Genomic DNA, 228,755 nt, shown 5'->3' on the forward strand with positions numbered 1-228,755 from the left:
AAGGAGTTTTCTGTTTCGACTGCGCCGGAAGTGGGGCGAATTATAGAGACTCAGAATCTGCCGTCAACCCTTAATTTGAGTTTTCTATCAAGAGAGGGAAAAAGGCCGCTTCTATATAGACGCGAACGTAGCGAATGCGCACTATATTGCCCAACACACCTCAGCTCCCTCCCCGGATGATGCCACGCAATGAACGACCAGCCTCGCAGTCTTGCCTCAACCCTGTTCCCGGTTGGCCTTCTATTAATAGCCATGGCATCAATCCAGTCCGGCGCTTCGCTGGCCAAAAGCATGTTCCCCATCGTTGGCGCTCAGGGCACGACAACGCTGCGCCTTATCTTCGCCAGCGTGATCATGCTGTTACTGCTCAAACCCTGGAGAGCGAAGCTGACAGCCAAATCCCTACGTACAGTGATTGTCTACGGGATGGCGCTAGGAGGCATGAACTTCCTCTTCTATATGTCGTTGCGCACTGTCCCCCTCGGGATTGCGGTCGCCCTGGAATTCACCGGCCCGCTTGCGGTGGCCATTTATGCCTCTCGTCGCGCGATCGATTTTCTCTGGATTGCCCTGGCTGCCATCGGCTTGTTGCTGTTGATACCGACCGGCGCTACGACAGCGGGTATCGACTTGGTCGGCGCAGGCTATGCGCTGGGAGCCGGCGTTTGCTGGGCGCTATACATTCTGTTCGGCCAGAAGGCCGGCGCCGATAACGGCGTGACCACCGCAGCGCTTGGCGTGATGATCGCGGCCCTGTTCGTCGCCCCCATCGGTATCGTCCACGCCGGCAGCGCATTGCTGACACCCGCATTGATTCCGATCGCTATCGGCGTCGCGATCCTGTCTACCGCCCTCCCCTACACACTGGAAATGGTCGCCCTCACCCGCATGCCCGCCCGCACCTTCGGCACGCTGATGAGCATCGAACCGGCCTTTGGGGCGCTGTCGGGCCTGCTATTCCTTCAGGAATACCTTTCTTTGTCACAATGGATGGCGATCCTGTGCATTATTCTGGCCTCCGTCGGTGCAACCATGACGATGGGCAGCACTGCCAAACCCGCCATCGCAGCGGATTGAAAGGGGATTGAACGAAGGTCTGGCATTTGGCGCTCATTTAGGCCATGTTTAGCCACGCAACCCAATGCCAGACATGGATTTTTTCGGATAGGGATATCGGAACGCTTCAAGCGAGTGCGAATACAGGCAGACCCCGAGCGCCAGACTCGAGGCAGCCATAAGGACGGTAATGAAACGAATTTTGATACTGATCGCCATACTCGCCGTTGCGGGCTGCGCGGCGACGTCGAAGACCCAGGTCAAGCATGGCAAGAAAGGGCTGCACATCAACTGTTCGGGGTTGTCCTCCTCTTGGGACAAGTGCTACGCCAGCGCTGCGAACTCTTGCGCACCGAAAGGCTACAAGGTCATCGCAAAATCAGGCGATACCGTGGAAGAACCGGGTGATTACCCCTTCGGCCTCAACCCCGCCGGCTATACCAGCCGCAGCATGATCGTCATCTGCAAATAAACCATCGCCGCTACTGCACTCGCGAAGCGGCGAGCTGGTGTCCGATCTCTTCATGACAGGAGTTCAGCACCCGCTGCTGAATTTTTGGTGACGCCAACATACGCGCCACCACCAGCGCCCCGACACATTGCGACAGAATCGCCCAGGCCAGGCTGTCGCTTTCCAGAATCTGCGCCCAACTTTCCTGAAGCTTGCAAATCCACAGCTCGGCCTGCTCCCGCACAACAATATCCGACCGCGCTATCTCGGCGCCCAGCGCAGGTAATGCGCAGCCCAGTTCAGGTTGCTCGACATGGGCCATGTTCAGATACAGTTTCAGGCACCGCTCCAGCCGTTCACGATCCTGCGTACCCTGCCCGCCCAAACGTTCCAGACTCTGGCACAGCTCACGCTCGACGATAGCCGCGAACAAGGCATCCTTGGACGAGAAATGACTGTAGAACGCCGCCCCGCTCAAGCCGATCGCCTTCATCAGGCCGTCGACGCCCATTGAAGAAAACCCGGTCTTTTTCGCAGACAGCGAGCTGCTTTGCAGGAGCTTTTCTTTGGTTTCCAGCTTGTGACCGGCGGAATACCGCATGTGACTATCCTCAAATTGAGTGCCTTGACGCTAAGCAAATCCTAGCATAACGTTCGTTCACTTAACGATCGTTTACTAAAGGGATCCACCCATGAATAACAAGAAGGTCGTATTGGTTGTCGGTGCAGGTGATGCCACGGGCGGTGCCATCGCCAAGCGGTTCGCCAAGGAAGGTTTCGTCGCGTGTGTTACGCGGCGCAGCGCCGACAAATTGCAGCCGTTGGAGGAAGCGATTCAGGCGGACGGCGGCGAAGCCCACGGTTTTGCCTGCGACGCGCGCAAGGAAGAAGACGTGATAGCGCTGATCGAAGATATCGAAACCCGCCTCGGTCCGATTGAAGCATTCGTTTTCAACATCGGCGCCAACGTGCCCTGCAGCATCCTCGAAGAAACCGCACGCAAGTACTTCAAGATCTGGGAAATGGCCTGTTTCTCCGGATTCCTCAATGCCCGCGAAGTCGCCAAACGGATGGTGACCCGTAGCCGCGGCACTATCCTGTTCACCGGCGCGACTGCTGGATTGCGCGGTGCCTCAGGCTTTGCCGCATTCGCCGGAGCCAAGCACGGTATCCGGGCTCTGGCACAGAGCATGGCCAGAGAGCTTGGCCCGATGAACATCCACGTTGCCCACGTTGTGGTCGACGGCGCCATCGATACCGACTTCATCCGCGACAATTTCCCTGACAAATACGCCACCAAGGACCAGGACGGCATTCTCAATCCAGAGCACATCGCCGAGAACTACTGGTATCTGCATAGCCAGCCACGGGACGCCTGGACGTTCGAACTGGATCTGCGTCCGTGGAACGAACGCTGGTAATCCCCCCAATAACAAAAACAGAGTGCAGCGAACATGAGCAAAACCGTGGAGTTCTATTTCGATCTCGGCAGCCCCGCCACTTATCTGGCGTACACCCAACTACCGAAAATCTGCGCCGAAACCGGCAGCCAGTTGATCTACATTCCGATGTTGCTGGGCGGCGTCTTCAAAGCCACCGGCAACGCGTCGCCGGCAATGATCCCGGCCAAGGGTCGTTACATGTTTCAGGACCTGGACCGCTACGCCAAACGCTACGGCGTGCCCCTGAAATTCAACCCGCATTTCCCGATCAATACCCTGATGTTGATGCGTGCGGTCACTGGCATTCAACTGCGCCATCCCGATCGCTTCCTGACATTTATCGATTGCCTGTTCAAAGCGCTGTGGGTTGAAGGCCGCGCCCTTGATGAACCGGCAACAGTTGCCGCCGTGCTGACTGAACATGGCTTCAATCCTGAAGAGGTACTGGCATTGACCAACGATGAAGCAGTCAAGGCTGCGCTCAAGGACAACACCGAAACCGCTGTGAAACGCGGCGTCTTCGGTGCGCCGAGCATGTTCATCGACAACCAGTTGTTCTTCGGCCAGGACCGGCTCGACTTCGTGGCAGAAGCCCTTCGCTAAATCTCCACGACCACACGCCCCTGAGCTGCTTTCGTTGCCAGCAGCTCATAGGCTTCTCCGGCGGTTTCCAGCGTGAACCGATGCGGATCGAGCAGCGGTCGCAGCCGGCCAGACTCAATCAGGGCGGCAGCCTGTCGCAAAATCTCGCCATGATGCTCGCAGCCCTTGCCGGTCAGTAACGGCAACAAGGTGAAGACTCCCGAATACGTCGCCCCACGAAACGACAACGGCGCAAGACTGTGCTGCCCCCAACCGAGGCAACTGAGCACATGCCCGCTGTAGATCCGTGCGGCTTTGAACGAGGCGTCCAGCGTATCGCCCCCGACCGTGTCATAGACAATGTCGAACCCCTCCCCCGCCGTGAACTCGGCGACATAGTCCTCCACCGAGCTCTCTCGATAATCAATGAACGTCGCGCCGTAACCCTCGATGATCGAGCGTTGTCCCGCAGAACCCGTTGCATACACTTCAGCACCGAACGCACGGGCCAGTTGAACGGCCACATGCCCGACGCCACCTGCGCCGCCGTGAATCAACACTTTTTGCCCCGCGCTCACCCGAGCCCGATCCACCAGGCCTTCCCACGCCGTGATCAATATCAATGGCAGGCTCGCGGCTTCGCGCGGGCTCAGGTTCAAAGGCTTACGCGCCAGCAGTCGTGCGTCCACCACTGCAAACTGGGCCAACGAACCTTGCGCGCCACCAATGCCCGTGGCCAACGCATACACCTCATCGCCCGGCGTCCAATCCTGCACGCCCTCACCCACCGCTTCGACTGTACCCGCCAGATCCAGCCCCAACACCGCCGGCAACGGTTGCCGGGCATGGGCGGCCTGCCCTGCACGGATTTTCAGATCCAGCGGATTCACGCCGCTGGCCTTGATCCGCACCAATACCTGTCCGGCCGCTGCCACGGGGCGCTCCAGGGAAACCAAGCTTAACGGCCCGTTAGCGGTATCCACTATCAGGGCTTTCATGTTCAGTGAGTCAGTCATTTCGGTCATTCCTGTGGGAGAAAGTGAAGCTATGGTCCCGCAGCAGACCCATGCCGATAAGACGCCAAATGACTATAGTGAGCATGCCAAACCGGCATGAATGAGGCGCTTCATGGACAAGCTCAACGCAATGGCCATCTTCGTCCGGGTGGTCGAACGCGGCAGTTTCTCAGCCGTTGCCCGGGAACTGCACACCACCCAGCCGACCATCAGCAAAGTCCTGCGCGCCCTTGAGAATGAATTGGGCGGCAAGCTGATTGCCCGCAGTACACGCAAGCTGTCACTGACCGATGAAGGTCTGCGGTACTACAACGAATGTCGAAATATCCTCGCTGCCGTGGATGCCGCCGAGCACAGTTTCCAGTCCGGCAGGGAAACCGTGGCCGGTCCTCTACGAATCGGCTCCTCCGTCAGTTTCGGCCGCTTGCAGATCGCCTCGCGGCTGGCGGATTTTCTGCAGCGCTACCCCCAGGTGCAGGTCGACCTGCAACTGAGCGATCAGAGTCTGGATCTGGTCAGCGAAGGCCTGGACGTCAGCCTGCGCATCGGCGAGCTGAACGACAGCGGCATGATCGCCCGACGCATCGGCACCACCCACCGGCTCACGGTGGCGACGCCCGATTACCTGCAACGCCACGGTCACCCACAATCACCTCAGGATCTTGCGCAGCACAACTGCCTGCAATTCAACCTGCTCAGCACTCAGAATCTGTGGACCTACGAGAAGGATGGCCAACACCACGACGTACGCATCCGGGGCAACGCCCAGAGCAACAACTCCGAAGCGATCCGCGAAATGGTCTTGGGAGGATTGGGGATTTCGCTGTCACCGGTCTGGTTGTTCAGCGAGGATTTGAAGGCGGGCCGAGTGATCGCCCTGTTGCAGGACTACCAGACCCGATCATTGCCGATTCACGCCGTGTCCCCGGCGAACCGTCGCCAGTCCGCCAGGGTCAACGCGTTTGTCGACTTCATGACCCAGGCGCTGGCTGCAGCGCCCGAGCTTCAACCGATCAGATAGCGGCAGTACGCGTTTTCAGCCACTCCAGTGCCGCGCCTTCAAGCAGCGGGCTCAGACGCTCGCGCACTTCGGCGTGATAGGCGTTGAACCACTGCTTCTCTTCCTGCGTCAGCAACGACGGCTCCAGGCATCGGGTGTCGATCGGGCACAGGGTCAGAGTTTCGAATTTGAGGAACTCGCCGAATTCGCTGCTTCCCGCTTCAACGTTCATCGCCAGGTTCTCGATCCGCACACCCCAGCGGCCCGGACGATAAGTGCCCGGTTCGATGGAAGTGATCATTCCCGGTTGCATGGCGGTTTGTGGCGCCGGCGCCGCCTGATAGGCAATCACCTGCGGGCCTTCGTGCACATTGAGGAAGTAACCCACGCCGTGACCGGTGCCATGGCCGTAATCCACGTTTTCAGCCCAGATCGGCGCGCGGGCAATTGCGTCCAGCAGCGGCGACAGAATGCCTTTCGGGAAATGTGCGCGGGACAATGCAATCACGCCCTTCAACACTCGGGTGCAGTCACGTTTCTGCTCTTCGCTCGGCGTACCAACAGCCACCATGCGCGTGATGTCGGTAGTACCGCCCAGGTATTGACCACCGGAGTCGATCAGCAACAAGCCGTCGCCCTCGATCACCGCGTGCTCTTCCGGGGTGGCGTGGTAATGCGGCATCGCGCCGTTGGCATTGAATGCGGCGATGGTGTTGAAACTCAGCGACACATAATCCGGGCGACGCTCACGGGCCGCCGTGAGTTTTTCGTCGATGGTCAGCTCGGTAATGCGCTCACGACCCCAGGCCGATTCCAGCCAGGTGAAAAACTCGCACAGCGCCGCGCCATCCTGCTCCATCGCCTGACGGATGTGCCCGGCATCCGCCAGGCTCTTCTGCGACTTGGCCAGTGTGGTCGGGTTCAGGCCTTCGACCAGTTTCACGCCAGTGTCGAGGTTATCCAGCAGACCGCTGGTGACCCGCGCCGGATCCACCAGCAGGCTCGCGCCATTCGGAATCGCACGCAACGCGTCGGCGACTTCGCTGTAGTCACGCAGGGTCACGCCGTCCTTTTCCAGCACGGCACGCAGCTCAGCATCGACCTTGCTCAAGGCCACAAACAGCGTGGCTTGCTGCTGGCTGATCAGGGCGAAGGAAACGAATACCGGGTTGAACGACACATCGCCGCCGCGCAGGTTGAACAGCCAGGCGATGTCGTCGAGGGTGGCGATGAAATGCCAATCGGCGCCGCGTTCCTGCAGGGTTTCGCGCAGTTTGCCGAGTTTCTCGCCACGGCTGACAGTCGCCTGCGGTGGCAGGTGCTGATAGATCGGCGCGTTCGGCAGCGCCGGGCGATCGCTCCAGACTTCTTTCAACAAGTCGATGTCGGTACGCAGACTGGCGCCCCGCGCTTCGAGCTTGCCGCCCAGCGTACGCGCCGATGCGACGGCCATCACCGCGCCGTCGACCGCGACCACGCCACCTTCCGGCGTCTGCTCGGCCAGCCAGTCCAGCGGGCTAGGTTGACCCGGTTGCAGTTTCACCAGTTCGATGCCGCTGCCCTTGAGTTCCTTGGTCGCCTGTTCCCAGTAACGGCTGTCGGCCCAGACCCCGGCGAAATCGGTGGTGACAATCAACGTGCCGACCGAGCCATGGAACCCCGACAGCCATTGCCGGCCCTGCCAGTAACCCGGCAGGTATTCCGACAGGTGCGGGTCGGCGGACGGCACCAGCAACGCGTGGATACCTTCGCGACGCATCAATTCACGGGTGTGCGCGAGGCGCTGGGGAACCGTTCCTTCGGTCAAAGTCTGGGTACTCATCATGTCTCCTGCCAATCACTTCATCGTTATTGTTCGGTGCCGTTCGAAGCCGGCTCGTTAAAGCCCTGTCGCCCAGAATGCCGGAGCACTGGCGCAGGCCGTTTTGATCAGATCTACAGCCTTGTCGATGTCTTGGGCGGTGGTGAAACGGCCGAGGCTCAGGCGAATCGTGCGTCCCGCCAGGTGCGCGTCGTGCCCCAATGCCAGCAAAACGTGGGACGGCGCATTGCTCGCGGAATTGCAGGCCGAGGTCGCGGAAAACGCGATCGAATGGCTCAGCGCCGCCGGGTTGAACTCACCTTCGCTGAAGGTCAGGCTCAAGGTGTGCGGGATCCGTTGGGTGGAGCTGCCGTTGAGGCGTACGCCGGGCAGGCTCAAGAGTGGCTCGAGCAGTCGCTCGCGCAGCGCGACGATGGTTTTCTTCTCGTCATCAAAAGCCTCGGCGGCCAGGGCGAAGGCCGAGCCCATGGCAGCAATCTGGTGAGTCGCCAGCGTACCGGAACGCAACCCGCCCTCGTGCCCACCACCGTGAATCTGCGCCTGCAAACGCTGCTGCGCACGCGGGCCGACGTACAGCGCGCCGATGCCTTTAGGGCCGTAGAGCTTGTGCGCCGAGAACGACATCAGGTCCACCGGCCATTGCGCCAGATCGATCGCGACCTTGCCGGCGCCTTGCGCCGCATCGACATGGAACAACGCCCCACGCCCACGCACCACTTCGCCGATGGCCGGGATGTCGTTGACGGTGCCGAGTTCGTTGTTGACCAGCATCAGCGACACCAGAAAGGTGTCATCGCGCATCGCTTCGCTGACCGCTTGCGGGGTGATCAGACCTTCGGCGTCCGGCACCAGATAAGTCACGGCGACACCGGCGTCCTGCAATTGCCGGGCGGTGTCGAGGATGGCCTTGTGTTCGATCTGACTGGTGATGATATGGCCGCCGGACACACCACGGGCCTGGGCCACGCCTTTGAGGGCGAGGTTGTTGGATTCGGTGGCGCCGGAGGTCCAGACGATCTGCTGCGCCTGGGCGCCGACCAGTTCGGCGACTTGCCGGCGAGCGTTCTCGACCGTTTGCCGGGCCTGCTGGCCGAAGGCGTGGGAACTGGAGGCCGGGTTGCCGAAGTTACCGTTGAAACCCAGACACTCGATCATCACCTGGATGACCCGCTCGTCCACCGGGGTGGTGGCGGCGTAATCGAAATACAGCGGACGTGTGTTCATAAAAAGACTCGCAGAGCGTGTTCCGGGATCAGGAAGCTCGTGTCTACAAACGGCACGACGCAGCCTTGTGAGCTGCGTCCGGGTTCGAGAGCGTCATCAATACCTGATCGGATGCCGTTAAAGAAGAACAACTTCATTTAAAAGTGCGTAGGAACGCTCCTGAACGCGACTTTAACAGGCATCGGGCCGGCGGTTGTAGCACTGCGTCAGCTAAAGCTTTCAAGGAGTAACGGATACAGCGAAATCACCAGCAGCGCCGCCATGCCCCAGTTGAACACCCGCAACCAGCGGCGATCCTTGAGCACGTTGCGCAGCAAGGTCCCGCACGCCGCCCAGACGCCGACGCTCGGCAGGTTGATGATGGCGAACACCGCCGCAATCACGATCACGTTGGTGAAATAACCCTGCATCGGCGTGTACGTGCTGATGGCACCGATGGCCATGATCCACGCCTTGGGATTAACCCACTGAAAAGCCGCCGCACCGAGATAGCTGATCGGTTTCGCCTCGCCCTGCTCGCTGTCGCCGACCGGGCCGGAGTGAGCGATTTTCCACGCCAGGTACAGCAAGTACGCCGCGCCGACGTAACGCAGGACCGTATAAAGCAGCGGATACGTCTGGAACACCGCGCCCAGGCCAAAACCCACCGCCACCACCAGCACGAAGAAGCCGCAGGTAATGCCGAGCATATGGGGGATGGTGCGGTTAAATCCGAAGTTCACGCCCGATGCCAGCAACATGGTGTTGTTCGGCCCCGGTGTGATCGAGGTGACAAGGGCAAACAGGGCAAAGCCCAGCAGCAGGTCGAGCGAGAGGGTCATGGCAGGCAGTCCGTCAGGGTCATTCAGGTGTTGACCCTATCCCACGGCGCCGCGCAAACCCACGGACAGTTGGGTAAAACTTCGAGCAGTACAGTTACGGATCAGCTAGGACGGCCGTGCAGCTGTACGGCCCGCTCGGCGCTCATTTCACCCTTGCTGTCGAAACCGAAAGTCTTCTGTGGCTGGCCGAGCAATTCGGCTTTTTTCGCATGATATTCCTCGAAGGACAGGCCCCGACGGCTCAAGGTTTCGAGCGCCAGTTCGCGGGTTTCTTCCGCCGTGTAAGGGCGCAGTTCCGGGGAAACGTGGCTCGCGCAACCGGCGAGAACGGAGACAGCGAGCATCAGCGAAACAGTCAGTAAACGATTCATGGGAGCGTCCTGGCGAGCAGTGTGGGTCGATGGAGAAAGGCTACGCCCGGGCACGCTCTGGCAGAAATCAACGCTCTCAATAGTGGCTATCAGAATTCGGCCAGGATTCGCTCTGCATATTCTCAAAAGGCCTATCAATATCAATTAACAGTCTTTTACGGAATAACAGTCAGCCTTTATAAATCCTTCATCGCGTTCGGCACTGTTGCTCCAGCAACTGTTTCCCAGGCAACAGCGGTTCAACAAACCGGCCTGAACGTCACATGAGCACAGCCACCGAAAACGCTCAAAGCCCCGAAATACGGGCCTTACAGGAATTGGTACAGCGCTTGCTCTGCTCCAGTGACTACTCACTGCTCGCCGAGCAACTGTTGAAAAAGGAACTGACCATGTCGCGTCCACTGAAAGTCGTCGCCCTGTCCGGCGGAACCTGGCGTCCGTCCCGCACCCTGGTGCTGACCCAGGCCCTGCTGGCCGAATTGTCCGGGCACCTGCCGGTCGAGAGCCATCTGATCGAACTCGGTGACATCGCCCGCCCGCTGGGCGCCGCACTGTCCCGTCAGGAACTGCCGGCCGAGATCGAAGCCGAGCTGCAGGCAATCGAACAGGCTGATCTGCTGATTGTCGCCGCGCCGGTGTATCGCGGCTCCTATCCGGGGCTGCTCAAGCATTTGTTCGACCTGATCGACCTGAATGCGCTGATCGACACCCCTGTACTGCTCGCCGCCACCGGAGGCAGCGAACGCCATGCGTTGGTCCTCGATCACCAGTTGCGCCCACTGTTCAGTTTCTTCCAGGCCGTGACCCTGCCGATCGGCGTATACGCCACCGAAGCCGATTTCGCCGACTACCAGATCACCAGCGAACCGCTCAAAGCGCGTATCCGCCTGGCCGCCGAACGCGCCGCGCCGCTGTTCGGCACTCACATCAAACCGTTGCTGAAGATCGCTTAAGGAGCTGTTCATGGATGTTTTCTGGTTCCTGCCGACTCACGGCGACGGTCACTATCTGGGCACCACCCAAGGCGCGCGCCCGGTCACCCTCAATTACCTGAAACAGGTGGCGCAAGCCGCCGACAGCCTCGGTTATCACGGTGTGCTGATTCCCACCGGCCGTTCCTGTGAGGACTCGTGGGTGATCGCCTCGGCGCTGGTGCCGTTGACCGAACGCCTGCGTTATCTGGTGGCGATCCGTCCGGGGATCATCTCGCCGACCGTCTCGGCGCGCATGGCCGCGACCCTGGATCGACTGTCCAACGGCCGCTTGCTGATCAACGTCGTGACCGGCGGTGACCCCGACGAAAACCGTGGCGACGGCAGCTTCCTCAGCCACAGCGAACGCTACGAAGTCACCGACGAATTCCTCCAGATCTGGCGTCGCGTGTTGCAAGGCGAAGCGGTGGATTTCGAAGGCAAACATCTGAAAGTACAGAACGCCAAGGCGCTGTATCCGCCGGTGCAGAAACCCTATCCGCCACTGTATTTCGGTGGTTCCTCCGACGCGGCCCATGATCTGGCCGCCGAGCAGGTCGACGTCTACCTGACCTGGGGCGAACCTCCGGCCGCCGTCGCCGAAAAACTCGCCGATGTGCGTGAACGCGCCGCCCGTCACGGGCGCAAAGTGAAGTTCGGCATTCGCCTGCACGTGATCGTGCGCGAGACCGCCGAAGAAGCCTGGAAAGCCGCCGACAAACTGATTGAACACATCAGCGACGAAACCATCGAGGCCGCACAGAAATCCTTCTCGCGCTTCGATTCCGAAGGCCAGCGACGCATGGCCGCCCTGCACGACGGGCGCCGCGACAATCTGGAAATCGCCCCCAACCTGTGGGCGGGCGTCGGCCTGGTGCGCGGCGGTGCCGGCACTGCGCTGGTGGGTGATCCGCAACAAGTGGCAGCGCGAATCAAGGAGTACGCAGACCTGGGCATCGAGAGTTTCATCTTCTCCGGTTATCCGCATCTCGAAGAGGCCTACCGTTTTGCCGAGTTGGTCTTCCCGCTGTTGCCCGAGCCGTATGCAAGCCTGGCCGGACGCGGCGTCACCAACCTCACCGGGCCGTTCGGCGAAATGATCGCCAACGATGTACTGCCCGTCAAAGCCAACGCCTGAGGAAGACCGAGTGACTGCCAAACCGCAAAGCACCCTGCTCTCCCCGTTGCAGACCGCCCGCCAACTGGCCGCCGAATTTGCCCTGACCGCCGTCGAGCGCGACGAGCGTGGCGGTACGCCGAAAGCCGAACGCGACGCCCTGCGCGACAGCGGTCTGCTGGCCCTGAGCATTCCCACCCGTTACGGCGGCCTCGGCGCGCGCTGGAGCGAAACCCTGGAAGTCGTGCGCGAGTTCGCCAAGGTCGACAGCTCGATCGCCCACGTCTTCGGCTTTCATCATTTGATGCTCGCCACCGTGCGACTGTTTTCGCGCCCGGAACAATGGCAGCCGTGGTTCGAACAGACCGCGCGGCAGAACTGGTTCTGGGGCAACGCGCTCAATCCGCTGGACACCCGTACCGTGGTCAAGGATCTGGGCGGCTGGCGCGAGTTTTCCGGCAAGAAAAGCTTCTGCTCCGGCGCCAGCGATTCGCAGATGCTGATCGCCTCGGCGGTGGACGAAAGCAACGGCGGCAAACTGCTGATCGCGGCGATCCCCAGCGGTCGCAGCGGCATCACCCTGCACAACGACTGGAACAACATCGGCCAGCGCCAGACCGACAGCGGCAGCGCCACGTTCGAACGGGTGCGGGTCGAAGAATCGGAACTGCTGCTGGATCCGGGGCCGCTGAGCACACCGTTCGCCTGCTTGCGCCCGTTGATCGCACAACTGACGTTCACCCACATGTTTCTCGGCATCGCCGAAGGGGCCTTTGAAGAGGCGCGGCAATACACCCTGAGCGAAACCCGTGTCTGGCACAAATCCTCGGTGCGCGAAGTGCGTGAAGACCCTTATGTGCTGGCCCATTACGGCGAGTTCTGGGTCGCCCTCGAAGGCATCCGATTGCTGGTGGAACGCGCCGCTGCGTTGCTCGACGAGGCCTGGGCCAAAGGCCCGAACCTGAGCGCCGAAGAACGCGGTCACCTGGCCACGGCGATTGCCACGGCCAAGGTCGCCGCCAGTCGCCAGGGCCTGGAGATTTGTAGCCGACTGTTCGAAGTCACCGGCGCCCGTTCGACCCACGCCTCGCTGCGTCTCGACCGACACTGGCGCAACCTGCGCACGCAAACCCTGCACGACCCGCTGGATTACAAACTCCACGAGCTGGGCGACTGGGCGCTGAACCAGTCCCTGCCGGTGCCGACGTTCTATTCCTGATTTCCTTTCGTGGAGCGAGACCCATGCAACTGCTGACCCTGCCGCCCTCACCCGCCCTGGCCACATCGATTCGCGCCACTGCACAAGTGTTCGAAGACCCGAAATCCCAGGCCCTGCTCGCGCATCTGCAACAGGTCGCGCCGAGCGAAGCCAGCGTGCTGATCATCGGCGAAACCGGCACCGGCAAAGAGTTGGTGGCGCGGCACATCCACAACCTCAGCAACCGGCGCAATCGGCCGTTCATTGCGGTGAACTGCGGCGCGTTTTCCGAATCGCTGGTGGAAGCCGAATTGTTCGGCCACGAAAAAGGCGCCTTCACCGGCGCCCTAAGCGCCAAGGCCGGATGGTTTGAAGAGGCGGATGGCGGCACCTTGTTCCTCGATGAGATCGGCGATCTGCCGATGGCCATTCAGGTCAAGTTGCTGCGGGTGTTGCAGGAACGTGAAGTGGTGCGCCTGGGCTCGCGCAAGAGCATTCCCATCGATGTGCGGGTGCTGGCGGCAACCAACGTGCAACTGGAGAAAGCCATCAACGCCGGGCATTTCCGCGAGGATCTGTATTACCGGCTGAACGTGGTCAATCTGGAACTGAGCCCGTTGCGCGAGCGGCCCGGCGACATCCTGCCGCTGACCCGGCATTTCATCGAGGCCTACAGTCAGCGCCTGGGCTACGGACGCATCACCATCAGCCCCGGCGCCGAGCACAAACTGCGCGGCTACAGTTGGCCGGGCAATATCCGCGAACTGGAAAACGTCATCCATCACACGCTGTTGATCTGCCGTAACGGCGTGATCGAACGCGACGATCTGCGCCTGTCGAACCTGCGCATCGATCGTCCCGACGATCAGCACGCGACCACCGACGACTCACCGGAAGCGCTGCTGGAACGCGCCTTCCAGAAACTCTTCGAGCAGCAGGCCGGCGCCCTGCATGAAAAAGTCGAAGACGCGTTACTGCGCGCGGCCTATCGCTTCTGCCATTACAACCAGGTGCACACCGCGTCCCTGCTCGGCCTGAGCCGCAACGTCACCCGCACGCGACTGATCAAGATCGGCGAACTGGCGGTGAACAAGCGGCGGCCCACGGAAAACCTGCAAGGCGAGCGCTTGATCCAGCTGTCGATCTAGCCGACCAGTTGGCAGTGCAAACCGTCGTCGTGACTGCGGGCGATGCTGCTCAGCACCTGGAATGAACCGAAGGTCACGGTGCGCGCCTGATGGGTACGAATCAGTTGCCAGAAATCTTGCTCGCCGGTTTCGAAACTCTGGAACGCCGCCTCCCCCGCCTCGCGGGACTGCCATTGCAGAAAACTCAACACTCGCCGGCCATCGTCGCTGGCCTGGACGCTGGCGCTGACGAAACCGGCGTAACGCTGGGCCAGACGTTCGGTCTGCACCGCCAGCGCCGAGACCAGCGCCGGTTGCTGGCCGGGTTCGATTTCAAATTCGATCAATTGGGTAAAGCTGCGGTTTTTCGCTGGTGCTAGCATGACATCCCCACTCTGTCAGACGAATCTTGCGATTCGAAGGCCTGCAGGGTAAAACCTCGACTTAACTAGAGGTCAAGGGGCAATTGGCAAATGATCACTGCGGAAAATGTGCACAAGCAACTGACCGTCGGCGAAGTCGCGGCCCGCAGTGGTGTCGCCGTTACCGCCCTGCATTTCTATGAATCCAAAGGTTTGATCAAAAGCCAGCGCAATGCCGGCAACCAGCGGCGTTATCCACGGGAAGTGCTGCGGCGGGTGGCGCTGATCAAGGTGGCGCAACGCCTGGGCATTCCGCTGGCGGAAATCGGCGAGGCACTTAAACAGCTACCGGACAACCGCGCACCAACGGCAGCGGACTGGAAAGTGTTGTCGGAGCAGTGGCGGCGAGAGCTGGACGAGCGGATCGAACAATTGATGCTGCTGCGGGATCGGCTGACCGGTTGCATCGGTTGCGGATGCCTGTCGATGGAAGCCTGTCCGCTGCGCAATCAGGGCGATGTGCTGGGCGAGCAAGGGCCGGGGGCGCACTTTCTCGACGTTCCCAAGTGAGGGTTCCCGTACCACGGGAACCCCCAATTCGATCCATCAGAAGCCCGGCGCAATCTGCCCTTTGTAACGGGTCAGAATGAACTGACGCACTTCATCGGAATTCAACGCCTTGGCCAGTTTCTGCAGACCCGGATCGTTGATGTTGTCGGGACGCGCGACCAGAAACTCGATGTACAGGCTCTTGCCCTTCTCGACGATCAGCGCGCTGTTGGTGTCGATCCCGGCTTCCAGCGCGTAGTTGGCGAACACGAACGCCAGGTCCACCTGACTCACTGAACGGGCCAGCAAAGCGCCTTCCAGTTCACGGATTTTCAGGTGCTTGGGGTTTTCGACGATGTCGCGCTGGGTTGCCAGCGTGTTGCTCGGATCCTTGAGCTTGATCAGCCCCGCCTCGTGCAGCAGCACCAGGGCACGACCGGTGTTCACCGGGTCATTGGGGATCGACACGCTGGCGCCGTCCTTCAGCTCCGAGATGTTCTTGATCTTGGTCGAGTAAGCGCCGAACGGTTCGATGTGCACGCCGACCACCGGCACCAGATCCGTGTGGCGGGTCTTGTTGAAATCATCGAGAAATGGCCGGTACTGGTAATAGTTGGCGTCGAGGTTTTTCAGCGCCAGTTGCTGGTTGGGCTGGATGAAGTCGGTGAAGACCTTGATGTCCAGATCCACGCCTTCCTTGGCCAGGGTCGGTTTGACGAACTCGAGGATTTCCGCGTGCGGCACCGGGGTGGCGCCGACGATCAGTTTTTCGTTGGCATGGGCGCCGAACGACAGAACGGCAGCCAGTACGGCCAGGGTCTTTTTCATGCTGTGCTCCAAGGCAGATTTGAGTGGCCGTCGTGGGGTGAACGTGGGGCCTTTTATGGGTTGAAACTGTTTTGTCAGCGTCGGCTGTAGTGCGCCACCAGGCGGTCGCCGGTCATTTGCAGGGCCTGCACCAGAATCAGCAGCAACACCACGGTGACCACCATCACGTCGGTCTGAAAGCGCTGGTATCCGTAGCGGATCGCCAGATCGCCGAGCCCGCCGCCACCGATCACGCCGGCCATCGCCGTGTAATCCACCAGCACGATGGCGGTGACCGTCACCGCCGCCAGCAACCCGCCGCGGGCTTCCGGCAACAGGGTGTGGCGAATGATCTGCCAGGTGTTGGCGCCCATCGCCTGGGTCGCCTCGACCACGCCTCGATCGACTTCGCGCAACGCGGTTTCCACCAGTCGCGCAAAGAACGGAGTGCAACCGACCACCAGCGGCGGAATCGTTCCGGGCACGCCCAGCGAGGTGCCCACCAGCAACGTGGTCAGCGGAATCAGCACGATCAGCAGAATGATGAACGGCAGCGAACGCAGCATGTTCACGATCACCGACAGCACCCGGTACAAGCCGACCGTTTCATGCAACTGGCGCTTGCCGGTGAGAAACAGCAGCAGCCCCAGCGGCAGGCCCAGCAACACCGTGAACAGCAGCGCCGCGCCGAGCATGCTCAGGGTGTCGAGACAGGCCTGGGCGATGTCGGCCCAGTAAATGTTTTTGAACCACTGGGCCATGATCAGGACCAGTCGTGACGCGGCGGTTTGACGCCGTTGAGCAGCCAGTTGCCGACCACGTGGTACTTCCAGCGCACCGGGTCATGCAGGGTGTGCACCCGGGCGTTGCGCCAGTGGCGGTCGAAGTTGTGCTTCTTCAGGGTCGAGCGGGTGCCACCGAGCTCGAACAGTTTGTTGCTGGCCTCGATGGCGATTTCGGTGGTCAGCACTTTGGCCTTGGCCACGGCCAGGGACGCCAGTGCGACGTTGTCTTCATCCGGTGCCGGACGTGCAGCGTCGAGCGCCCAACCCGCGCGTTCGAGCAAGGCTTCGGCGGCTTCCAGACGGATTTCCAGCGCGCCGATCTGAATGATCGTCAGCGGATCTTCGCTGGCCTTGTCCACACCCGCATCGATCCACGGTCGGGCGAACTGGCGGACGAATTCCACGGTATCGCGCAAGGCTGCCCGGGCGATGCCGGCGTCGATGGCGGCGGTGGTCAACTGGGCGAACGGCCCGGCCAGGGTCGGGTTCTCGTAGGAACGGTACGTCGGAAACAGATTGAATGGCGCCACTTGCAGATCTTCCGCCAACACCGTGCCGCTGGAGGTGGTGCGTTGACCGATGCTGTCCCAGTCATCAACGATCACCAGCCCTTTCGTGCCGCGCTCGACAAAGGCCAACTGGCCCTTCTGTTCTTCATCCAGCGCCAGCACCGCCAGCCAGTGGGCGTAGAGCGAACCGGTGCAGTAGCCCTTGCGGCCGTTGATCACGAAGCCATCGCCATAACGGCGGATGGTCGCCTGAATGTCCTGCACGTTCTTGCCGCCGGTTTCCGACAGCGCATTGGCGAAACGATGACCTTGCAGCGCCAACTCAAAGAAATGCGCCTGCTGCGTCGGCGTGCCTTGCAGGCGGATGTCTTCGAGCAGGCAGTAATGGTTTTGCGGGATCTGCCCGAGGGACGGATCGGCGGCGGAAATGATCGCGATCACCTGCGCCAGCACCGCGTAGGACACCTGCGCGCCGCCGTATTCCTTCGGCACTGTGATGCCCCACAGGCCACTGTTGGAATACAGATCGACGATCTCGGCGGGCACTTCGCGACTGCGGTCACGCTCGGCGGCATGTTCCTGCAAGACGGCGGCGACCTGTGCGGCCACGCGCAAGGCTTCGGCGTCGTCGGCGATCCGGTGGGCGGCCGGCGGGTTGATCGGATAAACGGCAGATTCAGACATGGATGACTCTCGGTATCGGTGTTGTACCGGGTCATTGCAGCTTCTGTGCCTGACTGACAGGCCTTGTCTTTCGGGGGTTACAGCGGACTTTCAGGGTATCTGACGATGAAAAACCCGCGCATTCTGTTGCTTCACTGTCGATGGCTGAACAGTGCGGTGGCTGCTCGTCGGCTACTCGGCCATGGCGGCGGCACGGATCTATAGTTGAGCGACCGGCAACCCCGGCGAAGGCACACCTTCAACCTCTAATAAAAACCAGGCAACAAAAAACAGGGAGTACCGCCATGAGCGTCAAACCCATTCCCGAGGGGTATCACAGCATTACCCCGTATCTCGGCATTCACAAAGCTGCCGAAGCCATCGACTTCTATAAAAAGGCGTTCGGTGCCACCGAAGTCATGCGCCTGAGCATGCCCGACGGCGGCATCGGCCACGCCGAACTGCGCATCGGCGACAGCGCAATCATGCTCGGCTCGCCATGCGATCAAGGTCCGTTGAGCAATCCGGACAAAGCAGTGTCGGTCGGTTTGCATCTGTACGTGACCGATGTCGACAAATCCTTTCAGCGCGCACTGGATGCTGGTGCGACCTCGGTGTCCGAGGTCAAGGATCAGTTCTACGGCGACCGCAGCGGGACGTTGAAAGATCCGTACGGGCATCTGTGGTTTCTGGCCACACGCAAGGAAGACCTGACCCAGGCGCAGATCGAGCAGCGGGCGAAGGAGATGTTCCAGCAGGGTTAGCAACGCCGAGTGTCCATTCCCGCGCAACCCGCGGGGATGGGTGAACACGATTCATGAACCGTCGAACCACGCTTCACCTCTTGTCATGAACGCCCGGCGATTTCAGGATGCAGGCCACCCGCCTGAATAAAGGATCACCCGATGTTTGCCGGATTCGTCAAAGAACAGCGCCACGTCAACGGTGTGGACATCAGCTACCGCATCAAAGGCAGCGGCCCGGGCCTGCTGCTGTTGCACGGGCACCCGCAGACCCACGTCATCTGGCACAAGATCGCCGAACAACTGGCGGAGCATTTCACCGTGGTCGCCGCCGACCTGCGCGGTTATGGCGACAGCAGCCGCCCGCCGCCGGATGAGGCTCACCTCAATTACTCCAAGCGCGAGATGGCCCGCGACGGCGTGCAATTGATGAAGGCGTTGGGTTTCGAGCAGTTCTCGATCCTTGCCCATGACCGTGGCGCGCGAGTCGCCCATCGCCTGGCGCTCGATCATCCCGCCGTCGTGCAGCGCATGGTCCTGCTCGACATCGCGCCGACGCTGGCGATGTACAGCCAGACCAATGAAGCCTTCGCCCGAGCCTACTGGCACTGGTTCTTCCTGATCCGCCCGGCGCCGTTGCCGGAAACCCTGATCGAAGCCGATCCCGAAGGTTATCTGCGCAGCGTCATGGGCAGCCGCAGCGCCGGACTTGCGCCCTTTACCGACGAGGCATTCAGCGAATACCGGCGTTGCCTGGAACGTCCCGGCAGTGCTCGGGGGATCTGCGAGGATTACCGCGCCAGTGCCGGCATCGACCTGGAACATGACCGCGCCGACCTCGCGGCCAACCGTCACCTGAACCTGCCGTTACTGGTGCTGTGGGGCGCCGAGGGCACCGTCGGTCGCTGCTTCGATCCGCTGAGGGAATGGCAACAGGTTGCCACCGACGTACGGGGCAACGCGCTGCCAGCCGGGCATTACCTCGCCGAAGAAGTGCCCGAATTGGTGCTGGCCGAAGCACTCGATTTTCTCCGCTGATTCCCCTCCTTCAATCCGACGGCATGAGCCGTCGGACTGCTTAGCCTTCCCGGCAGAAATCTGTCCACCTGGCAGCAACCTGCAATCGCGAAACATTTACTTTCATATCGTTTATCGGGATTTGCTTCGGTCATCCGTCTTATAGAGATGCGGGCCGGTCGCGTAGGCAAAAGCCACGACGGGCCCTTCAGGGACTCCCGCGCTGCGAAGCCCGTAGCGGCCGAGTCCTCTCACCGAATCAAGACCTTCATCATGTCGAAGAAATCCCGCTCGAAACTGTGGTTCCTGGTACACAGCTGGCTGGCATTGCCAATCTGGTTTTTTGTCCTGATTGTCTGCGTCACCGGCACCCTGGCGGTGGTCAGCCAGGAAATTGTCTGGCTGGTGAATCCGCAAATGCGCGCCACCCAACCATCGGACGATGCCCCGCTGCTGGGTTATGACCAGATCATCAGCGCGATCAAGACCGCCGAACCACAGTTGCTGGTCGAACGCATCAGTCGTCCCGACGAAGCGCATTTCGCGCTGGAAGTGAACGTCAGTCAGCCTGACGGGCGCTCGGTGACGGTCTACGTCAACCCTTACACCGGTGTGATCCAGGGCACCGCGCCAGACTTCAATTTCCGGGCCTTCACCCGAGCCTTGCATGGCTGGTGGCTGGTGCCGTTCACCAACGGTTACAGCTGGGGCTGGTATCTGGTGTCCTTCCTGGCGCTGCCGATGCTGGCTTCGCTGGTGACCGGGCTGGTGGTCTACAAACGGTTCTGGAAGGGCTTTTTCAGCCCGACCCTGCGCCTGCGTCACGGTGCGCGGATATTCTGGGGCGATTTCCACCGTCTCAGCGGCATCTGGTCGATCTGGTTTATCGCGGTGATCTCCGTCACCGCCGTGTGGTTTCTGATCGAAGCCATTCTTTCGGACAACCACATCTCCATCTCCAGCGAACCGGTCATCGCAGCCATGTCTCGTGAAGGCGTACCGTTGTCTGCCGATGGTTCGCCTCCGCCACGGGTCAGTCTGGACCGCGCCGTCGAAATCGCCCGGCAACGGATTCCCGGGTTCGAAGCCAGCACCATCAACCTGCCCGGCAACGCCTACAGCCATCTCGATATCCGGGGGCGCGGCTGGTATCCGCTGATGTTCCAGTCAGCCACGCTCAACCCTTACAGCGGTGAAGTGGCAGCCTCGCGGCTGCTCTCCGACCGGACCTCCCTGGAGTTCGTCACCGAATCCATGCGTCCGCTGCACACCGGCGACTTCGGTGGACTGTGGATCAAGCTGATCTGGTTCTTCTTCGGACTGGTGCTGAGCATGATGGTCCTCAGCGGGCTCTTGATCTGGACCAAGCGAACCGCGCTGGCGACCGCCAACGCCCTCAAGCGCGAGCACAAGAAACAGCGCGTTCGGGCACAACCGGCCCTGCAGCGTGAACCGTCGGAGGCCAACCTGTGAGCAAGTCCACCACCGTGGTTCAACCTTCACGACTGAGCGTGATCTGGCACAAATGGCGCTTCCACATCAACGTGCTGCTGTTGCTGATTCCGCTGGGATTCATGCCCAGGTATTTCGCCGACCAGGCTCTGTTTCGCGGCGACAGCGGACTGGGCGAACGCGAGATCGGCGAAGTCCAGGTGGGTCCCTGGAGTCTGCGGCTGGCCGAGTTTCGCAACGAAGCACCGCTTCCCGACGGCGCAGCCGGCTATCTGAAAGGGTTTAGCGCCGCGCTGTGCGAGGCCTGTGTCGAACAGGTCAAGGCCACCTACCTGCGTATCGGCAAGCCGCGCAGTCTGCGCGCCGCGGGTTCGATCTTCTTCGGCACGCCTTACAGCATGGGTACGCAGATGCCCGTCCCGGACAAAACCAGAGCCGACGCCGAACTGTGGATCACCATGGAAGGCTGGGACGGCAGCATGCACCAAGCCTCGATTCCGCTGAGCCAGGCCTCCCCCGCCACCGTTGCCTGGCTGAACAAACAAGGAGCCAAACCATGAGCCACCCTTCCCGCTTGAACATGAGCGTTGCATTGCTGGCGCTGTGCGCCGGTTTCAGCGCCAGCGCCCTGGCCCACAACCCGATGTGCGAGTGCAAGGCCATCGACGCCGAGCAGATCAAGTGCACTGGCGGCTTCTCCGACGGCAGCGGCGCACCGGGGGTGACCCTCGATGTGATCGGCTACGACGAAACCATTCTGGTGCCGGGCAAGCTCGGTGCCGATTCGACCCTGACCTTCAAGAAACCCGGCGCCGAGTTCTACGTGCTGTTCGACGCCGGCCCCGGCCACGTGGTCGAAATCGACCAAGCGGATATCGAAGCCCCATGACCACGCCGACCACTCAAGTTGTTCGCCCCGCCGGCGCCGGCCATGAAACCCTCAATGTGCTGCTGATGTGCCTGCTGATCCTCGCGGTCGCCGGATCGGTAGTCGCATGGCGCGGCGTCTCCCACGAACCGGAGCCGGTTTCCAGCCATCAGCTGGATGCCCGCCGCGATCTCGGCGCCAGTGAGCAAGGCATCTATGCCGACTTGCGCGTGACCCTCGATGAGATCCACCTGCTGCGCGAAGAACAGCAAACGCTGCCGACCCCGCAGAACCTGGCGGACGAAGGTTTCGCCCCGTTTGCCCAGGACGCCAGCTCGGTCAGTCGTGGTGGTCATGCCTGGCAGTTGCTGGCCGACCGCGCCTACTTCGGCCACAGCCAGGCACCGGCTGTGGCCGGTTCGTTTCTGATGCGCCTGAACGACGCAGCGCCGGATATCTGGCTCAACCGCGCCACCGACCTGCAAGCGCCGACAGACCTGTCCGACGCAGCGCTGTCCGCCGCCGGCTGGAAACAGATCGTCGCGCAATTCGATGCCGGGGTGACCCGCGAACATCGTCATTGAACCCTCGCCTTCATTCGAGAGAAGACCGCTTGCCCATGCCTAGTTCATCTCAACGCCGTCCTTTCCTGCGCCTGCTGCTGGTCGGCCTGTGCGCCTGCCTGCTGAGCCCGCTGGCCAGCGCCGATCAGGCCAAGCGCCTGCGCATCGGCATCACCCTGCACCCGTATTACAGCTATGTGGCGAACATCGTCGGCGACAAGGCCGAGGTCGTGCCGCTGATTCCGGCCGGCTTCAACCCGCACGCCTACGAGCCGCGAGCCGAAGACATCAAGCGCATCAGCGGGCTGGACGTGATCGTGCTCAACGGCGTCGGCCATGACGACTTCGCCGACCGCATGATCGCCGCCAGCGAAACGCCGAACATCAAGACCATCGAAGCCAACGAAAACGTGCCGTTGCTGGCCGCCACCGGGGTGGCCGCGCGCGGTGCCGGCAAAGTGGTGAACCCGCACACGTTCCTGTCGATCAGCGCCTCGATTGCCCAGGTCAACAACATCGCCCGGGAGCTGGGCAAGCTGGACCCGGACAACGCCAAGACCTACACCCAGAACGCACGCGCCTACGGCAAACGCCTGCGGCAGATGCGCGCCGACGCCTTGGCCAAACTGACCCAGGCGCCGAACGCCGAACTGCGGGTGGCCACGGTGCACGCCGCTTATGACTACCTGCTGCGCGAGTTCGGTCTGGAAGTCACCGCCGTGGTCGAGCCGGCGCACGGCATCGAGCCGAGTCCGAGCCAGTTGAAGAAAACCATCGACCAACTGCGCGAGCTGGACGTGAAAGTGATCTTCTCCGAGATGGATTTCCCGTCCACCTACGTCGAAACCATCCAGCGTGAATCCGGTGTGAAGCTGTACCCGCTGTCGCACATTTCCTACGGCGAATACACCGCCGACAAGTACGAAAAGGAAATGACCAGCAACCTCAACACCGTGGTTCGGGCGATTCAGGAGTCCGGCGCATGACGGCTCAGGAAAACCTCTCAATCACCCATAACGGCCCGACCCTGGATTTCGCCGACGTCAGCCTGACCCTCGGCCGCACGACCATCCTCGACAAGGTCACCTTTCAAGTTCAGCCCGGCAGCGTGCATGCGTTGGTCGGCCCCAACGGCGGCGGCAAGAGCTCGCTGATTAAAACCCTGCTCGGGCAAATGCCCCATCAGGGCCGGCTCAGCCTGCAATGGCCCGGCGAACCCGGCACCATCGGCTACGTGCCGCAGGCGCTGGAGTTCGATCGGGGCCTGCCAATGACCGTCGATGATTTCATGGCTGCCATGTGCCAACGCCGCCCAGCGTTTCTCGGCCTGAGCAAACGCTACGCCGGCGCCATCGGTGAGGCGCTGGAGCGGGTCGGCATGCAGGACAAACGCAAGCGCCGGATGGGCGCGTTGTCCGGCGGTGAGCGCCAGCGAGTGCTGCTCGCTCAAGGCCTGATCCCCGCCCCGCAATTGCTGGTGCTCGATGAACCGATGTCGGCCCTGGACGAAGCCGGGATCCAGGTGTTCGAACGCCTGCTTGGCGACTGGCGCGCGGCGGGCATCACCGTGCTGTGGATCGAGCACGATCTGGAAGCGGTCGGGCGACTGGCCAATCGTGTCACCGGCCTCAACCGCCGGGTGCTGTTCGACGCCACGCCGCAACAGGCCCTGACCCCGGAACGCCTGCTGACCCTGTTCTCGACCCATCCACGGAGCGCTGCCTGATGAGTTACGAAGCCTTTCGTTTGATGGTGCAAGGCTGGGCCTCCTCCGGTTACCTGCCGGAAGCGCTGGCCTACGGGTTTGTGGTCAATGCGTTGCTCGCCGGCCTGCTGATCGGCCCGGTCCTCGGTGGCCTCGGAACGCTGGTGGTGGTCAAGCGCTTCGCGTTTTTCTCCGAAGCGGTGGGCCACGCGGCGTTGACCGGCGTAGCCATCGGTATCCTGCTCGGCGAACCCTACACCGGCCCGTACGGCAGCCTGTTCGGCTACTGCCTGCTGTTCGGAATTTTGCTGAACTACCTGCGCAACCGCACCGGCCTGGCTCCGGACACATTGATTGGCGTGTTCCTGTCGGTCTCTCTCGCTCTGGGTGCCAGCCTGCTGCTGATTCTGGCGGGCAAGATCAACGTGCACATTCTGGAAAACGTACTGTTCGGCTCGGTGCTGACGGTCAACGGTAACGACCTGCTGGTGCTGGCGATTGTCGGCTCGCTGGTCATGGCGCTGGCCCTGCCGCTGTACAACCGGATCATGCTGGCCAGTTTCAACCCGCAGCTGGCGGCGGTGCGCGGCGTCGCGGTGAAGACCCTGGATTACCTGTTCGTGATTCTGGTGACGCTGATCACCGTTGCGGCAGTGAAAGTCATCGGCGCGATTCTGGTCGGTGCATTGCTGGTGATTCCGGCGGCGGCGGCTCGTCTGCTCAGCCAGTCGCTCAAGGGCTTTTTCTGGTGTTCGGTGCTGATCGCCACGGTCAGTACGCTGTGCGGGATTCTCGCGCCGATCGTGTTCGACCTGCCGATTCCGTCCGGCGCCGCGATCATTCTGGTCGCCGGTATCGCCTTCGCCCTCGCCGCGATTGCCCGGGGCGTCGTCCCCAGTCTGAAAGGGAACCTTGGATAAATGGCTTTTTCATTGCGACAACTGACCCTGGCCATCGCCCTCAGCGGCGCGGTTTCGAGCCCTCTGCTGGCTGCCGAAAAACCGTTGCGGGTGCTGGCCTCGTTGCCAATCACCTACGGTCTGGGTGAAGTGCTGCTCAAGGGCACCGACATCAGCCTCGAACGCGCAGCGCCGGCGAATCTGCCGGGCAGCCGCCAGACCGCGTACTTCACCGGACGCGGGGCTCCGGAGCTGAGCAAACTGGCCACCGGCGCCGATGCGGTGATCGGCGTGCGCTCGCTGTGGGCCGATGATCCGCTGTACCCGATTGCCCGACGCAGCAACATCCGCATCATCGAAGTCGATGCCGCCCGCCCGGTGGACGGCGCCCTGCCCGGCATCGCCGTGCAACCGGGGCTGAATGTCGATGGCCTGAACAGCCAGCCGTGGCTGGCCAGCAACAACATGGGGCGCATGGCCGACGTGATGGCGGCGGACCTGGTGCGCCTGGCACCGAAGGACAAGCCGAAGATCGAAGCCAACCTGGCCGCACTGAAACAGCGCCTGCTGAAACTCAGTGCCGACAGCGAGGCGCGTCTGGCCAGTGCCGACAACCTGAGCGTGATGAGCCTGAGCGATCACTTCGGTTACCTGATCGGTAGCCTCAATCTGGAATTGATCGGACAGGATGCGCGGCCGGATGCCGAGTGGACGCCGGAGGATCTGAAAAAACTCACCGCCACCCTGAAAGACAATGACGTGGCGGTGGTGCTGCACCATCGGCAACCGTCGGACGCGGTGAAAGCGGCAATTGCCGAATCGGGCAGTCATCTGCTGGTGCTGAGCACCGATGCGGCGGATCCGGTGGCAGAGCTGGAAGGGAATGTGGATGTGCTGCTCAAGGGCCTGAGCGGCGCGTAACACCAGTCTTGATCGTTCCCACGCAGAGCGTGGGAACGATCACCGTCTGGATGGGAACGATCGACATGAAAAAACCCGCTGACTGTTTCCAGTCCAGCGGGTTTCTTTTTGCCTGAAGACTTACTGTGCAGCCGCTTGCGCTTCCATCTTCTGACGCAGGCTCAGCGGGCGCATGTCGGTCCAGACTTCTTCGATGTAAGCCAGGCATTCCTTTTTCAGGCCGCTCTTGCCGACGGTGCGCCAGCCTTCCGGCACGGCCTTGTAGTCCGGCCAGATCGAGTACTGCTCTTCGTGGTTGACCACGACTTGAAAGAGGATGTCCTCGCGGTCGAATACTGACGTCATGCTGTGTCTCCATCGCTGTAAGGGTGGGCTGCACGACGGGTGCAGCCGGGTATGTAGAAAGAACGTTCGACGCGGCGAAAAATTTACAGGCCGGCGGTCGCGGCGCTCAACGCACGGCCGAAGATCTCGGCGACGCAATCGATTTCGGCGGCGGTGATCACCAGCGGCGGCAGGAATCGCACCACCGCACCGTGTCGCCCGCCCAACTCCAGAATCAGCCCACGCTTGAGGCACTCACGCTGAACCAGCGGCGCCAGACGTGCAAAAGCCGGCGGATGGCCGAGTGCGTCCGGCGTGCCGTTCGGATCGACCAGCTCGACACCGAGCATCAGGCCACGACCACGAATGTCGCCCAGTTGCGGGAAATCACGCTGCAGGATGTGCAAGTGCTCGCTCAGGCGTTCGCCCATGGCGGCGGCGTGTTCGCAGACCTTGTGCTCAACCAGATAACGCATCACCGCAGAGCCAGCAGCCATCGCCATCTGGTTGCCACGGAACGTACCGGCGTGGGCACCCGGCTGCCAGGTGTCGAGCCAGTCGCGATAAACCACCACCGCCAGCGGCAGGCTGCCGCCGATGGCTTTTGACAGCACCACCACGTCCGGGGTGATGCCGGCGTGTTCGAAGGCAAACATCTTGCCGGTACGGGCGAAACCGCTCTGGATTTCGTCGATGATCAGCGCCACGCCGGCCTTTTCAGTGATGCGGCGCAGACCGCGCAGCCACTCGATGTCCGCCGGGATCACACCGCCCTCGCCCTGCACCGCTTCAACGATGACTGCCGCCGGCAATTGCACGCCGGCCTCGGGATCATTGAGCAGGTTTTCCAGATAACTCAGGTTGGCCTTCACGCCCGCCGCGCCACCGAGCCCGAACGGGCAGCGGTAGTCGTAAGGGAAAGGCATGAATTGCACGCCGTTGCTGAGCAATGCGCCCAACGGTTTCTTCGGACCGAGGCTGCCCATCAGGCTCAAGGCCCCCTGGCTCATGCCGTGGTAACCGCCGGAGAACGACAGCACGGTGCTGCGCCCGGTGGCGGTGCGCACCAGTTTCAGCGCGGCTTCCACCGCGTCGGTGCCGGTCGGGCCGCAGAACTGGATTTTCGCTTCCTTGGCCAGTGCAGGCGGCAGCAGACCGAACAGGTCCTGAACAAACTGGTCTTTCACCGGCGTGGTCAGGTCCAGCGTATGCAGCGGCAGCTCATCGGCCAGCACCTGCTGAATCGCTTCGATCACCACCGGGTGGTTATGCCCCAGCGCCAGAGTGCCGGCACCCGCCAGGCAATCGATGAAGGTACGGCCTTCGACGTCTTCGACGTACAGGCCCTTGGCGCGCTTCAGCGCCAGCGGAATCCGTCGCGGATAGCTGCGGGCATTGGATTCCTGCTGGCTCTGACGGGCCAGCAGCGGCGACTCATTGAATTGATACAGCGTTTCAGCCGGCGCGGAGGCGATCCGGGCCGACGACTCTTCGATAAGGCTGGTGGCGACTGACATCTCTCGACCCCTCAATACGCTATGGATAGTGACCAAAACTGCACACCGGGCAGGTGCGCGTTCCGGTCGCGGGGCGCACATGCTGGTTTTCCTGTTCTGGAAACGCACCAGCGTGTCGAGGATTTACACCCTTGATCGAATGTCAGGCCGACAATCCCAGCGGCTTGTGCATCGGCAGGCTCAAAACGCCGTGATGCGTGAAGGCAGACGCCGCTTCGCGATACCCCAGACGCCGGTAGAACGCCTCGCCGGTGCGCGTGCTGGCGAGCGTGACGCAAGGCCGACCGCGAACCCGCAGCCAACCCTCGAGATCACCCATCAGCGCGCGGCCCGCGCCTCGGCGAAACCACTCCGGTTGCACATGACAGAACGTGACCTCGCCATTGGCTGCCGCCATGCCGACGCCGACCGGCTTATCGTGAAGAAGCGCGATATTCAGATAGAGATGCGGATCGGCGAGCCAGCCGCTGATGTGTTCCGCCGATTGTCGGCGGACCCAGTGGTCAACCAGTTGGGGATCGTTGCGATGGTCGAGCGCGCAACCGACGCGGATCGAACGCTCGAGAATCCGGCTGATGATGCCGGCATCGGCGGGAGTGGCGGGACAAATGTAGACGGGTGCTTCCATGGCGCTGTTTCCCTCAATCCATTGAGTCAAAGGCTGGGGCGACAATAACGTCGCGGCCGGCGGATGACTAATGGAGAGAGGTTACATTTGATGTGCCTGGCAAAATATCAGACCGGTTGCAGCGGCATGGTCAGCTCGACCCGCAAACCATCCGGGCGGCTGTCGAAATGCAGGGTGCAGGCGCAACGTTGAACGATGGCCTGGACAATCGCCAGACCCAATCCGCAGCCGTTGCTCTGGCCATTGCGCCAGAAGCGCTGGGTCAGATGTTGCAGATCGTCTGGGGCAATCCCCGGCCCATGATCGCGCACCACGAAACGCACGTGGGTGGCGGAGGTTTCCAGGCTCAGCTCCACCGCGCCGTCGGTCGGGGTATGCCGCAGGGCGTTGTCCAGCAGGTTGCGCAGGGCTGCGATCGACAACACCGCCGGCATTTGCAGGGGCGCACCGGACAAGTGTTCAGGCAGGTGCAACCTGATCCGCTGGCGCTGGTCGCTGGCCGAGTCCTGAATCGCCAGCTTCGCCACCTGTTCGGCACTGCATTGCACACCGTCGTCGAACGACAGACTGCCCTCGACCCGCGCCAGCAACAGCAATTGCTCAAGAGTCCGGTGCAGGCGATCGGCGCCCTCCTCGGCCCGGGCCAGAGACTGATCGCGGGCGTTGCCTTCGGTCATGCGCGCCACTTGCAGGTGGGTCTTGATCGCCGTCAGCGGACTTCGCAGTTCATGGGCGGCATCGCCAGTCAGGCGACGTTCGCGTTCGATGGTCTTACCGATGCGCTGGAACAGCTGGTTCTGGGTTTCGAGCAGCGGTTTCAGTTCGCTGGGGAATGACTGCAACTGCAACGGTTCGAGCGAGTCGGCATTGCGGCGCATCAAGGCTTCACGCAAGCGATTGAGCGGCGCCAGGCCCTGGCCGATCCCCAGCCACAACAGGCACAGGCAGCCAAGCAGCGCCACGCCGACCGGCACCGAGGCCGCCAGCAGGATCGACATGTTCAGGGCTTCGCGTTCGATCACCCGGTCTGCGGTGGTGATCCGCACATCGCCCCGGGCCAGGGTGAAGCTGCGCCATGGCGCGCCATCGATCATCTGATCGTGGAAGCCCATCTTCTGGGCTTCCAGTGCCTGTTCCGGATTATTGTGGCTGCGGGCGAGGATTTCCCCGCGCAGCGAACTGACCTGACAGGCCATGCCGCCGGGAATGTTCAACTGCTCGGCGCTGAAGTGGGTGCCTTCGCCTTTGCTCGGGATTGCGGGCAATTGCTCCAGCAACCCGGCGACCATCCGCGCCGACGCCACCAGGCGCTGGTCGAGGGAAAACATCATCTGGTTGCGCAGATCGCTGAGCATCCAGGCGGCCGCCAGTGCCCAGATCAGCGCGAACGCGGCGCCGAGGGTCAGGCTCAGACGCAGGCGCAAACTCATCACTTGTCAGGTTCTCCACCATCGGCCGGCCCCAGGCGATAGCCCAGGCCACGCACGGTTTCGACGATGCCCTTGCCCAGCTTGCTGCGCAGGTGATGGATGTGCACGTTGAGCGCATTGCTTTCCAGTTCATCGTTGAAACCGTAGACGCTGTCCTTCAACTGCTCGGTGGACAGCACCCGGCCACGGTTATGCAGCAAGGCCTGCAACAACGACTGTTCGCGCCGGGATAGGTCAATCGAGCGGCCTGCCAACGTGGTTTCGCGGCTGCTCGGATCATAGGTCAGCGCACCGTGTTCGATCAGGTTGACGCTGCGCCCGGCCACCCGGCGCAACAGGGTTTGCAGACGGGCGAACAACTCGCGCAAATCGAACGGCTTGAGCAGGTAGTCGTCGGCACCAGACTGCAAACCATCGACACGGTCGGTGACCGAATCCCGCGCGGTGAGAATCAGCACCGGAATTTCCAGCCCCTGCTGACGCAGTTGTTGCAGCAGTTTGAGGCCGTCTTCGTCCGGCAACCCGAGATCGAGCACCATCACGTCGAATTCGGCAACCTTGAGGATCGCCCGCGCCTTGGAGGCGGTGTTGACGTGCTCGACCGTCAGGCCTTGCGCCGTCAGCCCGGCGACGATGCCGCTGGCGATCAACTCGTCGTCTTCGCAAACCAGTACGTGCATGGGAACTCCATCGGCAAAATGCAAGGAAAACAACTGAGGATTAAGCCGTAATTATGGCAAACACCACAACCAATGAAAAATCTGCCTGCCCTCCGACCAGCCGAACCAGGCAAGTAGCTGATTTAAACTTCATACACGAGCAAGAAGAATCACTCTGAAACAGAGATATTGCACTCTGCAATTCTAACAAACCACTCAACAAGATAATCTCACCATTCAAAACCATGCCAATACGGCATAACCAACAAACCACTTGAAGCATATCAACATGAGCCATTTGAAAAACTTTACTGCTGTTGACTGGCGCCAAGGTGCGGATCGAATTTATTTTTTCTTCAAGGACTCCAATACTTATAGTCGCTTCGACATAGGTGATAACTGTGTAGACAGAAGCGTTTACCCCTCACCGATTACCGGAAACTGGGGAAGTTTTAACAAGCATGCCAAAAATCTGCGTTTCGGCTTCACCACCACAGCCATTGACTGGAGTGGGATCGATGGCGATCAACTCTGGTTGTTTTACGATGATGGCGGCACGCCAATGGTCTGCAAATACTCTCAGCGCACTGATAAAGTTCACTCGCTCATCCCTGTCTCAAGGTCCATCTGGGCGCCACTGACGCCTTACTTTGACCGGATTGTCGGCGTCATGTGGAGGGAAGACATTGGTTTCAAAGATTTGTTCTGGGTGTTACTCAACGACGGCAATTACATTAACTACAACACCAGCACCCATAAACTCCAGGTCTTGCCGCTCCTCGGCTCGCCATGGAGCAATATCGAAAAATACAAAGACCGAATAATCACAGCGGTGCTCAATGACCACCCTTTGACCAACTCGTACTTTTATATATTTCTAACCGGCAATGAGTACTTGCGCTATAACACAAGCAATACAAAAGTCACGGGACCCTTTCCAGTAGATGAAGGAAATTGGCCGGGGCTGTTAGTGTAACAAGGATTTTACACATCGATTCCACCCTGGCACCGTTCAAAGAACGATAGTTCCTTGCCGAACACACCTCGGCTTTTAATTTTCGAATTGAAGGCTCTCATTGACATCACGACAACAGACTTATTTTAAAAATGGTGACCACATGTCGACCCTGAAAAACTTTATTGCAATCGACTGGCGCTCCGGCCTCGACCGGATCTATTTCTTTTTCAAAGATAACGACACCTACTCTCGCTACGACAATGGCGACGGAAAAATACCCGGTGATTATCCCCGACCGATCAAGGGCAGGTGGGGCGCGTTCGATGAACATGCCAAACACCTGCGCTTCGGATTCACTCAAACGTTGGCGGGCGACAAGGACATTATCTGGTTGTTCTTTTACAACGGCGATCTCCCATGGGTCTGTGCCTATGACCAGGACAAAGACAAGGTTGACGCCTTTTACAATCTTTCCAATTCTCTCTGGACGCCAATCCTGCCCTACTTTGACAGAATCGTCGCCGGCACCTGGCTGGAAGCAATCGGATTCGGGAACCTGTTTCGTTTCCTGTTGAGTGACGGAACCCATCTGACATTCGACACCGTAACGCAACAGATGAAACACAATCCAACAGCCGTATTGACCGGGCTTGCACCTTATAAAAACCGCCTCATCACCGCTGCTCAAATTGATCCAACTTTTAGCGACAACCTCTGGTACATCTTCCTGACCGACAACCAGTACGTGGTTTACAACATGCAAAAGGGCCGAGTCGAAGGAGGTGCGAAAAATATCAGTGGCCAATTCGCCGGGTTAACCTGAAAGCTCTGACTGTCTCATCTTTCTGTAATGCCGCAGCTTCTCGCAGGTTCGACGCATTGATACCCCCGGTTAATCAGCGGTTAATCGCCGCCCGCCACTGTGCCCCTCAACTGCACAGGGACAAGGCTCCTCCATGCGTCATTTTTTTCTATTGTTTGCACTGTTGATTTCGAGTCTGGCCCAGGCGGGGAATGATCCTTTTGCGTCAAAACCGGAGTTCCTGCCGGTCGACAAGGCGTTCGTGCTGACCTCGGAACGTCTGGATTCCGGTGAGACCCAGCTGTTCTGGCAAATCGCCGACGGCTATTACCTGTATCAGAAGCGCCTGAAGTTCGACGGGCTGGCGACGCAAAACGTCCCGGCCCTGCCCGAAGGCGAATCCCACAGCGACGAGTATTTCGGCGAACAACCGGTTTATCGCCAGGGCCTCGAGCTGAAAATCCCGGCAGCCGCACAGGGCCAGATCAGGGTCAGTTATCAGGGCTGCGCCGACGCCGGCCTTTGCTATCCGCCACAAACCCGAGTGATCGACCTCGGCGGCAAAGCCGCAGCAACGACAGATGAAGCGCCGGATCAGGCACTGGCCAGCGGTCTGCAACAGCACTCGCTGGGCTGGAGTCTGCTGGTGTTCTTCGGCCTTGGTCTGCTGCTGGCGTTTGCGCCGTGTTCGTTGCCGATGCTGCCGATTCTGGCGGGCATGGTGGTCGGCAGCGGCGCCACGCCGCGTCGCGGTTTCGCACTGGCCGGCAGTTATGTGGTTTGCATGGCACTGATTTATGCGGCGATGGGCGTCATCGCTGCGCTGCTGGGGGCGAACCTGCAGGCGTGGTTGCAGAACCCGTGGCTGCTCGGGACGTTCGCGGCGGTGTTTGTGGTTCTGGCGCTGCCGATGTTCGGCTTCTTTGAACTGCAATTGCCGGTGGCCCTGCGGGATCGACTGGAACATGCCTCGCGCAGTCAACGCGGCGGCAGTCTGATCGGCGCGGGTGTATTGGGCGCGTTGTCCGGTCTGCTGGTCGGCCCGTGCATGACCGCACCACTGGCCGGCGCCCTGCTCTACATCGCGCAAAGTGGCAACGCGCTGCACGGCGGTCTGATTCTGTTTGCTCTGGGCATCGGCATCGGCGTACCGCTGCTGTTGCTGGTAACCGTCGGCAATCGTTTCCTGCCCAAGCCCGGCGCATGGATGAATCTGCTCAAAGGCGTGTTTGGTTTCCTGTTCCTCGCGACCGCGCTGCTGATGCTGCGACCGGTGCTGGATCCGTCGCTGTGGCTGGGCCTGTGCGGCGCGCTGCTGTTGATCGCCGCTTACAGTGCCTGGAAACAGTCCGAAGGCTTTGGTCGCGTGGCGCAGTTGTTCGGTGCCGGTTCGCTGTTGCTGGGTCTGTGGGGCAGTCTGCTGGTGGTCGGTGCGGCGGGCGGCAGTGACGATCCGTATCAGCCGTTGCAGGTGTATAGCGCCGGCCGCGTCGGATCTGCGGCGCCCAGCGGCCACGAAGCCTTCACGACGATCAAGGATCCGGGCGCCCTGCAACGCGAGCTCGACGCCGCCAAAGCGCAGGGCCAGTGGGTGCTGCTCGATTACTACGCCGACTGGTGCACGTCGTGCAAAGTCATGGAGAAACAGGTGTTCGGCCAGGCGCGGGTGATGCAGGCCCTGAGCGATGTGCGCTTGCTCCGAATCGACGTCACCGCCGACAATGCCGCCAGCCGCGAACTGCTCGGCCGTTACAAAGTGCCGGGGCCACCGAGTTTCGTGTGGATCGGCGCCGACGGCGAAGAGCGCCGCAGCCAGCGCATCACCGGCGAGGTCGATGCCGATACTTTCCTGCAACGCTGGACCACCACCCGAGACGCCCGTTAATGCTGACCTTCACCCTCGGCACCTTTGCCATCGCACTCAACCACCTGCTGCTGATCAGCGCGCTGGCGCTGGCGACCTTCGTCGGCTGGCGGGTGGCCAAGCGCGGCGGTGACAACCCCGAGTCGGCGCTGTTCAGCCTGTTTCTGCTCGGCATGCTGGCGGCGCGCATTGCGTTTGTCGCTGTGTACTGGGGGCACTATCGCAACGATCTGTGGCAGATCATCGACCTGCGCGACGGCGGTTTCCTCGCCTGGCCGGGGGTGATCGTGCTGCTGCTGGCGGCGCTGTATCGCGGCTGGCGCCGGCCGGGTTTGCGTCGACCGCTGGGTTTCGGCGTGGTCAGCGGCGTGGCGTTCTGGGTGCTGGCGACCCTGTCGCTGAACATCTATGAACAAGGCACGCGCCTGCCGGACATCACCCTGCGCAATGCCGCCGGGGAAACCGTGAAACTCACCGACTATCAGGGCGGACCGCTGGTGATCAACCTGTGGGCGACCTGGTGCCCGCCGTGCCGCCGGGAAATGCCGGTGCTGGAAAACGCCCAGCAACAACGCCCGGACCTGACGTTCCTGTTCGTCAACCAGGCCGAAAGCATGCAAAGCGTCGCCACGTTTCTCGAAACCCAGGGCTTGAGCCTGAACAACGTGCTGTTCGACCGCAGCGGACGCCTCGGCCAGGCCGTGGGTTCCATGGCCCTGCCGACTACGCTGTTCTATAGCCCGGACGGTCGCCTGCTGGGCAGCCATCTGGGCGAGTTGTCGAACGCCAGCCTGGCCCGCGCCCTGGAAAACTTCGACACCCCGGCTTCCAGCCCGAATCCGGCCACCTCTTCTTCAAGGAAACTGCCATGCCCCGCCTCCGCCACCTGCTGACGCTGACCATGAGCGCAGCCCTGCTGCACCTGCCGTCGGTCCAGGCCGCTGAAGAACTGCCTGAAGCGATCAAGAAAATCGAAGCCAAAGGCGCCAAGATCGTTGGCCAGTTCGATGCGCCGGACGGCTTGCGCGGTTATGCCGCGCAATACCAGAACCGTGGCATGGCGCTGTACCTGACGCCGGACGGCAAGCATGTGCTGCTGGGCAATCTGTACGACGCCGACGGCAAGGACCTGAGCAGCGAGCCGCTGCAAAAACTGGTTTACGCGCCAATGGCCAAGGAAGTCTGGGCCAAGTTCGAAGCGAGCAACTGGATTCAGGACGGCAACAAGGATGCGCCGCGCACGGTGTACCTGTTCAGCGACCCGAACTGCCCGTACTGCAACATGTTCTGGGAACAGGCCCGCCCTTGGGTCAAGGCTGGCAAGGTGCAGTTGCGGCACATCATGGTCGGCATCATCCGCGAAGACAGCCCGGCCAAATCCGCCGCCCTGCTCGCCGCCAAGGACCCGAGCAAAGCCCTGGAAGATCACGAGAAAGCCGGCAAGGCCAGCACCCTCAAGGCCTTGAAGGACATTCCGGTTGCTGTGCAGACCAAACTCGCGGCGAACATGCAGTTGATGGAAGACCTGGACTTGCAGGCCACCCCGGCGATCTTCTACATGGACGACAAGGGCGAACTGCAACAACAGCAAGGCGCACCGACACCGGACAAACTGGCGAAGATTCTCGGCCCGAAATAAAAAACGCCCACGCAATGCGTGGGCGTTTTCGTTACTTCAGTTCAGCCAGAAACTTCAGCAGCGTGTCGGTCACGAAGGTTGGATTCTCCAGATTGGAGATATGCCCCGCCTCCGGCACCAGCACACACGGACAGCCAATCAACTCAGCCATTTCCCGTGCTTCCGACGGCGGGCGTGGCTTGTCCTGATCGCCGCAGACCACCAGCGTGGTGGCCGCATTCAACTCGCCCAGACGCGGCAACAGATCGTCACGGCCAAAGGTGATCCGCCCCATCGGCACGATGCTCTCGCGCAGGCGTTCAGCTGAATAGCCGGCGAGTTTTGCGCGGAAATCCTGATACAGCGCCGACTCTTTATCGATGCCCGGACGGAAGAAGATCGGCACCACGATATCCAACAGTGGCTCGGAAATCCCGCCGCTTTCCTCGATCTGTTTGAACAGCGAGAAATAATACTGACGCGTCGGTTCCGGCTCGACGCCGACGTAAGTGTCCATCAGCACCAGACCGTTGAGCCGCTGCGGTGCCGACAACGCCAGGCGCACGCCCCACATGCCGCCGACCGACAGCCCGACCAGCGTCACCCGATCGATATCCAGATGATCGAGCAAGGCCAGGGCCTGACGGGCGATGTCGTCCAGCGAAGCGGTGCCTTCAGGCAAACGACCGGATTCGCCATGGCCCCACAGATCCAGCGCAATTACCCGATAATGCGCCGACAACGCTGCGATCTGCGGCGCCCACATGGCCTGGTTCCACAGGTAGCTGCCGGCCAGCAACACCGCCGGGCCCGCGCCTTGATCAATGTAGTGAAGCGCCTGTCCGTCAACTTCGAAGAAAGCCATCGATCACCCCCGCGACAAAAAAGAGAACCGGCAGACTGGGCTGCCGGTTCGGGATCGTCAACTATACAAACGTACATCCATATGCCGGTTGATCGATGTTGAGATCACAGACGCTGAAGACTACAACCCCTCCAGCTCCGCCATCAGGTCATTCAGTCGATCAACCTTCTCCTCGGTAATGTCACTGGCCGCCAGCCCTTCGATGTACTCGGCCAGTTCCTCCACCGTGCTGCACTCGAACATCGCTCGCAGCGGCACATCCCGTTGCAAGGTTTTCTGCACTCGCGAGGCGATTTGTGTGGCGAGCAGCGAGTGGCCACCGAGTTCGAAGAAGTTGTCGCGGACCCCGACCTTCTCGACCTTCAGCACCTCGGCCCATATATCGGCCAGGGTCTGCTCCAGATCGCTGCGCGGCGCCAGGTAATCCTGGCTCTGCAACTGGCCGATCTCCAGCGCCGGCAAGGCCTTGCGGTCGAGTTTGCCGTTGGCGTTGAGCGGCAACCGGTCGAGCCACAACCAGTGCAGCGGCACCATGTATTCCGGCAGTTCGGCGCGCAAGCGCTGCTTGATCCGCTCCAGGCGTTCGCTCTGATTCAGTGCGGAATCTGCGGCGACCAGGTAACCGACCAGATGCTTGCCGTTGACGCCTTCCTGCACGCCGACGGCCCCGTCGCGGACTTCCGGTTGCTCGTGCAGACGCGCCTCGATTTCACCCAGCTCGATCCGGTAACCGCGAATCTTCACCTGATGGTCGACCCGGCCGACATACTCCAGCACACCGTCACTGCGGCGGCGCGCCAGGTCACCGGTGCGGTACAGACGCTCGCCCGGCGCACCGAACGGATTCGGCACGAACACCGGCGCGGTGCGCAGCGGATCGCTGACATAACCTCGACCGACCCCGGTGCCCGCCACACACAACTCACCCACCGCCCCCAACGGCACCAGATCCAGCGCGCCATCGAGCAGGTAGAGCAAGTTGTTGTCGGTCGGCGTACCGATCGGCAGGTAACTGCCGCGAGTCGAGGCCAGGTCGACGCGAAAGAACGCCACGTCGTCCGAGCACTCCGCCGGGCCATAGGCGTTGACCAGACCGATCTCCGGATAACGCAGCAGCCACTGGTGCGCCAGTTCTGGCGGCATCGCTTCACCGGTCGGCAGCATCCAGCGCAGACCGTCGAGGCTCAGACGATCCGAAGCGAGCATGCCCTGAATCAGCGACGGCACGCTTTCCAGCACGGTGATGCCCTGCTGCTGCACATGCACCAGCAAACCTTGCGGATCGTGGGCGATGGTGTTCGGCACGATGTCCACTCGCGCCCCGAACAGCGGCGCGGCGAGGAACTGCCAGACCGAAATATCGAAGCTTTGCGAAGCGGTCTGGGCGATCACATCGGCGTCGCTCAGGTTCAGGTACGGCACCTTGCTCAATTGGTTGTTGAGCATGCCGCGCTGCTCGACCATCACGCCTTTCGGCAACCCGGTGGAGCCCGAGGTGTAGATCACATAGGCCAGATTGTCCGGGCCGCTGAAGATGCCCGGATTCGCCGACGACACCGCGCCGGCCTGAACCTCTTCCCACACCACCAAGCGTGGACGGTTGGCGCAGCTGAATTCATCCAGCAAGGTCGTCGCCTGTTCCCGACAAGCCTCGGTGCACACCAGCACCGGCGTGCGGCTGAGCTCAATGATCCGTTGCAGACGCTGGCTCGGCAGACCCGGATCCAGCGGCAGGTAACCGGCACCGGCCTTGAAGCTGCCGATGATCATGCCCAGCAGATCCAGATTACGTTCGCCCAGCAGCGCCACCGGTTGATCCATCTGCACACCGGCCGCGACCAGTGCATGGCCGAGACGGTTGGCGTTCTGGTTCAGCTCGGCGTAGCTCAGTTGCTGATCGAGGCAACTGGCGGCAATGCGTTGCGGATGTTGCGCGACCTGCGCTTCGAACAGCTCGACGTAGCTCTGCTCCAGCGGATAGTCGTGCTCACTCTGGTTGCAGCCGTGGAGCAGGAAGTCCTGTTCCTCTTGGCCAAGCAGCGGCAGGTCGGCCATGTCGCCATGGAAGCCGTCGACCAGCGCCAGCAACAGACGCTTGAACTCGCCGAGCATGCGCTCGATGGTCGACTCGTCGAAGTAACGCTGGTCGTAAGACAGGTGCAGACCGAGGTCGTCGCCCGGATAGCAAACCGCTGTCAGCGGGAAGTTGGTGTGAGTACGGCCCGAGTCCGAGGTCGCGTTAAGGCTCTGCGCGCGGTCCAGCACCGAGACTTCCACCGGAGCGTTTTCGAACACGAACAGGCTGTCGAACAGCGGCTGGCCTTTCGGCAGTTCGCTTTGTTCCTGGATGTTCACCAGCGGCAGGTATTCGTACTCACGCAGTTGCATGTTGCTGTCGAGCAGACCGCTCAACCACTGACGCACGCTGGCGCGCTGATCGTCCGCCGGGATCTGCACCCGCAGCGCGATGCTGTTGATGAACAGGCCGACGGTGCGCTGCATCTCCGGCATTTCCACCGGGCGCCCGGCCACGGTCACACCGAACAGCACGTCGCGATCACCGCTCATGCGGCGCAGCACCAGTGCCCACGCCGCCTGGGCGAAGGTGTTGATGGTCAGTTGATGGGCCTGGGCCAGTTCGCGCAGACGGGCGCCGTCCTCGACATTCAGTCGGGTGTAGCGGTCACCGACGATCATGCCGCCGCTTTCGCCAGCGTGTTCACGCAGGAACGGACGGTCGCTCGGGATCGGCGTGGTGCGCTCGAACCCTTGCAGGTTCTGCTGCCACCACTGGCGCGCTTCGGCCAGGCTCTGGCGTTGCAGCCAGCCGATGTAATCGCGGTAGCGCGGCGGCACTGCCAGTTGCGCTTCGCGACCTTCGCCCAGAGCGGTGTAGATCTCGAAGAAATCGTTCATCAGCAGCGAACGGCACCAGGCATCGATCAGGATGTGGTGGTTGCTCATCATGAACCAATAGCGCGCCGCGCCGACCTTGATCAGGCGCAGGTGGAACGGTGCCTGATTGAGCAGATCGAACCCGGCTTCGCGCTCGGCCTGGAGCAGCGCTTGCAGCTTCGGCTCTTGCTCGGCGTCAGCGATGGCGCTCCAGTCCAGGTACTCGATCGGCGTGCGACCCGGCGTATGAATCACTTGCAGCATGTCTTCGCCAACGTTCCAGCAGAACGACGCACGCAACGCTTCGTGACGGGCGACCACCGCTTGCCACGCCTGGGCGAAACGCTCGGGATCGAGTTCACTGTTGATGCGATAGCGATCCTGCATGTAGTACAGACCGGTGCCCGGTTCGAGCAAGGTGTGCAGCAGCATGCCTTCCTGCATCGGGGTCAGCGGGTACACGTCTTCGATGTGTGCCGCCGGCACCGGCAGTGCATCAAGTTGCGCCTGGGTCAGTTTCGCCAGCGGGAAGTCCGATGGCGTCAGACCACCGGCCTCGTCCTGCAGGCAATGTTCGATCAGGCTCTGCAACTCGCCGACGTAGGCATCGGCCAGCTCGTTGATGGTCTGCGCGTCGTAGCGTTCGGCGCTGAAGGTCCAGCGCAGCAGCAGTTCCCCGCCGTACACCTGACTGTCGACGCTCAACTCGTTCGGCAACGGTGCGTGCGGATCGTGGGCGGCGCCGACCGTTTCATCCAGCGGACGGAACAGCGCATCGCTGCCAAAGCTCTGGTCGAACTGACCGAGATAGTTGAAGGTGATCGGCGCATTCGGCAACGTCGCCATGCTCTGACGGCTGGCATCATCGGCGAGATAACGCAGCACGCCATAGCCCAGACCTTTGTGCGGTACAGCGCGCAGTTGCTCCTTGATCGCCTTGATCGAAGCGCCCTGCCCGGCGGCCTCTTCGATGTTGTGCGGAGTCAGGCGCAGCGGATAGGCGCTGGTGAACCAGCCGACGGTGCGGGTCAGGTCGATCTCGTCGAACAGGGTTTCGCGGCCGTGGCCTTCCAGCTGAATCAACGCCGACGCTTGGCCGCTCCAGCGGCACAGCACGCGGGCCAGTGCGGTCAGCAACAGGTCGTTGACCTGCGTGCGATAGGCGCTCGGCGCCTGTTGCAGCAGTTGCCTGGTGCGTTCGGCATCCAGACGCACGCTGACGGTTTGCGCGTGACGATTTTCGCGACCGCCCTCAGGACGTTCGCACAGCAAGTCGGCATTCGGACCGGCCAGTTGCGCTTGCCACCAGCTCAGTTCTTCACGCAGGGATTCGCTGCCGGCGTAAGCCTGCAAGCGCGCTGCCCAGTCCTTGAAGGCGCTGGTTTTGGCCGGCAGTTTCACCGACTGATCGGCGTCGAGCTGGCGATACACGGTTTGCAGATCGTCGAGCAGCACGCGCCACGACACACCGTCCACAACCAGGTGATGGATCGCGATGAACAGCCGTTGCTGAGCGTCCGGCCCATCGACCAAAACTGCACGAAGCAGCGGGCCCTGGGCGAGGTCGAGACTGCGCTGGGCATCGGCGAACAGTGCGGCGCACTTATCCATCGACGGCACGCGGACTTGCCACAACACGGCGGCATCGGTCACCGGTTGATGGGTCGCTTGCCATGCGCCGTTGACCTCGGTGAAGCGCAGACGCAGGGCGTCATGCTGCTCGATCACCGCCAGCAACGCTTGCTCCAGACGATGCGGTTCCAGCGCAGCAGTCGGCTCCAGCAGCAACGCCTGGTTCCAGTGCTGACGCTCGGGAATCTCGGTGTCGAAGAACCAGTGCTGGATCGGTGTCAGACGCGATTCGCCCGTCACCAGACCTTGCTCGGCGGTCACGGCTTCACTGCGGCTGGCGACAGCGGCCAACGTCTGCACGGTCTGGTGCTGGAACAGATCACGCGGGCTGAAATGAATGCCCTGCTGACGCGCCCGGCTGACCACTTGAATCGACAGGATCGAGTCGCCGCCCAGTTCGAAGAAGTTGTCGTTGAGACCGACCTGCTCGACGTTGAGTACTTCGCACCAGATCTGCGCCAAGGTCTGCTCCAGCTCGTTGCTTGGCGCCACGTAATCCTGACGGTTCAGCTCCGGGTCCGGCGCCGGCAAGGCGCGGCGGTCGAGCTTGCCGTTGGCGGTCAGCGGCATGCTCGCCAGCAGAATCAGATGCGTCGGCACCATGTAGTCCGGCAGTTGCGTCTTCAAGTGCGCCTTCAGCGCTTCGCGCAGTTCGGCCTGCTCGGCTTCGCTTCGCGAAGCGACCTCGGTCACGAGATAGCCGACCAGTTGCTTGCCGCTCGGCGCATCCAGCGCCAGCACCACCGCTTCGCGGATCGAATCATGATCGAGCAGGCGGGTTTCGATCTCGCCCAGTTCGATACGGAAACCACGAATCTTCACCTGATGGTCGATTCGCCCGAGGTATTCCACCAGACCGTCGGCACGCTGGCGCACCAGGTCGCCGGTGCGGTACATGCGACCGCCATCGGCGGCAAACGGGTCGGCGACAAAACGCTCGGCGCTGATGCCGGCCCGGTCGTGATAACCCTGGGCCAGACCGGCGCCACCGACGAACAATTCCCCGGTCGCACCTTGCGGCACCAGCGCCAGATCGGCGTCGAGAATGTAGGCCACGCGATCACCGATCACGCTGCCGATCGGCACACTGCCAGCGCCCTCTTCCAATACTTCCGGCGCAAGGCTGGCCAGCGGCATGACCACGGTTTCAGTCGGGCCGTAGGCATTGAAGAACAGGCTCGGTTTGAACGCTGCGCGAATCCGTTGCAGGTGTTCGCCGGTCAGCGCTTCGCCACCGGTGATGATCATGCGCACCGGTAGAATGTCGTTTTGCGTCGCCAGGAACTGCGCCAACTGGCTGCCGTAGCTCGGGGTGAAACCGAGAATATTGATCCGATGTTCGCGAATCAGGCCGCAGATTTCTTCCGCGTCCCACTGACCCTGCGCACGCAGCACCACCTGCGCGCCGCTGAGCAGCGGCACCAGCAGACGCTCGGTGGCGGCGTCGAAGTTGATCGAATAGAAGTGCAGCTCGCAGTCGTCCGGACGCATGCCGAAGCGCTCGATCACCGCCTGGCAATGCATGGCGATTTCACCGTGGGACACCACCACGCCTTTCGGCTTGCCGGTGGAACCCGAGGTGTAAATCAGGTACGCCTGATGCTGCGGCAGGCTGATAAACGGCAGCTCGGTGGCCGGGTAATCGGCCAGCGCGACGCTGTCGTCTTGCAGGCACCAGCGCGCCACGTTCGACGGCAGTTCGCCGAGGGCTTTGAACATCGCCCGGTCGCTGAGCAGCAGACCGACGCCGCTGTCTTCGATCATGTAATGCAGGCGGTCGAGCGGGTATTCCGGATCCAGCGGCACATAGGCGCCACCGGCCTTGAGGATCGCCAGCAGGCCGACGACCATTTCCAGCGAACGCTCCAGCGCCAGGCCGACCCGCACTTGCGGGCCGACACCGCGTTCACGCAGAGCCCAGGCCAGACGGTTGGCGCGGGCATCGAGTTCGGCGTAGCTCAGAGTCTTCCCGGCGAAGGTCAGGGCTGGCGCATCTTTGCGCGCCAGTGCCTGCTCGGCGAACAGGTGATGTATGCACTGGTCGAGACGACGCTCGCCCGGCTCGACACCGAGGCTGTCGAGCAATTGCTGTTGCTCAGGCGCATCGAGCAGCGGCAGTTCGCTGAGTCGTTGCTGCGGGTTGGCGATCAACGCTTCCAGCAGGTTGCGCCAATGTCTAGCCATGCGCGCGATGGTCGGTTCATCGAACAAGTCAGTGCTGTAGGTCAGGCAGCAACCGAGGCGATGGTCGAGGTCGGTGACTTCCAGGTTGAGGTCGAACTTGGTCGCCCGCGCATCGTTGGCCAGGTACTCGACGGTCATGCCGGCGAGCATGCGGCTCTGCTGGAATTCCCAGCGCTGCACGTTGCACATCACCTGGAACAACGGGTTGTACGCGGCGCTGCGCGGTGGCTGCAACGCCTCCACCAGATGGTCGAACGGCAGGTCCTGATGGGATTGACCTTCGATCACGGTGTGGCGCACTTGCTCGAACAATTCGCCGACCGACATCTGGCCGTCGAGCTGGCAACGCAACACCTGGGTGTTGAGGAACGCACCGATCAGGCCTTCGCTTTCCGGACGGATACGGTTGGCCACCGGCGCACCTATGCGCAGATCGGTCTGGCCGCTGTAGCGGTAAAGCAAGGTCGCGAGCGCGGCGGTCATGGTCATGAACAGGGTCAGACCGTTCTGCGCGTTGAATGCCCGAACCCGTGCGGCAAGATCGTCGCTCAGGTCGAAACGGAACAGCTCGCCCTGATGACTTTGCACCGGCGGACGCGGACGGTCACCCGGCAGTTCCAGCAGCGGATGTTCGCGGCCCAGTTGCGCAGTCCAGTAGTCGAGCTGACGCTGACGCTCGCCGGACTCCAGCCAGTGGCGCTGCCACACGCTGTAGTCGAGGTACTGCACCGGCAACGGTTCCAGCGGCGATTCGCGGTCATCGACGAACGCTTCGTACAGTGCGCTGAGCTCACGGGCGAAGATGTCCATCGCCCAGCCTTCGGTGACGATGTGGTGAAGGGTCAGGACGAAGTAATGCTCCTGCTCGGCGGTCTTGACCAGACAGGCGCGCAGCAGCGGGCCGGTTTCCAGATCGAACGGCAGGTGCGCTTCGTCGTCGGCCAGTTGCTGGACTTTCTGCTCGCGCACGTCGGCGGCGAGTTTCGAGAAATCCTTCCAGTCCATGCGCACGCCGGTCTCGGCATGCACCTGCTGACGGGCCACGCCGTCGATGCTCGGGAACGTGGTGCGCAGGGTTTCGTGGCGCAGGATCAGCGCTTGCAGCGCCGCCTCGAAACGCCCGACATCCAGCACGCCACGCAGGCGCGCCATGCCGCCGACGTTGTACGCCGGGCTGTCCGGCTCCATCTGCCAGAGGAACCACATGCGCTGCTGCGAATAGGACAGCGGCACCGGTTTGCTGCGATCAACCATGTCGATCGGCGGCTGTTTATTGGTGCGACCGCTGGCCTGAATCTGGCGGATCTGCTCGGCAAAATCACCGAGCTCGCTGTGCTCGAACAAGGCGCGCAACGGCAGCTCGACGTCGCAGGCTTGACGGGTGCGGGAGATGATTTGGGTGGCCAGCAGCGAGTGACCGCCGAGGGCGAAGAAGTCGTCGCGCAGGCCGACCTGTTGCAGGCCCAGCACTTCGCGCCAGATCGCGGCGATCTGTTGCTCCAGCTCGGTAACCGGCTCGACGTGTTCGCGCACCTGCCATTGCGGTTCGGGCAAGGCACGGCGGTCGAGTTTGCCGCTCGGGCTCAGGGGCATTGCGTCCAGACGCATCAGTTGCGCGGGGACCATGTATTCCGGCAGTTCGGCAGCCAGTGCGGCCTTCAGGCGCAAGATCTGCGCGTCCTGATCTTCACTGGCGTCGGTGGCGGTGAAGTAGCCGATCAGTTGCGGGCCGGCGACGGTTTCACGCACCAGCACAGCGGCTTGGGCCACACCGTCCTGAGCCAGCAAACGGGCTTCGATTTCTTCCGGTTCGACGCGGAAGCCGCGCAGTTTGACCTGCTGATCGAGACGGCCGAGGTATTCGATCACGCCATCATTCGTCCAGCGTGCGCGGTCACCGGTGCGGTACAGACGCGCGCCCTGCTCGCCCAGCGGATCGACCACGAAACGTTCGGCGGTCAGCGCCGGACGGCCGAGGTAACCACGAGCCAGACCGATGCCGCTGATGCACAGTTCACCCGGCACACCGGCCGGCACCGGATTCAGATCGCTGTCGAGCACACGGCAGACCACGTTGCCCAGCGGACGGCCAATCGGCGAACGCTCGCCATCCGCCACGCTGCAATGCCAATGGGTGACGTTGATCGCGGTTTCCGTCGGGCCATAACGGTTATGCAGCTGCACCGCCGGCAGTTGAGCCAGCACGCGGTTACGCAGCTCCGCCGGCAGCGCTTCACCACCGGAGAACACGCGACGCAGACTTGTGCATTCGGCGCTCAACGGTTCGTCGATAAACAGCGAAAGCAGCGGCGGTACGAAGTGCAGCGTGGTCACACCGTACTGCTGAACCAGCTGCGCAATGCGATGCGGATCGCGGTGTTCACCGGGACCGGCGATCAGCAGGCGCGCACCGGTGATCAGCGGCCAGAAGCATTCCCACACCGACACGTCGAAACTGATCGGCGCTTTTTGCATCAGCACGTCGGTGTCGTTCAAGCGATAGGTGTTTTGCATCCATTGCAGGCGTTCAGCCAACGCCGCGTGAGTGTTGCCCACGCCTTTCGGCTGGCCGGTGGAGCCGGAGGTGTAAATCACGTAGGCGAGATTGTCGCCATGCAGGTGCAGGCCCGGTGCCTGGCTCGGCCAGTTTTCCAGGTGCAGGGTGTCCATGGCGATCACGCTGACGCCTTCGCTGGCCGGCAAGCGGTCGAGCAATGCCGTCTGAGTCAGCAGCAGTTCGACGCCGCTGTCGCTGAGCATGTAGGCCAGGCGATCGGCCGGGTAGTCCGGGTCCAGCGGCACGTAGGCGCCACCGGCCTTGATGATCGCCAGCAGGCCGATCAGCAGTTGCGGCGAACGCTCGCCGGCGATGGCCACGCACACGTCCGGGCCGACGCCTTTGTCGCGCAGGTAATGGGCGAGTCGGTTGGCCTGGGTGTGCAGTTCGGCGAAGTCGAGGCTGCCGCCGTCCCACACCAGCGCGGTGCGATCAGGGGTTTGCCGCGCTTGTTCGTTGAGCAGTTCCGGCAGCCATTGTTGCGCCGGTGTGCACGGGGCGATGCTCCACGCATTTTGCTGAGTGTGCTCGGCGGCGGTCAGCAGTTGCAGCTCGCCGATGGTTTGTTCCGGACGTTCGCAAACTGCTCGCAGCAGGTTGCTGAAATGCTCGGCGAGGCGCTCGATGGTCGCGACGTCGAACAGCTCGTCGGCGTAATCGAAGGACAGCGTCAGGCGGCCGTTACGGTCTTCTTCACTGTGCAGTTGCAGATCGAACTTGGCCTCACGGCTGTGCCACGGCAGTTCTTCGGCGAGCACACCCGGCAGGCGTTTGAGCGCACTCAAGTCGCGCTGCTGGTGGTTGAACATGACCTGGAACAGACCTTGTTCGCGGGCCTGCGGGAAGGCTTCCAGCAGTTGTTCGAATGGCAGGTCCTGATTCGCCTGGGCACCGAGTGCGGCTTGACGGGTTTGCGCCAGCAGTTCGGTGAATGGCAGACGCGAATCGACGTCGGCACGCAGCACCTGGGTGTTGATGAAGAAGCCGATCAGGCCCTGGGTTTCCAGGCGCGGACGGTTGGCGTTCGGAACACCGATGCGGATGTCGCGCTGGCCGCTATAGCGATGCAACAGGCTCTGGAACGCCGAGAGCAGCAGCATGAACGGGGTGGATTGATAAGCCTGTGCCGTCTGGCGAATCGCGTCGCTGAGGCTGATCCCCAGACGAACGCTGTGGCGTGCGGCGCTGTGAATTTGTTTGGCAGAACGCGGATGGTCAGTCGCCAGTTCCAGGGTCGGATGCTCGTCACCCAACTGCGCTTTCCAGTACGCCAGTTGCCGCTCGCCCTCGCCTTGCGCCAGCCATTGACGCTGCCAGCTGCCGTAGTCGGCATATTGGGTTGGCAGCGGCGCGAGTTCGGCGCGCTGGCCTTGGGACGCGGCGGCGTACAGGCGCGAGAACTCGTCGATCAGCACGTTCAGCGACCAGCCGTCGGCGATGATGTGGTGCAGGGTCACCAGCAATTGGTGATCTTCATCGTCGAGGCGCACCAGCGTCACCCACAGCAGCGGGCCTTTCTCCAGATCGAACTGGGTGCGGGCTTCGTCTTCGCGGATCTGTTGTGCGCGGGCTTCACGCTCGCTGGCCGGCAGGTCGCTGATGTCGATCAGTTGCAGGTTGAACTCACCCGCCGCTTCGACCTGTTGCAGGGCCACGCCGTCGCGTTCGAAGAAGCGCGTACGCAGGGATTCATGGCGCTCGATCAGTTGCTGGAAACTGACGCGCAGGGCGTCTTCGTCCAGTTCGCCACGCAGGCGCAGGGCACCGGGAATGTTGTAGGCGCTGCTCTGCGGGTCGAGCTGCCAGGTGATCCACAGACGGTTTTGCGCCAGGGATTGCGGCAGTGCTTCGGTGCGCGACAGGGCGGTGATTTCACCTTGGGCGCTGCCGCCGTCCTGTTGCTGTTGCTCGATGGCGGCGGCGAATGCGGACAGGGTTGGGGCTTCGAACAGCAGACGCAGGTTCAGCTCCAGGCTTAGCTCTTCTCGAACCTTGGCAATCACTTGTGCGGCGGCAATCGAGTTGCCGCCGAGCAGGAAGAAATGGTCGTCGGCGTTGACCTGTTTGATGTTGAGTTGCTCGGCCCAGATGTTTCCGATCAACGCTTCCAGTTCGGAGGCGCACGCGGTCGACTCATGAGCGGTTTCAGCGGTAGCCGACGGGAACACCGCGTAGCTGTCGAGGCTGCCGTCGGCCAGGCGATTGCGGCAGGCCGAACGCTGCAGTTTGCCGCTGGAGGTCTTCGGCAGCGCGCCCGGATTGAGCAGCACCACCACGCTCGGTGCTTCCTGATAAGTCTCGGCCACCGCCTGGCGAATGGCTTTGATCAGCGCTTCAGGCGGGAGAATTTTCTGCACGCTGCGGCTGATTTCCGCCGCGATGCCGATGCCTTCTTCGCCATTCTGATTGACCGCGAACGCGGCGACGCGGCCCTTGCGCACCACCTCAACTTCGTTCTCGACCGTTTTCTCGAGATCCTGCGGATAGAGGTTGTGACCGCGCACGATCAGCATGTCTTTCAGGCGACCGGTGATGAACAGTTCACCGTCGCGGATGAAACCCAGGTCACCGGTGCGCAGCCAGGTCTGGCCGGCGTGCTGGACGAAAGTCTTGGCGCTGGCCTCGGGGTTGCGCCAGTAGCCGAGGGCGATGCTCGGGCCGGTGGCCCAGACTTCACCGACGGCATTGTCGGCCAGTTCTTCAAGGGTATTCGGCTCGACGATCAGCACCGCATGATCGGGCTGGCTGATGCCGCAGCTCATGATCGGGCTGCCCTCGCCCGCTTCGGCGCGGTTTTGTGCGAGGGCCTGATCGTCGACGCGCAGTGCAGGAATCCCTGTGCCGCGCGGTGTACCGGCGACGAACAGGGTCGCTTCGGCCAGGCCGTAGGACGCCATGAAACTGCTTTCGCTGAAACCGCACGCGGTGAACTTCTCGGCGAAGCGCTCAAGGGTGTCGAGACGGATCGGCTCGGAGCCGGAATAGGCCACGCGCCAACGGCTCAGGTCGAGGCGCTCCAGCGCCGATTCGCTGACCCGCTCGCTGCACAGACGGTAGGCGAAGTCAGGCCCGCCGCTGATGGTGCCGCCGTATTGGCTGATCGCTTCGAGCCAGCGCAACGGCCGGCCGAGGAAGTACGCCGGCGACATCAGGATGCACGGCACACCACTGAAGATCGGTTGCAGCAGGCCGCCGATCAGGCCCATGTCGTGGTACAGCGGCAGCCAGCTGACGATCACGTCGTCGGGGTTTACGTCGATGCCGAAGCCGTGGCGGATCAGCAGTTCGTTGGCCACCAGGTTGCCGTGGCTGACCTGCACACCTTTGGGCAACGCGGTGGAGCCGGAGGTGTATTGCAGGAAGGCGATATGGTTTTGCGGCAAGGTCGGTTCGACCCAGCGTTCGGCCAGTGCAGCGTCGAGGGTGTCGACGCACAACAGCGGCGGCGCGCCTTCGATTTGCTGCAGGGCGTCACGCAGGTCGGCGCTGGTCAGCAGCAGACGCGGCTCGGCGTCGGCAATGATCGACAGCAGGCGTTCCTGATGGTGACGCTTGGCCGATTCCGGCGGATAGGCCGGCACCGCGATCACGCCCGCGTACAGGCAACCGAAAAAGGCCGCGACGTAATCCGGGCCGCTCGGGAACAGCAATACCGCGCGATCACCGAATCCGGCCTCGGCCTGCAACGCCGCCGCGATGGTGCGCGCACGTTGATCGAGTTCGCGATAACTGAGCACCACAGCCTGTTCCTCGGTTTCGGCGAGAAAGCGCAAGGCCAGCCGATCCGGCGTCAGGGCCGCGCGGCGCTGGAGGGCTTGGACCAGGGTGCTGGGGAGTTCGAACGCGTCGGTCATGAGGTTTCCTGCCTGAATTCGGCTTGCTGGTGGAATCGGGTTGGCTGCGGCATGCCCGTGCAAGGCATGCGGGACACGGTCTTCGCCGACCGTGCAAGGCATTGGAATGCGGTAGGTCCGGGGCTGCGTACCCGGATCCATTCACCAATGAGAACGGATGACGTCTTGAAATAATTAGTCGGCAGGCTGGATCGCCAACGGGGCTGGGCGCTTGGGCGAGTGCGGCGGCGTGTCGCAGTTCTCAGATCGCACTGTTATGGATCATTAGTTCTCTTTCTCAATTGACAATCATTATCATTCAACATAATTTGTCGCTCGATGTGTAGGACGGCCCCGTCCCCCAGGCGTCCCACTAACCTATTGGCAGCAAGGTGATTTCCATGACGGAACAAGTATCCACAAGCAGGTGCGATTCACCGCTACTTCAGGCATTCGTCGACAATCGACTGATTCTGGTCAAGATTGCAGCCCGCATTACCGGCTGCCGGTCACGCGCCGAAGATGTGGTGCAGGATGCGTTCTTCCGACTGCAGTCGGCACCGCCGATCACGTCGTCGATCAAGGCCCAGCTGAGTTATCTGTTCCAGATCGTGCGCAACCTGGCGATCGATCACTACCGCAAACAGGCGCTGGAGCAGAAGTACGCCGGCCCCGAGGAGGAAGGGTTGAACGTGGTCATTCAGGGCGCATCGCCGGAAACCTCGCACATCAACTTCTCGACCCTTGAACACATCGCCGACGCGCTGACCGAGCTGCCGGTCCGCACCCGCTATGCGTTCGAGATGTACCGTCTGCACGGCGTGCCGCAGAAGGACATCGCCAAGGAACTCGGCGTTTCGCCGACGCTGGTCAACTTCATGATTCGCGATGCGCTGGTGCACTGCCGCAAGGTATCCGGCAGCCGCGCCGATGCAGTGTCCGCAAACCGTCGCTGATAAAAACCGACCGCAAAAAAAAGATCGCAGCCTTCGTTGAAGGGCTGCGATCTTTTTTGTTTTCAGCGAAAAATCACACCAGCGTGCAGCGGTCGAAGAACCGCTCGCGCCCGAGGATCATCAGCGCCGCGCGCTTGTGCGGGAAGTCGAATTCCTTTTCGCAGTGGAAGCACTGGTTGTGCATGTGGCCGATCATCTTCGCGTTGTCGGCGCGCGGTTCGGCGACCACTCGCTGAGTACGCGGATCGTCCAGAAACAGGTAGTGCACCAGCGCCGATAGCCAGCTCGCCACCTTGTGCGGGCCGCGATGGTCTTCTTCCCCGACCAGCATGTGAATGCCGCGATCGTAATTGTCGGCATCGTAGAACGGCGCAATACGATCTTCCTTGGCCCAGTAGGCTTCGAAATAGGCAAACGGCTGGTCATCGAAACAACCGATCAGGGTCAGCGTGTGCGGATCGGCGTCGAGTTTGCTCAGGTACTCGCGATGCTGTTCGAGGCTACCCTCTTCCTGCCAGAAACTGGCGACGCGCGGGCTGTTCTGCCAGCGATTGAAACGCGCCAGATCCTGCTCGATCTCCACCGTTCGCAGGGAAATCCAGGCACCGAGACGCGCATCGAAACGCCGATAGACTTCCCCACGCGGTTTGACCGGTCGCAGCGGATGACGCTTGCCGTTGCTGATGACCATTTGCTGCGGATAACTGCCCGTCAGCGAATTGCCCAGCCACGGTTGCGGCAGTTGCCAGAACAGCGTGCGCTCACAGCGATATTCACCCGCCACTTCAGTGCCCACCAGCAAACCGCTGAGCAAGGCTTCGGTTGGCGCCTGATCGAGTTGCCAGATCAATTGCTGACGCGCCGGATCCCGGGCAAACAGCCAATAACAGGCCGCCCACAGCGCCTGGCCTGGCGGCAGTGCATAGCGTTCATCGATCTGGATCGGCCCCTGGCCTTCACGATCAAGACGCAGGCGAATCAGCGGTTGCCCGTCCAGGCTCAGGCTCAGACGGCTTTCGGTGGCATCGGCTACCAGTTGGCTGCCCGAAGGCAGGGCCAGGGCAGTCAGGTCATTCAGATTGGACATGGGTCGGGCTCACGATAATCGTCGACAGTTCAACGATGGGACGTGAGCCGGGGCGGGAAATTTAGGCTATTCGGCAAAAACCGCCGGTCATTGATGCGGCACCGGCACCACCGCAATCTTGTACGGATCGAAGATCTTCAGCATCTGACCGTTGTCGCGCAGGCCTTGCAGCAACTTGCCGAACACTTCGCCGGTGATCGGCGCCTTCGGACTGAGAATCGCGTAATGGTGGTAGATCTGGTCGATACGCTGGGACACCAGCAATTCGTCGCGCACCTTTTCGTTGCGCAGCAGGTAATCGAACAGGTACGAGCGGGTCACCAACGCAACGTCCGCACGCCCGCGCAAGACCATCAGCAGGTTGCTGTCGTGGGAATAAGTCAGCGTGGCGCTGTAGGTTTCGGCGAGGTACTTGGGATCGGCATTGAAGTTGGCGAATTCGTAGTGATAGCCGCTGTACAACGCCAGTCGTTTGCCCTTGAGATCGGCGAAGTAATTCTGCTGGCGACCGGGCTTGTTCTGCGCGACGAAAATCTCCGCGTCCTCCAGGCCCATGTCGACGGTGGTGTGGGGAATGTCTTTCCAGCCCCACTCCGGGTTTTCAAAGATCGCCATGTCGGTGCGGCCATCCTTGAAATCGCCGAACCGGCGAGGAATCGAGGTGGGCACCAGCTCGAAACGATAGTCGCTCTGGGCGCTGTTCAAAGCCGCGACCAGCTCCGGCAGCAGGCCGGTGTCGGCGCCGTTTTCCGGGCGAATGGTGTAGGGCGGAAAATGCGCCGCGCCCACCCGAACCACTTGCGCCGCCGGAGCAGGCAATACCCATAATGCAGCCAGCGCTGCGAGCATCAGCCCAGCGGCCGTCCGAATTGGCGAAGACTTCAAAACACCCCACTCCCCGAAAAAGTACCGATCATTGCATTCAAGCTAGGCGGTTTCGCCCAGTTAGCCAGTTTCCCGGCCCGATAGAAAGCGTCTAGCGCTCTTCTAGCACCAGAATCAGCGCCTCTTCGGCCAGTTGATCCAGGCTCAAACTGCCGCCGGCACGGAACCAGGTGGTGGTCCAGGACAGCGCACCCGTGAGAAAACGTCGGGTAATGAACACGTCGCCACGGATGAACCCCGCCTCTTTGGCTTCGCCCAGCACTTGCAGCCAGAGGTCTTCGTAGATGTCGCGCAGCGCCAGCACTTTGGCCTGACCGTCTTCGGACAGCGAGCGCCACTCATACACCAGCACCGCCATCGCTTCGCCGCTGCCGCCCATGATCGACTGCAGTTCGCAGCGGATCAGCGCCAGCACCCGCTCACGGACATCGGCGGCATCGGCAAGGGCCGCACGCATCAGCGCGGTGTTGTAGCGGATAGTTTCCTCCATCACCGCCCGCAGGATTTCATCCTTGCTCTTGAAGTGATGAAAGATGCTGCCCGACTGAATCCCCACGGCACCGGCCAGATCGCGCACCGTGGTGCGCTCGTAGCCTTTGTTGCGGAACAGGTGGGCCGCCACTTGCAGCAGTTTGCCGCGAGCGCTGTCCGGATCGGTCAGCTGGCCGGCATCGACCAGTTCACGCATGACCCTCAGGGCTTTTTGCTCGTCCACCCGTTCTCTCCTACAGTCGATCAGTCAAATGCGCCGTACTCCGCGGAAACGGCGGGGTTGCGCGGGCAATTTAAGCCGCCGGCGGTGACCAAGCAAGCGCTTGGGCAGAAGATAATTCCAGGCGTTTACAAACCAAGCGCTTGCTTGGTAGTCTCGACGCACTTCTGTCACAGGTTCCTGAGTCGGAGATCAAAATGCCCACCACGGTTCGCATCGGATGCGCCAGCGCATTCTGGGGAGACACCTCGACCGCCGCCGCGCAGCTTGTGGCCGCAGGACAGCTGGATTATCTGGTCTTCGACTACTTGGCCGAAATCACCATGTCGATCATGGCCGGCGCACGCATGAAGGACCCGCAGGCGGGATTTGCCGGGGACTTCATCGAAGTTCTCGTGCCCCTGCTACCGCAACTGGCCGAACAGAACATTCGCGTCATCAGCAATGCCGGCGGGGTCAATCCAAAGGCCTGCGCCGCCGCGCTGCAAGCGGCCTGCGACAAGGCCGGCGTGGCACTGAAAATCGCCGTGCTGTCAGGCGATGACCTGCAACCGCACTTCAAACAACTCGCCTCCCAAGGCATCACGGAAATGTTCAGCGGCGCCCCGCTGCCGCCGATGTGCGTGTCGACCAACGCCTACCTCGGTGCACCAGGCATCGTCGAAGCACTGCGTCTGGGTGCCGACATCGTGATCACCGGCCGGGTGGTCGACAGCGCAGTGGTCAGTGCCGCGCTGGTGCATGAGTTCGGCTGGTCGTGGCACGACTACGACAAACTCGCGCAAGCCGCCCTGGCCGGGCACATCATCGAATGCGGCGCGCAGTGCACCGGCGGCAACTTCACCGACTGGCGCGACGTGCCGGATTACGAGCACATTGGTTTCCCGATCGTCGAAGTCAGCGCCGACGGCCAGTTCATCGTCAGCAAACCCGAAGGCTCCGGTGGGCTGGTCACGCCGCTGACGGTCGGCGAGCAGATGCTCTACGAAATCGGCGACCCGCAGGCCTATCTGTTGCCCGATGTGGTCTGCGATTTCAGCCAGGTCAAACTCCAGCAACAAGGCAAAAACGCCGTTCGGGTCCACGGCGCCAAAGGCCTGCCGCCCAGCGACCAATACAAGGTCAGCGCAACGTATCCGGACGGTTTCCGCTGCACCGCCAGTTGCCTGATCGCCGGCATCGATGCCGTGGAAAAAGCCCGGCGCGTCAGCCAGGCGATTCTCGACAAAACCTCGGAGATGCTCGACCAGAAAGGTCTCGGCCCCTACACCGAAACCCACGTCGAACTGCTCGGCAGCGAAGCCACCTACGGCCCTCACGGCCAGCGCCGGGACAGCCGCGAAGTGGTGATCAAACTCGCCGTGCGCCACCCGAACAAACAGGCGCTGATCCTGTTCTCCCGGGAGATCGCCCAGGCCGCCACCGGCATGGCGCCGGGCCTGACCGGTATCGTCGGGGGGCGGCCGACGGTGTATCCGCTGATCCGGCTGTTCTCGTTCCTGATCGACAAAAGCGCCTGCACCTTGCAGATCGACATCGCCGGCAAATCTCACCCTTTCGCCCTGCCCGCCCCCGCCACCCTCGACAGTCAGGATCTGCCCCTGCCCCACGAAACACCCAACCCCCAAGGCCGCGCCGATGCCAGCGTGCCGTTGGTGAAACTGGCGGTGGCGCGCTCCGGCGACAAGGGCAACCACAGCAACATCGGCGTCATGCCGCGCCGCCCGGAATACCTGCCGTGGATCGCCGAGGCGCTGACCCCGGCGGTGATCGTCGACTGGATGAGCCATGTCCTCGATCCGATTCACGGCCGGGTCGAACGCTGGTATCTACCCGGCACCCACAGCCTCAACTTCCTGCTGGAAAACGCCCTCGGTGGCGGCGGCGTGGCGAGCCTGCGCATCGACCCGCAAGGCAAGGCCTTCGCCCAACAACTACTGGAAATCCAGATCCCGGTGCCGCAGAGCATCGCCGAACAGTTCGACTAGAGGATTGGCACCATGGCGTTCGAATCGATTTTCAGGGCTGATCTGTTCAGCGGCCAGACCGTCATCGTCACCGGAGGCGGCAGTGGCATCGGGCGTTGCACCGCCCATGAGCTGGCGGCGCTCGGGGCTACCGTGGTGCTGGTCGGGCGCAAGCCGGAAAAGCTGCAAACCGTCGCCGCCGAAATTGCCGAAGACGGCGGTCGGGCGCACTGGAAGGCCTGCGATATCCGTGACGAAGAAGCGGTGAAGGCGCTCGTCAGCGAACTGATTCGCGAGCACGGGCCGATCCACGGGCTGGTCAACAATGCCGGCGGCCAGTACCCGTCGCCCCTGGCCTCGATCAATCAGAAAGGTTTCGAAACCGTACTGCGGACCAATCTGGTCGGCGGTTTCCTGATGGCCCGGGAAGTGTTCAACCAGTCGATGAGCAAACACGGCGGCAGCATCGTCAACATGCTCGCCGACATGTGGGGCGGCATGCCCGGCATGGGCCACTCCGGCGCCGCGCGCTCGGGCATGGACAACTTCACCAAAACAGCGGCGTTCGAATGGGGTTATGCCGGTGTTCGAGTGAATGCGGTGGCGCCGGGTTGGATCGCGTCCAGCGGCATGGACACTTACGAAGGCGCGTTCAAAGCCGTGATCCCGACATTGCGCGAACACGTGCCGCTCAAGCGCATCGGCACCGAATCGGAGGTCAGCGCAGCGATCGTGTTTCTGCTCAGCCCCGCTGCCGCGTTCATCAGCGGCAGCACCTTGCGCATCGACGGCGCGGCCAGCCTGGGCAGTCGCGCCTGGCCGCTGCACAAGGCGACCCACAGCGAATCCTTCAACGGTTTTCACCGGGCCTACATGCCGGACGTCTTGAAGGACAAGGAGTAAGCCATGCCGGTCATTCAATCCCAACTCGACCCGCACAGCGAAGCCTTCGCCCGCAACCGCGCGGCCATGCTCGCCGCCATCGAGCAAGTCCAGCAACTCGAACAGAACCTGCTGAACAAGGCTGCCGAAGCCAAACCGAAATTCGACAAACGCGGACAATTGCTGCCCCGCGAACGCCTGAATTTGTTGCTCGACCCCGGCGCGCCATTTCTCGAACTGGCGAGCCTGGCCGGCTACAAACTCCACGACGACAAGGACGGCAGCTCGGCCGGTGGCGGCTTGATCGCCGGCATCGGTTACGTGTCCGGCGTGCGCGCCTTGATCGTGGCGAACAACAGCGCGATCAAGGGCGGGACGATTTCCCCGTCGGGTCTGAAAAAATCCCTGCGCCTGCAACAGATCGCCCAGGAAAACAAACTGCCGGTGATCACCCTCGCCGAAAGTGGCGGCGCCAACCTCAATTACGCGGCGGAGATTTTCGTCGAAGGCGCACGCAGTTTTGCCAATCAGGCGCGGATGTCGGCCATGGGTTTGCCGCAGATCACCGTGGTGCACGGTTCGGCCACAGCCGGCGGCGCCTATCAGCCGGGGCTGTCGGATTACGTGGTGGTGGTGCGCGGCAAGGCCAAGCTGTTTCTCGCCGGCCCGCCGTTGCTTAAAGCAGCGACCGGTGAAGTCGCAACCGACGAAGAACTGGGCGGTGCAGAGATGCACGCGCAAGTCGCTGGCACCGCCGAATACCTGGCCGAAAACGATGCCGACGGCGTGCGTCAGGTGCGGGAAATCGTCAGCCTGCTGAACTGGAACGAGCAAATACCGTGGCTGCCCGAGCCGCAATTCAAGGAGCCGCTGTACCCCATCGACGAACTGCTCGGGCTGATCCCGGACGACCCGAAAAAACCCTACGACGTGCGCGAAATCATTGCGCGGATCGCCGATGAATCACGCTTCCTGGAGTTCAAGGGCGAGTTCGATCAGCAGACCATTTGCGGCCACCTGAAGATTCAGGGGCGCGCCTGCGGTTTCATTGGCAACAACGGCCCGATCACGCCCAACGGCGCGAGCAAGGGGGCGCAGTTCATTCAACTGTGCGACCAAAGCCAGACGCCGCTGCTGTTTTTCCACAACACCACCGGGTTCATGGTCGGCACCGAATCGGAACAGCACGGCGTGATCAAGCACGGCTCCAAATTGATCCAGGCCGTGGCCAATGCGCGGGTGCCGAAACTGACCATCGTGGTCGGCGGCTCCTACGGCGCAGGCAACTATGCGATGTGCGGACGCGGGCTCGACCCGCGTTTCATCTTTGCCTGGCCCAACAGCCGCACCGCCGTGATGGGCGGCGCCCAGGCCGGCAAGGTGTTGCGCATCGTCACCGAAGCCAAACAGCTCAAGGATGGCCTGGTGCCCGACCCGAAAATGCTCGACATGCTGGAGCAGGTCACCGCGCAGAAACTCGACAGCCAGTCCACCGCCCTCTACGGCAGCGCCAACCTGTGGGACGACGGGCTGATCGATCCGCGCGACACCCGCACCCTGCTCGGTTACCTGCTGGACATCTGCCACGAAGCCGACATCCGCACGTTGCAACCCAACAGCTTCGGCGTCAGCCGGTTCTGATCGCCACGGATTAAAGGAGAACAATAAAAATGATCTTCACCCCGGAACACGAAGCCCTGCGCCGTACCGTCCGCCAGTTCGTCGAGCACGAGATCAACCCGCACGTCGATGAGTGGGAAAAGGCCGGGCGTTTTCCGATCCACGAGATTTTCCGCAAGGCCGGCGACCTCGGTCTGCTGGGGATTTCCAAGCCGGAAAAATTCGGCGGCATGGGCCTGGATTACAGCTATTCGATCGTCGCCGCCGAAGAGTTCGGCACCATCCACTGCGGCGGCATTCCGATGTCGATCGGCGTGCAGACCGACATGTGCACCCCGGCCCTCGCCCGCTTCGGCTCCGATGAATTGCGCGAAGAGTTTCTGCGCCCGGCCATCACCGGCGAGCAGGTCGGCTGCATCGGGGTTTCCGAAGTCGGTGCTGGCTCGGACGTCGCCGGGCTCAAGACCACCGCGCGCAAGGACGGCGACGACTACGTGATCAACGGCAGCAAGATGTGGATCACCAACTCGCCGAGCGCCGACTTCATCTGCCTGCTGGCCAACACTTCGGACGACAAACCGCACGTCAACAAGTCGCTGATCATGGTGCCGATGAACACGCCGGGCATCAGCCTCAGTTCTCACCTCGACAAGCTCGGCATGCGCAGTTCGGAAACCGCCCAGGTGTTTTTCGACAACGTGCGCGTGCCCCAACGCAATCGCATCGGCCACGAAGGCGCCGGGTTCATGATGCAGATGCTGCAGTTCCAGGAGGAACGCCTGTTCGGCGCGGCCAACATGATCAAGGGCCTGGAATACTGCGTCGACAGCACCATCGAGTACTGCAAGGAGCGCAAGACTTTCGGCAATGCGCTGATCGACAATCAGGTGATCCACTTCCGCCTCGCCGAACTGCAGACCGAAATCGAATGCCTGCGGGCGCTGGTCTATCAGGCCACCGAGCAATACGTGAAAGGCCAGGACGTCACCCGACTGGCCTCGATGGCCAAGCTCAAGGCCGGGCGTCTTGGCCGCGAAGTCAGTGACAGCTGCCTGCAATACTGGGGCGGCATGGGCTTCATGTGGGACAACCCGGTGGCCCGCGCCTATCGCGACGTACGGCTGGTGTCGATTGGCGGCGGCGCCGACGAAATCATGCTGGGGATCATCTGCAAACTGATGGGCATCCTGCCGGGGAAAAAGAAATGAGCGCCCTGCCCGATTGCCAGACGCTGCTGCTGGAACGGCACAACGGCGTGTTGCACATCACCCTCAATCGCCCGGAAAGCCGCAACGCCATGAGCCTGCAAATGGTCGCCGAGTTGCGCGCCGTGCTGGCCAACGTGCGCGATGACCGCAGCGTTCGCGCGCTGGTGCTCAGCGGTGCCGACGGGCATTTCTGTGCCGGCGGCGACATCAAGGACATGGCCAATGCTCGCGCTCAGGGCAGCGATGCCTATCGCGAGTTGAACCGTGCCTTCGGGTCGTTGCTGGAAGAAGCGCAGCACACGCCGCAAGTGCTGATCACGGTGTTGCAAGGCGCGGTGCTGGGGGGCGGCTTCGGCCTGGCCTGTGTCAGCGATATCGCCATCGCCGATCATCAAGCGCAATTCGGTTTGCCGGAAACCAGTCTCGGCCTGCTGCCGGCGCAGATCGCGCCGTTTGTGGTGCAGCGCATCGGCCTGACCGAGACCCGACGCCTGGCCCTGACCGCCGCCCGCTTCGATGGCCATCAGGCCCGACGCCTGGGGCTGGTGCATTTTGTCGAGCAGGATCCACAGGCGCTCGCCGAGCGACTGGATGAAGTGCTCGATCACGTTTTGTGTTGCGCCCCCGAAGCGAACGCCATGACGAAAAAACTGCTGCTGGCCAGCGCCGGCCAGCCGTCGAGTGAATTGCTGGACGAAGCCGCGCAGTGGTTCAGCGCAGCGGTGACCGGCGCCGAAGGGATCGAAGGCACGATGGCGTTTGTGCAGAAGCGCAAACCCGGATGGAGCACCTGACCCTGTGGGAGCGGGCTTGCCCGCGATGAGGCCCTTCAATCCACCGCCAACATTCAGGAAAACCATCATGCCCGCCCTCCACAAAATCCTGATCGCCAACCGCGGTGAAATCGCCTGCCGCATCCAGCGCACCGCCCAGGCCCTCGGCTATCGCACAGTCGCGGTGTTCAGCGATGCCGATGCCGACGCCCTGCACGTGCAAATGGCCGATCAAGCGGTGAACATCGGCCCGGCGCCTGTGCAGCAGTCCTACCTGAACATGCCGGCGATCCTCGACGCCGCCCGGCGCAGCGGTGCCGACGCGATCCATCCCGGCTACGGCTTCCTCTCGGAAAATGCCGAATTCGCCCGCGCCTGCGAACAGGCCGGCCTGACCTTCATCGGCCCCAGCGTCGAAGCCATCGAACTGATGGGCAGCAAACGTCAGTCGAAAATCGCCATGCTCGCCGCCGGCGTGCCGTGCATCGCCGGCTATCAAGGTGCCGAACAGGACGATGCGACTCTGACCCGTGAAGCCGAACGCATCGGCTATCCGTTGATGATCAAGGCCAGCGCCGGTGGTGGTGGGCGCGGCATGCGGCTGGTGCACAGCGCCGAGGAACTGCCGGCGCAATTGCGCACGGCGCGCTCCGAAGCCTTTAACGGTTTCGGCAGCGATGAACTGATCCTCGAACAGGCGTTGATCGAACCGCGCCACGTCGAAGTGCAGCTGTTCGGCGATCACCACGGCAACCTGATCTACCTCGGCGAGCGCGATTGTTCGATTCAGCGCCGCCACCAGAAAGTCATCGAAGAAGCACCGTGCCCGGTGATGACCGAAGAACTGCGCCAGGCGATGGGCGAAGCGGCGCTCAAGGCCGGGCGTGCGGTGAACTATGTCGGCGCCGGCACCGTGGAGTTTTTGCTTGATGCCGATGGCCGGTTCTACTTTCTGGAGATGAACACCCGGTTGCAGGTCGAGCACCCGGTGACTGAATTGATTACCGGGCTGGATCTGGTGGCGTGGCAACTGTCGGTCGCCGAGGGCCAGCCGCTACCGCTGACCCAGGCGCAGGTAATACTCAATGGCCACGCCATGGAAGTGCGCCTCTATGCCGAAGATCCGGCCCAAGGATTTCTTCCACAGACCGGGCGTGTCGAAGCCTGGGCACCGGCACTGGATCGCGGTTCGCGGATTGATCACGGGCTGATCGAAGGCCAGTCGGTCTCACCGTTCTACGACCCGATGCTCGGCAAACTGATCGCCCACGGCGCAACCCGCGAAGAAGCCCGGCGCAAACTGTTGTGCGCGGTGCAGGACAGCGTCTTGCTTGGCGTGCAGAGCAATCAGCGGCTGCTCGCCAGCCTGTTGCAGCATCCGCAGTTCATCAGCGGGGAGTTCGGCACTGGCTTCATCCCGCAGTACTTCACTGATCACGACTGCCTTCGCGCCTATTCGCCCAGTGCCGAAGAGCTGGCTATCGCGGCGGTGCTGTTTTACCAATCCGCCGCGCAGCAATATCGCGCCCTGTTGTCCGGATGGCGCAACAATGCCGGTGCGCCGTTGCTCTATCGCATAGGCCTCGACGCCCGCGAATGGAACGTGCAACTGCGCGCCAGCCCGGACAACACGTTTGAAGTACAGGTCGCGGAACGCGTCATCGAACTCAAACTCATCGAACACACCGCCGGAGCCGTGACATTGGAGATCGATGGCCTGCGCCAACGCCATGCCTATCGCCTGCGCGACGACCAGCTCTGGCTGTTCACCCACCCCGGCAGCCTGCACCTGGTGGATCGAACTCACGCGGTGATCGACAGTCAGACCAGCGTCAGTTCCGGCACGTTGAAAGCCCCGATGGATGGCGCCATCATCGATGTGCTCGTCAGCGAAGGCAGCCCGGTCAGCAAGGGCCAGCTGCTGGTGGTGCTGGAGGCGATGAAAATGGAGCACCCGCTCAAGGCCGGCATCGACGGCGTGCTCAAGCGGGTGCAGGTCAAGGTCGGCGATCAGGTAAAAAATCGTCAGGTTCTGTTGCAGGTCGAGTAGTCGCCGCGCGCATCCGCAAGGTTTGACTACGCTCTGAATAATCAGGACGCGGAAATCAGGAACCCTGCGATGCCCCATTGGCTGGTCATAGATCTGGAAGCCACCACCGATGAGGGTGGCTGGCCAGTTACGGAAATGGAGATCATCGAGATCGGCGCCACTCTGGTGGATCGCGCCGGTCGCGAGCAGGATCACTTCCAGCGCTTCGTCAAACCGACGCGGCGCCCCTTGTTGACGCCGTTTTGCCGCGAACTCACGCACATCACCCAGGCCAACATCGACGCCGCGCAGCCGTTGAGTGAAGTGTGGCCTGCGTTCGAGCGCTGGCTCGGTCAGCACCAGACACGCCTTGAAGGCTGGGCCAGCTGGGGCGATTACGACCGCAAGCAGTTGATTCAGGAGTGGCAGCGCCTGCAACTCGACAGCGCGCTGAGCCGGGTGCCGCACATGAACCTCAAACAGCGCTTTGCCAAGGCCCGACGTCTCGAACGTCCGCTGGGCCTCAACGGCGCGTTGCAACTGGCGGGCATGCAGTTCACCGGCCAGCAGCATCGAGCGCTGGAGGATGCGCGCAATACCGCTCGATTATTGCCGTTGGTGCTGCCGCTCTAGCGCAGGTGACGGCGCCATGAGCCTTGTGCATACTGGCCGACCTTTTTGACCCTTTTTAAGCCCTTTTCGAGAGGAATCGCCCATGTTTAAAGTCAACGAGTACTTCGACGGCACCGTCAAGTCGATCGCTTTTGGCACTGCTGAAGGCCCTGCGACCATCGGCGTCATGGCCCCGGGCGAATACGAATTCGGCACCAGCCAGCGTGAAATCATGCACGTGGTTTCGGGCGCACTGACCGTCAAACTGCCGGACAGCAGCGACTGGGAAACCTTCGCCGCCGGCAGCCAGTTCAACGTGCCAGCCAACAGCAAGTTCCAGCTGAAAGTGGCCGTCGACACCGCTTACCTGTGCGAATACCGCGGCTGAAACCCCGGTTTCCTGCGGTCATGAAAAATGCCCGTGTCCAAGGACACGGGCATCTTTCGTTTCAGGGCGGGTTATTCGAGGATTTCCACCGGCATGCCGACTTCAAGCCGGCCGTTGCCGTCGTTGACCAGGTTCTGGCCAAACATCGCGTCGTCGGCCTGGGCACGGGTCTTCTGCAGGGTCGCCAGTGGTTCACGGTCAGCGCTGCGTTCACCGGTCTGCGGATCGATCGTGGTGAGAATGCACCGCGAGCAGGACTTGACCACGCGGAACTCGACATCGCCGATACGAATCCGCTTCCAGCCATCCTCGGCGTAAGCATCACTGCCTTCGATCACCAGATTCGGCCGGAACCGCAGCATTTCCAGCGGACGCCCGACTGCCTGCGACAGGTGTTGCAGTGATGCCTCACCAATCAGCAGCAGAGGGAAGCCGTCGGCGAATGCCACTTGATCGTCATCGTTGCCGTACCCGGCCTGGGTCTTCCGGGCACGATCCAGCGGCACTTGCACCAGTCGGGTCGGCTTGCCAATGAAATCGCTGACCCAGCGGGCCGCTTCTTCGCCGGCATCCGGCACGCGCAGGGTGTCACGCCAGATGGTCACACCACGCAGATCGTCGTCACTGCCGGGCAAGGCGACATCGATTGCCGAATGCCCCGGCGCGCTGAGCGTCAGACCGCCGCTGGCATTCCACAGCGCCGACAGCTGGCTCATCTTCGCTTCGGCACGCTGGGTCAGGAATCGCCCGCTGGCCTCGTCCACCAGCATCCAGCGTCGGTCACCCTCAAGCCCCAGTTTGTCCAGGCCGATCCCTTGCAGGACCTCGCCCTTGGCGGATTTCAACGGGTAACGATAAAGCGCGCTCAGACGCAGCATGGCCAGCTCCCTGGTGGGTCAAAAACGCCACCCTATACGAGCTTTGTCAGCGAATCAAAGGCTGACGCAGGGTCAGCCTCGACACGTTGATCAGGCCGGCACTTCGTCGAGCATCAGACGCTGGCGCACCACATCGACCAGTTTGTCCGGCTGGAACTTGGAGAGGAAGTTGTCACACCCGACCTTCTTCACCATCGAGTCGTTGAAACTGCCGGACAGCGAGGTGTGCAACACCACGTACAGGCCGCGCAGGCGCGGGTCGTTGCGGATTTCGGTGGTCAGGCGATAGCCGTCCATTTCCGGCATTTCCGCGTCGGTGAACACCATCAACAGTTTGTCGGTCATGTTCACCCCGGTATCGGCCCAAGCCTTGAGCATGTTCAGGGCTTTCAGGCCGTCGCTGGCGATGTGCATCTTCACGCCCAACTGGCCGAGGGTGTCGCGCAATTGCGAGAGCGCCACGTTGGAGTCGTCCACCAGCAACACTTCGCGGCCACGGGCGCGTTCCAGCACCGGATCGTCCAGTTTGTCGCGGGAGACCTTGGCGTTGTAAGGCACGATTTCGGCGAGGACTTTCTCAACGTCGATGATTTCCACCAGTTGGTCGTCGACCTTGCTGATGGCCGTCAGGTAATGCTGGCGACCGGCGCTGGTCGGCGGCGGCAGGATGGCTTCCCAGTTCATGTTGACGATGCGGTCCACGCCACCGACGAGGAACGCCTGCACCGAACGGTTGTATTCGGTGACGATGATCGTGCTGTTCGGGCCCGGCACCAACGGCCGCATGCCGATCGCCTGGGACAGGTCGATCACCGGCAGCGTCTGGCCACGCAGGTTGACCACACCGCAGACAAACGGGTGACGCTGGGGCATCAGGGTCAGTTTCGGCAGCTGCAGGACTTCCTGAACCTTGAACACGTTGATCGCGAACAATTGGCGCCCGGCCAGTCGAAACATGAGAATTTCCAGGCGATTCTCACCCACCAGTTGCGTGCGTTGGTCTACCGTGTCGAGAATGCCGGCCATCAATGACTCCTGGGCTTGTTCTGATGAATTCACTATTGGGGGTTATCGGCTGAATGTGACGGATCTTGATCCCGTCACAAATCACCCACAAAATGCCACGAGCAGGCATTGATGTCACATTAACATCATGCTTTACTGGCCCGGTGAAATCATCTGCTACATTCTCTTCGGCGCGACCCCGATTTGCGCCACAGGTTCCCGTGCCTAAGGGAATCCCCTAGCAGCAATCAGGCCCAACCTGATATTCGCGATATCCAATAGCCATTAATGTGACGCCATTCTCATTGCATGAACGGAGTCAGGCTATTGTGTGCGATCGCAGTTCAGTGGAAACACATCCTCTTGAAACCCCAGGTCTGTGCCAATGCACACCGGGGCGCGGTCTCGCGACGGTTCATGATCGTCGACACACACGGCATTCCCTCATCAGACATGACGTGGTGGAGATAAGCATGCCGAACGACCGTAGTGACTGGGCGCAGCGGTTCCCCGAATTTCTTGTCGAGGCTGAAACGCTCCTGGCCAAGTCTGAAGAATGCCTCAGTCACTTGCAGCTGATCAGCAATGACAAGGACGCCATCGACTGCATGCTCAGCACCCTCCTCAAGCTGGCGAACAAGGCCGATGCCCTGGCGCTGGGGGCGGTGTCCGAATTCTCCTTGCACCTGCATGGCCTGCTCACCCAGGTTCAGGATCACGTGGATTTGCATGCGCAGGCCCTGGAAGCATTGAAAGACTGCTTCACCCTGATGGCCTGGCAACTGGAGCTGGTTGACCCAAGCACCGGCCAATTGGGCCTCGATGAAAGCGAGCAGGTGTCGCTGATCGAAGCCTTTGCCTGCCAGGTCGGGCAGACTCACTTTCAAATGCCGCTCAATGGCAAGCCGATGTCCCTCGTCTCCTGGTCGGAGCGCCAAGCGTAACCGGGCACACAGTGGGCTGTTCGGGCCCGTCAGTTCTCGCCTTCGAATGTCGCAATTGAATAGTTCATGCCTGCCTGCGACACCTTCCAATAAATAATTACGAGCGATGAATGCAGACAATCCTCTGCGGATGTCAGGGTTTTCCTGTGTAAAAGAAAACTTGCGGTTGCTTATAATTATCGAGTCAGGTACTTCAACTTTTCCATTATGGAACTCTCGTCCAACACGGACTGTTTCCTGACTCTTTGGACATATAGGGCAAACGCGACCAACGGTATGTTAAGTGGTATTATGCCGCCCGTTAGTTGTTTCAGTTAATGGCATTGTGACTTCTATGAGCGATCTCCAGCGAAGTTGGCGCTCAATTATCGATCACTGAACCGTTTTGAAATCAACAACCTGAATGACAGTTTTCCAGACAGAGACCGCCAGCCCTTCTGACCGGTCTGCCCGCAGCGAACATCCATTGGCTCCATCCGCTATGTACGCCAGCCTCAAGTCAATCACCACATGGCCTCCCTCCCGAGAAAATGCCCGCAGGTTCACACTCCTGCTGTGTACGGTTTCGGCCTTGGGCAGTCTGTTGAGCTATGGCGTCTCTGCGCCATTGTCGTTCGGTCTGCTGCTGATCAACGTGGCGGCTGCCGTTTGCGTCTGGACACAACATCGTCTGTCGCGCAAATCCATCAAGTTCCAGCCTCAGGAACTGGCCGATCGTTTGCTGGAAGTCCAGGAAAACGAGCGCCATCGCCTGAGCCGTGAACTGCATGACGATATCGGCCAACTGCTGACCGCCGCCAAGCTGCAAAGCGAATGGCTCAAGCGTCGTTTGCCCGCGGACATGCAGGAACACTGTTCGGCACTTTGCGAGACTCTCGAAGAAACCCTCAACAAGGTTCGCGACGTTTCGGCCATTCTCAACCCGCGGCAATTGACCAGCCTCGGGCTGGAAGCGAGCCTGCGTGCACATTTGCTGAAGGTGTTGACCAATACTTCGGTGCACTGGAGCCTGGATTGCCAGCAGCGTCTGAATGGAATCCCCGAAGAAATGGCCGTCGCTGCCTTTCGTATCACTCAGGAAGCGGTAACCAACATTCTTCGCCATGCGCAGGCCAAAAACCTGTTGATTCGCGTGCAACGCCTGCCGCAGGGCCTGACCCTGCTGATCAGCGATGATGGCCAGGGCTTTTCCCCGGCAGCGAATCCGGGTCGCGAAGGACAGCGGGGCATGGCCGGGATGGCCGAACGCATCGAGCAACTGGGCGGCACACTGAGCGTGACCAGCGAGCCGGGCAAAGGTACTCAAATCGAAGCACTATTCCCCTGGGCGCCCCGTGCACTCGAGCGGGCCAGTACGAATAAGGTTATGCGTTGACTTGTAACTTACTTCTGGTGGATGACCACTCGCTGATCAGGGCCGGCGTGCGCGCCCTGGTGCTGGATATTCCCGGTTATGCGGTCATCGGCGAGGCCAATGACGGCTCGCAGCTGCTCGAGATGGTCGAGCTGCTGTCTCCCGATATCGTATTGCTGGACATTTCCATGAAAGAAACCGGCGGTCTGGAGGCCCTGCAGCGGCTCAGACGCGTGCGACCGCACGCCAAAGTGCTGATTCTGTCGATGCACACCGACCCCGCACTGATCATGCAGGCACTTGAGTCCGGCGCTCACGGTTACTTGCTCAAGGACACCACGGCCACCGAGCTCGAACATGCACTCGAAGCGCTGCGCAACAACGAGCGCTACCTGAGCCCAGCCATCGCCCATACCGTAATCAATCAGGCGCTGACCCGTAACCTGAAGCAGCAGCCGGAAGTCGCCGAGTCGCACAACCTGACGGCGCGCCAGCTGGAAATCCTGCGCTTGATCGTGCGCGGCAAGTCCACACGGGAAATCGCCAATGGCCTGGGCTTGAGCATCAAGACGGTCGAAACCCACCGTTCGCAGATCATGAAACGCCTGCAGATCTACGATGTGGCGGGCCTGGTGCTGTTTGCCGTGCGCGAACAGATCATCAGTCTGGATGACTGATCCGGGGTGTTGCACCCAATAGCGGCGAGTCCTTGGGCAAATGCACGCGCAACGCCCCCGGACGCGCCGCAAACCGCAGACTGTCGCCTTCCAGTGGCTCACCGTCGAGATTGATGCAAAGCCCTTCGGCGACCTTGATTTCAACCCACGGCAAACGCGTGCGCACGAACATGTTGTCGATGCCGAACCCGTCACTGAGCAGATTTTTCAGCGTACCGACCAGCTCCTGTGGCGCCGGCAGGATGCTGATATCCAGAAGACCATCGTCCACCAGCGCTTCCGGGCACAATACATGTCCGCCACCGGCCTGACGGCCATTGCCGATCCCCAGCGCAAGCAGCTCACCACGCCAGTGAAAATCGGGCCCCTGCAATTCGCCATAGGCGGCATGCAGCTCGCTGAACCGCGATAAACCGGTGAACAGATAGGCCGCACCGCCCAGCACTTTTTTCAGATCTTCCGACGTGTTGGCTGTTACCTGGCTGCCGAATCCGCCGGTGGCCATGTTCAGGAAAATCTGCCCGCCGACTTCACCCAGATCAATGTCATGGGCGGGCGCTTCAAGCAACTCAAGCGCCTCGGCCGGCTCCAGCGGAATAGCCGCCGCGCGGGAAAAATCGTTGGCGGTTCCCAGCGGCAACAGCACCAGACTGGCCTTGCCCGGCTGCGCCGCCAGTGCTTCGGCGATGTCGCGCAAGGTGCCATCTCCACCACCGGCGACGATATGACGGTATCCGGACGTCAGCGCCTCCTCCACCAGTCGCTGGGCATCGCCGGCTTCCCAGGTCAGGCGCACAGCCAGTTCCCAGCCCTGCTTTCGTTTGTTCTCGACAGCGGCACGAACCGTCTCGTTGAGTGCCTGCTTGCCATGCAGAATCAACAATGCCTTGCGTTCACTCATTGCGGTCACTCCCGGAATTGAATCAGTACGGGACATCTTGACCCTCAACCCGGGTAAAAAAGTCGCACGCCTTCGGATTAATTCCTGAAGCTTGCCCTCCTCATCCTACATACCGGTACTTTTTCGTACAGAACGTAAGGAATCGGCTCAATTGACCCAGCCCGGTCATTGGTACAACGTGTGTCGGCGTTAGCGATCTTCAATTCAATTACACAAGGATGTGCATGTAATGAGTGGATACAGTTTCAGGACTTTCGATATTTTGCATTCCGGCATTTGCCAACTGCCGCCCATGACTGCAGGTGGGCGTTTCCATGCAAAGCCATGAAGCAAGACTATCCGTGAGTCCGGTTGCCTCTCTCTCCGAAAGTCGCGCCAGTCTTAAAGACGAATTCAAATGCAGCGCCAGAAATACTGGAGAAAACGATATGGAACCGCGTGTCACCGAGCTGGAAACTCACCTCAAGTACATTCGACGCGATATGGACGAAGTCAGAGGGGACGTCAAAGCCATCAAACATCGCCTTGCCTACTCGGCCGGGGCGACAGCGATGGTGCTGGGACTGTTGGGCTGGATTGCCAACAGCCGGTTCGATCAGCTCGTCACACTGCTCAGCCGTTGAACCGCTGAAAAGGCAGGCATCGTTTTGCGACTATGCCTGCCTTTCAAATGCCTGTAATCAACCGAGCAGCTCGCTGAGCGGAATGAATGGCACCTGATCACCCTTGGCCAGGACTCGCCCCTCCTGCACTTCCACCAGCCCCTCGGCCCAGGCAGCGCTGCGCAGAACGCCCGAACTCTGGTTACGGTAGATAATCGCTTGCCCCTGCTCCAGACGTCCGCGCAGAAATTCACGGCGGTTACCAGCCTGAGGCCAGACAAACCCTGCGGGCACCGAAAACTTCAGCGGCTCGACATCCTGCACGCCCTGGCGACGCAACAGATAAGGTCGGGTCAACAAGGCAAAGGTCACCAGTGTCGAGGCAGGATTACCCGGTAACCCAATCACCGGGACACCGCGAAAATGCCCGACCGTCAGCGGCTTGCCGGGTTTGATGGCCAGCTTCCAGAGTGTCAGCTCGCCTTCTTCCCTCAAAGCTATTCCGAGGAAATCCGCTTCCCCGACCGATACGCCACCGGTTGAAAGAATCAGGTCTACATCCTGAAGCTCCCCAAGTCGCGCACGGGTGGTGGGCAGGTCATCAGGCAAAATACCGGCATCCACCACTTCACATCCGAGGCGCTGTAACCAGCTGCACAACAACACCCGGTTGCTGTTGTAGATCTGTCCCGGTCCCAATGCTGTTCCCGGCTCGACCAGTTCATCCCCCGTGGACAGCACCGCCACACGAACCCGGCGAATCACCTCAAGCCCTGCACAACCCAGCGATGCGGCCAGTCCCTGCTCGATCGGACCGAGCCGGGTTCCGGCGGCCAGGACCAACTCACCGACTGTCGTTTCCTGGCCTTGCGGGCGAATGTTCTGCCCGGCCACCATCGCCTCGATGAAGCTCACGCGCTCATCGGCATGAATCTCGGCGTTTTCCTGCATCTCGACACAATCAGCACCGGCAGGTACCGGCGCACCGGTAAAGATCCGTGCGCAGGTGCCTGGTTTCAAGGGTTCCGGTGCCTGCCCGGCGAAGATTTTCTGACTGACCGGCAACGGTTCGCCGGTCCAGTCAGCCAGATTCAAGGCATAACCGTCCATGGCGCTGTTCGGCCACGGCGGCAGATCCAGCGTCGAAATCAGATCCTGCGCCAGCACCCGCCCCTGAACCTGCGCCAGTGGCAAAAACTCACTCTCGGCAATCCGCGAGCTCTCGGCCATTTCCAGCAATCGCGCCAATGCCTCTTCAACCGGCATCAGGCTACCGGTCTTGCCCGGCTTACCCACGGGATTCACAAGGCGCCGCCTGTTTCAAATGAGTGACGAAATTGCACGGGCGATGGCGTGAGTCCAGTTGCTCGGCGAGGATGCCATCCCAACCGGTGCGCACTGCATTGGTCGAGCCTGGCAGGCAGCAGACCAGCGTGCCATTGGCCAGTCCCGCCAAAGCCCGGGATTGCACGGTGGAGGTGCCGATGTCGGCCACCGAGATCTGGCGGAACAGCTCACCAAAACCATCGACCTGCTTGTCCAGCAGGCAGGCGACCGCTTCCGGGGTGCTGTCGCGGCCGGTAAAACCGGTACCGCCAGTAATCAGCACCACTTGCACGACGTCTTCGGCTATCCAGTGGGCGACTTGCGCACGAATCTTGTACAAGTCATCTTTGAGCAGCACTCGCTGCGCCAGATGGTGGCCCGCGGCCGTCAGCCGGTCGACGAAGACCTGGCCAGAGGTATCGGTTTCCAGTGTTCGGGTGTCGCTGACCGTCAGCACCGCGATATTGAGCGGCACGAAAGGTACATCAGCCTTGGCTTTCATAGGCTCGTCCAGTTGTAGGAGAAACAGCCCGGTGTTATATCACAGCGCCCCCTTTTTTCGCCGCCCCTGCAGAGAGCTGCCATGACTTCGAACACGCCACTACCAACCTGCTCCATCCTGTTGCTGGCCGGTGGGCGCGGCCAGCGAATGGGCGGTCAGGACAAGGGACTTGTGGAATGGCACGGTGAACCGCTGATCGCACATCTGCATCGCAAGGTTCGCCCGTTGACAGATGATCTGATCATCTCCTGCAACCGCAATCGTGATCGCTATGCGCCATTTGCCGACCAGTTGGTGAGCGATGACGAGGAGGACTTTCCCGGACCATTGGCCGGTATTCGTGCCGGCTTGAAAGCTGCGCGCCACACCCATCTGCTGGTATTGCCCTGCGATGTTCCGCGAATCGATCTTGCATTGCTGCACAGCATGCGTGAGGCGGCCAGTCTGAATTCTGAAAAACCTTTAATGTTGAGACATGACGATCACTGGGAACCGCTGCTTTGCGTGATTCCGGTGGCACTCCTGCCGGCATTCGAAAACGCCTGGAACGCTGGAGAACGTAGCCCCGGCCGGGTGATGCGCAATCTTGATGCCCAGGCCCTGGTTTGCCCTGACAACGATCCACGCCTGGCCAATCTCAACACCCCTGAACTGTTGAGTTCGCACAACACTGTGTCAGACTGACAGCATTCAAGGAACTTGCACGCCTTGTATACGTCTCAAGCTCAGTAACCAAAAGAATTTCCCTTCGGAGACACACTCATGACTCAACGGACCCTCGCCACTTTCATGCTCGCACTGGGCCTCGCCACCCTCGCCGGTTGCGCTTCGCCAACAGTGATCACCTTGAATGACGGTCGCGAAATCCAGGCTGTCGACGCCCCTAAGTATGATGAAGATTCGGGCTTCTACGAGTTCGAACAACTGGACGGCAAGCACACCCGCATCAACAAGGATCAGATCCGCACTGTCAAAGAGCTGTAAGTCTTCAGTTCGACAGCGGATACAGAAAAGCCCGCAACATGCGGGCTTTTTCGTGTCTGGCAGAAAAGGGTCGATACCCGGGATCACCAGTCCAGCGTGATCCGGCTTTCAAACTCTCTCGCCTGCCCCGTTACCGGATCGATGAATCGCAACCCCTGCGCCAGGAGTTTGAGCGGATTGGCGTAGTCATCTTCAACGTCTTTGAGCACTTCGGGATAAAACGGATCATTGCAGATGCTCGCCCCCAGCGCCGTCATGTGCACCCGTAGCTGATGCTTTTTGCCGGTCACCGGATACAGGCCGTAGCGCCAGAGTTCGCCGTTCTTTGCTCGAACCTCCACCGCCGTTTCGGTGTTACTTGCACCCGGCCCTTCCTGCATGCGGAAAAACGGCTCGCCGTCGACCATGCGGCTTTTATGCACCAACGGGAAGTCCAGCCCGGGCAGCGCAGCAGCAATGGCTTCATAGCGCTTTTCGATCTGCCGTGTCGGGAACAATGACTGATACGCCGACCGCGTCTGTGGATTGGCAGAGAAAATCACCAGCCCGGCTGTGTGCCGGTCAATCCGGTGCAGCGGCACCAGATGGGGATTGTCCAGACGCCGGATCAATCGGCGAAGCAGCGTCTGTTCGACGTATTCGCCTGCCGGGGTCACCGGAAGGAAATGCGGCTTGTCCGCCACCACCAGATGGTCGTCCGCATACAGGATCGACTCGACCACCGGGATCGGCTTTTCATCCGGCACTTCACGAAAGTAGTGAATGCGTAGCCCTTCCTTGTAGGGCAAATCCAACGCAATCGGCTGACCTTGGCCATCGAGCACCCGGCCCCGGGCAATTCGATCCAGCCATTGATCGCGCCCGATGGCACTGAAATGCTCACACAGGCAGTCGAACACTGTCCGCCAGCTACCGGGGGGCAAATACAGCGTGCTGGCCTGATTTTGTGCGGCAGAAAACGTTGACGTGCTGGACATACGGAAACTCTAACCTTCAAAGCAGAGCGGCATTATCCAACACCGGGCGCAGCAGACCTAGCGCAGAATCAGGCGGGGATCGATTTGAGCGCCGCCGCCTCGGTGAATTCCTTGAGCCAGCGCAACACATCCACGGCGTCCCAACGGCCCGGATCGTACAAGGCGTACAAAAGCCCCTGATATCCGACCACATCCAGTTGCTTGTGATAGCCGGCGCGCTGGAACAAGGCCTCGATCTCGGCAAAGCACGTATTGAAATGCAGCTTGTTGAAGGGAGTCTTGCCTTCCGTGACCAGACCGTCCAGGCGCAATTCGTGGACGGCCTCGCGCACCACGTCAACCGACATCCCGTTCACGCTGCTTTTCAATTGTTCGACATTGACCACGGTTGCTCCCTCTGACATCCGGCTTGCCCTGACGAATGCCCGGAAACGGCATGGCAGGCCAACTCAATTACTGTATGCGCATACAGTAACCGAATAACCCGAAAAGTGCCAAGCCGTGATTGAGCGAAGGTGACGAGCGCCATCAACGCAGAAGGGAAAAGACCGCTAACGCAGGAATGCCACCACCTGATCGGCGCTGAACGGCCACCCCAGTTCCGCGCCGGTATCGACCCTGCGCAAGACCGGGATCCGCAGGCTGTAGGCCTCGAACCACGATTCGTCGTCAGCAATATCCACCAGTTCCACCAGCAGACCATGCTCGACAAACGGCATCAGTTCGGCCTCCGCGACTTCACACAAATGGCACCCCAGGGTGCCGAACAACTGGCATTCAGGAAGCATGTGCGCTCAACCCCAAAAATCGAGTGATCATTCTAGGCCTGCCCGCAAAGCCCGTCGACCCACCCTCCGGCTTCGATCCCGCCCCTCGTAAAACCCTGATGTAAATCAGCCCACAAAATCGCCATTTACGCGATGCTCCGGTGTTTTTTACCTCTACGCTTGAAGAGCCTGACCTGTCCCGGAGTGTCTTGTGTTTGCCAATCTGCTGATCATTCTGGCGTCGTCCCTGGTGATGATTGCCCTGTTCCGTCGCCTGCGCCTGCCGCCTGTGCTGGGCTACCTGTGCGTGGGTTTGATGGTCGGCCCGAAGGCATTCGACTGGATCAATGAAAGCGAACATCTGCCGGATCTTGCCGAACTGGGCGTGGTGTTTCTGCTGTTTTCCCTGGGGCTGGAGTTTTCCCTGTCGAAAATGATTGCCCTGCGCCAGGTGGTTTTCCGTCTGGGCAGCCAGCAAGTGCTGATCACCACATTCCTGCTGGGAGGCGTGCTGATGTTGCTGGGCATGCCCGCTACGCCGGCCTTGTTGCTGGGCGCTGGCCTGTCGCTGTCATCCACGGCGATCGTGACCAAGGAGCTGGGCAGCCTCGGCGAAATCTTCAGCAGCCACGGCCAGAACGCGGTAGGCGTCCTGTTGTTCCAGGACGTGGTAGCCGTGTTGCTGCTGACGCTGGTGCCGGTGTTCGCCGGCAGCAGTGATCAGGCCTGGTACTGGGCGCTGCCCCTGACCTTGTTGAAGACCGTATTGCTGTTCTTCGGTTTGTTGCTGGCCAGCCGCTGGCTGCTGCCCCGCCTGTTTCAGGAAGTCGCGGCGTCGCGCTCGGCGGAGCTGTTCGTGCTGCTTGCACTGGTGATCGTGTTGCTGACAGCCTGGCTCACTCATTTGCTGGGCCTGTCTCCGGCCCTCGGCGCATTCCTCGCGGGCATGCTGCTCGGTGAGAGCCATTACCGGCATCAGATCGAGGCCGATATCCGGCCGTTTCGCGACATTCTGCTGGGACTGTTTTTCGTCAGCATCGGCATGCTGATCGACCTGCAACTGTTCGCCAGCCACAGCCTGCTGATTATCGGCATGACCCTGGGTTTACTGGTGATCAAAGGCCTGGTGGTGGCGCTATTGGTGAAATGGCGCGGCAGCGACAATGAAACGGCCTGGCGCAGCGGTCTCGCCCTCGCCCAGGGCGGTGAATTCTGCTTCGCCCTGATGGCACAGATGCAGCAAAACCGGCTGCTCCCCGCCGAGCTCGGTGCCCTGCTGCTCGCCGCCACCTTCTGCTCGATGCTGCTGACGCCCCTGCTGTTACGCGCCGCACCGCGCATCGCCGCCGCCCTGCACCGCAAGCCCAATCAGGAAGCGCAGATCGAGGAAATCAGCGCCCTCAATGCCGGGTTCGACGGGCATGTGGTGATCTGTGGCTACGGGCGAGTTGGTCAGTCGATCGGACGCTTCATGCGCAATGCCGGGCAATCCTACGTCGCGCTGGACAACGATCCGGTGCGAATTCAGGAAGCCGCCACCGCCGAACGCGACGTCCACTACGGCGATTCAACCCGCGGCGATCTGTTGACCGCCGTCGGTTTGCTGCGCGCCAGGCTGCTGGTGATTGCCGTGGATCAAGCCGATGTAGCCTTGCGGGTTCTCAAGGAGGCCCGACGCCTCAACCCGACAGTGCCGATCCTGGTGCGCACCCGGGACGACAGCCAGTCGGCCGAGCTGAAAGCAGCCGGCGCCAGCGAAGTGGTGCCGGAACTGCTGGAGTCGAGCCTGATGCTCGGTTCCCATGCCCTGATCCTGCTGGGGTTTCCTGCGCACCGGGTGCAGGAGAAAGTCGATCAGGTGCGCATCGATCGTTATCGCCTGCTTCACGGCTTTTACCCCGGAGCCGACGATGAGGAGACCTAGTCCTGACTCACCGCGCCGATCTTGTGCAACGACAGGTCGGCGCCGTAGTACTCCTGTTCCTGGCTCAGGCGCAGACCATGCAGCGCCTTGATCGAACCGTAGACGGCGAAACCGCCGATCAGCGCCACCGCCACACCGAGGGCGGTGCCGATCAACTGGCTGATCAGGCTGACGCCGCCGAGTCCGCCCAACGCGGTCGAGCCGAAGATCCCGCACGCGATGCCGCCCCACACGCCACACAGACCGTGCAACGGCCAGACACCCAGCACATCGTCGATGCGCCATTTGACCTGCGCCGCCGTGAAGCACCAGACAAACAGGGCGCCGGCAACCGCGCCGGTCACCAGCGCGCCGACCGGGTGCATCAGATCAGAACCGGCACACACCGCCACCAGCCCGGCCAGCGGACCGTTATGCAGAAAGCCCGGGTCGTTGCGCCCGACGATCAACGCCGCCACCGTGCCGCCAACCATTGCCATCAGCGAGTTAACTGCGACCAGTCCGCTGACCCCTTGCAGGGTTTGCGCGCTCATCACGTTGAAGCCAAACCAGCCGACGATCAGGATCCACGAACCCAAGGCGAGAAACGGAATGCTCGACGGCGCGAACGCCACCAGCTTGCCATCGCGATAGCGCCCATTGCGCGGCCCGAGCAGCAACACCGCCGCCAGCGCCAGCCAGCCGCCCATGGCATGCACTACCACCGAACCGGCAAAATCATGGAAAGGGGCACCGAACTGCGCGGTCAGCCAGGCTTGCAGACCGTAATTGCCGTTCCAGATCATGCCTTCGAAAAATGGGTAGATGAACGCTACGATCAGCGCCGTGGCGCACAGTTGCGGCACAAACCGCGCCCGTTCGGCGATGCCGCCGGAGATGATCGCCGGGATCGCCGCTGCAAAGGTCAGCAGGAAGAAAAACTTCACCAGTCCATAACCATGATCGGCACTGAGCACCGCCGCCGGTTGCAGGAAGGTCACCCCGTACGAAAGCCAGTAGCCTATAAAGAAATAGGCCAGGGTCGACACCGCAAAGTCGCTGAGAATCTTCGACAGCGCATTGACCTGGTTTTTCTGGCGAACCGTTCCGACCTCCAGAAACGCGAACCCGGCGTGCATGGCCAGCACCATGACCGCACCGATCAGAATGAACAACGTGTTGGAACTGTGAACCAGCGTGTCCACAGCGCTTTGCAGATTTTCCATGAGGAGGCAGACCCAAGGCTGAAAAAGGCACCAAAGCGGTTCATGCGCACATTTCATGCACCAAGTTGCGACTGTGCGGTCACTGATCCGGTGGTCCGGTGAACCGCTTTGGCGCACAAGGTCGATGGGCTGACATGAACCTTCATCATCCGGGCCTTGCTCTGCCCGGTTTCGCGCCCGGCAACAGCGCACTGCCACCGATCGACGCACCACGACACAGCAAAAGTTGTACCAGCCATTTGCACTGAACCTTCACACTTGGCTCATACTCGAACGCTTCAGAACACCGCTTCAGAACGCCACTTACGGAGATCCCCCATGGCCAGCATCAAGGCAAAGACTGCTCAAGAAATCCTGATGAACGACTTCCAGACTCTGGTCAGCGACACTGAACGCTTGCTGGAACACACCGCCACGCTGGCCGGTGATCAGGCTGACGAGCTGCGCGAACAGATCCACGAAAGCCTGCTGCGCGCACGGGAAACCCTGAAGCTGACCGAGGACACCCTGCGCGAGCGCGGTCAGGCTGCGGTCACCGCCACCGAGGAATATGTCTCGGCCAACCCTTGGCAATCGGTGGGCATCGCCGCCGGCGTCGGCTTCCTGATCGGCCTGCTGGCCACGCGGCGCTGATCATGTCGATCGGTGAATCCGGCCCGGACTCGGGCACCGCCTCCTCCACGCGTCGTCTGGGTGCTGCCGTTCTCGGCCTGCTGCACAGCCACGTCGAACTGTTCGGCATCGAACTGCAGGAACAGAAAGCGCGCACCGTCAGCCTGTTGCTGTTCGCAGGGCTAGCGCTGGTGTTTGCGCTGCTGTTGCTGGTCGGCCTGTCGACCCTCGTGCTGATCGTGTTCTGGGACACCTATCGCCTGGCCGCAATCATTGGTCTGTGCGTGTTCTACACCCTGGCGGCGATCTTTTGCGCGCTGCGTCTCAAGGCCGCGATCTTCGATGAATCCTCGCCCTTCCACGGCACGCTGGAAGAACTGGCCAATGACCGGGAGCGCCTGCTGCCATGAGCCTGCCTGAACTTCCGCACAACAGCTCACGCCGGGAAATGCGCAAGGCGCTGATCCGTCTGCGCATGGAAATGCATCGTCAGGAAATCCGCCACGAAACCGGCCAGGTCCTGCAACCGCTGCAACGCATGCGCGGCATGACGCAAAACCTGCAGGGCGGTTTCGGCATCAAGCACGCGCCGTTGTGGGGCGTAGCGGCCGTGACGCTGCTGGGTTTCATCACGGGCAAAGGGGCCAAGAGCGGTGGCGTCGGCGGCTTGACCCGACTGATCCGCCTGGGCACCAGCCTCGCTCCGCTGATCAAGCTGGTCATGCAGAGTTCGAGCAAGCGCTGATCCCTCGCATCTGGCTGCATTCTTGCAATACCGGCGGGATTGAATCTCTTATCCGGAGGTTCAATCCCGCTTGCCTATCCGGCCGGCAGAATTCGACCAGAACAAGAACGACAAGGAGGCCCCGTGATCGACGGGCAACCGCTCGCCTGCTTTCAACCTTTCATCGATACCGCCACCGGACGCATTGCAGGGGTCGAGGCACTAGGTCGTCTGCGCCAGGCCGATGGCCAACTGGCGTCAGTCGGACCGCTGTTCGCCGATCCGCGCACCCCGGCCATCGCGCTGCGCCGAATGGACCGGCAGATTCGCGACAACGCGCTGAGCCGCCTGCACGAAGCACCACCGGACTGGTTTCTCAGCCTGAACATGTCACCGCGCTGGATCAGTCGCTTGCGTGCCGACCAGGCACTGCCGAGCCTGAAACAACTCGCGCGGCACGGTATCGACCCGCAACGGATTGTTTTCGAAATCACCGAGCTTGGTGGTAACAGCCAGCGCCTGACCGAAGTCGTGGCGCGCTATCGCGATGCCGGCGCACGGATCGCCATCGACGATTTCGGCGCCGGTTATTCGCAGCTTGATCGCGTGCTGGCGCTGCAACCGGACATTCTCAAACTCGACATGCGCCTGTTCCAGGCCGCCGCACTGGGCGGGCCGAGCAGTGACGTGGTCAAGGCCCTTGCGCAAATGGCCGAAAAAACCGGCTGCTGGATCATTGCCGAAGGGGTGGAAACCGCGGCGCAACTGAATTTTGCGCTGGAGTGCGGATCGCGTTACGTGCAGGGATTTCTGTTCGCCCGGGCGCAGGAGGCGTTTTTCGGTACGGATGACTTCGTCGAGCGCTTCGCCGAGCTGCGCCAGTCCTACGTGCGCCAGAAGCTGGCCGAACGCAGCAAATGGATGTTCATGCGCCAGCAGCTCAGCGAACTCATGACCATCCTGCAAACCTGGGCCCAGGCCCGCGCTCCGCTCAGCGCCCTGCCACAGCTCGACGCCTTCCCCTGGCTGCTGCGCTTTTACCAATGCGACCGTCACGGCACTCAGCTGACGCCAAACCTGGAGTGGCGACCCAGCGGCTGGGTGGCGGACAACCGCTACCTTGGCCACAACTGGTCGTGGCGCCCGTACTTCTATCACCTGCTGGCCGAAGGCTGGGAGGAACGGCGCCTGACTCTTTCCAACACCTATCGCGACGCCACCAGCAACCAGTATTGCCTGACCGCCGGACAGTTTTTCGATAACGGCGAGCGCCTGCTGCTGATCGACATCGATGCGGCGGGCTTGTAGTTGCGCTTGCAGATGCCAGCCTGAACCGGGAAGCTAGGGAATCAGTCACCAGACGGAGAGAATCAGCCTTGGATTGGCATACCCTGCTCAACCGCGAACGTCTCGGCAAACCGTTGCACAGCCCGCAGGAACTTGGCCGCAGCCCGTTCCATAAAGACCATGACCGCATCATCTTCTCCGGCGCCTTCCGCCGCCTGGGGCGCAAGACCCAGGTGCATCCGGTGTCGAGCAACGACCACATTCACACGCGCCTGACCCACTCGCTGGAAGTCAGTTGCGTCGGTCGCTCGCTGGGCATGCGTGTCGGCGAAACCCTGCGCCGCGCCCTGCCCGAATGGTGCGAGCCGAGCGATCTGGGCATGGTGGTCCAGTCGGCCTGCCTGGCGCACGACATCGGCAACCCGCCCTTCGGCCACTCCGGCGAAGACGCGATCCGTCACTGGTTCCAGCAGGCTGCGGGGCGCGGCTGGCTGGATGCGATGAGTGACGCCGAGCGCGGTGACTTCCTGAACTTCGAAGGTAATGCGCAGGGCTTCCGGGTGCTCACGCAACTGGAGTATCACCAGTTCGACGGTGGGACCCGACTGACCTACGCCACCCTCGGCACCTATCTGAAGTACCCGTGGACCGCCCGTCACGCCGACTCCCTCGGTTACAAGAAGCACAAATTCGGTTGCTACCAGAGCGAACTGCCGTTGCTCGAACAGATCGCCCACAAGCTGGGTCTGCCGCAACTCGAAGAACAGCGCTGGGCGCGCCACCCGCTGGTGTATCTGATGGAGGCGGCGGACGACATCTGTTACGCCTTGATCGATCTGGAAGATGGCCTGGAAATGGAGTTGCTGGAGTACGCCGAAGTCGAGTCGCTGCTGCTCGGCCTGGTCGGCGATGATCTGCCGGAAACCTATCGCCAGCTCGGCCCCCAGGATTCACGTCGGCGCAAGCTGGCAATCCTGCGCGGCAAGGCCATCGAACACCTGACCAACGCTGCCGCCCGGGCCTTCGTCGAACAACAGGACGCACTGCTGGCCGGTACGCTACACGGGGATCTGGTGGAACACATGCACGGTCCGGCCAAGCGTTGCGTGCTGAACGCCAAGGACATCGCCCGCAAGAAAATCTTCCAGGACAAGCGCAAGACCCTGCATGAAATCGGCGCCTATACGACCCTGGAGATTTTGCTCAACGCCTTCTGCGGTGCGGCTTTGGAACAGCACAACGGTCGCACGCCGTCGTTCAAGAGCCGCCGGACTCTCGATCTGCTGGGCAACAACGCGCCGGACCCGCACGGTCCTCTGCACGCGTCGTTCCTGCGCATGATCGACTTCATCGCCGGCATGACCGACAGCTACGCCAGTGACATGGCGCTGGAAATGACCGGACGCTCCAGCCATTGATGCCTGCCGCCCGACCGATCTGCAAGTGGATCGGTCGGGCCTGGTGAGGTGGAAGCGAAACGACAGACCCCTCTTTTGGTACTTGTTCAGGAAGCTCAAAGTCAAAAGCAGCAACACTCAATTCAGCCTCAGCCCTTTAAACCTCGCCTGCATCTATAAACTTATTCAAGAACAAACTTTGAACATCTCACGCCTCTACCTACGTCAAACCCAGTTAACACGTAGTCTGATTCCTCTTTATTTGTAGGATCTCTCCTAGATTGCCGCCACTCCCTCGTCAGTTCATGCGAGCGTTCATTCAACTGAGCTAAGGTTCGCCCTTTATTTGCGCTCGTATGGGATTTGATTATGAACTCTGTTTTTATTGTTGACGATCACCCGGTCATCCGCCTTGCCGTTCGAATGCTGCTGGAACATGAAGGTTATAAAGTCGTTGGAGAAACCGATAACGGTGTCGATGCCATGCAGATGGTTCGTGAATGCATGCCCGACCTGATCATTCTCGACATAAGCATTCCCAAGCTCGATGGTCTGGAAGTCCTGGCCCGCTTCAACGCCATGAGTTCGCCTTTCAAGACACTGGTATTGACTGCGCAATGCCCGACCCTGTTTGGCATTCGCTGCATGCAGTCAGGCGCATCGGGTTATGTCTGCAAACAGGAAGACCTGAGCGAACTGGTCAGTGCGATCAAAGCTGTCCTTTCGGGCTACAACTATTTTCCCAGCCAGGCCTTGAACCCTGTTCGTCACGATGACGTGCGTTATGCAGAACTGGAACTCTTCAAATCCGTCAATGATCGGGAACTTATGGTCTTGCAACTTTTTGCCCAGGGTCGCACAAACAAGGAAATTGCCAAAGGCATGTTTCTCAGTAACAAAACTGTAAGCACTTACAAAAAACGACTGATGCAAAAACTCAAAGCCAAGTCTCTCGTAGAACTTATCGAAATGGCCAAACGTAACGCACTCGTGTGAGAGTCAACATGTCCAGCCGTTTAATGAGTTTTCTGATTGCATGGAGTGCATGTCTGGGTTTCTGCACCTCTTCAACCGCCGCATCACCCGCCTCGCAAGACTTCACCCTGCTTGGTCGCTCGGCCGACCGGACGGTGCAGGCTTTGTTCGACCCATCGCAAGTGGCGTGGGCACACAGTCGCAATGAGTTGATTCTGGGGACTTCCGCTCCCGACTATCCTCCCTTCGACATGACAGCCAGCGGGCACGACTACGAAGGTTTCACGGCGGATTACGCCGTACTCGTTGGTCAGGCGATCGGTCTGCCGATAAGAGTCAAACGTTTCGCCTCGCGGGAAGCCGCCATACGGGCATTGATCGACGGTCACATCGACATGCTCGGCACCGCCAACGGATTTGAAGCAGAGAACGCCGATATCGTGCTGTCCAGGCCCTACGCCATCGATCAACCGGTCCTGGTGACGCGCGAGGGCGAAACCCGAACGCTGACCGAGGGCCTGGCCGGCATGCGGCTGAGCATGCTGTATCACTACTTGCCGCTGGACGATGTCAAGGCAATGTATCCCAAAGCCCTCATCACCTCCTATCCGTCCTATCAGAACGCAATCAATGCGGTAGCGTTCGATCAGGCAGACGTGTTTCTCGGTGACACCATTTCCACCCACTACATGATCAGCAAGGGATACCTGAACAACATTCGCATGGCCAATTTCGGCAAACACGAGGCCCACGGTTTCAGCTTTGCCGTGCATCGCAACAATCCACAGCTGCTCGCCATCATCGATACCGTGCTCAAGGCCGTGCCGGGCAGCGAGCGTGAAAACATCGCCAAGCGCTGGAGTGTCGGCAGCGACACACTTCTGACCGACCAGAAATTGCAACTGACCAAACGTGAAGAGCAATGGCTGAAAAAAAATTCAGTCGTGAGCGTAGTGGTCAACGAAGCTTTCGCACCTCTGACGTTCTTTGACAGTGACGGCAACTTTCGCGGCATCAGCGCCGACTTGCTCGAACTCATCCGGTTGCGCACCGGACTGCGCTTCGAAATCCGCCGCAGCCGCAGTGACGCCGAAATGATCAAGCAGGTCGAGCATCACCAGGCTGACCTGATCGCAGCCCTTCTGCCTACCGCCCAGCGCGAGGAAACCCTGAACTTCAGCCGCCCCTACCTGGAAAATTCATACGTACTGTTGACCCGAAAGGCCGCCGACAGTCCCACGCACCTTGGGCAACTCAAACGCAAGCGTCTGGCGATCGCTCAGGGCAATCCGATGATCGAATACCTGCGCAGCGAGTTTCCACGCATTCAACTGATCGAAACGCCGGATACCTTCAGTGCCGTGGCGTTGCTCGACGAAGGTCAGGTCGAAGGCGCAGTGAACTCCCTGGTCATCGCAAACTACTTCATTGCATCGCGAACCTTCGAACACCCCCTGCAGATCACCACTACCATCGGCACTCGACAGGCGGCGTTCTCACTGGCGACTGCGCGGGACAACACAGAACTGAGCTCGATCATCGACAAGTCACTGATGAGCATCACGCCCGAAGAACTGGGCATCATCAATGGGCGCTGGCGTGGCTACTCAAGTGTTTCGCAAGGCACCTGGCGCCAATACCAGCGCTTTTTCTATCAGGCGATCGGCGGCGCCTGCCTCCTGTTGCTACTTTCACTGCTATGGAATGCCTACATGCGTCGCCAGATCAAACAGCGCAAGGCGGCCGAACGGGCGTTGAACGATCAGCTGGAATTCATGGGGACACTGGTCAACGGCACGCCCCACCCGATCTACGTGCGTGACCGTCAGGGCCTTCTGCAAAGCTGCAATGACAGTTATCTCCGGGCGTTCAATGCCCGGCGCGAAGACGTCATTGGCAAAAGCGTGATGCAGGGTGCATTGAACAATGCTTTCGAGGCCCTGACATATCAGGCCGACTATCAGCGGGTGGTGGCAGAGGGCAGACCGCTGGTGCTTGACCGGCCGTTACAGATCGGCGACCGGCGTCTGACGATCTATCACTGGATCCTGCCGTACCGGGATTCCAGCGGTGAAGTCCAGGGGATCATCGGCGGCTGGATCGACATCAGTGAACGCCGCGAGCTGCTCGACGAACTTCGCGCGGCCAAGGAGCGGGCAGACGATGCCAACCGGGCCAAGAGTACGTTTCTGGCGACCATGAGCCACGAGATCCGCACCCCGATGAACGCCGTGATCGGCATGCTCGAGTTGACGCTCAAACGCCTGGATCAGGCTCACCCGGATCGTTCCGGCATCGAAACGGCCTACCATTCGGCCAAGGACCTGCTGGGCCTGATCGGCGACATCCTGGACATCGCTCGCATCGAATCCGGGCGGCTGAGCCTCAACCCCGAGCGAATCAACCTGATCGATACCGTGGGCGCGGTGGTCAGAATCTTCGAAGGTCTCGCCCGACAAAAACACCTGTCACTGGAAGTTTCCGTCTCTCCCCCTGAACTGAATGTCGATGTGCACCTCGACCCGCTGCGCTTCAAGCAGGTGCTGTCGAACCTGATCAGCAATGCCATCAAGTTCACCGAAGCAGGACACATCAGAATCACGCTGGATGTTCTACCTACGGACGATCCGGAACGTTCGATGGTGCAGTTGACCGTACAGGATACCGGCATCGGGATCACGACACAGGATCAGTCGCGGTTGTTCGAACCCTTCGCCCAGGCCGGCAACGGTGGACAGCGAACCGTTAGTGGCGCAGGCCTGGGGCTGGTCATCAGCCGCAACCTGTGCGAGATGATGGGTGGAAAACTGCGGTTGAGCAGCCTGCCCGGAATCGGCACCCAGGTCAGTGTTTCGCTGCCGGTGGCCATCCTGCCGGCGCAAGTGGCGAGAGCTGAAGAGGAACCGCAGATTCAGGCCCCCCTCATTCCGTTGACGGTTCTGGTGGTCGATGACCATCCGGCCAATCGTCTGCTGATGTGCCAGCAACTGGAATACCTCGGCCATCGTTTCTGTATCGCCGAAGATGGCCAGCGCGGGCTGGAACAATGGAAGAACGGCGAATTCGATCTGGTGATCGCCGATTGCAACATGCCCGTCATGAACGGTTACGAGCTGACCCGGGCGATTCGTCAGCACGAAAAACTCACCCGTCGCCCGGCGTGCACGGTGCTGGGGTTCACCGCCAATGCCCAGCCGGAGGAAATCCTGCGCTGCAAACAGGCGGGCATGAATGAATGCCTGTTCAAACCCCTGAGCCTGAACAGCCTGAGCCAATGGGTCGACAGTGTTCAGCCGTTGTTCCGTGCGCCGGTGTTCAATCTGCAAGGGCTCACGCTGCTGACCGGTGGCAATCCGTCCCAGACTCACCGCTTGCTGGCAGAACTGCTCAACAGCAGTCGTCTTGACCGGCAGGAATTGCAGGCCCTGTCCCTCACCCGGGATCCTCCCGCGCTGGCCGTCATCGCCCACAAGATCAAAGGTGCGGCGCGCATTGCCCAGGCCTCGCGCCTGATCGACAGTTGCGATGCGCTTGAGCAGGCTTGTCAGCAAGCGCTGCCGGGGGACGAGATCGAGCGTCGTTGCCAGGCCAGCCGTCTCGCCATCCTGGAACTGGAGCAGGCGCTGGAACAGCAACTGAACCGGATCAGCCAGAGCAAAGTGACCGGGGCTTAACTATGCTTGGACGCTGAGCAGTGTGCTTACCTACACGGAGAGTCCGCAATGCCCAGCCCACTGCGCCCGGAACAACGCCGGTTTCCGCTGCATGTGCACATCAGCGTCATGTTCACCTTTCTGCTGTTGCTCACCGGGGTGGTGCTGGGTCTGTTCAACTATCGGCAGACCACACAGATCATCCTGTCGAGCAGCGAAAAACTGTTCAACCGCATCGAGCAGGATGTGCGCCTCGATCTGCAGGCCACTTATGCACCGATCCGACACCTGCTGAGCCTGCTGGCGGACAATCCCGCCGCCCGCTCTTCCGGCCTCGAACCGCGCCTGGCGCTGCTCAAGCCGTTCAGCCAGTCCCTGACGGACAATCCGGATCTGGCCTCGCTGTACCTCGGTTATGGCAACGGCGATTTTTTCATGGTTCGTCCTTTGCGCACGCCGGCGCTGAAAACCCTGCTCAAGGCACCTGACGCAGCGGCGTTTCAGGTCTGGAGCATCGAACATGACGCCAGCGGTCAGGCGCATTCGCAGTCGCTGTTCTTCGACCAGGCCCTGTCCCCGGTCGGCCGACAGGACAACCCCGCCGATCCCTATGATCCCCGCAGCCGGGCGTGGTACATCAACGCGCGGCAGCAGACCGAACAGATCACCACCGAACCCTACGTCTTTTTCTCCACCCACAACGTCGGTACGACACTGGCCCGGCGCAGCGGTGAAGACGCCGTGATCGGCGCCGACCTGACCCTCGACGCACTCTCCGCAACCCTGATCAAACACGTGGTGACACCGGCCACGGAAATCGTCCTGTTCGACGCCGAAGGCAACGCCGTGGCCTACCCCGACAGCAGCCGGCTGATCGTCGATGACCGTACGGCGCGTCTGGCCAAGGCTGCCGACTTGAGCCCCGCCCTCGGCGCCTTGCTGTCCGGCCATCAGGGCAATCGGCTCAAGGCCGACGGCCGGCTATGGATCGTCGCCCGCAGCCAGTTGCAGGAAGGCGGGCCGAAGGGTTTGCAAATGGCGTTGCTGGTACCGGAGGACGAGTTGCTGGTCGACGCCTATCGCATGCGCTGGCAAGGCGCGCTGATCACCTTGGCCACCCTGCTGTTGTGCCTGCCGCTCGGGTGGCTGATCTCGCGAATTCTGGTCAAGCCGCTGCATGCGCTGGTCAAGGAAGCCGACGCGATCCGCAGTTTCGATTTCAATTTTCCCGTGACCCGTCGATCACCGGTGCTGGAGGTCGACCAGTTGAGTCTGTCGATGGCCCGCATGAAAGACACCCTGGCCAGCTTCTTCCGGATCACCGACAGCCTGACCGCCGAAACCCGCTTCGCCCCACTTCTGCAACGGGTGCTGTTCGAGACGGTGCAGATCGCCCAGGCTCAGGCGGGCCTGATTTATCTGCGCGAAAACGATGGCAATCGGATGGAGCCCTACGGACTGGTGGTCGACGGCGCGTCCCAAGCCCTGGCCGCGTTCGATATCCAGGGGCGCAACCTTGACGCCACTGAGAGCCCCGAATGGTTCCGGCAACTGGCGAACGCCAACACGGTGGTGAGCAATCTGGGTTTCGAACAGGCCACCGACCTGCAGAAAGTGCTGCTGGCCATGGAGTCGCCGAGGGTTCATCTGATCGGTATCCGCCTGCATAACCGGCACAACGAAACCGTCGGACTGCTGGTGCTGCTGATCAATGACAGCGGCACGGCGAGTGATCTGGAAAAGCTGCGGCCCGACCGCATCGCCTTCCTGCAAGCGGTGTCCGGGGCAGCGGCGGTGAGTATCGAGAGCCAGCGCCTGCAAGCCCGGCAGAAGCAACTGCTGGACGCGTTCATTCAACTGCTCGCCGGCGCCATCGATGCCAAAAGCCCTTATACCGGCGGGCATTGTCAGCGGGTGCCGGAGCTGACCCTGATGCTCGCCCATGCCGCCGCAGCCAGTGAGGCGCCGGCCTTCAACGATTACCAGCCGAACGAAGACGAATGGGAGGCCCTGCACATCGCCGCCTGGCTGCACGATTGCGGCAAGGTCACGACCCCGGAATACGTGGTCGACAAAGCCACCAAACTGGAAACCCTAAACGATCGCCTGCACGAAATCCGCACCCGCTTCGAAGTGCTCAAGCGCGATGCCTGGGTCAGTTACTGGCAAGCCCTGGCCATGGGCGGCCAAGAGCGGCAACTGGCCGAGCTGCGCGACGCAACCCTGACAGCACTGGATGATGATTTTGCATTCGTCGCCCACTGCAATCTGGGCAGCGAAGCGATGGCCGAGGCCGACCTGCAACGACTGCAAGGCATCGCCCAACGCCCATGGACGCGCACGCTGGATGATCGACTGGGTCTGTCATGGGAAGAGAACCGGCGTCAGTCCCGCACTCCGGCACCGACCTTGCCGGTCACCGAACCGTTGCTGGCAGACAAGCCGGAGCATCTGCTGGAACGCGCCGAAGGCGAGTTGATTCCAGAGGACAATCCGTGGGGTTTCAAGCTCGACGTTCCGCCCTACAAATACAATCGCGGCGAGCTGTACAACCTGAGCATCCCCCGGGGCACCCTGACCCGCGAAGAACGCTACATCATCAACCACCACATGGTGCAGACGATCCTGATGCTCAGCCACCTGCCCTTCCCCGGGCATCTGAACAGCGTCGCGGAAATCGCCGGCGGGCATCACGAAAAGATGGATGGCACCGGCTATCCCAAGCGCCTGAAGCGCGAAGACATGAGCCTTCCGGCGCGCATGATGGCGATTGCCGATATTTTCGAAGCCCTGACCGCCGCCGACCGCCCGTACAAAAAAGCCAAGTCCCTCAGTGAAGCGCTGGGGATCATGGCCACCATGTGCCGCGAGGCGCACATCGATGCCGAGCTGTTCGGACTGTTCATCCGCGATGGCGTGTATTTGCAGTACGCCACGCGGTTTCTCGATCCACGGCAGATCGATGCCGTGGACCCGGCGGCCGTGCTGCTCAAGGCAGGCCTGGCGGCGTGATCAGCAGTCGGTCAGACGCAGGAAGATCGCTGCCAGTCGTTCGATCCCGGCCTGATCGTCAGCACCGAAACGCGCGAGCTTCGGGCTGTCGAGGTCAAGCACGCCGATCAGGCGACCGTCCTTGACCAACGGCACGACCAGCTCGCTGTTCGACGCGCTGTCGCAAGCGATATGGCCCGGAAACGCGTGAACGTCTTCGACCCGTTGCGTCTGCAGGCTGGCAGCCGCCGCGCCGCACACACCGCGACCGAACGGAATGCGCACACAGGCGATCTGGCCCTGGAACGGGCCGAGCACCAGCTCTTCGTTGCGATTGAGGTAGAAACCGGCCCAGTTCAGGTCATCGAGCTGGTTGAACAGGAACGCCGAAAACTGCGCGGCGTTGGCGATGAAATCGCGCTCGTCCGCCAGCAGCGATTCCAGTTGCGCGGCCAACATGCCATAGCCTTCGAGGCCCTGGCCGCTCTGTTGCAAATCAATCATGCCTTGTGCTCCAACAATTTCAGTCCCACCCAGTAACGGGCGAATTGGTACGCGCAACGTCCGTTGCGGTTGCCACGGCCGGTCGCCCAGCGCACGGCGAGAATGTCCAGTTGTTCGTCGCGTTCCCAGCTCAAGCCGGCCTTGGCGGCCAACTGGCCGATCCAGTGCTCGACGACGTTGAGGAAATGTTCCTGGGTAAACGGATAGAACGACAGCCACAGGCCGAAGCGATCCGACAGCGCGATCTTGTCTTCTACCGCTTCGCTCGGATGCAGTTCGCCATCGACGCGCTTCCAGTTTTCGTTGTCGCTTTCCTTTTCCGGCACCAGATGGCGACGGTTGGAGGTGGCGTACAGCAACACGTTGTCCGGCGCCTGTTCGAGCGAGCCGTCCAGCACACTTTTCAGTACGCGATAATCGCCTTCGCCGGATTCGAACGACAGGTCGTCGCAGAACAGCACAAAGCGCTGCGGCAGCTTGGCGATCTGCTCCACCACCCGTGGCAGGTCCGCCAGGTGATCGCGCTCGATTTCGATCAGACGCAAACCGGCCTTGGCATGTTCTGCCAGCAGCGCGCGCACCAGCGACGATTTACCGGTACCGCGCGACCCCCACAGCAGCGCATGGTTGGCGGGCATGCCGTCGAGGAATTGCTGAGTGTTGCGGCCCAGTTGCTCCAGCTGGCGGTCGACGCCGATCAGGTCCGACAGGCGCATGTCGAGGCTGACTTCCAGCGGCAGCAGATAGCCGCTGCGGCCGTCACGCTGCCAGCGTGCAGCGAGGCAGGTGCCCCAGTCGATGACCGGGCGTGGAGCCGGCAGCAGTGGTTCGATTCGCGCCAGAACCGACTCGGCGCGTTCAAGAAAAGCATTCAATCGGGAATCCACGTCTTCTCCTCGGGCTCGTTCACAGTGATGATGGCGGTACAGCGACGACAGACAGCGTTCGAAACCTGTCCCGGGCCTTGTTACAAGGCGCTTCGGGAACCCCGGAATCCGTGCATGATCGACTATGCTTGAGCAGCGAAGGGAAACGGAAGTGGTTCAACACCCCATGGATATCAAATTCACCCACCGGCTGTCGTACAAACAGGCCCGGCTTACCGTGCTGGTCGGGTTCATTCTGGGCACGCTGCTCAGCCTGCTGCAAATCGGCATCGATTATGCCAGTGAAGACGCGTCCATCAACCGTGAAATCCTGTCTTTGCTGGAAATCAGCCATAACCCGGCCTCGCGCATCGCCTACAACATCGACGCCGAACTGGCGCAGGAACTGACCCTGGGGCTGTTGCGTTCGCCGGCCATCATTTCCGCACAACTGACCGACAACAATCAGACAGTGCTGGCCAGCGTTAAACGCCCGGAGCTGCAAAGCGGCTACCGCATGATCAGCGACTTCCTGTTCGGCGCCAAACGCCAGTTCGAAGACCGCCTCTACCTCGATCACTTGCCCAACGAATCCCTCGGCACCCTGAGCCTGGAAGTCGACACCTACGCGTTCGGCAGCCGTTTCCTGCGCCGGGCCGAGGTCACGCTACTCAACGGTTTCGCCCGCAGCCTGATTCTCACCGGGATCCTGCTCGCGCTGTTCTACGTGATGCTGACCAAACCGCTGGTGCGGGTGATCCGCGAACTCAGCGGCCGCGACCCGCGCAGTGCCGAGCCGACCACCCTGGAATGTCCGGGCGGGCACGCCAATGACGAGATCGGCGTGCTGGTCAAGGTCGCCAACCAGCAGTTCGAAAACATCGCCACGGAAATCCAGCAGCGGCGCAATGCGGAAAACCGCCTCACCGACTATCTCGCGCAACTCGAAGACATCGTGTCCGCGCGAACCGCCGAGCTCAAGGCGATCAACGCGCGGCTCAGCCAGTCCAACCAGGAACTGGAAGTGGCCCGCAGCACGGCACTGGACATGGCCGAAGCGCGCTCGGCGTTTCTCGCCAACATGAGCCACGAGATCCGCACCCCGCTCAACGGCCTGCTCGGGATGATCGCCCTGTCGCTCGACGGCCCGCTCAACGCCGAACAACAGCAACAACTGTCGATCGCCCACGACTCGGGCAAAGTGCTGGTGGAGCTGCTCAACGATATTCTCGACCTGTCGAAATTCGATGCCGGGCAACTCGAGCTCGAACACATTCCGTTCGATCTCGGTTCGCTGATCGAAGACACCGCCAACCTGCTGTCGCAGAACGCGGCGCCGAGTGTCGAACTGACCTGCCTGATCGATCCGTACTTCCCGGCGCTGGTGCTCGGCGATCCGACCCGGGTCAGGCAGATCGTCAGCAACCTGCTGTCCAATGCGCTGAAATTCACCCGCTTCGGTCGGGTCGATGTGCGCTTGTCCACCTGGAAGGACGGCGTCCGGATCGAAGTCTGCGACACCGGCATCGGCATCGCCCAGGAAGCGCAGGTGAAGATTTTCCAGCCGTTCACCCAGGCGGGTGCCGGCATCACCCGCCAATACGGCGGCACCGGGCTCGGGCTGGCATTGACCTACAACCTGTGCGAAGCGATGCAGGGGCGCCTGACCATCAGTTCCGAAGTGGGCTTTGGCAGTCAGTTCTGCGCCGAACTGCCACTGCCCTGCCACACCCGCGCGGTGATTCCGCCACCGTTGCACGGCAAGGTGCTGGCGATCACCAACGCGGTCAGCGGGCTGGCGGAACTGTTGGAAAGTCTGCTGCCGGTCTGGGGGCTGACCTACGAGCAGCGAACCCTCGACGACCCGCTGCTCGGCCTGTCCCCTGACGTGATCATCACCGACTGCCCGGAATGCCTGTTCGGCCTGCGCCCGGCGATGACGGCGCCAATTCTGCTGGTGACCGCTTATGGCAGCTTCATGCCGGGTGAGGAGGCCACCGCCCTCGCCCCGTTGCAGCAGCAGGCGCGCCCTCTGGCTCGCAACGCGCTGTATCAGAATCTGCGCCGGACGCTGTTGCCGGACCTCACCACCATCGACCGCGCACGCCTCGAAAGCGTGCCGTCGCAGCGGCGCGGTCGGGTGCTGCTGGTGGAGGACAACCCGGTCAACCAGTTGGTGGCCAAAGGCATGCTGGGCAAACTCGGGTGCGACGTGGTGGTCGCCGCCCATGGCGTGGAGGCGCTGGATCAGCTGGAACACGACGAGTTCGATCTGGTGCTGATGGACTGCAACATGCCGGTGATGGACGGCTACGAAGCCAGCCGCCAGATTCGTCAAAGCGGACGCTGGCCGCATCTGCCGATTGTCGCCCTGACCGCCAACGCCATGTCCGAGGAGCGCGAACGTTGCCGGGCGGCGGGCATGAGCGACTATCTGGCCAAGCCGTTTCGCCGTGAGGAGCTGGCGGCGCTGCTGGACCAGTGGATTCCGACTACGACAGTGCTTTGATCTGCCCCAGCAGGTGATCGAGACCGTCACGCAAGTCATTGAGCCGGTCCAGATCCACCCCGCTGTCGCACAACAGCCGCGCCTTCAATGGCCCCACCTGTTCGCGCAGCGCCAGCCCTTGCGGCGTGAGGCTCAGATGAACCTCGCGCTCGTCCCGGGCCGAGCGCTGACGCTGGACCAGTTGCAGTTGTTCCAGACGCTTGAGCAGCGGCGTCAGTGTGCCGGAATCCAGTGCCAGACGCTCACCCAGCGCCTTGACCGTCGGTTGCTCGGGCGCGGTTTGCTGCCATTCCCACAACACCAGCATCGCCAGGTATTGCGGGTAGGTCAGCCCAAGCTGATCGAGCATCGGTTTGTAGGCACGAATCACCGCCCGCGATGCGGCATACAACTTGAAGCACAGCTGACTGTCGAGCTTCAGCGAATCGGCGGACAGGCTGTTCATTTGAGCAGGGCTTCGATCTCGCGGCTCAGATCCTGCGGCTTGGTGGCCGGGGCGAAGCGCTTGACCAACTGGCCGTCCTTGCCGATCAGGAACTTGGTGAAATTCCACTTGATGCCCTGGGAGCCCAGCACGCCTGGCGCGCGTTTCTTCAATTGCACGAACAGTGGGTGCGCACCGGTACCGTTGACTTCGATCTTCTTGAACAGCGGGAAGCTGACACCGTAGTTCAGCTCGCAAAACTCGCTGATGGCGCCCTCGTTGCCCGGCTCCTGCTTGCCGAACTGGTTGCACGGGAAGCCCAGCACCACCAGGCCCTGATCCTTGTAGGTCTGCCACAGTTCCTCAAGGCCTTTGTACTGCGGCGTGAAACCGCATTTGCTGGCGGTATTGACCACCAGCACTGCTTTGCCGGCGAAATCGGCGAGGGTCTTTTGCTCGCCTTTGATGGTGGTGCACGGAATGTTCAGCAGGTTATCGCTCATGGTGCGCACTCTTGAAAAATGGGTAGACGGCAAAAATAGCGAGCAATTGAATTGTGTGCAATTTAATTATTCGAAAGGCGACCCGTAGATCGCCCGTATCGGTTACTCGCGCGGCACCAGGTCCAGGCACACCGAGTTGATGCAGTAACGCAGGCCGGTCGGCGGCGGACCGTCAGGGAATACGTGGCCCAGGTGCGCATCGCACTTGGCGCATTTCACTTCGGTGCGGATCATGCCGTGGCTGGTATCACGGATTTCGGTCATGGCGTTGTCGCCGATCGGCGCGTAGAAACTCGGCCAGCCGCAGCCGGAGTCGAATTTGGTCTTGGAATCGAACAGCGGCTCATTGCAGCAGATGCAGTGGTAAACGCCATCGGTCTTGGTGGCGTTGTATTTGCCGGAGAACGGCCGCTCGGTGGCGCTCAGGCGGCACACGTTGAACTGCTCGGGGTCGAGCATCGCCCGCCATTCTTCCAGGGTCTTTTCAATCTTTTCCATCATCACACCTCAGCGGCTGAAAAAGCCCGATCTGTACCTTTTCCACGGATCGGGCGGCACGTATGATTGCGCCTCGTCACACGCCAGTCTGGCAGCGGGTTCCTGCGCATTCAAACGGATTGTTGGAAACCGCCGCTCGAGACACTTGCCTGTGTGAAGACGCAGGATTCCCAGCACGGTTGTCCACCCGCCGCCTGGATCGTTCATTTTCGGGATCACATCGCCATGCAGTTCAGCAAATCGAACAAGCTCGCCAACGTCTGCTACGACATTCGCGGCCCGGTGCTCAAGCACGCCAAACGCCTGGAAGAGGAAGGCCATCGCATCCTCAAGCTGAACATCGGCAACCCGGCGCCTTTTGGTTTCGAAGCGCCGGACGAGATTCTTCAGGATGTGATCCGCAACCTGCCGACCGCCCAAGGCTACAGCGACTCCAAAGGCCTGTTCAGCGCGCGCAAGGCGGTGATGCAGTACTACCAGCAGAAGCAGGTCGAAGGTGTCGGCATCGAAGACATCTACTTGGGCAACGGCGTATCCGAGCTGATCGTGATGTCGCTGCAGGCGCTGCTCAACAACGGTGACGAAGTGCTGGTGCCGGCGCCGGACTACCCGCTGTGGACCGCAGCCGTGAGCCTGGCCGGCGGCAACGCGGTGCATTACCTGTGCGATGAGGGCGCGGACTGGTTCCCGGATCTGGCCGACATCAAGGCCAAGATCACCCCGAACACCAAGGCGATGGTGATCATCAACCCGAACAACCCGACCGGCGCGGTGTATTCCAAGGAAGTGCTGCTGGGCATGCTCGAGCTGGCCCGCCAGCACAACCTGGTAGTGTTCTCCGACGAAATCTACGACAAGATCCTCTACGACGACGCCGTGCACATCTGCACCGCTTCGCTGGCACCGGATCTGCTGTGCCTGACCTTCAACGGTCTGTCCAAGTCGTATCGCGTGGCAGGCTTCCGCTCCGGCTGGATTGCCATTTCCGGGCCGAAACACAACGCCCACAGCTACATCGAAGGCATCGACATGCTGGCCAACATGCGCCTGTGCGCCAACGTGCCGAGCCAGCATGCGATCCAGACCGCTCTGGGTGGCTATCAGAGCATCAACGATCTGGTGTTGCCGCAAGGCCGGTTGCTGGAACAGCGCAACCGTACCTGGGAACTGCTCAACGACATTCCCGGCGTGAGCTGCGTGAAACCGATGGGCGCGCTGTACGCGTTCCCGAAAATCGACCCGAAAGTCTGCCCGATCCACAACGACGAGAAATTCGTGCTCGACCTGCTGCTCTCCGAGAAGCTGCTGGTGGTGCAAGGTACGGCGTTCAACTGGCCGTGGCCTGACCACTTCCGCGTGGTCACCCTGCCGCGGGTCGATGACCTGGACATGGCCATCGGTCGCATCGGCAACTTCCTCAAGTCTTATCGCCAGTAACCGGCGCTCAGTGCGCAACGGCCCGAACGTTGCGCACTGTCTGATTCAGCAACACTTCTGCTCCGCCCCTCCTCCAGCACCTTCTACACTTTCGACTCATACGAATCATGCGTGCCTGACGCAATGAGACCGGGTGCCGCGTGCCTGTCATCCATACCGGATTCGGCAGTGGGAAATCTCCCATGCCCGGAGAATCCGGTGTAGGACACAGTTTGAAATAGTCACTCGGTTGAATCGCCAGGTGCCGCACCTTATATACCCCGCAGTACGCTACATCTTTAGCTTGAGGAGATTTCTACAACCATGATGCGCATCCTGCTGTTTTTGGCCACTAACCTGGCGGTCGTGCTGATAGCCAGCATCACCCTGAGCCTTTTCGGCTTCAACGGGTTCATGGCGGCCAACGGGGTTGATCTCAACCTCAGTCAGCTGCTGGTCTTCTGTGCAGTCTTTGGTTTCGCCGGTTCCCTGTTCTCGCTGTTCATCTCCAAGTGGATGGCGAAGATGAGCACCAGCACCCAGATCATCACCCAGCCACGCACCCGCCACGAACAATGGCTGCTGCAAACCGTCGAGCAACTGTCTCGGGAAGCCGGGATCAAGATGCCCGAAGTCGGGATTTTCCCGGCCTATGAGGCGAACGCCTTCGCCACCGGCTGGAACAAGAACGACGCACTGGTCGCGGTCAGCCAGGGCTTGCTCGAGCGTTTCAAGGAAGACGAAGTGCGGGCCGTGCTGGCCCACGAGATCGGTCACGTGGCCAACGGCGACATGGTCACCCTGGCGCTGATCCAGGGCGTGGTGAACACCTTCGTGATGTTCTTCGCACGGATCATCGGCAACTTCGTCGACAAGGTGATCTTCAAGAACGAAGAAGGCCAGGGCATGGCTTACTACATCGCGACCATCTTCGCCGAACTGGTGCTGGGCATTCTGGCCAGCGCGATCGTGATGTGGTTCTCGCGCAAACGCGAGTTCCGTGCCGACGATGCCGGTGCCCGCCTGGCCGGCACGGGCGCGATGATCAACGCCTTGCAACGCCTGCGCGCCGAACAGGGCCTGCCGGTGCACATGCCTGACACCCTGAACGCCTTCGGCATCAACGGTGGCATCAAACAAGGGTTCGCCCGCATGTTCATGAGCCACCCGCCGCTGGAAGAGCGTATCGACGCCCTGCGTCGTCGCGGTTGATCAAACCGGCGCACCAACGAAAAGGCCCGCAGTGATGCGGGCCTTTTTTTGCCTGTCGATTACGCCCCGGAAATCCGGTACACCCGCTCTTCCAGCCGAGTTACGCCGGCCTGCACGAACTTCCAGCTGTCACCGAGCACATCCTGCTCCTCCAGCATCTCGACACGCCAGTCACTGCTCAGCAAACGCTGCACTTCGGCATCGTCTACGGAAAATGGCGGCCCTGGCATCTGCGACTGATCGTAATCCAGCGTCACCAACAGCCCTCGGCATGTCGGCAAAAGACCCTGCAAGTGCGCCGCATAACGCTCGCGCATCGACGGTGGCAAGGCAATCACTGCCGCCCGGTCGTACAGCGCGGTGCAACCCGCCACATCAGCCGCCGTCAGCGAGAAAAAATCCCCGCACCACAACTCGATCGCGCCAGCGCGATAAACCTTGAAGTCGCCCTGCTCGCTCACCTGCGGCTGCAATTGCTGCTCGAGGAAGAAATCTTCCACGGCCTTTTCCGATAGCTCGACACCAAGCACCTGATGGCCACGGCCGGCGAGCCACAGCAGATCCAGGCTTTTTCCACACAACGGCACCAGCACACGCGCCTGCGCCGGGATTGCCAGAGCGGGCCAGTACCGCTGCAAATACGGGTTCACCTCAGGCTGATGAAAGCCGATCTGGTTCGATTCCCACTTCTTGTGCCAAAACTCCGGCTGCATGCATCCTCCTAAGAATTCGATCAAAAGGCGTTAAAACTTATATTGGAATTAGATCAATGAACTGACTGAAGATGAACCATCTTAACGCTCAGGAACCCTTCCATGTTTCCCAGCCTGTTTATCTCTCACGGCTCGCCCATGCTGGCGCTGGAGCCCGGCGCCAGTGGCCCGGCCCTGGCCCGGCTGGCGGCCGAACTGCCGCGCCCGAAAGCCATTGTCATCGTTTCCGCCCACTGGGAAAGCCATGAGCTGCTGGTCAGCAGCCATGCGCAACCGGAAACCTGGCACGATTTCGGCGGTTTCCCCCGTGCACTGTTTGAAGTGCAGTACCCGGCACCGGGAAATCCGCAACTGGCCCGCGAGGTTGCCGACCTGTTGACCGCCAACCACCTGCCGGCGCGTCTCGATCCGCAACGACCGTTCGATCACGGCGTTTGGGTGCCGCTGTCGCTGATGTACCCGCAGGCCGATATCCCGGTGGTTCAGGTTTCCCTGCCCAGCCGTGGCGGCCCGGCCCTACAGAACCACGTCGGCCAGGCGCTGGCCAGTCTGCGCGAAAAGGGCATTCTGCTGATCGGCTCTGGCAGCATCACCCACAACCTGCGGGAACTGGACTGGCACGCCGGCCCGGAAAGCGTCGAGCCGTGGGCCCGGGATTTCCGCGACTGGATAGTCGACAAGCTCGCTGCCAACGATGAAGCCGCCCTGCACGATTATCGCCAGCAGGCACCAAACGCCGTGCGCAGCCATCCAAGCGACGAGCACCTGTTGCCGCTGTACTTCGCCCGCGGCGCTGGCGGCGACTTCAGCATTGCGCATCAAGGTTTCACCATGGGTGCACTGGGCATGGACATCTACCGTTTCGGCTGATGCCCCAATCGCAGGCAAAAAAAATCCCCGAACCAGTCGGGGATTTTTATGTTCGATCAATCAGCCCAGGGGCGGATCAATCTTCGCGGTAGCGACGCAGTTTCAGCTGCTTACCGGCAACGCGAGTGTCCTTCAGTTTGGTCAGGAGTTTGTCCAGACCATCTTCCGGCAGCTCGACGAGGCTGAAGCTGTCACGCACCTGGATGCGACCGATGGCTTCACGTGCCAGACCACCTTCGTTGAGGATGGCGCCCAGCAGGTTTTTCGCCGCGATACCGTCACGCGCGCCCAGCGCGGTACGGCAACGGGCACGGCCTTCGCCCAAAGGCATTGGCGCACGACGCTCGCGGTCACCACGGTCCGGACGATCACCGGAACGCTCAGGACGGTCGCCACGTGGCGCGCTGTTCGGCACCAGTGGACGTTCCTTCTCGATCGCTGCCAGGTTCAGCGCCTGACCATTGGTGGCCTTGCGCAGCAGAGCGGCAGCCAGGGCACGCGGGGTGCAACCGATGTCGGCGGTCAGGCGATCCAGCAGATCACCGTGAGTCGATTCGGCGTCAGCCACCAGCGGCGACAGGCTGTTGGTCAGTTTCTTTATGCGAGCATCGAGAACGGCCTGGGCGTCCGGCAGACGCACTTCGGCAACTTTCTGACCGGTTACACGCTCGATTACCTGCAGCATGCGGCGCTCACGTGGTGTCACCAGCAGCAGCGCGCGGCCTTCGCGACCGGCACGGCCGGTACGGCCGATACGGTGCACGTAGGATTCCGGATCGTACGGCATGTCCACGTTGAATACGTGGGTGATGCGCGGTACGTCCAGACCACGAGCGGCTACGTCGGTCGCTACAACGATGTCCAGACGGCCATCTTTCAGCGAGTCGATCACGCGCTCACGCTGGTTCTGGGCGATGTCGCCGTTCAACGCTGCGGCTTTGTAGCCTTTGGCGTCGAGGGCGCTGGCCAGATCCAGGGTCGCTTGCTTGGTGCGCACGAACATGATCAGAGCGTCGAAATCTTCCACTTCCAGCAAGCTGAGAACGGCAGAAGTCTTCTGGTCAGCGTGAACCAACAGGTGAGCCTGTTCGATCGCGGTAACGGTCTGGGTCTTGCTCTGGATCTTCACGTGCTTTGGATCGCGCAGGTGACGCTCGGCGATGGCACGGATCGATTGCGGCAGGGTCGCCGAGAACAATACGGTCTGACGGGTTTCCGGCATGGCCTTGAAGATGACTTCGAGGTCGTCCATGAAGCCCAGTTTGAGCATTTCGTCTGCTTCGTCGAGAACCAGGTGGTTCACGGTCTGCAGTACTTTTTCGTCGCGACGCAGGTGGTCGCACAGACGGCCCGGAGTGGCGACAACGATCTGTGCGCCATTACGGATTGCTTTCAATTGTGGGCCCATCGGCGCGCCGCCGTAGACAGCCACAACAGTCACGCCCGGCATTTGCTTGGCGTAGGTTTCGAAAGCGGTTGCAACTTGCAGCGCCAACTCACGAGTTGGGGCCAGGATCAGAGCTTGCGGCTCGCGCTTGGACGGATCAATGCGGTGCAGGATAGGCAGGGCAAAGGCAGCGGTTTTACCGGTACCGGTTTGCGCCTGACCAATCATATCGTGACCGGCGAGGATGATCGGGATCGACTGCTGCTGAATGGCCGAAGGCTCTTCATAGCCGGTAGCGACTACTGCAGCGACAATATTGGGATGAAGTTCAAGAGCGGCGAAGCCGCCGATTTCCTGGGTCATGGGTCTGCCTCTAAGTGCATCCGCAAAGACCCATGCTCCAAAGCTGCACATGCCGTGTTGAGACTCAAGAGTCGCCCTGGCAGCTTTGTCGGCGGGGATTTGCGAAAACGAATGAATGAAAAAGAATCGTCAAGGAAGAGCCCGCAGTGCGGACGTGCAGCCGAAGCTGACTTCGGGGAATTGCGCTACCTAAACGCGGCCCGGTTAAAGGCCGGCGCGCACTATACCGGAATTTGCCCAAAAAGGGAGCTTTTTTTATCGGCGAAATACAGTTGTCACCGCTGTGTAACGGGGTTTTGCGGATAATCGGGCAAAGGTCTATTTTTCAAAGACCCCGGCCCTGCGGGCGATGGCGCTTAAACGATTCACCGACGTGCGGCATCTGGTCGCTGCACCCTTTCTTCCCCTGCGAGGAAACACCCATGAATCAGCCCTGCCCCGGCCGCGTGAGCCGTGCGCGTCACGGCCACGTGCATTTGATCGGCCTGGACCGCGCCGCCAAGCGCAATGCCTTCGACCTCGACCTGCTCAACGACCTGGCCCTGGCCTACGGCGAATTCGAGGCCGACAGTGACGCACGGGTGGCAGTGGTATTCGGGCATGGCGAGCATTTCACCGCCGGGCTCGATCTGGTGAATGCCAGTTCCGCCCTCGCCCAGGGCTGGCAGGTACCGCCCGGCGGCTGCGATCCCTGGGGCGTGTTCGTCGGGCCTCGGGTCAGCAAACCGGTGATCGTCGCGGCGCAGGGTTATTGCCTGACCATCGGTATCGAATTGATGCTCGCTGCCGACATCAACCTGTGCGCCAGCAACACCCGCTTCGCCCAGATGGAAGTGCAGCGCGGGATCTTTCCGTTCGGCGGTGCGACATTGCGCTTTCATCAGATCGCCGGTTGGGGCAACGCGATGCGCTGGCTGCTGACCGGTGACGAGTTCGATGCCCATGACGCCTTGCGCCTGGGTCTGGTACAGGAAGTCATGGCCAGTGAGGATCTGCTGCCGCGCGCCATCGAACTGGCCGAACGGATTGCCCGACAGGCGCCACTTGGCGTGCAGGCGACGCTGATGTCGGCGCGCCAGGCGCGCTATGAAGGCGAGACTGCGGCGGCTAAAAGCTTGCCGCCGCTGGTGAAGAAGTTGCTGGCTACTGAAGATGCCAAGGAAGGTGTGCGCTCGCTGGTGGAGCGCAGACCCGGTGTTTTCAAAGGTCTTTGAAGATCAGGTCGCCGGACGGATGCAGTTGATCAACGTCTGCAACGAGTAACCCAGCTTCGGCGCCAGCGCTTCAGCCCGGGCGGTCAGCGCCTGCATGTCCAGCACCTGATCAAGATCTGCCGGCACGATCAGAATCACGTTGCCCTCCTTCACCGGCAGTTCCCAGTAATGCCGGTGATAGAGGCCACGCAGCAACGCCGCGCCCAAGGGCTTGCCGTCATCGGTGGCCCATTGGTTGATCACCAGCCAGCCACCGGGATTCAGACGTTTTTGACAGTCACCGAGGAAATTCCACGCAAGGTGCCCGGCGCCGGGGCCGACATCGGTGTACAGGTCGACGAAGATCAGATCCGCCGGCTCGGCGGTCGGCAGCAGTTCGAGGGCATCGCCGACGCGGATGTACAGCCGTGGATCGTCATCCAGCCCGAGGTATTCGATGGCCAGACGCGGTACGTCGGGGCGCAGCTCGATGGCTTCGACATCTTCCAGCGGCAGGAACTTGAGGCAGGCCTGGGTCAGCGTCCCAGCGCCCAACCCGAGGAACAGCGCGCTCTCTGGTTGCTCATGGCACAACGCGCCGATCAGCATCGCCCGGGTGTAGTCGTACTCCAGCCAGCTCGGGTCGGCGGTAAACACGCAGCTTTGCTCGATCGCATCGCCGAACTCCAGAAAGCGGTAGTCGGCCACTTCCAGCACGCGAATCACGCCGAACTCATCCTGTACCTCGGCGAGCAACAGCTCGACGCGCTCCTCAGTCATTTCGTCTCCTGGTGGTCACCGGGCGCGGTGACGCGATGGCACCGCTGTGGTGCCGTGGCAAAGCGGCGATTGTCGGCGAAGCGGCGGGAGCAGGTCACGCACTAATTGCTGCTAACATGGCCGTCCGTGCGTAGAACCTTAGAGACCGTGATGAGCCAACCCTGGAGCCCTGACAGCTGGCGCGCCCTGCCGATCCAGCAACAACCCCAATACCCCGACGCCGCGCACCTGCGCCAGGTCGAGCAGACACTGGCCAGCTATCCGCCGCTGGTGTTTGCCGGTGAAGCGCGGGAGCTGCGCCGTCAGTTTGCCGAAGTCACCCAGGGCCGGGCATTCCTGCTGCAGGGCGGCGACTGCGCGGAAAGCTTCGCCGAGTTCTCTGCCGCGAAGATCCGCGACACCTTTAAAGTGTTGCTGCAAATGGCGATCGTCATGACCTTCGCCGCCGGTTGCCCGGTAGTCAAAGTCGGGCGCATGGCCGGCCAGTTCGCCAAGCCGCGTTCGGCCAACGACGAGACCATCGACGGCGTGACCCTGCCGGCCTACCGGGGCGACATCGTCAACGGCATCGGTTTCGACTCGGCCAGCCGCGTACCGGATCCGGAGCGTCTGCTGCAGTCGTATCACCAGTCCACCGCCACCCTCAACCTGCTGCGCGCCTTCGCCCAGGGCGGTTTTGCCGACCTGCATCAGGTGCACAAGTGGAACCTCGATTTCATCGCCAACTCGGCGCTGGCGGAGAAGTACAGCCACCTCGCCGACCGCATCGATGAAACCCTGGCCTTCATGCGTGCCTGCGGCATGGACAGCTCGCCGCAACTGCGCGAGACCAGTTTCTTCACCGCCCACGAAGCGCTGCTGCTGAACTACGAAGAAGCCTTCGTACGCCGCGACAGCCTGACCAACGATTACTACGATTGCTCGGCGCACATGCTGTGGATCGGCGACCGCACCCGTCAGCTCGGCGGCGCCCACGTCGAGTTCCTGCGCGGGGTAAACAACCCGATCGGGGTGAAAGTCGGCCCGAGCATGAACCCCGACGACCTGATCCGCCTGATAGACGTGCTCAACCCGGACAACGATCCGGGCCGCCTCAACCTGATTGCGCGAATGGGTGCGAACAAGGTCGGCGATCACCTGCCGGCACTGATTCGTGCGGTACAGCGCGAAGGCAAGCAGGTGCTGTGGAGCTCCGACCCGATGCACGGCAACACCATCAAGGCCAGCAGCGGCTACAAGACCCGCGACTTCGCGCAGATCCTTGGTGAGGTGAAACAGTTCTTCCAGGTTCACGAGGCAGAAGGCAGTTACGCCGGCGGCATCCACATCGAAATGACCGGGCAGAACGTCACCGAATGCATCGGTGGCGCGCGGCCGATCACTGAAGATGGCTTGTCGGATCGCTATCACACCCACTGCGACCCACGGATGAATGCCGATCAGTCGCTGGAACTGGCGTTTTTGATCGCTGAAACACTGAAACAGGTCAAACGCTAAATCGCGAGGGCGCTGGCTCAGTCAATTTGAGCCAGCGCCATCCGCAACCTCCCTGCACTTTCCCGCTGGCAATTGAGCTGCACCTGCTCAAGCCCCAACCAGTCCGCCATGCGCCGCAAATTCAGCGCCAGCGCCAGCATCCCCGCGTCATCCAGTCCGGTTTCTTCCTCGTGCACCGCATGCACGGCCAGGCGCCCCGCCGCTCGTTCGGCGCGCAGGTCGACTCGCGCGGCAATCCGTTCATTGTGCAGGAACGGCAGCACGTAATAGCCGTAAACGCGTTTATCCTGCGGCGTGTAGATCTCCAGCCGATAGCGGAAGTCGAACAGACGCTCGGTCCGGCTGCGTTCCCAGATCAGTGAGTCGAACGGCGACAGCAATGCACTGGCCTCGACTTTACGCGGGACTTTCGGTTCGGGCAGGCAGTAAGCGATCTGGCGCCAACCGGCGACTTCGCAGGTCAGCAGTTGCCCGTCTTCCACCAGTTCGGCCAGACGCGGGCGGGCATCGGAAGGATTCAGGCGGAAGTAATCACGCAGGTCTTTTTCCGTGCCGACACCCAGTGCCTGCGCTGCATGCAGCAGCAAACCGCGCTGCGCCTCGGCCTCGTCGGGCAATGGCTGTTGCAGCACGGAAGCCGGAATCACCCGCTCGGGCAAGTCATACAAACGCTCGAAACCACGGCGTCCGGCCACGGTGACTTCGCCAGCGGCGAACAGCCATTCCAGTGCGTGCTTTTCCGCGCTCCAGTCCCACCACGGCCCGGCCTTTTCCTCGCGGGTCGACAGGCTGCCGGCGCCCAGTGCGCCCTGCTCTTCGACCGACGCCAGCACCCGGCGAATGGTGTCCTGTTGCTCGCGGCCGAACCGCGCCAGTTGCTGATAAATGTCTTCACCGCGCCTGGCCCGCTGCATGCGCCAGCCCATCAGCGGGTACATCGACAGCGGCAGCAACGACGCTTCATGGCCCCAGTATTCGAACAGCGAACGACGTCGCCCCGAACTCCAGGCAGCCTGGTCGAGCAAGTCAGCAGAATAGGAACCGAGACGGGAGAACAGCGGCAGGTAGTGCGAGCGCACCACGGCGTTGACGGAGTCGATCTGCAACAGGCCGAGACGTTCGATCAGCCGGTTGAGGTGCATCGCCTTGACAGCCGGCGGCTGGCGCCCGTGAAACCCTTGGGCAGCCAGTGCCAGACGTCGAGCCTGTTTAAGGGAAAAGGACAATGTCGCGGGCATGTGTACCTCCATGTCTGCTCGCAACCTACCTCACTACAAAGGGGTTTGTGTAGCGATGGCCTCATCATTTATGCATCGGATCGTCCCAGAACGGTCGCACCGACTCATGTTCGACATCGGCACGGCTGACCCCGATGTCCTTCAACGCTTCGTCGCTCAGACTGGCAAGCAACTCGCGTTCACGGTGAAGTTCGTACCAGCGGCTAAACTTGTGCAGCAGATCGGAAATCAGATGGACCGGCACTCTTTCATCGCTCACATACAGTTTTTGACCTTTCATCGTGTTGCCCTCCTTTAGGGATGGCTCAAGTCTCGCGCCGGCGCTACGATCAATCCAACGAATGTTTCTGATGGCATGCATCACGGAGATTCATCAATTGTCGGCGTACCCCAGTATCGATACCGATGTCCTGCGTACCTTTGTCGCGATTGCCGATCAGGGCGGTTTCACCCGCGCTGGCGAAATGGTCAACCGCACCCAATCGGCGGTGAGCATGCAGATGAAGCGTCTGGAAGAGGACGTGTTGCAGCGCCAGTTGTTCGAGCGCGACGGACGTCAGGTGCGCCTCACCGCCGAGGGCCAGGTGTTGCTTGGCTACGCACGGCGCATCCTGAAATTGCACAGCGAAGTGTTCAACACCCTGCGCGAGCCGCACATGGTCGGCACAGTGCGGATCGGCACGCCGGACGATTACGTGATGCGGTTTCTGCCGGGGATCCTGTCGCGCTTCGCCCAGTTTTATCCGCTGATTCAGATCGAAGTGCATTGCGAGTCGACCAAACAATTGCTGCAGCGCACGGACCTGGATCTGTCGATCGTCACCCGCGAGCCGGGCAACGAGATTGGCCAGTTGCTGCGCAAGGAGCGTTTCGTCTGGGCCGAGGCGCAGAATTTCAGCGCCCACGAACAAACGCCGTTGCCGCTGGCGATGTTTAACAGTGATTGTTTCTGTCGCCTGTGGGCCTGCAACGCGCTGGATGCGATGGGCCGCGAATACCGGATTGCCTACAACAGCACCAGCCTGTCGGCGTTGATGGCGGTGGTAAGCGCGGGTCTGGCGATCACCGCACAACTGGAAAGCCTGATCACACCGGATCTGCGGATTCTCGGCGCCGCCGAAGATCTGCCGCTGTTGCCCGAGGCCAGCATCATGTTGATCCGCAACCTGAACAATCCCTCGCCGATCACCGAATGCCTGGCCGAACACATCGTCGAAGGCTTTAAACTTTAAAGGCGAGCATCACCGCGCACAGCACCAGGAACCCGCAGAACAGCCCACGCAGAAGTTTTTCCGGCATCGCGTGGGCCACTTTCACGCCCCAGCTGATGCTGGCCAGACCACCGATGGCCAGCGGCAGGCCGATCATCCAGTCCACTTCGTGGTGCACCGCGTACGTCACCAGCGTGACGCCAGTGCTCGGCAACGCCAATGCCAGCGAAAGACCCTGAGCGACCACCTGAGTGGTGCCGAACAGACTGGTCAGCACCGGCGTCGCCACCACCGCCCCGCCGACACCGAACAAACCGCCCATGGTGCCCGACGCCGCGCCGAGCACGCCCAGCCACGGCCATGAATAACGCATCTCGGAGGTCGCCGCCGGACGCGCGCCGAACATGCGCACCAGGTTGTAGGCCGACAACGCCACGAGGAACGCGACAAACCCGATGCGCATGGTTTGCGCGTCGATACCCACGGCCCAGATCGAGCCGATCCACGCGAAACAGAATCCCATCACCGCCAGCGGCAACGCATGGCGGAGTTCGATGCGGTTGCGCTGGTGATAACGCCACAGCGCCAGCATCACATTCGGCACCACCATCACCAGCGCCGTGCCTTGGGCGATCTGCTGATCGAGCCCGAACCACACGCCCAGCAGCGGAATGGCGATCAAGCCACCACCGATGCCGAAGATCCCGCCCAAAGTACCAAGGGCGGCGCCAAACAACAGGTACAGCAAAAACTCGATCACAGCAGAATTCCTCATACGTCAGGCGACTCATCCTACGCAGTCAACGCTGGCACGGAAACGCACAGCAACGCACAATGGCTATGCCAAATCCGCATAGGCACTGAGCCAACTCATGAATCCCAATCAATTGACCGAACAACTCGGGTTGTTTCTCGATGTGCTGGAAAGCGGCAGTTTCTCTGCGGCTTCACGCCGGCATCCGCTGACGCCCTCCGCCGTTGCCCGGCGTATCGACAGTCTGGAAAGTGCTGTCGGCAGCCAATTGTTTATCCGCAGCACGCATGCGGTACGCGCAACACCGGCGGGCCTGGCGTTTGCCGAACGAGCGCGACGGATCGTGGCGGAGTTGCAACTGGCCCGGGCTGAAGCGGTGTCCCTGAGCAGCGCGCCGGAGGGTCTGATTCGGGTGGATGCGCCGGCGGCATTCGGGCGTCGGCATCTGGCGCCGGTGATTGCCGACTTTCTGGTGCTGTATCCGGGGCTGGACGTGCAGCTGCATCTGATCGACAGCTTCGTCGACATGGACGGTTCGAACCTGGGCAAGGTCGATCTGGTGTTGCGGGCCGGGCAGATGGCCGATACCCGGCTGGTGGCGACACCGCTGGCGAGCATGGTGCGGATAGCCTGCGCCAGCCCCGATTATCTCAAGCGCCGGGGCGTGCCGAGCGAGCCAGCGCAATTGAGTGAACATGACGGTCTGGATTGGGACGGCCTCGCCCCGCCCTTCGCCTGGCGCTTCGAACAGGACGGGCAGATGCAATTGCATCGTCCGGCGCGGGTGCGCATGAGCGCCAACAACGCTGAGGCGCTGGTTTGCGGTGCGCTGGCGGGACTCGGGATCGCGCACCTGCCGACCTGGCTGGCCAGCGAATACCTGTTGCGTGGCGAGTTGTTGCCGCTGTTCTGTGAAAACGGCCTGCCAAAACCGGAGAGCACCGGCATCTATGCTTTGCGACTGGAGCAACAGGCCAGTTCACGCAGCCGCCTGCTGCTGGAATACCTCAAGACCCGCTTCAGCCCCGTGCCGCCATGGGATCTGGCCCTGCAACGAGAACTGGGCCGGCATTGACCGATTCGCCACCGGGCACAATTGTCTGGCGCATTAAAGATTCGAGCGCTAGATTCATCTGCATCACCGTTCAAGGCACCGACATGACCACCGACCGCTCCACCGACCACTGCGAAGACCTGCTGCTCGACAATCAGGCCTGCTTCGCCCTGCACTCCACTTCGCTGATGATGACCAAGGTCTACAAGCCGCTGCTGCAAGCGCTTGGCCTGACGTATCCGCAATACCTGGCGATGATGGTGCTGTGGGAGAAGGATGGTTTGACCGTCGGAGAAATCAGCACGCGTCTGCTGACGGATCCGGGTTCGCTGACCCCGCTGCTCAAACGTCTGGAAGGTGAAGGCTTGCTCAGCCGAACCCGCAGCCGTGAGGATGAGCGTGTGGTGATCGTCGAATTGACCGCAGAGGGCCGCGCCTTGAAAGACAAGGCCCGAACCGTTCCGCAATGCATCCTCGGTGCCAGTGGCTTCACGCTGGAGCGCCTGCAAAACCTGCAAGCTGAATTGCAGGCCTTGCGTGGTCATTTGCAGGACAGCCTCGCTTAAGATTCCCCCCCCTTCCCTGTGGGCGCAGCCTTGCGCCTGCAGGCGAATCGCACCTTCCCCGCTGATCCCCGAAAAAATTTTTCCTCTCGTTTTACATTAAAAAAACCTTCTATATCAAAAGCTTGAGATCACGAGCCTGCCCGATCCAGGTGCCGATTCGCGCGTTCTTCAAAAATTTATATTGCGCGCTAAATATTAGCGAAGTACATTTACTTCGCACCTAGTTAGCGCGCAAACAATTAGCGCAATAAACCACACTTAATGAGGCTCACACCATGCAAACTCTCTACACCGCAATCGCAACCTCCACCGGCGGCCGTGACGGTCGTGCGATCTCCAGCGACAACATCCTCGACGTCAAACTGGCTACTCCGAAAGAACTCGGCGGTGCCGGCGGCGCGGCTACCAACCCTGAGCAACTGTTTGCCGCCGGCTACTCGGCCTGCTTCATCGGCGCCCTGAAATTCGTTGCCAGCCAGACCAAACGCAAAATCCCGGACGACGCTTCGATCACCGCTCACGTCGGCATCGGCCAGATTCCTGGCGGTTTCGGTCTGGACATCGACCTGCACATCAGCCTGCCGGGCCTGGAACAGGCTGACGCACAAAGCCTGGTCGACGCTGCCCACCAGGTCTGCCCGTACTCCAACGCCACTCGCGGCAACGTCGATGTGCGTCTGCACGTCACCGTGTAATCACTGACACTCAGGCCCGTACAGGAAATGAACATGAACACTTTCAGCAAAGTCTTGACCGGTACCCTTCTCGCCCTGTCCATCCACAGCGCATTTGCCGGGGAGGTTGAACACAACACCCAGGCGTTTCTCGATGTGCTGAATGCCGGCACCGGCAAACCGATGGAACAGATGACGCCCAAGGATGCCCGCGCCGTGCTGACGGGCGCACAGTCCGGGGTCAAACTGACGCTGCCCAAGGCAGACGTCAGCGAGAAGACCATCCAGGTCGATGGCCAACCGTTGAGCCTGACCATCGTCCGGCCGGCCGGGGTCAAGGGCGAGCTGCCGGTGTTCATGTTCTTCCACGGCGGCGGCTGGGTGCTGGGGGATTTCCCGACCCACGAACGTCTGGTGCGGGATCTGGTGGTCGGCTCGGGTGCGGCGGCGGTGTTCGTCAACTACACCCCTTCGCCGGAAGCGCATTACCCGGTGGCGATCAACCAGGCTTACGCCGCGACCAAATGGGTGGCCGAACACGGCAAAGAGATCAACGTCGACGGCAAGCGTCTGGCGGTGGCGGGCAACAGCGTTGGCGGCAACATGGCGGCGGTCGTCGCCTTGATGGCCAAAGACAAAGGCACCCCGGCGATCAAATTCCAGGTGCTGCTGTGGCCGGTGACCGATGCCAGTTTCGACACCGGTTCGTATGACCAGTACGCCGAGGGGCACTTCCTCACCCGCAACATGATGAAGTGGTTCTGGGACAACTACACCACCGACGCCAACCAGCGGAACGAGATCTACGCCTCGCCGCTGCGGGCCACGACCGCGCAGTTGAAAGGTCTGCCGCCTGCACTGGTGCAGACCGCCGGGGCCGACGTGCTGCGTGACGAAGGTGAAGCCTACGCCCGCAAACTCGACGAAGCCGGGGTGTCGGTGACCTCGGTGCGCTACAACGGCATGATCCACGACTACGGTTTGCTCAACGTGGTCAGCCAGGTGCCGGCAGTGCGCTCGGCGATGCTGCAGGCCTCGGAAGAACTGAAGCAGCACCTGAAGAAGTAATTTTCAACAGGCACAAAAAAGCCCGACTCAATGGTCGGGCTTTTTCTTTCCGCAAAAAGCAGTGCTTATTTGGCACGGCCTTTGTAGGAACCGCCTTCGCGGGTATCGATCTCGATCATGTCGCCGATTTCGATGAAGTCAGCAACCGACAGCTCGGTACCGTTCTTCAGTTTGGCAGGCTTCATCACCTTGCCGGAAGTGTCGCCGCGAGCAGAACCTTCGGTGTAGTCAACCTGACGCACGATGGTGGTCGGCAGCTCTACGGAAACCAGACGGCCTTCGAAGAATACGGCTTCGCAAACGTCGGTCATGCCTTCTTCCACGAATGGCAGAACGCTTTCGATGTCTTCGGCGTTCAGCTCGTACATGGTGTAGTCGGTGGTGTCCATGAACGTGTAGGAGTCACCGCTGATGAAGGACAGGGTCGCTTCTTTGCGATCCAGGATCACGTCGTCCAGCTTGTCGTCCGCACCGTAAACGGTTTCGGTCTTGTAACCGGTCAGCAGGTTCTTCAGCTTGGTCTTCATGATCGCGCTGTTACGGCCCGATTTGGTGAATTCAGCTTTCTGAACCAGCCAAGGATCGTTGTCGATACGGATCACGGTACCGGGTTTGAGTTCTTTACCAGTTTTCATTGCGAATATCCGAATTTGGATGGGATTTACAAAAATCTAGGCCGCGTATCATATCCAATTTCGGTAAAACTGTACCAGCGCCGTCGCAAGATCCGCCTGCAAGGCCTGTTCCAGACACCACGCGCGGGCATTTTCCTGCAGTTCGAGCCAGTGTTTGCGGGCCTCGAGCCAGTGGTCGCCGATAGGCTGCCCGGCACTCCAGGCACGCCAGAGACCGTTCATCGCCTCGGCGGCAGCGGGCGAAAGGCGTTTTGTGTAGAGCGCAAGGAAGGCGTCGAGCTTGTCCAGATGGATGTCTTCGTCCTGCTGATAGATGTGCCACAGCATCGGCCGCCCCGCCCATTGCGCCCGGACAAACGAGTCCTCGCCGCGCACCGCGTTGAAATCGCAGCACCAGAGCAATTGATCGTATTGATCCTGACGGACGAACGGCAGCACCTGCACGGTCAGCGACTGACGAACATGCGTCGCGCCAACCGTCAGCGATTCCACTCCAAGCCAACGAGCGACATCGCCGATAATCCGCCCTTCCGGCACCAACAGATGAGTGGGCGTCGAGTCAGCGGCGAGCACATCCAGCCAGCTGGCGAGTCCGGCATTCTCGTAGGCAAACAGCGAAATCAACTGCGCATCGGACGCAGGAACAATTCCCAGACCACGCAGGAATTGTCGCTGCGCCTCGGGATCCTGCTGAAATTGCTGACGCCGCTCCAGCAAACCGCTTTCACGCAACAAGCCGCCGGTGCCCGGCTGGAACCCTGGAAAGAAAAAGTACTTCTGCACCGACTTGTACTTCACCGACGGCAACCCGTGGCAACCGACCACCCAGTCTTCGGCACTGAGGTAGTCGAGGTTCATCCACAACGGCGGCTTTCCCCGTGCGGCCATGGCGTCCATGTAGACACTCGGCAACTGACAGGCAAACGCGGCGATCACCACGTCGGCCGCCTCCGCTTCCTGCCACTCGGCTGGCCAGTGCCGGACTTCGACGCCCTGCTGCCATTGTTGATCGAGGCCGATGTCTACTTCGGGGCAGATGCGTTCGAAGGCGCGCAGGTCATCGACCCACAGCCGCACCGCGATTGCCTGCTCGCTGACCAGTTGCCGGGCCAGGCGCCAGGTCACGCCGATGTCACCGTAGTTATCGACGACCGTGCAAAAGATATCCCAGCGGGTATTCAGTTCCGGCATTCAAGACTCCCGTTGGCAAAAGGGCCGATTGTCCGCATAAATGTCTCCATGCAGAAGAGCCGACGGCAATTAATCTTCGTGCGACAATCGCCACTCGCCCGCATTCATCCGCCAGGAGGCAGCCATGCCCTATCGTCCCAACCCGCGTCGCCCCTTGCCTGTTCAGCTTAGCGCGCTGCAATTGACCGGCAGCATTGCCCTGGGTCTGTGGCTGGGTTTCCTGGCCATTGCGCTGACGTGCTGGCTCGCTTCACGCTTTTTCTTCAATGAACAATTGGCGCCGGTTGCCCAGGCCGTACAGCAACTGGCCAATCCACCCACCGTGCGAGCGGTGCCGGACATTCCGCCGCAGAGTCCGTTGTTCGAGCAGTACGAAGAAAACCTGCGCAAAAACGAGCAACAGGCACGCCTGGATCAGGCCCGTGGCAGCACACGTAATCTGTCGAACCCCAAATGCCAGTTCTGGCTGCAACAGGATCAGACGGCCCCGAGCGAAAAGAGCCGCGCCAACGTCCTGCAATTCTGCGATTGATCATGAATAAACAAATCGTTCATCAACTGATTCTCGACAAGCTGCGCGTCGATCTCGACATCGCCGAACGCGCGGCGCAAACCGCTTACGAAACCGCGACCCACGAAGAGAACATCGCCGAAAACAAGTACGACACCCTGGGACTCGAGGCGTCGTACCTGGCGGCGGGCCAGGCAAAACGGGTCGAGGAAATTCGTCAGTCACTGGCGCTGTGCCAGAACCTGACGCTGCGCGCGTATGACGATCAGCGGGGGATTGAAATCGGCGCCCTGCTCGGTCTGGAAGACGAAAAGGGTCGCGAACAATGGCTGTTTCTGGCGCCGGATGCGGCGGGCCTGAAAGTCGACGTGGTGGGTCAGCCGATTACCGTCATCACCCCGCGCTCGCCGCTGGGCAAAAGCTTGCTGGGCAAGTTCGAAGGTGACGAGGTGGAGATTCTGGTGGCGGGCACCCGGCAACAGTTTGCTGTCACCGAGGTGCTGTAGACAGGGGCTTAGTGAACCGGCAGTTCGACGCCTTCGAACAGCTCTTCCAGTTCCTGCTTGTTGTGGCACTGAATGGCCTTGGCCATGACTTCGCGGGTCAGGTGCGGCGCGAACTTCTCGATGAAGTCGCACATGAAACCACGCAGGAAGGTGCCGCGACGGAAACCGATCTTGGTCACGCTGGACTCGAACAGTTCGCTGGCATCGAGCACCACCAGATCGTTATCCAGCTTGGTGTCGACCGCCATTTTCGCCACGATGCCAACACCCAGGCCCAGACGCACGTAGGTTTTGATCACGTCGGCGTCGGCCGCGGTGAACACCACTTTCGGCGTCAGGCCGCGATGGCTGAAGGCTTCGTCGAGTTTCGAACGGCCGGTGAAACCGAACACGTAAGTCACGATCGGGTATTCGGCCAGCGCTTCGAGGGTCAGCTTCGGCAGTTTGGTCAGCGGGTGGCCCTGAGGCACGACCACGCAACGGTTCCAGCGGTAGCACGGCATCATCACCAGATCGCCGAACAGCTCCAGCGCTTCGGTGGCGATGGCGAAATCGACGGTGCCGTCAGCGGCCATTTCGGCAATCTGCATCGGCGAACCCTGGTGCATGTGCAGCGCTACGTCAGGGTATTGCTTGATGAAGTTGCTGATCACCGGCGGCAGTGCATAACGCGCCTGGGTGTGGGTGGTGGCGATCGACAGGGTGCCTTTCTTCTCATTGGAGAATTCCTGGGCGATCTGCTTGATGCTTTCGACCTTGCGCAGAATCTCACCGGCGGTGGTGATGATGCGCTCGCCGGCCGGAGTGACGCGGGTCAGGTGCTTGCCGCTGCGGGCGAACACTTCAACGCCCAGTTCGTCTTCCAGCAGGCGGATCTGTTTACTGATGCCCGGTTGCGAGGTGTAGAGGCTTTGGGCTGTAGCGGAAACGTTGAGGTCGTGGTGCGCCACTTCCCAGATGTAGCGCAATTGTTGAAGCTTCATATGAATCCCTCAAAGCAGGTAGACGCCACGGGCATCAGCGACGGTATATAACTATATTAATGGTTTGAAGAATAAATCTAGAACTTTTTTATCAAAGTGCCATTATTCCTGCTTCAGCGATCCTCCCGACGCCGACGCTCCACCAGCGGCACCAGATAAACCGGCACCTTGGACAATTGCAGCAGCCGGGCTGCCGTTCGCCCCAAAGGTGTTTCCGCCCCGACCCCGTGGCTGTGACTTCCTACGATCAGCAAATCGACAGAGAGTTTCTGCACCTGATCGAGAATCACCTGTGACGGATCGCCCTGCAGCACCCGCACCGCGCGTATCCGCTGCAGATCCTGCTCGCCCTCGTCCCCCAGTTCTTCACGAAAACTGTCGAGCACCCGCTGCTCGATATTGGCGATGACGGTTTTCAGACCCTGACTGTGAAATTCGTTCAACGCCTGTTCGTCGAGATAGCTCTGCAACACCGATTCGGCAAACAGCCCCATGGGTTCCACCGCGTGCACCACGTACAGATCGGCATTGAACGTTCGCGCCATTGCCAGGGCATGCTGCATCACTAACGGTGCGTACAGACCGAGGTCAGTGGCATACAGCATCGAACGAATCATATGACCTCCTCGCGTGCCAACATGGCGGAGATTTGATTCAGCTTAGCAGTGCCTTGGCGAGTACGACGTGCGACGCAACGTCTTGAACCACGTGGGCTTTAGACCGCCGGTTCGTTGCTGATGCCGTGGGGCACGTGACCGGTCGCCACGACTTCCCGGGCCAGCTCGCAGTGACCGGCCTGATCGTCGAAAAACACGTCGGCGGCGAAGGCTTCGAGGAACGCCGATTTGGTCAGGCCACCGAGAAACAGCGATTCGTCCAGACGAATGTCCCACTCGCGCAGTGTGCGGATCACCCGCTCGTGGGCCGGAGCCGAGCGCGCGGTGACCAGGGCGGTGCGGATCGGGCACTCCTCATCGGAGAACTCGCGCTGCAACAGATTGAGCGCCGCCAGAAAGCCCTTGAACGGCCCGCCGCGCAACGGTTCGCGAGCGGATTCACGCTCCTTGGCCTGGAAGGCTTCGAGGCCACCGGATTGATAGACCCGCTCCGATTCGTCGGAAAACAGCACCGCGTCACCGTCGAAGGCGATGCGCAATTCATCGCTGGCCGCACGGCTGGCGCCGCCGGACAGAATGGTCGCCGCTGCGAAACCGGCATCCAGTGCGGCGCGCACGTCCTCAGCGTGAGTAGAAAGAAACAGGTCGCAACCAAAAGCCTTCAGGTACGGATAAGGACTGCGCCCGCCGACGAACGCCGCGCGGGAGATCGCCAGGCCGTAATGACCAATGGAGTTGAAGACGCGAAGGCCGGTGTCGGCACTGTTGCGCGACACCAGAATCACCTCGACCCGGGCGCGACCGAGGCGACTGTTCAGGTTGAGGAGTTTTTCCACCAGCGGAAAGGCATCGCCCGGCGCGAGAATTTCGTCTTCGTGATCGATCTGATATTGCCGGTAGGCTTCGACGCCACTCGACTCATACACCTTGTGGCTTTCGCTCAGGTCGAACAGGGCACGGGACGAGATCGCCAGCACCAGCTTGTCATCGATGTTCTTGGCCATGCCTTTCCCCCAAGTGCGACCGGTTTAAACGTTACGCCGGTCGATAAAGCTCAATGTGCGGTACAACGATTCGATTCGCGGCAATTCGCAGCCTGCCGCTTTCGCCGCCGCCAAAGGACGAGCGTAGATCGCCTCGAGTTCCAGCGGTCGCTTGTGCAAAAAGTCGTGGTACATGCTCGGCCAATAGTCGGGCATTTTCTCGGTCATCATGAACAGGTATTCGGCGTAACCGGGCGGCATGTCGTGACCGCAGGCCTTGGCGCCCTGCACCACTTCGGCCATCAGCGCCTGAATCAATGCTCGGCTGTCAGTGTCGGCCATCAACGGCGTGGTGCTGGCACCGAGCAACACCGAAAGCCCGTTGTAGGGAATGTTCCACACCAGTTTCTGCCAGCGCGCCTGATGCAGGTTCGGCATCGCCTGCGAATCGAGACCGGCGGCGCGGAACAGGCTGGCGCCCTCCTCGACGATTGCCATGCGCCCCGCGTCATCCGGTGCCGGGCCGCTGTGATAACCGACGTTCACCGCTCCCAGCGCCTGGTGGGTGATCTGCCCCGGCCCTTCGCGGTGGACGCAGATCAGGCACAAACCGCCCAGCAGATGCAGGGAATCGGGCAGCAACGCCCGCAAGCTGTCTTCGACGTCGAGGCCGTTTTGCAGCACCAGCACTTTCGCATCAGGTTTCGCCGCCTGGATGATCGACGGTGCCAATCCGGCATTGCTGGTGGTCTTGGCGCCGACCAGCAGCCAGTCGCAGGGCGGCATGTCTTCTGCCGACGAATAAGCCTGCACCGGATTCAGCGTCAATGCGCCATGCACGGCGCTGTCCACCTGCAAGCCGCGCTCGGCGACCGCGGAAAATTCACTGCGCAACAAAAAGTGCACGTCGAACCCGGCCCGGGCCAGCATCACCCCGTAAAACCCTCCGATGGCGCCGGTGCCGATAATCCCCACCACCGGTTTGTTCACTGCTCCCATCACGGCAACTCCTCTGCAATTCGACCCAGCGCCTGCGCCACGGCTGCGTTCAGCTCATCGACATTCAGGCGCGTGTGCACTGCCCCAAAGAACTCGCCGTCGCGCACCACAAACAGCGCCGGCAAATGAAAGACCTGATAACGCTCGACCAGTCCGCCATTGTCGCCGGCATCGATCCAGCACACGCGATCGACGGCCAGATCGAGCCCCGGCAACACTTCGCGGGCATAGCGGCAACTGGCGCAGCCGACGCTGGTAAAGATCACCAGCGAAACGCCGTTCATCGCCAGCAGCCGTTGGTCGGCGTCAAAATCGGTCAGCTGCGATTCGACCACTATACTGGGGGAAACAATGTCAAATGGCCGACACAGGGAGTCTGTGCTCATGGGACGGTTTATTCCTCATCCGGATGATGTGCCCGTTGAATTGACCTTGCTCACACCGGAGTGTATTTCGCGTCAACGGCTGCACACTATCAGCCTCGGCGGCATCGCTTGCAATTACCACCGTGCCTGGCGCCATGGCACCGCGCTGCAAGTGCGCATGCCGACCATCAATGCCGATTTCGCCTATCCGGGCTATGTGGCCTGGTGCCTGCGTCGTAAAAAAGGTTATCTGGTGGGCATTGCGTTCACGGATGAGCAGACGCTGTTCAGCGCGCGAATGGGTGAGCAGGTGTGTCAGATCGAGCGCTATTGCCGAATCAACGATGCCCACGATGATCTGCAGGATATCCAGGCGCGAGCCCTGCAATGGGTCGAGCAACACGCCGAAGAGTTCTCCCACGACAGCGTTCGCAAGGCTTTTGCGTAACCAGAGCTGGACTGAACAGTTACTTGCCCATTGTCTAGCAGGCGTCTAACGCGATAAGGTTCGGCTCCCCGACGCGCTTAAATCCGCTGTGCTCCGCCGCGCGGGGATCGCTGGCGGCCGGCACCCGTGACCTGACGAGTAAACGATGGCTGATTTACCGATCAACGACCTGAACGTCGCTTCCAACGAGACCCTGATCACTCCCGATCAGCTCAAGCGTGATATCCCTCTGAGCGACGCTGCCCTGCGCACCGTCACCAAGGGTCGCGAGGTCATCCGCAACATTCTCGATGGCACCGACCATCGTCTGTTCGTGGTGATCGGCCCCTGCTCGATCCACGACATCAAGGCTGCCCACGAATATGCCGATCGCCTGAAGGTGCTGGCGGCAGAAGTCTCGGACACCCTGTATCTGGTCATGCGCGTGTATTTCGAAAAGCCACGGACCACCGTCGGCTGGAAAGGCCTGATCAACGACCCGTACCTGGATGACTCGTTCAAGATCCAGGACGGTCTGCACATTGGTCGCCAGTTGCTGCTGGACCTGGCCGAGAAAGGCCTGCCGACCGCTACCGAAGCCCTCGACCCGATCTCCCCGCAGTATCTGCAGGACCTGATCAGCTGGTCGGCCATCGGCGCACGGACCACCGAATCCCAGACCCACCGCGAGATGGCTTCCGGCCTGTCCTCGGCGGTCGGCTTCAAGAACGGCACCGATGGCGGCCTGACCGTGGCGATCAACGCCTTGCAGTCGGTCTCCAGCCCGCACCGTTTCCTGGGTATCAACCAGGAAGGTGGCGTGTCGATCGTCACCACTAAAGGCAACGCCTACGGTCACGTGGTACTGCGCGGCGGCAACGGCAAGCCGAACTACGATTCGGTCAGCGTCGCCCTGTGCGAACAGGCGCTGAACAAGGCCAAGATCAAGCCGAACATCATGGTCGATTGCAGCCACGCCAACTCCAACAAGGATCCGGCCCTGCAACCGCTGGTGATGGAGAACGTCGCCAACCAGATCCTCGAGGGCAACCAGTCGATCATCGGCCTGATGGTCGAGAGTCACCTGAACTGGGGCTGCCAGGCGATCCCCAAAGACCTCGCCGACCTGCAATACGGCGTGTCGATCACCGATGCCTGCATCGACTGGTCCGCTACCGAAAACACCTTGCGCAGCATGCACTCCAAGCTCAAGGATGTCCTGCCGAAACGTCAGCGCAGCTGACAGCCGTTTCGCAGGCATAAAAAAACGCCGGGCATTGCCCGGCGTTTTTGTGTGTGCGGTGAGGTCAGTCAGATCTTGGCGGTGCGCCGCTGATGACGCTCCATGTAGCGCTCCACGTAGGAGCACGATGGAATGACCGTGTAGCCCATTTCATCGGCGTACTGCAACGCCCGTTCGGTCAGGGCTGCCGCGATGCCTCGGCCACGCAAGGCGTTGGGCACGAAGGTGCGGTAGATATCCAGGGTCTGTTTCCCCAGATCCATATAGGTCAGGTAGGCACGATGACCGTCCACATTGGTCTCGAACTGATGACCAGCCTGGTCATGGTGGATGGACAACGCCTCGCTCATCACTACTCCTCGCGGGTCTCGAATTCTGACCCCTACCTTACCGATGTTTTCCCGGCGAAGGAACATCTACGCCACCCCGTGCCTGATGGACACCGAGAAGAACTGCACCGATCTCGCGCAACCCGAGCACGTATCAAATAGTAGGCACCATTGGCGAAAATGCTCAAGGTACGCTCGTCATCATGCAGATTGACGGGGCAGTTCCGGTGGACTCAGGGCCGGTTCGGGAGACGATCTTCCCGAGCCGAAAGGCTGAACATCGCCGGATGTTGAGACTTAAGACGAGCCCCCTGTTTTAAAGTCACCTCAACATGGACAAAGATATGCGAGGCGCTGCGCAAATTCGCAACAAAAGTGTGGACGAATCCATATAGGCAGACTTTAGCCACTACCTGCAAAACAGCGCGCAGCAACGGGAACTTTTTCTCATTAACTCGCTCATCTCGCGGCTTACAGCTGGATATTTTTTATACAGCGCAGTTAAAAGTTGCTCGAAAAAGAATCAACGCCTACAATTTTTTTTGCTTCTTGCCTCACGTCAGTTTACTTACTACAAGTAATGGGTAGTATGTACGCCGGCTATTTCCTCAATCGGAGGAGACAGCCACTTAATTGAAAGTCCTTGAAGGGGAACACGATGAACAACGTTCTGAAATTCTCTGCTCTGGCTCTGGCCGCAGTTCTGGCTACCGGTTGCAGCAGCGCATCGAAAGAAACCGAAGCACGTCTGACCGCTACTGAAGACGCAGCTGCTCGCTCCCAGGCTCGTGCAGACGAAGCTTACCGTAAAGCTGATGAAGCTCTGGCTGCTGCTCAAAAAGCACAACAGACTGCTGACGAAGCTAACGAGCGTGCTCTGCGCATGCTGGAAAAAGCTAGCCGCAAGTAATAGTCCTTCGGGATTGTTATCAAGCCGACCCATTTTTTGGGTCGGCTTTTTTGTGCCTGCAGTTTTCTGCGGGCAACAAAAAACCCGCCGCTGCGCAAGCCTCGGCGGGTTCTGTCTTTCAGCTTATTGCTGCAGGTCGATCGGTGTGCTGGAGACCATCGGCGCCGAGGTGTTCGGTGTGCCGATTTCGGTTGGCAGGCCATCTTCGGCCGCCACCACATCACGCACCACATCCCAGTCCATGCGCAGGTTGTTGGTGATGTCTTCACGCTTGAGCATCGCGTTGATCACGGCGGTGTGCTTGTCGACCACCGACGGGTTACCCTTGTCGTCGATCGGCGTGTGCGCTTCCAGGTAGATTTTGCCGCCACTGCGACCGAACTTGTAGGCGTCGTTGAGGATTCGCACCGAAGTCCCCACCGGTACCATGCCGGCCATTTCCAGCACGTTGTTGTTGAACATGCGGAAGCAGCCGTGGCTGGTGCGCATGCCGATACCGAACTTCTTGTTCGAACCGTGGATCAGGTAGCCCGGCGTGCCCAGGGTGAACTTGAACGGCCCCAGCGGGTTGTCAGGACCGGCCGGCACCACGTTCGGCAGCGGATCACCGTCGGCGGCGTGTTCGGCCTTGATCGAGGCCGGCGGCGTCCAGGTCGGATTCGGCGTCTTGGCGGTGATCGTGGTGTGCGCGATCGGCGAGCCCCAGCCTTCACGACCGATACCCAGCGGGAAGGTGTACACCACGTTCCGGCCTTTCGGGAAATAGTAGAGACGGTATTCGGCCAGGTTGATCACGATGCCTTCACGCGGGCCCGGCGGCAGGATGAAGCGGGTCGGCAGAACGATTTCGGTGCCAGCGCCCGGCAGCCAGGCATCGACGCCCGGGTTGGCCGCGACCATTTCCGAATAGCCCAGATCGTAGGTGGTGCCCAGATCGGCAAAGGTGTCTTCGTACTTGGCCTTGATCACCTGCACCTGGCCGATGATGTCCTCACCAGGCGGTGGCAGTGGAAACTCCAGTGCGGCAACGGGACCGGCCACACACAGGGCGGCAAGAGACAGGCAGCGGGTGACGGCAGGAAAACGCGGCAACATCCGGAGAATCCTTCGCAAGATCGACAAGGGTAATAAGAACGCGATTGTACACCGCGCCCAGAGAATTCGGGGAGATGCGCCGATGGGCTGGCATCACTCTTCATGATTGAAGCTGCCGCTCGCCCAAACTGCATTCAAAAGAACGGTTGCGCTTAGAGCTCGAAACGCAACTCGGGCCAGATCGGCGAGGTGCCGCGCTTCTGCGATTCGAGGATCGCCCGACACAGCGAGCACAGGCGCTGATCCTGGAACACCCGGCGATCCACGCTCGACCAGCGCGGTTGCGCCGGCAGAAGACTGCCGCACAGGGTGCGGTCCGCCGAACCACCGAGCTCCAGTTGACGGGTCACCAGATGCACTCGCACTTCCTGGCAGGCGAACAGATCCAGCTGTTCGTCAGGCTCGATCAGTTGGTAGGCAAACAGGGACCAGGCAGAACGCGGCATCGGGGGCTCCAAATTAGGGGGCGCCACATTAGCCGAAAGCCTGCCGCTAGAAAAGCCTCATAGCAGCGGTTTTAGCGTCGGCCAGACATTTTCCAGCAACTTGCCCTGAGCCCCGGCCGCCGGGTGCAGACCGTCGGCCTGCATCAAGTCCGGATGCCCGCCCACACCGTCGAGGAAAAACGGGACCAGCGGGATTTTTTTCTCCTCGGCGAGTTTGCCGTAGACCTCGGCAAAGGCATCGGTGTAGCGCTTGCCGTAATTGGGCGGCAATTGCATGCCGAGCAACAGCACCTTGGCACCGCTTTGACGGGAGCTGTCGATCATCGAAGCAAGATTTTGTTGCAATTGCGTCGGCGGCATTCCGCGCAGGCCATCGTTGCCGCCCAATTCGAGGATCACCAGTTCCGGTTTGTGCTCTGCAAGCAGCGCCGGCAGCCGCGCCTGGCCTCCGGCACTGGTGTCGCCACTGATGGACGCATTGACCACTTTGTCGTCAAAACCTTCGGTCTTGAGCCGCTGTTCGAGCAACGACACCCACCCCAGCCGGGTATCCAGTCCGAAACCGGCGCTGATACTATCGCCAACGATCAGGACTGTACCCGCCGCTGCGTTCTGGGCCATGCACATCAAGGCCAGGCCAGCACTCAAAAACCACACACGCATCGGATTCTCCATGGGCGCAAGCATTCTCACCGCGAAGAACCTTAGCAAAGTGGTTCCCAGCGCGGAAGGTGAACTGACCATCCTGCACGAACTCAGCCTGGAACTGAACAAGGGCGACAGCCTGGCCATCGTCGGCGCGTCCGGTTCCGGCAAATCCACCCTGCTCGGTCTGCTCGCCGGCCTCGATCTGCCAAGCAGCGGCGAAGTGACGCTCGCCGGTCAAGGCCTGAGCAATCTTGACGAAGACCAGCGCGCGCGCATTCGCGCCGAACACGTGGGTTTCGTCTTTCAATCTTTCCAGCTGCTCGACAGCCTCAACGCACTGGAAAACGTCATGCTGCCGCTGGAGCTCGACGGCCGCAAAGACGCGCGAAGCCGCGCCACCGAACTGCTGCAACGGGTCGGCCTCGGCCAGCGCCTGACTCACTCGCCGCGCCAACTCTCCGGTGGCGAACAACAGCGCGTGGCGATTGCCCGGGCGTTCGCCGCCGAGCCGGACGTGCTGTTCGCCGACGAACCCACCGGTAACCTCGACAGCCACACCGGCGAGCGCATCAGCGACTTGCTGTTCGAATTGAACAAGGAACGCGGCACCACCCTGGTGCTGGTGACCCACGACGAACGCCTGGCCCATCGTTGCCGGCGCCTGATCCGTCTTGAAGCCGGCCTGTTGGTCGCCCCTCTGGAGCCTTGATGGCACGTCTGCCGCTGTTGCGTCTGTTCAGTCTCGCCCTGCGCCAACTGATGCGCGATGCCCGCGCCGGTGAACTGCGGGTGCTGTTTTTCGCCTTGGTCGTGGCGGTGGCGGCGAGTACCGCGATCGGCTATTTCGGCGCCCGCCTAAACGGCGCAATGATGCTGCGCGCTACCGAATTTCTCGGCGCCGACCTGTCGCTCGAAGGCAGCTCGCCGGCTCGCCCGGAACAGATCAGGAGCGGCACCGAGCTGCGTCTGGATCATGCGCAGGTGGTGGAGTTTTCCAGCGTCATCGCCACGGACAACGGCATTCAGCTCTCCAGTATCAAAGCCGTCGACCGCGCCTATCCGCTGCGCGGCGAACTGAAAAGCGCCCCCGCTCCCTACGCGACAGAGGAAGCCGGTGGCGAGCCGCAGCCCGGTGAAGCCTGGGTCGAAGCGCGCCTGCTGACAGCGCTGGACCTGAAGATCGGCGATAGCATCGACGTCGGCATGAAGACGCTGAAACTGACTCGAGTGCTGACTTACGAACCGGATCGCGCCGGCAACTTCTACAGCCTGACGCCACGGGTGCTGATCAACCTCGACGACCTCGCTGCGACCGGCGTGGTGCAACCCGGTAGCCGGGTGAGCTACCGCGAACTGTGGCGCGGTGAGCCGCAAGCGCTGGAAACCTATCGCCAACTGATCAAACCGGGCCTCGCCGCCAACCAGCGGATTCAGGATGCCCGCGACGGCAACCGACAAATCGGCGGCGCACTGGGCAAGGCCGAACGTTATCTGAACATGGCCAGTCTGGTCGCCGTGCTTCTGGCCGGTGTCGCGGTGGCGCTATCGGCCAACCGCTTTGCCAGCCGCCGTTTCGATGCCAGCGCCCTGCTCCGTTGCCTGGGCCTGTCGCGCCGGGAAACCCTGGTGCTGTTCAGTCTGCAACTGACGGTGCTCGGCCTGCTCGCCAGCCTCAGCGGCGCCCTGCTCGGCTGGCTCGCACAGTTGGGATTGTTTGCGCTGCTGCATGATCTGCTGCCGACCGACGTACCGCCGGGTGGCTTGCTGCCGGCGCTGGCCGGAATCGGCACCGGGCTGGTGGCACTGGCGGGTTTCGCCCTGCCACCGCTCGCCGCATTGGGCCGCGTGCCGCCGTTGCGGGTTTTGCGGCGGGACATGCTGCCGATTCCATCGAGCACTTGGATGGTCTACGGCGCGGCACTCGGCGCGCTCGGGTTGATCATGTGGCGACTGAGCCTCGACCTGCTGCTGACGTTCGCCCTGCTCGGCGGCGGTGTGGTCGCCGCGCTGGTGCTCGGCGGTTTGTTGCTGTTGCTGCTGCAAAGCCTGCGTCGCCTGCTCGCCCGCGCCTCCCTGCCGTGGCGTCTCGGGCTGGGTCAGTTGTTGCGCCACCCATTGGCGGCAGCCGGCCAGTCATTGGCTTTCGGGCTGATTCTGCTGTCCATGGCGTTGATCGCCTTGCTGCGAGGTGAACTGCTCGACACCTGGCAGAACCAGTTGCCGAAAAACGCCCCCAACTATTTCGCCCTGAACATCCTGCCGGCCGACAAACAAGCCTTCACCGATCACCTGATCAACGTCTCGGCCCAGGCCGCGCCGCTGTATCCGGTGGTGCCGGGAAGGCTGATCAGCATCAATGGCGAAGCCGTGCAGCAGATCGTCAGCAAGGACTCGGCCGGCGACCGCGCAATCCAGCGCGACCTGAGCCTGACCTGGGCGGCCGATCTGCCGGCGGGCAACAAGATCACCGCCGGTTCGTGGTGGACCGGGCAACCTTCGGATGACGTTCCGGGCGTTTCGGTGGAAGGCAAGGTGGCCGAAAGCCTCAAGCTCAAGCTGGGCGATCACATGGTATTCAGCGTGGGCGGGGTCAATCGTGAAGCGAAGGTCACCAGCCTGCGGGAGATCAACTGGGACAACTTCCAGCCGAACTTCTTCATGATCTTCCAGCCCGGCACCCTGAAGGATCTGCCGGCGACTTATCTGACCAGCTTCTATCTGGCACCCGGTCACGATCAGCAGATTGTCGAGCTGTCGCGAGCGTTCCCGGCGGTGACCATCCTGCAGGTCGAAGCCTTGCTCGAACAGCTGCGCAGCATCCTCGCCCAGGTCACCCTGGCGGTGGAGTATGTGTTGTTGTTTGTGTTGGCGGCGGGAATGGCGGTGCTGTTTTCCGGGTTGCAGGCAACGCTGGATGAACGCATTCGCCAAGGGGCGCTGTTGCGCGCGCTGGGTGCCGAGCGGCAGTTGTTGATCAAGGCACGACGGATCGAGTTCGGCTTGCTCGGCGCGGTCAGCGGGTTGCTCGCGGCGATCGGTTCGGAAGTGGTAAGTCTGGTGCTGTATCGCTTCGCCTTCGACCTGCCGTGGCATCCCCATCCGTGGTTGCTGCTGTTGCCGTTGATCGGCGCGGCGCTGATTGGCGGCGCCGGCGTGTTCGGCACGCGGCGTGCGCTCAACGCCAGCCCGCTGACAGTGTTGCGCGAGGGTTGATAGACTCCAGCCGTCTCCATCTAAAGAAGTTGCCATGAGCCGTTATCGCCCTCCCCGCACCGCCGGCACCGCGCTGATCACCCCTGAAGGTGAAGCGCGGATGCGCGCCGAATTCCATGAGCTTTGGCACGTGCGCCGCCCGCAGGTGACGCAATCGGTCAGCGAAGCGGCGGCTCAGGGTGATCGTTCGGAAAATGCCGAGTACACCTACGGCAAGAAAATGCTGCGCGAGATCGACAGCCGCGTGCGCTTTCTCACCAAACGCCTTGAGGCGTTGAAAGTGGTCAGTGAAAAACCGAGCGACCCGAACAAGGTCTACTTCGGCGCCTGGGTGACCATCGAAGACGAGGACGGCAAACAGTCGCGCTACCGGATCGTCGGCCCGGACGAACTGGACCTGAAACTCGGCCTGATCAGCATCGACTCACCGCTGGCCCGCGCCCTGATCGGCAAGGCGCTGGATGCTGAGGTGCGGGTACAGACGCCGACCGGTGAACAGTTCGTCTACATCGTGGCGATCGAATATCCCTGACGCTCAGCGCCGGGTGATCAGGCCCTGGCGTGCGACGCGGGTCAGTTGGCGAATCATTTCCGGCGCCTCTTCAAGGCTCGGGGCCTGAATGACGGCCAGATCGAAACTGTCATCGGCAAAACGCGCCAGCGACTCACCGTCTTCAACGAACTGGATCAGGAAGGCGGCAGGACCGCCGCTACGGCGTGGCCAGCCATCGAGATAACGCAACAGCGTCGGCTGATGTTTGCCGCCAAGCAGGATTTTCGGATTGCGCTGGGTGATGTGTGCCGTGATCGGCGCGGGACGTGCTGGAGGGCGTAGTGCATTCATCGTGTCGTGTCTCTGCCTCAAAAGTCTGCATGGCAGGTGAGAGGCAACACCGAACCAGCGCTTTAGCGGTATTTCGAAGCCCTGTTCCGGCTTCTGACGGCAACTGAAGAATAGTCACCTGGCGCCCCGCAAGTAGCTGTTTAAATCGGCGCATGAGCGGCATCCTAGAGAACGTGACCAGCCAGTGTCAAGAATCAGCCGCAACAAAAAAGGCCCGCGCAATGCGGGCCTTTTGCTTGAGCCAGAGCGTTCAACCGGCGATGGCGCGATCCACCGAGAGCTTGCCGGCGCCTTCGATCAGCACCGCGAGGCTGCCGCCGAGCAGGGCCAGAGCGAACTCGTAACCGTTGTTGGCCATGAACAGACCGTTGCTGATGTGCACGGTGAAGATCGCCACCAGCGACAGGAAGGTCAGACCCAGTGCCGCCGGGCGAACCAGCAGGCCGATGATCAGCGCCAGACCGGCGAAGAACTCGGTACCGCCGGCCAGGGTGGCCATCAGGTAACCCGGGGTCAGGCCGATGCTTTCCATGTATTGCGCAGTGCCCGCCAGGCCATAGCCACCGAACAGGCCGAAGAGTTTCTGCGAGCCGTGGGCGGCGAAGATCACGCCGACGGCAATGCGCAGAATGGTCAGACCGTAGCCGGCGCGGGTGAACAGAACCTTGTTGATCAGAGAGCTCATGTTGCGTTTCCTTGTTGTCAGAAGTGCTTGTTGGTTGGCCGCTATATTAATCAGTTAATTTCATGTTAAAAGCGCAAAAATTCCGCCATAACAATCAACTTATTAGATCATTTGCGTGAGACCACTTTCTGCCCCCGGGGCTCCAACGACTCCCGCTCCCGGTCGAACGCCAAGTAATACTTGTTCACGCTATTAACATAGCTGACGGCCCCCATTCCCACCTGCTCCATGGCAATGCGCTCGACCTGGAAGAACCACTGGTTGGGATTCAGGCCGCGACGCCGGGCTTCTGCACGCATGCCCTGCACCCGCTCCGGGCCGATGTTGTAGGCCGCCAGGGTGAACGCCATGCGCTCGCGTTCGTTGAGCTTGGGGCTGTTGAAGAACTTGCGGCGGATCATCGCCAGGTACTTGGCACCGGCCTGCACATTCGCATCGAGATTCTGGATATTGTTGACGCCGACCCGCTGCGCGGCGGACGGCGTGATCTGCATCAACCCGGTCGGACCGCTGCCGCTGCGCGCGTTGGGCTGCAGCGCCGATTCCTTGAAGGCCAGCGCCGCCAGGTTGAGCCAGTCCATGTTCTGCGCTTCGGCGTGTTTCTGCAGGGTCGGGCGCAGTTTTTCCAGGCGCTGACGGTCAGCCTTGGCCAACGGATAGTGCACCTGATAGAGACGGCGGTAGATCCGCAGGAACGCCGCATCTTCGTTCGACGGTTTTTTGTAGCCGGTCAGGAAGCGGTCGATGCTGGCCCGCAACATCGACGCATCACGGCGCACGAACCAGTATTCCTCGCCCGGTTCGCTGATCATCACCTGACGGTCGAAACGCAGCTTGGGCAGGATCTTGCCCCACCGCTCGGCAATCGGTTGCTCGACGATGGTCAGATGGAAGATCCCGCCCTGGACCATCTCCAGTACGTCCTCGACCGCCAGCGTCGGATCGACCCATTCGATCTTGATCGGCGCCAGTTTGTGCAGCGCCAGCTTCTGGTTGAGCTGACTGACCGCCTCCCCCGCCGCACTGCCGGTGGGCAGCGCCAGGGTTTTGCCGGCCAGTTGCTCGACCTTGGTGTAGCGTTTTTCACCCTTGATGCCGACCAGCACCAGCGGCACGTTGCTGGCGATCGGCTCGCTGCTGGCAACCGCGTAGCCCGGTTGCAACTCAAGCAGTTCACCCGGCGCAACAAGATCACCTTCGCCACGCTGCAGCGCGCCGAGCAGTTGATCCTTGGCTTTGGGGATGATCTTGAGGGTGATTTCCTGGCCGTCGCGAGCGTGGCCATTGAGGTATTGCTCAAAGGCGCGCAGCCGGTGGTATTCGATGCCGATGGCCTGGCCCTGGACTTCGCCGGAGCTGTTGCGGCTCTGGTTGACCAGCACCCGCAACACGCGGCTGCTGCGGATTTCGGTCAGGTCGCGAACCTTGGCGGCCGGCACGGCTTGCAGCGGTCCGGGCAGCCGCGCGACCGCCGTCATCGGCAGCAGCAGCGAACCACACAGCAGGAGCAAAACCGAGGGACGAACCATCCACTCTCCGGAAAGAATACGGGGCGCTTTTACCGCTGAGCGGTCGCAAAACACCGACGAAAACAGAGCGCCTGGAGCGCTGATAAAGTGCGAGAGACTGGCACAGTGATGGCAACTCTGCCACCCCAGCCTGCCTCGCGGCCTCAACAGACAGCCATAAGCCGTTGTAGTTCTTGGCTTTTCTTATAAATCTACAGCTCTGATATGCTTTCCGGCCTTCGGCCCGAGGTAGCACCATGCAACTCATCGATATCGGCGTCAACCTGACCAACCCCAGTTTCGCCGACAAACACCAGGCCGTGCTCGACCGCGCCTTTGCTGCCGGGGTCTGCCAACTGGTGCTGACCGGCACCAGCGTCGAGGGCAGCGAACAAGCGCTGGAGCTGTGCCAGCAACTGGATCCGGACGGCCAGCGACTGTTCGCCACCGCCGGCATTCACCCGCATTCGGCCAGCGACTGGAACGTCGATAGCGCGCGGCGTCTGCGCAGCCTGCTGAAGGAATCGAACGTGGTCGCGGTGGGCGAATGCGGGCTGGATTTCAACCGTGACTTCTCGCCGCGCCCGCAGCAGGAAAAAGTCCTCGAAGAACATCTGGCGCTGGCTGCCGAACTGCAATTGCCGGTGTTCCTGCACGAGCGTGATGCGAGCCAGCGCCTGCTGGAAATCCTCCGTGACTTCCGCGACCGATTGCCCGCCGCCGTGGTGCATTGCTTCACCGGCGAGCAGAAGGCGTTGTTCAGTTACCTCGATCTGGACCTGCACATCGGCATCACCGGCTGGATCTGCGACGAGCGTCGCGGCACCCATTTGCATCCGCTGGTGAAAGAGATCAAACGCGGTCGCCTGATGCTGGAAAGCGATGCGCCGTATCTGCTGCCACGCACCTTGCGGCCGAAGCCGAAGAACGGCCGCAACGAACCGGCGTATCTGACCGAAGTGCTGCGTGAAGTCGCGTTGCATCGAGGTGAGACCGAGGAAGATCTGGCGGCCCACACCACTGCGTGCGCGCGTGCGTTCTACGGTTTACCTACCCTGCCCTAGCCGAGGCCAATGCATCACTTGTTGATGCACATCAAGATCCGGACACCTGCGTAGCGGCACAATAATGGCACCTTGCCAAAACTGTTTCCGCTATCAGAGAAGACCTCCATGGGTGCCTGGCTTAGCAATATCTCGCTGAAATACAAATTCTGGGCGGTCAACGCGGTCGCCTTTGTCACCACTTTGTTGTTGGTGCTGTACGCCGTGCAGCTCGAACAACAGGCCCGCAGCCACGCCGCGCAAACCTCGGCCCAGGCCCAGGCGCAATTGCTCAAGGCCTGGCCGGCCGGGCAAGCGCTGCCCAAATCCGATCAAGTGCTGACTTTCAAGCGCGGGGAAGCGCCGCGCCTCAACGATCAGCCGCTGCTGGAGATCACCGATAGCAGCGGCTGGATCGAGATCAGTCACCTGCCATTGTTTGGTGAAAATCCGCTGCTCGGCGCCGAGGTCTTCAGCCGTGCCGATGGCCAGCAGGTCGCCGTGATCGCCTACGCCCCCAGCCTCAGCCAGGTGTTCAGCGAACGCTTCGCCAACTACGCGGTGGCGGTGTTCATCCTGATGCTGGCGATGCTCGGTGCTTCGCAGTTGCTGATCCGCTTTCTGCTCAGCCAGCTCAACACCCTCAAGGACGTGATGCTGCACGTGGAGAAAACCGGCGACCTCGCCGCCCGCGTGCCGCTGGCCTGCAAGGATGAAGTCGGGCAGATGGCCAACGCATTCAACGCGATGCAGGCCGGTTATCAGCGAGTGGTGACCACCGTGGCCAACACCGCGCGGCAACTCGATGTCGGTGCCGCGCGACTGGCTTCGAGCATGAACGAAGTGCGTCACGGCATGCTCGGCCAGCAGAGCGAAACCGATCAGGCCGCCACGGCGATCAACGAAATGACCGCGACCGTCTACCACATCGCCCAGCACGCCGGCGCCACGCGCGATCTGTCGCAGACCGCCGATGGCCTGGCCGGCAGCGGCCAGCAAGTGGTGAGCCGGGTGCAGACTTCGATTGCCGGGCTGTCCAGCGGCGTGCAGCAGACTGCCGAAATGATCCAGCGACTGGCCGAGGACAGCCAGAAGATCAACGGCGTGGTCAGCGTGATCCACAGCATCGCCGAACAGACCAACCTGCTTGCACTCAACGCCGCCATCGAAGCAGCCCGTGCCGGAGAAATGGGTCGCGGGTTCGCGGTGGTCGCCGACGAGGTGCGCAACCTCGCCAAGCGCGTGCAGACCTCCACCGATGAAATCACCACCATGGTCTCGGCGTTGCAGGCCGGTACCCGCGACGCGGTGGACTTCATGCAGGAGAGTTCGTACAAGGCCGATGACTGCGTGCAACAGGCGCAGGAGGCTGGCGAAGCGCTGGCGGAAATCACCGGAGCGGTGGCGCAAATGCGCGAGAGCAACACGCAGATTGCGGTGGCGGCGGAGCAGCAAAGTCAGGTTGCCGAAGAGATGAACCGCGCCGTGGTGAGCATTCGCGATGTCACCGAGAACACTGTGCAGCAGACCGTGGATTCGGCGACCACCAGTAATGAGTTGGCGACGCTGGCCGGGGAACTGAACAAGGCGATCGGTCAGTTGAAGCTCTAGGGGCAACATCAAGAATGGCCATTGTGCCTATCACTTCAATAGCCAACCTTGATTCGCCGCCCTGGCTGCCCGGGCCTATTCTTCAACCATGTACCAAACATGGATCGAGGAGCAGCAACATGGGCAAACGTCACCCCAACCTTCCCGCGTGGCAATGGCGCGCGTACCCGAACAACCATCAGCACCCGACCAATCTGGTGCTGCACCTGATTGCCGTGCCGCTGTTCATTGTCGCGTTTCTGTTGATCGTCTCGGGTGTGTTCAGCCTGAGTCTGGCCAGCGTGGCGATCGGCGTGATCGGCATCATCGCGGCGCTGGGTCTGCAGCGTCACGGTCACAGCCTGGAGGCGCAAGCCTCCGAGCCGTTCAGTGATCGCAAGGACGCCGTCTCGCGTCTGCTGGTCGAGCAGTTCCTGACGTTTCCGCGGTTCTTCCTCAGTGGCGGCTGGTTCCGCGCCTGGCGTGAACGCCATCGCCGCCATTGAGTCAGGCGAAGATCGTCACCGTCTGCCGACTCATGGCAATCAGTTCACCCTTCGCGCTCCACAGCTTGGCGGCGACATGGCCGTAACCGTCGGCGGCATACTCGATGTCCGCCAGGTATTGGCAAAAATCCAGCGTACTCAAATCCCGTAACGGCTGAACGAATTCAATGGTCCAGGTCAGCGTGCTGCCCGGCGCCGGTTTCTTCAGGTAAGGCAACAGCGCGGGAGGCCAGGCATCGACCAGCGCCAGCAGGTGCGCTTCGTTGACCGGCTCCTCTTTCACATCCCCACGCAAACGCACCCAGCCGCCCATCAGCCGCGATTGAGTGCCGGTGAACGGCATGCCGCCGACACTCCAGCGCATCGCCAGATGACGCATGAACTCGGGGGTTACGCCTTTGATGTACGGCAATTCCTGGCAGTCGTCCCAATGCTTCATCTCCGGCGCGGGATAGGCTTCAACCGCCACTTCCGAAGGGCGCGAAGCCCCGAAGCTGCCTTGCACCATCGTCACCACCTGACCGTTCTGCACGGCGCGCCCCAGCACCTGGCTCACTGCTTTGCCTTCGCGCAGCACTTCGACTTCAAAACTCACCGGCACTTCGGGCTCGACCGGGCCGACGAAGGTGATCGCCAGCGAACGCACTGGTCGATCGGCCGGAACCTTGGTGCGCATCACTTCAAATTGCAGCGCGGCCACCAAGCCGCCAAAACTCGCCCGGCCCTGGCCCCACTCCGCCGGAATCGTGACCTCCGGTTGACGACGGACAGCATCGATCAGATCGCAAAAGCGCATGGAAACCTCGGACACGAAAAAGGGAATGACCGGATCTTAACCAGCGCGGCAGAGCGGCGCAGCGTCCATTCCGGTCAAAGAGACTGACAGATAAGCCGTTTAGTGTGGGAGCGAGCCTGCTCGCGATAGCGGTGTGTCAGTCACTTCATTGGTGACCGTGCAGCCGTAATCGCGAGCAGGCTCGCTCCCACATGTGGTCATGTGGAAAATTCAGGACTTGAAGCAGGTCGCGCTGAGTTTTTCCAGCACCCGGTCGGCCTTGATTTCGGCCTTGGCCATGGTCGCCTGCCAGGTGGCGACACAGGGTTGCAAATCCGGCTCCAGTTCGGCGCGGGCCAGCCATTGCCAGCAATCGTGCCAGTCACCGAGGGCGCCTTGTGCGGATTTCAAACGGGGCAATGCGGCTTCCGGCAAACGATCCAGTTCCGGGTAAGCCTCGATGCCGTAGCGCACGCGCTTGATCAGCAAGCGCAGGCGATGACGGTCGTGGGCCGGATCGTGCAGCGCCACGTCGAGGTTTTTCCATTGTTTGCCCAGACGTTTTTCGATGCGTTTGTCCAGACGCTTGAGCAATCCCTGGCGCTGGGATGCGCGCAGAAAACGTGGAAAGGCATCGAGGATCATCAACAGCGACGCCACTTCGGCGCTGGCCGCCAGCGTCGGGTACGCTTCGGCCATCTGCGCCATGCGGCGCTGCGCGGCTTCCGGCTGATCATGCTTGATCAACCAGGCCGCCAACACCTCGCGGTCGCGCCATGGCGTGGTCAGTTGCCCCACCGCAGCGGCCGCATCTTCCAGTTGCTCGACACCGGGCAAACCGCGCAACGGTCGCAACAGACTGCGCAAACGCCGTACGGTGGTGCGCAGATCGTGCAGCGCCTCAGGATCAGTCCGGGCGGTCAAACGTGCCTGACAGGCCAGCAGCCTGATTTCCAGGCTCAAGACATGAGCCACCAACCGATCGACCAACGCAGACATTACTTGCTCCTGAATTCAATGGCGCTGCATGAGTGTGCACCTGCGCAAGGCACCTGCCCTTGCGCCACGTCAGCAGCTTAGCGCCCGGCGCGGGATTCGCGAATGTAGAAACGCGCTTTTTCGGCTTTTTTGGTGCAGCCTTCGAACCCTTCGAATTGCTGCTGGGTCTTGGCCGCCGTCAACAACGACAGCGCCTTGGAATAACTGACGGTGCCGGCAAACCCTTCGGCTTTCGCCAGATCCAGTTCATGCCACGCCGCGTCGAGCTGGCTGCCGCAGCTGTCGCGGTAAGCGGTCTTGCCGGCGCAACCGGCCAATGCCAGCGCCATCAACGGCACACAGATCCAGGCTTTCATCACTCACACCTCAAAGATAGGTCAACAGTCGTGCAGGTAAGACGGTGCGGCAGCGAAAAAGTGCCTTGTGTCCCGCAATTGCACCGCACTGCAGAAGATAACGCCGACGGGTCATGAAGTATCGAAAAAACGACGCCATCGCCGCCCCGAACGACCCCGGCGATTGTCGCCCGGCCCTCGATGGGTGCATTGTGGAACCTTGCCGGGAGGAAGTCGGATGAAAAAGCGTGTCGCACTGGTGCTGGGCTCCGGTGGCGCCCGGGGCTATGCCCATATCGGGGTTATTGAAGAGATCGAACGACGGGGCTATGACATCAGTTGTATTGCCGGCTGTTCAATGGGGGCCGTGGTCGGCGGGATCTACGCCGCCGGCAAGCTCGACGAGTACCGCAACTGGATCGAAAGCCTGGATTACCTCGACGTGCTGCGCTTGGTGGACGTCAGCTTCCGTCTCGGCGCGATCCGTGGCGAAAAGGTCTTCGGCCAGATCCGCAAGATCGTCGGCGAGATCAACATCGAAGACCTGCGCATCCCCTACACGGCGGTGGCTGCCGACCTCACCAACCAGCAGGAAATCTGGTTCCAGGAAGGCTGCCTGCATCAGGCGATGCGGGCCTCGGCGGCGATTCCCAGCCTGTTCACCCCGGTGATGCAGGGCAACCGGATGCTGGTGGACGGCGGCATTCTCAACCCGTTGCCGATCGTGCCGGTGGTGTCGAGCCATTGCGATCTGATCATCGCGGTCAATCTCAACTCGACCAACCAGCGCCATTACAAACTGCCGGTAATCCAGCGCCCCGCCGCGTTCCGCACGCGCTTCGACAGCCTGATCAGTTCGCTGGGCTCGAAGATGCCGTTCCGCCGCAAACAGGCCGAGCAATTGCTGTTGCTGGAGCAGGAAGCGCTGCGTGCCGAAGCGGCGGACATCAATCCGTGGGTCGAAGGCGCAGAACCGGAAACCCAGCAACCTGCCGCCGCCCCGGAACGCGATGGCGCGCCGAAATCCGCCACCGGTTCGTTCATCATCGATAACGTCGGGCCGGCGTCATTGCTCGACCTGATCAACCAGAGTTTCGAGGTGATGCAGACCTCACTGGCGCAGTACAAGATCGCCGGGTATCCGCCGGACATCCTGATCAACGTGCCGAAGCGGGTGTGCCGGTTCTTCGAGTTCTACAAGGCGCCGGAATTGATCGCGCTGGGTCGCGAGATTGCCCGGGATACGCTGGATCGCTACGAGAGCGAGCAGAACTAAAGGCTGCTCTCGCTCAACAAGCGATAACCGACGCCCGCCTCGGTCACGATGAACCGTGGCCGGGTCGGATCGTCCGCCAGTTTCTGCCGCAGATGCCCGACCACGATCCGCAGGTAGTGGCTGTCCTCGGTGTGAGTCGGGCCCCAGATGTCCTTGAGCAATTGCTGCTGGGTGATCACCCGCCCCGGATGCCGCGCCAGTTGCGCCAGCACTGCGTATTCCTTGCGGGTCAGGGCGACTTCGACGCCGTCGAGCAACACCCGGCGATACGCCAGGTCCACGGTCAACGGGCCGAAATTCAACGCGGCCTGCTGTGCTTCTCCGGCCGGTGCCTGACGCAGCAACGCGCGCACCCGGGCGAGAAATTCCTGAATGCCGAACGGCTTGGTCACGTAGTCATTGGCGCCGCCATCCAGCGCCTGGACTTTCTGCCCTTCGCTGGCGCGCACCGACAGCACCAGCACCGGCGCCGTGGCCCACTCGCGAAACTCGCGCAGCACTTGCTGGCCGTCCATGTCCGGCAGGCCGAGGTCGAGCACCAGCAGATCCGGTTTGTTCAGCGCCGCCTGGGCCAGGCCCTCGGCGCCGGTGCCGGCCTCCAGCACTTTGTAGCCCTGGGAAGCGAGGCTGATACGCAGGAACTTGCGGATCTGCGGTTCGTCATCGATGACCAAAATGGTCGCGGTCTGGCTCATGAATTCACATCAACACAAAAGAGTGGCAAGAGAGTAGCGCAGCGCGGATCAGGCTTCACCGTCCATCCCCGGTTGCGTCTGCAACGGCAGGTGCAGGGTGATGCAGGTGCCGCGTCCGTCGATGCCGTCGCCGACACTGATCCGCCCGCCATGGGCGCCGACCATGCCCTGACAGATCGCCAGCCCCAGCCCCGTGCCCTGCCCGCCCCGATCACCCCGGGCGGCGGTGTAGAACATGTCGAAAATCTTCGCTCGCTCATCGACCGGTATCCCCGGCCCTTCGTCACTGACCGAGAAAAACACTTCGCTGTCATCCGCCCCGGCGCGTAATTGCAGACGGCCGTGGGACGGCGAGAATCGGGCGGCGTTTTCCAGCACGTTCACCAGCGCCTGCTCGATCAGCGCGGCATGCACGAACAACAGCGGCAGTTCCGCTGGCACATCGGTCGCGACCTGCAATGACGACAACACCGCCCGCAGACGATTGAGCGCACTGCCGACGATGTCCGCCGGCGACACCCAGTCCCGCGCCAGCTTCAGGGCGCCGTGGCCGAGACGGGTCATGTCCAGCAGGTTCTGGATGTAGCGGTCGAGACGTTCGGCTTCATCACGGGTGCCTTCAAGCAGCTCGCGGCGATCCTCCAGCGGGATCGCTTCGCCGAGCGCCAGCAGGCTGTCGATACTGCCGCGCATCGAGGTCAGCGGCGTGCGCAGATCGTGGGACACCGAGGCCAGCAAGGCGCTGCGCAGTTGTTCGGTTTCGCCGTGCAGACGCGCGGCTTCCAGGTCATCGGCCAATTGCGCACGGGCCAGAGCCTGGGCCAGAGGCTGACTCAACGCGGTCAGCAAACGACGACGTTGGCCGCTCAGGGTTTGGCCCTCTTTGGCGCACACACCGAGCAGCGCCAGCGGCCCGTCTTCCACCGATAGCGGCCACCACCACCAGCGCCCGAACGGCAACGTGCCGGTGCCCATGCCCGCCGGTTGATCGTGTTGCCAGGCCCAGTCGGCGGCGGCGCGCTCGGATTCAGTAAACTGCAATGGCCCGCCGGTTTCGACTTTCCAGCCGCCCTGTCCGTCGCGATTGAGCAGGCACAGTTGCAGATCGCTCCAGCCATTGAGGTGCTGCGCGGCGGCGCTGACCACGGCTTGGCGATCTGTTGCGGCGGTGAGTTTGCGCGACAGATCGAGCAGTTCGGTGGTCTCTTCCTGGGTATCGCGCAGTGCCTGCAATTGCCGCCGCTGACGCGCCGCGAGGTTGCCGGTGAGCGCCGCCATCAGCAGAAAGAACAGCAAGGTCAGCACGTCTTCTTCGCGCTGGATGCTGAAGGAAAAATTCGGCGGAATGAACAGAAAGTCATAGGTCAAAAATGACAACGCCGCACAGGCCAGCGCCGGGCCGAGACTGCTGCGCACCGCCACCAGAAGCACCGCTGCAAGGAACACCAGCGAGATGTTCGGCAACGGCAGCACGCTGGACACCGCCCACGCCAGCGCACTGGCCAACAGCGTGGCGACCAGCGCCAGCGCATAGTCGAACCACACCAGCGTCGGCGCTACACGCGGGCGCGGTTGATGCTGTTCCTGATCACTGTCCAGCACGTTGATTTCCAGACCATGGGCCTGACGCAGCAAACGCGCCGCCAGCCCACCACCGAACAGGCGCCTGCGCAGACGTGGTCGCGATTGGCCGACCAGCACCAGACTCGCCCGACGCTCAGCCGCATGCTGGATCAGGGTTTTCGCCACCTCACCGGCCCGCAGCAGCACCACTTCGCCGCCGAGGCGTTCGGCCAGTTGCTGGGCGCTTTGCAGACGCAGGCGCGATTGCTCGTCACGCACGCTGCCGTTGTCGACGTGCACCAGACTCCACGGCAAATGCCGACGCTGGGCGACCCGACTGGCGTGGCGCACCAACCGTTCGGCCTGGGCATCGCCATCGACCCCGACCAGCAAGCGCCCGCGCACCGCCGGCGCGGCCTGGCCGAGCTGGCGATAGCCCTGAGCGAGATCGTTATCGACCTGCGCGGCAGCGGTCTGCATCGCCAGTTCGCGCAGCGCGGTGAGGTTGGTCTGGGTGAAAAATGCATCGATCGCGGCGCGCGCCTGTTCCGGCACGTAGACCTTGCCTTCGCGCAAGCGCTCCAGCAGTTCGCGGGGTGGCAGGTCGATCAGCAGCAGTTCGTAGGCTTCCTGCAAAACCCAGTCCGGCAGGGTTTCGCGCACCTGCACACCGGTGATGCCGCGCACCTGATCGTTGAGACTTTCCAGGTGCTGGACGTTGACCGTGGTGTAGACGTCGATGCCGGCGGCCAGCAGTTCCTGAATGTCCTGCCAGCGTTTGGCGTGGCGGCTGCCGGGGGCGTTGCTGTGGGCGAGTTCATCCACCAGCACAAGCTTCGGTTTGGCCGCGAGCAGGCCGTCGAGGTCCATTTCTTCAAGCGTCACGCCACGATATTCCGAGCGCACCAGCGGCAGTTGCGGCAGGCCGCCAAGCAGCGCTTCGGTTTCGGCGCGGCCGTGGGTTTCGACCACCCCGGCGATGACTTTCACGCCCTGGCGCAGTTGGCTGTGGGCGGCCTGCAACATCGCGTAGGTCTTGCCCACGCCTGGCGCTGCGCCGAGAAAAACCTTGAGCCGGCCGCGTCCGTCACGGGGCAAGTCTGCTAACAGCGCGTCGGCGCGGCCGGAGTCACTCATGCTTGAAGCTCTCTCTTCCTGATGTCATCGCGATTCACAGCTTTTCCAGCGCCATGTTCAGCGCCAGCACATTCACCACCGGCGGGCCCACCAGCGGCTGTTCGATGTGCGCGTCGAGCAGTTGCTGCAAGGTCGCCACCGGCAGATTGCGCGCGGCCGCAACACGCGCCAGTTGATAGGCAATCGCCGCCGGTGGCAAGTGCGGATCGAGACCGCTGCCGGAGGTAGTCAACAGCGCCAGCGGCACCGGGCCCTGACCGGGCACCTGCAGTTTGTTGGCGTCATCGATCACCCGAGTGGCCAGCGCCGGATTGCTTGGCGACAGGTTGCTCGCGCTGCTCGACACGGTGGCGAAGGCACCTGCCGAAGGACGCGGATGGAACCAGGCATCGCCGACAAAATCCTGGGCGATCAGGGATGAGCCGCGAACCTTGCCCTCGGCATCGCGCACCAGGCTGCCGTTGGCCTGCTCGGGAAAGGCGACTTGCGCGACGCCCGTAACTACCAGCGGATAGGCAACGCCGGTGACCAGAGTCATCAGCACCAGCAGGCTCAGGGCCGGACGTAACATTGTGGACATTTCAAAATCCTCGAATTCGTGCTTGAAGCGGTGTGCCCGGCACACCGCTGTTCAGGTTCAAACCAGATGCAACGCCGTCAACAGCATGTCGATCGCCTTGATCCCCACGAACGGCACCAGAATCCCGCCCAGGCCATAGATCAGTAGATTGCGTCGCAGCAGCGCCGCCGCACTCGCCGCCTGCACCCGCACGCCACGCAGGGCCAGCGGAATCAGCACCACGATGATCAAAGCGTTGAACACGATGGCCGACAGGATCGCGCTCTGCGGGCTGCTCAAATGCATGATGTTCAGCACGCCCAGTTGCGGGTAGATCGCAGCGAACAACGCCGGCAGGATCGCGAAGTACTTGGCCACGTCGTTGGCGATGGAAAAGGTCGTCAGCGCGCCACGGGTCACCAGCAATTCCTTGCCGATCTGCACCACGTCCAACAGCTTGGTCGGGTCGCTGTCGAGGTCGACCATGTTGGCCGCTTCGCGCGCGGCTTGCGTGCCGTCGTTCATCGCCATGCCGACGTCAGCCTGGGCCAGCGCCGGGGCATCATTGGCGCCGTCGCCGCACATCGCGACCAGACGACCGTCGTTCTGCTCGTGACGGATACGGGCGAGTTTTTTCTCCGGTGTGGCTTCGGCCAGCACATCGTCGACGCCGGCTTCAGCGGCAATCGCGGCAGCAGTCAACGGGTTGTCGCCGGTGACCATCACCGTGCGAATCCCCAGCTTGCGCAGCTCGGCGAAACGCTCGCGGATGCCCGGCTTGACCACGTCTTTCAGGTGGATCGCACCGAGCAGTTTGCCGTCGGCGCAGACCAGCAACGGGGTGCCGCCGCTCTGGGCGATCTTGTCGATTTCCCGGGACAGCGCCGGGGCCAGATCCTTGCGTTGCTGACCGAGGAAGGCCAGCAGCGAATCCACCGCGCCCTTGCGGAATACACGGCCCTGATAGTCGACACCGGACAAGCGGGTTTCGGCGCTGAACGGCACGGCGGTCAGAGTTTCCGGCGAAGGTTCCGGCTGTGGATTGGTGCCGCGCAGGTACTCGACGATGGACTTGCCTTCGGCGGTTTCATCAGCCAGCGAAGCGAACAACGCACCCTCGGCCAGCTCACGGGCATTCACACCCGGCGCGGCATACACCGCGCTGCAACGACGGTTGCCGAAAGTGATGGTGCCGGTCTTGTCCAGCAGCAACACGTGAACGTCACCCGCCGCTTCCACCGCACGACCGGACTTGGCGATCACGTTCAGGCGCACCAGACGATCCATCCCGGCGATACCGATCGCCGACAGCAGACCGCCGATGGTGGTCGGTATCAGCGTGACCAATAACGCCACCAGGAACACGAGCGGCAGGCTGCCGTTGGCGAAGTGGGCGAACGGCTGCAGGGTCACGACCACCAGCAGAAAGATCAGGGTCAGACCGATCAGCAGGATATCCAGCGCCACTTCGTTCGGGGTCTTCTGGCGTTTGGCGCCTTCAACCAGCGCGATCATCCGGTCGAGGGTCGACTCACCGGGGTTGGCGGTGATCTTCACCAGCAGCCAGTCGGACACCAGCCGGGTGTTGCCGGTAACGGCGGAGCGGTCGCCGCCGGACTCACGAATTACCGGAGCCGATTCGCCGGTGATCGCAGCTTCGTTGACCGCCGCGATGCCTTCGATGACTTCGCCGTCACCGGGGATCATCTCCCCGGCTTCGACGCGCACCACATCGCCCTTGCGCAGGCTGGTGGCCGGTACGACCTGGAAACTGCCGTTGGCCAGTTTGCGTCGGGCACTGAGGCCTTCGCTGCCGGCCTTGAGGCTGTCGGCGCGGGCCTTGCCGCGACCTTCGGCCAGCGCTTCGGCGAAGTTGGCGAACAGCACGGTGAACCACAGCCACAACGCGATTTGCGCGGCGACGAAGGTCGGCACGCTGCTGTCGGGAATGAAGCACAGCACGGTGGTCAGGATCGCTGTCAGTTCGACCACCAGCATCACCGGCGAGCGCTGCAACTGGCGCGGGTCGAGCTTGACGAACGCTTGCACCAGCGCCGGACGCCACAGGGCGCTGATCGCTGTTTTCGGAGCTTCAGCCGACTTGGCAGCTGCCGCTGGTTTTGAAGCTGGAACATGCATATTCATGATGGATTCCTTAGAAGCCCATGCTCAGGTGTTCGGCAATCGGGCCGAGCGCCAGGGTCGGCAAGAAGGTCAGGCCGCCCACCAGCAAAATGGTCACGGTCAGCAGGGTCACGAACAGCGGGCCGTGGGTCGGGAAGCTGTTCTGGCCGATCGGTGCGGTTTTCTTCATCGCCAGGCTGCCGGCCAAAGCCAGTACCGGGAGGATGTAACCGAAGCGGCCGATCAACATGCCAAGACCCAGCATCAGGTTGTGGAACGCGGTGTTGGCGCCGAAGCCGCCGAACGCCGAACCGTTGTTGGCACTGGCCGAGGTATAGGCGTAGAGCAGTTGGCTGAAACCATGCGGGCCGGGGTTGCTCACCGCCGCCACCGGGCCGGGCAGGCTCGCAGCGATCGCACCCAGTACCAGCACGCCAACCGGCATCACCAGCAGGGTGACGACCAGCAGCTGTACTTCACGGGCCTGGAGTTTCTTGCCGAGGTATTCCGGAGTGCGGCCGATCATCAGGCCGGCGAGGAACACCGCGATCAGCACGTTCAGCAACATGCCGTAGAGCCCCGCGCCGACGCCGCCGAAGATCACTTCGCCGACCATCATGTTGACCAGCGCGACCATGCCGCTGAGCGGGTTGAGGCTGTCATGCATGCCGTTGACCGAACCGTTCGACGCCGCGGTGGTGGTCACCGACCAGAGCACGGTGGCGGTGGTGCCGAAGCGCGCTTCCTTGCCTTCCAGCGGCGCGGTCTGTTCGACGGCCACGTTGTTCAGCGTCGGGTTCGGTTGATACTCGGCCCACAGTGAAGTAGCGCCGCCGATGATAAACAGCGCGAGCATGCAACCGATGATGGCGCGGCTCTGGCGCAGGTCCTTCACGTAGTGACCGAAGGTGAACACCAGCGCCACCGGGATCAGGATGATTGACGCGACTTCGAACAGGTTGCTCCACGCGGTCGGGTTCTCGAACGGATGCGCCGAGTTGACGCCGAAGAAACCACCGCCGTTGGTGCCCAGTTGCTTGATCGCAATCTGGCTGGCGGCCGGGCCGAGCGGGATGACTTGGTCAACGCCCTGCATCGTCACAGCATTCACGTATTGCGCGAAGGTTTGCGGCACGCCTTGCCACACCAGGTACAGCGCCAGCAGCAGGCACAGCGGCAGCAAGCCGTAGAGGGTGGCGCGGGTCATGTCGACCCAGAAGTTGCCGAGGGTCTTGGTGGACTTGCGCCCGATGCCACGGCACAACGCGACCAGCACGGCGAGGCCGGTAGCAGCACTGACGAAGTTCTGCACGGTGAGGCCGACCATCTGGCTCAGGTAGCTGAGCGACGCTTCGCCGCTGTAGGCCTGCCAGTTGGTGTTGGTCATGAAACTGACGGCGGTGTTGAACGCGAGGGTCCACTCCTGGCCCGGCAGGTTTTGCGGGTTCAGCGGCAGGTGATCCTGAAACACCAGGATCGCGAACAGCAGCAGAAAACCGGCGAGGTTGAACGCCAGCAGCGCCAGTGTGTACTTCTGCCAGCTCTGTTCGTCCTGCGGATTGACCCCGGCGATGCGGTAACAGCCGCGCTCGACCGGGCCGAGAATCGGCGTCAGCCAGGTGCGCTGGCCCTCCATCACCTTGTAGTAGAAGCGCCCGAGGAACGGCGCCGGCAGCAAGACCACCGCGAAGAATGCGAGGATCAGCCAATAGTCATAACTGTGCATAGCCGCTCCTAAGTCCGATCCGCGCGCAACAGCGCAACCAACAGATAAATGAACAGCCCCACTGCCAGCAGCAGTGACACCCCGTCCAGAACGCTCATGGAAGATCTCCGTGTTACGGCGTATTGCCGCGTGTGGAGGCATTGTCGGAAAGGAGGCTGTAAAGGAACGAGAGCGAGGGTGCGCGCGGGGCATAAAGAAAGCGTAAAGACTGTGTTTATGCCTTCTTTACGACTGTATCCGGCTGGCGGCGCACCTGACTGGCGCACGCAAATGTGGCCATCGAGCCGCGAACATCCCCGATACGACAGCTTTCAGCCCATTACGACCCGCCAATACAAAATGGCACGCCCACTGCACACGCCCTTCCCCGAGCTTTCCAAACCGTTCAGGGAGCAAACGCATGAACACACAACTCAAACCCACGCTGGGCACGTTGCACCTGTGGGGCATTGCGGTGGGGCTGGTGATTTCGGGGGAGTATTTCGGCTGGAGTTATGGCTGGGGCGTCGCGGGAACTCTGGGTTTTCTGGTGACCTCGTTCATGGTCGCGACCATGTACACCTGCTTCATTTTCAGCTTCACCGAACTGACCACGGCGATTCCCCACGCGGGCGGGCCGTTTGCCTACAGCCGTCGGGCTTTCGGTGAAAAAGGTGGATTGATCGCCGGACTGGCAACGCTGATCGAATTCGTCTTCGCCCCGCCAGCGATTGCCTTGGCGATTGGCGCGTACCTGAACGTGCAGTTTCCGGCCCTCGATCCGAAACACGCGGCGGTCGGCGCGTACATCGTGTTCATGGGTCTGAACATTCTCGGTGTGAAACTGGCCGCGACCTTCGAGTTGATCGTCTGCGTCCTGGCCGTCGCCGAGCTGCTGGTGTTCATGGGCGTGGTCGCCCCGGCCTTCAGTTTCAGCAACTTCGCCCTCAACGGCTGGGCCGGCTCGGACATCTTCGGAGCTCCGGCGATTGCCGGGATGTTCGCGGCGATTCCGTTTGCGATCTGGTTTTTCCTCGCCATCGAAGGCGCAGCCATGGCCGCCGAAGAAGCCAAGGACCCGAAACGCACGATTCCCAAGGCCTACATCAGCGGCATTCTGACCCTGGTATTGCTGGCGATGGGCGTGATGTTCTTCGCTGGCGGTGTCGGTGACTGGCGCACCCTGTCGAACATCAACGACCCGTTGCCTCAGGCGATGAAAACCGTGGTCGGCGACAATTCCGGCTGGCTGCACATGCTGGTGTGGATCGGCCTGTTCGGGCTGGTGGCGAGTTTCCACGGGATCATTCTTGGCTACTCGCGGCAGTTCTTCGCCCTCGCGCGTGCCGGTTACCTGCCCGCCTCGCTGGCGAAACTGTCGCGCTTCCAGACCCCGCACCGCGCCATCATCGCCGGCGGCGTGATCGGCATCGCGGCGATCTACAGCGACGGCCTGATCAACCTCGGCGGCATGACCCTAACTGCCGCGATGATCACCATGGCGGTGTTCGGGGCGATCGTGATGTACATCATGAGCATGCTCAGCCTGTTCAAACTGCGTAAATCAGAACCGAACCTGGAGCGCACCTTTCGCGCGCCGTGCTATCCGCTGATTCCGCTGATTGCACTGGCGCTGGCGGTGGTGTGTCTGGTGGCGATGGCCTGGTTCAATGCGTTGATCGGGCTGATCTTCCTCGGCTTCATGGCGGTCGGTTTCGGCTACTTCCTGTTGACCGGCCAATTGCGCGCCAACGCCCCGGCAGACGCCATGCTCACCGGACTGTAAACCGCGACGGGCATAACCGGCCTAGAATGGAACCACTGCGAATGCACTTCGCTCAAAGTGGTATGCAGCGTTGCACGGCGAAACCCTCGCCCGTCGACCTGCCTTTAAGGAGAGCCGTTATGCCCTGGTATGCCTGGTTGATTCTGGTCGTTGCAATCGGCTCGATCGTCGGCGGTCTGATGATGTTGCGTGACACCGCCAACAAGGTCGAACTGACCGATGAACAACGCAAGCGCGTCGCTGAACGCAATGCCGAAGCGGACATCAAGGACGCGCAGGACCGCTGAACGAAAAACCCCGCCTGAATCGGCGGGGTTTGTTTTTTGTCGCGGTTACTTTTCCCACTCGGCCTTGGCGATGTGCAAGCCATGCAGGCCTTTGTACGCCGCGCGCTCCGGCTGGCTCCAGCCTTCGAGCAATTCATCGTCCAGACGATAGATTTCCACTCCGAGCGGGCGGCACACGGTTAACGGATCCTGCGCGTCCGGCCCCCACATCGCCAATGAAAGATCACCACCCGGACAGGTCGACAGCGCGCACAGCAAGTCGATTTCGGCGAAGAACTCCAGGTAATCGCCCTTCTGCGCGGGGCAGGCCTTCATGAAATACAGGTCATCGTGATTCAGGCCGGTGCACTGGAAGATGTTCAGCACGTCATGTACGTCGAATTCGGTCAGACCGTGCGGAAGTACGGCGCGGGTCAGGTTGGAATGGCAGTGATGATGAAAATCCTCGCCGGTGAGCATTTTGTTCACATAGGGATCGCAGCGCGTGCCGAGCAAATCGTGCAGGCGCCCGCCGTGCTCGTCGATGCCGTAGCCGGCCAGGCTGTCATCAGTGATGGTCACCAGCGGACGCAGAAAAGGCAGGTTCGACCACAACCGGTCGTGGGTGCTGACATGCGCACCCTGCAGCTGGCGGGTGCGCGCCGCCCACATCCGTTCACGCGGATCGTGTGCGTTCCACACATTGAAATCGCCCACCTGGGGCCCGACCGGTGTGGTGACACGAAACACATGCCCCGCCGGAACATGCCAGGCACGCCCGGTGCGGATCGGCACTTCGAATTGTTCGATCAGCGTGCGCCCGTCCTTGCGGTCGCGAATCCGTTCGTAGAAAGGTGTATTGACCTGTAACGCCGAGCCTTTGCTGACCTGATAGGCGGCCGGGTAGTCTTTGTACATGATTCTCCTGCTCCTCAAGTGATGGCAACTTTGCAAGCTGCAACCACTATCCGTGCCAACCGTGGATGGCTGTTACGAACATGTCGGAGCCACCGGCCGTTTTTTTAGAAGTAGAAGTACAGTCACCATTCAATTTGCATTGGTTAAGATGGCGGTCTTGTTGCGGAGAGTTTAAATGCGTTACTCGCAAGATCATAAAGCCCAGACCCATCAGCGCATTATCAAGGAAGCGTCCGAGCGGTTTCGCAAGGACGGCATTGGTGCGACCGGCCTGCAGCCGTTGATGAAAGCACTGGGCCTGACGCACGGCGGTTTCTACTCGCACTTCAAGTCCAAGGACGAACTCGTTGAAAAAGCACTGCAAGCCGCCGGAGATCAAGTGGCCGGCCTGTGTGCGGAGATCTTCGCCCAAGAAAACCCGCTGGAGCTGTTCATCGACACTTATCTGTCCGAGTGGCACCAGACCACGCCGCATGAGGGCTGTCCGCTGCTGACGATTTCATCGGAGCTTGGCCTGCGCGGCCAGCCGAGCCCGACCAGCGATGAAGTGCTCAAGGCTCGCCTGGACCAGATCAAAGGCACCCTTGAAGGCGAGAACGCCGCCGAGCGCAGCATCGTCATCATGGCGACGCTGGCCGGGGCGCTCCTGCTGTCACGCAGTGTCGCGGATCCTGAATTTGCGCAGCAAATCCTCGACGTCACCCGCGAACACCTCAAACGCTCCGAAGACTAAGCCTGCCAGCGCTTGAACAGCACGCTGGCATTGACCCCGCCGAAGCCGAACCCGTTGGACAACGCATACTCGATCGGCATCGACCGCGCCTGACCGTGGACGATGTCCACGCCTTCGCTTGCCGGATCAGGATTTTCCAGGTTGAGGGTTGGCGGAACGATTTGATCGCGGATCGCCAACAACGTGAAGATCGCTTCCAGACCTCCCGCCGCACCGAGAAGATGGCCGGTTGCGGATTTGGTCGAGGTCACGGCGATTGCGTTTTGTGCGCCAAACACCGACTTGATCGCCGCCAGTTCACCGAGATCGCCCACCGGCGTCGAAGTGGCATGTGCGTTCAGATGCTGCACCTGATCCGGCGTGATGCCGGCCTGAGCCAGCGCCAATGTCATCGCCCGTCGGGCACCGCTGCCGTCTTCCGGCCCGGCGGTCAGGTGATAGGCGTCGGCGCTGGTGCCATAACCGACCAGTTCGACCAACGGCTGTGCGCCGCGGGCCAGTGCATGCTCCAGCGACTCGATCACCAGCAGCCCGGCGCCTTCGCCCATCACGAAACCGTCACGGCCGCTGTCGAACGGGCGTGAAGCCCGCTCAGGCGTGTCGTTGTAGCCGCTGGACAAGGCCCGCGCCGCCGCAAAGCCGGCGAGGCTGACCCGATCGATTGACGCCTCGGCACCGCCGCACACCGCGATGTCGGCCTCACCGGCACGAATCAATCGCGCAGCGTCACCGATCGCCTGCACGCCGGCGGCACACGCGGTGACCGGCGCACCGAGCGGGCCCTTCAGACCGTGCTGGATCGAGACATGCCCCGCCGCAAGGTTGACCAGAAACGATGGAATGGTGAACGGCGACAGACGTCGCGGGCCACGGCTGTCGGTGGTGCGCACCGCATCGGCGATCGCACCGAACCCGCCGACACCGGAGCCGATGATGGTGGCCGTGCGCTCCTGAGCATGGGATTCGGTCGGGTGCCAGCCGGCCTGTTCGAGCGCCTGCCGCGCAGCATCCATCGCGAACAGAATGAAACGATCCATTTTCTTCTGTTCTTTGGGCGGCGTGGCGCGATCCGGATCGAAACCCGCTTCGGCGTCCTCTTCCATCGTCGGCACCACACCGCCGACCCGGGTCGGCAGATCGGCAATCACCGCGTCCGGCAGGTTTCGCAATCCCGAACGCCCGGCCAGCAGGCGCTGCCAGACGGCTTCGACGCCGCTCCCCAAGGGCGATACCAGGCCCATACCCGTGACAACTACTCGACGCTGATCCATATCGGGTTGACCTCTCGCGACTCAAAAGTCTTTTACTTGTAGCGGCTGGCCGCCGAACTGTGGGACAGGTTGGGCGCCATTACATGACGGGCGGCAACAAAGGCTTGCCACTCGCCTGCATCGGGCAGCGAAGGAATCGTGACGAGCTCGCCCTGATCCAGACCGGACAGTGCAGCATCGACCATCTCGCCCGCCTCCATGACCATTTCCGCCGGAATGCCGCTGGCATCAAAACCGGAGCGCTCCCAGATTTCGGTGCGGGTCACTCCGGGCAATACCGCTTGCACCTTGACCCCGGTGCCTTCCAGTTCGGTATTGAGCGATTGCGTCAGGCTCAGCACGTAAGCCTTGCTGGCGCTGTAGGTGGCGTTGAAACGTTCGGGGAACAACGCGACCACGGACGCAATGTTGATGATCGTGCCACGCCCGGCGCGGGTGAACGCAGAGGCTGCTGCGGCTGCCAGCCGGGTCAGGGTTGTGACGTTCAACTGGATCAGTTGCTCCAGCACATCGGGATCGGCGTTGGCCAGCAAGCCATTGACTGCCACCCCCGCATTGTTGACCAGCAGGCTGATACTGGAATCGCTGCGCAGGCGTTGTTCAAGCTTGAGCACTTCATCCTTTTGCGTCAGGTCGGCCTTCAGGACTTCGACCTGAACACCATGGGCATCCCGCAGCTTGCTGGCCGCGGACTCCAGGCGCTCCTGATCGCGAGCCACCAGCAACAAGTCAAAACCACGTGCCGCCAACCGCTCGGCATACACCGCACCGATGCCGGAAGAAGCGCCAGTGACCAGCGCCGTGCCTTGGGATTTCGGGGAATTCATGACGATACTCCTGGAATGCGTGAGGAATGAGCGACCGCTGAAAAGCAGAGGGCTTCAGTGGCGACTGAAATTATTATAGGCATAATCCAAAGGCAATATGATAGTCGTAATTTTCCATTATCCGACGGAAAGGCAATCGCCCTCCTGCGACATTTCAAGGAGGCTGGAAGCAAAAAGGGCCGGTCAATGACCGGCCCCTTGGCGTTGAACAATCAGCTTAGTTCACTTCCAGCTTGTCGCGATTGCGATCGAGGATCGCCTTGCCGATACCTTTCACTTCAAGCAGTTCGTCCACCGATGCAAAAGGTCCATTAGCCTCACGATAGGCAACAATCGCTTTTGCCTTCGCCTCTCCCACACCGGCCAACTCCTTTTGCAGAGTCGCTGCATCGGCACCGTTGAGATCGACCTTTTCGCTTTGGGATGAAGCGGCAGCGTCAAGCACCAATGGCGCCCTGATGTTCTCGGAAGTCCCCCCTGGCGCCGCAACGGCGGCAATCGAGGCGCTGGCGAGAAAAGCGAAGAGCAACGAGTAGAAATAACCGGTACGCATAATTGACGCTCCATGACATGTTTTGAGAAAGCAGCTTTTCCGAAGCTGCCTCTCAAACTTAGGCGATGGTTGGGAGATGTCAAAAATGCATCTGTTACCGCTTATGTAACAATCAGATCTTCAAGCGAACCCGATCATCCGCATTTATCCCTTGGGAAAAAAACGCTGCAGAAAGTGTCTTGCCCGGGATTTCTGCTGACTCATGACAGCCACGACCCGCGGTCGCAGAACGTCTATTTCTCCCAGCTCTTTCTGATACCAGCGGTCATCCATCCCGTATTGCTCAACCATGACCTTGTGGTGCTCAGGGCTGTTCAGCAGTGCATTGAGCTTCAGGATCCCGATCATCTGGTAAGGCTTTCCGAGCCACTGATTGTGAGCCAGGTACAACAGCGCCTTTTCGATATCAAGGTGGATGTCGGACGCGATGGGCTTGATGCGCAACAGATCCGAGAACCCCTCAGTCAGTTGCTTGGCCGTCACGTCGTCAAAGAAATTCTCGGCAATCAGATAGTGTTCGTTGATGGTCCGGATCGAGTTGGTCACGGTCTGGCTGCTGGCGTTTTCCCCTGGCATCAAACGGAAGGTAATCATTTCCTTGTCGAAGATATGGATCTGGTAATGCTTGAGCAGGCGAATCCACATATCCAGGTCGGGAAGCTGACGCATCCTGTTGCTGTACATGCCCAACTCGTCGTAGCAGGCTTTCCGGATGAGCATGGTCGGATGGCAGATGCAGTTGCCCAGCTCGAAGAACCGCCGCAGCCATTCACCCTGGGAGCGGTTCGGCTGGTCGAATACATCGCCTGACGGAATGCTCGCCTTGTCCATTGGACGACCGTCCTTATCGACAAAACAGGCCCGGCCAAAGCAGGCGCCTACCTGGGGGTTGTCCCGAAGGAACTGAACCTGGACAGCCAACTTGTCTCTGGTGCTCCAGAAATCATCGGAGTTGAGCAGTGCGATGAACTCGCCCTCTGCACGCTGGATCAATTCATTGGTGACAACACCGGCGCCGCGGTTGACTTCATTGGGATAGAACCTGATCCGCTCGTCCTTGATGGACGCGACCACGTCCCGCGTGTTGTCGGCAGAGCCGTCATCGGAGATGAGGAACTCGAAATCCACACCGGTCTGCCCAAGGACACTCTGGATCGCCTCGGCCACAAAAGGGGCGTGATTATAGGTTGCCATGATCACGGAAACTGTAGGGGAACTCATACCGACCGACTCCGTTTCACAACTCTGACAATAAGATTTTTGAGCGCAACAGGCATGAGTGACTTGATCACGACAATCAGGATCGGCGGCATGTAGTTGAGCAGCGTCGGCACGGCACGAATGACCGGCTGACTGACCGTCTCGGCCACATGTCCGATCTGCGACGCGGTAATGACGTGGCGCAGACGACTGGCAAGCAGTTCAAAGTCCTCATGGAACACGCCGTCGGTCAGCGCATCGTACGCTGGCAACACATCAAGCTGGGCCTTGAGCTTTTCCACATGAGGTGTTTGCGTCCAGACGCCGGCGGTGTGCAGACGATAGACAGACATGGGTTCCTGCAGAAAACCGATCACGCTGGTGCGTGCCAGTACGATATTGGTAATCCAATCGTAGGATTTGATATCGAACAAGGCATCCGGCAGCCTGGCAAACGCCGAGCGGCGGTACATGCACGTGGAAAAATTGCCGATGATGTTGTCGGCAATCAGCTCTCTGGCCGTGATGAACCGGTGCCCGGTCGAAACAGGCACCCGCGGGGTAAGCTGGGCTCGGTCTTCTTCGTAGACAAAGTAGTTGACCCCGCACACGTCGGACTCCCAATGTTCCGAGAGGAATGTTGCCTGGCGACTCAACTTGTGCGGACTGACCCAGTAATCGTCGCCTTCAAGCACTGCTACGTATTCATTGGAACAGGCATTGAAGCCGCGCTTATAGTTTTTGGTAATACCGAGGTTTTCGCTGTAATCCAGATACTTGAATGTAAAGCGACTGTCGATTCCTTCATATTCCCTGATGATGGAAAGCGTACTGTCCGTCGATTTGTCATCCGCGACCACCAGTTCTATCGGTCCGTCGAAAATCTGCCCGAACAAGGCATTCAGCGCCTGACGGATATGGTTTTCATGGTTGTAGGAAACCAGTAGAACCGAGAGAGCAACCTTTTCCTTAAGCACTTACCGAACCCTCTGCAGCTGCTGGTTTCTTCGGAACATAGATTTGCGCCTCACCATCAATGACCAGTTGGTCCTTGACCGTGCAGTAGGTACGGAACGTGACAATTCTCTTGCGCACGTTGACATCTTTGACACAGACGATGGCAACGACGGTGTCCTGCAGATAGACCGGCGCCTTGAACACCAGATTCTGCGAGACATACACACAACCCGGACCCGGCAATCGGGTGCCGAACAATGCGGAAAAGAAACCGGCGGAAAACAGCCCGTGAGCAATACGCGCCTTGAACCGCGAGTCCTTTGCGTACTCGTCGCTCATGTGCACCGGGTTATTGTCTCCGGACAACCCTGCATAGGCTTTCACATCGGCGTCCGTGATGGTCTGGGAATAGGAAACCTGCATCCCGACTTCAATCTGCTCGATGGAGAGCCCGCTCAGAAAATCATTCAGCGTTGTCATTTGCGCAGCGCCTCGCGCAGAGGCCGTGCGGGGTTGCCGATGACCGTGTCGCCTGGCGCGACACTCTTGGTCACCACGGCCCCCATCCCGACAATGGCCCCACGCCCGATCGTCAGGGGCCGCTTGGACGTGCCTTGCTTGATCACGGCGCCAGTACCGATGTAGGCATGATCTTCGATGACGACATTGCCGTTACATTTGACGCCGGGGGCAAAGGTCACGAAGTCGCCGACCACACAGTCGTGCGCCACATAGGAATAGAGGTTGGCGTGGAAATGTTTGCCGATCTTCGCGTTCGACGTCACGGTCACGAACGGGGACAGCACCGCCCCCTCACCGATTTCATTGGCATCGAGGATCACGACGTTTTGAGCAATCACGGAAAAAGGCATCGCGCCCTGGTCTTCGCACAGCCGGGCGATACGCTCCCTGACATCGGAAGCACCAATGGCGATACTGAAATAACGCTCACCGGACAGCGCCAGGAACGCGTCCATGCTCACCACCGGAAAACCGTTGACCGTTTCGGCCGAACCTTCGCCCTCAACAACGAAAAACAGCTCCGCGTCACCGCTTGCAAGCGATGCTGAAAGAGAAGCACGCGCCAGGGGAATGACCTCTCTGCCATAACCTCCTGCACCGATGATTCCGTAATACTTTTTCATCAAAATCTCCTGATCCGAAAATTCACTCAATACCTGACAGAGCGCTTGATGAGTCGGCAGATCATGTCGATCTCTTCCATCGACAGTTTGTGGTAAAGCGGCAGGCATATGATGCAGCAGGAAACAGCCTCCGAGATCGGGCAGCTTTGATCGTGGATGTATGGAAGCTTGGAAAGCGACGGGTAAAAATAGCGCCGAGGATAGATATTGTGGAGGTTGAGCACTTCCATGACAGCCAAAAGCTTTTCTTCACTTTCGAAGATCACCGGGAAGTAGGAATAATTGTATTGCGTATCCGGTGCAATTTTCTGAAACTTGACAGGCAGGTCAGTCAGGTTCGCTTTGTAGTGGTCACAGAGTTCCTCGCGCTTGGCCAGGATCTCTTCGACATACTTCAGATTCGTCAGCCCCATTGCAGCGTGAACTTCCGAGTTCTTGCCATTGACGCCGACGCCACCGAAATCAGTCAACGAGGTATGACCGAAGTTTCTCTTCATGGCCATGCTTTTCAGAATTTCAGGATCGGAAGTAACGACCGCTCCACCTTCGATGGTGTGAAAAAGTTTGGTCGCATGAAAGCTGCAAGTTGCAATATCTCCGTACGCCAGCAGGGAACGCCCTTTATGGGTCGTACCAAAGGCGTGAGCGGCATCGTAGATGACTTTCAAGCCATGTTTTTTGGCCACCGCATCGATCGCTTCGACATCGCAGGGATTGCCGAACACATGGGTTGCCAGAATGGCCGTGGTTTGCGGAGTGATCGCTTGTTCGATTTTCGCCGGATCGATATTCAGCGTGTCCTGGCAGATATCCACCATGATCGGCGTGCACTTTTCCCAGACGATGCTGGACGTCGTGGCGACGTAGCTGAAAGGCGTGGTGATGATTTCACCTTTCAGCTCCAGGGCTTGAATTGCAATTTGCAGGGCAATGGTACCGTTACCCACAAACAGCAGATGATCGACGTCGAGCTCTTCCTTGAGCTTCAACTCAAGTTCGTTAACCAATGGTCCATTGTTGGTGAACCATTCACGATCCCAAACCCCTTGCAGGTACTTTTGATACTCGGCGAAAGGAGGAACAAACGGCTTGGTAACAGGAATATTCATGCGCGCCCCGAAGACGAAACTTATTGTGCAGTTCTGTTAAAGAAAGATTTGATGCGTCCACACCAGGACATCTGACAGGCCTGCAGCTCCGCCCTGGCCTCATCGAGTTGCGACTTGAGCGCTTCGCTCGCCTGCACTTGAGCCGCAAGCGATTGGGAGATGCCTTCTACTTCCGCAAGCCTTGCATCGGCATTGCCGGCCTGTTGCTGAACGAGCGCTTGCTGGGCAAGCAACTCCGCTTCGACCTCGCGGATGCGTGCGGACTGAACCTCGATGAACTCCGCGCGGGCAGCAGACTCCAGCGCCGTTTTCACGGAAGCGTGCTCGTTGGCCTGTACGCTGGCGCCGCTTGCAAGCCAGGTGGTTTCATTCTCAGTGACAGCGGAAAAATCGACGTCCACGTCAACGGCCGAAGACTTGCGTGCCTCGACAATCAGTTCGTTGTGAAACGGACGGGACTCAAGGCCGGAAAACACTTCATCGGCACTTTTGCGATACGACTGAAAGACAATGGACTTGAATCCGGCCTCACCAATCGCCCGGGTCATCTCTTCCGCATCGTAGACAAACTGATGCCCCCAGGAACGCATTCCTTCGTTCATCATCTGGCATCGCGAATTCGGTTGCCAGAGATCGCCCCACTCGTTCTTGCTGTCTGAAAAGTAGGAGTGGGTCAGAAAACGCAGGTTGGGCGTGGTGATACGAATCGCTCCACCAGGCGTCAGTACCCGAAAGCATTCTTTCAGGAACGCTACGGCCTGTTCCCGAGTGACATGCTCAATGAAATGCTCGTTGAAAATATGGCTGACCGAGGAATCCGCAAACGGCAACGGCTCAGTGAGATCGAGCAATCGATCGGCCGTGGGGGAGTCAAGATCGATATTGATCCAGCCGGGGAATGTGACCGAGCCACATCCGAGGTGAAGTTTCTGATCAGTCTGTGCCATTTTTGATTTCTCGCATGCTTACCTTGTTACCCCAGTACGCGGCTCCGTAAATCTGTGGATGTCCCGCGCTGGAAAGTGAGAACTTCGTCGAAATGGGAACAAAGTCCGCCACGACGACCTCACCGATATTCAGATTGACCGGCTCTGCGAGCATGGAAGAAACAGAGTAGTGCCCTTCTCGCAGATGCGCGGTAAACGTCCATTCAATCACGTGAACACTGCCGGCCTCGACATCGACCAGATGCCGGTTACCTTCGATACCGGTATCGGAGTAGATGATGTCCTGCCCGTTCTTGTCACGGATGTGGTAAGCCAGGCCAAGGCTGGGAACAGACTTGTGGACCTGCACCACCTGGCGCAGCACCACCGTCTGCCCGAAGTCCACCGCGTCGATCATCTGACCGCGTTCGTTCAGCAACGCTACGTTGATGAACTCGGCAACACCGTTCTGTATCCGCTGAAAACTGGCCATGGACTGGAATGACTCGACACCATCGGTATATTCCGACGCCACCGCCGCAGTCTGCTTGACCGTTTCCTCGGGGCCTCGGTCCACACGCTGGCTTTCGATCAGGGCAGAGTAATACTTTTCCACTGCCGTGTTCACATCGCCCAGATACCGGCTTCGCCCTGACTCGAGCAACAGGGCCCGACTGCAAAGTGACTTGACTGAGGCGGTGTCATGGCTGACGAACAAGACCGTCGAGCCTGCCGCGATGATCCCCTGGATCATTTTTGCGCACTTGGCCTGAAAGTAGGCGTCGCCGACCGACAACGCTTCATCGACGATCAGGATGTCCGGTTCCACGTGAATTGCCACCGAGAACGCCAGGCGCACCATCATCCCGCTGGAATAGGTTTTGACAGGCTGCTCGATAAAGCTGCCGATGTCCGCGAACTCGACGATTCTGTCGTAGCGGGCGTCGGTCTCCTCGGTGCTCAAACCCAGCACCGCAGCATTCATGTAGATGTTTTCGCGCCCGGTGAACTCGGGGTTGAACCCTGAACCCAGCTCCAGAAGCGCAGCGATACGACCATGGGTCTCTACACTGCCGCTGGTTGGATTGAGCGTGCCGCAAATCATCTGCAACAGCGTGGACTTGCCACTGCCGTTACGCCCGATGATGCCGACTGTCTCACCCTTCTTGATTTCAAAAGAGACGTCGTTGAGCGCCCAGAACTCTCGATAGAATTTGCGGCCCTTCACCAGGAACTGCTTCAAACGATCGTGGGGCTGGTCGTAAATCTGATAACACTTGCTCAGATTTTCAACCTTGATCGCAATATCCGAATCAGAGGACATCGGCAAACCCCTTGCGTGTTTTCTGGAACCAGGCAAAGCCTAACCACATGACCAACAGCCCTATAAGGAAATAGATACCGATAATTGAAAAATCCGGAGCACGGCCAAAAAACAGTACGTCCCGGGCCTGCTCGATGACAGGCGTCAACGGATTGAGCATCAGTACCGGCCGATACGCCTCAGGCAACGCACTCGCCGGATAGAAAATAGGCGACAGAAACATCAGTACGGAAGTGAGGATACCGATGAACTGCGCGATATCCCGCAAATAGACTCCCAGAGACGCCAATCCCCAGGAAAGCCCCATCATCACCAATACCAGGGGCATGACCACCAGAGGCAGATACAGAGCCGTCAGGTGTGGCACGCCGAAGAAAATCAGGTAGGCCAGCATCCACACACCCAGGCTGATCAGCGCATGGAACATGGCTGCGCCGAGGCTTACCCAGGGAAGAATTTCCAGGGGATACACCACCTTTTTCACATAGTTGGCATTGGACACGATAAGGCCCGGCGCCCGGTTGATGCATTCCGCGAAAAGGCTGAATACCATCAGACCGGCGAACAGGATCAGGGCAAACTCGGTTTTCGAATCGCTGCCACCGCTCCAGCGCGCCTTGAACACAACACTGAAGACAAATGTGTAGACAGCCAGCATGAAGACCGGGTTGAAAAACGACCAGAGCACACCCAGAACCGATCCACGATAGCGCCCCAGCACCTCCCGCTTGATAGATGCCCTTATCAACGTCCGGTTACGAACCAGACTGGCAACCATTTCACGCGGTAATGTAGAAAAATCTTGCATCAGGCAATGGCCTCTGAGTTGACACCAAACTTACGCTGGACCGCACTGCCCGTCATACCAAACATCTTCCATTCTTTGAATACAAAAACGAACGGCAAAAAAAAACGGGACAATCACAACAACGCCGCCCTTTTGATTGCAGTCCATGGCCACGAAATAGTATCTAAAGTTTTACAGTTCGAAAGTTTCTCGAAATATGAAAAATCCATGCCTTCATTATCAATGAGAAGCATGAGATTTGTTGAATCCGGACATCCGCGCAATCCTGTGCAAATATAAAAAACAGCGCCCTGACCCCAGCCAGAAAGGCCCGCCGAGGATACCGTAAAACGCCATCGAAGAACACCGCGGCGCCGGCTGGATCCACCAACCGGGCGCCTTGCAATGACGCTTACAGGCCGGATTCAGATGCCACTCGCGACGCGTTCTTTACTCATACCCGCACCTTCAAGGGTCGAGGCGACGCTGCTGATAGATCCAGTCGACAATTTCTCCATCGGGGGCATAGCCACTGACGGTTTCGCGCAAAATCTGCCGAACGCGGGAGTAGTCGTCCTTTTCGACTGCTGCCAGCAATTCCGACAGCCGAACCTTGAGCACGTCCCAGGGAATGAGGTCCTCGTTGGCACTCATGATCATGGGGTGTGGCGTCGCCGAAACATTGTCACCGATCAGAAGTTCTTCATAGAGTTTTTCCCCGGGTCGCAACCCGGTGAATTCGATTGCAATATCGCCGTGCACATTCTTTTCCGAACGCACACTGAGGCCGGACAGGTGAATCATCTTTTCAGCGAGCTCGACAATTTTGACCGGTTCTCCCATGTCCAGCACAAATACATCTCCCCCCTGCCCCATGGAGCCGGCCTGGATCACCAACTGCGCAGCTTCCGGGATCGTCATGAAATAGCGGGTGATCTTGGGATGAGTGACCGTCAGCGGACCGCCGGATTTGATCTGACTATGAAACAGCGGAATCACCGACCCCGACGAACCCAGCACATTTCCGAAACGCACCATGGTGAATCGCGTCTTGTTGACCCGAGACACATTGGCCTTGTCGCCGAACAGTACAGGGGCCAGCTCACGACTCAGCGCCTGCAGGGTCAACTCGGCAAGTCGCTTGGTGCTGCCCATGACATTGGTGGGGCGTACAGCCTTGTCGGTGGAAATCAGAACAAAATTGGAAACACCTGCCTGCAATGCCGCCTGCGCCGTATTGAGGGTTCCGATCACGTTATTGAGCACACCTTCGGCAATATTGTGTTCAACCATGGGCACGTGTTTATAGGCGGCCGCGTGATAGACAGTATCCACGCCCCATGTCTTCATGACGTCCAGGAGCTTGTGGGGATGCCGGATGGAACCGAGAATCGGCAGTAGACGAATGGAGACGGACTCGCGCGCGATGCGTTGCTCAAGCTCGGACAGGATGCTGTATAGATTGAACTCACTGTGATCGAACAGCAGAAGCGTAATCGGCCCCAGCAGGAAGATTTGACGGCAGAGCTCCGAACCGATTGACCCGCCTGCGCCGGTCACCAGCACAACTTTGCCAGTAATGCAATGAGCCAGCAGGTCGGACTGGGCCGGTACTGAATCGCGACCCAGCAGATCAGCAATGTCCACTTCCTGAATGTCGTCGACCTTTACCCGGCCGCTGGCGAGGTCGGTAAAGCTTGGTACGCTGCGAATATGCAGAGGGAATCCTTCCAGCAAGTTGAGGATTTCCCGGCGACGGGCACGGGTCGATGAAGGCAGCGCCAGGAGAATTTCCTGAGCCCCCGTCACGTCGATCATTTGCTGAATGTGCTTGGGCTTATAGACTTGCAGGCCCGAAATGGCCCGATCAGCGATACTCGCATCATCATCGATGAATGCCACAGGGCGCATGACCCGCCCCATTCGCAGCGCCGCGACCAGCTGATTACCGGCGACTCCGGCACCATAGATCGCCACCTTGGTCAGGCCATCGTCGCGACTGGTGAACGGTACGTGCTGGGCTGCGGTGAACCAGTCACCCATGAAATACTGACGCATGCACAGGCGCAATCCGCCAATGATCACCAGACTCAGCCACCAGTAGTTGAAAATGATGGATCTGGGGACAACACTTTCATGATTGCTGTACCAGTAGACAACTACTGCGAGTATCAGTGAAGAAAGGCTGACCGCCTTGATGATGGCAATTAGTGCATCATTGCCGAAGTAGCGCATGACCGCGCGATACATGCCAAATCGAATAAACAGCGGGATTGCAACAAGCGGGGCACAGACGAAGAGCCAGGCATGCACTTTGATGGGGTTGTACATGTCATCGATTCCGAGGCGAACGATGAACGCCAGCCACAGAGCCCCCCAGACGAGAACGACGTCGGTGGCCACCTGCAGCAGTCGTTTTTGACGACGCGGCAAACCCAGCAGAAATGCTCGCATTTTATCCATTGAATCGCCCGATCACCGTCCCACTCCATGAACTATAAACCAGCCGGCATTGTATCCTCCTTCAACCAGAGAATACGACTGCCAAGTGACCGGCCGGCGCCCGCGTTACGCCATCTGCGCCCGGACCGCTCGTCAGCACCCCGGCGCGTCTGTTAAGCTGCAACCCTTTACCGGCGCTCGGCGCCTGCCGCTCCGCGACCCCGCCCGATATCAAAGCCAGCCATTACCGCCTTTTTCTTTCCGTCATATCTTCATGTCGAATCGCTGCATGATCAGGGAGCCTGAGATCAAATTCATGGACAAGCCGAACCAAGAATCAACCCCTGAAATGCAGCACTCCTCAGCACCCGATACGCCTGATCAAAACAACAAGAAAATTGCAATTCTGGTCTGTACCTATAACGGCGCGCGCTTTCTAAAAGAGCAACTCGATTCATTTATTGAACAGTCCCATCAGAACTGGGCAATCTACGTCTCGGATGACGGTTCGTCTGACGAAACACTGAATATATTGAAAGACTACCAACTTCGACTGGGCAATGAGCGACTGGTCATTCTGCAGGGACCTCGAAAGGGGTTTGCCAGAAACTTTCTGTCACTTGTGAAAAACCCGTCAATCATTGCCGACTATTTCTGTTTCAGCGACCAAGACGATATATGGTTTAAAAACAAACTTAGCCGAAGTCTCGACTTGCTGCCCGAAGAAGGGAATGCCCCCGCCCTATACTGCTCTCGAACTGCACTGGTCAATTCAAGCCTCGAGCCTATCGGCTATTCGCCTCTGTTCCTGCGCACGCCCTGCTTCGAGAACGCACTGGTTCAAAGCATCGCCGGCGCCAACACAATGCTGATCAATAATGCTGCCCGCGCACTTTTGCTGCGTGTAGCCGATGATGCTCCGGTCGTCGCACATGACTGGCTGACCTACCTGCTGGTCACCGGCTGCGGCGGACGGGTAATCTACGACCCGACCCCCTCTCTCCATTACCGTCAGCATGAAGGGAATCTGATCGGCGCCAACGCCGATCTGAAAAACCAGATCCTGCGATTGCGCAAAATGTTCACGGGACGCTTCAGCCAGTGGAGCACCCAGAACCTCAGCATCCTGCATACCGTTCGCGACCGGTTGACCGACAGAAACAGGCAGGTACTGGAGCTGTTCGAAACCGCTCGACGCAGCAGCCTGCCGGCACGGCTTTACCGAATGCGAAAAAGCGGAGTCCACCGCCAGACACTCAAAGGCAACATCAGCCTGATCGTCGCTACGCTGATGAACAAGATCTAAGCCGACGACTGACGGGCCCGCGCCCGTCAGTACGGCGATTTACGCTGCCATGCCAGCCCTGTACTTCCAGGCGATAAATGCCAACGGCACGTAGGCGACCATACAGCCCAGAACACCTGGTACAACACCGGTTCCAGCCAGCACCGCCCATGGCAACAACCAGACCACGTTGATCACCACCACAGCCGATGTGACGGCCAGATGACTCGAAGTGCGTTGCGCGGCATGCTGATAGGCATGACTACGGTGAGCCTGATACACCTTGTCGCCCCTTAGCAACCGCCGGACCAGCGTCCAGGTAGCGTCGACAATGAAAACACCCAACAGAATCAACCAGCTCCACAGCAGTTCCGGCTTCTCCCACGCCGCCTGAAGCGCCATGACTCCCAGCACCATGCCGAGAAACCCGCTACCGGCATCCCCCATGAAGATCCGCGCAGGCGGGAAATTCCAGCAAAGAAAACCGGCGACAGCCGCAGCCAGAACCAGCGCGCCCCCTATCAAGTCGGGATGGCCGCACCATGCGTAAACCGCGCAGACCGCCAGACAGACACTGATGGCTTCAGCACTGGCCAGGCCGTCAATACCATCCATGAAGTTATATAGATTGAGCATCCACACCAGATAGATCACGGCAAGCAGGTCGCCAAGCAATCGCAGGTCAACCAGTGCTCCAAACAATGAGACAGGCGCCAGCCCCTTGATCCAGAACAACGCCCAGCCGGCAGCAATAAAGTGCCCAAGCAGACGCCAACGGGCAGCGATATGTCCGTGATCATCGGCAAAGCCAATCACTGCGACCAGCAATCCGGCGCCCAGAATACCGATCATCGCGGCCTGTTCGAAAAGCCCTGCCGAGACCAGCAGCGGCAAGGCCAGGGCAAATGCCACCACAATCGCAACACCGCCTCCCCTGGGCGTTGGAATCGAATGGGAACTGCGCTCATTCGGCACATCCATCAGGCTTCTGGCCAGCGCGTAACGCCGCAGGACCAGCGTCAACCCCCAGGACAGGAGAAAAACGACAAGCAAAATACTCCAGAAAATCATTTGTTCTTGGTATCCAGGTAATAGTCAGCGGTCTGGCGCAATGCCCTCTCCACCCTAGAGGGAGGTGTCCAACCCAACACCTCTCGCGTATGCCTGATATCGACTTGCAAGGAGCCACACAGCCTCTGAGCCAACGCTCCTTTTCCAAGCAACCTGGCAGGCCATGTCAGCAATCCCGCAGGGAGCGGCAGCAGTGCCGCTTTTTTCCCGAGCGCACGCGCCATGCCTTGCAAGAGCGCGGTCGTCGACAGATCCTCGCCATCACTGACAAGAAACACCTGCCCCGCAGCCCTCGGGTGATCGATACAGGTCACCACGAGATCGACAAGATTGGTGAGCGAAACCAGACTTCGACGATTATCGATCGCACCGAACGGCAACGGCACGCCTTTATCGAGCCAGCGCATCATGCTGAGAAAGTTTGCCCGGACTCTCGGCCCGTACACCAACGGCGGCCGGATGATGACCACTTCCATGCCGGTCTCCTGAGCAAGCTTTTGCAAGGCAAGTTCCGCCTCCAGCTTGGAAACGCCATACGGATCTTTCGGCATGGGCCGATCCAGCGCAGTGAATGGCCGACCGGGCTCGGTCTGCTCGCCATTGACCTTGATACTGCTGATGAAAATAAACCGTTTGACGCCTGCCGCTGCAGCCTGCTGCGCCAGCTGGAGGGTCCCATCGACATTCACCCGCCGATATTCCGCCAGCGGATCAGAGGCCGAGTCGTCCATCACGTGCACCCGCGCAGCGGCATGCACAATGACGTCAATGCTGTTCATATCAGGAAGCGCAGTTTGACCGCCGAGCTCCAGCGACACAATCGGACACAAGCCCTTGAGACGCGTCTCGCCCCTGGCGGCAGCCACCGGAACCACTCGCCGATCAAGCAGCAGCCTGAAGACTACTGCCTCACCGACAAATCCTCGGGCACCGGTTACCAACACTCTTGGCACGTTCATTCAGCCTTGTTTCCAACCAGCGCGGTCAGCCAGCACACGATGAAAAAGAACAACTTGTCCCTGCCCCTGCGCCGGCACTTGCAGGCACTCAGGGACAGCTTCAGTAACTGCCAGCGTCGCAAATCCTGCCAGCCACGAACGAAAGGATCCTGCTCCTTTCCCACCAGCAAGGCGATCAGTCGAGCCTGGGAAAACCACCAACCGTTATGGATCTTCTTGTACCGGACAACCAATGAACCGAGCCCAGTGTTGGCCCCGACCTGATTGCGCTCATGCTGCCGGTATTGCAGGGTTGATTCAGGATCGATCAGCCATGAATACCGATGACTTCGGGCAAATGCGTAGCAATACCAGTCATGCAGACTGACCTCCTGCAACGCCTGCCAGTTGGTAACCATCGACGCCTTGATTGCGCTTGCCAATGACCGAGTGAAAACATAAGTGCAGCCGGGGCCGGCAGCTTCGAACAGATAATCCCATTCGACTTGAGCCTGAGCCTTGTCCAACAAGTGAGTACGACCATCAGGCCAGAAAGCCGACACATTGCTCGAGTAGGCATCCGCACTCTGCTGGTGCAACAAACGACAGGCACGTTCCAGCTTGTCGAGACGCCATATGTCGTCCTGATCGGCAAAAGCGACATAATCGTAGACGCCCAGCTCGACATCACGCATCAAACGAAAGAAATTGCGTGATGCCCCTCCGAAACGCCCTGCCGGCGGCAACAGAACGACATTCGAATGCCGAGCGGCGAACGATGCACACCAGGATTCAGTGCCATCACTGGAGGGATCGACGCTGATGTGAATAGTCACATCAACGCCTGTCTGAGAAAGGATCGAGCAAAGTTGCTCCTCGATCCATTGCATGCCGTTGTAGGCCGCCAGCAACACGGCAACTTTAGGAGGGTTTACTGGCATGCCTATCCTGCTTACCGGTTGAACGCAGCATTGAAAGGAAAACGACTTTCCAATCAGTCAGCAGGTGAATCCAACAGTTTCTGCAGATATTGCCCGTATCCGGTTTTCTTCAACGCGTCGGCCTGGGCGGACAGCTGCTCGGCAGTGATCCAGCCATTGTGATAGGCGATCTCTTCGAGGCATGCCACTTTCAAGCCCTGACGTTGCTCGATCGTATGAACGAAGTGACTGGCCTCAAGCAGCGAGTCATGCGTACCGGTGTCGAGCCACGCAAAACCACGACCCAACATCTCCACCTTTAGCGTCTTCTGCTCGAGATAGGCACGGTTGACGTCAGTGATTTCCAGCTCTCCGCGCTCCGATGGCTTGATGCCCTTGGCGATCTTGACCACATCGTTGTCGTAGAAGTACAAGCCGGTAACAGCGTAGTTGGACTTCGGCTTCAGCGGTTTCTCTTCAATACTCAGTGCCTGGCCCGTCTTGTCGAACTCGACAACACCGAAACGCTCCGGATCGGAAACGTGATAGCCAAACACGGTAGCACCGGATGCCTGGGCACTGGCAGAACGCAGATTGTCCGAGAAGTGCTGACCGTAAAAGATGTTGTCGCCCAGAATCAGGCAGCAAGGGTCCTTGCCGATGAACTCTTCGCCGATGATGAACGCCTGCGCCAGACCATCCGGAGAAGGCTGTTCGGCATAGCTCAACTTGATACCGTACAGGCTGCCGTCACCCAGCAGCTTCTTGAAGCATGGCAGATCTTCCGGCGTGGAGATAATCAGGATTTCACGCATGCCGGCCAGCATCAGTACCGACAACGGATAGAAGATCATCGGCTTGTCGTAAATCGGCAACATCTGCTTGGAAACACCAAGGGTCAACGGATGCAGACGAGTGCCCGAGCCGCCAGCGAGGATGATGCCTTTACGATTTGTCGTGGTCATTTATTCAGAACTTCCATAAGCATTCGGGTTACACCACTTTGCCAATCCGGCAAGTGTAGAGAAAAATTGTCACGCAGCTTCCGGGTATTCAATCGCGAATTCCGGGGACGACGCGCAGGCGTCGGATAAGCTGTCGTTTCAATCGGATTGATCGACATCACCGCCAGCGTCTCGCCATGCGCTTTCGCCACTTCGACAACATGCCGGGCATAGCCATGCCATGACACCTCACCCGCCGCCGCCAGGTGATAGACGCCCGCCAGATCCGGGCGCTGCAAAACCTGGCGAATGGCGTGTGCAGTGACATCGGCGATCAGATCCGCACCGGTCGGCGCGCCGATCTGATCGTCGATCACATTCAGTGTTTCACGCTCTCTGGCCAGGCGAAGCATGGTCTTGGCGAAGTTGTTTCCGCGAGCACTGTAGATCCAGCTCGCACGAAAGATCAGGTACTTGCAGCCGGACGCGACGACTGCCTCTTCGCCTGCAAACTTGCTGGCGCCGTAGTGATTGACCGGAGCAACCACATCGCCCTCCAGCCAAGGCACCGTGCCCTCTCCGCTGAAAACGTAGTCGGTTGAATAGTGAACCAGCCATGCACCCAGGAAGGACGCCTCCTCGGCAATGACCTGAACCGCCTCGACGTTCACCAGATCCACCAGCTCGCACTCAGACTCGGATTCGGCCTTGTCTACGGCAGTGTAGGCGGCCGCATTGACAATCACATCCGGCTTGATGGAGCGAATGGTCGCGCGCAGGCCTTCCAGATCGGCGAGATCACCGCACAATCCATCTACCGCGTGACGATCAAGGGCCAACAGCTCGCCCAGTGGCGCCAGGGAGCGTTGCAGCTCCCAGCCCACCTGGCCATTTTTTCCTAGAAGGAGGATTCTCATGCCTTTGTCGAACGACCTGCGTAGTTCTGGTCAATCCACTGTTGGTAGCTGCCGCTCTTCACGTGAGCGACCCACTCAGTATTGCTCAAATACCACTCGACCGTTTTCCGGATTCCACTTTCAAAGGTCTCCTCAGGCGTCCAGCCCAGCTCACGCTGGATTTTACTGGCGTCGATCGCGTAACGCTGATCGTGTCCCGGACGATCCTGAACATAGGTGATCAGGCTGGCATGCGGACGGTGAGCGGAGTCAGGACGCAGTTCGTCAAGCAGGGCGCAAAGGGTATTCACCACCTCGATGTTCTGCTTTTCGTTGTGACCGCCAATGTTATAGGTCTCGCCGATAACGCCCTCGGTCACGACCTTGTACAGGGCGCGTGCGTGATCTTCGACGTAAAGCCAGTCACGCACCTGGTTACCCTTGCCGTAAACAGGCAGCGGCTTGCCTTCCAGCGCGTTGAGAATGATCAACGGGATCAGCTTCTCGGGGAAGTGGCAAGGGCCGTAGTTGTTCGAGCAGTTGGTAACGAGCGTTGGCAGGCCATAGGTACGAGCCCAGGCGCGAACCAGGTGGTCGGAGCTGGCCTTGCTGGCCGAGTAAGGCGAACTTGGCTGATACGGTGTGGTTTCCGTGAAGAGATCTTCGGGACCTTCAAGGTCTCCGTAAACTTCGTCAGTGGAGATATGGTGAAAACGGAAAGCGGCCTTGCGCTGATCATCGAGGGCCGCCCAGTAGTGGCGGGCCGCTTCGAGAAGAGTGTAGGTGCCAATGATATTGGTCTGGATGAACTCGGACGGGCCGGAAATGGAACGATCGACGTGGGATTCGGCCGCCAGGTGCATGATGGCATCCGGCTGATGTTCACGCAGAACACGGTCGATCTGATCACGATCACAGATATCGACTCGCTCGAATGCGTAACGCGAATCCTGGCTGACTTCGGCGAGCGACTCAAGGTTGCCGGCATAGGTGAGCTTATCGACATTGACAACGGAGTCGGTGGTATTGGAAATGATGTGTCGGATGACTGCCGAACCGATAAAACCTGCACCGCCGGTGACTAGAATTTTCACGCGAAACCATACCCTTGAGTTACTGAGAGGACCGCCAACCGGGCCCTGCCTGATCCATGAATGCAAAAGCCATCAACTTTGCGGAGGCTTTCGATAGAAACAGCCTGCACCGACAGGGATAACCACCATCGGAACGGCGTAGCATTTTACAGTTTACCGGAAGATTTACTAATGGATATGGACAAGCTGCTGTGCAATTTCATACACACGTCTGAAGGGCATCGACCTTAAACAGGTCGCTTGCGTGAACCACGCGGCACGAGACGTAGAAAACCCCTTATAAGCGGCCCAACTATCATGCCCGCCAGCAATGCCAGCACCACAATCAAAGAGACAGGCAACTGGGGCCCCGCCCATCCCAGAAACAGCAACGATACCGATTGCTGATTTTCAAGGACAAATGCCAGCAGCATCAGGATCAATAACAGGAAAAATACAACGAACCCTACACGCTTGAAGTTACGCATGACCGACGCTCCGAAATCTCGACGAAATCAAAGCTCGCCCTCCTCTTCCTCGTTTACGCGGTCACGCAACTCCTTGCCCGGCTTGAAATGTGGAACGAATTTACCGTCAAGGCTGACGGATTGCCCGGTTTTCGGGTTCCGCCCAACACGCGGTGCGCGATAGTGCAGGGAGAAGCTGCCGAACCCGCGGATCTCTATGCGATCACCGGTAGCAAGGCATTGGGACATTTGCTCAAGCATGGTCTTGATGGCCAACTCCACATCTTTGGATGAGAGCAGCCCTTGATGGGTGACAATTCGTTCGATCAACTCCGACTTCGTCATGTTTTTCCCTTCTTTTTCAAGCAGCTAGATCAGCGCTACAAAGGGTTTTAGCATGCGCTGAAGATTTTGAACAGCCTGAGTATTGACGAACTCGCAAGTTCAACTTTACAGGACCCGGAGCCGCGCCGACTGCCGGCCCGAACCCCAAGAACTCCAACCCCGTCCCGGCAGTGTTTTTCACGGTTTGCAGATCACAAACATCGTTCGCGTCAGGTATCCGGCCGGGTTCCAGCCGAATGGATAGTCCTCGGCGTCCTCCTTGGAATCACTGGACCTGGCCACGACCTTGTACCCCTTCGCCGGACACTCGCGAGCCGCACGCTTTTCGCACTTTTCCCAACTGGAGCCAAGCCCCGAACAATCGATGCGCACACCCGTTTCGCCACGAACGACATGGGTTTTACTGTTGGTTGTACAGCCCGCCAGGATCAGCAACATCGCAACAACAATAAACCTGTTCATCCCCCTCCCCATCCTCGACACCACCAACACCCTGCAAAGGCAACTCAGACCCGTCCCGTCCTGAAAAGACCACAAGGCACCGAACTTGGTTTCCTTTATAAACGCCCGCCACCTGAGGAAACCCATTTCACCTCAGGCAGAACGGGACGCACACCTCGCGAGCAAAAACGATGAATTCAGCCCGACCAACCCCCTTAAAACCTTACCCTGCTCTTGTTACAAAATAATTCAACGAACGCTTCAAAACACCAGAAAAGCACTGCCGGTGACGATACGAACCCGCCGCAACGCCTGCGCGCAATGCAATCCACTTCCAGAGGAGAACCGATACCAATCGGATCCCAATGATGGTCTAGACCGTCATAAATGGTTATTATCGCCGCGCCAAGCGTAAGAAAAATCTGTACGCATCATCGGAAAAGTCACGAATAGAGTGATGGAAAACCGACTTGGCCCCTACGAAAAGCGCTGATGTTTTACCTTTGCATATAGGCAACTCACGAAGTTTTTCAAAGCCCGGCAGCTCGCATGCCGAGGTTTGGCTCAACAACGCATACGTGTTTCTGACGTTGCGAGGCCGGCAGAGCCATTGCAAAAACAGACGTTCGCCTGTGAGAAGACTTTTCTCCAGCTTTTACTGGAGTCGAGACATGGAGTTCACATATCTGCTAGCACCGCGACACCCAGCTTGACCGGATCCACCCTCAAAAAAATTGCGATCTGGTGTCGATGTCACCGCATTGATCCAGGTTCATACGCCCAACTCTTGCACAACCTCGATCGGTAAGTAAGGCACCCCCAGCTTGTAGCCTGATCTACCTATAAGGACATTCCATGTCGATTCAGCTGTTCGTACCAAAATTCCGTATTGATGAATGCCTCGCTGCCATTCGCGAATGCCTCGAAAAAGGCTGGACCGGTCTCGGCTTCAAAACCGCGACCATGGAAGAGGAATGGAAAACCTATACCGGTTTGCCAAATGCCCACTTCCTGAGCTCCAACACCGTTGGCTTGCACCTGGCCGTCGAACTGTACAAAACCAAGTTCGGCTGGAGCGATGAAGATGAAGTCATCACCACGCCACTGACCTTCATTTCGACCAACCACGCCATTCTGTATGCGGGCATGAAGCCTGTATTCGCAGACGTCGACGAGTCGTTGTGCCTCGACCCGGAAAGTGTGATCGAGCGCATCACGCCGAAAACCAAGGCTCTGATCTTCGTTGGCATCGGTGGCAACATCGGCCAGTACCAGAAAATCGTTGAAATCTGCAAAGAGCACGACATCAAGCTGATCCTCGATGCCGCCCACATGGCAGGCACTCGCGTCAACGGCAAACATGTCGGTCAAGAAGCCGACTGCGTCGTGTTCAGCTTCCAGGCCGTGAAAAACCTGCCGACCGCTGACTCCGGCATGATCTGCTTCAAGAGTAAAGAAGACGACGAGCGTGTTCGCAAGCTGAGCTGGCTGGGCATCAACAAAGACACCTTCGCTCGCACCGCCGCACAAGGCGCGTACAAGTGGATGTACGACGTTGAAGAGCTGGGCTACAAATATCACGGCAACTCGATCATGGCTGCCATGGGTCTGGTTCAACTCAAGTATCTGGACCTGGACAACGCCTATCGTCGTCAACTGGCCAGCTGGTACCGTGAGAACCTGGCCGGCCAGACCAAGATCGGCATCGTCAACGTAACACCAGGTTGCGAGTCCTCGACCCACCTGCTGCAGATTCGCGTCAAGGATCGCGATGCTCTGATGCTGGCGCTGAACGAGCACCAGATCTACCCAGGCGTGCACTACCGCGACAACACCGAGTACTCGATGTATTCGTTCGGTGCCGGCACCTGCCCGAATGCAGCCAAGGCCAGCCAGGAAATCCTGTCGCTGCCGATGCACCTGGGCCTGACCCGTGCCGACGTCGATACCGTGTGCGAACTGCTGATCCGCTACGCAAAATGAAGCGCTCACTCCCCTCGTTTGATGAAGGCGCAATGCGCCTTCGCTTGATCGAAGAGAGTGACCTGCACGAGACCTTGTCCTGGAGAAACCGGGACGAGGCACGTGTCTGGTTCAAAACTTCGACGCCTCTCACATACGAGCAGCATGCCAACTGGTTCCATCAGCGTTATCAGCCGAGCGAAACCGACTTTCTGTTTGTTGTCGAAGCAGACGGCAAGCTGGTCGGTCAGGCGTCCGTCTATGGCATCGACTGGCAGAACCGCACCGCTGAAGTCGGTCGTTTTCTGGTTGACGCCGATCAGGCGGGTCGCGGCCATATCGGTCGGGCCTGTGGTGTACTGCTGGATATCTGCTGGCACACGCTTGATCTGGACTATGTCTTTCTCGAAGTCATCGAGACCAACGATCGCGCCATTCACCTCTACCGCAAACACGGTTTCTGTGAAGAGCAGCGTTACGACGGCCTCATCAGAATGGGCCTTCGAAAAAAACAGGCGAGAACTGAATGACGAGTGTCACGAGGCTGTTTATCGATAGCACGCGCGCATTGAAAATGTGGCGCGTCTGGACTTACCTGGGCGTTCAGGACATCAAGGCAAAATTTCACCGGTCATTCTTCGGTCCCCTGTGGATCGTGCTGACGACCGGTTTTTTTGTGACAGGTGTCGGGCTCATCTACGGTCTGCTGTTCGGCCAACCCGTTCACGAGTTTCTGCCTTACCTGGCCTGCGGTTTCGCCCTGTGGGGCTTTATCGTGGCATCGATCACCGATGCCAGCGCCACGTTCGTCAGGGCCGAGGGCTATATAAAACAGTTCTCCTATCCAAAGCAGATTTACCTGCTGAGGACGCTGATCTCGAGCGTGATCGTATTGCTGATCGGCATTGCCGTCGTGATCCCCGTGCAACTGTTCTTCAACGAGATCACCCCGCTCGGCTGGCTGTACGCTCTTCCGGGGCTGGCTCTGCTGATCATGGCGGCATTGGGTCATATTGCGATCAGCGCCTATCTCGGCGCACGTTTTCGCGACTTTCCCCACGCCATGGCCGTCATGCTGCAGATGATGTTCTTCATCACGCCGATCATGTTCCCGATCAAACTGCTCCATGAGAAAGGGCTTGGGTTCATCTACCAGTTCAACCCGCTCTATTACCTCATCGACGTGGTACGACACCCCATCATTCAGGGTGAACTTGCCCTGCCGGAAAACTACCTGTACGCCGGTGCATATGTACTGGCCACCTGGGTAGCCGCTTTGCTTGTTGCCTACAAGCTTGATTCTCGCGTGGTTTTCCTCTTATGACTCGTGCATCGCTGATTCTGAAAAACGTCGACATCACCTTCGAAGGTGCACTCAGCAGTGAAGAGGGACTGAAAAGCTGGCTCAAGCGCAAGCTGCTGACGCGCAATGTCGATACGGCAACCAACTACCGTATCGAAGCGCTCAAAGGCATCAACCTGGAAATCAACCATGGTGAGCGTGTCGGGCTGATCGGGCTCAATGGCGCCGGCAAGAGCACCCTGCTCAAAGTCATGGCGGACATTTATCCGCCCACCGCAGGATCGGTTTCGATCAAAGGGCACGTCTGCCCGATGTTCGAGTTCGCCACCGGTTTCGAGATGAATCAGTCGGGCTGGGACAACATCCGTATTCGCGGACTGTTGCTGGGCATGTCCGCCGATGCCATCGAAGAAAAGCTGCCGGAAATCGCCGCGTTCACTGAGCTCGGCGACTTTCTCGACTACCCGGTACGCACTTACTCCTCCGGGATGTTCATTCGGCTGGCATTTGCCGTGTCGACCAGCATCAACCCGGAAATCCTGCTGATCGACGAAGTCATGGGCGCCGGTGACATTTCCTTCGCCGAGAAAGCCAAACGGCGCATGTTCGAGTTTATGGAACAGGGAAAAATCCTGGTGTTCACCACCCATAACTTCAACCTGTTGAATGACTTCTGCACCCGCACGGTATGGCTGCATAAAGGCCGGATTGTCGCGGATGGCCCGACCGACGAAATCGTCAAGCGTTACAACGAAGAACACACCAACGCTCAATAACAAATCACAACCTTTTCCGGCCAAGACTTACAGCTAGGATAGCGAGCCAACATGACGACCCCCTATAACTTAAAGAACATTCAAGCCCTGCGGTGGCTTGCTGCACTGCTGGTTTTCATTCAGCACGCGGTGTACTTCTCCGGACAAATCAATAACGATTCCCTGCAAGGCTTCTTGCGTCTGAGCTTCGGATCGATCGGCGTCTTCGTATTTTTCATCATTTCCGGTTTCGTCATCGCCTTGCAGACAGACAAGAAACCAAGCCTGTTCGCTGCGCACCGACTCGCGCGCATCTACCCGGCCTTTTTCATTGCCGCCATTGTTGCCTCGCTGATTTTCCTTGTTTTCTCCAGTTACCGTCCCGTCCTGAACAGCGGCACACTTTCGATGCTGCTGATTCCGGTCGGCTCGCTCAACGGGACGTTCCAGATCCCGTACTGGACATTGATCTACGAAGTATTTTTCTACGCCCTGGTGTTCCTGGCGATGATTGCCTTCAAGGCCAGGCCGCAACTGTTGAACATTGTCATGTTTGCCTGGTTGCTGGTCATCCTTGGGTTTGCCAATGCAGGCATCAAGACCAGTGTCGCCATGCCGACGTTGAGTGAAATCGTTATTTCGACGCTGAACATTTACTTCATCGTCGGTTTCTTCCTGTCGCGACTGCTTTTCTCGCCGACAAACGGGATTGCCTATGCCGCTCTCTTCGCCATGGCATTGGAAGCGGTGTATTTTCCTGAACTGCGCTATACCGCCATCATCTGCACAATGGGCGCCATCGCTATCCTGGCCCTGATCAGACTGCCCGCACTTCCAGCATTTCTCATCAAACTGGGTGACTACTCCTACGGCATCTACCTGATGCACATGCCGGTGATCTTTTGCCTGTTCCTGGCCCTCAAACCTCACGGTGTGGATCTCTACACCTCGATTGCGATCATGACCGTGATTGCATTGCCGGCCGCCTTTCTGTTCGGCAAGTTCGAGTACTGGCTCTATCAGACCAAAATTCGTCCGGCCGTAGATAAACTTCTGACCCGCCAAAGCCCGCTTCATCAGAACCAGCCCCTGGAACAGCCATGAAATTTAGTGATTTCTCCTCTGACCTGAAGATTCATGCCAGTTCCAAGGCACCGTCGAAACCGAAGGTCACGGTGATTCTGCCGACCTATTCCCGCGGCCACGGGCCGCTGCAGGAATCCATCGACAGTGTATTGGCACAAAGTTACCGAAACTTTGAACTGATCATTGTCGACGACGGTTCACGGGACGGCTCTGCGGCCGTCCTGCAGGAATACCTGAAGAAAGATCCGCGCATCATTGTTCATTCGTACCACAAGAACAGCGGCCTGCCGGCATTGCGCGTCAACCAGGCGGCGCTGCGGGCGAAAGGCAAATACATTGCCTACCAGTTCGACGACGACATGTGGACCGAGCACAGCCTGCAAGTACGTGTCGAGCAACTGGAAAAGTGCACCAGACCTGCAGTGGCCTATGCCAACGCCAGCGTCGACATCGCCCTCGCCGACGGGTCGATCACCACCCGCAAGCTGGGCGGACCGTTCAACTACGGCCTGTTGATGAACGGCAATTACATTGCCAACAACACGGTCATGCACCACAAGTCCCTGTTTGATATTGCAGGCATGTATGACTCGCACGTCATGATGCGTCGCTATTCGGACTATGACCTGTGGTTGCGATTCGCCAAACACGCCGACTTTATCTGGGTCGACGAAGTGACGTCACATGTACGGGCCAACCTGGTCGATTCGCTGGGCAAGGAAATTCCACTGTTCTTCGCGCGGTACAGAAAGAGCCTGGCGATACCACGCGATCACTTGCTGACCCCTGCAAAAATCAACGACTACGACGTCATCGATCTCTCGCAATTTGCCGATACGTTCACCGATGCGGAAATCGTTGAATACCGGCGCATGGAAGCCGCGCCGTTCCTGACCAAGTTCAATGATTACTGCAGCGACTCCGAAATGGCGGTCGCGGCGGCCGCTCGAGGACGCAAGCTGCACTTGTTGACCGTGAAACCGGACTATTCGACATCGGTGGATGTCACGATCCACAACTTCACGCAACTGGCAGAACAGCGGGCGATCACCAGCACTTTCGTCAAGGAAAACGACCTGCCGGTCATCGATCTGGCGGGCGTGGATGTGACCGTGCTCTATCGCACTGTCGGCGTTGCCGGCAGCCAATTCGTCAAGAACCAGAAAGGCAAGATGCCTTTGGCCTACTTGATGGACGACAACATGCTGCACTTCCATGAAGTCGGCCCCCAACACAGCTTTCTTGCGCCTGGCACACCGACCTATCAGAACATCGCGCAGCAGATCCAGTCGGTCGACACCTGCATCGGTTACAGCGATGCAATCAATGAAGATCTGCGCGAGCTCAACAGTAAAACAGTTCGGCTCAATACCAACATTCATGCCCGGTTCGTGCAGAAGCGCACCTACAGCCGCGGCAAGCGTCTGAAAGTCGCAATCATGTCCGGCGCCGTTCGCGAGGATATTCTGCGCGAGCTCTGGCAAGCGCTTGCGAACTTCGCCAGCGCCCACGCCAACTCGGTGGAGTTTCACTTCTGGGGTCTGGATCCGGAGAAATTCGGCGCACTGGAATGCCCGGTTTTCTTCAAACCGTTCACCCACGTCTACGAAAGCTATATTCGCGACCTGAGCGAAACCAGCTTCGACATCGCACTGGTTCCCCTGGACTTCAGCACCCGTGCCGCGCGCAGCAAAAGCCCGGTCAAGCTGCTGGAATCGGTCGCGGCCGGCGCCATTGGCATCTTCACGGATGCCGTGCCCTACTCCGACATTCCAGATGCCTGTTGTGTGAAGGTGGAAAATACGGTCGAGGCCTGGGAACAGGCGCTGAATCATTGCTACGAAATGGGCCAGCAAAAGCGTGACCAGATGCTGGAGAACGCCCGGGAACTGGTGCTTTCGCGCTATACCACCGAGTCGCAGTTCTACGACTTCCTTGCCAGTTGCGAAGCCGTTCGCCTGCATTCCAGACTGGGCGATAAAGCCATTGCCTATGCCTTCCACGAAACAGCTCTTGGCGGCGCCACGCTGCACCTGATCCGCCACGCCAGCCTCGTGGCTTCGCTGGGTTTCCGCGTCGTCGGCATCGTTCCGCAGGATGCTACCTACGGCCCGATCTTCAAGGCGCGCTGGGACGCCGCAACGAATGGCGCGTGCCTGCTAGAAGAGCAGTGGCCTTCGGGGTATATCGACAGTCCGCAACCGCAGCGCCCATTTCAGCCGCAGGATGAGGCGGCAGCACGGCATCTGTCCAATTGCCTCGAGCCGGAAAGAATCGGTTTCCTGCACTTTGCGACATGGTCACCGACCATGAGCTTGCTGGCCAAACAACTGGGGATTCCCTGCAGCGCCAGTGTTCATCAGTTTTACGAAGGCGCCGGCAACTCCATCGTTCACTTTGCCGACTCGATCCACTGCTCCTCACTGACTCACGGCTTCAAATGGTCGAGCCTGTCGAAAAGTCCGGCCCGGCGTATCGTCTGCCCGGTCGCCGAAGATTACTTCGCCAGCTTCGCAGCCAATCGCGCCCGTGCGGCCAAGAGCGGCAACGCCCTGCGAATTCTTGTCTCCGGCACCCTGCAGCCGCGCAAGAATCAACTCGGTGCAATTCAGGCGGCCATCCTGCTCAACGATGCCGGATTCGATGTTTCGCTGGACCTGATCGGCTACACGGTATTTCACAATCAATACCTGGCCGAGTGCACTTCATTAATTGAAGCCAGCCAATATAAAGATAAATTCATCATTCATGGTTTTATCGACGATCCAAAACCGTTTTATGATAAGTGCGACTTGTTGTTGATATCGGCTACCGATGAGTCCATGCCTCAAACCATGTTGCAGGCAATGGCCATGGGCATACCCGTTGTTTCAACAATTGTCGGCGGCGTAGGGGAAATCATCAAACATCGCTACAGCGGCTTCCTTGCCCAGGACGACAGTCCAGAGGCCATGGCAGCGGCCGTGTCGCAGTACATCCGGCTGTCACAATTGCAGCGTCTGGAAATCATCGATCGTGCGCAGCGATCCATGAAATTCCTTGCTCGCCCGAGCTACGTTCGCTCCGAACTGGTGGATCTTTACAACCAGGCATTCGAGGAATTCGCTCGGCACCGCAAAGCTGCACAAAAGCCGGGCGACAATTCGTCCAGGACCTCGGCGTCTTCGTATGAACAGATGCTGCTTGCAACTCTGAACACCACCCGCAGTCAGATCAGCCAATTAAGCAGAGCGCTGGATAAATGACATTAGAGAATGAAGTGGTGAACGTTGACCTGGGTTGCGGGAAACGCAAGCAGGAAGGATTCTTCGGCATCGATCGTTTCCCGATGCCGGAAGTCGACATGCTGGCCGACATCGATCTTGGCATTCCGCTGCAAGATGATTCGGTCGATATGTTGTTTTCGTCGCACTTCCTGGAGCATGCCCGGGATCTGATGTTCACCATGCGCGAAATCTATCGCGTCTGTAAGCATGGGGCGCAGGTATGCATTATCGCGCCCTATAACGAACAGAAACTGAATATCGCCAACCCTTACCACATCACGATTTTCAACGAGCACACGCCTCGCTTCTGGACTGACCACACGGAAACACCGGTGGATGAAGCGGACTATGCGGATCCGGTAAAGCGCCCCTGGGGACTTTCAAAGTCAGACAACTCCAACCCTGGTCTCGATATTCGATTGATCAACATGGAGTTTTTCTACTTCCCCGAGTACTTGCATCTACCGCTCGAGCAAAAGAGAAAGTTTCGTAACGAGCGATTCAACGTATGTGACCAGATCATGTACCAGTTGATCGTTTGGAAAGGTGATGAATGCTCGCCTGGCGTCAACTACGAAGATCACGTCAGCGCATTCAAACCTTATGAACCTCATTACATCAGGCACCTCAAGATGCACGAGCAAAACGAAATCATCCAGAAGTTCACTCAGTCGGAAGCCGCTCTTCGTCAGCGAATCGAGGGCCTGAAAACCGAGCTGGCACAAGTGACGACCGCGGCACAAGCAGCGGCGGCAGAACAATCGACAGCGGCCGCAGCTGCCCAGGCAGTGGCAGCACAAGCCGCTGCAGCGGCCTCGGCGATTACCACCGATGCACTGCTGGAGCGGCGCATCAATGAGCTGACCGAAGATCGTGCACTGACCGACCGCCTGCTGCATGAGGCCCGTGCGGACAATCACCAGTTGCGGTTGCAGGTGATGAGTGCCTATGAAAAGGCTGAAGCCCTCTCGGCACAGATCCACGAAGGCAAAACCCGGTTGATGAAGTCTCAACTGGAACAGGAACAACTGAGCGACCAGATCACCCGCCTGAGCGAACAGAACGCCAAACTTGAAAGCGACAATGTCGACGCCTTGCTGCTCGTCAATGAACTGCATGAACGCCTGGCAGAAGCCCAGTCCAATACCTCGGCGGCTCATCAGGCCCTGCTGGATCAGACGCAGGAAAACAAGGAGCTACGCTCCCGCCTGGAAGTGTCGGCCATTGCCAATGCCAAAGTTGCACTGGTCAAAGCCGAACTCGTTGCAGCCAACGGCATCATCGACTGGTATCGCGCCAAGGAAGAAACCTGGAACATCGAACAGCATCGCCTCCAGCAGGACGTCATCAACGCCCAGCAGGCGACGAAGAAAGCAGCACTGACTCAATCGCCTCTCGCCCAGGAAGTGCAACATCTGAACCTGGCACTCAGCACGGCACAGAGCCAGGCCAGTCAATCGCGCCACGAAGCATTGCAGGTCATTGACAGCCTTCAATCGGAAGTCCGGGAGTATCGCTCCTCGCGCTCCCTGCAACTGGTGTCGCTGTACAAGAGCAAAAGTTCGCTGTGGAATTCGATTTCCCCGGCCTTCACGCCGCTCAGAAGCTTTACGGAGAAACACCTGCTCAAGACTTCCCGGCCTGTGCTGACACTTGGCGATGACTTGCGCAACGTTCCCTATCGCGAATACCTGATGCCGCTTCGTCAGGAGAACCTCGGCGGCGTATTGCTCGCGGTTCGACCGTTGATGCGCGGGCAACTTGGCCTGCTGGGCGTAGAGATCGTCTCCAGCAATGACGAAGTTGTCGCCCATGTCGTTCTGTCTCTCGCCGACATCGATCCCGAGATGCCGACTCGATTCGCACTTCCGACAGCAGTCAACCTGGACGCCAATTGGTATCTGCGTGTCTTCGTCAGGGACTCCGATGTACCGGTTGCCCTTTACGAAGTCAGCCAGTATTCCATCATGAAAAAGCGCACCAAATACTTCCCGTTCGCTGCTCTCCAGTAATGGTCAAAGGTCGCAGCTTGATGAAGGGAAAAATCGATATCCTGATGGTTATCGAAGGCGAGATAGCAACGACTCATTTGATTGAGCACATGCTGTCCGCCTGTCGATCCTATGGCGTTGTCTACCGGAAGAAGTTTCTGTCCGAACTGACGATAGCGGATATTCGCAAAACCACTATTCCACTGTTCGTGCGCAGCGGCGATCCTTCCCTGCGACTGTGGATCGAGAAACTGCAGAACGCCAATCATCCTTACATTTACTACATCGATGACAACTTCTGGAAAATCGAAGGCGACTCACCGATCGCCAAGTATTACCAGCACCCATTGATTCGGCACACGCTGGAAATCGCCGTTTCAAGCGCTCACAGAGTACTGACGAATTCTGACTTGCTTGCGGAGTTTTTATTTCAGTTCAATGAAAAGATCGAAATATTGCCTTCGTTCTTCGATTTTTCCTTGTTGCAGCCCACCCGAAAGATCGAGCTTGATGAACTGCGAATAGGTTTTGCCGGCAGCCCTTCGAGGGCTGACGATCTGGATATTATCAAACCTGTCATATCCCCCCTTCTCAAAGCCTACCCGCAGGTCGTTTTCGAGTTTATCGGTGCTGCGCCAAACGATCTTGAGCTCAACGATCGCATTCGCTGTTTCCCCCACACTGCGGACTATGCGGGTTTCTTGCACTTCAAGCAGGAGCGCCAATGGTCGATAGGCCTCGCGCCGCTCATCGACAATGCCTCGAATCGCTGCAAGACCAATAACAAGTACAGGGAATACTCGGCATGCGGCCTGCCCGGTGTCTATTCGGACATGCCGCCCTATCAACGATCAATCGCCCAGGGTGAAACCGGGGTTCTGTCGCCCAATACCTCCGACGCGTGGTATTCGGCGATCAGTCGATTGATTGAAGACAGGACGCTGCGAGAAAGCATCGCAGCAAAAGCCTACGACGATGTTTTCAAAAAACACTCGGTCGCCCACGTGGCGACCATATGGTCCGAGCACTTCGTTCAAGTTCATCAGCACATGAAGCGCCGCAAGATCAGTCCGTTGCGAACCAACCGACTCAGATCCTACGTCATGACGCGGTTTCTTCGATTCGAATCGCTTTGGGTACGCGCAGCAACCGTCTACTCCCAAGGCGGAATACGTTTGCTGGTACACAAACTGATCAATCGGATCAAATTCGCCTTCTCACGCAGTGATTCTCTTTAATCAGCCCCTTGATAGCGGCCCCGAATTTATCAGGATGTAAATTATGCGAGTTACAGTTTTCGGCACCGGGTATGTCGGACTCGTCACGGGCGCTTGCCTTGCAGATGTTGGCCATGACGTGATGTGTGTCGATGTCGATAACGCGAAAATCGAGAGCTTGAAGCAAGGCATCATCCCGATCTACGAACCGGGCCTGGACGCACTGGTAGCACAGAACCAACGCGAGGGCCGCCTGCACTTTACAACCGACGCCAGGCAAGCCGTGGACTTCGGCCAATTGCAAATGATCGCGGTGGGCACCCCACCCAACGAGGATGGTTCTGCCGACCTGCAGCATGTGCTGGCCGTTGCTCGCACCATCGGCGAGTACATGACCGAGCACAAAGTGATCGTGAACAAATCCACGGTTCCGGTAGGCACTGCCGACAAAGTCAGCCAGACGGTCGACGCGATCCTGCAGGCCAGAGACGCCGGGCTCGACTTCGATGTCTGCTCCAATCCCGAGTTCCTCAAGGAAGGCTCGGCCATTGAGGATTTCGCCAAAGGTGCCCGCATTATCGTAGGGACCGAATCCGAAACGGTCAAAGCAGTCATGCGCGAGTGCTACGCACCTTATAGCCGCAACCACGACAAATTGATTTTCATGGATGTGCGCGCCGCCGAACTGACGAAGTATGCGGCCAATGCGATGCTGGCGACCAAGATCAGCTTCATGAACGAAATCGCGCAGATGGCAGAGCGGCTGGGGGCCGATATCGAACAGGTCCGCCTGGGTATCGGCTCCGATCCACGCATCGGTTTCCAGTTCATTTACCCCGGTTGTGGATACGGCGGCTCATGCTTCCCGAAAGACGTTCAGGCGCTCGCCCGCACGGCCCAGGAAATCGGCTACGAGGCGCAACTGTTGAACGCCGTCGAGGCCGTCAACAACCGCCAGAAAAACGTGATGTTCGAGAAGCTGTCCCTCGCCTTCGATCACGATCTGAAAAACAAGACCATCGCCGTCTGGGGCCTTTCTTTCAAACCCAACACCGACGATATGCGCGCAGCGCCGAGTCGCAATCTGATCGAAGCGATCTGGGCCGCAGGTGGCAAAGTTCAGGCATTCGACCCGGCTGCCATGAGCGAGGCCACGCGCATTTACGGAGCCCGCGACGATCTGCAATTGGCAGCCAATCGTGAAATGGCGCTGGAAGGCGCCGATGCCCTGGTAATTTGCACAGAATGGAAACAATTTCGCACTGTCGACTTCAAGAAGCTGAAAACCTGCCTTAATTACCCGGTACTGGTCGACGGGCGTAACCTGTTTGACCCTGCAGCAGCCAAGGAGGCAGGGTTCATGTACTACGCAATCGGTCGCGCTGACTCGCTCATGCCCGTTCTGCAACCTTAAGGAGCTGTCCCATGAAGATACTTGTGACTGGCGCAGCCGGTTTTATCGGTTTTCATGTCAGCCAGGCGCTGCTTGCCCGCGGCGATGAAGTCGTTGGCATCGATAATCTGAACGACTATTACGAAGTGGCTCTCAAGGATGCTCGCCTCGCGCAATTGACGCCGCAGGAGGGCTTCCGGTTTATCCGCATGGATATCGCTGACCGGTCTGCGATGGCGAAACTGTTCGAGACAGAAGGCTTTGAAAAAGTTGTCCATCTCGCGGCGCAAGCCGGTGTGCGGTACTCGCTGGAGAATCCCCACGCGTATGCAGACAGCAACCTTACAGGCTTCTTGAACGTTCTCGAGGGCTGTCGACAAACTCACGTCAAACACTTGGTGTACGCCTCGTCCAGCTCAGTGTACGGAGCCAACGAGAGCATGCCCTTCGCCGTACAAGACAACGTTGACCATCCCGTGTCGCTGTATGCCGCCACGAAGAAAGCCAACGAACTGATGGCGCACTCGTACAGTCATCTCTATCGATTGCCAACTACCGGATTGCGCTTCTTCACTGTCTACGGCCCTTGGGGCCGACCTGACATGTCGCCGTTCCTGTTCGTGCGGGCAATCCTTGAAGGCAAACCGCTGAAGGTTTTCAATCACGGGAAGCATCGCCGAGACTTCACGTACATCGACGACATCGTCGACGGCGTCATACGGGTTCTGGACCATGTGGCTGCACAGAACGCCCAATGGTCTGGACTCAAGCCGGATCCGGCCTCCAGTGCTGCGCCCTGGAGGCTTTACAACATTGGCAACAGTCAACCGGTCGAATTGCTCGACTACATCAAGCACATCGAACAAGCGCTCGGTAAAACCACTCATAAAGAGCTTCTGCCGTTGCAGCCGGGCGATGTGGAACACACCTATGCCGATGTCGAGCAGTTGAAGATCGATACCGGGTATGCGCCCAGCACACCGATTGAAAGCGGGATACAGCGCTTTGTGAACTGGTACAAGGACTTCTACAACATCAGCTGATGCTCTGATCGTTCAGCCATCAAACGACGCCGGATCTTGTGATCCGGCGTTTTTTTGCCGAATTCCAGGCACAAAAAAGGGCGACCGAAGTCGCCCTTTTTAATGGTCAGACAGAACTCAGTTCTGTTTGGCCATTGCTTGACGCAGCAGTGCCGCCATAGTGGTGTCAGCTGCTTCACCTTCCGGAGCTGCTTTCAGGCTCTGGATGGCTTCTTTCTCTTCAGCATCGTCTTTCGATTTGATCGACAGCTGAATTACGCGGCTCTTACGATCAACGCTGATGATCTTGGCTTCTACTTGCTGGCCTTCTTTCAGAACGTTGCGCGCGTCTTCAACGCGGTCACGGCTGATTTCGGAGGCTTTCAGAGTCGCTTCGATGTCGTCGGCCAGAACGATGATGGCGCCTTTGGCGTCAACTTCTTTCACGGTGCCAGTAACGATTGCGCCTTTGTCGTTAACCGAGACGTACTCGGAGAACGGATCGCTTTCCAGTTGCTTGATACCCAGGGAGATACGCTCACGCTCCGGGTCAACCGACAGGATAACGGTGTCCAGTTCGTCGCCCTTCTTGAAACGACGTACGGCTTCTTCGCCCACTTCGTTCCAGGAGATGTCGGACAGGTGAACCAGACCGTCGATGCCGCCGTCCAGACCAATGAAGATACCGAAATCGGTGATCGACTTGATGGTGCCGGAGATCTTGTCGCCCTTGTTGAACTGGCCAGAGAAGTCTTCCCATGGGTTCGACTTGCACTGCTTGATGCCCAGGGAGATACGACGACGCTCTTCGTCGATGTCCAGAACCATGACTTCCACTTCGTCGCCGACTTGTACGACTTTCGAAGGGTGGATGTTCTTGTTGGTCCAGTCCATTTCCGAAACGTGTACCAGACCTTCAACGCCTTCTTCCAGCTCAGCGAAGCAGCCGTAGTCGGTCAGGTTGGTTACACGAGCGGTAACGCGAGTGCTTTCTGGGTAACGGGCTTTGATAGCAACCCATGGATCTTCGCCCAGTTGCTTCAGACCCAGGGAAACACGATTACGCTCGCGATCGTATTTCAGAACCTTGACGTCGATCTCGTCGCCAACATTGACGATTTCGGAAGGGTGCTTGATACGCTTCCACGCCATGTCGGTGATGTGCAGCAGGCCGTCCACGCCACCCAGATCGACGAATGCGCCGTAATCGGTGAGGTTTTTGACGATACCTTTGACTTGCTGGCCTTCCTGCAGGGATTCCAGCAGAGCTTCACGCTCGGCGGAGTTCTCGGCTTCCAGGACGCTGCGACGGGAAACGACAACGTTGTTGCGCTTCTGGTCCAGCTTGATGACCTTGAATTCCAGCTCTTTGCCTTCCAGGTGCGTGGTGTCGCGCACTGGACGGACGTCAACCAGGGAACCTGGCAGGAACGCACGGATGCCGTTAACGTCGACAGTGAAGCCGCCTTTAACCTTACCGTTGATAACGCCCTTGACCACTTCCTCAGCTGCGAAGGCTGCTTCCAGAACGATCCAGCATTCAGCGCGCTTGGCTTTTTCACGGGACAGCTTGGTTTCACCGAAACCGTCTTCAACCGAGTCCAGAGCAACGTGAACTTCGTCACCGACGTTGATGTTCAGTTCGCCAGCGTCGTTGTAGAACTGCTCCAGAGGGATCAGTGCTTCGGACTTCAGGCCAGCGTGAACGGTTACCCAGCGAGCTTGGTAATCGATATCAACGATAACACCGGTGATGATGGAGCCTGCCTGAAGGTTCAGGGTCTTTAGGCTTTCTTCAAAGAGTTCCGCAAAGCTTTCGCTCATTTTAATTCCTGTTGATTAGGGCGAAAAATACGCCCGTCTCCACATCCCAGACGATGCGGGTCAGTTTCATTTAAAGGAAGCCACCGCAGGACTATGACTGGTCCCCTGCGGCCTTCCTGGTCACCCGGCGATATCGCGAATGGCGATCTCGCTCATGATGCGTTCAAGCACCTGATCGATGGACAACTCCGTGGAATCCAGCTGTATGGCGTCAGCCGCCGGCTTGAGCGGGGCCACCGCTCGCTGGGTATCACGCTCGTCGCGCGCACGGATCTCATCTAGCAGACTCGACAGACTAACACCCTCGACTTTGCCCTTCAACTGCAAATATCGACGGCGCGCCCGCTCCTCGGCGCTGGCGGTCAGGAAAATCTTCAGGGGCGCATTCGGAAATACCACTGTGCCCATGTCGCGACCATCGGCCACCAGGCCCGGCGATTCCTGGAAAGCACGCTGGCGCTGCAGCAGCGCCTCGCGCACGGCCGGCAATGCAGCCACCTGGGAGGCGCCGGAGCCGACGCTTTCAGTGCGGATGACATCGCTGACTTCGTCACCTTCCAGAATGATGCGCTGCAACTGACCGTCGGTCGCCGCGATGAACTGCACATCCAGATGAGCGGCCAGTTTCTTCAGCAGCTCTTCATTGGTCAGGTCGACACCATGGTTGTGTGCAGCAAACGCCAGCAGGCGATACAGCGCACCGGAGTCCAGCAGGTTCCAGCCCAGACGCTTGGCCAGAATCCCGGCCACGGTGCCTTTGCCCGAGCCGCTTGGCCCGTCGATGGTGATGACCGGAGCAATATTGTTCACGACTGAGCCTCTTGCGCCACACGAATGCCGACCTGCGCGCACAGCGCCAGGAAGTTCGGGAACGATGTCGCGACGTTGGCGCAGTCGTGGATGCGAATCGGTGCCGTGGCGCGCAGCGAGGCCACGCTGAAAGCCATCGCGATGCGGTGATCGCCATGGCCATGCACTTCGCCGCCGCCGATCTGGCCGCCGTCGATGATGATGCCGTCCGGGGTCGGTTCGCACTTGACGCCCAGCGCCAGCAGACCGTCCGCCATGACCTGGATACGGTCCGACTCCTTGACGCGCAGCTCTTCGGCGCCGGTCAGCACGGTGCGCCCTTCGGCACAGGCCGCGGCCACGAACAGCACCGGGAATTCGTCGATGGCCAGTGGAACCAGCGCTTCCGGAATCTCGATACCCTTGAGTTTAGCCGCTCGCACGCGCAGGTCGGCAACCGGTTCGCCACCCACTTCACGCTGATTCTCCAGGGTGATGTCGGCGCCCATCAGGCGCAGGATGTCGATCACGCCGGTACGGGTCGGGTTGATGCCGACGTGCTCAAGCACCAGCTCCGAACCTTCAGCGATCGACGCCGCCACCAGGAAGAATGCCGACGACGAGATATCGCCCGGCACTTCGATGTGGGTCGCAGCCAGCTTGCCGCCGGACTCGACGGACGCAGTGGCACCGTCAACGCTCACCGGGTAGCCGAAGCCGCGCAGCATGCGCTCGGTGTGGTCACGAGTCGGGGCCGGCTCGGTGACGGTGGTCTTGCCTTCAGCGTACAGACCCGCCAGCAGCAGGCAGGACTTAACCTGAGCACTGGCCATCGGCATGGTGTAGGTCAGGCCTTTGAGCTTGTGACCGCCACGAATGGTCATCGGTGGACGACCTTCGGCAGCGGTTTCGATCACGGCACCCATTTCGCGCAGCGGGTTGGCGACGCGATTCATCGGACGCTTGGACAGCGACGCATCACCGGTCAGGGTGCTGTCGAAGTCCTGCGCGGCCAGCAGGCCGGACAGCAGGCGCATCGAAGTGCCGGAGTTGCCCAGATAGATCGGGCCCGGCGCAGGCTTCAGGCCGTGCAGGCCGACACCGTGAATGGTCACGCGGCCGTGATGCGGACCTTCGATGACCACGCCCATGTCGCGGAACGCCTGCAAGGTCGCCAGAGCGTCTTCGCCCTCGAGGAAGCCTTCGACTTCGGTGACGCCTTCAGCCAGGGAACCGAGCATGATCGAACGGTGGGAAATCGATTTGTCACCCGGTACGCGAATCCGACCGGACAGGCGGCCACCAGGTTGAGCCAGGAAAATCAGATCGTTGGAATTCATAGCGTCCACATAGGCCCTGCGGGCCAGGATTTTACTGAAATGCTCGCGGGCAACCCGGGCGCGCGTGAAGACGCCCAACAATTGGTGCCCATCCCCTGCATCGACCGCGTCGCGCAAGGCGTCGAGGTCGCTGCGAAATGTATCGAGTGTGCGCAGGACAGCCTCGCGATTGGCGAGAAAGATGTCATGCCACATGACCGGGTCGCTTCCGGCGATTCTTGTGAAATCACGGAAACCGCCCGCAGCGTAACGGAAGATCTCAAGGTTTTCATTGCGCTTGGCCAACGAATCGACCAGACCGAAGGCCAGCAGGTGCGGCAGATGACTGGTCGCGGCCAGCACTTCATCGTGACGCTCGACCTGCATGTGCTCGACGTCGGCGCCCAGCTCGCGCCACAAGCGATCAACCACCGCCAGGGCAGCCGGATCGGTCTGCTCCAGCGGGGTCAGAATCACTTTATGACGGCGGAACAGCTCTGAGTTGGAGGCTTCCACCCCGCTCTGCTCGGAACCGGCAATCGGATGGCCCGGCACGAAACGCGCGGGCATGCCGCCGAATGCTTCGGTCGCCGCGCGCACCACATTGCCCTTGGCGCTGCCGACATCCGTCAGGATCGCCTGCCCCAGATCCATGCCGGCCAGACGGGCCAGCACTTTTTCCATGGCCAGGATCGGCACCGCCAACTGAATCACGTCCGCGCCCTGGCAAGCCGCCACCAGGTCGTCTTCGCAGCGATCCACCACGCCCAACTCGACCGCCAGCTTGCGCGATTGCGGATCGAGATCGACCCCGACCACCTCGCGGCACACGCCGCTTTCACGCAAGCCTTTGGCAAACGAACCACCGATCAACCCCAGACCGACCACCACCAGGCGCCCGATCATAGGTGCAGCAGATTGCAGCGCAGTGACATCACCCACGAGCCAGAACCTTGCGCAGCGCTTCGAGGAAGCGGCTGTTTTCCGCCGGCAGACCGATGGTCACCCGCAGATGGTTCGGCATGCCGTAGTTGGCCACCGGACGCACGATCACGCCTTCACGCAGCAAACCCTGAAAGACCGGAGCCGCCACTTGACCGAGGTCGACGCAGATAAAGTTGCCCTTGGACGGAATCCAGCTCAGGCCCAGCTCGCGGAAACCCGCTTCCAGCTGTTGCATGCCGGATTCGTTGAGCTGACGGCTCTGCGCCAGATATTCCTCGTCCTTCAGCGCCGCACACGCCGCAGCCAAGGCCAGGCTGTTGACGTTGAACGGCTGGCGTACACGGTTCAGCACGTCCGCCACCACCGGGGTGGACAAGCCGTAACCGACGCGCAGCGCCGCCAGACCGTAGGCCTTGGAGAAGGTGCGCGAGACCAGCAGGTTCGGGTAAGCGGCGAGGAAATCCAGGCCATCCGGCAGATCGCTGCCTTCGGCGTATTCGATGTAGGCCTCGTCCAGTACCACCAGCACATGCTCCGGCACGTCCTGCAGGAACTCGTCCAGCGCCTCGGCGCCGAACCAGGTGCCGGTCGGGTTGTTCGGGTTGGCAATGAACACGACGCGGGTATTGGCATCGATGGCCGCCAGCATCGCTGGCAGGTCATGGCCCCAATCCTTGGCCGGAACGACCTTGGCCTGAGCGCCGACCGCCTGGGTCGCGATCGGGTAGACCGCGAACGCGTGTTCGCTGAACACGGCATTCAGGCCCGGCGCCAGATAGGCGCGCGCCACCAGCTCGAGAATATCGTTGGAGCCGTTGCCCAGGGTCACCTGGTTCAGCTCGACACGGCATTGCTCGGCCAGCAGGGATTTCAGGGCAAAACCGTTGCCGTCCGGATATCGGGTCAGCTCGTCCAGCGCTTCGCGGATCGCGGCCAGCGCTTTCGGGCTGGCGCCCAACGGGTTTTCGTTGCTCGCCAGTTTGACGATGCTCGCCGGATCCAGGTCCAGCTCGCGCGCCAGTTCGTCCACGGGCTTGCCCGGCACGTATGGCGAAAGTTGTTGCACGCCCGGCTGTGCCAGAGCGAGGAAGTTGCCACTCATTGCTACCACCCCTTAAAGAACTGCTTTCGGGTAGGAACCCAGCACCTTGAGTGCTACTGCTTCCTGACTGATCTTTTCCAGTACACCTTTGATCAGCGGATCACGGTGATGACCGACGAAGTCGATGAAGAACACGTAGGTCCATTTACCGCTGCGCGACGGACGGGTTTCGATCCGGGTCAGGTCGATCCCGTTGTCATGGAACGGCACCAGCAGCTCGTGAAGCGCGCCGGGCTTGTTGCTCATGGACACGATGATCGAAGTCTTGTCGTCGCCGGTCGGCGGCACTTCCTGGTTACCGATCATCAGGAAGCGCGTGGAGTTGTCCGGACGATCCTCGATCTTCTCGGCCAGACGGGTCAGGCCGTATAGCCCCGCCGCCATGTCACCGGCGATCGCCGCCGAATTCCACTCACCCTTGACCCGCTTGGCCGCTTCGGCGTTGCTGGACACCGCCACGCGCTCGACATTCGGGTAATGGGCGTCCAGCCATTTGCGGCACTGGGCCAGCGACTGCGCGTGGGAATAGATGCGGCTGATGCTGTCGGTCTTGGTGTTTTCACCGACCAGCAGGTGGTGGTGAATCCGCAGCTCGACTTCGCCGCAGATCACCATGTCGTGCTCGAGGAAGCTGTCGAGGGTGTGGTTGACCGCGCCTTCGGTGGAGTTCTCCACCGGCACCACGCCGAAATTCACCGCACCCGCCGCCACTTCACGGAACACTTCATCGATCGCCGCCATCGGCTTGCTGATCACCGCGTGACCGAAGTGCTTCATGGCCGCCGCTTGGGTGAAAGTGCCTTCCGGGCCGAGATAAGCCACTTTCAGCGGGTTCTCGAGGGCCAGGCACGAAGACATGATTTCGCGGAACAAGCGCGCCATCTCTTCGTTGCCCAACGGCCCCTTGTTGCGCTCCATCACGCGCTTGAGGACCTGCGCCTCACGCTCGGGACGGTAGAACACCGGCTGCTCGCCTTCGGCCAGGCTGGCCATTTTGACCCGGGCAACTTCTTCGGCGCAGCGCGCGCGATCGCTGATCAGCTGGAGGATCTTCTCATCCAGGTTATCGATGCGAACGCGCAGCGCCTTGAGCTCCTGCTCGGACATCAGGAATGCTCCTTCTCGAATTCAGCCATGTAACCGACCAGCGCTTCGACGGCGTCCAGACCCAGGGCGTTGTAGATCGAGGCACGCATGCCGCCGACCGAACGATGGCCCTTGAGGTTGAGCAGGCCACGGGCGTCGGCACCGGCCAGGAACGCCTTGTCCAGACGCTCGTCAGCCAGACGGAACGGCACGTTCATCCACGAGCGGGCGTTGACGCTGATCGGGTTGGTATAGAAGTCACTGTTGTCGATGAAGCCGTACAGACGATCTTTCTTCGCCTTGTTGCGCAGCTCCATCGCGGCGACGCCACCCTGCTCCTTCAGCCACTCGAAAACCAGACCCGAGAGGTACCAGGAATAGGTCGCCGGGGTGTTGTACATCGAGCCGTTATCGGCGGAGATCTTGTAGTCGAGCATGGTCGGGCACGAACTGCGGGCGCGACCCAGCAGGTCTTCACGGACGATCACCACGACCAGACCGCTCGGGCCGATGTTCTTCTGCGCGCCAGCGTAGATCAGGCCGTACTGCGACACATCGATCGGACGCGAGAGGATATCGGAGGACATGTCGACCACCAGCGGAACGTCACCGGCCTCGGGAACCCAGTCGAACTGCAGGCCGCCGATGGTTTCGTTGGACGCATAGTGCAGATAGGCCGCACCCGGGGTCAGCTTCCACTCGTTCTGGCCAGGGATGGCCAGGTAGTCATAAGGCTTGGCGCTGGCCGCAACGTTGATGTTGCCGAAGCGACGCGCTTCCTCGATGGCTTTTTTCGACCAGATGCCGGTTTCGACATAGTCGGCAGTGCCGTTCTCGGGCAGCAGGTTCAGCGGAATCTCGGCGAACTGTTGGCTCGCACCGCCCTGCAGGAACAGCACTTTGTAATTGGAGGGGATGGACAGCAGGTCGCGCAGGTCTTGTTCGGCCTTCTCGGCGATGGCCACGTAGTCATCGCTGCGATGGCTCATTTCCATGACCGACAGACCCTTGCCATGCCAGTCGAGCATCTCGGACTGGGCACGCAACAGGACAGCTTCAGGCAGCGCAGCGGGACCTGCGCAGAAGTTATAGGCTCGTTTGCTCACATCCACTCTCGCTATGCAATCACGGTAGCGGACAGAGCAAACACTCTGCCCTGCTACGATTTGGTTAGTCTTGCGACTCTTCTTCGTCTGCGGCGTCCGCCTGCAGGTTGTCGACCGCATCGTCCGGTTCGGCGCCGATCACGCCTTCTTCCAGCTCGACACCTTCTTCACCTTCAAACTCTTCACCCTCGACTTCCGACGGCTCCTGAACCCGCTCCAGACCAACCAGGGTTTCATCCTTGGCCAGCTTGATCAGGGTCACGCCCTGGGTGTTACGACCCAGGCTGGAAACTTCGTCGACACGGGTACGCACCAGCGTGCCCTGGTCGGAAATCAGCATGATCTCCTCGCCGTCGAGCACCTGAACCGCACCGACCAGACGGCCGTTACGCTCGTTGCTGACCATGGCGATCACGCCCTGGCCGCCACGCTTGTACTCAGGGAACTCGGTGATCGCGGTGCGCTTGCCGTAGCCACGCTCGGAAGCGGTGAGGATCTGGCTGCCTTCTTCCGGGATCAGCATCGAAATCAGCTTCTGCCCTTCCGGCAGACGCATGCCGCGCACACCACGGGCGGTACGGCCCATGGCACGAACGTCGGATTCCTTGAAGCGGGTGACCTTGCCGCCGTCGGAGAACAGCATCACTTCACGCTCGCCATCGGTGATGGCCGCAGAGATCAGCACGTCGCCTTCGTCCAGTTCCAGCGCGATCAGACCGACGCTGCGCTGACGGCTGAAGGATTCCAGCGGAGTCTTCTTCACGGTGCCGTTGGCGGTGGCCATGAAGATGTAGTGACCTTCGGTGTATTCCTCGACCGGCAGCATGGTGGTGATGTATTCACCATCATCCAGCGGCAGCAGGTTGACCAGCGGACGACCACGGGCGGCGCGGGACGCTTCAGGGATTTCGTAGGTCTTCAGCCAGTACACCTTGCCCTTGCTGGAGAACAGCAGCAGCGTGGTGTGGCTGTTGGCGACCAGCAGGTGAGCGATGTAGTCCTCATCCTTCACGCCGGTGGCCGATTTGCCCTTACCGCCACGACGCTGAGCCTGGTACGCAGCCAGTGGCTGGGTCTTGGCATAGCCACCGTGAGAGATGGTCACGACGCGCTCTTCTTCCGGGATCATGTCGCCCAGGGTCAGGTCGAGACGGGCATCGAGGATTTCGGTGCGGCGCACGTCGCCGTATTCGGCGCGGATCACTTCCAGCTCTTCGCGGATCACTTCCATCAGGCGCACGGCGCTGTTGAGGATGCGGATCAGCTCGCCGATCTGGTTGAGGATCTCTTGATACTCGGCCAGCAGCTTTTCGTGTTCCAGACCGGTCAGGCGGTGCAGACGCAGCTCCAGAATGGCTTGCGCCTGCTCCGGCGACAGGAAGTACTTGCCGTCGCGCAGACCGTATTGCGGATCGAGGTTTTCCGGACGGCACGAATCGGCACCGGCACGCTCAACCATCGCCACCACAGCCGAGGATTCCCACGGCGTGCTGACCAGCGCTTCCTTGGCTTCCGACGGGGTCGGCGAAGCCTTGATCAGGGCAATGACCGGGTCGATGTTCGACAGGGCAACGGCCTGACCTTCGAGGATGTGACCACGCTCGCGCGCCTTGCGCAGTTCGAACACGGTGCGGCGGGTAACCACTTCGCGACGGTGACGGACGAAGGCTTCCAGCAGGTCCTTAAGGTTCAGGATCCGCGGACGGCCGTCGATCAGCGCAACGATGTTGATGCCGAATACCGATTGCAGCTGGGTCTGGGCGTAGAGGTTGTTGAGGATCACCTCAGGCACTTCGCCGCGACGCAGTTCGATCACAACGCGCATACCGTCCTTGTCGGACTCGTCGCGCAGCTCGGTGATGCCTTCGAGTTTCTTCTCTTTTACCAGCTCGGCGATCTTCTCGATCAGACGCGCCTTGTTCAGCTGGTAAGGGAGTTCGGTGATGACGATCTGCTGACGACCACCGACCTTGTCGATGTCTTCGATGATCGAGCGGGCGCGCATGTAAATGCGGCCACGGCCGGTGCGGTAGGCCTCGATGATGCCGGCGCGACCGTTGATGATCGCGGCAGTCGGGAAGTCCGGACCGGGAATGTATTGCATCAGCTCATCGACGGTCAGCTCGGGGTTGTCGATGAGGGCCAGGCAACCGTCGATGACTTCACCGAGGTTGTGCGGCGGAATGTTGGTCGCCATGCCCACGGCGATACCGCTGGAACCGTTGACCAGCAGGTTCGGAACGCGGGTCGGCATGACCGCCGGGATCAGCTCGGTGCCGTCGTAGTTCGGCACCCAGTCCACGGTTTCCTTGTGCAGGTCGGCCAGCAGCTCGTGCGCCAGCTTGGTCATGCGCACTTCGGTGTATCGCATGGCCGCGGCGTTGTCGCCGTCCACCGAACCGAAGTTGCCCTGGCCGTCGACCAGCAGGTAACGCAGGGAGAAAGGCTGCGCCATGCGGACGATGGTGTCGTACACCGCGGTATCACCGTGCGGGTGATACTTACCGATCACGTCACCGACGACACGGGCAGATTTCTTGTACGGCTTGTTGAAGTCGTTGCCCAGCTCGCTCATCGCGAACAGCACGCGACGGTGCACGGGCTTCAAGCCATCGCGCGCATCCGGCAGTGCACGGCCGACGATCACGCTCATCGCGTAGTCGAGATAGGACTGTTTCAGCTCGTCTTCGATATTGACCGGGAGGATTTCTTTGGCCAGTTCGCCCATGAGAAGCCTGATTCCTTTTTCTGGTGAAACTTCGCCATATCCATAGGGGACGCACGAAGCTCGTCGATGCAGGCCGAGTGCCATGCGCCGACTTACGACAAATCGACAAGTTGACCCTGGATTTGCGCAGTGAAGACAACCCCGCGGGACTGCCTCGGAAAACGCCGGATGTTATCACAAGAGCCGCCACGCACCTATCCCCCAGATGCGCATGGAGCATAGTTAGATGACCGATGACAGGCTTAACGGGGACGAGAGAGGCTCAGAGCTTCCCTGAATGCAAATTTCGGGACGAAATTGCGGATGTTTATTGACTTTAAAGGCCCCATTGCTGGCAAGCCAATTCCCACAGGATCCATGCCGGGTACAAAACCTGTGGGAGCCCGCCTGCTGACGATGGCAATTCAGCGGGTGCTGAACACCTTTAATGCAAGCGTTTGCGGCACATCAACTGCGCCATTTTCGCGGTATCCGGGCGTTCGACGATGCCTTTCTCGGTGACGATCGCATCGATCAGGTCTGCCGGGGTCACGTCAAACACCGGGTTGAACGCTTCAACGTCAGCCCCGACACGCTTGCCGCCAACCTCCAGCAACTCGGCGCCGTCGCGTTCTTCGATCGGAATGTCATCACCGCTGGCCAGATTCATGTCGATGGTCGAGCTCGGCGCCACCACCATGAAACGCACGCCGTGGTGCATGGCGTTGACCGCCAGTTGATAGGTCCCGATCTTGTTCGCCACGTCGCCGTTGGCGGTGATCCGGTCAGCGCCGACGATCACCCAGGTCACGCCCTTGGTCTTCATGATGTGCGCGGCTGCAGAGTCCGCGTTCAGGGTCACCGGAATGCCTTCGTTGGCCAGCTCCCACGCAGTCAGGCGCGAGCCTTGCAACCACGGCCGGGTTTCGTCGGCGTAGACACGCTCGACCATGCCCTCGATGAACGCCGCGCGAATCACCCCGAGCGCCGTACCGAAACCGCCGGTGGCCAGGGCGCCGGTGTTGCAGTGAGTGAGAATCGCCTGGGCATTGCCCTGATGTTTGCGGATCAGGTCGACGCCGAGCTGGGCCATGGTCAGGTTGGCTTCGCGATCGCTTTCATGGATGGCGATGGCTTCGGCTTCCAGCGCCGCCAGCGGATCGGCGTTCTCCTTCAAACGGTCCAGCCGGTCGTGCATGCGGTTCAGCGCCCAGAACAGGTTGACCGCGGTCGGCCGGGAATCGGCCAGCAGCATGAAATCCTCTTCCAGCGACGCATACCAGTCACCACCTTCGGCGATCCGGGCACGGGCCGCCAGTACGATGCCGTACGCGGCACTGATGCCGATGGCCGGCGCACCGCGCACCACCATCGAGCGAATTGCCTCGGCCACGCCGGCGGCGCTGGTGTAGGCGATCCAGTTTTCCTCGAACGGCAAAACGCGCTGATCCAGCAGGTGGAGCGCGCCATCACGCCAATCGATGGCCTTTACTTTCTCCGCAGCCAACAGTCGATCGCGCATCCCTCACCCCGCACTCATGAACAAAAGCCGCCGATTATAGCGATCCCCCCGCGAAGACGCTCGGGTATACTTCGCCATCCTTTACAAAAGCACTGGAACCGACCCTCGATGCCGAAACCTGCCATTGCGCTCGACTTATTATTGCTGCCGACCTGGCTGGTACCCGTCGAACCCGCAGGCGTTGTGCTCAAGGAGCATGGCCTGGGCATCCGCGACGGTCGCATCGTGTTTATCGGCCCGCGTGCCGAAGCGCTCAAGTGTAACGCCGCCGAAGTCCGCGAACTGCCGGACGTTCTGCTCAGCCCCGGCCTGATCAACGCCCACGGCCACGCCGCAATGACGCTGTTCCGTGGCCTGGCCGACGATCTGCCGCTGATGACCTGGCTGGAAAACCACATCTGGCCGGCCGAGGGCAAATGGGTCGATGAAGATTTTGTGCGTGACGGCACCGACCTGGCCATCGCCGAGCAGATAAAAGGTGGCATCACCTGTTTTTCGGACATGTACTTTTTCCCGAAGGTTGCCAGCGAACGCGTGCACAACAGCGGAATCCGCGCGCAGATCGCGATTCCGATCCTTGATTTTCCGATTCCGGGTGCCGCCAGCGCCGATGAAGCCATTCGTCAGGGCGTCGAACTGTTCGGCGACCTGAAGCATCACGAGCGCATCAAGATCACCTTCGGCCCTCATGCACCCTACACCGTGGGCGATGAGAACCTGGAAAAAATCCGCGTGATCGCCGAGGAGCTGGACGCGTCGATCCACATGCATGTCCACGAAACCGCGCTCGAAGTACAGCAAGCGGTCGAACAGCGCGGCGAACGCCCGCTGGCACGCCTTGGCCGACTGGGCCTTCTCGGCCCACGCTTCCAGGCCGTGCACATGACCCAGATCAGCGATGAGGATCTGGCGTTGCTGGTAGAAAGCAACACCAGCGTGATCCATTGCCCGGAGTCGAACCTGAAACTGGCCAGCGGCTTCTGCCCGGTGGAGCGCCTGTGGCAGGCCGGGGTCAACGTCGCGGTCGGCACCGATGGCGCGGCGAGCAACAATGACCTGGACCTGCTGGGTGAAACCCGCACTGCCGCCCTGCTGGCCAAAGCCGTCGCCGGCTCGGCCACCGCGCTGGACGCCCACCGGGCGCTGCGCATGGCCACGCTGAACGGCGCGCGAGCCCTGGGAATCGAAGCCGAGACCGGCTCGCTGGAGCTCGGCAAGGCGGCCGACATCGTCGCTTTCGACCTGTCCGGCCTGGCGCAACAACCGGTCTATGACCCGGTCTCGCAGCTTATATACGCCACCGGTCGCGACTGCGTGAAACACCTGTGGGTTGCCGGCAAGCAGTTGCTCGACGACCGCCGCCTGACCCGACTGGACGAACAACAGCTCGGCGAAACCGCCCGGGCCTGGGGCCGACGCATCAGCGGCCACACCGAATCGTAAACACCCCGGGGCAAACTCCGGGGCTACAGCCTTTTTCAAGTTTTAGAGGATTGAATCATGAGCAACGTCGACCACGCCGAAATCGCCAAATTCGAAGCCCTGGCCCATCGCTGGTGGGACCGCGAAAGCGAGTTCAAACCGCTGCACGACATCAACCCGCTGCGGGTCAACTGGATTGACGAGCGGGTCAATCTGGCAGGTAAAAAGGTTCTCGACGTCGGTTGCGGCGGCGGCATCCTCAGCGAAGCCATGGCCCAGCGTGGCGCGACCGTGACCGGCATCGACATGGGCGAAGCGCCACTGGCGGTCGCGCAACTGCATCAGCTGGAATCCGGTGTGAACGTCGAATACCGCCAGATCACCGCCGAAGCCCTGGCCGAAGAAATGCCCGAGCAGTTCGACGTCGTCACCTGCCTGGAAATGCTCGAGCACGTACCGGACCCGTCCTCGGTGATCCGCGCCTGCTTCCGCATGGTCAAGCCCGGCGGCCAGGTGTTCTTCTCCACCATCAACCGCAACCCGAAGGCGTACCTGTTCGCCATCGTCGGCGCCGAATACATCATGAAGCTGCTGCCGCGCGGCACCCACGACTTCAAGAAATTCATCCGCCCGTCCGAGCTGGGTGCCTGGAGCCGCATGGCCGGCCTGACCGTCAAGGACATCATCGGCCTGACCTACAACCCGCTGACCAAGCACTACAAGCTGGCGGCGGACGTTGACGTCAACTACATGATCCAGACCCTGCGCGAGGAGTAAGCCGATGGCCATCAGAGCAGTCCTTTTCGACATGGACGGCACTCTGCTCGACACCGCGCCGGACTTCATCGCCATCTGCCAGGCGATGCGCGCGGATCGTGGCTTGCCGCCAATGAACGACAAACACATTCGCGATGAAATCTCCGGCGGCGCCAAGGCCATGGTCGCGGTGACGTTCTCGATGGATCCGGAGTCGCCGGGCTTCGAGGAATTGCGTCTGGAGTTCCTTGAGCGCTATCTCGTCGGTTGCGCCGTGCACAGCAAGCTGTTCGACGGCATGGGCGAATTGCTGGCCGACATCGAGAAAGCCAATCTGGTCTGGGGTGTGGTCACCAACAAGCCGCTGCGCTTCGCCGAGCCGATCATGCAGCAACTGGGGCTGGCCGAGCGCTCGGCCCTGCTGATCTGCCCGGATCACGTGAAGAACAGCAAGCCGGATCCCGAGATGCTGACCCTTGCCTGCAAGATGCTTGATCTGGATCCGTCGACCGTTCTGTTTATCGGCGATGATCTGCGCGATATCGAATCCGGTCGTGACGCCGGCACCAAAACCGCCGCCGTGACCTATGGCTACATCCACCCCGACGACAACCCTCGGCACTGGGGCGCGGACGTGGTGGTGGATCATCCGCTGGAGTTGCGCAAGGTGCTCGACAACGCTCTGTGCAGTTGCTGAGTGGTGCTGCAAAGCGACCATCGCTGCATTCCCGCGCAGGACGCGGGAACGATCAGAAGTTAATGGATTAGAGGTTTTTTATGTTTGATTACTCTGCTCGCCCCGAATTGCTCAAGGATCGGGTCATTCTGGTCACCGGTGCCGGTCGTGGCATCGGCGCGGCTGCCGCCAAGACCTACGCCGCCCACGGTGCGACCGTGCTGCTGCTGGGCAAGACCGAAGCCAACCTGACCCAGGTCTACGACGAGATCGAAGCGGCCGGGCATCCGCAGCCGGCCGTGATCCCGTTCAACCTCGAAACTGCCCTGCCCCATCAATACGATGAGCTGGCGGCGATGATCGAGACCGAATTCGGCCACCTCGACGGCCTGCTGCACAACGCCTCGATCATCGGCCCGCGCACGCCGATCGAGCAGTTGTCCGGTGAAAACTTCATGCGCGTCATGCAAGTCAACGTCAACGCGATGTTCATGCTGACCAGCACCCTGCTGCCGCTGCTCAAACTGTCACAGGACGCCTCGGTGGTGTTCACCTCCAGCAGCGTCGGGCGCAAGGGCCGCGCTTACTGGGGCGCCTATGGTGTGTCCAAGTTCGCCACTGAGGGCCTGATGCAAACCCTGGCCGACGAAGTCGAAAACGTCGCTCCGGTACGCTCCAACAGCATCAACCCGGGCGCCACCCGCACCAGCATGCGCGCTCAGGCGTACCCGGGTGAAAACCCGCTGAACAACCCGACACCGGAAGAGATCATGCCGGTCTATCTGTACCTGATGGGCCCGGACAGCACCGGTATCAATGGCCAGGCCTTCAACGCTCAGTAATGCCATACGTCGCATTTGTTGCCGTGGCGGAATACCGTCGCGGCATGCAATTGCCGCTTCGAGCGCGGCAAATTCAGTCAAATAACCACCACCCCTTTTTCCGCTAAAACCTCAAGCCATTGATTCAAAACGGTTTTAATAAAATATGAACCGTATGGCACGACTTTCGCTCTACATTTCCTCAAAGCACGCCGAGTGAAGGCAGTCGGGCAAGGCCTGATTCGATAGCTGACTAATCGTCATCGGGCAGACTAAACTTACGCCAAATGTCCTACGGGACTGATGGATCAGTATGACGCGCAGCCCATAGCCGCTCTCACCCAGCCTGTAAGACAGACTTACTGCTTAGGGGCTCACGCCATATGAAATCACCCTCCCAGACCACTGCAATTGACTTCGACAGTGCCAAATTGCAACGCCTGGGCTTTGGTCAGCAGCCGCCTCTCCTGGCACGACCTGTCAGCCTGGCGCAATTGCGCCAGCAAATGAGCCTGCAACTGCAAACCAGCCTTGAGCCTCAACGCATCCTCGGTCTGTTTTTCCGCGAAGTTCAGCGCCTGGTGCCGCTGGACGCCTTGACCTACGTACACAACGGCAGCGACCTGCGCCTGGAGTTCGGGGCCCGCGGCCACCACTCGGCCAGCTACAGCCTCAGCCACGAAGGCGAGCACATGGGTGAGCTGGTGTTCCGCCGCAACCAGCGCTTCAGTGAACAGGAACTGGGCAATCTCGAATCGCTGCTGTCGGCCCTGCTGTATCCGATGCGCAATGCCCTGCTTTACCGTGCCGCCACGCAAAGCGCGCTGCGTGATCCACTGACTGGAGCCGGCAACCGCATTGCCATGGAGCAGACGCTGCACCGCGAAATCGAGATGTCCCGCCGGCACCTGCAACCGCTGTCGTTGCTGATGCTGGACATCGATCATTTCAAACAGGTCAACGACCTCCATGGTCACAGCGCCGGCGACGATGTGCTCAAAGCCGTGGCGGCATCGATCAAGGGCCAGTTGCGCAACGTCGACATGGTGTTCCGTTATGGCGGGGAAGAGTTTCTGATCCTGCTGTCCAATACCGGGCGCGATGCGGCCGCCATGGTTGGTGAGCGCCTGCGTCAGGCAGCACAGGCCCAGGATTACTACGCCAATAACCAATTGATCGAACTGACCGTGAGCCTCGGCTGCTCGACCCTGTTGCCGGGCGAATCCGCCGACAGCCTGCTGCGCCGCGCCGACAGCGCGCTGTATGTGGCCAAGCGCGAAGGGCGAAATCGCCTGACCATGGCGGGCTGATTATTCGCAGCCAACAAAAAACGGGAGCCGAGGCTCCCGTTTTTTTTGGATGTCGTCGAAATCAGCTCTCGACCAGCGCCCGACGTTCACGCCCGACCAACACCCGCTCCGACAGCTCAAGCTGCATGCAGCGCTCGAGGAACAGGTACATGTAGTCGTAGCTCTTGCAAATGGCCTGTCGCAGTTCCGCCTGCAAGGCTTTGCTCGGGTTCAATCCGGCCAGGGTACAGATGATCTCCAGCGCCTCCCACGGATGGGCATCATCGTACTGGGCGTGCATCTTCAGCCACTTCATGGCCCGCTTGCGATCCTCTTCAGGGAAGGCCGCAGCGTAGACCCCCGTCGAACACACCAGCGCCGACCACTCCCCGGTCGCGCCCTCGATGGCGTAGTTGGTGGCCGCGATGGCCACGATCAGTGAATCCGCCGAACTGGTGTGCCAGCACCAGTGGCTCAGGGCATGCAATTCCGGTGGCACTTGCTGCGCCTGCAGGTCTTCCAGGCTCACCCCATGGGCCCGGCTCCAGTGCAGCCAGTAATCGGCATGGTTGAGTTCGACGCGAATGTTGCGCATCAACCAGCGCCGCGCCATGTCTTCACCCGGATGGCGGGCGAATTTGGTCTTGGTGAGATTCTGCGCCATGTACAACGCGAATTGCTCAACGACGGGCCAGCCCCCGATCAGGTACTGGCGCATGGTTTTGGCGCTGAGCTTGTTATCACGCATGCGCAGATAAAGTTCATGTTCGACAACCCGGCGTTTGCTCTCGCTGCAATCCTGGATCAACTGTTGCGCCCAGGCGGGATAACTTGCAGCTTCCATGAGTGGTCCGGTTCGGTTGAATGTGTCGATCACTGTTCGGCTCCTTTTGATTTGTGATTGTACGGATCGGCAAGAGACTTCAACGGAACGTGCCAGGCGCCTTGAATAACAACGGCTGCGGTCTGGCGGGTCGACTTTGCAAACTGTCACAGGTAAACAACTGCGGGCGTTCTACGACATAACCCTGAGCGTAATCCACGCCGATTTCAAGCAATGCCTGCTCGATCTGCGCTGTTTCGACAAACTCGGCAATTGTCTGCTTACCCATGACATGCCCGATGTGATTGATCACTTCGACCATTGCACGGTTAATCGGGTCGTCCAGCATATCCTTTACGAAACTCCCGTCGATCTTCAGGAAGTCTACAGGCAAATGTTTCAGATAAGCGAATGAAGACATTCCGGCACAAAAGTCATCCAGTGAGAAATAACACCCCAAGCCTTTGAGTTCATTAATAAATCTGATTGCACTCCCGAGATTTGCAATAGCACTGGTTTCTGTAATTTCAAAACAAATCATTTCAGGCGGTACGCCGTAGTTATCAAACTGCTCACGTAGAAAGTGCAAGAACGCGTCATCTCCGATAGTAATGCCTGAAAGATTAATCGCACACATTGCCAGAGGCCGTTCGCACTCTTCGTTAATACATTGAGCAATAACCTTAAATACATTCTGCACAACCCAGCGATCCAGCGAAGTCATCAAACCGTAACGTTCCGCCGCCGGTATGAAACTGTCCGGCAGAATCATCCGGCCCGCTTCGTCATGCAGGCGCAGCAGAATTTCGATGTGTCCGCGGGTGCCACCGGCAACCGAACCCAGCGGGGCGATTTCCTGGGCGTAGAGGCAGAAGCGGTTTTCCTCCAGGGCCATGTGCAGGCGTTGCACCCAGGCCATCTCGCCAAAGCGCAGGGACAACTCCGAGTCGTCGGCGTGGTAAACCTGCACCCGGTTGCGGCCCTTTTCCTTGGCCATGTAGCAAGCCATGTCGGCGGCCCGCAGCGAGGCTTCGAGGGTGGTCGGCGTCTGCGCGACGTGCACCAGACCGATACTCACGGTGGTCAGGAACGGCCGCCCCTTCCAGACGAAATGCAGGTTCTGCACGGTCTGACGCAAGCTCTCGGCGATCTTCTCGGCCGCCTCCGGCGCGCAGTTCTCCAGCAGGATGCCGAACTCGTCGCCGCCCAGCCGCGCCAGGGTGTCGCCCTCGCGCAGACCCGATTGCAGCAACGCACAGATATGCCGCAGCAACTCATCGCCGGCCGCATGCCCGCAGGTATCGTTGACCAGTTTGAACTGATCCAGATCGAGGAACATCAGCGCATGCCGCCCCGGCTGCCGGGTCAGGTTGTGCAGGGCCTGTTCGAGGCGGTATTCGAACTCGCGACGGTTGGCCAGCCCGGTCAGCGCATCGTGAGTGGCCTGCCACGACAGATTGGCGATGTATTGCCGCTCCTGGGTCATGTCATGCAGCACCAGCACAGTGCCACTGACCTTGCCGGCATTGCGGATCGGCGCGCCGACCAGGGTCACCGACACGGTGCTGCCGTCCAGCCGCTGGATCAGCTTCGAATGTTCGCTGCCGCCGGTGAGCTGGCCACTGAGAATGTGCTCGATCAGGGTCAGCCCTTCGGTCTGGGCATTGTCATCCAGCAAGTTGAACAACGCCGCCAGCGGCAGACCGGCAGCCTGCTCGGCCTTCCAGTGGGTCAACGCCTCGGCGGCCGGGTTCATGTAATCGATCGCCCCGCTCACATCGGTGGTGATCACCCCGTCGCCAATCGAGTGCAGGGTCACATGGGCCCGGTCTTTTTCCAGTTGCAGCGCTTCGGCAAAGGCATGTCGCTGCTTGAGCAGTTTGCGGGTGCGCAGCAGCGCCAGCACGATCAAGCCCAGCGCGGTGGCGAGGTTGGTGAACAGCAGCAGGCGCAGGATCATCCGCGAGCCTTCACCCAAGGCATCGCTGAACGCCTTGGCAGCCGGGGTCACGCCGTCGTTGATCGCAAAGATCCGGTCTTTCCAGCGGCGGATATCGGCCTCGGTGGCAGCATCGGCAGTGATGCGCTGATGCATCTCCTGCGCCACGCCGTCGAGTTCCACCAGATAGGCGTCGCCCAGCGTCCAGCGGTCGATGGCGGTTTCCAGATAGCTGAAGTGACGGAAATTCAGGTACAGCCAGATCAGGCTGGAAACGTCGTCCGGGTGGTTGCCGCCCTTGAGAATGCCCTCACGCGCCGCCTGCAGGTCGGGCGGTTGCTTGTCCAGTGCCAGCCTTAGCTGATGACCGCCCTGGGGTACGGCAATGGCGTTCTGGTATTTGAGGTAAATCGCCTTGTCGCGGCTGTCCGCGTACAGGTTGAGGTAATAGATCGCGTCTTTCTGCCCCTTGGACCAGAGGCTTTCACCGGCGACATAGCCGCGAACGGCCGACAGGACGTAGAGACTCACGCCCCCCAGCAAGGCTTGAAACAACACGACGGCGATAAATGGCCAGACGATGCCCAGCAACCGTGGCGTTCCGAGAGTCCGCTTTTGCTTCATGGAGTTCCTTGCGTGGTCACTGCCTGATTGTCCGTCTCTATCAGACCAACCCCCAAAGACTAGGAGGCGTTCGGGGTTCCGGCAAGCGGCGGATCCGCCTCAGTTCAGGACAAACGCAGAATAGACATATGCATAGCCATGATCACTGGCGGAATCGAATTACCGGGTACTTCAGACCTTCTTTACAGGCACTCATACCGAGTTTCAATAACACGCCAGACTCCCCGGGCAGACCTGCGCACCCCGAGCGCCGCATCAGCACTTCGTTGTTGCTCGACAGGCAGGCACACACCTGTGCCAGCACACCCCAAAAAGGGTACCGCTAAGGATATGTCGAAGACTCAAGGTGTTGCGGGGCTGATCTACAACCGCTGCAAATGCCCATAAAGCTTGGCGTACAACCCGCCATCGGCAATCAGTTGCTGATGGTCGCCATCTTCGGCCACTTGCCCGCCGTCGAACACCAGCACCCGGTCCGCCTGCTTCACCGCTGACAAGCGGTGGGCGATGATCAGCGTGGTGCGGCCATGGAGGAAGCGCGCCATGGCCTGGTGCAGGTTGTATTCGGTGGCGGCGTCGAGGGCTGACGTCGCCTCGTCGAGGATCACCACTTTCGGCTCGGCGAGAATCATCCGCGCAATCGCCAGCCGTTGCCGCTGACCGCCAGACAGGCGCACGCCGGAGCGGCCGACGATGCTGTCCAGACCATCCGGCAAGGCGCGGATGGTGGATTCGAGCTGGGCGATTTCCAGTGCCTGCCAGCAGGCCTCATCGCTGCGGGTGCGGCCCATGGTCAGGTTGGCGCGCACGCTGTCGTTGAACAGCGCCGGATGTTGCAGCACCACCGCGACGTTTTCCCGAACCGTTTCCAGGCCGATTTCCTGCTGGGTCGATCCGCCGAAACGGATCGTCCCGGCCAGCGGTGTGTACAGGCCCAGCAGCAATTGCACGAGGGTACTTTTGCCGCCGCCGCTGGCGCCGACAATCGCCACTTTCTCGCCCGGAGCGATGGACAGGTTCAACTGATCCAGCACCAGTTCGTCGCCGTAACCGAAGCTCAGACCCTGCACCTGAATCCCGACGGTATCGCGGCCCTTGAACGGGTCGACGCCGCCGGGGTATTGCGGCTCGTCGGCACGGGCCAGCAGTTCGTTGATCCGCGACAGCGCACCGCCTGCCGCGTAGTAGGCGTATTGCAGGTTCAATAGCTGTTCGACCGGGCCGATCATGAACCACAGGTAGCTGAACACCGCGAGCATCTGGCCAATCGACAGGTCAGAGAACAGCACCGTCAACATGGCCGCCGCGCGAAAAATGTCGATGCCGAACTGGAACAACAGACCACTGGCGCGGTTCGAGGCGTCGGTCTTCCACTGCGAGTTGACCGCGTAGTTGCGCACTTCCTGAGCCCGCAGGCCGAGGCGTCCGAGGAAGAAGCCCTGGCGGTTGCCGGCGCGCACTTCCTGGATCGCATCGAGGGTTTCGCTCAGCGCCTGGGTGAAGCGCGAGGTGCTGTCGTTCTCCAGTTTCTTCAGGTGCTTGACCCGCTTGCCCAACTGCACCGTGGCGTAGATCACCAGCGGGTTGAACAGCAGGATCAGCAGCGCCAGTTTCCAGTGCATCCACATCAGGATGCTGGCAGTGCCGACCAGGGTCAGCATCGCCACCAGAAAACGGCTGAGGGTTTCGCCGACAAATTTGTCGAGGGTGTCGAGGTCGGTCACCAGGTGTGTGGTGACCGTGCCGCTGCCCAGGCTTTCGTATTCGCCGAGGGAGATCCGTTTGAGTCGTTCAATCAAACGCACGCGAATGCGATAAACGATGTCCTTGGCCAGCCGCGCAAACAACCGCGCCTGCAACACGCCAAAACACAGGGCACTGCAACGCAGAGTCAGCGTCACCACCAGCATCAGGCCGATATAGCCCGCCGCTTGCTGCCACATCGAAGGCAGCACATGGTTCATGACTTTCAGCGCGGCATCGCCGTGGCCGAGCAGGACTTCGTCCACCAGCAACGGCAACAGCAGCGGAATCGGCACGCTGCACAGCGTCGCCAGTACGGCCACGCCGTTGGCGATCCACAGGGATTTTTTGTGATGAAGTGCCAGTCGCCGGACTTCAGCCCAGCTCAGCCGGTCGACACGCTTGACGGCTGGCGTGTCATCGGCCGGGTCAGACACAGGCCGCGCGCTCCAGCCATCGACCGAGCAACGGTGACAGTTCACTGAGCGGCTGGTAGCCGTTGGTCAGCAACGCCAGTTGGCCGTTGCGTTCGGCGAGCAGGGTCGGGAATCCGGCGATGCCCAGATCCTGCACCCAACTGAAATCGGCCTGGGTCGCCTTGTGTAGATCGGCATGATCGAACAGGGCAGCAAATTCGATACGCGGGACGCCGGCCTGCTCCGCCAGCTCCACCAGAACGCTGGCCTGGGTGACATCGCGACCTTCGGCGTAAAACGCGTGCTGGATCAACCCGACCAGTTTCCACGCGCAATCCGGTGCCAGACTGCGCGCGGTGACGATGGCCCGGCAGGCAGGCTCGGTGTCGTAGACAAAACCGTCCGGCAACGCGCCTTCCAGCTTGAACGGCTGGCCGGTGGCCTCGGTGACCGCTTGCCAGTGTTCGAGAATGTAGCGCCGGGTGGTTGGTTCAAGTGCTGCACCACTGCCGGTGCGCAACCCGCCGACCACCAGGTGCAGTTCCACCCCGGCTGCCTGCGCCTGCTCCACCAATGCCTTGGCGACCGGGGCAAATCCCCAGCACCACGAACACATCGGATCCATCACATAGAGCAGGCGTGCAGACATGATTAAGCCTCGGTGGATGCTTGCTTATAGTTGTAGCCGATCGGGTGCGGCATGTTGCGCGCTTTTGCCAGTTCGATCTGCTTCTGGCGGTCGATCGCACTGCGGCGGGTCTTCTCGCTCAGGGTGTCCCAGCAGTGCGGGCAGCTGATGCCGGCCACGTAATGCTCGGAGGCGCGATCTTCAACGCTGACCGGGGTGCGGCAGGCATGGCACTGATCGTAGTCGCCTTCGCTCAGGTCATGACGCACGGTCACACGGTTGTCGAAGACGAAGCAGTCGCCCTGCCATTTGGTCTCTTCCTGCGGCACCTCTTCGAGGTATTTCAGGATGCCGCCCTTGAGGTGATAAACCTCTTCGAAGCCTTCGCCGAGCATGTAGCTCGAGGCTTTTTCGCAGCGAATGCCACCAGTGCAGAACATCGCGACCTTCTTGTGCACGGCCGGGTCGAAGTGTTCTTTGATGTAGTCGGGGAATTCGCGAAAACTGGTGGTTTTCGGATCGATGGCGCCTTCGAAGGTGCCGATCGAGACTTCGTAATCGTTGCGGGTGTCGATCAGCAGCACTTCCGGGTCGCTGATCAATGCATTCCAGTCCTGCGGTTCGACGTAGGTGCCGACCTTCTTGTTCGGGTCGACGCCTTCGACGCCCAGGGTCACGATCTCTTTCTTGAGTTTGACCTTGGTGCGGTAGAACGGCTGCTCGTCGCAGTACGATTCCTTGTGGTCGATATCGACCATGCGTGGATCGTTGCGCAGCCAGGCCAGCAGGCCGTCGATGCCTTCACGGTTGCCGGAAACCGTGCCGTTGATGCCTTCTTCGGCGATCAGCAGGGTGCCTTTGATGCCGTTGTCGACCATCGCTTGCAGCAGCGGCTCGCGCAGGTTGACGTAATCTTCGAGGGTGACGAACTTGTACAGTGCCGCCACGACAATCGGTTGTGTCATGGGTATTTCTCCAGGTGGCTACCCTCGTAAAGGGTGAACCGGATGCGAAAAAAAACGCGCCGGGTGAGCGGCGCGTTGCGGATTCTAGCAAAAAACCTCAGTTCATTGCTGCAAGGCTCAATGCTTGCTGCCGCCGGCACAGGTCGGCGACGCCGGAGCGACGCCTGTCTCTGCCCATTCCTGCGGGGTGTAGGTGTGCAGCGCCAACGCATGGAACTCGCCCATCAGCTCGCCGAGCGTGCCGTAGACTTTCTGGTGGCGCTTGACCCGGTTCAGGCCTTCGAACTGCGCACTGACCACCACTGCCTTGAAGTGGGTCTGCAACCCGCGACTGTGCATGTGGCTTTCGTCCAGCACTTGCAGATGCTCAGGCTGAAGCAGCGCCAGCGTCGATTCGATGCGTTGTTGCATGGTCATCACGAACTCCGCTTACTTCTTCTTGGCCGGAGCCGCGCCTTTCGGTGCCAGCTCGTTGGTCATGTCGTCCAGCAGCTTGTTGACCACCGGTACTGCGCTTTCCAGTTTGGCCTGGGTCATCTGGGCCGATTGCTGAGTCAGCTGCGGCATTTTTTCCAGGACTTTCTTGCCCAGTGGCGACTGGTAGAACGCGACCAGGTCTTTGAGCTCGGACTCGCTGAAGTTGCTGGTGTAGAGCTTGACCATGTCCGGTTTCAGCTTGTTCCAGCCAATGGCCTGATCAAGAGCGGCGTTGGCCTTGGCCTGGTAGGTATCCAGAACGGCTTTCTTGGATTCCGGCGCCTTGGTCTGTTCAAAACGCTGGGCGAACATCTGCTGAACCTGCATGTACACCGGAGTGCCCAGCTTGTCAGCGTGTGCCAGGGTCAGGAAAGCTTCGGCACTGGCGTTGTGGCTGGCGGTATCGGCAAGCACCTGGCCGCTGGCGCAAACCAGGGCAACCGCGGTGCAGATGGCACGAAGACGAGTCATCGAGTTTCCTTTTCAGCTAGGCGAGGTAAAACCCCAAGGGCGACCATTCTGCGCCTGAATAACGCTGCGGCTCAACCCCCGGGCCTTGCCGCGCTTGATTGGCGGGGATTTGCCGGTCAACAATCGGCCGGAGGGAACCACCCGGGCCGACACCGGCCTAAACTGCGCAAACAGACCAACAGGAGTGTGCACGATGAGCCGTATCGAAACCGACAGCCTGGGCCAGATCGAGGTCCCGGACGACGCTTACTGGGGCGCTCAGACGCAACGCTCGCTGATCAACTTCGCCATCGGCCAGGAACGCATGCCCTTGCCGGTACTGCACGCCCTGGCCCTGATCAAGAAAGCCGCGGCCCGGGTCAACGACCGCAACGGCGACCTGCCCGCCGACATCGCCCGCCTGATCGAACAGGCCGCCGACGAAGTGCTCGACGGCCAGCATGACGACCAGTTCCCGCTGGTGGTCTGGCAGACCGGTAGCGGCACCCAAAGCAACATGAACGCCAACGAAGTGATTGCCGGCCGCGCCAATGAACTGGCCGGCAACCCGCGCGGCGGCAAGACGCCGGTGCACCCCAACGATCACGTCAACCGCTCGCAGAGTTCCAACGACTGCTTCCCCACCGCCATGAGCATCGCCACCGCGCAAGCAGTGCAGGGCCAACTGCTGCCGGCCATCGCCGAGCTGTCGGGTGGCCTGGCCGAGCTGTCGGCGCGGCACATGAAACTGGTGAAGACCGGCCGCACTCACATGATGGACGCCACGCCGATCACCTTCGGCCAGGAGATTTCCGGCTTCATAGCGCAGCTGGATTACGCCGAACGGGCAATTCGCGCGGCGCTGCCGGCAGTCTGCGAGCTGGCACAGGGCGGCACCGCGGTCGGCACCGGGCTCAACTCGCCCCACGGTTTCGGCGAAGCGATTGCCGCTGAACTGGCGGCGTTGTCCGGTCTGCCGTTCGTCACCGCACCGAACAAGTTTGCTGCCCTCGCCGGCCATGAGCCGCTGACCACGCTGTCCGGCGCCCTGAAAACCCTCGCCGTGGCGCTGATGAAAATCGCCAACGATCTGCGCCTGCTGGGTTCCGGTCCGCGTGCCGGGTTTGCCGAAGTGCGCCTGCCGGCCAACGAGCCGGGCAGTTCGATCATGCCCGGCAAGGTCAACCCGACCCAGTGCGAGGCGTTGTCGATGCTGGCTTGTCAGGTGCTGGGCAATGACGTGGCGATCGGTTTTGCCGCCAGCCAGGGTCACCTGCAACTGAACGTGTTCAAACCGGTGATCATCCACAACCTGCTGCAATCGATCCGCCTGCTGGCCGATGGCTGCAGCAACTTCCAGCAGCACTGCATCGCCGGGCTGGAACCGGATGCAGAAGTCATGGCGAAACATCTGGAACGCGGCCTGATGCTGGTGACCGCGCTAAACCCGCACATCGGCTACGACAAATCGGCGGAAATCGCCAAGAAGGCCTACAGCGAAGGCAAGACCCTGCGCGAAGCGGCGTTGGAGCTGGGTTATCTGACCGATGAAGAGTTCGATGCCTGGGTGCGGCCGGAGAACATGATCGAGGCCGGTGCCAAGGGCTGAGTCATCCCGCCCCTTCCCGTGCGCGGCACGGGAAGGGTCATCCGACCAACAGTTTCGCCCGCCGGGCCTTGAGCCCGGCAATCAGCGAAGGCCCCAGCGCTACCAGCGCCGAACCCAGCACCACCAGCACCGCCCCGCCATACCCCAGCAGATTGATCTGCTCGGCATGCACATACTCAGGCCACACACCCGCCGCCACGGCCACCGCACCGAACGTCACCAACGGCGTGATCGCGAGCGTCGCGCTGACACGCGAAGCCTCCCAATGCGCCAGCGCCTCGGCAAATGCGCCGTAGGCGATCAGGGTGTTCATGCAGCACGCCAGCAACAGCCAGCCCTGCAACGGGTTCAGCGACAACGCTTCGAGCGGATGCACCCAAGGCGTCAGCAACATGGCACAGAACAGGTAGATCACCATCATCACCTGCAGCGAATTCCACACGGTCAGCAGTTGTTTCTGGCCCAGCGCATAGAAGGTCCAGACGGTCGACGCCAACAGCACCAGCAACACGCCGGCGGTGTAGTCAGACAAAGAGGTGAGCAATTCAGCCAGACGCTGATTGAAGAACAGCGCAAACCCGATCAACAGCACCGCCAGGCCAATGCCCTGACCGATACTGAAGCGTTCCTTGAACACAAAAAGGCTGGCGATCAGCAACATGATCGGCCCCATCTGCACCACCAGTTGCGCGGTGCCGGGGCTGAGCAGGTTCAGACCCATCAGATACAACACGTAGTTGCCCACCAGCCCGAGCACCGCCATCAGCACCAGCCAGCCACCCTTCGGACCGAGCACCTTGCGACTCGGCAAGCGTTTGGTCGCCGCCAGATAAATGAACAAGCAGCCGCCGGACACCAGCAGGCGAAACCAGGTCACCGTGACCGGGTCCATCACCACCAGCACCTGCTTGAGCTTGATCGGCAGGATTCCCCACAGAAACGCCGTCAACAACGCCAGGAACATGCCGTACACCCAACGACCCGATGAAACGTGCATGTGAACCCCAAGCGCCAGAGACAGGAGCGCTCATTCTAGGCACACAGACCCTGCCCGACACAGGGACAGTTGTGCTCCAGCCGCAAATGAAACTGTGCAGGTCGCAGCAGAAAATTGACGATGGGCCGTTGATCGGCTGCCCGGGCAAGGTAAGTGGTTCAGGCATAAGCTGATTGGATCCAGCCCGGGATATCACTCACCAAGGAGACCCCGTCATGTTAGGCATGCGCGCCCAGGATCCCGCCCCCGCCACGCACTTTCGCAGCGACCGCGTGTGCCGGGTCAACGGCGAACTGTATTTCAGCACCCGGGAAAACACCCTCGAAGGGCCGTTCGACAGCCCCGAGAAAGCCGAGCAGGAAATCCGCGCGTACATCGCGCGGATGCAATTGATGGATTCCGGCAGGCCGGTCTAGCGTACGGCTTCGAACAACCCGGTCGCGCCCATCCCGCCGCCCACGCACATGGTCACGATCCCGTAACGCAGATTGCGCCGCTGCAACTCGCGCACCAGATGCCCGACCTGCCGTGACCCGGTCATGCCGAACGGGTGACCGATGGAAATCGAGCCGCCGTTGACGTTGTACTTCTCGTTGTCGATTTCCAGACGATCACGGGCGTACAGACACTGCGAGGCGAACGCTTCGTTCAATTCCCACAGATCGATATCCGCCACCTGCAGGCCTTTGGCCTTGAGCAGCTTCGGCACCGAGAACACCGGACCGATGCCCATTTCGTCCGGCTCGCAACCGGCCACGGTGAACCCACGGAAAAACGCCTTCGGCTTGAGCCCCAGTTGCAGGGCTTTCTCCAGGCTCATCACCAGCGTCATCGAGGCGCCATCGGACAACTGCGACGAGTTGCCGGCAGTCACCGAACCGTCCTCGGCGAACACCGGTTTCAACCCGGCGAGGCTTTCATAGGTGGTGTCCGGGCGGTTGCAGTCGTCGTGATCGACGATGCCGTCGAGGATCTGCACTTCACCGCTGTTTTTGTCTTCAACGCGGTACTTCACCGCCATCGGCACGATTTCATCGTTGAACAGGCCGGCTGCCTGCGCCTGGGCGGTACGGATCTGACTTTGCAGCGAGTAACGATCCTGCACCTCGCGACTGACACCATAACGGCGCGCCACCACCTCGGCGGTCTGGCCCATGGTGTAGTAGATGCCGGGGGTCTGCTGCTTGAGCAACGGGTTGATCAGGTGATCGGTGTTGACGCTTTTCAGGGTCAGGCTGATCGACTCGACGCCGCCGGCGACGATGATGTCGCTGCAACCCGACGCGATCTGGTTGGCGGCAATCGCAATCGCCTGCAAGCCCGACGAACAGAAACGGTTGAGGGTCATGCCGGCAGTGCCGGTGCCCAGTTGCGAGAGCACCGCCACGTTGCGGCCGATGTTGTAGCCCTGGGCGCCTTCGTTGGAACCGGCGCCGACGATGCAGTCCTCGACGCTGGCCGGGTCGATGTCGTTGCGCGAGAGCAACGCATTGACGCAATGGGCCGCCATGTCATCGGGACGGGTCTGGTTGAACTTGCCGCGAAAGGACTTGGCCAGGCCGGTCCGTACGCTGTCGACGATCACCACTTCACGCATGGCATACCTCATTGTTGCAGTCGGTTGAGAGTGGACCGAGCATAAGTCCACCCAATCGCCGACCGCGACAATCATTCACCTCGCGTATGCGGGCCCATCGGTTCAGTCCTTGTGCTTTTTGGCTCGCTTGTCGGACTTTTCGAAAGCTTCTTCCAGCGCCCGGTTGATCGTACGCAGCACCTTGACCCGGGCCCAGCGCTTGTCATTGGCCTCGACCAGGGTCCACGGCGCGATTTCGGTGCTGGTGCGGTCGACCATGTCGCCGACGGCGGCGCGGTAGGCGTCCCACTTGTCACGGTTGCGCCAGTCGTCTTCGGTGATCTTGAAACGCTTGAACGGGATTTCTTCGCGCTCCTGAAATCGCTCCATCTGCGTGTCCTTGTCGATCGCCAGCCAGAACTTGACCACGATCACACCGGCATCGGCCAGTTGCTCCTCGAAGTCATTGATTTCACCATAGGCACGCATCCAGTCGGCGGTGCTGCAAAAGCCCTCGACCCGCTCCACCAGAACCCGGCCATACCACGAGCGGTCGAACACGGTGAATTTGCCCCGCGCCGGGATGTGCCGCCAGAACCGCCACAGATACGGCTGCGCCCTTTCCTCTTCAGTCGGCGCGGCAATCGGCACGATGCTGTATTGGCGCGGATCGAGCGCTGCCGCGACCCGGCGAATCGAACCGCCCTTGCCCGCCGCATCATTACCTTCGAACACCGCCACCAGCGCGTGACGACGCATGCGTTTGTCGCGCATGAGCCCCGATAGCCGCGCCTGTTCGGTGATCAATTGCTCTTCGTAGTCTTTCTTCTCCAGACGCTGAGTCAGGTTGAGGCTGTCGAGCAGGTTCAACTGATCCACCGACGAGCCCAGTGGCTGGGCGCTGACATCGTGCGGGTGCACATCGGGACGCTTCAGCGCATTTTGCAGGCCTTCGAGCAGGATCTTGCCGACCGTCAGGCTGCGGTAGTACGGGTCGACACCTTCGATGACATGCCATGGCGCGTAATCGCGGCTGGTACGGCGCAACACACGTTCGCCGTATTTGACGAACTTGTCGTAGGTCTGCGATTGCTGCCAGTCCAGCGGACTGATGCGCCAGCTGTGCAGCGGGTCATCGGCCAGGGCCTTGAGCCGCGCTTTCATCTGTTTCTTGGACAGGTGGAACCAGAACTTGAAGATCAGCGCGCCTTCATCGCAGAACATCTTTTCCATGCGCTCGGCGCCGGCAATCGCCTGATCCAGTCGCGGATCCTTGAACAAGCCGTGCACCCGGCCCTGCAGCATCTGGCTGTACCAGTTGCCGAAGAAAATCCCCATCCGCCCCTTGGCCGGCAGCATCCGCCAGTAGCGCCAGGCCGGTGGTCGCGCCAGCTCTTCATCGGTCTGCTGGTCGAAGGTGCGCACTTCGATCAGCCGCGGGTCCATCCATTCGTTGAGCAATTTCACCGTCTCGCCCTTGCCGGCGCCTTCGATGCCGTTGATCAAAATGATCACCGGGAAACGCTTCTGCTGCTGCAACTCGAACTGGGCCTCAAGTAAGGCTTCACGCAGGGCGGGCACGGCGGCTTCGTAGGTGTCTTTGTCGATGGCGTGACCGATTTCAGCGGATTCGAACATAGGGACGGCTCCTTCCAGGATTCAGCAAGACTAGCGGATTGGGCTCTGACGCGGCACAGAAATTCCCGCCGGCGGCGGATTGTCCTTGAGTCATCGTCGGCAAGGTTTGCCATGGATCAAGCGCCGCCTGCGTGATCGGCTAGAATGGCCGCCTTGTCGTTGCCGAGCCTGCCATGAAACCTGTAATGCCCCACGCCCAACTCGACTGGGATGACCAGGGACGCCCGCGTTCGCGAGTGTTCGACGATGTGTATTTTTCCGACCAGTCGGGGCTGGATGAAACCCGCTACGTGTTCCTTGAGCAGAACCGTCTGGCTGAGCGTTTTGCCGCTTTGTCAGCGGGTGGGCGACTGGTGATCGGTGAAACCGGGTTCGGCACCGGGCTGAATTTTCTCTGCGCCTGGCAGTTGTTCGAACAGCACGCGGTGGCCGGTGCGCGGCTGCACTTTGTCAGCGTCGAAAAATTTCCGTTGAGCCCCGCCGATCTGCAGCGCGCGCTGGCGTTGTGGCCCGACTTGAAGCCGTTCTCCGATCAGTTGCTCAAGCATTACGTGGCAATTCATCAGGGGTTTCAGCGCATTGTTCTGGATAACGGTCGCGTGACCCTGACGCTGCTGATCGGCGATGCACTGGAGCAGTTGCCGCAACTGGACGGCCAGATCGACGCATGGTTTCTCGACGGTTTCGCCCCGGCGAAAAACCCGGAGATGTGGACCGCCGAACTGTTCGCCGAACTGGCGCGATTGGCGGCGCCCGGCTCGACCATCAGCACGTTCACCAGCACCGGTTGGGTACGACGTCTGCTCAACGCCGCCGGCTTCAAGATGAAACGCACGCCGGGCATCGGCCACAAGTGGGAGATCCTGCGCGGCGAATTTCTCGGCTGGCCGCAGGATGTCCCATTGCCTGCAGCTGAAAAACCGTGGTTCGCCCGCCCGGCTCCGTTGACCGGTGAGCGTCGTGCCCTGGTGATCGGCGCCGGTCTGGCCGGTTGCGCCACGGCAGCCAGCCTCGCGGCGCGGGGTTGGCTGGTCAGTCTGCTGGAGCGGCATGACGCGGTGGCCCAGGAAGCCTCGGGCAACCCGCAAGGCGTGCTGTACCTGAAACTGTCCGCCCACGGCACCGCACTTTCGCAGTTGATCGTCAGTGGTTTCGGCTACACCCGACGTCTGCTGGAAAACCTGCAACGCGGTACCGACTGGGATGACTGCGGCGTGCTGCAATTGGCGTTCAACGAAAAAGAAGCCGAACGCCAGGTGCAACTGGCAGCAGCCTTCCCGGAGGATCTGCTGCAACTGATCGATCAGCGGCAGGCACAGCAACGCGCCGGTATCGGTCTGGCCCATGGCGGCCTGTTCTACCCGCAGGGTGGATGGGTTCACCCGCCAGCGCTGTGTCGGGCCCAGGCCGCGCAACCTGGCATTCAATTGCTCTGCCATCAGGATGTGCTTGATCTGCGCAAGGAGGGCGACCAGTGGCAAGCCTTCGACGGCAACCGACTGGTTGCCGAGGCCCCCGTTGTCGTGCTCGCCGGGGCCGCCGAGATCAAACGCTTTGCACAAAGTGCCGAACTGCCGCTCAAGCGCATTCGCGGACAGATCACCCGTCTGGCACAGACCGAAGTCAGCCAGGAACTGACCACGGTTGTCTGTGCCGAAGGTTATATAGCCCCCGCCCGACTGGGCGAACATACACTGGGCGCCAGTTTCGCCTTCAACAGCGATGACCTGACGCCGAGCACCGCCGAGCATCTGGGCAATCTGGCGATGCTCGAAGAAATCTCCAGCGACCTGGCATTGCGCCTGCACATCAAGGACCAGGATCCGGAGCGCCTTGAAGGACGGGCCGCTTTCCGCTGCACCAGCCCCGATTATCTGCCGATCGTCGGTCCTCTCGCTGACCGGGAGGCCTTCGATCAGGCCTTTGCCGCCCTGGGCAAGGATGCCCGGCAAGTGCCGGATATCGCCTGCCCGTGGCTGGACGGTTTGTACGTCAACAGTGGCCACGGTTCACGCGGCTTGATCACCGCGCCATTGTCGGGCGAATTGCTGGCTGCCTGGCTCGACAACGAACCGCTGCCACTGCCCCGCAGCGTGGCTGAATCGTGCCATCCCAACCGGTTTGCCCTGCGTCGGCTGATTCGAGGCAAATGACGGGAGACGCCGGTCAATCAAGGATCAAGCCTCAGGCAACACGCAGGACCCTCGCTCCACCAGCCGCAGCACCTGCTGGGTCAATTGCTCGAGCGAGGCAAGCTCCGATTGTTTCAGGCGCTCGGCACATTGGTTCATTTCATTCACGTATTCGGCAGAGCTGAACTCTTGCGCCCTGTCGAACAGCGCCTGCACTTCCTCATGGTGAGGTGCACGGGCTGCATTGAACTGTTGTGAAAAACTGTTTTTCATGTAATCGATCCAGAAGGGTTGGCGAACCAGGAACTTCAGCCACTCAGGTGAAAGTTCAGCGGTCTGGATCTGATTGATGGCCGCCACCAGATCGTCACCCGTCACGCCGGCGAGTGCCGCGTAACGCATATGTGACGGTTGCCCCGGCAAGTCGAATGCCTGAGCCAGCCCGGTCCGATACGCGAGCGTCACCTCCAGAGGGTCGGGTGATCCTTCATCCAATGCGTGCTTCGCGGCTATCCGGTCGACTTGCTCAAGCCGGAACAAATCCCGGGCAAGCCTCAGCAGCAACGCCGCCGATGGTCGTCGGCCACCGGATACGCTCACGACTTTGTGAGTATGAACCGCGACCTCCAGATGGCTGAAGTTCAGTGCCGCACCATCCGTGCAGTTAATCGGATCCGCTGCCAGGTTGAAAATCTGCTCCCGCAGATCAGCATCAGCCTGCGTTGCCTCCAGAACGGCCCAGACCCGACGGGACATCTCCTCACGCACGTACGCGGAATCAGCGGTATTACCCAGCTCTGCCAGTACATGAAACAACCCTTCGGACATCGGATCATCCTTGATCGCAGTCCAGACCTGCAGACGCGCGGAGCCCGCCGTGCCGCCCGTTTCAGTCAGCCAGATCGAACGCGCCGTATACTCGTCCAGTCGCGCAATATCGTTTTCCAGATAGCCCATTCCAACGCCGACCTTCTTGCGATAGTCGTCCAGTCGGATACTGCTGGGATCCGAAATCGGGTTGTTGCGCAGATTGATCGTTTCACTGAACCCTCTCGGTGTTTCAAAAAGCCAATCCGGCAAGTCGCGAATGTCGTTGTCACGCAGATCCACCCGATCCAGATTCGGCAGGCGCTCCAGACCTTTGGGCAACTCGGTGGTACGGGTGTTACGCACAGACAGGTCCACCAACTCAAACATGTGACTGACGTCCAGCGTTGCACCCAACGGGTTGTCGCTCAGATTCAGGCTTTGCAGATTGCGCATCCGGGACAATTTCCTCAGGGAATACTCGGTCAATTGAATTCGGTTGCCTGCCACACTCAACTGCCTGAGGTTTGGCATGTTGGAAATCACCTCTGGCAACAGGGTGAGTCTGTTGCGATCGAGGTCCAGATTTTCGACTTGCCTGAAGGCCTTGAGGAAATAGGCGACATCGTTGTCCAGATGCATGTTTCGAAGGGACAAATGCCTGACATGGTCGAAGGACAGACCGACAGGCAGGACCGGTAGTTTTCCGCACCGCATGCCATCGAGTGTCAGGCCATAGATCGAACTTCGGAACTCGCCAGGCGCGAAGATCAGGCGCCGAAAACAGTCCTCGATCTCGAACGCCACGATCTGCCGGCATTCGTGCACTTCGCTCAAGACACCACCCAATGCCCTCATGGCGGCTTCATCTCCACTCCAGGCATCCACCACGTCACGCAGTCTTCCGAGATCTTCTTGCAACTGCCGAACCCGGATCGCCCTGGTGAGATGGTCGCTGCCCAACTGGTCAAGAAATTCATTGGCTTGTACGTCAGTAAATAACGGGTAGAGCCTTTTTACTTTGCGCAGCAAACGACGCGAATGCCTTGCCGGCTCGACGGGCGAGTCGGCGAGCGTACACACAGGCTCGGAAATCCCCGGCTGCAACTGACCACCGGCCAGCACCCGGGCACAGCCTTCACGCTCATCCAGAGCGCTTTCCAACAATTTGCTGCGCAGGCGCCAGCCATCCTCCGGCGTCGGTTGCGCAAATCCGATGGCCTTGCGCTGCTCCTTCGAAAGGCCTTTGAGAATCGCGTGATAGAGGTCTTCCGGCCCGGACTCGACTTTGCCGAGCGACGTCCTGTCGCTACCAAACACTTCGTAGCCATTGTCGAGTCTGACCAGCGTGCATGAACTCGAAGCAACGAGCGGTTTCTCGCCCAACGTTTCCAGTACATCACCGCTCAGCGATTTTTCCCGCAGTTCCAGATAGAACTCAGGGTCCCAGCCACCGAGCCGGGGCAACAACCGGATCGCCAGTTTCCCGGTATCGGCACTGGCAATGTCGGCCAGGTAAAAACCTGCCAGTGCCCGATCCACACGCATATCGCTCAAGGCCTGACGCACCCTCTGCCCCAACCCCATGGGCACACGCCCGGTGCTGCGCATGTGCATACGTTCGACGCTCGGAGTACGCCTGAGCAGCTCCCGCGCATATCTCACCGGCAAACCGGGAAAAGCGCTGCGCAGCTTGAGCGTCTCACCGATGACGCCGCGGTCGAATTGCTTGTACAGGTGATCGAAAACCGACCTGCGATCGGCCTTGACCGCAGCCCCGATCACTTTCGCCAGCTGCACGTCGGCGTCAGCCGGGGCAACGCTCGCACCCACCAGTGCTTCAGTCTCCCTGGGGTACATGCCGTCCAGAACGGCTTGCAGCAACTCTCCTTTTTCCAGTTGCTCATGGCTCACGATGATGCTCACTGTGTCATCGTCAATCGATGCCGGAGGATAGGTCGCGGTGATACGGCCCTTTTCGTCCACGACCTTGATGTAGCGATCAGCCGGCCAGTTCGCGAGTTCGGGCAACGCGTGCAACTGCTCCTGAACATAACGGGCGTCGGTCGCCTCGCCACGCTCCATGGCGGAAATGAAATCATGCAATCTGCGCTCGATTCCAAATCGCTCGATCATGTCGCGCAAACGCGGGGGCAACGACAGGTTGTCGTCACTCAGACGATGCAACTCATCGAATCGAGTGTCGGTCAACCGCCGGACCATCTCCAGGCGACTGTCCTCGAGCCTCCCCAGGTTCGGGTCCATGCGTCTGAGGGTGTAGGCGCCGGTCCACTGTTCGCTCGTCTCCGAAGCGTGACGCCAGCCTCCATGACGATTGGGTTTGAGTGGCGGAGCGTAAGCATCCGGACGGACAGGATGCCGGATCCGCCAAGTGTCGGAATCCGGATCCTGCACCACTTCAAAGAAGCGTTGGTCAACACGGACAAAGAACTTGTCGTCACTCCGGTACAAGTCCATGACCTCGGGATCGGGGACGGCCCCCGCCGGTAGAGGCTGTTCATAAGCGTCCAGCTGCGGCTTCCACAACCGCGACTGACCCTTGCTGTCCAGAATCGCAGTGAATGGCTGGAAAAAATCAGGATGTTTTCGAACCGTTTTGATCGCCAGGGATTTCAAGCCTTTGATGCCGGCCCCTACGAGGGCCATCAGGACAATGTTCTCGGCGACACTGAGCAGGTGTGAAAACGCTTCCTGACGATCTCCCCGGCTCCAGTCCTCGATCCCTTCATACACTTGCGCGAGCATCTGTCCGATCGCGACGCCCATCATCAACTGCCCCAATACCGGCACCACAAGACCCGCCACATTAGCGACCGTCATACCGATTTCCAGGTAATGCAGCAGACGTGTCCTGCGCTCCTCCTCATCGACATCCTCAGTCGGCACCGCGAGCACACGGGCGTCGAGTTGCAGTTTGCCGACATGACTTTTGAGCATGAAGTCGAACAACGGACCAGGCATTTCCAATTGCCTGACGTGCCCCAGGCTGCCGGTATCCGCGAAGGTCTTGAAAAAGTCGATCTTGTCGCCTTCGCCGATACAGTGAGTGAAATAGCTTTTGTAACTGCCCACTCCCAGCTTGAACTCAAGGTACGCCAGGAACGCCGTGAAACGGGTGTATTCGTAAAGGGGTTGATCCGGATCTCCCGGCATGTACACCAGGCACCATTGATCCGGGTCCAGCTCGATCGAACGCTCAGAGAACACCACGACACCCCAGATACAACTCTCGAGCAATTCGATCCCTTGCATGATCAGCGGCCGCTCCTGAAACCGCAGGCTTTGGGCATTGGCGACGCCGCCCGCATCAATCAAACGCTGAACCGTCTGAAAACCTTCCCGAGAAACGTGTTCCCTCAGCAGCGCCAGATGCAGGTCCAGTTGCAGCAGTTGTTTTTTCATTGCGGTGATGTCGAGGACCATGGGACCGGTGGCAGCCCGGTTTCCATCCACCTCCTTGACTTCGAACACCTGCTGGAAATGCTGCTGATACTGCTGCCCCAGGTTCAGCTCACGACAAAAAGCGGCGAACGCTGCGATCGTCAGGCCAGGAACCCCCTCAGGCGCGCTGGAGATCCGTATCACACTGCCCTCGGGAAAATAATCGGGCTGCGCCTCGTCCTCCGTGAAGTTCTGCATCGCAGCCTCGAGCAGCGTCGGAGTCGCGAACGGAATAACCGCCGGACCGCCCCCCGGCGCAACCACGGGCTTGCATCCACAATAGCTCCCGGGCAATTGCAGATGGTCTTTCTCGACATCGAACACCGCGGACCATCGGGCGCTCAACTTGCGGTTCAACAGTTCAATGCAAAAACTGTTCAGAGGTTGCAGCCGGCCAAGCTCTTTCTCGACTTTCGCCTGAATGGCGTGCAGATCCCGCGCAGCCTTGTCCAACGCTGACAGTGTGTCCGCATTGGCCTTGAGCAGTACGGGAGGCAGTTTTTCCTGCAAGGCCTGGGCAGTCTCCAGGTCGCCTGTGGTCTCCAGCAAAAAGCTCAGTTTCTGTTTTTCCGTGAGGGTGATCGGTGTGACCGATACCGGTGGAGTGGACATGGGCAATATTCCTTTATTGCTATTGGGTCTCTCCACCCTAGCGATCTCGACACCGAATAAAAAACACGAATAACTGCCCGTTCGAGCCGGCGAACAAGCAGCAATCCGTATATTTCGAATACTTATCTACCACCCGCGACATCAACCTGGATGCTAATGGCCCGCCGGTCAGGCTGAGAGGCTTATAACTGATCGTTCTAAAACTCCCACATCCGAGCCGGGTCAGTTTCTGGGTACCGGCCATTTCGGCGCGGTGCAGCGACACCCTCCCCAACGGAAAAACCGGTAAGGACTTTATGTGCGGATTAGCTGGCGAGTTACGTTTTGATCAACAACCTGCAGACCTTGCAGCCATCGAGCGAATCACCCATCACCTGGCCCCTCGCGGCCCCGACGCGTGGGGCTTTCATGCTCAGGGGCCGATTGCCCTGGGCCATCGACGCCTGAAAATCATGGACCTGTCGGACGGCTCGGCGCAGCCGATGATCGACAGCCAGCTGGGCCTGTCCCTGGCCTTCAACGGCGCGATCTACAACTTCCCGGAACTGCGCGCCGAACTCGAAGCGCTCGGTTACGCGTTCTACTCCGGCGGCGACACCGAAGTGCTGCTCAAGGGTTATCACGCCTGGGGCGAAGCGCTGCTGCCGAAACTCAACGGCATGTTTGCCTTCGCCATCTGGGAGCGCGACACCCAGCGCCTGTTCATCGCCCGCGACCGTCTCGGTGTGAAGCCGCTGTACCTGTCGCGCACCGGCCAGCGTTTGCGTTTTGCCTCGGCCCTGCCGGCGCTGCTCAAGGGCGGTGACATCAACCCGATCCTCGATCCGGTGGCGCTCAACCATTACCTGAATTTCCACGCTGTGGTCCCTGCGCCGCGCACCTTGCTGGCGGGCATCGAAAAGCTGCCGCCAGCGAGCTGGATGCGCATTGAAGCGGACGGCACCACCGAGCAGAAAACCTGGTGGACCCTGCCCTACGGCCCACACGACGACGAGAAAAACCTGACTCTCGAAGACTGGCGCGACCGCGTGCTCGACAGCACTCGCGAAGCCGTGGCGATCCGTCAACGGGCGGCAGTGGATGTCGGTGTGCTGCTTTCCGGTGGCGTCGACTCGAGCATGCTCGTCGGTCTGCTGCGCGAAGTCGGCGTGGAGAACCTGTCGACCTTTTCCATCGGTTTCCAGGATGCCGGCGGTGAGCGCGGTGACGAGTTCCAGTATTCCGATCTCATCGCCAAGCACTACGGCACTCAGCACCATCAATTGCGCATCGACGAAAGAGAAATCATCGAACAACTGCCCGCCGCGTTCCGCGCCATGAGCGAGCCGATGGTCAGCCATGACTGCATCGCCTTCTATCTGCTGTCCCGCGAAGTGGCCAAGCACTGCAAGGTTGTGCAGAGCGGCCAGGGCGCCGACGAACTGTTCGCCGGTTATCACTGGTATCCGCAGGTGGACGGCGCGGCCGATCCGTATGCGGCCTATCGCGAGGCGTTTTTCGACCGCAGCTATGACGATTACGCCGCCACGGTGCAGCCGAAATGGCTGACCGCCAATGACGCTGCCGGTGACTTCGTGAAGGAACATTTCGCACAGCCCGGCGCCGATGCGGCGGTCGACAAGGCTCTGCGTCTGGACAGCACGGTGATGCTGGTGGACGACCCGGTCAAACGCGTCGACAACATGACCATGGCCTGGGGTCTGGAAGCGCGTACGCCGTTTCTTGACTATCGACTGGTGGAATTGTCGGCCCGTGTTCCGGGCAAATTCAAACTGCCGGACGGCGGCAAGCAAGTGTTGAAAGAAGCCGCGCGACTGGTCATCCCAAGCGAAGTGATCGACCGCAAGAAAGGTTATTTCCCGGTGCCGGGCCTCAAGCATTTGCAGGGCGATACCCTGAATTGGGTGCGCGAGCTGTTGCTCGATCCGAGTCAGGATCGCGGCCTGTTCAACCCCGCCATGCTCGACAAACTGCTGACCGATCCACAAGGTCAGTTGACCCCGTTGCGCGGCTCCAAGCTGTGGCAACTGGCGGCTCTGAACCTGTGGCTCAGCGAACAAGGAATCTGATCGATGAAACCTCACGCCACGGCTTACAGCCAACGGCTGCTGCGCGGTCAGACACCGTCCTACGAACGCTTGCAGGCACGTCTGGCCGAGGACGGCAGCGAGCCGGCCGCCGAGCCGATTGCGGTGCATTGCGGTTGGGGCCGGTTGCTGATCGGCCACACTTTTCCCGACCCGGCCAGCCTTGCCCGGGAGCTGCTCAACGAGCAGACGGGCGAGCGCGATATTGCGTTGTACGTTGCCGCGCCGCAGCAGATCCTCGGGCTGGAACCGACTCAACTGTTTCTCGACCCGTCCGACACTCTGCGCTTGTGGTTCAGCGATTATCGTCAGGCAACCCGGGTGTTTCGCGGCTTCCGTATTCGTCGCGCGCAAAGTGACGCGGACTGGCAGGCGATCAATCAGCTGTATCAGGCGCGCGGCATGCTGCCGATCGATGCCACCCTGCTCACCCCGCACCATCAGGGCGGCCCGGTGTACTGGCTGGCGGAAGACGACAGCGGCGCGGTGATCGGCAGCGTCATGGGCCTCAATCACCAGAAGGCTTACAACGACCCGGAAAACGGCAGCAGTCTGTGGTGCCTGGCGGTCGATCCACAGTGCTCGCGTCCCGGTGTCGGCGAGGTGCTGGTGCGCCATCTGATCGAGCACTTCATGAGTCGCGGTCTGAGCTACCTCGATCTGTCGGTGCTGCACGATAACCGTCTGGCGAAAAACCTCTACGCCAAACTCGGCTTTCGCAACCTGCCGACATTCGCCATCAAGCGCAAGAACGGAATCAACCAGCCGCTGTTTCTCGGTCCGGGTCCGGAGGCGCAGTTCAACCCTTATGCGCGGATCATCGTCGAGGAGGCCCATCGGCGCGGCATCGACGTGCAAGTGGATGACGCCGATGCCGGACTGTTTACCCTCAGTCACGGCGGGCGCCGGGTGCGTTGCCGCGAATCGCTGAGCGACCTGACCAGCGCCATCAGCATGAACCTGTGCCAGGACAAGAGCCTGACCCATAACGTGCTGAAAGCCGCCGGGTTGAATGTGCCGTCACAGCAATTGGCGGGGAATGCGGACGACAATCTGGCGTTTCTCGACGAGTACCAGCGAGTGGTGGTCAAACCGCTGGATGGCGAACAGGGCCAAGGCGTGGCGGTGGATCTGCAATCCATCGAGGAAGTGCAGCAGGCCATCGAAGCCGCCAAACAGTTTGACACTCGCGTGCTACTCGAAAGCTTCCACGAAGGCTTCGACCTGCGGATTCTGGTGATCGGTTTTGAGGTGGTAGCCGCTGCAATCCGTCGGCCGGCGGAAGTGGTCGGCGACGGTCATCATTCCATCGGCGCGCTGATCGAAGCCCAGAGCCGACGACGGCAAGCGGCCACCAGCGGCGAAAGCAAAATCCCGCTGGATCACGAAACCCAACGCACCCTGCACGCGGCCGGTTACGACTACAGCAGCATCCTGCCGGCCGGTGAGCATCTGTTCGTGCGGCGCACAGCGAACCTGCACACCGGCGGCACGCTGGAAGACGTCACGGCGATTCTTCACCCGACCCTGGCCGAGGCCGCCGTGCGCGCAGCTCGGGCGCTGGAGATCCCGATGGTCGGCCTCGACCTGATGGTGCCGGCGGCGGATCAACCGGCGTACGTGTTCATCGAAGCCAACGAACGGGCGGGGCTTGCCAACCATGAGCCGCAACCGACGGCGGAGCGGTTTGTCGATCTGCTGTTTCCGCACAGTCAGCCGGCCGTTTGATCTCTCTTCAGCGTCACTCCCGCGTTCAACGCGCGAATGACGCCCCGCAACAGGAGTTTCCATGACCACCCAAATTCCCGAACCGGATCTGAACTACCTGCAGAAAGTCCTGCTGGAAATGCTCGCCATTCCCAGTCCTACCGGATTCACCGACACCATCGTGCGTTACGTCGCCGAGCGGCTGGAAGAACTCGGCATTCCCTTCGAGATGACCCGTCGCGGCACGATCCGCGCCACCCTCAAGGGCAAGAAAAACAGCCCCGACCGTGCGGTCTCGGCGCACCTGGACACCATCGGCGCCGCCGTGCGCGCGGTGAAAGACAACGGGCGTCTGACCCTGGCGCCGGTCGGCTGCTGGTCAAGCCGATTCGCCGAGGGCAGCCGCGTCAGCCTGTTCACCGACAACGGTGTGATTCGCGGCAGCGTGTTGCCATTGATGGCGTCCGGGCATGCCTTCAACACGGCCGTGGACGAGATGCCAATCAGTTGGGATCACGTAGAACTCCGTCTGGACGCCTACTGCGCGACCCGCGCCGATTGCGATTCGCTGGGCATCAGCGTCGGCGATGTGGTGGCGTTCGATCCGCTGCCGGAGTTCACCGAAAGCGGCCATATCAGCGCCCGCCACTTGGATGACAAGGCCGGCGTCGCCGCGCTGCTGGCAGCGCTGAAGGCCATCGTCGACAGCGGCCAGGAATTGATGATCGATTGTCATCCGCTGTTCACCATCACCGAGGAAACCGGCAGCGGCGCAGCGGCGGCACTGCCGTGGGACGTCAGCGAATTCGTCGGCATCGACATCGCCCCGGTCGCGCCGGGCCAGCACTCCAGCGAACACGCGGTGAGCGTGGCGATGCAGGATTCCGGTGGGCCGTACGACTATCACCTGTCGCGGCACCTGTTGCGGCTGGCCGGTGAGCACGAACTGCCGGTGCGCCGCGACCTGTTCCGCTATTACTTCAGCGACGCCCACTCGGCGGTCACCGCCGGTCACGACATCCGCACCGCCCTGCTCGCATTCGGCTGCGACGCAACCCACGGCTACGAACGCACGCACATCGACAGCCTCGCGGCGCTCAGTCGTCTGCTGGGGGCGTACATTCTGAGTCCGCCGGTATTTGCCAGCGATGCGCAACCGGCCACCGGATCACTGGACCGCTTCAGTCATCAGATAGAGCACGAGACGCAGATGGAGAGCGACACCCGTGTGCCATCGGTGGACAGCCTGGTGGGGCAACGCGCGGACAGTTGAGTCTGGCCCTCGGCGATCATTCGCCGTAGCATCCCGACATTGATTTAGCCGAGGTGCCCATGCTGATTCCCTACGACGCGCTCGAAGTCGACACCCTCACCCGCCTGATCGAGGATTTCGTCACCCGCGACGGAACCGACAACGGTGACGACACGCCGCTGGAAACCCGCGTATTGCGGGTTCGCCAGGCGCTGACCAAAGGCCAGGCGCTGATTGTCTTCGATCCGGAAAGCGAGCAATGCCAGTTGATGCTCAAGCACGACGTGCCCAAGCACCTGTTCGACTGAAAACGGTCAGCGGCCCTTGCCGCTGGCCTGTTTGCGCTGGATCCGTTCGTAGACTTCGGCACGATGCACGCCGACCTGCTCCGGCGCTTCGACGCCGAACCGCACGCTGGAGCCGTTGACCGCCAGAACGCGCAGAGTGATGTTGTCGCCGATGGAAATCAGTTCACCGACAACACGGCTGAGTACAAGCATGGGGGTTGTCCTTCAAGGTTTGCGAGCCTTGAAGATGCGCGGGTTTCGACCGCCCTACAATGCACGCCGGGCAATTCAGTCATTCCCTACGCGTCAGGGCGCGCAAGCCTTCAGACGTTTCCTTCATGGTTGCAAGATTCAGCTCGCGGAAAACCGTGGCCCGAACAGGATCACACTGGCCCCGATCACACACAGCGCCACCCCGATCCAGTCCGAACCCAACGGACGGATGCGCTCGACCACCGCCAGCCAGCCAATCGAAGCAATGATGTAGATGCCGCCATACGCGGCATAGGCGCGACCGGCGTAGGTCGCTTCGATGCGCGTCAACAGCAGCGCGAACAGGGTCAGGCTGAGCAGCGCCGGGATCACCCACAAGGCGCTCTTGCCCTGGCGCAGCCACATCCAGAACGCGAAACAACCGGCGATTTCGAACAGCGCGGCGAGGAAGAACCACAGGTAATTGAGCATGCAAGACATCTCGTCAGGGTGACTGTTGCGGCCACCCTAACGATGCGATGAACCCCGGGCAAGTTCAGCCGTTGTTCTGTTTGGCCTTGGCGCGCATCTTTTCGGCCATCGCGGTCATTTCGCTGTACAGCAACTGCGGGTTCTTTTGTTTGAGCGCCCAGGCCATGCGCCCTTGTTCGTGGGGCAGGATCATGAACTCGCCGGCTGCGACTTGCTGGTAGATATAGTCGGCAATATCGCTGGCGGTGATGGGCGAACTTTCCAGCAACTTGCCGACCTGGGCTTTCATCGCCGGCGTCGGGCCACGGAAAGAATCCAGCAGATTGGTCTGGAAGAATGACGGGCAGACCACATGAACCCCGACTTCCTGTTGGGCCAGTTCGATCAACAGGCTTTCCGACAGCGCCACAACCCCGGCCTTGGCCACGTTGTAGTTGCTCATCGCCGGGCCCTGCATCAGCGCGGCCATCGAGGCGATGTTGATGATCTTGCCCTTGCTCTGCTCCAGCAGTGGCAGGAACGCCTTGCAGCCCTTGACCACGCCCATCAGGTTGATCGCGATCTGCCAGTCCCAGTCTTCCAGCGACAGCTCGCTGAAGAAACCGCCCGAGGCCACACCGGCGTTGTTGACGATGATGTCGATGCCGCCAAGTTTCACTTCGCAGGCCTGGGCAAACGCGGTGAGCTGGCTGTAATCGCGCACGTCGCAGCGCTGGATGAAGCCGTCGCCGCCGGCCTCGCGAACCCGTTTCAGGGTCTCTTGCAAACCGGGCTCGCTGACGTCGGACAAAGCCAGTTGCCAGCCTTCACGCGCCCAGCGCAGCGCGATTTCGCGACCCAGGCCTGAGCCCGCGCCAGTGATCATCATGCGATTTTGCATAGCACACAGCCTTGTTGTTCCGGGGAAGATGCGCGGAGTGTAGCGAAGGATCCGCAACGACCCACGCTCCATCAGATTGCTGAATGGCGAGGGCAAACCGCGACAGCAAACGAAATAAGCACGCGAGCCAAATACCTTAAAAAAACATTGAATTTTCTTTCATGCGCACCAGTCGGAATTTGTAAGCCGTCTGGATTTAGTTCAACTTCCAGCCGCCCTTGAACACCAAGACTTCACAGACACTATCAACAAGGAAATAGACATGGGCACAATTCTAATCATTATCCTGATCCTGTTGCTGATCGGTGGTCTGCCGGTCTTCCCGCACTCCAGAAGTTGGGGTTATGGCCCTTCGGGCATTATCGGTGTGGTGCTGGTAGTACTGTTGGTGCTGTTGTTACTCGGTCGGATATGACTGTTTGACCGACAAAAAAAGAGGCCCTTCAAGGGCCTCTTTTTTATTGCGCCGAATGATCAGTCCGGCTTGCCGTTAATCACACCGGCGGTGTTGTCCATCAGGCTCTTGGTGGCCGTTTGCAGGAACGCTTCGAGCTTGAGTTTCAGCTCGGCAGTGCGCGGCGCGTCCGGGATGATTTCAGCAGAAGGATTCGCGCCCAGTTGGTACTGGTAGATCTTCGGCGCCATTTCCTTCTCTTTCGGCAGCACCAGGATCTGGTCAGCGGTAACGATGGCGGTAGTCTGCTCGCTGCCCGACGGCTTGATCACACCAAAACCGGTGTCACCCTGCGGCAGGTTCAGCAGATCGCGGCCCCAGCACTGATGGCGCACTTCGCCACCGAGGCGACCCATGATGGTCGGCACGATGTCGATCTGGGTGCCCACGGTGTGGTCACGGGTACCGAATTTTTCCTGGATGCCCGGTGCGATCATCAGCATCGGTACGTTGAAGCGGCCCAGGTCCATTTCGGTGATCTGACGCTCGTTGCCGAAACCGTGGTCGCCGACGATGACGAACAGGGTTTCCTTGAAGTACGGCTCCTTGCGGGCCTTCTCGAAGAACTGGCCCAGCGCCCAGTCCGCGTAACGCATGGCGGTCAGGTGTTCGTTGAGCGTGCCACGATCCGTCACGCGCTCGACCGGCAACGGCGTCGGCAAGGCGTACGGCGTGTGGTTGGACAGGGTCTGCAGCAGCGCGTAGAACGGCTTGCCGTTTTCCCGCGCCTTGAGCTCCACCAGACCACGGTCGAACATGTCCTGATCGGACACGCCCCAGGTCGGATCGGAGAACACCGGGTTCACGAAGTCGTTACGGCCGACGAAGTTGGTCATGCCCTGGTTGCTGAAGAAACCGGACTGGTTGTCCCAGGCAAAGTCACCGTTGTAGACGTAGACATCGTCATAGTCACGAGCGCTGAGCAACTGCGGCAGGCCGGACAGTTTGTGGCTGCCTTCCGGAGTCTGCATCAGGTATTCGAAACCCGGCAGGTTCGGGAAGCAGGCCATGGTGGCGAACATGCCCTGGTGGGTATGGGTACCGTTGGAGAAGAAACGGTCGAACAGCAGGCCTTCCTTCGACAGCTTGTCGAGGTATGGCGTGATGTTGCCCGGCGCGCCCAGTGCGCCCACCGAGTGACCGGCCATGCTTTCCATCAGGATCACGACGACGTTCTTGATCGGCAGGGTCTTGTCGGCAGGTGGCGTGTATTCACGACGCACGGCGGCGATATCGGCATCCACCAGTTTGTCGTCCGGCATCACCAGCATCTCGCGCACCACTTTCTGCGCCTGATCCTGCGGCAGTGTGGCTTTCCAGATGTTGTCGCGATCCTCGCCCATCCGGTCCTTGGCCGCCGCGATCAGCGACAGCGTGCCGTTGAGGCCGAGCTGGTTGGCGAAGTTCGAATCGGTGGTGTACACGTCACCCCAGCGCAGCGGCGGGCCTTGGCGCAGGGTGCCGCGAGCGGCGACCACGCAGATCAGCAGGCACACCACGAACACCGCCAGACGCGCATACCATGGCGCCACCTGACGGGTGCCGACGTTGCCACCGCTGAACGGGCCACGCGGACGGGTCAGACGATCGGCGCCCTTGAACGCCAGGGTCAGGATCAGCGTGCCCACGGCCCAGGCCAGCAGGTAGCGCACCACCGGGAAACCGTACCAGAGCATGCTCATCACGGTTTTCGGGTCTTCCTTCACGTACTGGAACACCAGGCCGTTGAGGCGCTGGTGGAACTCGCGATAGAAGTCCATCTCCATCAGGCCGAGGAACAGCGCGATGCTCGAAGCGACGGTCAGCCACAGACGGAAGAACCCGCGCGCCGCCATGGCCCGTGCACTGAACAGCGCCAGCACCAGCGGAATGCACAGATACACCACCAGGCGAATATCGAAGCGCAGGCCGTTGGCGAAGGCTTCGAGGAAGGTCGAGGCCGGGGTATCGAGGATCATCTCGCGGTTGTAGACCAGCAGCGCGAGGCGCAGCACGGAAAACATCACCATCATGACCAGCGCGCAAAGGAGCGTGTAGGCCAGATGCGATTTGACGGTCGGTTGCAGCAGGCGACTGGAAGATCGCTGCTGACTCAGGGCGTCCGGGTTTGCCATGTCGTTTTAGGACCCATTGGAAGTTGAAGTTGCAAAAATTCAGCTGCGCCCTG

General features: G+C 60.4%; 207 protein-coding genes. 99 read left to right on the forward strand and 108 right to left on the reverse strand.

The genetic code is table 11. The annotated features are described in order from the left end of the window. The first annotated feature begins 189 nt into the window (after positions 1–189). Positions 190–1,077, forward strand: coding sequence for a threonine/homoserine exporter RhtA (gene rhtA, locus AC1RT4_RS24370; protein WP_007955853.1), 888 nt, complete (start codon positions 190–192; stop codon positions 1,075–1,077). Between the two features lie 169 nt (positions 1,078–1,246). Further along, positions 1,247–1,528, forward strand: coding sequence for a hypothetical protein (locus AC1RT4_RS24375; protein WP_007955851.1), 282 nt, complete (start codon positions 1,247–1,249; stop codon positions 1,526–1,528). A 10-nt stretch (positions 1,529–1,538) separates the two neighbouring features. On the opposite strand, the gene AC1RT4_RS24380 is transcribed toward AC1RT4_RS24375, so the two are convergent. Continuing rightward, entirely contained in the window at positions 1,539–2,108 is a 570-nt protein-coding gene (locus tag AC1RT4_RS24380; protein ID WP_007955849.1) for a TetR/AcrR family transcriptional regulator, read from the reverse strand. Positions 2,109–2,199: 91 nt separating this feature from the next. On the opposite strand from AC1RT4_RS24380, the gene AC1RT4_RS24385 reads away from it, so the two are divergent. After that, positions 2,200–2,928, forward strand: a complete 729-nt coding sequence (locus AC1RT4_RS24385) for an SDR family oxidoreductase (RefSeq protein WP_493088499.1) — start codon at positions 2,200–2,202, stop codon at positions 2,926–2,928. A gap of 33 nt (positions 2,929–2,961) precedes the next feature. Further along, positions 2,962–3,552 (forward strand): 2-hydroxychromene-2-carboxylate isomerase, encoded by a 591-nt coding sequence (locus tag AC1RT4_RS24390; RefSeq protein WP_493088501.1) that lies wholly within the window; start codon positions 2,962–2,964, stop codon positions 3,550–3,552. Here AC1RT4_RS24390 and AC1RT4_RS24395 read toward each other — a convergent pair. Beyond that, complete coding sequence (locus tag AC1RT4_RS24395) at positions 3,549–4,547, reverse strand: zinc-dependent alcohol dehydrogenase family protein (RefSeq protein ID WP_493088503.1); 999 nt, start codon at positions 4,545–4,547, stop codon at positions 3,549–3,551. The genes AC1RT4_RS24390 and AC1RT4_RS24395 overlap by 4 nt on opposite strands. 112 nt (positions 4,548–4,659) lie before the next feature. Here AC1RT4_RS24395 and AC1RT4_RS24400 point away from each other — a divergent pair, with 112 nt between their 5' ends. After that, entirely contained in the window at positions 4,660–5,568 is a 909-nt protein-coding gene (locus AC1RT4_RS24400) for a LysR family transcriptional regulator (protein ID WP_493088505.1), read from the forward strand. On the opposite strand, the gene AC1RT4_RS24405 is transcribed toward AC1RT4_RS24400, so the two are convergent. The 4 genes from AC1RT4_RS24405 to AC1RT4_RS24420 form a co-directional block, all read right to left on the reverse strand. Then, on the reverse strand, positions 5,561–7,369 hold the full coding sequence (locus tag AC1RT4_RS24405) for an aminopeptidase P family protein (RefSeq protein WP_493088507.1): 1,809 nt from the start codon (positions 7,367–7,369) through the stop codon (positions 5,561–5,563). The genes AC1RT4_RS24400 and AC1RT4_RS24405 overlap by 8 nt on opposite strands. A 57-nt stretch (positions 7,370–7,426) precedes the next feature. Beyond that, the gene (locus AC1RT4_RS24410) at positions 7,427–8,593 is read right to left on the reverse strand and encodes an aminotransferase class V-fold PLP-dependent enzyme (RefSeq protein ID WP_493088509.1); all 1,167 of its coding nucleotides are present in this window, start codon (positions 8,591–8,593) and stop codon (positions 7,427–7,429) included. A 206-nt stretch (positions 8,594–8,799) separates the two neighbouring features. Further along, positions 8,800–9,414, reverse strand: a complete 615-nt coding sequence (locus tag AC1RT4_RS24415; protein ID WP_007955835.1) for a LysE family translocator — start codon at positions 9,412–9,414, stop codon at positions 8,800–8,802. A 101-nt stretch (positions 9,415–9,515) separates the two neighbouring features. Next, the gene (locus AC1RT4_RS24420; protein ID WP_493088511.1) at positions 9,516–9,785 is read right to left on the reverse strand and encodes a hypothetical protein; all 270 of its coding nucleotides are present in this window, start codon (positions 9,783–9,785) and stop codon (positions 9,516–9,518) included. Positions 9,786–10,174: 389 nt separating this feature from the next. On the opposite strand from AC1RT4_RS24420, the gene msuE reads away from it, so the two are divergent. From msuE to AC1RT4_RS24440, 4 genes are read left to right on the forward strand one after another with little or no spacing between them, the layout of a single operon-like run. Continuing rightward, entirely contained in the window at positions 10,175–10,738 is a 564-nt protein-coding gene (msuE, locus tag AC1RT4_RS24425; protein WP_007955830.1) for an FMN reductase, read from the forward strand. 10 nt (positions 10,739–10,748) lie between these two features. Continuing rightward, entirely contained in the window at positions 10,749–11,894 is a 1,146-nt protein-coding gene (gene ssuD, locus AC1RT4_RS24430) for an FMNH2-dependent alkanesulfonate monooxygenase (RefSeq protein WP_493088513.1), read from the forward strand. A 10-nt stretch (positions 11,895–11,904) separates the two neighbouring features. Then, positions 11,905–13,092, forward strand: coding sequence for an acyl-CoA dehydrogenase family protein (locus AC1RT4_RS24435; protein ID WP_007955826.1), 1,188 nt, complete (start codon positions 11,905–11,907; stop codon positions 13,090–13,092). Between the two features lie 23 nt (positions 13,093–13,115). Then, a complete protein-coding gene (locus AC1RT4_RS24440; protein ID WP_493088515.1) occupies positions 13,116–14,219 on the forward strand; it encodes a sigma-54 interaction domain-containing protein in 1,104 nt (367 codons plus the stop codon). Here the strand turns inward: AC1RT4_RS24440 and AC1RT4_RS24445 are convergent. Further along, positions 14,216–14,581 carry an antibiotic biosynthesis monooxygenase gene (locus tag AC1RT4_RS24445; RefSeq protein WP_493088517.1) on the reverse strand — a complete coding sequence of 122 codons (366 nt, stop codon included), beginning with the start codon at positions 14,579–14,581 and terminating at the stop codon, positions 14,216–14,218. The genes AC1RT4_RS24440 and AC1RT4_RS24445 overlap by 4 nt on opposite strands. 90 nt (positions 14,582–14,671) lie before the next feature. On the opposite strand from AC1RT4_RS24445, the gene soxR reads away from it, so the two are divergent. Then, positions 14,672–15,130 carry a redox-sensitive transcriptional activator SoxR gene (gene soxR, locus AC1RT4_RS24450; protein ID WP_493088519.1) on the forward strand — a complete coding sequence of 153 codons (459 nt, stop codon included), beginning with the start codon at positions 14,672–14,674 and terminating at the stop codon, positions 15,128–15,130. A gap of 36 nt (positions 15,131–15,166) precedes the next feature. On the opposite strand, the gene AC1RT4_RS24455 is transcribed toward soxR, so the two are convergent. The 3 genes from AC1RT4_RS24455 to AC1RT4_RS24465 all read right to left on the reverse strand — a co-directional run bounded on the left by AC1RT4_RS24455 (position 15,167) and on the right by AC1RT4_RS24465 (position 17,894). Further along, entirely contained in the window at positions 15,167–15,937 is a 771-nt protein-coding gene (locus AC1RT4_RS24455; protein ID WP_039770347.1) for a MetQ/NlpA family ABC transporter substrate-binding protein, read from the reverse strand. A 74-nt stretch (positions 15,938–16,011) separates the two neighbouring features. Beyond that, positions 16,012–16,677, reverse strand: a complete 666-nt coding sequence (locus AC1RT4_RS24460) for a methionine ABC transporter permease (RefSeq protein WP_493088522.1) — start codon at positions 16,675–16,677, stop codon at positions 16,012–16,014. A gap of 2 nt (positions 16,678–16,679) precedes the next feature. Continuing rightward, positions 16,680–17,894: an SfnB family sulfur acquisition oxidoreductase gene (locus AC1RT4_RS24465; RefSeq protein ID WP_493088524.1), complete on the reverse strand. Its 1,215-nt coding sequence runs from the start codon at positions 17,892–17,894 to the stop codon at positions 16,680–16,682. A gap of 284 nt (positions 17,895–18,178) precedes the next feature. On the opposite strand from AC1RT4_RS24465, the gene AC1RT4_RS24470 reads away from it, so the two are divergent. The 10 genes from AC1RT4_RS24470 to AC1RT4_RS24515 all read left to right on the forward strand — a co-directional run bounded on the left by AC1RT4_RS24470 (position 18,179) and on the right by AC1RT4_RS24515 (position 26,041). Continuing rightward, entirely contained in the window at positions 18,179–18,637 is a 459-nt protein-coding gene (locus AC1RT4_RS24470; protein WP_493088526.1) for a VOC family protein, read from the forward strand. A gap of 141 nt (positions 18,638–18,778) precedes the next feature. Beyond that, on the forward strand, positions 18,779–19,654 hold the full coding sequence (locus AC1RT4_RS24475) for an alpha/beta fold hydrolase (protein WP_493088529.1): 876 nt from the start codon (positions 18,779–18,781) through the stop codon (positions 19,652–19,654). 252 nt (positions 19,655–19,906) lie between these two features. Further along, complete coding sequence (locus AC1RT4_RS24480; protein WP_493088531.1) at positions 19,907–21,106, forward strand: PepSY-associated TM helix domain-containing protein; 1,200 nt, start codon at positions 19,907–19,909, stop codon at positions 21,104–21,106. After that, positions 21,103–21,645, forward strand: coding sequence for a PA2404 family protein (locus tag AC1RT4_RS24485; RefSeq protein WP_493088533.1), 543 nt, complete (start codon positions 21,103–21,105; stop codon positions 21,643–21,645). The genes AC1RT4_RS24480 and AC1RT4_RS24485 overlap by 4 nt, the downstream gene beginning before the upstream one ends. A 20-nt stretch (positions 21,646–21,665) precedes the next feature. Then, positions 21,666–21,974 (forward strand): hypothetical protein, encoded by a 309-nt coding sequence (locus AC1RT4_RS24490; RefSeq protein WP_236676411.1) that lies wholly within the window; start codon positions 21,666–21,668, stop codon positions 21,972–21,974. Beyond that, entirely contained in the window at positions 21,971–22,537 is a 567-nt protein-coding gene (locus AC1RT4_RS24495) for a DUF6162 family protein (RefSeq protein ID WP_493088535.1), read from the forward strand. Before AC1RT4_RS24490 ends, AC1RT4_RS24495 begins: the two co-directional genes overlap by 4 nt. Positions 22,538–22,572: 35 nt before the next feature. Next, a complete protein-coding gene (locus tag AC1RT4_RS24500; protein WP_493088537.1) occupies positions 22,573–23,502 on the forward strand; it encodes a metal ABC transporter substrate-binding protein in 930 nt (309 codons plus the stop codon). Further along, on the forward strand, positions 23,499–24,242 hold the full coding sequence (locus tag AC1RT4_RS24505) for a metal ABC transporter ATP-binding protein (protein ID WP_493088541.1): 744 nt from the start codon (positions 23,499–23,501) through the stop codon (positions 24,240–24,242). Before AC1RT4_RS24500 ends, AC1RT4_RS24505 begins: the two co-directional genes overlap by 4 nt. Continuing rightward, complete coding sequence (locus AC1RT4_RS24510) at positions 24,242–25,141, forward strand: metal ABC transporter permease (protein WP_003226663.1); 900 nt, start codon at positions 24,242–24,244, stop codon at positions 25,139–25,141. Before AC1RT4_RS24505 ends, AC1RT4_RS24510 begins: the two co-directional genes overlap by 1 nt. Then, on the forward strand, positions 25,142–26,041 hold the full coding sequence (locus AC1RT4_RS24515) for a metal ABC transporter substrate-binding protein (RefSeq protein WP_493088544.1): 900 nt from the start codon (positions 25,142–25,144) through the stop codon (positions 26,039–26,041). Positions 26,042–26,161: 120 nt separating this feature from the next. On the opposite strand, the gene AC1RT4_RS24520 is transcribed toward AC1RT4_RS24515, so the two are convergent. From AC1RT4_RS24520 to AC1RT4_RS24540, 5 genes are all read right to left on the reverse strand, one after another. Then, entirely contained in the window at positions 26,162–26,386 is a 225-nt protein-coding gene (locus tag AC1RT4_RS24520; RefSeq protein WP_007917715.1) for an MbtH family protein, read from the reverse strand. Positions 26,387–26,469: 83 nt separating this feature from the next. Next, complete coding sequence (locus AC1RT4_RS24525) at positions 26,470–27,882, reverse strand: aspartate aminotransferase family protein (protein WP_493088547.1); 1,413 nt, start codon at positions 27,880–27,882, stop codon at positions 26,470–26,472. A gap of 142 nt (positions 27,883–28,024) precedes the next feature. After that, entirely contained in the window at positions 28,025–28,510 is a 486-nt protein-coding gene (locus tag AC1RT4_RS24530) for a GNAT family N-acetyltransferase (RefSeq protein WP_493088549.1), read from the reverse strand. Between the two features lie 107 nt (positions 28,511–28,617). Further along, complete coding sequence (locus tag AC1RT4_RS24535) at positions 28,618–29,940, reverse strand: ATP-binding protein (RefSeq protein ID WP_493088551.1); 1,323 nt, start codon at positions 29,938–29,940, stop codon at positions 28,618–28,620. Then, a complete protein-coding gene (locus AC1RT4_RS24540; protein WP_085704475.1) occupies positions 29,940–30,620 on the reverse strand; it encodes a response regulator in 681 nt (226 codons plus the stop codon). The genes AC1RT4_RS24535 and AC1RT4_RS24540 overlap by 1 nt, the downstream gene beginning before the upstream one ends. A 268-nt stretch (positions 30,621–30,888) precedes the next feature. Here AC1RT4_RS24540 and AC1RT4_RS24545 point away from each other — a divergent pair, with 268 nt between their 5' ends. The 5 genes from AC1RT4_RS24545 (at position 30,889) to dsbG (ending at position 35,862) form a co-directional block, all read left to right on the forward strand. Continuing rightward, the gene (locus tag AC1RT4_RS24545) at positions 30,889–31,575 is read left to right on the forward strand and encodes a hypothetical protein (RefSeq protein ID WP_493088553.1); all 687 of its coding nucleotides are present in this window, start codon (positions 30,889–30,891) and stop codon (positions 31,573–31,575) included. Positions 31,576–31,717: 142 nt separating this feature from the next. After that, the gene (locus AC1RT4_RS24550) at positions 31,718–32,380 is read left to right on the forward strand and encodes a hypothetical protein (protein WP_493088555.1); all 663 of its coding nucleotides are present in this window, start codon (positions 31,718–31,720) and stop codon (positions 32,378–32,380) included. Positions 32,381–32,513: 133 nt separating this feature from the next. After that, on the forward strand, positions 32,514–34,244 hold the full coding sequence (gene dsbD, locus AC1RT4_RS24555) for a protein-disulfide reductase DsbD (RefSeq protein WP_493088557.1): 1,731 nt from the start codon (positions 32,514–32,516) through the stop codon (positions 34,242–34,244). Then, positions 34,244–35,116 (forward strand): TlpA disulfide reductase family protein, encoded by an 873-nt coding sequence (locus AC1RT4_RS24560; RefSeq protein WP_179694213.1) that lies wholly within the window; start codon positions 34,244–34,246, stop codon positions 35,114–35,116. The genes dsbD and AC1RT4_RS24560 overlap by 1 nt, the downstream gene beginning before the upstream one ends. Then, positions 35,092–35,862, forward strand: coding sequence for a thiol:disulfide interchange protein DsbG (gene dsbG, locus AC1RT4_RS24565; RefSeq protein WP_179694212.1), 771 nt, complete (start codon positions 35,092–35,094; stop codon positions 35,860–35,862). The genes AC1RT4_RS24560 and dsbG overlap by 25 nt, the downstream gene beginning before the upstream one ends. A 31-nt stretch (positions 35,863–35,893) precedes the next feature. Here the strand turns inward: dsbG and AC1RT4_RS24570 are convergent, their stop codons facing one another. Beyond that, positions 35,894–36,706: an alpha/beta fold hydrolase gene (locus AC1RT4_RS24570; protein ID WP_493088560.1), complete on the reverse strand. Its 813-nt coding sequence runs from the start codon at positions 36,704–36,706 to the stop codon at positions 35,894–35,896. Positions 36,707–36,826: 120 nt separating this feature from the next. After that, positions 36,827–49,828 carry a non-ribosomal peptide synthetase gene (locus tag AC1RT4_RS24575; protein WP_493088562.1) on the reverse strand — a complete coding sequence of 4,334 codons (13,002 nt, stop codon included), beginning with the start codon at positions 49,826–49,828 and terminating at the stop codon, positions 36,827–36,829. 380 nt (positions 49,829–50,208) lie between these two features. On the opposite strand from AC1RT4_RS24575, the gene AC1RT4_RS24580 reads away from it, so the two are divergent. Next, a complete protein-coding gene (locus AC1RT4_RS24580; protein WP_007955779.1) occupies positions 50,209–50,763 on the forward strand; it encodes an RNA polymerase factor sigma-70 in 555 nt (184 codons plus the stop codon). Between the two features lie 73 nt (positions 50,764–50,836). On the opposite strand, the gene AC1RT4_RS24585 is transcribed toward AC1RT4_RS24580, so the two are convergent. The 3 genes from AC1RT4_RS24585 to AC1RT4_RS24595 all read right to left on the reverse strand — a co-directional run bounded on the left by AC1RT4_RS24585 (position 50,837) and on the right by AC1RT4_RS24595 (position 53,450). Beyond that, the gene (locus tag AC1RT4_RS24585) at positions 50,837–51,850 is read right to left on the reverse strand and encodes a GNAT family N-acetyltransferase (protein ID WP_493088564.1); all 1,014 of its coding nucleotides are present in this window, start codon (positions 51,848–51,850) and stop codon (positions 50,837–50,839) included. 87 nt (positions 51,851–51,937) lie between these two features. Beyond that, positions 51,938–52,735 (reverse strand): substrate-binding periplasmic protein, encoded by a 798-nt coding sequence (locus AC1RT4_RS24590; protein WP_493088566.1) that lies wholly within the window; start codon positions 52,733–52,735, stop codon positions 51,938–51,940. 91 nt (positions 52,736–52,826) lie between these two features. Next, positions 52,827–53,450: a TetR/AcrR family transcriptional regulator gene (locus AC1RT4_RS24595; protein ID WP_007955773.1), complete on the reverse strand. Its 624-nt coding sequence runs from the start codon at positions 53,448–53,450 to the stop codon at positions 52,827–52,829. Between the two features lie 194 nt (positions 53,451–53,644). On the opposite strand from AC1RT4_RS24595, the gene AC1RT4_RS24600 reads away from it, so the two are divergent. The 8 genes from AC1RT4_RS24600 (at position 53,645) to ppnP (ending at position 62,926) form a co-directional block, all read left to right on the forward strand. Beyond that, positions 53,645–55,435 carry an acyclic terpene utilization AtuA family protein gene (locus tag AC1RT4_RS24600; protein ID WP_493088568.1) on the forward strand — a complete coding sequence of 597 codons (1,791 nt, stop codon included), beginning with the start codon at positions 53,645–53,647 and terminating at the stop codon, positions 55,433–55,435. A gap of 12 nt (positions 55,436–55,447) precedes the next feature. Next, complete coding sequence (locus AC1RT4_RS24605) at positions 55,448–56,317, forward strand: SDR family oxidoreductase (protein ID WP_236178099.1); 870 nt, start codon at positions 55,448–55,450, stop codon at positions 56,315–56,317. A 3-nt stretch (positions 56,318–56,320) separates the two neighbouring features. Continuing rightward, entirely contained in the window at positions 56,321–57,937 is a 1,617-nt protein-coding gene (gene atuC / locus AC1RT4_RS24610; RefSeq protein ID WP_493088573.1) for a geranyl-CoA carboxylase subunit beta, read from the forward strand. Between the two features lie 29 nt (positions 57,938–57,966). Beyond that, positions 57,967–59,124, forward strand: coding sequence for a citronellyl-CoA dehydrogenase (gene atuD / locus AC1RT4_RS24615; protein ID WP_085700109.1), 1,158 nt, complete (start codon positions 57,967–57,969; stop codon positions 59,122–59,124). Then, the gene (locus AC1RT4_RS24620) at positions 59,121–59,918 is read left to right on the forward strand and encodes an enoyl-CoA hydratase/isomerase family protein (protein WP_493088578.1); all 798 of its coding nucleotides are present in this window, start codon (positions 59,121–59,123) and stop codon (positions 59,916–59,918) included. Before atuD ends, AC1RT4_RS24620 begins: the two co-directional genes overlap by 4 nt. Positions 59,919–59,985: 67 nt before the next feature. Further along, positions 59,986–61,947, forward strand: a complete 1,962-nt coding sequence (locus tag AC1RT4_RS24625) for an acetyl/propionyl/methylcrotonyl-CoA carboxylase subunit alpha (RefSeq protein WP_493088580.1) — start codon at positions 59,986–59,988, stop codon at positions 61,945–61,947. 69 nt (positions 61,948–62,016) lie between these two features. Further along, positions 62,017–62,559, forward strand: coding sequence for a 3'-5' exonuclease (locus tag AC1RT4_RS24630; protein WP_493088582.1), 543 nt, complete (start codon positions 62,017–62,019; stop codon positions 62,557–62,559). An 82-nt stretch (positions 62,560–62,641) separates the two neighbouring features. Further along, positions 62,642–62,926: a pyrimidine/purine nucleoside phosphorylase gene (gene ppnP / locus AC1RT4_RS24635; protein WP_007940055.1), complete on the forward strand. Its 285-nt coding sequence runs from the start codon at positions 62,642–62,644 to the stop codon at positions 62,924–62,926. 71 nt (positions 62,927–62,997) lie between these two features. On the opposite strand, the gene AC1RT4_RS24640 is transcribed toward ppnP, so the two are convergent. Both AC1RT4_RS24640 and AC1RT4_RS24645 read right to left on the reverse strand, forming a co-directional pair. Beyond that, positions 62,998–63,804 (reverse strand): MOSC domain-containing protein, encoded by an 807-nt coding sequence (locus AC1RT4_RS24640; protein ID WP_493088584.1) that lies wholly within the window; start codon positions 63,802–63,804, stop codon positions 62,998–63,000. Between the two features lie 90 nt (positions 63,805–63,894). Next, positions 63,895–64,830 (reverse strand): chemotaxis protein CheV, encoded by a 936-nt coding sequence (locus tag AC1RT4_RS24645; RefSeq protein WP_003226705.1) that lies wholly within the window; start codon positions 64,828–64,830, stop codon positions 63,895–63,897. 452 nt (positions 64,831–65,282) lie between these two features. On the opposite strand from AC1RT4_RS24645, the gene AC1RT4_RS24650 reads away from it, so the two are divergent. The 3 genes from AC1RT4_RS24650 (at position 65,283) to AC1RT4_RS24660 (ending at position 67,784) form a co-directional block, all read left to right on the forward strand. Next, positions 65,283–65,753, forward strand: coding sequence for a hypothetical protein (locus tag AC1RT4_RS24650; protein WP_221535313.1), 471 nt, complete (start codon positions 65,283–65,285; stop codon positions 65,751–65,753). Between the two features lie 481 nt (positions 65,754–66,234). Continuing rightward, on the forward strand, positions 66,235–67,128 hold the full coding sequence (locus AC1RT4_RS24655; RefSeq protein WP_493088835.1) for a sensor histidine kinase: 894 nt from the start codon (positions 66,235–66,237) through the stop codon (positions 67,126–67,128). Further along, positions 67,125–67,784 carry a response regulator gene (locus tag AC1RT4_RS24660; RefSeq protein WP_007955750.1) on the forward strand — a complete coding sequence of 220 codons (660 nt, stop codon included), beginning with the start codon at positions 67,125–67,127 and terminating at the stop codon, positions 67,782–67,784. Before AC1RT4_RS24655 ends, AC1RT4_RS24660 begins: the two co-directional genes overlap by 4 nt. Here AC1RT4_RS24660 and yegS read toward each other — a convergent pair. Next, positions 67,768–68,685, reverse strand: a complete 918-nt coding sequence (yegS, locus tag AC1RT4_RS24665) for a lipid kinase YegS (RefSeq protein ID WP_493088587.1) — start codon at positions 68,683–68,685, stop codon at positions 67,768–67,770. The two genes, AC1RT4_RS24660 and yegS, sit on opposite strands and share 17 nt — an antisense overlap. A gap of 314 nt (positions 68,686–68,999) precedes the next feature. On the opposite strand from yegS, the gene AC1RT4_RS24670 reads away from it, so the two are divergent. Next, positions 69,000–69,308, forward strand: a complete 309-nt coding sequence (locus tag AC1RT4_RS24670; RefSeq protein ID WP_011335271.1) for a hypothetical protein — start codon at positions 69,000–69,002, stop codon at positions 69,306–69,308. Positions 69,309–69,365: 57 nt separating this feature from the next. On the opposite strand, the gene AC1RT4_RS24675 is transcribed toward AC1RT4_RS24670, so the two are convergent. Continuing rightward, complete coding sequence (locus AC1RT4_RS24675) at positions 69,366–70,592, reverse strand: molybdopterin molybdotransferase MoeA (RefSeq protein ID WP_493088589.1); 1,227 nt, start codon at positions 70,590–70,592, stop codon at positions 69,366–69,368. Next, on the reverse strand, positions 70,576–71,115 hold the full coding sequence (moaB, locus tag AC1RT4_RS24680) for a molybdenum cofactor biosynthesis protein B (protein ID WP_007955742.1): 540 nt from the start codon (positions 71,113–71,115) through the stop codon (positions 70,576–70,578). Before moaB ends, AC1RT4_RS24675 begins: the two co-directional genes overlap by 17 nt. 81 nt (positions 71,116–71,196) lie before the next feature. Between moaB and mobA the strand changes: the two genes are divergently transcribed. Both mobA and AC1RT4_RS24690 read left to right on the forward strand, forming a co-directional pair. Then, entirely contained in the window at positions 71,197–71,799 is a 603-nt protein-coding gene (gene mobA, locus AC1RT4_RS24685) for a molybdenum cofactor guanylyltransferase MobA (protein ID WP_493088592.1), read from the forward strand. 78 nt (positions 71,800–71,877) lie between these two features. Continuing rightward, the gene (locus AC1RT4_RS24690) at positions 71,878–72,099 is read left to right on the forward strand and encodes a YgdI/YgdR family lipoprotein (protein WP_007955739.1); all 222 of its coding nucleotides are present in this window, start codon (positions 71,878–71,880) and stop codon (positions 72,097–72,099) included. Positions 72,100–72,182: 83 nt separating this feature from the next. Here the strand turns inward: AC1RT4_RS24690 and AC1RT4_RS24695 are convergent, their stop codons facing one another. The 3 genes from AC1RT4_RS24695 to AC1RT4_RS24705 all read right to left on the reverse strand — a co-directional run bounded on the left by AC1RT4_RS24695 (position 72,183) and on the right by AC1RT4_RS24705 (position 73,864). Further along, positions 72,183–73,076, reverse strand: a complete 894-nt coding sequence (locus AC1RT4_RS24695; protein ID WP_493088594.1) for a pseudouridine synthase — start codon at positions 73,074–73,076, stop codon at positions 72,183–72,185. A 68-nt stretch (positions 73,077–73,144) separates the two neighbouring features. Next, positions 73,145–73,462 (reverse strand): hypothetical protein, encoded by a 318-nt coding sequence (locus AC1RT4_RS24700; RefSeq protein ID WP_007955735.1) that lies wholly within the window; start codon positions 73,460–73,462, stop codon positions 73,145–73,147. 165 nt (positions 73,463–73,627) lie between these two features. After that, positions 73,628–73,864, reverse strand: coding sequence for a glutaredoxin family protein (locus AC1RT4_RS24705; RefSeq protein ID WP_007955734.1), 237 nt, complete (start codon positions 73,862–73,864; stop codon positions 73,628–73,630). A gap of 190 nt (positions 73,865–74,054) precedes the next feature. Here AC1RT4_RS24705 and AC1RT4_RS24710 point away from each other — a divergent pair, with 190 nt between their 5' ends. Beyond that, positions 74,055–75,767: a cation:proton antiporter gene (locus tag AC1RT4_RS24710; RefSeq protein WP_493088596.1), complete on the forward strand. Its 1,713-nt coding sequence runs from the start codon at positions 74,055–74,057 to the stop codon at positions 75,765–75,767. Here AC1RT4_RS24710 and AC1RT4_RS24715 read toward each other — a convergent pair. After that, complete coding sequence (locus AC1RT4_RS24715) at positions 75,764–76,972, reverse strand: ammonium transporter (protein WP_493088598.1); 1,209 nt, start codon at positions 76,970–76,972, stop codon at positions 75,764–75,766. The two genes, AC1RT4_RS24710 and AC1RT4_RS24715, sit on opposite strands and share 4 nt — an antisense overlap. Before the next feature lie 318 nt (positions 76,973–77,290). Here AC1RT4_RS24715 and AC1RT4_RS24720 point away from each other — a divergent pair, with 318 nt between their 5' ends. From AC1RT4_RS24720 to AC1RT4_RS24755, 8 genes are all read left to right on the forward strand, one after another. Continuing rightward, on the forward strand, positions 77,291–77,605 hold the full coding sequence (locus AC1RT4_RS24720) for an ElaB/YgaM/YqjD family protein (RefSeq protein WP_007955729.1): 315 nt from the start codon (positions 77,291–77,293) through the stop codon (positions 77,603–77,605). Positions 77,606–77,607: 2 nt separating this feature from the next. Then, entirely contained in the window at positions 77,608–77,994 is a 387-nt protein-coding gene (locus tag AC1RT4_RS24725; RefSeq protein ID WP_007955728.1) for a phage holin family protein, read from the forward strand. After that, positions 77,991–78,329, forward strand: coding sequence for a hypothetical protein (locus AC1RT4_RS24730; protein ID WP_064598290.1), 339 nt, complete (start codon positions 77,991–77,993; stop codon positions 78,327–78,329). Before AC1RT4_RS24725 ends, AC1RT4_RS24730 begins: the two co-directional genes overlap by 4 nt. Positions 78,330–78,452: 123 nt before the next feature. After that, positions 78,453–79,616, forward strand: coding sequence for an EAL domain-containing protein (locus AC1RT4_RS24735; protein WP_493088605.1), 1,164 nt, complete (start codon positions 78,453–78,455; stop codon positions 79,614–79,616). A gap of 68 nt (positions 79,617–79,684) precedes the next feature. Beyond that, entirely contained in the window at positions 79,685–81,013 is a 1,329-nt protein-coding gene (locus AC1RT4_RS24740) for a deoxyguanosinetriphosphate triphosphohydrolase (RefSeq protein WP_493088607.1), read from the forward strand. 348 nt (positions 81,014–81,361) lie between these two features. Beyond that, the gene (locus tag AC1RT4_RS24745; protein ID WP_011335284.1) at positions 81,362–81,988 is read left to right on the forward strand and encodes a response regulator transcription factor; all 627 of its coding nucleotides are present in this window, start codon (positions 81,362–81,364) and stop codon (positions 81,986–81,988) included. Positions 81,989–81,996: 8 nt separating this feature from the next. Then, a complete protein-coding gene (locus AC1RT4_RS24750; RefSeq protein ID WP_493088609.1) occupies positions 81,997–85,641 on the forward strand; it encodes a transporter substrate-binding domain-containing protein in 3,645 nt (1,214 codons plus the stop codon). Between the two features lie 48 nt (positions 85,642–85,689). Continuing rightward, positions 85,690–88,632: an HD domain-containing phosphohydrolase gene (locus AC1RT4_RS24755; protein ID WP_493088611.1), complete on the forward strand. Its 2,943-nt coding sequence runs from the start codon at positions 85,690–85,692 to the stop codon at positions 88,630–88,632. Here the strand turns inward: AC1RT4_RS24755 and AC1RT4_RS24760 are convergent, their stop codons facing one another. Both AC1RT4_RS24760 and AC1RT4_RS24765 read right to left on the reverse strand, forming a co-directional pair. Next, complete coding sequence (locus tag AC1RT4_RS24760) at positions 88,633–89,115, reverse strand: GAF domain-containing protein (RefSeq protein WP_119429621.1); 483 nt, start codon at positions 89,113–89,115, stop codon at positions 88,633–88,635. Further along, positions 89,112–90,002, reverse strand: a complete 891-nt coding sequence (locus AC1RT4_RS24765; protein ID WP_007955716.1) for an ATP-binding protein — start codon at positions 90,000–90,002, stop codon at positions 89,112–89,114. Before AC1RT4_RS24765 ends, AC1RT4_RS24760 begins: the two co-directional genes overlap by 4 nt. Before the next feature lie 166 nt (positions 90,003–90,168). Between AC1RT4_RS24765 and AC1RT4_RS24770 the strand changes: the two genes are divergently transcribed. Further along, complete coding sequence (locus tag AC1RT4_RS24770) at positions 90,169–92,490, forward strand: hybrid sensor histidine kinase/response regulator (protein WP_493088614.1); 2,322 nt, start codon at positions 90,169–90,171, stop codon at positions 92,488–92,490. Here AC1RT4_RS24770 and AC1RT4_RS24775 read toward each other — a convergent pair. The 3 genes from AC1RT4_RS24775 to msrB form a co-directional block, all read right to left on the reverse strand. Beyond that, positions 92,474–92,935, reverse strand: a complete 462-nt coding sequence (locus tag AC1RT4_RS24775; RefSeq protein WP_493088616.1) for a MarR family winged helix-turn-helix transcriptional regulator — start codon at positions 92,933–92,935, stop codon at positions 92,474–92,476. The genes AC1RT4_RS24770 and AC1RT4_RS24775 overlap by 17 nt on opposite strands. Beyond that, the gene (locus tag AC1RT4_RS24780; RefSeq protein ID WP_011335290.1) at positions 92,932–93,417 is read right to left on the reverse strand and encodes a glutathione peroxidase; all 486 of its coding nucleotides are present in this window, start codon (positions 93,415–93,417) and stop codon (positions 92,932–92,934) included. The genes AC1RT4_RS24775 and AC1RT4_RS24780 overlap by 4 nt, the downstream gene beginning before the upstream one ends. A gap of 102 nt (positions 93,418–93,519) precedes the next feature. Continuing rightward, positions 93,520–93,915: a peptide-methionine (R)-S-oxide reductase MsrB gene (gene msrB / locus AC1RT4_RS24785; RefSeq protein WP_011335291.1), complete on the reverse strand. Its 396-nt coding sequence runs from the start codon at positions 93,913–93,915 to the stop codon at positions 93,520–93,522. Between the two features lie 225 nt (positions 93,916–94,140). Between msrB and AC1RT4_RS24790 the strand changes: the two genes are divergently transcribed. Both AC1RT4_RS24790 and htpX read left to right on the forward strand, forming a co-directional pair. Continuing rightward, positions 94,141–95,352, forward strand: coding sequence for a pyridoxal phosphate-dependent aminotransferase (locus AC1RT4_RS24790; RefSeq protein ID WP_007955711.1), 1,212 nt, complete (start codon positions 94,141–94,143; stop codon positions 95,350–95,352). Between the two features lie 303 nt (positions 95,353–95,655). After that, positions 95,656–96,543 (forward strand): protease HtpX, encoded by an 888-nt coding sequence (htpX, locus tag AC1RT4_RS24795; RefSeq protein ID WP_007955710.1) that lies wholly within the window; start codon positions 95,656–95,658, stop codon positions 96,541–96,543. Positions 96,544–96,602: 59 nt separating this feature from the next. Here the strand turns inward: htpX and AC1RT4_RS24800 are convergent, their stop codons facing one another. Then, positions 96,603–97,256: a thiopurine S-methyltransferase gene (locus AC1RT4_RS24800; protein ID WP_493088620.1), complete on the reverse strand. Its 654-nt coding sequence runs from the start codon at positions 97,254–97,256 to the stop codon at positions 96,603–96,605. 102 nt (positions 97,257–97,358) lie between these two features. On the opposite strand from AC1RT4_RS24800, the gene AC1RT4_RS24805 reads away from it, so the two are divergent. Further along, positions 97,359–98,126 carry a DODA-type extradiol aromatic ring-opening family dioxygenase gene (locus AC1RT4_RS24805; RefSeq protein ID WP_493088622.1) on the forward strand — a complete coding sequence of 256 codons (768 nt, stop codon included), beginning with the start codon at positions 97,359–97,361 and terminating at the stop codon, positions 98,124–98,126. Positions 98,127–98,202: 76 nt separating this feature from the next. Here the strand turns inward: AC1RT4_RS24805 and AC1RT4_RS24810 are convergent, their stop codons facing one another. Then, positions 98,203–99,876 carry a DEAD/DEAH box helicase gene (locus tag AC1RT4_RS24810; RefSeq protein ID WP_007955707.1) on the reverse strand — a complete coding sequence of 558 codons (1,674 nt, stop codon included), beginning with the start codon at positions 99,874–99,876 and terminating at the stop codon, positions 98,203–98,205. Positions 99,877–100,298: 422 nt separating this feature from the next. Between AC1RT4_RS24810 and AC1RT4_RS24815 the strand changes: the two genes are divergently transcribed. Beyond that, positions 100,299–101,090, forward strand: a complete 792-nt coding sequence (locus AC1RT4_RS24815) for a crotonase/enoyl-CoA hydratase family protein (protein WP_007955706.1) — start codon at positions 100,299–100,301, stop codon at positions 101,088–101,090. A 3-nt stretch (positions 101,091–101,093) separates the two neighbouring features. Here AC1RT4_RS24815 and AC1RT4_RS24820 read toward each other — a convergent pair whose 3' ends face one another. Continuing rightward, a complete protein-coding gene (locus tag AC1RT4_RS24820) occupies positions 101,094–101,849 on the reverse strand; it encodes a spermidine synthase (RefSeq protein WP_007955705.1) in 756 nt (251 codons plus the stop codon). Positions 101,850–101,999: 150 nt separating this feature from the next. Here AC1RT4_RS24820 and AC1RT4_RS24825 point away from each other — a divergent pair, with 150 nt between their 5' ends. Next, a complete protein-coding gene (locus tag AC1RT4_RS24825) occupies positions 102,000–103,346 on the forward strand; it encodes a class II 3-deoxy-7-phosphoheptulonate synthase (RefSeq protein ID WP_493088625.1) in 1,347 nt (448 codons plus the stop codon). 17 nt (positions 103,347–103,363) lie between these two features. On the opposite strand, the gene AC1RT4_RS24830 is transcribed toward AC1RT4_RS24825, so the two are convergent. Continuing rightward, positions 103,364–104,584 carry a winged helix-turn-helix domain-containing protein gene (locus AC1RT4_RS24830; RefSeq protein WP_493088627.1) on the reverse strand — a complete coding sequence of 407 codons (1,221 nt, stop codon included), beginning with the start codon at positions 104,582–104,584 and terminating at the stop codon, positions 103,364–103,366. A gap of 64 nt (positions 104,585–104,648) precedes the next feature. Beyond that, positions 104,649–104,864 carry a DUF1127 domain-containing protein gene (locus AC1RT4_RS24835; protein ID WP_007955702.1) on the reverse strand — a complete coding sequence of 72 codons (216 nt, stop codon included), beginning with the start codon at positions 104,862–104,864 and terminating at the stop codon, positions 104,649–104,651. A gap of 97 nt (positions 104,865–104,961) precedes the next feature. Here AC1RT4_RS24835 and AC1RT4_RS24840 point away from each other — a divergent pair, with 97 nt between their 5' ends. Beyond that, complete coding sequence (locus AC1RT4_RS24840) at positions 104,962–105,816, forward strand: LysR substrate-binding domain-containing protein (protein WP_007955701.1); 855 nt, start codon at positions 104,962–104,964, stop codon at positions 105,814–105,816. Here AC1RT4_RS24840 and AC1RT4_RS24845 read toward each other — a convergent pair. After that, on the reverse strand, positions 105,806–106,555 hold the full coding sequence (locus tag AC1RT4_RS24845) for a sulfite exporter TauE/SafE family protein (protein ID WP_085744971.1): 750 nt from the start codon (positions 106,553–106,555) through the stop codon (positions 105,806–105,808). The two genes, AC1RT4_RS24840 and AC1RT4_RS24845, sit on opposite strands and share 11 nt — an antisense overlap. A 112-nt stretch (positions 106,556–106,667) precedes the next feature. Here AC1RT4_RS24845 and AC1RT4_RS24850 point away from each other — a divergent pair, with 112 nt between their 5' ends. The 4 genes from AC1RT4_RS24850 to AC1RT4_RS24865 all read left to right on the forward strand — a co-directional run bounded on the left by AC1RT4_RS24850 (position 106,668) and on the right by AC1RT4_RS24865 (position 109,911). Next, positions 106,668–107,624 (forward strand): LysR family transcriptional regulator, encoded by a 957-nt coding sequence (locus tag AC1RT4_RS24850; RefSeq protein WP_011335300.1) that lies wholly within the window; start codon positions 106,668–106,670, stop codon positions 107,622–107,624. Positions 107,625–107,707: 83 nt separating this feature from the next. Continuing rightward, positions 107,708–108,169: a MarR family winged helix-turn-helix transcriptional regulator gene (locus tag AC1RT4_RS24855; RefSeq protein WP_493088628.1), complete on the forward strand. Its 462-nt coding sequence runs from the start codon at positions 107,708–107,710 to the stop codon at positions 108,167–108,169. Between the two features lie 275 nt (positions 108,170–108,444). Next, positions 108,445–108,864, forward strand: coding sequence for an organic hydroperoxide resistance protein (locus AC1RT4_RS24860; RefSeq protein ID WP_034155242.1), 420 nt, complete (start codon positions 108,445–108,447; stop codon positions 108,862–108,864). A gap of 33 nt (positions 108,865–108,897) precedes the next feature. After that, on the forward strand, positions 108,898–109,911 hold the full coding sequence (locus AC1RT4_RS24865; protein WP_493088630.1) for an alpha/beta hydrolase: 1,014 nt from the start codon (positions 108,898–108,900) through the stop codon (positions 109,909–109,911). A 65-nt stretch (positions 109,912–109,976) separates the two neighbouring features. Here AC1RT4_RS24865 and AC1RT4_RS24870 read toward each other — a convergent pair whose 3' ends face one another. Together AC1RT4_RS24870 and earP are read right to left on the reverse strand one after the other, a co-directional pair. Continuing rightward, positions 109,977–110,546 (reverse strand): elongation factor P, encoded by a 570-nt coding sequence (locus tag AC1RT4_RS24870; RefSeq protein WP_007955690.1) that lies wholly within the window; start codon positions 110,544–110,546, stop codon positions 109,977–109,979. Between the two features lie 48 nt (positions 110,547–110,594). Beyond that, positions 110,595–111,737 carry an elongation factor P maturation arginine rhamnosyltransferase EarP gene (gene earP / locus AC1RT4_RS24875; protein ID WP_493088632.1) on the reverse strand — a complete coding sequence of 381 codons (1,143 nt, stop codon included), beginning with the start codon at positions 111,735–111,737 and terminating at the stop codon, positions 110,595–110,597. Positions 111,738–111,861: 124 nt separating this feature from the next. Here earP and AC1RT4_RS24880 point away from each other — a divergent pair, with 124 nt between their 5' ends. Continuing rightward, positions 111,862–112,269: a hypothetical protein gene (locus AC1RT4_RS24880; RefSeq protein ID WP_493088634.1), complete on the forward strand. Its 408-nt coding sequence runs from the start codon at positions 111,862–111,864 to the stop codon at positions 112,267–112,269. A 2-nt stretch (positions 112,270–112,271) separates the two neighbouring features. Next, positions 112,272–112,754, forward strand: coding sequence for a GreA/GreB family elongation factor (locus AC1RT4_RS24885; RefSeq protein ID WP_085744974.1), 483 nt, complete (start codon positions 112,272–112,274; stop codon positions 112,752–112,754). 8 nt (positions 112,755–112,762) lie between these two features. Here AC1RT4_RS24885 and cysB read toward each other — a convergent pair whose 3' ends face one another. The 5 genes from cysB to AC1RT4_RS24910 form a co-directional block, all read right to left on the reverse strand. Next, on the reverse strand, positions 112,763–113,737 hold the full coding sequence (gene cysB / locus AC1RT4_RS24890; RefSeq protein ID WP_007955684.1) for an HTH-type transcriptional regulator CysB: 975 nt from the start codon (positions 113,735–113,737) through the stop codon (positions 112,763–112,765). A 113-nt stretch (positions 113,738–113,850) separates the two neighbouring features. After that, the gene (locus AC1RT4_RS24895; protein WP_007955683.1) at positions 113,851–114,354 is read right to left on the reverse strand and encodes a universal stress protein; all 504 of its coding nucleotides are present in this window, start codon (positions 114,352–114,354) and stop codon (positions 113,851–113,853) included. A 98-nt stretch (positions 114,355–114,452) separates the two neighbouring features. Beyond that, complete coding sequence (locus AC1RT4_RS24900) at positions 114,453–115,358, reverse strand: 5'-nucleotidase (protein WP_007955682.1); 906 nt, start codon at positions 115,356–115,358, stop codon at positions 114,453–114,455. 24 nt (positions 115,359–115,382) lie between these two features. Next, positions 115,383–116,339, reverse strand: a complete 957-nt coding sequence (locus AC1RT4_RS24905) for a putative 2-dehydropantoate 2-reductase (RefSeq protein WP_493088639.1) — start codon at positions 116,337–116,339, stop codon at positions 115,383–115,385. Then, entirely contained in the window at positions 116,336–116,722 is a 387-nt protein-coding gene (locus tag AC1RT4_RS24910; RefSeq protein WP_085744977.1) for a thioredoxin family protein, read from the reverse strand. The genes AC1RT4_RS24905 and AC1RT4_RS24910 overlap by 4 nt, the downstream gene beginning before the upstream one ends. Between AC1RT4_RS24910 and AC1RT4_RS24915 the strand changes: the two genes are divergently transcribed. Next, positions 116,721–117,149 carry a PilZ domain-containing protein gene (locus AC1RT4_RS24915; RefSeq protein ID WP_007955677.1) on the forward strand — a complete coding sequence of 143 codons (429 nt, stop codon included), beginning with the start codon at positions 116,721–116,723 and terminating at the stop codon, positions 117,147–117,149. The two genes, AC1RT4_RS24910 and AC1RT4_RS24915, sit on opposite strands and share 2 nt — an antisense overlap. Before the next feature lie 145 nt (positions 117,150–117,294). Next, on the forward strand, positions 117,295–118,371 hold the full coding sequence (locus AC1RT4_RS24920; RefSeq protein ID WP_493088642.1) for a 3-deoxy-7-phosphoheptulonate synthase: 1,077 nt from the start codon (positions 117,295–117,297) through the stop codon (positions 118,369–118,371). A 68-nt stretch (positions 118,372–118,439) separates the two neighbouring features. Here AC1RT4_RS24920 and AC1RT4_RS24925 read toward each other — a convergent pair whose 3' ends face one another. After that, positions 118,440–118,721, reverse strand: coding sequence for a GNAT family N-acetyltransferase (locus tag AC1RT4_RS24925; protein ID WP_007955658.1), 282 nt, complete (start codon positions 118,719–118,721; stop codon positions 118,440–118,442). A gap of 637 nt (positions 118,722–119,358) precedes the next feature. Here AC1RT4_RS24925 and oprI point away from each other — a divergent pair. After that, positions 119,359–119,610 carry an outer membrane lipoprotei OprI gene (oprI, locus tag AC1RT4_RS24930; protein ID WP_003183784.1) on the forward strand — a complete coding sequence of 84 codons (252 nt, stop codon included), beginning with the start codon at positions 119,359–119,361 and terminating at the stop codon, positions 119,608–119,610. A 123-nt stretch (positions 119,611–119,733) separates the two neighbouring features. Here oprI and AC1RT4_RS24935 read toward each other — a convergent pair whose 3' ends face one another. The 3 genes from AC1RT4_RS24935 to AC1RT4_RS24945 all read right to left on the reverse strand — a co-directional run bounded on the left by AC1RT4_RS24935 (position 119,734) and on the right by AC1RT4_RS24945 (position 121,814). Further along, positions 119,734–120,705, reverse strand: a complete 972-nt coding sequence (locus tag AC1RT4_RS24935; RefSeq protein ID WP_493088644.1) for a L,D-transpeptidase family protein — start codon at positions 120,703–120,705, stop codon at positions 119,734–119,736. Between the two features lie 152 nt (positions 120,706–120,857). Continuing rightward, positions 120,858–121,151 carry a hypothetical protein gene (locus AC1RT4_RS24940; protein ID WP_007955656.1) on the reverse strand — a complete coding sequence of 98 codons (294 nt, stop codon included), beginning with the start codon at positions 121,149–121,151 and terminating at the stop codon, positions 120,858–120,860. A gap of 57 nt (positions 121,152–121,208) precedes the next feature. Beyond that, positions 121,209–121,814 (reverse strand): arylesterase, encoded by a 606-nt coding sequence (locus AC1RT4_RS24945; RefSeq protein WP_007955652.1) that lies wholly within the window; start codon positions 121,812–121,814, stop codon positions 121,209–121,211. A 10-nt stretch (positions 121,815–121,824) separates the two neighbouring features. Here AC1RT4_RS24945 and AC1RT4_RS24950 point away from each other — a divergent pair, with 10 nt between their 5' ends. Genes AC1RT4_RS24950 through greB form a run of 3 tightly spaced genes read left to right on the forward strand, consistent with a single transcriptional unit; the run spans position 121,825 to position 125,544 of the window. Then, positions 121,825–122,508, forward strand: coding sequence for an ABC transporter ATP-binding protein (locus AC1RT4_RS24950; RefSeq protein WP_007955651.1), 684 nt, complete (start codon positions 121,825–121,827; stop codon positions 122,506–122,508). Beyond that, on the forward strand, positions 122,508–125,012 hold the full coding sequence (locus AC1RT4_RS24955) for an ABC transporter permease (RefSeq protein WP_085647559.1): 2,505 nt from the start codon (positions 122,508–122,510) through the stop codon (positions 125,010–125,012). The genes AC1RT4_RS24950 and AC1RT4_RS24955 overlap by 1 nt, the downstream gene beginning before the upstream one ends. A gap of 34 nt (positions 125,013–125,046) precedes the next feature. Then, a complete protein-coding gene (gene greB, locus AC1RT4_RS24960) occupies positions 125,047–125,544 on the forward strand; it encodes a transcription elongation factor GreB (protein WP_039770483.1) in 498 nt (165 codons plus the stop codon). 3 nt (positions 125,545–125,547) lie between these two features. Here the strand turns inward: greB and AC1RT4_RS24965 are convergent, their stop codons facing one another. The 3 genes from AC1RT4_RS24965 to AC1RT4_RS24975 all read right to left on the reverse strand — a co-directional run bounded on the left by AC1RT4_RS24965 (position 125,548) and on the right by AC1RT4_RS24975 (position 128,070). Next, complete coding sequence (locus AC1RT4_RS24965) at positions 125,548–125,856, reverse strand: hypothetical protein (protein WP_085607170.1); 309 nt, start codon at positions 125,854–125,856, stop codon at positions 125,548–125,550. Between the two features lie 250 nt (positions 125,857–126,106). After that, positions 126,107–126,541 carry a DoxX family protein gene (locus tag AC1RT4_RS24970; RefSeq protein WP_007950955.1) on the reverse strand — a complete coding sequence of 145 codons (435 nt, stop codon included), beginning with the start codon at positions 126,539–126,541 and terminating at the stop codon, positions 126,107–126,109. A gap of 107 nt (positions 126,542–126,648) precedes the next feature. Further along, positions 126,649–128,070 (reverse strand): MltF family protein, encoded by a 1,422-nt coding sequence (locus AC1RT4_RS24975; protein WP_493088648.1) that lies wholly within the window; start codon positions 128,068–128,070, stop codon positions 126,649–126,651. Positions 128,071–128,306: 236 nt separating this feature from the next. Here AC1RT4_RS24975 and AC1RT4_RS24980 point away from each other — a divergent pair, with 236 nt between their 5' ends. The 3 genes from AC1RT4_RS24980 (at position 128,307) to AC1RT4_RS24990 (ending at position 131,188) form a co-directional block, all read left to right on the forward strand. Next, positions 128,307–129,113 (forward strand): TatD family hydrolase, encoded by an 807-nt coding sequence (locus AC1RT4_RS24980; protein WP_493088650.1) that lies wholly within the window; start codon positions 128,307–128,309, stop codon positions 129,111–129,113. Positions 129,114–129,221: 108 nt separating this feature from the next. Next, on the forward strand, positions 129,222–130,703 hold the full coding sequence (locus tag AC1RT4_RS24985) for a methyl-accepting chemotaxis protein (RefSeq protein WP_346628510.1): 1,482 nt from the start codon (positions 129,222–129,224) through the stop codon (positions 130,701–130,703). Positions 130,704–130,822: 119 nt separating this feature from the next. Next, entirely contained in the window at positions 130,823–131,188 is a 366-nt protein-coding gene (locus AC1RT4_RS24990; RefSeq protein WP_007950951.1) for an Mpo1-like protein, read from the forward strand. A 1-nt stretch (position 131,189) separates the two neighbouring features. Here the strand turns inward: AC1RT4_RS24990 and AC1RT4_RS24995 are convergent, their stop codons facing one another. The 3 genes from AC1RT4_RS24995 to AC1RT4_RS25005 form a co-directional block, all read right to left on the reverse strand. Next, positions 131,190–131,984 carry an acyl-CoA thioesterase gene (locus AC1RT4_RS24995; RefSeq protein ID WP_493088653.1) on the reverse strand — a complete coding sequence of 265 codons (795 nt, stop codon included), beginning with the start codon at positions 131,982–131,984 and terminating at the stop codon, positions 131,190–131,192. Between the two features lie 210 nt (positions 131,985–132,194). Continuing rightward, positions 132,195–132,962 carry a CHAD domain-containing protein gene (locus tag AC1RT4_RS25000; protein ID WP_493088655.1) on the reverse strand — a complete coding sequence of 256 codons (768 nt, stop codon included), beginning with the start codon at positions 132,960–132,962 and terminating at the stop codon, positions 132,195–132,197. Between the two features lie 77 nt (positions 132,963–133,039). After that, entirely contained in the window at positions 133,040–133,318 is a 279-nt protein-coding gene (locus tag AC1RT4_RS25005; protein ID WP_007950948.1) for a hypothetical protein, read from the reverse strand. A gap of 217 nt (positions 133,319–133,535) precedes the next feature. Between AC1RT4_RS25005 and AC1RT4_RS25010 the strand changes: the two genes are divergently transcribed. Continuing rightward, positions 133,536–134,573, forward strand: a complete 1,038-nt coding sequence (locus AC1RT4_RS25010; protein WP_493088659.1) for a patatin-like phospholipase family protein — start codon at positions 133,536–133,538, stop codon at positions 134,571–134,573. Here AC1RT4_RS25010 and AC1RT4_RS25015 read toward each other — a convergent pair. Genes AC1RT4_RS25015 through kdpF form a run of 6 tightly spaced genes read right to left on the reverse strand, consistent with a single transcriptional unit; the run spans position 134,570 to position 142,475 of the window. Then, positions 134,570–135,268: a response regulator gene (locus AC1RT4_RS25015; protein WP_039770498.1), complete on the reverse strand. Its 699-nt coding sequence runs from the start codon at positions 135,266–135,268 to the stop codon at positions 134,570–134,572. The two genes, AC1RT4_RS25010 and AC1RT4_RS25015, sit on opposite strands and share 4 nt — an antisense overlap. Before the next feature lie 48 nt (positions 135,269–135,316). After that, the gene (locus AC1RT4_RS25020) at positions 135,317–137,968 is read right to left on the reverse strand and encodes a DUF4118 domain-containing protein (protein WP_007950944.1); all 2,652 of its coding nucleotides are present in this window, start codon (positions 137,966–137,968) and stop codon (positions 135,317–135,319) included. A 34-nt stretch (positions 137,969–138,002) separates the two neighbouring features. Further along, positions 138,003–138,548 carry a potassium-transporting ATPase subunit KdpC gene (gene kdpC, locus AC1RT4_RS25025; protein WP_011335328.1) on the reverse strand — a complete coding sequence of 182 codons (546 nt, stop codon included), beginning with the start codon at positions 138,546–138,548 and terminating at the stop codon, positions 138,003–138,005. 57 nt (positions 138,549–138,605) lie between these two features. Continuing rightward, complete coding sequence (gene kdpB, locus AC1RT4_RS25030) at positions 138,606–140,672, reverse strand: potassium-transporting ATPase subunit KdpB (RefSeq protein ID WP_007950942.1); 2,067 nt, start codon at positions 140,670–140,672, stop codon at positions 138,606–138,608. A gap of 10 nt (positions 140,673–140,682) precedes the next feature. Next, on the reverse strand, positions 140,683–142,377 hold the full coding sequence (kdpA, locus tag AC1RT4_RS25035) for a potassium-transporting ATPase subunit KdpA (protein WP_493088668.1): 1,695 nt from the start codon (positions 142,375–142,377) through the stop codon (positions 140,683–140,685). A gap of 8 nt (positions 142,378–142,385) precedes the next feature. Next, on the reverse strand, positions 142,386–142,475 hold the full coding sequence (gene kdpF, locus AC1RT4_RS25040) for a K(+)-transporting ATPase subunit F (RefSeq protein ID WP_007950940.1): 90 nt from the start codon (positions 142,473–142,475) through the stop codon (positions 142,386–142,388). Between the two features lie 302 nt (positions 142,476–142,777). On the opposite strand from kdpF, the gene eat reads away from it, so the two are divergent. Together eat and AC1RT4_RS25050 are read left to right on the forward strand one after the other, a co-directional pair. Then, positions 142,778–144,142, forward strand: a complete 1,365-nt coding sequence (gene eat / locus AC1RT4_RS25045) for an ethanolamine permease (protein WP_493088671.1) — start codon at positions 142,778–142,780, stop codon at positions 144,140–144,142. 119 nt (positions 144,143–144,261) lie between these two features. Beyond that, positions 144,262–144,429: a DUF2897 family protein gene (locus AC1RT4_RS25050; RefSeq protein WP_007950938.1), complete on the forward strand. Its 168-nt coding sequence runs from the start codon at positions 144,262–144,264 to the stop codon at positions 144,427–144,429. Between the two features lie 45 nt (positions 144,430–144,474). Here the strand turns inward: AC1RT4_RS25050 and AC1RT4_RS25055 are convergent, their stop codons facing one another. Beyond that, entirely contained in the window at positions 144,475–145,326 is an 852-nt protein-coding gene (locus AC1RT4_RS25055) for an urea carboxylase-associated family protein (protein ID WP_493088673.1), read from the reverse strand. A 175-nt stretch (positions 145,327–145,501) separates the two neighbouring features. On the opposite strand from AC1RT4_RS25055, the gene AC1RT4_RS25060 reads away from it, so the two are divergent. Then, positions 145,502–146,059: a TetR/AcrR family transcriptional regulator gene (locus AC1RT4_RS25060; protein WP_493088675.1), complete on the forward strand. Its 558-nt coding sequence runs from the start codon at positions 145,502–145,504 to the stop codon at positions 146,057–146,059. On the opposite strand, the gene fabF is transcribed toward AC1RT4_RS25060, so the two are convergent. From fabF to AC1RT4_RS25120, 12 genes are all read right to left on the reverse strand, one after another. Beyond that, positions 146,056–147,330 (reverse strand): beta-ketoacyl-ACP synthase II, encoded by a 1,275-nt coding sequence (fabF, locus tag AC1RT4_RS25065; RefSeq protein ID WP_493088677.1) that lies wholly within the window; start codon positions 147,328–147,330, stop codon positions 146,056–146,058. The two genes, AC1RT4_RS25060 and fabF, sit on opposite strands and share 4 nt — an antisense overlap. Before the next feature lie 32 nt (positions 147,331–147,362). Then, positions 147,363–148,157 (reverse strand): SDR family NAD(P)-dependent oxidoreductase, encoded by a 795-nt coding sequence (locus tag AC1RT4_RS25070; RefSeq protein WP_493088679.1) that lies wholly within the window; start codon positions 148,155–148,157, stop codon positions 147,363–147,365. 217 nt (positions 148,158–148,374) lie between these two features. Next, complete coding sequence (locus AC1RT4_RS25075) at positions 148,375–148,710, reverse strand: ComEA family DNA-binding protein (protein ID WP_493088681.1); 336 nt, start codon at positions 148,708–148,710, stop codon at positions 148,375–148,377. A gap of 144 nt (positions 148,711–148,854) precedes the next feature. After that, a complete protein-coding gene (locus AC1RT4_RS25080) occupies positions 148,855–149,931 on the reverse strand; it encodes a glycosyltransferase (RefSeq protein WP_493088683.1) in 1,077 nt (358 codons plus the stop codon). After that, a complete protein-coding gene (locus tag AC1RT4_RS25085) occupies positions 149,928–150,887 on the reverse strand; it encodes a glycosyltransferase family 2 protein (protein ID WP_493088685.1) in 960 nt (319 codons plus the stop codon). Before AC1RT4_RS25085 ends, AC1RT4_RS25080 begins: the two co-directional genes overlap by 4 nt. Next, positions 150,880–151,347, reverse strand: a complete 468-nt coding sequence (locus AC1RT4_RS25090) for a MaoC family dehydratase (RefSeq protein ID WP_011335340.1) — start codon at positions 151,345–151,347, stop codon at positions 150,880–150,882. Before AC1RT4_RS25090 ends, AC1RT4_RS25085 begins: the two co-directional genes overlap by 8 nt. Next, complete coding sequence (locus AC1RT4_RS25095) at positions 151,344–152,012, reverse strand: acetyltransferase (protein ID WP_493088688.1); 669 nt, start codon at positions 152,010–152,012, stop codon at positions 151,344–151,346. Before AC1RT4_RS25095 ends, AC1RT4_RS25090 begins: the two co-directional genes overlap by 4 nt. Positions 152,013–152,038: 26 nt before the next feature. Next, positions 152,039–153,121 carry a DegT/DnrJ/EryC1/StrS family aminotransferase gene (locus tag AC1RT4_RS25100; RefSeq protein ID WP_493088690.1) on the reverse strand — a complete coding sequence of 361 codons (1,083 nt, stop codon included), beginning with the start codon at positions 153,119–153,121 and terminating at the stop codon, positions 152,039–152,041. A gap of 20 nt (positions 153,122–153,141) precedes the next feature. Next, positions 153,142–154,068: a class I SAM-dependent methyltransferase gene (locus tag AC1RT4_RS25105; protein ID WP_493088692.1), complete on the reverse strand. Its 927-nt coding sequence runs from the start codon at positions 154,066–154,068 to the stop codon at positions 153,142–153,144. Next, on the reverse strand, positions 154,055–155,371 hold the full coding sequence (locus AC1RT4_RS25110; protein WP_493088695.1) for an ABC transporter ATP-binding protein: 1,317 nt from the start codon (positions 155,369–155,371) through the stop codon (positions 154,055–154,057). Before AC1RT4_RS25110 ends, AC1RT4_RS25105 begins: the two co-directional genes overlap by 14 nt. Continuing rightward, on the reverse strand, positions 155,361–156,179 hold the full coding sequence (locus AC1RT4_RS25115) for an ABC transporter permease (protein ID WP_085647540.1): 819 nt from the start codon (positions 156,177–156,179) through the stop codon (positions 155,361–155,363). The genes AC1RT4_RS25110 and AC1RT4_RS25115 overlap by 11 nt, the downstream gene beginning before the upstream one ends. Before the next feature lie 447 nt (positions 156,180–156,626). Beyond that, positions 156,627–158,621: a polysaccharide biosynthesis protein gene (locus tag AC1RT4_RS25120; RefSeq protein ID WP_493088698.1), complete on the reverse strand. Its 1,995-nt coding sequence runs from the start codon at positions 158,619–158,621 to the stop codon at positions 156,627–156,629. A 295-nt stretch (positions 158,622–158,916) separates the two neighbouring features. Here AC1RT4_RS25120 and AC1RT4_RS25125 point away from each other — a divergent pair, with 295 nt between their 5' ends. Then, positions 158,917–159,906, forward strand: a complete 990-nt coding sequence (locus AC1RT4_RS25125; protein WP_493088700.1) for a glycosyltransferase family 2 protein — start codon at positions 158,917–158,919, stop codon at positions 159,904–159,906. A gap of 39 nt (positions 159,907–159,945) precedes the next feature. Here the strand turns inward: AC1RT4_RS25125 and AC1RT4_RS25130 are convergent, their stop codons facing one another. The 9 genes from AC1RT4_RS25130 to AC1RT4_RS25170 all read right to left on the reverse strand — a co-directional run bounded on the left by AC1RT4_RS25130 (position 159,946) and on the right by AC1RT4_RS25170 (position 167,001). Beyond that, positions 159,946–160,956: an MraY family glycosyltransferase gene (locus AC1RT4_RS25130; RefSeq protein WP_493088702.1), complete on the reverse strand. Its 1,011-nt coding sequence runs from the start codon at positions 160,954–160,956 to the stop codon at positions 159,946–159,948. Continuing rightward, positions 160,953–161,915 (reverse strand): UDP-glucose 4-epimerase family protein, encoded by a 963-nt coding sequence (locus AC1RT4_RS25135; RefSeq protein ID WP_493088704.1) that lies wholly within the window; start codon positions 161,913–161,915, stop codon positions 160,953–160,955. The genes AC1RT4_RS25130 and AC1RT4_RS25135 overlap by 4 nt, the downstream gene beginning before the upstream one ends. After that, entirely contained in the window at positions 161,912–162,835 is a 924-nt protein-coding gene (locus AC1RT4_RS25140; RefSeq protein WP_493088706.1) for a glycosyltransferase, read from the reverse strand. Before AC1RT4_RS25140 ends, AC1RT4_RS25135 begins: the two co-directional genes overlap by 4 nt. A gap of 53 nt (positions 162,836–162,888) precedes the next feature. Further along, on the reverse strand, positions 162,889–163,779 hold the full coding sequence (gene rfbA / locus AC1RT4_RS25145) for a glucose-1-phosphate thymidylyltransferase RfbA (RefSeq protein WP_085647533.1): 891 nt from the start codon (positions 163,777–163,779) through the stop codon (positions 162,889–162,891). Beyond that, on the reverse strand, positions 163,776–164,675 hold the full coding sequence (rfbD, locus tag AC1RT4_RS25150; protein ID WP_493088709.1) for a dTDP-4-dehydrorhamnose reductase: 900 nt from the start codon (positions 164,673–164,675) through the stop codon (positions 163,776–163,778). Before rfbD ends, rfbA begins: the two co-directional genes overlap by 4 nt. Next, entirely contained in the window at positions 164,672–165,748 is a 1,077-nt protein-coding gene (gene rfbB / locus AC1RT4_RS25155; RefSeq protein ID WP_011335354.1) for a dTDP-glucose 4,6-dehydratase, read from the reverse strand. The genes rfbD and rfbB overlap by 4 nt, the downstream gene beginning before the upstream one ends. Positions 165,749–165,975: 227 nt before the next feature. Continuing rightward, on the reverse strand, positions 165,976–166,215 hold the full coding sequence (locus AC1RT4_RS25160; protein ID WP_493088711.1) for a lipopolysaccharide assembly protein LapA domain-containing protein: 240 nt from the start codon (positions 166,213–166,215) through the stop codon (positions 165,976–165,978). Between the two features lie 27 nt (positions 166,216–166,242). Continuing rightward, the gene (gene ihfB / locus AC1RT4_RS25165; protein WP_011335356.1) at positions 166,243–166,539 is read right to left on the reverse strand and encodes an integration host factor subunit beta; all 297 of its coding nucleotides are present in this window, start codon (positions 166,537–166,539) and stop codon (positions 166,243–166,245) included. A gap of 177 nt (positions 166,540–166,716) precedes the next feature. Next, positions 166,717–167,001: a hypothetical protein gene (locus AC1RT4_RS25170; RefSeq protein ID WP_011335357.1), complete on the reverse strand. Its 285-nt coding sequence runs from the start codon at positions 166,999–167,001 to the stop codon at positions 166,717–166,719. Positions 167,002–167,835: 834 nt separating this feature from the next. On the opposite strand from AC1RT4_RS25170, the gene AC1RT4_RS25175 reads away from it, so the two are divergent. The 10 genes from AC1RT4_RS25175 (at position 167,836) to AC1RT4_RS25220 (ending at position 180,996) form a co-directional block, all read left to right on the forward strand. Continuing rightward, on the forward strand, positions 167,836–168,963 hold the full coding sequence (locus AC1RT4_RS25175; RefSeq protein ID WP_085647522.1) for a DegT/DnrJ/EryC1/StrS family aminotransferase: 1,128 nt from the start codon (positions 167,836–167,838) through the stop codon (positions 168,961–168,963). A gap of 32 nt (positions 168,964–168,995) precedes the next feature. Next, complete coding sequence (locus tag AC1RT4_RS25180) at positions 168,996–169,472, forward strand: GNAT family N-acetyltransferase (RefSeq protein WP_221616033.1); 477 nt, start codon at positions 168,996–168,998, stop codon at positions 169,470–169,472. Beyond that, positions 169,469–170,266, forward strand: a complete 798-nt coding sequence (locus AC1RT4_RS25185) for an ABC transporter permease (RefSeq protein WP_085647520.1) — start codon at positions 169,469–169,471, stop codon at positions 170,264–170,266. The genes AC1RT4_RS25180 and AC1RT4_RS25185 overlap by 4 nt, the downstream gene beginning before the upstream one ends. Further along, positions 170,263–171,021, forward strand: a complete 759-nt coding sequence (locus tag AC1RT4_RS25190) for an ABC transporter ATP-binding protein (protein WP_493088716.1) — start codon at positions 170,263–170,265, stop codon at positions 171,019–171,021. Before AC1RT4_RS25185 ends, AC1RT4_RS25190 begins: the two co-directional genes overlap by 4 nt. Positions 171,022–171,072: 51 nt before the next feature. After that, positions 171,073–172,104, forward strand: a complete 1,032-nt coding sequence (locus AC1RT4_RS25195; RefSeq protein ID WP_493088718.1) for an acyltransferase family protein — start codon at positions 171,073–171,075, stop codon at positions 172,102–172,104. Between the two features lie 71 nt (positions 172,105–172,175). Continuing rightward, positions 172,176–175,331: a glycosyltransferase gene (locus tag AC1RT4_RS25200; protein WP_493088720.1), complete on the forward strand. Its 3,156-nt coding sequence runs from the start codon at positions 172,176–172,178 to the stop codon at positions 175,329–175,331. Next, positions 175,328–177,364 carry a class I SAM-dependent methyltransferase gene (locus AC1RT4_RS25205; RefSeq protein ID WP_493088722.1) on the forward strand — a complete coding sequence of 679 codons (2,037 nt, stop codon included), beginning with the start codon at positions 175,328–175,330 and terminating at the stop codon, positions 177,362–177,364. Before AC1RT4_RS25200 ends, AC1RT4_RS25205 begins: the two co-directional genes overlap by 4 nt. 20 nt (positions 177,365–177,384) lie before the next feature. Beyond that, on the forward strand, positions 177,385–178,581 hold the full coding sequence (locus tag AC1RT4_RS25210; RefSeq protein WP_493088724.1) for a glycosyltransferase: 1,197 nt from the start codon (positions 177,385–177,387) through the stop codon (positions 178,579–178,581). A 43-nt stretch (positions 178,582–178,624) separates the two neighbouring features. Next, a complete protein-coding gene (locus AC1RT4_RS25215; protein WP_493088726.1) occupies positions 178,625–179,974 on the forward strand; it encodes a UDP-glucose dehydrogenase family protein in 1,350 nt (449 codons plus the stop codon). Positions 179,975–179,985: 11 nt separating this feature from the next. Beyond that, the gene (locus tag AC1RT4_RS25220) at positions 179,986–180,996 is read left to right on the forward strand and encodes an NAD-dependent epimerase (protein WP_493088728.1); all 1,011 of its coding nucleotides are present in this window, start codon (positions 179,986–179,988) and stop codon (positions 180,994–180,996) included. A 117-nt stretch (positions 180,997–181,113) separates the two neighbouring features. On the opposite strand, the gene rpsA is transcribed toward AC1RT4_RS25220, so the two are convergent. The 8 genes from rpsA to mtnA all read right to left on the reverse strand — a co-directional run bounded on the left by rpsA (position 181,114) and on the right by mtnA (position 193,375). Further along, positions 181,114–182,799 carry a 30S ribosomal protein S1 gene (rpsA, locus tag AC1RT4_RS25225; RefSeq protein ID WP_007950918.1) on the reverse strand — a complete coding sequence of 562 codons (1,686 nt, stop codon included), beginning with the start codon at positions 182,797–182,799 and terminating at the stop codon, positions 181,114–181,116. Between the two features lie 120 nt (positions 182,800–182,919). Then, positions 182,920–183,609, reverse strand: coding sequence for a (d)CMP kinase (cmk, locus tag AC1RT4_RS25230; RefSeq protein ID WP_085647507.1), 690 nt, complete (start codon positions 183,607–183,609; stop codon positions 182,920–182,922). After that, complete coding sequence (locus AC1RT4_RS25235) at positions 183,606–185,813, reverse strand: bifunctional prephenate dehydrogenase/3-phosphoshikimate 1-carboxyvinyltransferase (protein ID WP_230737736.1); 2,208 nt, start codon at positions 185,811–185,813, stop codon at positions 183,606–183,608. The genes cmk and AC1RT4_RS25235 overlap by 4 nt, the downstream gene beginning before the upstream one ends. 28 nt (positions 185,814–185,841) lie before the next feature. Further along, entirely contained in the window at positions 185,842–186,954 is a 1,113-nt protein-coding gene (hisC, locus tag AC1RT4_RS25240; RefSeq protein WP_007950914.1) for a histidinol-phosphate transaminase, read from the reverse strand. A gap of 12 nt (positions 186,955–186,966) precedes the next feature. After that, complete coding sequence (pheA, locus tag AC1RT4_RS25245; protein ID WP_007950913.1) at positions 186,967–188,061, reverse strand: prephenate dehydratase; 1,095 nt, start codon at positions 188,059–188,061, stop codon at positions 186,967–186,969. Then, positions 188,061–189,146 carry a 3-phosphoserine/phosphohydroxythreonine transaminase gene (gene serC / locus AC1RT4_RS25250; RefSeq protein WP_493088731.1) on the reverse strand — a complete coding sequence of 362 codons (1,086 nt, stop codon included), beginning with the start codon at positions 189,144–189,146 and terminating at the stop codon, positions 188,061–188,063. Before serC ends, pheA begins: the two co-directional genes overlap by 1 nt. Before the next feature lie 64 nt (positions 189,147–189,210). After that, a complete protein-coding gene (gyrA, locus tag AC1RT4_RS25255) occupies positions 189,211–191,874 on the reverse strand; it encodes a DNA gyrase subunit A (RefSeq protein WP_127799246.1) in 2,664 nt (887 codons plus the stop codon). Between the two features lie 424 nt (positions 191,875–192,298). Then, positions 192,299–193,375, reverse strand: coding sequence for an S-methyl-5-thioribose-1-phosphate isomerase (mtnA, locus tag AC1RT4_RS25260; protein WP_007950910.1), 1,077 nt, complete (start codon positions 193,373–193,375; stop codon positions 192,299–192,301). 108 nt (positions 193,376–193,483) lie between these two features. Between mtnA and AC1RT4_RS25265 the strand changes: the two genes are divergently transcribed. From AC1RT4_RS25265 to AC1RT4_RS25285, 5 genes are all read left to right on the forward strand, one after another. Next, entirely contained in the window at positions 193,484–194,818 is a 1,335-nt protein-coding gene (locus AC1RT4_RS25265) for a TRZ/ATZ family hydrolase (RefSeq protein WP_493088734.1), read from the forward strand. Between the two features lie 57 nt (positions 194,819–194,875). Next, the gene (gene ubiG / locus AC1RT4_RS25270; RefSeq protein WP_007950906.1) at positions 194,876–195,574 is read left to right on the forward strand and encodes a bifunctional 2-polyprenyl-6-hydroxyphenol methylase/3-demethylubiquinol 3-O-methyltransferase UbiG; all 699 of its coding nucleotides are present in this window, start codon (positions 194,876–194,878) and stop codon (positions 195,572–195,574) included. Positions 195,575–195,578: 4 nt separating this feature from the next. Then, complete coding sequence (mupP, locus tag AC1RT4_RS25275) at positions 195,579–196,250, forward strand: N-acetylmuramic acid 6-phosphate phosphatase MupP (RefSeq protein WP_074688036.1); 672 nt, start codon at positions 195,579–195,581, stop codon at positions 196,248–196,250. An 80-nt stretch (positions 196,251–196,330) separates the two neighbouring features. Then, positions 196,331–197,071: a YciK family oxidoreductase gene (locus AC1RT4_RS25280; protein ID WP_007950904.1), complete on the forward strand. Its 741-nt coding sequence runs from the start codon at positions 196,331–196,333 to the stop codon at positions 197,069–197,071. A 362-nt stretch (positions 197,072–197,433) separates the two neighbouring features. After that, positions 197,434–198,360, forward strand: coding sequence for a GGDEF domain-containing protein (locus AC1RT4_RS25285; protein ID WP_493088737.1), 927 nt, complete (start codon positions 197,434–197,436; stop codon positions 198,358–198,360). A 61-nt stretch (positions 198,361–198,421) separates the two neighbouring features. On the opposite strand, the gene AC1RT4_RS25290 is transcribed toward AC1RT4_RS25285, so the two are convergent. The 7 genes from AC1RT4_RS25290 to AC1RT4_RS25320 form a co-directional block, all read right to left on the reverse strand. Continuing rightward, positions 198,422–199,216, reverse strand: coding sequence for an iron-containing redox enzyme family protein (locus tag AC1RT4_RS25290; protein ID WP_007950902.1), 795 nt, complete (start codon positions 199,214–199,216; stop codon positions 198,422–198,424). A 46-nt stretch (positions 199,217–199,262) separates the two neighbouring features. Next, on the reverse strand, positions 199,263–201,725 hold the full coding sequence (locus AC1RT4_RS25295; RefSeq protein ID WP_493088740.1) for an EAL domain-containing protein: 2,463 nt from the start codon (positions 201,723–201,725) through the stop codon (positions 199,263–199,265). Between the two features lie 362 nt (positions 201,726–202,087). Continuing rightward, positions 202,088–203,905 carry an ABC transporter ATP-binding protein gene (locus tag AC1RT4_RS25300; RefSeq protein ID WP_493088742.1) on the reverse strand — a complete coding sequence of 606 codons (1,818 nt, stop codon included), beginning with the start codon at positions 203,903–203,905 and terminating at the stop codon, positions 202,088–202,090. Next, complete coding sequence (locus AC1RT4_RS25305; RefSeq protein WP_493088838.1) at positions 203,898–204,500, reverse strand: DsbA family protein; 603 nt, start codon at positions 204,498–204,500, stop codon at positions 203,898–203,900. Before AC1RT4_RS25305 ends, AC1RT4_RS25300 begins: the two co-directional genes overlap by 8 nt. A gap of 35 nt (positions 204,501–204,535) precedes the next feature. Further along, positions 204,536–205,477, reverse strand: a complete 942-nt coding sequence (gene trhO / locus AC1RT4_RS25310) for an oxygen-dependent tRNA uridine(34) hydroxylase TrhO (protein ID WP_273905134.1) — start codon at positions 205,475–205,477, stop codon at positions 204,536–204,538. 117 nt (positions 205,478–205,594) lie between these two features. Continuing rightward, the gene (locus tag AC1RT4_RS25315; protein WP_007950896.1) at positions 205,595–205,894 is read right to left on the reverse strand and encodes a BolA family protein; all 300 of its coding nucleotides are present in this window, start codon (positions 205,892–205,894) and stop codon (positions 205,595–205,597) included. A 12-nt stretch (positions 205,895–205,906) separates the two neighbouring features. Continuing rightward, positions 205,907–206,425 (reverse strand): DUF2059 domain-containing protein, encoded by a 519-nt coding sequence (locus AC1RT4_RS25320; RefSeq protein ID WP_007950895.1) that lies wholly within the window; start codon positions 206,423–206,425, stop codon positions 205,907–205,909. 193 nt (positions 206,426–206,618) lie between these two features. Here AC1RT4_RS25320 and AC1RT4_RS25325 point away from each other — a divergent pair, with 193 nt between their 5' ends. After that, complete coding sequence (locus tag AC1RT4_RS25325; protein ID WP_074688044.1) at positions 206,619–208,013, forward strand: class II fumarate hydratase; 1,395 nt, start codon at positions 206,619–206,621, stop codon at positions 208,011–208,013. A gap of 37 nt (positions 208,014–208,050) precedes the next feature. On the opposite strand, the gene AC1RT4_RS25330 is transcribed toward AC1RT4_RS25325, so the two are convergent. Continuing rightward, entirely contained in the window at positions 208,051–209,010 is a 960-nt protein-coding gene (locus AC1RT4_RS25330; RefSeq protein WP_007950893.1) for a DMT family transporter, read from the reverse strand. A 215-nt stretch (positions 209,011–209,225) separates the two neighbouring features. Here AC1RT4_RS25330 and AC1RT4_RS25335 point away from each other — a divergent pair, with 215 nt between their 5' ends. Continuing rightward, complete coding sequence (locus AC1RT4_RS25335; RefSeq protein WP_493088747.1) at positions 209,226–209,426, forward strand: DUF6316 family protein; 201 nt, start codon at positions 209,226–209,228, stop codon at positions 209,424–209,426. On the opposite strand, the gene AC1RT4_RS25340 is transcribed toward AC1RT4_RS25335, so the two are convergent. Then, complete coding sequence (locus tag AC1RT4_RS25340) at positions 209,423–210,607, reverse strand: thiolase family protein (protein ID WP_493088749.1); 1,185 nt, start codon at positions 210,605–210,607, stop codon at positions 209,423–209,425. The two genes, AC1RT4_RS25335 and AC1RT4_RS25340, sit on opposite strands and share 4 nt — an antisense overlap. A gap of 102 nt (positions 210,608–210,709) precedes the next feature. Beyond that, a complete protein-coding gene (pap, locus tag AC1RT4_RS25345; protein ID WP_262159924.1) occupies positions 210,710–212,224 on the reverse strand; it encodes a polyphosphate:AMP phosphotransferase in 1,515 nt (504 codons plus the stop codon). A gap of 173 nt (positions 212,225–212,397) precedes the next feature. On the opposite strand from pap, the gene mnmC reads away from it, so the two are divergent. Next, positions 212,398–214,377 carry a bifunctional tRNA (5-methylaminomethyl-2-thiouridine)(34)-methyltransferase MnmC2/FAD-dependent 5-carboxymethylaminomethyl-2-thiouridine(34) oxidoreductase MnmC1 gene (gene mnmC / locus AC1RT4_RS25350; protein WP_493088751.1) on the forward strand — a complete coding sequence of 660 codons (1,980 nt, stop codon included), beginning with the start codon at positions 212,398–212,400 and terminating at the stop codon, positions 214,375–214,377. A 24-nt stretch (positions 214,378–214,401) separates the two neighbouring features. On the opposite strand, the gene AC1RT4_RS25355 is transcribed toward mnmC, so the two are convergent. Further along, positions 214,402–219,237 carry an NEL-type E3 ubiquitin ligase domain-containing protein gene (locus AC1RT4_RS25355; protein WP_493088753.1) on the reverse strand — a complete coding sequence of 1,612 codons (4,836 nt, stop codon included), beginning with the start codon at positions 219,235–219,237 and terminating at the stop codon, positions 214,402–214,404. A 296-nt stretch (positions 219,238–219,533) separates the two neighbouring features. Between AC1RT4_RS25355 and AC1RT4_RS25360 the strand changes: the two genes are divergently transcribed. The 4 genes from AC1RT4_RS25360 (at position 219,534) to AC1RT4_RS25375 (ending at position 224,591) form a co-directional block, all read left to right on the forward strand. Beyond that, on the forward strand, positions 219,534–221,306 hold the full coding sequence (locus AC1RT4_RS25360) for an N-acetylglutaminylglutamine amidotransferase (RefSeq protein WP_493088755.1): 1,773 nt from the start codon (positions 219,534–219,536) through the stop codon (positions 221,304–221,306). A 3-nt stretch (positions 221,307–221,309) separates the two neighbouring features. Continuing rightward, the gene (gene ngg / locus AC1RT4_RS25365) at positions 221,310–223,052 is read left to right on the forward strand and encodes an N-acetylglutaminylglutamine synthetase (protein ID WP_493088757.1); all 1,743 of its coding nucleotides are present in this window, start codon (positions 221,310–221,312) and stop codon (positions 223,050–223,052) included. Positions 223,053–223,113: 61 nt separating this feature from the next. Beyond that, the gene (locus AC1RT4_RS25370; protein ID WP_064383427.1) at positions 223,114–224,304 is read left to right on the forward strand and encodes an osmoprotectant NAGGN system M42 family peptidase; all 1,191 of its coding nucleotides are present in this window, start codon (positions 223,114–223,116) and stop codon (positions 224,302–224,304) included. A 59-nt stretch (positions 224,305–224,363) separates the two neighbouring features. Continuing rightward, complete coding sequence (locus tag AC1RT4_RS25375; RefSeq protein WP_003192759.1) at positions 224,364–224,591, forward strand: YheU family protein; 228 nt, start codon at positions 224,364–224,366, stop codon at positions 224,589–224,591. A 6-nt stretch (positions 224,592–224,597) separates the two neighbouring features. Here the strand turns inward: AC1RT4_RS25375 and csrA are convergent, their stop codons facing one another. The 3 genes from csrA to AC1RT4_RS25390 form a co-directional block, all read right to left on the reverse strand. Continuing rightward, positions 224,598–224,783 carry a carbon storage regulator CsrA gene (gene csrA, locus AC1RT4_RS25380; RefSeq protein WP_007950875.1) on the reverse strand — a complete coding sequence of 62 codons (186 nt, stop codon included), beginning with the start codon at positions 224,781–224,783 and terminating at the stop codon, positions 224,598–224,600. Between the two features lie 138 nt (positions 224,784–224,921). Further along, complete coding sequence (locus AC1RT4_RS25385) at positions 224,922–225,254, reverse strand: YnfA family protein (RefSeq protein WP_493088760.1); 333 nt, start codon at positions 225,252–225,254, stop codon at positions 224,922–224,924. Positions 225,255–225,318: 64 nt separating this feature from the next. Beyond that, entirely contained in the window at positions 225,319–226,134 is an 816-nt protein-coding gene (locus tag AC1RT4_RS25390; protein WP_493088762.1) for an SDR family oxidoreductase, read from the reverse strand. A 256-nt stretch (positions 226,135–226,390) separates the two neighbouring features. On the opposite strand from AC1RT4_RS25390, the gene AC1RT4_RS25395 reads away from it, so the two are divergent. Beyond that, entirely contained in the window at positions 226,391–226,549 is a 159-nt protein-coding gene (locus AC1RT4_RS25395) for a DUF3309 family protein (protein WP_169432680.1), read from the forward strand. Positions 226,550–226,608: 59 nt separating this feature from the next. Here the strand turns inward: AC1RT4_RS25395 and AC1RT4_RS25400 are convergent, their stop codons facing one another. Further along, positions 226,609–228,702: an LTA synthase family protein gene (locus AC1RT4_RS25400; protein ID WP_179694131.1), complete on the reverse strand. Its 2,094-nt coding sequence runs from the start codon at positions 228,700–228,702 to the stop codon at positions 226,609–226,611. Between the last annotated feature and the right edge of the window lie 53 nt (positions 228,703–228,755).

This window comes from Pseudomonas sp. GW821-FHT11D10 (genome assembly GCF_058808435.1).

What these genes read in the sequence shown, in the direction of transcription:
- AC1RT4_RS25320 (WP_007950895.1), bottom strand. Translation starts at nt 206,425, where the DNA reads ATGACTCGTCTTCGTGCCATCTGCACCGCGGTTGCCCTGGTTTGCGCC.
- rfbD (WP_493088709.1), bottom strand. Translation starts at nt 164,675, where the DNA reads ATGAGAATCCTCCTTCTAGGAAAAAATGGCCAGGTGGGCTGGGAGCTG.
- AC1RT4_RS25280 (WP_007950904.1), top strand. Translation starts at nt 196,331, where the DNA reads ATGTTTGATTACTCTGCTCGCCCCGAATTGCTCAAGGATCGGGTCATT.
- ihfB (WP_011335356.1), bottom strand. Translation starts at nt 166,539, where the DNA reads ATGACGAAGTCGGAGTTGATCGAACGAATTGTCACCCATCAAGGGCTG.
- kdpA (WP_493088668.1), bottom strand. Translation starts at nt 142,377, where the DNA reads ATGCACAGTTATGACTATTGGCTGATCCTCGCATTCTTCGCGGTGGTC.
- AC1RT4_RS24600 (WP_493088568.1), top strand. Translation starts at nt 53,645, where the DNA reads ATGCCCACCACGGTTCGCATCGGATGCGCCAGCGCATTCTGGGGAGAC.
- AC1RT4_RS24620 (WP_493088578.1), top strand. Translation starts at nt 59,121, where the DNA reads ATGAGCGCCCTGCCCGATTGCCAGACGCTGCTGCTGGAACGGCACAAC.
- eat (WP_493088671.1), top strand. Translation starts at nt 142,778, where the DNA reads ATGAACACACAACTCAAACCCACGCTGGGCACGTTGCACCTGTGGGGC.
- AC1RT4_RS24505 (WP_493088541.1), top strand. Translation starts at nt 23,499, where the DNA reads ATGACGGCTCAGGAAAACCTCTCAATCACCCATAACGGCCCGACCCTG.
- AC1RT4_RS24725 (WP_007955728.1), top strand. Translation starts at nt 77,608, where the DNA reads ATGTCGATCGGTGAATCCGGCCCGGACTCGGGCACCGCCTCCTCCACG.
- AC1RT4_RS25000 (WP_493088655.1), bottom strand. Translation starts at nt 132,962, where the DNA reads ATGTCTGCGTTGGTCGATCGGTTGGTGGCTCATGTCTTGAGCCTGGAA.
- AC1RT4_RS25325 (WP_074688044.1), top strand. Translation starts at nt 206,619, where the DNA reads ATGAGCCGTATCGAAACCGACAGCCTGGGCCAGATCGAGGTCCCGGAC.
- AC1RT4_RS25160 (WP_493088711.1), bottom strand. Translation starts at nt 166,215, where the DNA reads ATGCGTAACTTCAAGCGTGTAGGGTTCGTTGTATTTTTCCTGTTATTG.
- AC1RT4_RS25130 (WP_493088702.1), bottom strand. Translation starts at nt 160,956, where the DNA reads ATGATTTTCTGGAGTATTTTGCTTGTCGTTTTTCTCCTGTCCTGGGGG.
- kdpC (WP_011335328.1), bottom strand. Translation starts at nt 138,548, where the DNA reads ATGTCCACAATGTTACGTCCGGCCCTGAGCCTGCTGGTGCTGATGACT.
- AC1RT4_RS25205 (WP_493088722.1), top strand. Translation starts at nt 175,328, where the DNA reads ATGACATTAGAGAATGAAGTGGTGAACGTTGACCTGGGTTGCGGGAAA.
- AC1RT4_RS25210 (WP_493088724.1), top strand. Translation starts at nt 177,385, where the DNA reads ATGAAGGGAAAAATCGATATCCTGATGGTTATCGAAGGCGAGATAGCA.
- AC1RT4_RS25180 (WP_221616033.1), top strand. Translation starts at nt 168,996, where the DNA reads ATGCGCCTTCGCTTGATCGAAGAGAGTGACCTGCACGAGACCTTGTCC.
- AC1RT4_RS24480 (WP_493088531.1), top strand. Translation starts at nt 19,907, where the DNA reads ATGTCGAAGAAATCCCGCTCGAAACTGTGGTTCCTGGTACACAGCTGG.
- AC1RT4_RS25315 (WP_007950896.1), bottom strand. Translation starts at nt 205,894, where the DNA reads ATGACCATGCAACAACGCATCGAATCGACGCTGGCGCTGCTTCAGCCT.
- AC1RT4_RS24955 (WP_085647559.1), top strand. Translation starts at nt 122,508, where the DNA reads ATGGCACGTCTGCCGCTGTTGCGTCTGTTCAGTCTCGCCCTGCGCCAA.
- AC1RT4_RS24395 (WP_493088503.1), bottom strand. Translation starts at nt 4,547, where the DNA reads ATGACTGACTCACTGAACATGAAAGCCCTGATAGTGGATACCGCTAAC.
- AC1RT4_RS24720 (WP_007955729.1), top strand. Translation starts at nt 77,291, where the DNA reads ATGGCCAGCATCAAGGCAAAGACTGCTCAAGAAATCCTGATGAACGAC.
- AC1RT4_RS24820 (WP_007955705.1), bottom strand. Translation starts at nt 101,849, where the DNA reads ATGACTGAGGAGCGCGTCGAGCTGTTGCTCGCCGAGGTACAGGATGAG.
- AC1RT4_RS25305 (WP_493088838.1), bottom strand. Translation starts at nt 204,500, where the DNA reads ATGTGTTCGTGGTGCTGGGGATTTGCCCCGGTCGCCAAGGCATTGGTG.
- AC1RT4_RS25105 (WP_493088692.1), bottom strand. Translation starts at nt 154,068, where the DNA reads ATGGCACAGACTGATCAGAAACTTCACCTCGGATGTGGCTCGGTCACA.
- soxR (WP_493088519.1), top strand. Translation starts at nt 14,672, where the DNA reads ATGATCACTGCGGAAAATGTGCACAAGCAACTGACCGTCGGCGAAGTC.
- AC1RT4_RS24475 (WP_493088529.1), top strand. Translation starts at nt 18,779, where the DNA reads ATGTTTGCCGGATTCGTCAAAGAACAGCGCCACGTCAACGGTGTGGAC.
- AC1RT4_RS24400 (WP_493088505.1), top strand. Translation starts at nt 4,660, where the DNA reads ATGGACAAGCTCAACGCAATGGCCATCTTCGTCCGGGTGGTCGAACGC.
- msrB (WP_011335291.1), bottom strand. Translation starts at nt 93,915, where the DNA reads ATGGAAAAGATTGAAAAGACCCTGGAAGAATGGCGGGCGATGCTCGAC.
- AC1RT4_RS24540 (WP_085704475.1), bottom strand. Translation starts at nt 30,620, where the DNA reads ATGCACGTACTGGTTTGCGAAGACGACGAGTTGATCGCCAGCGGCATC.
- AC1RT4_RS24630 (WP_493088582.1), top strand. Translation starts at nt 62,017, where the DNA reads ATGCCCCATTGGCTGGTCATAGATCTGGAAGCCACCACCGATGAGGGT.
- AC1RT4_RS24490 (WP_236676411.1), top strand. Translation starts at nt 21,666, where the DNA reads ATGAGCGTTGCATTGCTGGCGCTGTGCGCCGGTTTCAGCGCCAGCGCC.
- AC1RT4_RS24755 (WP_493088611.1), top strand. Translation starts at nt 85,690, where the DNA reads ATGCCCAGCCCACTGCGCCCGGAACAACGCCGGTTTCCGCTGCATGTG.
- dsbD (WP_493088557.1), top strand. Translation starts at nt 32,514, where the DNA reads ATGCGTCATTTTTTTCTATTGTTTGCACTGTTGATTTCGAGTCTGGCC.
- AC1RT4_RS25090 (WP_011335340.1), bottom strand. Translation starts at nt 151,347, where the DNA reads ATGACAACGCTGAATGATTTTCTGAGCGGGCTCTCCATCGAGCAGATT.
- AC1RT4_RS24965 (WP_085607170.1), bottom strand. Translation starts at nt 125,856, where the DNA reads ATGAATGCACTACGCCCTCCAGCACGTCCCGCGCCGATCACGGCACAC.
- mnmC (WP_493088751.1), top strand. Translation starts at nt 212,398, where the DNA reads ATGAAACCTGTAATGCCCCACGCCCAACTCGACTGGGATGACCAGGGA.
- AC1RT4_RS25115 (WP_085647540.1), bottom strand. Translation starts at nt 156,179, where the DNA reads ATGCAAGATTTTTCTACATTACCGCGTGAAATGGTTGCCAGTCTGGTT.
- pheA (WP_007950913.1), bottom strand. Translation starts at nt 188,061, where the DNA reads ATGTCCGAGCAGGAGCTCAAGGCGCTGCGCGTTCGCATCGATAACCTG.
- AC1RT4_RS24810 (WP_007955707.1), bottom strand. Translation starts at nt 99,876, where the DNA reads ATGACCCAGGAAATCGGCGGCTTCGCCGCTCTTGAACTTCATCCCAAT.
- rfbA (WP_085647533.1), bottom strand. Translation starts at nt 163,779, where the DNA reads ATGACCACGACAAATCGTAAAGGCATCATCCTCGCTGGCGGCTCGGGC.
- AC1RT4_RS25020 (WP_007950944.1), bottom strand. Translation starts at nt 137,968, where the DNA reads ATGAGTGACTCCGGCCGCGCCGACGCGCTGTTAGCAGACTTGCCCCGT.
- AC1RT4_RS24390 (WP_493088501.1), top strand. Translation starts at nt 2,962, where the DNA reads ATGAGCAAAACCGTGGAGTTCTATTTCGATCTCGGCAGCCCCGCCACT.
- AC1RT4_RS24420 (WP_493088511.1), bottom strand. Translation starts at nt 9,785, where the DNA reads ATGAATCGTTTACTGACTGTTTCGCTGATGCTCGCTGTCTCCGTTCTC.
- AC1RT4_RS24885 (WP_085744974.1), top strand. Translation starts at nt 112,272, where the DNA reads ATGAATAAACAAATCGTTCATCAACTGATTCTCGACAAGCTGCGCGTC.
- AC1RT4_RS25265 (WP_493088734.1), top strand. Translation starts at nt 193,484, where the DNA reads ATGCCGAAACCTGCCATTGCGCTCGACTTATTATTGCTGCCGACCTGG.
- mobA (WP_493088592.1), top strand. Translation starts at nt 71,197, where the DNA reads ATGACTTCGAACACGCCACTACCAACCTGCTCCATCCTGTTGCTGGCC.
- AC1RT4_RS24520 (WP_007917715.1), bottom strand. Translation starts at nt 26,386, where the DNA reads ATGACGTCAGTATTCGACCGCGAGGACATCCTCTTTCAAGTCGTGGTC.
- AC1RT4_RS25335 (WP_493088747.1), top strand. Translation starts at nt 209,226, where the DNA reads ATGTTAGGCATGCGCGCCCAGGATCCCGCCCCCGCCACGCACTTTCGC.
- AC1RT4_RS24470 (WP_493088526.1), top strand. Translation starts at nt 18,179, where the DNA reads ATGAGCGTCAAACCCATTCCCGAGGGGTATCACAGCATTACCCCGTAT.
- AC1RT4_RS24440 (WP_493088515.1), top strand. Translation starts at nt 13,116, where the DNA reads ATGCAACTGCTGACCCTGCCGCCCTCACCCGCCCTGGCCACATCGATT.
- AC1RT4_RS24850 (WP_011335300.1), top strand. Translation starts at nt 106,668, where the DNA reads ATGAATCCCAATCAATTGACCGAACAACTCGGGTTGTTTCTCGATGTG.
- AC1RT4_RS24770 (WP_493088614.1), top strand. Translation starts at nt 90,169, where the DNA reads ATGGATATCAAATTCACCCACCGGCTGTCGTACAAACAGGCCCGGCTT.
- AC1RT4_RS24625 (WP_493088580.1), top strand. Translation starts at nt 59,986, where the DNA reads ATGCCCGCCCTCCACAAAATCCTGATCGCCAACCGCGGTGAAATCGCC.
- AC1RT4_RS24580 (WP_007955779.1), top strand. Translation starts at nt 50,209, where the DNA reads ATGACGGAACAAGTATCCACAAGCAGGTGCGATTCACCGCTACTTCAG.
- gyrA (WP_127799246.1), bottom strand. Translation starts at nt 191,874, where the DNA reads ATGGGCGAACTGGCCAAAGAAATCCTCCCGGTCAATATCGAAGACGAG.
- ubiG (WP_007950906.1), top strand. Translation starts at nt 194,876, where the DNA reads ATGAGCAACGTCGACCACGCCGAAATCGCCAAATTCGAAGCCCTGGCC.
- AC1RT4_RS24500 (WP_493088537.1), top strand. Translation starts at nt 22,573, where the DNA reads ATGCCTAGTTCATCTCAACGCCGTCCTTTCCTGCGCCTGCTGCTGGTC.
- AC1RT4_RS24975 (WP_493088648.1), bottom strand. Translation starts at nt 128,070, where the DNA reads ATGGTTCGTCCCTCGGTTTTGCTCCTGCTGTGTGGTTCGCTGCTGCTG.
- AC1RT4_RS25005 (WP_007950948.1), bottom strand. Translation starts at nt 133,318, where the DNA reads ATGAAAGCCTGGATCTGTGTGCCGTTGATGGCGCTGGCATTGGCCGGT.
- AC1RT4_RS25375 (WP_003192759.1), top strand. Translation starts at nt 224,364, where the DNA reads ATGCTGATTCCCTACGACGCGCTCGAAGTCGACACCCTCACCCGCCTG.
- AC1RT4_RS24985 (WP_346628510.1), top strand. Translation starts at nt 129,222, where the DNA reads ATGGGTGCCTGGCTTAGCAATATCTCGCTGAAATACAAATTCTGGGCG.
- AC1RT4_RS25055 (WP_493088673.1), bottom strand. Translation starts at nt 145,326, where the DNA reads ATGTACAAAGACTACCCGGCCGCCTATCAGGTCAGCAAAGGCTCGGCG.
- AC1RT4_RS24645 (WP_003226705.1), bottom strand. Translation starts at nt 64,830, where the DNA reads ATGGCCGGCATTCTCGACACGGTAGACCAACGCACGCAACTGGTGGGT.
- rhtA (WP_007955853.1), top strand. Translation starts at nt 190, where the DNA reads ATGAACGACCAGCCTCGCAGTCTTGCCTCAACCCTGTTCCCGGTTGGC.
- csrA (WP_007950875.1), bottom strand. Translation starts at nt 224,783, where the DNA reads ATGCTTGTACTCAGCCGTGTTGTCGGTGAACTGATTTCCATCGGCGAC.
- atuC (WP_493088573.1), top strand. Translation starts at nt 56,321, where the DNA reads ATGCCGGTCATTCAATCCCAACTCGACCCGCACAGCGAAGCCTTCGCC.
- AC1RT4_RS24995 (WP_493088653.1), bottom strand. Translation starts at nt 131,984, where the DNA reads ATGCGCTTTTGCGATCTGATCGATGCTGTCCGTCGTCAACCGGAGGTC.
- fabF (WP_493088677.1), bottom strand. Translation starts at nt 147,330, where the DNA reads ATGGATCAGCGTCGAGTAGTTGTCACGGGTATGGGCCTGGTATCGCCC.
- oprI (WP_003183784.1), top strand. Translation starts at nt 119,359, where the DNA reads ATGAACAACGTTCTGAAATTCTCTGCTCTGGCTCTGGCCGCAGTTCTG.
- AC1RT4_RS25195 (WP_493088718.1), top strand. Translation starts at nt 171,073, where the DNA reads ATGACGACCCCCTATAACTTAAAGAACATTCAAGCCCTGCGGTGGCTT.
- AC1RT4_RS25100 (WP_493088690.1), bottom strand. Translation starts at nt 153,121, where the DNA reads ATGAATATTCCTGTTACCAAGCCGTTTGTTCCTCCTTTCGCCGAGTAT.
- AC1RT4_RS25190 (WP_493088716.1), top strand. Translation starts at nt 170,263, where the DNA reads ATGACTCGTGCATCGCTGATTCTGAAAAACGTCGACATCACCTTCGAA.
- AC1RT4_RS24385 (WP_493088499.1), top strand. Translation starts at nt 2,200, where the DNA reads ATGAATAACAAGAAGGTCGTATTGGTTGTCGGTGCAGGTGATGCCACG.
- cysB (WP_007955684.1), bottom strand. Translation starts at nt 113,737, where the DNA reads ATGAAGCTTCAACAATTGCGCTACATCTGGGAAGTGGCGCACCACGAC.
- AC1RT4_RS24515 (WP_493088544.1), top strand. Translation starts at nt 25,142, where the DNA reads ATGGCTTTTTCATTGCGACAACTGACCCTGGCCATCGCCCTCAGCGGC.
- AC1RT4_RS24525 (WP_493088547.1), bottom strand. Translation starts at nt 27,882, where the DNA reads ATGTCAGTCGCCACCAGCCTTATCGAAGAGTCGTCGGCCCGGATCGCC.
- AC1RT4_RS24870 (WP_007955690.1), bottom strand. Translation starts at nt 110,546, where the DNA reads ATGAAAACTGGTAAAGAACTCAAACCCGGTACCGTGATCCGTATCGAC.
- AC1RT4_RS25120 (WP_493088698.1), bottom strand. Translation starts at nt 158,621, where the DNA reads ATGGATAAAATGCGAGCATTTCTGCTGGGTTTGCCGCGTCGTCAAAAA.
- AC1RT4_RS24815 (WP_007955706.1), top strand. Translation starts at nt 100,299, where the DNA reads ATGAATCAGCCCTGCCCCGGCCGCGTGAGCCGTGCGCGTCACGGCCAC.
- AC1RT4_RS25215 (WP_493088726.1), top strand. Translation starts at nt 178,625, where the DNA reads ATGCGAGTTACAGTTTTCGGCACCGGGTATGTCGGACTCGTCACGGGC.
- moaB (WP_007955742.1), bottom strand. Translation starts at nt 71,115, where the DNA reads ATGAAAGCCAAGGCTGATGTACCTTTCGTGCCGCTCAATATCGCGGTG.
- AC1RT4_RS25140 (WP_493088706.1), bottom strand. Translation starts at nt 162,835, where the DNA reads ATGCCAGTAAACCCTCCTAAAGTTGCCGTGTTGCTGGCGGCCTACAAC.
- AC1RT4_RS24380 (WP_007955849.1), bottom strand. Translation starts at nt 2,108, where the DNA reads ATGCGGTATTCCGCCGGTCACAAGCTGGAAACCAAAGAAAAGCTCCTG.
- AC1RT4_RS25370 (WP_064383427.1), top strand. Translation starts at nt 223,114, where the DNA reads ATGACCACCCAAATTCCCGAACCGGATCTGAACTACCTGCAGAAAGTC.
- AC1RT4_RS24530 (WP_493088549.1), bottom strand. Translation starts at nt 28,510, where the DNA reads ATGGAAGCACCCGTCTACATTTGTCCCGCCACTCCCGCCGATGCCGGC.
- earP (WP_493088632.1), bottom strand. Translation starts at nt 111,737, where the DNA reads ATGCCGGAACTGAATACCCGCTGGGATATCTTTTGCACGGTCGTCGAT.
- AC1RT4_RS24605 (WP_236178099.1), top strand. Translation starts at nt 55,448, where the DNA reads ATGGCGTTCGAATCGATTTTCAGGGCTGATCTGTTCAGCGGCCAGACC.
- greB (WP_039770483.1), top strand. Translation starts at nt 125,047, where the DNA reads ATGAGCCGTTATCGCCCTCCCCGCACCGCCGGCACCGCGCTGATCACC.
- mupP (WP_074688036.1), top strand. Translation starts at nt 195,579, where the DNA reads ATGGCCATCAGAGCAGTCCTTTTCGACATGGACGGCACTCTGCTCGAC.
- AC1RT4_RS24775 (WP_493088616.1), bottom strand. Translation starts at nt 92,935, where the DNA reads ATGAACAGCCTGTCCGCCGATTCGCTGAAGCTCGACAGTCAGCTGTGC.
- AC1RT4_RS24415 (WP_007955835.1), bottom strand. Translation starts at nt 9,414, where the DNA reads ATGACCCTCTCGCTCGACCTGCTGCTGGGCTTTGCCCTGTTTGCCCTT.
- rpsA (WP_007950918.1), bottom strand. Translation starts at nt 182,799, where the DNA reads ATGAGCGAAAGCTTTGCGGAACTCTTTGAAGAAAGCCTAAAGACCCTG.
- kdpF (WP_007950940.1), bottom strand. Translation starts at nt 142,475, where the DNA reads ATGAGCGTTCTGGACGGGGTGTCACTGCTGCTGGCAGTGGGGCTGTTC.
- AC1RT4_RS25060 (WP_493088675.1), top strand. Translation starts at nt 145,502, where the DNA reads ATGCGTTACTCGCAAGATCATAAAGCCCAGACCCATCAGCGCATTATC.
- AC1RT4_RS25080 (WP_493088683.1), bottom strand. Translation starts at nt 149,931, where the DNA reads ATGAGTTCCCCTACAGTTTCCGTGATCATGGCAACCTATAATCACGCC.
- AC1RT4_RS25170 (WP_011335357.1), bottom strand. Translation starts at nt 167,001, where the DNA reads ATGAACAGGTTTATTGTTGTTGCGATGTTGCTGATCCTGGCGGGCTGT.
- msuE (WP_007955830.1), top strand. Translation starts at nt 10,175, where the DNA reads ATGTCGCGTCCACTGAAAGTCGTCGCCCTGTCCGGCGGAACCTGGCGT.
- dsbG (WP_179694212.1), top strand. Translation starts at nt 35,092, where the DNA reads ATGCCCCGCCTCCGCCACCTGCTGACGCTGACCATGAGCGCAGCCCTG.
- AC1RT4_RS24780 (WP_011335290.1), bottom strand. Translation starts at nt 93,417, where the DNA reads ATGAGCGATAACCTGCTGAACATTCCGTGCACCACCATCAAAGGCGAG.
- AC1RT4_RS25235 (WP_230737736.1), bottom strand. Translation starts at nt 185,813, where the DNA reads ATGATCGGGCGCCTGGTGGTGGTCGGTCTGGGGTTGATCGGTGGTTCG.
- AC1RT4_RS24715 (WP_493088598.1), bottom strand. Translation starts at nt 76,972, where the DNA reads ATGGAAAATCTGCAAAGCGCTGTGGACACGCTGGTTCACAGTTCCAAC.
- AC1RT4_RS25125 (WP_493088700.1), top strand. Translation starts at nt 158,917, where the DNA reads ATGGACAAGCCGAACCAAGAATCAACCCCTGAAATGCAGCACTCCTCA.
- AC1RT4_RS24465 (WP_493088524.1), bottom strand. Translation starts at nt 17,894, where the DNA reads ATGTCTGAATCTGCCGTTTATCCGATCAACCCGCCGGCCGCCCACCGG.
- AC1RT4_RS24805 (WP_493088622.1), top strand. Translation starts at nt 97,359, where the DNA reads ATGTTTCCCAGCCTGTTTATCTCTCACGGCTCGCCCATGCTGGCGCTG.
- AC1RT4_RS24560 (WP_179694213.1), top strand. Translation starts at nt 34,244, where the DNA reads ATGCTGACCTTCACCCTCGGCACCTTTGCCATCGCACTCAACCACCTG.
- AC1RT4_RS24640 (WP_493088584.1), bottom strand. Translation starts at nt 63,804, where the DNA reads ATGCTGCGTCTGAGCGCGCTTTATCGTTACCCGTTGAAATCCGCCAAG.
- AC1RT4_RS25010 (WP_493088659.1), top strand. Translation starts at nt 133,536, where the DNA reads ATGAAAAAGCGTGTCGCACTGGTGCTGGGCTCCGGTGGCGCCCGGGGC.
- AC1RT4_RS24980 (WP_493088650.1), top strand. Translation starts at nt 128,307, where the DNA reads ATGCAACTCATCGATATCGGCGTCAACCTGACCAACCCCAGTTTCGCC.
- AC1RT4_RS24880 (WP_493088634.1), top strand. Translation starts at nt 111,862, where the DNA reads ATGCCCTATCGTCCCAACCCGCGTCGCCCCTTGCCTGTTCAGCTTAGC.
- AC1RT4_RS25390 (WP_493088762.1), bottom strand. Translation starts at nt 226,134, where the DNA reads ATGCAAAATCGCATGATGATCACTGGCGCGGGCTCAGGCCTGGGTCGC.
- AC1RT4_RS24410 (WP_493088509.1), bottom strand. Translation starts at nt 8,593, where the DNA reads ATGAACACACGTCCGCTGTATTTCGATTACGCCGCCACCACCCCGGTG.
- AC1RT4_RS24790 (WP_007955711.1), top strand. Translation starts at nt 94,141, where the DNA reads ATGCAGTTCAGCAAATCGAACAAGCTCGCCAACGTCTGCTACGACATT.
- AC1RT4_RS24655 (WP_493088835.1), top strand. Translation starts at nt 66,235, where the DNA reads ATGTACGCCAGCCTCAAGTCAATCACCACATGGCCTCCCTCCCGAGAA.
- htpX (WP_007955710.1), top strand. Translation starts at nt 95,656, where the DNA reads ATGATGCGCATCCTGCTGTTTTTGGCCACTAACCTGGCGGTCGTGCTG.
- AC1RT4_RS24865 (WP_493088630.1), top strand. Translation starts at nt 108,898, where the DNA reads ATGAACACTTTCAGCAAAGTCTTGACCGGTACCCTTCTCGCCCTGTCC.
- AC1RT4_RS24940 (WP_007955656.1), bottom strand. Translation starts at nt 121,151, where the DNA reads ATGCCGCGTTCTGCCTGGTCCCTGTTTGCCTACCAACTGATCGAGCCT.
- AC1RT4_RS24690 (WP_007955739.1), top strand. Translation starts at nt 71,878, where the DNA reads ATGACTCAACGGACCCTCGCCACTTTCATGCTCGCACTGGGCCTCGCC.
- AC1RT4_RS24860 (WP_034155242.1), top strand. Translation starts at nt 108,445, where the DNA reads ATGCAAACTCTCTACACCGCAATCGCAACCTCCACCGGCGGCCGTGAC.
- AC1RT4_RS24405 (WP_493088507.1), bottom strand. Translation starts at nt 7,369, where the DNA reads ATGAGTACCCAGACTTTGACCGAAGGAACGGTTCCCCAGCGCCTCGCG.
- AC1RT4_RS24925 (WP_007955658.1), bottom strand. Translation starts at nt 118,721, where the DNA reads ATGAGCGAGGCGTTGTCCATCCACCATGACCAGGCTGGTCATCAGTTC.
- kdpB (WP_007950942.1), bottom strand. Translation starts at nt 140,672, where the DNA reads ATGAATATGCATGTTCCAGCTTCAAAACCAGCGGCAGCTGCCAAGTCG.
- AC1RT4_RS24760 (WP_119429621.1), bottom strand. Translation starts at nt 89,115, where the DNA reads ATGATTGATTTGCAACAGAGCGGCCAGGGCCTCGAAGGCTATGGCATG.
- AC1RT4_RS25095 (WP_493088688.1), bottom strand. Translation starts at nt 152,012, where the DNA reads ATGAAAAAGTATTACGGAATCATCGGTGCAGGAGGTTATGGCAGAGAG.
- AC1RT4_RS24695 (WP_493088594.1), bottom strand. Translation starts at nt 73,076, where the DNA reads ATGTCCAGCACGTCAACGTTTTCTGCCGCACAAAATCAGGCCAGCACG.
- AC1RT4_RS24745 (WP_011335284.1), top strand. Translation starts at nt 81,362, where the DNA reads ATGAACTCTGTTTTTATTGTTGACGATCACCCGGTCATCCGCCTTGCC.
- AC1RT4_RS24455 (WP_039770347.1), bottom strand. Translation starts at nt 15,937, where the DNA reads ATGAAAAAGACCCTGGCCGTACTGGCTGCCGTTCTGTCGTTCGGCGCC.
- AC1RT4_RS25175 (WP_085647522.1), top strand. Translation starts at nt 167,836, where the DNA reads ATGTCGATTCAGCTGTTCGTACCAAAATTCCGTATTGATGAATGCCTC.
- AC1RT4_RS24970 (WP_007950955.1), bottom strand. Translation starts at nt 126,541, where the DNA reads ATGAGCTCTCTGATCAACAAGGTTCTGTTCACCCGCGCCGGCTACGGT.
- AC1RT4_RS24575 (WP_493088562.1), bottom strand. Translation starts at nt 49,828, where the DNA reads ATGACCGACGCGTTCGAACTCCCCAGCACCCTGGTCCAAGCCCTCCAG.
- AC1RT4_RS25385 (WP_493088760.1), bottom strand. Translation starts at nt 225,254, where the DNA reads ATGCTCAATTACCTGTGGTTCTTCCTCGCCGCGCTGTTCGAAATCGCC.
- AC1RT4_RS25355 (WP_493088753.1), bottom strand. Translation starts at nt 219,237, where the DNA reads ATGTCCACTCCACCGGTATCGGTCACACCGATCACCCTCACGGAAAAA.
- AC1RT4_RS24830 (WP_493088627.1), bottom strand. Translation starts at nt 104,584, where the DNA reads ATGCCCGCGACATTGTCCTTTTCCCTTAAACAGGCTCGACGTCTGGCA.
- AC1RT4_RS25400 (WP_179694131.1), bottom strand. Translation starts at nt 228,702, where the DNA reads ATGGCAAACCCGGACGCCCTGAGTCAGCAGCGATCTTCCAGTCGCCTG.
- AC1RT4_RS25070 (WP_493088679.1), bottom strand. Translation starts at nt 148,157, where the DNA reads ATGAATTCCCCGAAATCCCAAGGCACGGCGCTGGTCACTGGCGCTTCT.
- yegS (WP_493088587.1), bottom strand. Translation starts at nt 68,685, where the DNA reads ATGAGTGAACGCAAGGCATTGTTGATTCTGCATGGCAAGCAGGCACTC.
- AC1RT4_RS25135 (WP_493088704.1), bottom strand. Translation starts at nt 161,915, where the DNA reads ATGAACGTGCCAAGAGTGTTGGTAACCGGTGCCCGAGGATTTGTCGGT.
- pap (WP_262159924.1), bottom strand. Translation starts at nt 212,224, where the DNA reads ATGTTCGAATCCGCTGAAATCGGTCACGCCATCGACAAAGACACCTAC.
- trhO (WP_273905134.1), bottom strand. Translation starts at nt 205,477, where the DNA reads ATGACACAACCGATTGTCGTGGCGGCACTGTACAAGTTCGTCACCCTC.
- AC1RT4_RS25110 (WP_493088695.1), bottom strand. Translation starts at nt 155,371, where the DNA reads ATGTCCTCTGATTCGGATATTGCGATCAAGGTTGAAAATCTGAGCAAG.
- AC1RT4_RS25075 (WP_493088681.1), bottom strand. Translation starts at nt 148,710, where the DNA reads ATGCGTACCGGTTATTTCTACTCGTTGCTCTTCGCTTTTCTCGCCAGC.
- AC1RT4_RS25295 (WP_493088740.1), bottom strand. Translation starts at nt 201,725, where the DNA reads ATGAAGCAAAAGCGGACTCTCGGAACGCCACGGTTGCTGGGCATCGTC.
- AC1RT4_RS25015 (WP_039770498.1), bottom strand. Translation starts at nt 135,268, where the DNA reads ATGAGCCAGACCGCGACCATTTTGGTCATCGATGACGAACCGCAGATC.
- AC1RT4_RS24950 (WP_007955651.1), top strand. Translation starts at nt 121,825, where the DNA reads ATGGGCGCAAGCATTCTCACCGCGAAGAACCTTAGCAAAGTGGTTCCC.
- AC1RT4_RS24375 (WP_007955851.1), top strand. Translation starts at nt 1,247, where the DNA reads ATGAAACGAATTTTGATACTGATCGCCATACTCGCCGTTGCGGGCTGC.
- AC1RT4_RS24910 (WP_085744977.1), bottom strand. Translation starts at nt 116,722, where the DNA reads ATGAGCACAGACTCCCTGTGTCGGCCATTTGACATTGTTTCCCCCAGT.
- AC1RT4_RS24835 (WP_007955702.1), bottom strand. Translation starts at nt 104,864, where the DNA reads ATGAAAGGTCAAAAACTGTATGTGAGCGATGAAAGAGTGCCGGTCCAT.
- AC1RT4_RS24945 (WP_007955652.1), bottom strand. Translation starts at nt 121,814, where the DNA reads ATGCGTGTGTGGTTTTTGAGTGCTGGCCTGGCCTTGATGTGCATGGCC.
- atuD (WP_085700109.1), top strand. Translation starts at nt 57,967, where the DNA reads ATGATCTTCACCCCGGAACACGAAGCCCTGCGCCGTACCGTCCGCCAG.
- AC1RT4_RS24510 (WP_003226663.1), top strand. Translation starts at nt 24,242, where the DNA reads ATGAGTTACGAAGCCTTTCGTTTGATGGTGCAAGGCTGGGCCTCCTCC.
- AC1RT4_RS24535 (WP_493088551.1), bottom strand. Translation starts at nt 29,940, where the DNA reads ATGAGTTTGCGCCTGCGTCTGAGCCTGACCCTCGGCGCCGCGTTCGCG.
- AC1RT4_RS25185 (WP_085647520.1), top strand. Translation starts at nt 169,469, where the DNA reads ATGACGAGTGTCACGAGGCTGTTTATCGATAGCACGCGCGCATTGAAA.
- AC1RT4_RS25340 (WP_493088749.1), bottom strand. Translation starts at nt 210,607, where the DNA reads ATGCGTGAAGTGGTGATCGTCGACAGCGTACGGACCGGCCTGGCCAAG.
- AC1RT4_RS24750 (WP_493088609.1), top strand. Translation starts at nt 81,997, where the DNA reads ATGTCCAGCCGTTTAATGAGTTTTCTGATTGCATGGAGTGCATGTCTG.
- AC1RT4_RS25050 (WP_007950938.1), top strand. Translation starts at nt 144,262, where the DNA reads ATGCCCTGGTATGCCTGGTTGATTCTGGTCGTTGCAATCGGCTCGATC.
- mtnA (WP_007950910.1), bottom strand. Translation starts at nt 193,375, where the DNA reads ATGCGCGATCGACTGTTGGCTGCGGAGAAAGTAAAGGCCATCGATTGG.
- ssuD (WP_493088513.1), top strand. Translation starts at nt 10,749, where the DNA reads ATGGATGTTTTCTGGTTCCTGCCGACTCACGGCGACGGTCACTATCTG.
- AC1RT4_RS24585 (WP_493088564.1), bottom strand. Translation starts at nt 51,850, where the DNA reads ATGTCCAATCTGAATGACCTGACTGCCCTGGCCCTGCCTTCGGGCAGC.
- AC1RT4_RS25220 (WP_493088728.1), top strand. Translation starts at nt 179,986, where the DNA reads ATGAAGATACTTGTGACTGGCGCAGCCGGTTTTATCGGTTTTCATGTC.
- AC1RT4_RS24825 (WP_493088625.1), top strand. Translation starts at nt 102,000, where the DNA reads ATGAGCCAACCCTGGAGCCCTGACAGCTGGCGCGCCCTGCCGATCCAG.
- AC1RT4_RS24855 (WP_493088628.1), top strand. Translation starts at nt 107,708, where the DNA reads ATGACCACCGACCGCTCCACCGACCACTGCGAAGACCTGCTGCTCGAC.
- AC1RT4_RS24920 (WP_493088642.1), top strand. Translation starts at nt 117,295, where the DNA reads ATGGCTGATTTACCGATCAACGACCTGAACGTCGCTTCCAACGAGACC.
- AC1RT4_RS24935 (WP_493088644.1), bottom strand. Translation starts at nt 120,705, where the DNA reads ATGTTGCCGCGTTTTCCTGCCGTCACCCGCTGCCTGTCTCTTGCCGCC.
- AC1RT4_RS24550 (WP_493088555.1), top strand. Translation starts at nt 31,718, where the DNA reads ATGTCGACCCTGAAAAACTTTATTGCAATCGACTGGCGCTCCGGCCTC.
- AC1RT4_RS24730 (WP_064598290.1), top strand. Translation starts at nt 77,991, where the DNA reads ATGAGCCTGCCTGAACTTCCGCACAACAGCTCACGCCGGGAAATGCGC.
- AC1RT4_RS24460 (WP_493088522.1), bottom strand. Translation starts at nt 16,677, where the DNA reads ATGGCCCAGTGGTTCAAAAACATTTACTGGGCCGACATCGCCCAGGCC.
- AC1RT4_RS25330 (WP_007950893.1), bottom strand. Translation starts at nt 209,010, where the DNA reads ATGCACGTTTCATCGGGTCGTTGGGTGTACGGCATGTTCCTGGCGTTG.
- ngg (WP_493088757.1), top strand. Translation starts at nt 221,310, where the DNA reads ATGAAACCTCACGCCACGGCTTACAGCCAACGGCTGCTGCGCGGTCAG.
- AC1RT4_RS25285 (WP_493088737.1), top strand. Translation starts at nt 197,434, where the DNA reads ATGAAATCACCCTCCCAGACCACTGCAATTGACTTCGACAGTGCCAAA.
- AC1RT4_RS24650 (WP_221535313.1), top strand. Translation starts at nt 65,283, where the DNA reads ATGCCGAACGACCGTAGTGACTGGGCGCAGCGGTTCCCCGAATTTCTT.
- AC1RT4_RS24545 (WP_493088553.1), top strand. Translation starts at nt 30,889, where the DNA reads ATGAGCCATTTGAAAAACTTTACTGCTGTTGACTGGCGCCAAGGTGCG.
- ppnP (WP_007940055.1), top strand. Translation starts at nt 62,642, where the DNA reads ATGTTTAAAGTCAACGAGTACTTCGACGGCACCGTCAAGTCGATCGCT.
- AC1RT4_RS24800 (WP_493088620.1), bottom strand. Translation starts at nt 97,256, where the DNA reads ATGCAGCCGGAGTTTTGGCACAAGAAGTGGGAATCGAACCAGATCGGC.
- AC1RT4_RS25360 (WP_493088755.1), top strand. Translation starts at nt 219,534, where the DNA reads ATGTGCGGATTAGCTGGCGAGTTACGTTTTGATCAACAACCTGCAGAC.
- AC1RT4_RS24670 (WP_011335271.1), top strand. Translation starts at nt 69,000, where the DNA reads ATGCAAAGCCATGAAGCAAGACTATCCGTGAGTCCGGTTGCCTCTCTC.
- AC1RT4_RS24990 (WP_007950951.1), top strand. Translation starts at nt 130,823, where the DNA reads ATGGGCAAACGTCACCCCAACCTTCCCGCGTGGCAATGGCGCGCGTAC.
- hisC (WP_007950914.1), bottom strand. Translation starts at nt 186,954, where the DNA reads ATGAGTGGCAACTTCCTCGCTCTGGCACAGCCGGGCGTGCAACAACTT.
- AC1RT4_RS24495 (WP_493088535.1), top strand. Translation starts at nt 21,971, where the DNA reads ATGACCACGCCGACCACTCAAGTTGTTCGCCCCGCCGGCGCCGGCCAT.
- AC1RT4_RS24705 (WP_007955734.1), bottom strand. Translation starts at nt 73,864, where the DNA reads ATGCTTCCTGAATGCCAGTTGTTCGGCACCCTGGGGTGCCATTTGTGT.
- AC1RT4_RS24445 (WP_493088517.1), bottom strand. Translation starts at nt 14,581, where the DNA reads ATGCTAGCACCAGCGAAAAACCGCAGCTTTACCCAATTGATCGAATTT.
- AC1RT4_RS24570 (WP_493088560.1), bottom strand. Translation starts at nt 36,706, where the DNA reads ATGGCTTTCTTCGAAGTTGACGGACAGGCGCTTCACTACATTGATCAA.
- AC1RT4_RS24915 (WP_007955677.1), top strand. Translation starts at nt 116,721, where the DNA reads ATGGGACGGTTTATTCCTCATCCGGATGATGTGCCCGTTGAATTGACC.
- AC1RT4_RS24900 (WP_007955682.1), bottom strand. Translation starts at nt 115,358, where the DNA reads ATGGCCAAGAACATCGATGACAAGCTGGTGCTGGCGATCTCGTCCCGT.
- AC1RT4_RS24895 (WP_007955683.1), bottom strand. Translation starts at nt 114,354, where the DNA reads ATGATTCGTTCGATGCTGTATGCCACTGACCTCGGTCTGTACGCACCG.